222 protein-coding genes and 1 pseudogene (2 of these 223 running past the window's edge) are annotated in these 226,081 nt (G+C 71.5%); 111 read left to right on the top strand and 112 right to left on the bottom strand.

The features are described 5' to 3' along the window. A protein-coding gene (locus KALB_RS34265) for an ABC transporter permease (protein ID WP_025360192.1) crosses the window boundary here: on the bottom strand, positions 1–675 show its 5' portion. The gene continues 180 nt to the left of window position 1, outside the view; 675 of the gene's 855 nt are visible here — the first part of the coding sequence; it begins with the start codon at positions 673–675; its stop codon lies beyond the left edge, outside the window. Next, positions 668–1,471, bottom strand: a complete 804-nt coding sequence (locus KALB_RS34260; RefSeq protein WP_025360191.1) for an ABC transporter ATP-binding protein — start codon at positions 1,469–1,471, stop codon at positions 668–670. Before KALB_RS34260 ends, KALB_RS34265 begins: the two co-directional genes overlap by 8 nt. Before the next feature lie 161 nt (positions 1,472–1,632). Between KALB_RS34260 and KALB_RS34255 the strand changes: the two genes are divergently transcribed. From KALB_RS34255 to KALB_RS34240, 4 genes are all read left to right on the top strand, one after another. Then, positions 1,633–3,216 (top strand): sensor histidine kinase, encoded by a 1,584-nt coding sequence (locus KALB_RS34255; RefSeq protein ID WP_148309765.1) that lies wholly within the window; start codon positions 1,633–1,635, stop codon positions 3,214–3,216. After that, complete coding sequence (locus KALB_RS34250) at positions 3,213–3,875, top strand: response regulator transcription factor (RefSeq protein WP_025360189.1); 663 nt, start codon at positions 3,213–3,215, stop codon at positions 3,873–3,875. Before KALB_RS34255 ends, KALB_RS34250 begins: the two co-directional genes overlap by 4 nt. A 17-nt stretch (positions 3,876–3,892) precedes the next feature. Then, positions 3,893–4,711 carry a serine hydrolase domain-containing protein gene (locus tag KALB_RS34245; protein ID WP_025360188.1) on the top strand — a complete coding sequence of 273 codons (819 nt, stop codon included), beginning with the start codon at positions 3,893–3,895 and terminating at the stop codon, positions 4,709–4,711. 106 nt (positions 4,712–4,817) lie between these two features. Further along, positions 4,818–5,651, top strand: coding sequence for a S1 family peptidase (locus KALB_RS34240; RefSeq protein WP_025360187.1), 834 nt, complete (start codon positions 4,818–4,820; stop codon positions 5,649–5,651). Between the two features lie 75 nt (positions 5,652–5,726). Here KALB_RS34240 and KALB_RS34235 read toward each other — a convergent pair whose 3' ends face one another. The 7 genes from KALB_RS34235 to KALB_RS34205 form a co-directional block, all read right to left on the bottom strand. Further along, positions 5,727–6,362: a response regulator transcription factor gene (locus KALB_RS34235; protein WP_411931146.1), complete on the bottom strand. Its 636-nt coding sequence runs from the start codon at positions 6,360–6,362 to the stop codon at positions 5,727–5,729. A gap of 118 nt (positions 6,363–6,480) precedes the next feature. Beyond that, on the bottom strand, positions 6,481–7,131 hold the full coding sequence (locus tag KALB_RS34230) for a response regulator (RefSeq protein WP_035970362.1): 651 nt from the start codon (positions 7,129–7,131) through the stop codon (positions 6,481–6,483). 6 nt (positions 7,132–7,137) lie between these two features. Further along, positions 7,138–9,399, bottom strand: coding sequence for an ATP-binding protein (locus KALB_RS49600; RefSeq protein ID WP_148309764.1), 2,262 nt, complete (start codon positions 9,397–9,399; stop codon positions 7,138–7,140). A 138-nt stretch (positions 9,400–9,537) separates the two neighbouring features. Beyond that, the gene (locus tag KALB_RS34220; RefSeq protein WP_025360183.1) at positions 9,538–10,824 is read right to left on the bottom strand and encodes a nitric oxide synthase oxygenase; all 1,287 of its coding nucleotides are present in this window, start codon (positions 10,822–10,824) and stop codon (positions 9,538–9,540) included. Positions 10,825–10,992: 168 nt separating this feature from the next. Continuing rightward, complete coding sequence (locus KALB_RS34215) at positions 10,993–14,676, bottom strand: WD40 repeat domain-containing protein (protein WP_042222922.1); 3,684 nt, start codon at positions 14,674–14,676, stop codon at positions 10,993–10,995. Positions 14,677–15,048: 372 nt separating this feature from the next. Next, positions 15,049–15,540, bottom strand: a complete 492-nt coding sequence (locus tag KALB_RS34210) for a hypothetical protein (RefSeq protein ID WP_025360182.1) — start codon at positions 15,538–15,540, stop codon at positions 15,049–15,051. A 73-nt stretch (positions 15,541–15,613) separates the two neighbouring features. Beyond that, on the bottom strand, positions 15,614–16,213 hold the full coding sequence (locus KALB_RS34205; protein WP_025360181.1) for a bifunctional DNA primase/polymerase: 600 nt from the start codon (positions 16,211–16,213) through the stop codon (positions 15,614–15,616). Between the two features lie 130 nt (positions 16,214–16,343). Here KALB_RS34205 and KALB_RS34200 point away from each other — a divergent pair, with 130 nt between their 5' ends. Together KALB_RS34200 and KALB_RS34195 are read left to right on the top strand one after the other, a co-directional pair. Beyond that, complete coding sequence (locus KALB_RS34200; RefSeq protein WP_052360510.1) at positions 16,344–17,768, top strand: aminotransferase-like domain-containing protein; 1,425 nt, start codon at positions 16,344–16,346, stop codon at positions 17,766–17,768. Positions 17,769–17,788: 20 nt separating this feature from the next. Beyond that, positions 17,789–18,262 (top strand): MarR family winged helix-turn-helix transcriptional regulator, encoded by a 474-nt coding sequence (locus KALB_RS34195; RefSeq protein ID WP_025360179.1) that lies wholly within the window; start codon positions 17,789–17,791, stop codon positions 18,260–18,262. Here the strand turns inward: KALB_RS34195 and KALB_RS34190 are convergent. Continuing rightward, complete coding sequence (locus KALB_RS34190; RefSeq protein ID WP_025360178.1) at positions 18,235–19,422, bottom strand: MFS transporter; 1,188 nt, start codon at positions 19,420–19,422, stop codon at positions 18,235–18,237. The genes KALB_RS34195 and KALB_RS34190 overlap by 28 nt on opposite strands. A gap of 150 nt (positions 19,423–19,572) precedes the next feature. Continuing rightward, positions 19,573–20,175 (bottom strand): TetR/AcrR family transcriptional regulator, encoded by a 603-nt coding sequence (locus KALB_RS34185; RefSeq protein ID WP_411931147.1) that lies wholly within the window; start codon positions 20,173–20,175, stop codon positions 19,573–19,575. Between the two features lie 119 nt (positions 20,176–20,294). On the opposite strand from KALB_RS34185, the gene KALB_RS34180 reads away from it, so the two are divergent. The 3 genes from KALB_RS34180 (at position 20,295) to KALB_RS34170 (ending at position 24,009) form a co-directional block, all read left to right on the top strand. After that, a complete protein-coding gene (locus tag KALB_RS34180) occupies positions 20,295–21,419 on the top strand; it encodes an acyl-CoA dehydrogenase family protein (RefSeq protein WP_030108740.1) in 1,125 nt (374 codons plus the stop codon). After that, positions 21,416–22,552 carry a CaiB/BaiF CoA transferase family protein gene (locus KALB_RS34175; protein WP_025360175.1) on the top strand — a complete coding sequence of 379 codons (1,137 nt, stop codon included), beginning with the start codon at positions 21,416–21,418 and terminating at the stop codon, positions 22,550–22,552. The genes KALB_RS34180 and KALB_RS34175 overlap by 4 nt, the downstream gene beginning before the upstream one ends. Before the next feature lie 149 nt (positions 22,553–22,701). Then, the gene (locus KALB_RS34170) at positions 22,702–24,009 is read left to right on the top strand and encodes a GGDEF domain-containing protein (RefSeq protein ID WP_236650410.1); all 1,308 of its coding nucleotides are present in this window, start codon (positions 22,702–22,704) and stop codon (positions 24,007–24,009) included. Between the two features lie 313 nt (positions 24,010–24,322). On the opposite strand, the gene KALB_RS34165 is transcribed toward KALB_RS34170, so the two are convergent. The 6 genes from KALB_RS34165 to KALB_RS34145 form a co-directional block, all read right to left on the bottom strand. Beyond that, positions 24,323–25,345 carry a lanthionine synthetase LanC family protein gene (locus KALB_RS34165; RefSeq protein WP_025360173.1) on the bottom strand — a complete coding sequence of 341 codons (1,023 nt, stop codon included), beginning with the start codon at positions 25,343–25,345 and terminating at the stop codon, positions 24,323–24,325. Between the two features lie 17 nt (positions 25,346–25,362). After that, complete coding sequence (locus KALB_RS47915) at positions 25,363–25,509, bottom strand: hypothetical protein (protein ID WP_158510868.1); 147 nt, start codon at positions 25,507–25,509, stop codon at positions 25,363–25,365. Between the two features lie 30 nt (positions 25,510–25,539). Beyond that, positions 25,540–28,056 (bottom strand): hypothetical protein, encoded by a 2,517-nt coding sequence (locus KALB_RS34160; RefSeq protein ID WP_025360172.1) that lies wholly within the window; start codon positions 28,054–28,056, stop codon positions 25,540–25,542. Continuing rightward, the gene (locus tag KALB_RS34155) at positions 28,049–29,005 is read right to left on the bottom strand and encodes a thiopeptide-type bacteriocin biosynthesis protein (protein WP_025360171.1); all 957 of its coding nucleotides are present in this window, start codon (positions 29,003–29,005) and stop codon (positions 28,049–28,051) included. The genes KALB_RS34160 and KALB_RS34155 overlap by 8 nt, the downstream gene beginning before the upstream one ends. Positions 29,006–29,106: 101 nt before the next feature. Next, the gene (locus KALB_RS34150; RefSeq protein ID WP_025360170.1) at positions 29,107–29,820 is read right to left on the bottom strand and encodes a hypothetical protein; all 714 of its coding nucleotides are present in this window, start codon (positions 29,818–29,820) and stop codon (positions 29,107–29,109) included. 6 nt (positions 29,821–29,826) lie between these two features. Further along, positions 29,827–30,309 (bottom strand): pyridoxamine 5'-phosphate oxidase family protein, encoded by a 483-nt coding sequence (locus tag KALB_RS34145; RefSeq protein WP_025360169.1) that lies wholly within the window; start codon positions 30,307–30,309, stop codon positions 29,827–29,829. A gap of 155 nt (positions 30,310–30,464) precedes the next feature. Here KALB_RS34145 and KALB_RS34140 point away from each other — a divergent pair, with 155 nt between their 5' ends. After that, positions 30,465–31,823 (top strand): FAD-binding oxidoreductase, encoded by a 1,359-nt coding sequence (locus KALB_RS34140; RefSeq protein WP_236650083.1) that lies wholly within the window; start codon positions 30,465–30,467, stop codon positions 31,821–31,823. A 12-nt stretch (positions 31,824–31,835) separates the two neighbouring features. Further along, positions 31,836–33,065, top strand: a complete 1,230-nt coding sequence (locus KALB_RS34135; RefSeq protein WP_025360167.1) for an SAM-dependent methyltransferase — start codon at positions 31,836–31,838, stop codon at positions 33,063–33,065. A 63-nt stretch (positions 33,066–33,128) separates the two neighbouring features. On the opposite strand, the gene arfA is transcribed toward KALB_RS34135, so the two are convergent. Beyond that, positions 33,129–34,631, bottom strand: coding sequence for an arabinosylfuranosidase ArfA (arfA, locus tag KALB_RS34130; RefSeq protein ID WP_025360166.1), 1,503 nt, complete (start codon positions 34,629–34,631; stop codon positions 33,129–33,131). Between the two features lie 194 nt (positions 34,632–34,825). Here arfA and KALB_RS34125 point away from each other — a divergent pair, with 194 nt between their 5' ends. Together KALB_RS34125 and KALB_RS47910 are read left to right on the top strand one after the other, a co-directional pair. Continuing rightward, positions 34,826–35,836, top strand: a complete 1,011-nt coding sequence (locus KALB_RS34125; protein ID WP_025360165.1) for a LacI family DNA-binding transcriptional regulator — start codon at positions 34,826–34,828, stop codon at positions 35,834–35,836. Then, the gene (locus KALB_RS47910) at positions 35,833–36,198 is read left to right on the top strand and encodes a hypothetical protein (RefSeq protein ID WP_158510867.1); all 366 of its coding nucleotides are present in this window, start codon (positions 35,833–35,835) and stop codon (positions 36,196–36,198) included. Before KALB_RS34125 ends, KALB_RS47910 begins: the two co-directional genes overlap by 4 nt. A 488-nt stretch (positions 36,199–36,686) precedes the next feature. On the opposite strand, the gene KALB_RS34115 is transcribed toward KALB_RS47910, so the two are convergent. Next, positions 36,687–37,769: an HNH endonuclease signature motif containing protein gene (locus KALB_RS34115; RefSeq protein ID WP_081789667.1), complete on the bottom strand. Its 1,083-nt coding sequence runs from the start codon at positions 37,767–37,769 to the stop codon at positions 36,687–36,689. A 127-nt stretch (positions 37,770–37,896) separates the two neighbouring features. On the opposite strand from KALB_RS34115, the gene KALB_RS34110 reads away from it, so the two are divergent. The 6 genes from KALB_RS34110 to KALB_RS34085 all read left to right on the top strand — a co-directional run bounded on the left by KALB_RS34110 (position 37,897) and on the right by KALB_RS34085 (position 44,341). Next, positions 37,897–39,390: an ABC transporter substrate-binding protein gene (locus tag KALB_RS34110; protein ID WP_236650409.1), complete on the top strand. Its 1,494-nt coding sequence runs from the start codon at positions 37,897–37,899 to the stop codon at positions 39,388–39,390. A 2-nt stretch (positions 39,391–39,392) separates the two neighbouring features. Next, on the top strand, positions 39,393–40,325 hold the full coding sequence (locus tag KALB_RS34105) for an ABC transporter permease (RefSeq protein ID WP_148309993.1): 933 nt from the start codon (positions 39,393–39,395) through the stop codon (positions 40,323–40,325). Beyond that, entirely contained in the window at positions 40,322–41,140 is an 819-nt protein-coding gene (locus KALB_RS34100; RefSeq protein ID WP_025360160.1) for an ABC transporter permease, read from the top strand. The genes KALB_RS34105 and KALB_RS34100 overlap by 4 nt, the downstream gene beginning before the upstream one ends. Continuing rightward, entirely contained in the window at positions 41,127–42,083 is a 957-nt protein-coding gene (locus KALB_RS34095; RefSeq protein ID WP_030108314.1) for an ABC transporter ATP-binding protein, read from the top strand. The genes KALB_RS34100 and KALB_RS34095 overlap by 14 nt, the downstream gene beginning before the upstream one ends. Continuing rightward, complete coding sequence (locus KALB_RS34090) at positions 42,080–42,889, top strand: ATP-binding cassette domain-containing protein (RefSeq protein ID WP_025360158.1); 810 nt, start codon at positions 42,080–42,082, stop codon at positions 42,887–42,889. Before KALB_RS34095 ends, KALB_RS34090 begins: the two co-directional genes overlap by 4 nt. Before the next feature lie 78 nt (positions 42,890–42,967). Then, entirely contained in the window at positions 42,968–44,341 is a 1,374-nt protein-coding gene (locus tag KALB_RS34085; RefSeq protein WP_025360157.1) for an MFS transporter, read from the top strand. Here KALB_RS34085 and KALB_RS34080 read toward each other — a convergent pair. Continuing rightward, entirely contained in the window at positions 44,318–45,238 is a 921-nt protein-coding gene (locus KALB_RS34080; RefSeq protein WP_030108313.1) for a serine hydrolase, read from the bottom strand. The genes KALB_RS34085 and KALB_RS34080 overlap by 24 nt on opposite strands. A 218-nt stretch (positions 45,239–45,456) precedes the next feature. Next, positions 45,457–45,723 carry a hypothetical protein gene (locus KALB_RS34075; protein WP_148309761.1) on the bottom strand — a complete coding sequence of 89 codons (267 nt, stop codon included), beginning with the start codon at positions 45,721–45,723 and terminating at the stop codon, positions 45,457–45,459. Between the two features lie 174 nt (positions 45,724–45,897). Between KALB_RS34075 and KALB_RS34070 the strand changes: the two genes are divergently transcribed. The 3 genes from KALB_RS34070 (at position 45,898) to KALB_RS34060 (ending at position 48,062) form a co-directional block, all read left to right on the top strand. Continuing rightward, entirely contained in the window at positions 45,898–46,737 is an 840-nt protein-coding gene (locus tag KALB_RS34070; protein ID WP_025360153.1) for a prolyl oligopeptidase family serine peptidase, read from the top strand. Between the two features lie 91 nt (positions 46,738–46,828). After that, the gene (locus tag KALB_RS34065) at positions 46,829–47,392 is read left to right on the top strand and encodes a TrmH family RNA methyltransferase (protein WP_236650082.1); all 564 of its coding nucleotides are present in this window, start codon (positions 46,829–46,831) and stop codon (positions 47,390–47,392) included. 67 nt (positions 47,393–47,459) lie between these two features. Beyond that, complete coding sequence (locus KALB_RS34060) at positions 47,460–48,062, top strand: class I SAM-dependent methyltransferase (protein WP_025360152.1); 603 nt, start codon at positions 47,460–47,462, stop codon at positions 48,060–48,062. Positions 48,063–48,130: 68 nt separating this feature from the next. Here the strand turns inward: KALB_RS34060 and KALB_RS44540 are convergent, their stop codons facing one another. From KALB_RS44540 to KALB_RS47895, 3 genes are read right to left on the bottom strand one after another with little or no spacing between them, the layout of a single operon-like run. Beyond that, the gene (locus KALB_RS44540; RefSeq protein WP_025360151.1) at positions 48,131–48,619 is read right to left on the bottom strand and encodes a hypothetical protein; all 489 of its coding nucleotides are present in this window, start codon (positions 48,617–48,619) and stop codon (positions 48,131–48,133) included. 48 nt (positions 48,620–48,667) lie between these two features. After that, positions 48,668–48,826, bottom strand: a complete 159-nt coding sequence (locus tag KALB_RS47900) for a hypothetical protein (protein WP_158510865.1) — start codon at positions 48,824–48,826, stop codon at positions 48,668–48,670. Beyond that, positions 48,823–48,960 carry a hypothetical protein gene (locus KALB_RS47895; protein ID WP_158510864.1) on the bottom strand — a complete coding sequence of 46 codons (138 nt, stop codon included), beginning with the start codon at positions 48,958–48,960 and terminating at the stop codon, positions 48,823–48,825. The genes KALB_RS47900 and KALB_RS47895 overlap by 4 nt, the downstream gene beginning before the upstream one ends. A gap of 465 nt (positions 48,961–49,425) precedes the next feature. Here KALB_RS47895 and KALB_RS34050 point away from each other — a divergent pair, with 465 nt between their 5' ends. From KALB_RS34050 to KALB_RS34020, 7 genes are all read left to right on the top strand, one after another. Further along, positions 49,426–50,880, top strand: a complete 1,455-nt coding sequence (locus tag KALB_RS34050) for a helix-turn-helix domain-containing protein (protein ID WP_025360150.1) — start codon at positions 49,426–49,428, stop codon at positions 50,878–50,880. Between the two features lie 25 nt (positions 50,881–50,905). Continuing rightward, entirely contained in the window at positions 50,906–51,814 is a 909-nt protein-coding gene (locus KALB_RS34045; RefSeq protein WP_201771851.1) for a phosphotransferase, read from the top strand. A gap of 356 nt (positions 51,815–52,170) precedes the next feature. After that, complete coding sequence (locus KALB_RS34040) at positions 52,171–52,785, top strand: class I SAM-dependent methyltransferase (RefSeq protein WP_025360148.1); 615 nt, start codon at positions 52,171–52,173, stop codon at positions 52,783–52,785. Then, positions 52,775–53,404: a DedA family protein gene (locus tag KALB_RS34035; protein WP_025360147.1), complete on the top strand. Its 630-nt coding sequence runs from the start codon at positions 52,775–52,777 to the stop codon at positions 53,402–53,404. Before KALB_RS34040 ends, KALB_RS34035 begins: the two co-directional genes overlap by 11 nt. A 40-nt stretch (positions 53,405–53,444) precedes the next feature. Beyond that, positions 53,445–54,689, top strand: coding sequence for a sensor histidine kinase (locus KALB_RS34030; RefSeq protein WP_025360146.1), 1,245 nt, complete (start codon positions 53,445–53,447; stop codon positions 54,687–54,689). Continuing rightward, positions 54,686–55,354, top strand: coding sequence for a response regulator transcription factor (locus KALB_RS34025; protein WP_025360145.1), 669 nt, complete (start codon positions 54,686–54,688; stop codon positions 55,352–55,354). Before KALB_RS34030 ends, KALB_RS34025 begins: the two co-directional genes overlap by 4 nt. Before the next feature lie 70 nt (positions 55,355–55,424). Next, on the top strand, positions 55,425–57,188 hold the full coding sequence (locus KALB_RS34020) for a Xaa-Pro dipeptidyl-peptidase (RefSeq protein ID WP_025360144.1): 1,764 nt from the start codon (positions 55,425–55,427) through the stop codon (positions 57,186–57,188). On the opposite strand, the gene KALB_RS34015 is transcribed toward KALB_RS34020, so the two are convergent. The 3 genes from KALB_RS34015 to KALB_RS34005 are packed head-to-tail and all read right to left on the bottom strand — an operon-like array spanning position 57,161 to position 59,479. Then, positions 57,161–57,814, bottom strand: a complete 654-nt coding sequence (locus KALB_RS34015; protein ID WP_030109142.1) for a response regulator — start codon at positions 57,812–57,814, stop codon at positions 57,161–57,163. The genes KALB_RS34020 and KALB_RS34015 overlap by 28 nt on opposite strands. Then, the gene (locus tag KALB_RS44535; RefSeq protein WP_025360142.1) at positions 57,811–58,980 is read right to left on the bottom strand and encodes a sensor histidine kinase; all 1,170 of its coding nucleotides are present in this window, start codon (positions 58,978–58,980) and stop codon (positions 57,811–57,813) included. The genes KALB_RS34015 and KALB_RS44535 overlap by 4 nt, the downstream gene beginning before the upstream one ends. 7 nt (positions 58,981–58,987) lie before the next feature. Continuing rightward, positions 58,988–59,479 (bottom strand): DUF1453 family protein, encoded by a 492-nt coding sequence (locus KALB_RS34005; RefSeq protein WP_025360141.1) that lies wholly within the window; start codon positions 59,477–59,479, stop codon positions 58,988–58,990. 273 nt (positions 59,480–59,752) lie between these two features. On the opposite strand from KALB_RS34005, the gene KALB_RS34000 reads away from it, so the two are divergent. Then, positions 59,753–60,760: a DUF4192 domain-containing protein gene (locus KALB_RS34000; protein ID WP_025360140.1), complete on the top strand. Its 1,008-nt coding sequence runs from the start codon at positions 59,753–59,755 to the stop codon at positions 60,758–60,760. Between the two features lie 138 nt (positions 60,761–60,898). On the opposite strand, the gene KALB_RS33995 is transcribed toward KALB_RS34000, so the two are convergent. Beyond that, positions 60,899–61,390 (bottom strand): alpha/beta hydrolase, encoded by a 492-nt coding sequence (locus KALB_RS33995; RefSeq protein ID WP_025360139.1) that lies wholly within the window; start codon positions 61,388–61,390, stop codon positions 60,899–60,901. A gap of 372 nt (positions 61,391–61,762) precedes the next feature. On the opposite strand from KALB_RS33995, the gene KALB_RS33990 reads away from it, so the two are divergent. After that, positions 61,763–62,182: a limonene-1,2-epoxide hydrolase family protein gene (locus tag KALB_RS33990; protein WP_025360138.1), complete on the top strand. Its 420-nt coding sequence runs from the start codon at positions 61,763–61,765 to the stop codon at positions 62,180–62,182. Here KALB_RS33990 and KALB_RS33985 read toward each other — a convergent pair. Further along, positions 62,154–63,179, bottom strand: coding sequence for an LLM class F420-dependent oxidoreductase (locus KALB_RS33985; protein WP_025360137.1), 1,026 nt, complete (start codon positions 63,177–63,179; stop codon positions 62,154–62,156). The genes KALB_RS33990 and KALB_RS33985 overlap by 29 nt on opposite strands. 11 nt (positions 63,180–63,190) lie before the next feature. After that, the gene (locus tag KALB_RS33980; protein ID WP_201771850.1) at positions 63,191–63,604 is read right to left on the bottom strand and encodes a nuclear transport factor 2 family protein; all 414 of its coding nucleotides are present in this window, start codon (positions 63,602–63,604) and stop codon (positions 63,191–63,193) included. Between the two features lie 76 nt (positions 63,605–63,680). On the opposite strand from KALB_RS33980, the gene KALB_RS33975 reads away from it, so the two are divergent. Together KALB_RS33975 and KALB_RS33970 are read left to right on the top strand one after the other, a co-directional pair. Continuing rightward, positions 63,681–64,250 (top strand): PadR family transcriptional regulator, encoded by a 570-nt coding sequence (locus tag KALB_RS33975; protein ID WP_025360135.1) that lies wholly within the window; start codon positions 63,681–63,683, stop codon positions 64,248–64,250. Next, positions 64,243–65,004, top strand: a complete 762-nt coding sequence (locus KALB_RS33970) for an SGNH/GDSL hydrolase family protein (RefSeq protein ID WP_025360134.1) — start codon at positions 64,243–64,245, stop codon at positions 65,002–65,004. The genes KALB_RS33975 and KALB_RS33970 overlap by 8 nt, the downstream gene beginning before the upstream one ends. Before the next feature lie 648 nt (positions 65,005–65,652). Here the strand turns inward: KALB_RS33970 and KALB_RS33965 are convergent. Genes KALB_RS33965 through KALB_RS33950 form a run of 4 tightly spaced genes read right to left on the bottom strand, consistent with a single transcriptional unit; the run spans position 65,653 to position 70,665 of the window. Next, a complete protein-coding gene (locus tag KALB_RS33965) occupies positions 65,653–67,692 on the bottom strand; it encodes a S9 family peptidase (RefSeq protein ID WP_025360133.1) in 2,040 nt (679 codons plus the stop codon). Then, positions 67,685–68,659: a UDP-glucose 4-epimerase GalE gene (gene galE / locus KALB_RS33960; RefSeq protein WP_025360132.1), complete on the bottom strand. Its 975-nt coding sequence runs from the start codon at positions 68,657–68,659 to the stop codon at positions 67,685–67,687. Before galE ends, KALB_RS33965 begins: the two co-directional genes overlap by 8 nt. Positions 68,660–68,701: 42 nt before the next feature. Beyond that, positions 68,702–69,940: a galactokinase gene (gene galK / locus KALB_RS33955; RefSeq protein WP_081790014.1), complete on the bottom strand. Its 1,239-nt coding sequence runs from the start codon at positions 69,938–69,940 to the stop codon at positions 68,702–68,704. Between the two features lie 26 nt (positions 69,941–69,966). Beyond that, positions 69,967–70,665 carry an iron-dependent transcriptional repressor DtxR gene (locus tag KALB_RS33950; protein ID WP_025360130.1) on the bottom strand — a complete coding sequence of 233 codons (699 nt, stop codon included), beginning with the start codon at positions 70,663–70,665 and terminating at the stop codon, positions 69,967–69,969. An 82-nt stretch (positions 70,666–70,747) separates the two neighbouring features. Between KALB_RS33950 and KALB_RS33945 the strand changes: the two genes are divergently transcribed. Continuing rightward, positions 70,748–71,572, top strand: coding sequence for a sulfurtransferase (locus KALB_RS33945; protein ID WP_025360129.1), 825 nt, complete (start codon positions 70,748–70,750; stop codon positions 71,570–71,572). Here KALB_RS33945 and KALB_RS33940 read toward each other — a convergent pair. From KALB_RS33940 to KALB_RS33925, 4 genes are all read right to left on the bottom strand, one after another. Continuing rightward, on the bottom strand, positions 71,562–72,752 hold the full coding sequence (locus tag KALB_RS33940) for an alpha/beta hydrolase family protein (RefSeq protein WP_025360128.1): 1,191 nt from the start codon (positions 72,750–72,752) through the stop codon (positions 71,562–71,564). The genes KALB_RS33945 and KALB_RS33940 overlap by 11 nt on opposite strands. After that, on the bottom strand, positions 72,749–73,909 hold the full coding sequence (locus KALB_RS33935; RefSeq protein ID WP_030109004.1) for an alpha/beta hydrolase family protein: 1,161 nt from the start codon (positions 73,907–73,909) through the stop codon (positions 72,749–72,751). Before KALB_RS33935 ends, KALB_RS33940 begins: the two co-directional genes overlap by 4 nt. A 10-nt stretch (positions 73,910–73,919) precedes the next feature. Beyond that, the gene (locus tag KALB_RS44530; protein WP_025360126.1) at positions 73,920–74,399 is read right to left on the bottom strand and encodes a hypothetical protein; all 480 of its coding nucleotides are present in this window, start codon (positions 74,397–74,399) and stop codon (positions 73,920–73,922) included. 81 nt (positions 74,400–74,480) lie between these two features. After that, a complete protein-coding gene (locus tag KALB_RS33925) occupies positions 74,481–74,819 on the bottom strand; it encodes a hypothetical protein (RefSeq protein WP_025360125.1) in 339 nt (112 codons plus the stop codon). Between the two features lie 76 nt (positions 74,820–74,895). Between KALB_RS33925 and KALB_RS33920 the strand changes: the two genes are divergently transcribed. The 3 genes from KALB_RS33920 to KALB_RS33910 all read left to right on the top strand — a co-directional run bounded on the left by KALB_RS33920 (position 74,896) and on the right by KALB_RS33910 (position 80,874). After that, positions 74,896–76,047, top strand: a complete 1,152-nt coding sequence (locus KALB_RS33920) for an acetoin utilization protein AcuC (protein ID WP_025360124.1) — start codon at positions 74,896–74,898, stop codon at positions 76,045–76,047. Next, entirely contained in the window at positions 76,047–78,683 is a 2,637-nt protein-coding gene (locus KALB_RS33915; RefSeq protein ID WP_025360123.1) for a bifunctional acetate--CoA ligase family protein/GNAT family N-acetyltransferase, read from the top strand. Before KALB_RS33920 ends, KALB_RS33915 begins: the two co-directional genes overlap by 1 nt. Positions 78,684–78,750: 67 nt before the next feature. Then, positions 78,751–80,874 carry an RNA polymerase sigma factor gene (locus KALB_RS33910; RefSeq protein ID WP_025360122.1) on the top strand — a complete coding sequence of 708 codons (2,124 nt, stop codon included), beginning with the start codon at positions 78,751–78,753 and terminating at the stop codon, positions 80,872–80,874. On the opposite strand, the gene KALB_RS44525 is transcribed toward KALB_RS33910, so the two are convergent. The 5 genes from KALB_RS44525 to KALB_RS33885 form a co-directional block, all read right to left on the bottom strand. Further along, on the bottom strand, positions 80,806–84,249 hold the full coding sequence (locus KALB_RS44525) for a P-loop domain-containing protein (protein ID WP_025360121.1): 3,444 nt from the start codon (positions 84,247–84,249) through the stop codon (positions 80,806–80,808). The two genes, KALB_RS33910 and KALB_RS44525, sit on opposite strands and share 69 nt — an antisense overlap. After that, positions 84,246–84,779: a hypothetical protein gene (locus KALB_RS33900; RefSeq protein ID WP_030107938.1), complete on the bottom strand. Its 534-nt coding sequence runs from the start codon at positions 84,777–84,779 to the stop codon at positions 84,246–84,248. The genes KALB_RS44525 and KALB_RS33900 overlap by 4 nt, the downstream gene beginning before the upstream one ends. 94 nt (positions 84,780–84,873) lie before the next feature. Continuing rightward, positions 84,874–85,548 (bottom strand): MBL fold metallo-hydrolase, encoded by a 675-nt coding sequence (locus KALB_RS33895; protein ID WP_025360119.1) that lies wholly within the window; start codon positions 85,546–85,548, stop codon positions 84,874–84,876. After that, positions 85,545–86,213: a DsbA family oxidoreductase gene (locus KALB_RS33890; RefSeq protein WP_025360118.1), complete on the bottom strand. Its 669-nt coding sequence runs from the start codon at positions 86,211–86,213 to the stop codon at positions 85,545–85,547. Before KALB_RS33890 ends, KALB_RS33895 begins: the two co-directional genes overlap by 4 nt. Then, on the bottom strand, positions 86,210–86,671 hold the full coding sequence (locus tag KALB_RS33885; protein WP_025360117.1) for a pyridoxamine 5'-phosphate oxidase family protein: 462 nt from the start codon (positions 86,669–86,671) through the stop codon (positions 86,210–86,212). Before KALB_RS33885 ends, KALB_RS33890 begins: the two co-directional genes overlap by 4 nt. Positions 86,672–87,498: 827 nt before the next feature. On the opposite strand from KALB_RS33885, the gene KALB_RS33880 reads away from it, so the two are divergent. Continuing rightward, positions 87,499–88,092, top strand: coding sequence for a TetR/AcrR family transcriptional regulator (locus KALB_RS33880; RefSeq protein WP_030107940.1), 594 nt, complete (start codon positions 87,499–87,501; stop codon positions 88,090–88,092). Positions 88,093–88,113: 21 nt separating this feature from the next. Next, the gene (locus KALB_RS33875) at positions 88,114–88,887 is read left to right on the top strand and encodes a GntR family transcriptional regulator (protein ID WP_030107941.1); all 774 of its coding nucleotides are present in this window, start codon (positions 88,114–88,116) and stop codon (positions 88,885–88,887) included. 299 nt (positions 88,888–89,186) lie between these two features. On the opposite strand, the gene KALB_RS33870 is transcribed toward KALB_RS33875, so the two are convergent. After that, on the bottom strand, positions 89,187–91,517 hold the full coding sequence (locus KALB_RS33870) for a Tex family protein (RefSeq protein WP_030107942.1): 2,331 nt from the start codon (positions 91,515–91,517) through the stop codon (positions 89,187–89,189). 62 nt (positions 91,518–91,579) lie between these two features. Here KALB_RS33870 and KALB_RS33865 point away from each other — a divergent pair, with 62 nt between their 5' ends. Together KALB_RS33865 and KALB_RS33860 are read left to right on the top strand one after the other, a co-directional pair. Then, complete coding sequence (locus KALB_RS33865; RefSeq protein ID WP_025360113.1) at positions 91,580–92,698, top strand: TIGR03364 family FAD-dependent oxidoreductase; 1,119 nt, start codon at positions 91,580–91,582, stop codon at positions 92,696–92,698. Next, positions 92,695–93,357: a phosphonatase-like hydrolase gene (locus tag KALB_RS33860; protein ID WP_025360112.1), complete on the top strand. Its 663-nt coding sequence runs from the start codon at positions 92,695–92,697 to the stop codon at positions 93,355–93,357. Before KALB_RS33865 ends, KALB_RS33860 begins: the two co-directional genes overlap by 4 nt. Here the strand turns inward: KALB_RS33860 and KALB_RS33855 are convergent. Next, positions 93,350–93,943 carry a TetR/AcrR family transcriptional regulator gene (locus tag KALB_RS33855; RefSeq protein ID WP_025360111.1) on the bottom strand — a complete coding sequence of 198 codons (594 nt, stop codon included), beginning with the start codon at positions 93,941–93,943 and terminating at the stop codon, positions 93,350–93,352. The two genes, KALB_RS33860 and KALB_RS33855, sit on opposite strands and share 8 nt — an antisense overlap. A 100-nt stretch (positions 93,944–94,043) precedes the next feature. Between KALB_RS33855 and KALB_RS33850 the strand changes: the two genes are divergently transcribed. Beyond that, positions 94,044–95,168 (top strand): nucleotide disphospho-sugar-binding domain-containing protein, encoded by a 1,125-nt coding sequence (locus KALB_RS33850; protein ID WP_025360110.1) that lies wholly within the window; start codon positions 94,044–94,046, stop codon positions 95,166–95,168. Positions 95,169–96,145: 977 nt separating this feature from the next. On the opposite strand, the gene KALB_RS33845 is transcribed toward KALB_RS33850, so the two are convergent. Then, positions 96,146–96,994: an NmrA/HSCARG family protein gene (locus tag KALB_RS33845; protein WP_025360109.1), complete on the bottom strand. Its 849-nt coding sequence runs from the start codon at positions 96,992–96,994 to the stop codon at positions 96,146–96,148. A 57-nt stretch (positions 96,995–97,051) separates the two neighbouring features. Between KALB_RS33845 and KALB_RS33840 the strand changes: the two genes are divergently transcribed. Continuing rightward, positions 97,052–97,528, top strand: coding sequence for a MarR family winged helix-turn-helix transcriptional regulator (locus tag KALB_RS33840; protein ID WP_025360108.1), 477 nt, complete (start codon positions 97,052–97,054; stop codon positions 97,526–97,528). On the opposite strand, the gene KALB_RS33835 is transcribed toward KALB_RS33840, so the two are convergent. Further along, a complete protein-coding gene (locus KALB_RS33835) occupies positions 97,525–97,896 on the bottom strand; it encodes a winged helix-turn-helix transcriptional regulator (protein ID WP_030107945.1) in 372 nt (123 codons plus the stop codon). The genes KALB_RS33840 and KALB_RS33835 overlap by 4 nt on opposite strands. A gap of 77 nt (positions 97,897–97,973) precedes the next feature. Between KALB_RS33835 and KALB_RS33830 the strand changes: the two genes are divergently transcribed. Beyond that, the gene (locus tag KALB_RS33830; RefSeq protein WP_025360106.1) at positions 97,974–98,600 is read left to right on the top strand and encodes an NADPH-dependent F420 reductase; all 627 of its coding nucleotides are present in this window, start codon (positions 97,974–97,976) and stop codon (positions 98,598–98,600) included. A 69-nt stretch (positions 98,601–98,669) separates the two neighbouring features. Further along, positions 98,670–99,425, top strand: a complete 756-nt coding sequence (locus KALB_RS33825) for an SGNH/GDSL hydrolase family protein (RefSeq protein ID WP_025360105.1) — start codon at positions 98,670–98,672, stop codon at positions 99,423–99,425. Between the two features lie 46 nt (positions 99,426–99,471). Here KALB_RS33825 and KALB_RS33820 read toward each other — a convergent pair whose 3' ends face one another. The 3 genes from KALB_RS33820 to KALB_RS33810 form a co-directional block, all read right to left on the bottom strand. Beyond that, the gene (locus tag KALB_RS33820; RefSeq protein ID WP_025360104.1) at positions 99,472–101,373 is read right to left on the bottom strand and encodes a glycosyl hydrolase family 18 protein; all 1,902 of its coding nucleotides are present in this window, start codon (positions 101,371–101,373) and stop codon (positions 99,472–99,474) included. An 84-nt stretch (positions 101,374–101,457) separates the two neighbouring features. After that, positions 101,458–102,876 carry a chitinase gene (locus KALB_RS33815; protein ID WP_025360103.1) on the bottom strand — a complete coding sequence of 473 codons (1,419 nt, stop codon included), beginning with the start codon at positions 102,874–102,876 and terminating at the stop codon, positions 101,458–101,460. A 204-nt stretch (positions 102,877–103,080) separates the two neighbouring features. Then, entirely contained in the window at positions 103,081–104,388 is a 1,308-nt protein-coding gene (locus tag KALB_RS33810; protein ID WP_025360102.1) for a glycoside hydrolase family 27 protein, read from the bottom strand. Positions 104,389–104,509: 121 nt separating this feature from the next. On the opposite strand from KALB_RS33810, the gene KALB_RS33805 reads away from it, so the two are divergent. Continuing rightward, on the top strand, positions 104,510–104,890 hold the full coding sequence (locus KALB_RS33805) for a VOC family protein (protein WP_025360101.1): 381 nt from the start codon (positions 104,510–104,512) through the stop codon (positions 104,888–104,890). Here the strand turns inward: KALB_RS33805 and KALB_RS33800 are convergent. After that, the gene (locus tag KALB_RS33800; protein WP_025360100.1) at positions 104,881–105,792 is read right to left on the bottom strand and encodes a phosphotransferase; all 912 of its coding nucleotides are present in this window, start codon (positions 105,790–105,792) and stop codon (positions 104,881–104,883) included. The two genes, KALB_RS33805 and KALB_RS33800, sit on opposite strands and share 10 nt — an antisense overlap. Positions 105,793–105,890: 98 nt before the next feature. On the opposite strand from KALB_RS33800, the gene KALB_RS44520 reads away from it, so the two are divergent. Further along, positions 105,891–106,757 carry a septal ring lytic transglycosylase RlpA family protein gene (locus KALB_RS44520; protein WP_025360099.1) on the top strand — a complete coding sequence of 289 codons (867 nt, stop codon included), beginning with the start codon at positions 105,891–105,893 and terminating at the stop codon, positions 106,755–106,757. A 48-nt stretch (positions 106,758–106,805) separates the two neighbouring features. Here KALB_RS44520 and KALB_RS33790 read toward each other — a convergent pair whose 3' ends face one another. Further along, positions 106,806–107,984: an RtcB family protein gene (locus tag KALB_RS33790; RefSeq protein WP_025360098.1), complete on the bottom strand. Its 1,179-nt coding sequence runs from the start codon at positions 107,982–107,984 to the stop codon at positions 106,806–106,808. 79 nt (positions 107,985–108,063) lie between these two features. Here KALB_RS33790 and KALB_RS33785 point away from each other — a divergent pair, with 79 nt between their 5' ends. Next, a complete protein-coding gene (locus KALB_RS33785; RefSeq protein ID WP_030107932.1) occupies positions 108,064–109,344 on the top strand; it encodes an MFS transporter in 1,281 nt (426 codons plus the stop codon). Between the two features lie 228 nt (positions 109,345–109,572). On the opposite strand, the gene KALB_RS33780 is transcribed toward KALB_RS33785, so the two are convergent. Genes KALB_RS33780 through KALB_RS33770 form a run of 3 tightly spaced genes read right to left on the bottom strand, consistent with a single transcriptional unit; the run spans position 109,573 to position 112,752 of the window. Next, positions 109,573–111,117, bottom strand: a complete 1,545-nt coding sequence (locus KALB_RS33780) for an aldehyde dehydrogenase (NADP(+)) (RefSeq protein WP_081789665.1) — start codon at positions 111,115–111,117, stop codon at positions 109,573–109,575. Beyond that, positions 111,114–111,938 (bottom strand): NAD-dependent epimerase/dehydratase family protein, encoded by an 825-nt coding sequence (locus KALB_RS33775; protein WP_025360095.1) that lies wholly within the window; start codon positions 111,936–111,938, stop codon positions 111,114–111,116. The genes KALB_RS33780 and KALB_RS33775 overlap by 4 nt, the downstream gene beginning before the upstream one ends. Positions 111,939–111,960: 22 nt before the next feature. Then, the gene (locus tag KALB_RS33770) at positions 111,961–112,752 is read right to left on the bottom strand and encodes an IclR family transcriptional regulator (RefSeq protein WP_025360094.1); all 792 of its coding nucleotides are present in this window, start codon (positions 112,750–112,752) and stop codon (positions 111,961–111,963) included. A 163-nt stretch (positions 112,753–112,915) separates the two neighbouring features. Between KALB_RS33770 and KALB_RS33765 the strand changes: the two genes are divergently transcribed. The 7 genes from KALB_RS33765 (at position 112,916) to KALB_RS44515 (ending at position 120,058) form a co-directional block, all read left to right on the top strand. Continuing rightward, positions 112,916–113,875: a 5-dehydro-4-deoxyglucarate dehydratase gene (locus KALB_RS33765; protein WP_268872280.1), complete on the top strand. Its 960-nt coding sequence runs from the start codon at positions 112,916–112,918 to the stop codon at positions 113,873–113,875. After that, a complete protein-coding gene (locus tag KALB_RS33760; protein WP_025360092.1) occupies positions 113,872–115,131 on the top strand; it encodes a glucarate dehydratase family protein in 1,260 nt (419 codons plus the stop codon). Before KALB_RS33765 ends, KALB_RS33760 begins: the two co-directional genes overlap by 4 nt. After that, positions 115,125–116,270, top strand: coding sequence for a hypothetical protein (locus KALB_RS33755; RefSeq protein WP_042221074.1), 1,146 nt, complete (start codon positions 115,125–115,127; stop codon positions 116,268–116,270). The genes KALB_RS33760 and KALB_RS33755 overlap by 7 nt, the downstream gene beginning before the upstream one ends. A gap of 71 nt (positions 116,271–116,341) precedes the next feature. Next, on the top strand, positions 116,342–116,929 hold the full coding sequence (locus KALB_RS33750) for a Uma2 family endonuclease (protein WP_025360090.1): 588 nt from the start codon (positions 116,342–116,344) through the stop codon (positions 116,927–116,929). Positions 116,930–117,627: 698 nt separating this feature from the next. Continuing rightward, complete coding sequence (locus KALB_RS33745; protein WP_025360089.1) at positions 117,628–119,055, top strand: APC family permease; 1,428 nt, start codon at positions 117,628–117,630, stop codon at positions 119,053–119,055. Then, positions 119,052–119,489 carry a hypothetical protein gene (locus KALB_RS33740; RefSeq protein ID WP_030108576.1) on the top strand — a complete coding sequence of 146 codons (438 nt, stop codon included), beginning with the start codon at positions 119,052–119,054 and terminating at the stop codon, positions 119,487–119,489. The genes KALB_RS33745 and KALB_RS33740 overlap by 4 nt, the downstream gene beginning before the upstream one ends. A gap of 92 nt (positions 119,490–119,581) precedes the next feature. Further along, the gene (locus KALB_RS44515; protein WP_148309757.1) at positions 119,582–120,058 is read left to right on the top strand and encodes a hypothetical protein; all 477 of its coding nucleotides are present in this window, start codon (positions 119,582–119,584) and stop codon (positions 120,056–120,058) included. Here the strand turns inward: KALB_RS44515 and KALB_RS33730 are convergent. The 5 genes from KALB_RS33730 to KALB_RS33710 all read right to left on the bottom strand — a co-directional run bounded on the left by KALB_RS33730 (position 120,018) and on the right by KALB_RS33710 (position 125,897). Further along, positions 120,018–120,743 carry a DUF4184 family protein gene (locus KALB_RS33730; protein ID WP_025360086.1) on the bottom strand — a complete coding sequence of 242 codons (726 nt, stop codon included), beginning with the start codon at positions 120,741–120,743 and terminating at the stop codon, positions 120,018–120,020. The genes KALB_RS44515 and KALB_RS33730 overlap by 41 nt on opposite strands. Before the next feature lie 7 nt (positions 120,744–120,750). Then, on the bottom strand, positions 120,751–122,379 hold the full coding sequence (locus KALB_RS33725) for a fumarate hydratase (RefSeq protein WP_035968240.1): 1,629 nt from the start codon (positions 122,377–122,379) through the stop codon (positions 120,751–120,753). A 334-nt stretch (positions 122,380–122,713) separates the two neighbouring features. Next, positions 122,714–123,685: a sigma-70 family RNA polymerase sigma factor gene (locus KALB_RS33720; RefSeq protein WP_025360084.1), complete on the bottom strand. Its 972-nt coding sequence runs from the start codon at positions 123,683–123,685 to the stop codon at positions 122,714–122,716. 299 nt (positions 123,686–123,984) lie between these two features. Further along, positions 123,985–124,410 carry a D-aminoacyl-tRNA deacylase gene (gene dtd, locus KALB_RS33715; RefSeq protein WP_025360083.1) on the bottom strand — a complete coding sequence of 142 codons (426 nt, stop codon included), beginning with the start codon at positions 124,408–124,410 and terminating at the stop codon, positions 123,985–123,987. Then, positions 124,407–125,897: a DUF7782 domain-containing protein gene (locus KALB_RS33710; RefSeq protein ID WP_025360082.1), complete on the bottom strand. Its 1,491-nt coding sequence runs from the start codon at positions 125,895–125,897 to the stop codon at positions 124,407–124,409. Before KALB_RS33710 ends, dtd begins: the two co-directional genes overlap by 4 nt. Before the next feature lie 69 nt (positions 125,898–125,966). Here KALB_RS33710 and KALB_RS33705 point away from each other — a divergent pair, with 69 nt between their 5' ends. Further along, the gene (locus KALB_RS33705) at positions 125,967–126,293 is read left to right on the top strand and encodes a DUF3099 domain-containing protein (protein ID WP_025360081.1); all 327 of its coding nucleotides are present in this window, start codon (positions 125,967–125,969) and stop codon (positions 126,291–126,293) included. On the opposite strand, the gene KALB_RS33700 is transcribed toward KALB_RS33705, so the two are convergent. Next, positions 126,269–127,144 carry a carbohydrate kinase family protein gene (locus KALB_RS33700; protein ID WP_025360080.1) on the bottom strand — a complete coding sequence of 292 codons (876 nt, stop codon included), beginning with the start codon at positions 127,142–127,144 and terminating at the stop codon, positions 126,269–126,271. The genes KALB_RS33705 and KALB_RS33700 overlap by 25 nt on opposite strands. Beyond that, entirely contained in the window at positions 127,141–128,058 is a 918-nt protein-coding gene (locus KALB_RS33695; protein ID WP_236650081.1) for a pseudouridine-5'-phosphate glycosidase, read from the bottom strand. Before KALB_RS33695 ends, KALB_RS33700 begins: the two co-directional genes overlap by 4 nt. Before the next feature lie 27 nt (positions 128,059–128,085). On the opposite strand from KALB_RS33695, the gene KALB_RS33690 reads away from it, so the two are divergent. Next, the gene (locus KALB_RS33690; protein WP_030111633.1) at positions 128,086–128,334 is read left to right on the top strand and encodes a DUF3039 domain-containing protein; all 249 of its coding nucleotides are present in this window, start codon (positions 128,086–128,088) and stop codon (positions 128,332–128,334) included. Between the two features lie 210 nt (positions 128,335–128,544). Here KALB_RS33690 and KALB_RS33685 read toward each other — a convergent pair whose 3' ends face one another. Then, entirely contained in the window at positions 128,545–129,693 is a 1,149-nt protein-coding gene (locus KALB_RS33685) for a YihY/virulence factor BrkB family protein (protein ID WP_148309756.1), read from the bottom strand. Positions 129,694–129,934: 241 nt separating this feature from the next. On the opposite strand from KALB_RS33685, the gene KALB_RS33680 reads away from it, so the two are divergent. The 5 genes from KALB_RS33680 (at position 129,935) to KALB_RS33660 (ending at position 136,735) form a co-directional block, all read left to right on the top strand. Then, entirely contained in the window at positions 129,935–131,620 is a 1,686-nt protein-coding gene (locus KALB_RS33680) for a DEAD/DEAH box helicase (protein ID WP_025360076.1), read from the top strand. 341 nt (positions 131,621–131,961) lie between these two features. Continuing rightward, positions 131,962–133,086: a sugar ABC transporter substrate-binding protein gene (locus KALB_RS33675; protein ID WP_025360075.1), complete on the top strand. Its 1,125-nt coding sequence runs from the start codon at positions 131,962–131,964 to the stop codon at positions 133,084–133,086. 87 nt (positions 133,087–133,173) lie between these two features. Continuing rightward, positions 133,174–133,947 (top strand): ATP-binding cassette domain-containing protein, encoded by a 774-nt coding sequence (locus tag KALB_RS33670; protein WP_025360074.1) that lies wholly within the window; start codon positions 133,174–133,176, stop codon positions 133,945–133,947. 8 nt (positions 133,948–133,955) lie between these two features. Beyond that, the gene (locus KALB_RS33665; RefSeq protein WP_025360073.1) at positions 133,956–135,374 is read left to right on the top strand and encodes a sugar ABC transporter permease; all 1,419 of its coding nucleotides are present in this window, start codon (positions 133,956–133,958) and stop codon (positions 135,372–135,374) included. A gap of 197 nt (positions 135,375–135,571) precedes the next feature. Further along, positions 135,572–136,735 carry an ROK family transcriptional regulator gene (locus tag KALB_RS33660; RefSeq protein WP_025360072.1) on the top strand — a complete coding sequence of 388 codons (1,164 nt, stop codon included), beginning with the start codon at positions 135,572–135,574 and terminating at the stop codon, positions 136,733–136,735. A gap of 152 nt (positions 136,736–136,887) precedes the next feature. Here KALB_RS33660 and KALB_RS33655 read toward each other — a convergent pair whose 3' ends face one another. The 3 genes from KALB_RS33655 to ppgK all read right to left on the bottom strand — a co-directional run bounded on the left by KALB_RS33655 (position 136,888) and on the right by ppgK (position 139,900). Beyond that, positions 136,888–137,067 carry a DUF7455 domain-containing protein gene (locus KALB_RS33655; protein ID WP_025360071.1) on the bottom strand — a complete coding sequence of 60 codons (180 nt, stop codon included), beginning with the start codon at positions 137,065–137,067 and terminating at the stop codon, positions 136,888–136,890. Positions 137,068–137,559: 492 nt separating this feature from the next. Next, positions 137,560–138,903 (bottom strand): RNA polymerase sigma factor, encoded by a 1,344-nt coding sequence (locus KALB_RS33650; protein WP_025360070.1) that lies wholly within the window; start codon positions 138,901–138,903, stop codon positions 137,560–137,562. A gap of 235 nt (positions 138,904–139,138) precedes the next feature. Continuing rightward, positions 139,139–139,900 (bottom strand): polyphosphate--glucose phosphotransferase, encoded by a 762-nt coding sequence (ppgK, locus tag KALB_RS33645; protein WP_025360069.1) that lies wholly within the window; start codon positions 139,898–139,900, stop codon positions 139,139–139,141. A 70-nt stretch (positions 139,901–139,970) separates the two neighbouring features. Between ppgK and KALB_RS33640 the strand changes: the two genes are divergently transcribed. Further along, a complete protein-coding gene (locus KALB_RS33640; RefSeq protein ID WP_030111521.1) occupies positions 139,971–140,777 on the top strand; it encodes an inositol monophosphatase family protein in 807 nt (268 codons plus the stop codon). Between the two features lie 3 nt (positions 140,778–140,780). On the opposite strand, the gene cei is transcribed toward KALB_RS33640, so the two are convergent. Next, positions 140,781–141,503: an envelope integrity protein Cei gene (gene cei, locus KALB_RS33635; RefSeq protein ID WP_030111520.1), complete on the bottom strand. Its 723-nt coding sequence runs from the start codon at positions 141,501–141,503 to the stop codon at positions 140,781–140,783. A 501-nt stretch (positions 141,504–142,004) separates the two neighbouring features. On the opposite strand from cei, the gene KALB_RS33630 reads away from it, so the two are divergent. After that, complete coding sequence (locus KALB_RS33630) at positions 142,005–142,304, top strand: DUF4193 domain-containing protein (RefSeq protein ID WP_025360066.1); 300 nt, start codon at positions 142,005–142,007, stop codon at positions 142,302–142,304. A gap of 120 nt (positions 142,305–142,424) precedes the next feature. Here KALB_RS33630 and KALB_RS33625 read toward each other — a convergent pair whose 3' ends face one another. Further along, positions 142,425–142,895, bottom strand: a complete 471-nt coding sequence (locus KALB_RS33625) for a DUF3093 domain-containing protein (protein ID WP_042221069.1) — start codon at positions 142,893–142,895, stop codon at positions 142,425–142,427. 24 nt (positions 142,896–142,919) lie between these two features. On the opposite strand from KALB_RS33625, the gene dut reads away from it, so the two are divergent. From dut to KALB_RS33610, 3 genes are read left to right on the top strand one after another with little or no spacing between them, the layout of a single operon-like run. Continuing rightward, entirely contained in the window at positions 142,920–143,414 is a 495-nt protein-coding gene (gene dut, locus KALB_RS33620; RefSeq protein ID WP_025360064.1) for a dUTP diphosphatase, read from the top strand. Positions 143,415–143,420: 6 nt separating this feature from the next. Further along, positions 143,421–144,080: a DUF3710 domain-containing protein gene (locus KALB_RS33615; RefSeq protein WP_025360063.1), complete on the top strand. Its 660-nt coding sequence runs from the start codon at positions 143,421–143,423 to the stop codon at positions 144,078–144,080. A 41-nt stretch (positions 144,081–144,121) separates the two neighbouring features. Beyond that, positions 144,122–144,742: a LysE family translocator gene (locus tag KALB_RS33610; RefSeq protein ID WP_025360062.1), complete on the top strand. Its 621-nt coding sequence runs from the start codon at positions 144,122–144,124 to the stop codon at positions 144,740–144,742. A gap of 151 nt (positions 144,743–144,893) precedes the next feature. On the opposite strand, the gene KALB_RS33605 is transcribed toward KALB_RS33610, so the two are convergent. Next, positions 144,894–145,547, bottom strand: coding sequence for an alpha/beta fold hydrolase (locus KALB_RS33605; RefSeq protein ID WP_236650080.1), 654 nt, complete (start codon positions 145,545–145,547; stop codon positions 144,894–144,896). A 167-nt stretch (positions 145,548–145,714) separates the two neighbouring features. On the opposite strand from KALB_RS33605, the gene KALB_RS33600 reads away from it, so the two are divergent. From KALB_RS33600 to KALB_RS44510, 3 genes are all read left to right on the top strand, one after another. Then, the gene (locus KALB_RS33600; protein ID WP_025360060.1) at positions 145,715–146,092 is read left to right on the top strand and encodes an OB-fold nucleic acid binding domain-containing protein; all 378 of its coding nucleotides are present in this window, start codon (positions 145,715–145,717) and stop codon (positions 146,090–146,092) included. Beyond that, the gene (locus tag KALB_RS33595; protein ID WP_025360059.1) at positions 146,089–146,790 is read left to right on the top strand and encodes a DUF3159 domain-containing protein; all 702 of its coding nucleotides are present in this window, start codon (positions 146,089–146,091) and stop codon (positions 146,788–146,790) included. The genes KALB_RS33600 and KALB_RS33595 overlap by 4 nt, the downstream gene beginning before the upstream one ends. A gap of 68 nt (positions 146,791–146,858) precedes the next feature. Beyond that, a complete protein-coding gene (locus KALB_RS44510) occupies positions 146,859–148,025 on the top strand; it encodes a hypothetical protein (protein WP_025360058.1) in 1,167 nt (388 codons plus the stop codon). A gap of 43 nt (positions 148,026–148,068) precedes the next feature. On the opposite strand, the gene KALB_RS33585 is transcribed toward KALB_RS44510, so the two are convergent. Further along, positions 148,069–148,728, bottom strand: coding sequence for a potassium channel family protein (locus KALB_RS33585; protein ID WP_025360057.1), 660 nt, complete (start codon positions 148,726–148,728; stop codon positions 148,069–148,071). After that, entirely contained in the window at positions 148,728–149,393 is a 666-nt protein-coding gene (locus KALB_RS33580; RefSeq protein WP_025360056.1) for a potassium channel family protein, read from the bottom strand. Before KALB_RS33580 ends, KALB_RS33585 begins: the two co-directional genes overlap by 1 nt. A gap of 167 nt (positions 149,394–149,560) precedes the next feature. Here KALB_RS33580 and KALB_RS48885 point away from each other — a divergent pair, with 167 nt between their 5' ends. The 9 genes from KALB_RS48885 to KALB_RS33535 all read left to right on the top strand — a co-directional run bounded on the left by KALB_RS48885 (position 149,561) and on the right by KALB_RS33535 (position 159,284). Beyond that, positions 149,561–151,573 (top strand): APC family permease, encoded by a 2,013-nt coding sequence (locus KALB_RS48885; RefSeq protein WP_030108758.1) that lies wholly within the window; start codon positions 149,561–149,563, stop codon positions 151,571–151,573. Further along, on the top strand, positions 151,570–152,766 hold the full coding sequence (locus KALB_RS48880) for a class I SAM-dependent RNA methyltransferase (protein ID WP_042221065.1): 1,197 nt from the start codon (positions 151,570–151,572) through the stop codon (positions 152,764–152,766). Before KALB_RS48885 ends, KALB_RS48880 begins: the two co-directional genes overlap by 4 nt. Before the next feature lie 64 nt (positions 152,767–152,830). Next, entirely contained in the window at positions 152,831–153,355 is a 525-nt protein-coding gene (locus tag KALB_RS33565) for a helix-turn-helix domain-containing protein (protein WP_025360054.1), read from the top strand. Between the two features lie 120 nt (positions 153,356–153,475). Further along, on the top strand, positions 153,476–153,769 hold the full coding sequence (locus KALB_RS47165) for a hypothetical protein (RefSeq protein ID WP_025360053.1): 294 nt from the start codon (positions 153,476–153,478) through the stop codon (positions 153,767–153,769). Positions 153,770–153,809: 40 nt separating this feature from the next. Further along, positions 153,810–154,379, top strand: coding sequence for a TIGR03086 family metal-binding protein (locus tag KALB_RS33555; protein ID WP_025360052.1), 570 nt, complete (start codon positions 153,810–153,812; stop codon positions 154,377–154,379). A gap of 273 nt (positions 154,380–154,652) precedes the next feature. After that, the gene (gene dxs, locus KALB_RS33550; protein WP_025360051.1) at positions 154,653–156,581 is read left to right on the top strand and encodes a 1-deoxy-D-xylulose-5-phosphate synthase; all 1,929 of its coding nucleotides are present in this window, start codon (positions 154,653–154,655) and stop codon (positions 156,579–156,581) included. 57 nt (positions 156,582–156,638) lie between these two features. Further along, complete coding sequence (locus KALB_RS33545) at positions 156,639–157,331, top strand: response regulator transcription factor (RefSeq protein ID WP_025360050.1); 693 nt, start codon at positions 156,639–156,641, stop codon at positions 157,329–157,331. 80 nt (positions 157,332–157,411) lie between these two features. Further along, positions 157,412–158,539 carry a sensor histidine kinase gene (locus KALB_RS33540; RefSeq protein WP_025360049.1) on the top strand — a complete coding sequence of 376 codons (1,128 nt, stop codon included), beginning with the start codon at positions 157,412–157,414 and terminating at the stop codon, positions 158,537–158,539. 1 nt (position 158,540) lies between these two features. Beyond that, positions 158,541–159,284: an arylamine N-acetyltransferase family protein gene (locus KALB_RS33535; protein WP_025360048.1), complete on the top strand. Its 744-nt coding sequence runs from the start codon at positions 158,541–158,543 to the stop codon at positions 159,282–159,284. 7 nt (positions 159,285–159,291) lie between these two features. On the opposite strand, the gene KALB_RS33530 is transcribed toward KALB_RS33535, so the two are convergent. From KALB_RS33530 to KALB_RS33515, 4 genes are all read right to left on the bottom strand, one after another. Continuing rightward, entirely contained in the window at positions 159,292–159,660 is a 369-nt protein-coding gene (locus KALB_RS33530) for a hypothetical protein (protein ID WP_148309755.1), read from the bottom strand. Further along, positions 159,644–160,036 carry a hypothetical protein gene (locus KALB_RS33525; RefSeq protein ID WP_025360046.1) on the bottom strand — a complete coding sequence of 131 codons (393 nt, stop codon included), beginning with the start codon at positions 160,034–160,036 and terminating at the stop codon, positions 159,644–159,646. The genes KALB_RS33530 and KALB_RS33525 overlap by 17 nt, the downstream gene beginning before the upstream one ends. 71 nt (positions 160,037–160,107) lie before the next feature. Beyond that, positions 160,108–161,055, bottom strand: coding sequence for an NAD(P)/FAD-dependent oxidoreductase (locus tag KALB_RS33520; RefSeq protein WP_201771849.1), 948 nt, complete (start codon positions 161,053–161,055; stop codon positions 160,108–160,110). Positions 161,056–161,068: 13 nt separating this feature from the next. After that, a complete protein-coding gene (locus tag KALB_RS33515) occupies positions 161,069–161,428 on the bottom strand; it encodes a peptidase inhibitor family I36 protein (protein ID WP_025360044.1) in 360 nt (119 codons plus the stop codon). A 149-nt stretch (positions 161,429–161,577) separates the two neighbouring features. Here KALB_RS33515 and KALB_RS33510 point away from each other — a divergent pair, with 149 nt between their 5' ends. Genes KALB_RS33510 through KALB_RS33500 form a run of 3 tightly spaced genes read left to right on the top strand, consistent with a single transcriptional unit; the run spans position 161,578 to position 162,970 of the window. Then, positions 161,578–162,270: a hypothetical protein gene (locus KALB_RS33510; RefSeq protein ID WP_025360043.1), complete on the top strand. Its 693-nt coding sequence runs from the start codon at positions 161,578–161,580 to the stop codon at positions 162,268–162,270. A gap of 29 nt (positions 162,271–162,299) precedes the next feature. Beyond that, positions 162,300–162,572 carry a type II toxin-antitoxin system Phd/YefM family antitoxin gene (locus tag KALB_RS33505; RefSeq protein ID WP_025360042.1) on the top strand — a complete coding sequence of 91 codons (273 nt, stop codon included), beginning with the start codon at positions 162,300–162,302 and terminating at the stop codon, positions 162,570–162,572. After that, positions 162,572–162,970: a type II toxin-antitoxin system VapC family toxin gene (locus tag KALB_RS33500; protein ID WP_025360041.1), complete on the top strand. Its 399-nt coding sequence runs from the start codon at positions 162,572–162,574 to the stop codon at positions 162,968–162,970. The genes KALB_RS33505 and KALB_RS33500 overlap by 1 nt, the downstream gene beginning before the upstream one ends. A 2-nt stretch (positions 162,971–162,972) precedes the next feature. On the opposite strand, the gene KALB_RS33495 is transcribed toward KALB_RS33500, so the two are convergent. The 5 genes from KALB_RS33495 to KALB_RS33475 all read right to left on the bottom strand — a co-directional run bounded on the left by KALB_RS33495 (position 162,973) and on the right by KALB_RS33475 (position 169,223). Continuing rightward, positions 162,973–163,692: a DUF72 domain-containing protein gene (locus KALB_RS33495; RefSeq protein ID WP_025360040.1), complete on the bottom strand. Its 720-nt coding sequence runs from the start codon at positions 163,690–163,692 to the stop codon at positions 162,973–162,975. A 70-nt stretch (positions 163,693–163,762) separates the two neighbouring features. Further along, positions 163,763–165,868, bottom strand: a complete 2,106-nt coding sequence (locus KALB_RS33490) for a 3-hydroxyacyl-CoA dehydrogenase NAD-binding domain-containing protein (protein WP_025360039.1) — start codon at positions 165,866–165,868, stop codon at positions 163,763–163,765. Beyond that, the gene (locus KALB_RS33485) at positions 165,865–167,088 is read right to left on the bottom strand and encodes a thiolase family protein (protein WP_025360038.1); all 1,224 of its coding nucleotides are present in this window, start codon (positions 167,086–167,088) and stop codon (positions 165,865–165,867) included. Before KALB_RS33485 ends, KALB_RS33490 begins: the two co-directional genes overlap by 4 nt. Positions 167,089–167,164: 76 nt before the next feature. Beyond that, entirely contained in the window at positions 167,165–168,454 is a 1,290-nt protein-coding gene (locus KALB_RS33480; protein ID WP_025360037.1) for a ribonuclease D, read from the bottom strand. Between the two features lie 52 nt (positions 168,455–168,506). After that, positions 168,507–169,223: a response regulator gene (locus KALB_RS33475; protein ID WP_035969312.1), complete on the bottom strand. Its 717-nt coding sequence runs from the start codon at positions 169,221–169,223 to the stop codon at positions 168,507–168,509. A 238-nt stretch (positions 169,224–169,461) separates the two neighbouring features. Between KALB_RS33475 and KALB_RS33470 the strand changes: the two genes are divergently transcribed. Further along, the gene (locus KALB_RS33470; protein ID WP_025360035.1) at positions 169,462–170,631 is read left to right on the top strand and encodes a dipeptidase; all 1,170 of its coding nucleotides are present in this window, start codon (positions 169,462–169,464) and stop codon (positions 170,629–170,631) included. Positions 170,632–170,936: 305 nt separating this feature from the next. Here KALB_RS33470 and KALB_RS33465 read toward each other — a convergent pair whose 3' ends face one another. Continuing rightward, on the bottom strand, positions 170,937–171,503 hold the full coding sequence (locus KALB_RS33465; protein ID WP_025360034.1) for a DUF3000 domain-containing protein: 567 nt from the start codon (positions 171,501–171,503) through the stop codon (positions 170,937–170,939). Between the two features lie 96 nt (positions 171,504–171,599). Here KALB_RS33465 and hemE point away from each other — a divergent pair, with 96 nt between their 5' ends. From hemE to KALB_RS33445, 4 genes are all read left to right on the top strand, one after another. Further along, a complete protein-coding gene (hemE, locus tag KALB_RS33460) occupies positions 171,600–172,673 on the top strand; it encodes a uroporphyrinogen decarboxylase (RefSeq protein ID WP_025360033.1) in 1,074 nt (357 codons plus the stop codon). Next, on the top strand, positions 172,670–174,112 hold the full coding sequence (hemG, locus tag KALB_RS33455; RefSeq protein ID WP_025360032.1) for a protoporphyrinogen oxidase: 1,443 nt from the start codon (positions 172,670–172,672) through the stop codon (positions 174,110–174,112). Before hemE ends, hemG begins: the two co-directional genes overlap by 4 nt. Then, positions 174,100–174,792 carry a hydrogen peroxide-dependent heme synthase gene (hemQ, locus tag KALB_RS33450; RefSeq protein ID WP_025360031.1) on the top strand — a complete coding sequence of 231 codons (693 nt, stop codon included), beginning with the start codon at positions 174,100–174,102 and terminating at the stop codon, positions 174,790–174,792. The genes hemG and hemQ overlap by 13 nt, the downstream gene beginning before the upstream one ends. A 141-nt stretch (positions 174,793–174,933) precedes the next feature. Continuing rightward, on the top strand, positions 174,934–176,643 hold the full coding sequence (locus KALB_RS33445) for a patatin-like phospholipase domain-containing protein (protein WP_025360030.1): 1,710 nt from the start codon (positions 174,934–174,936) through the stop codon (positions 176,641–176,643). Positions 176,644–176,761: 118 nt separating this feature from the next. Here the strand turns inward: KALB_RS33445 and KALB_RS33440 are convergent, their stop codons facing one another. Beyond that, positions 176,762–177,400 carry a GntR family transcriptional regulator gene (locus KALB_RS33440; RefSeq protein WP_025360029.1) on the bottom strand — a complete coding sequence of 213 codons (639 nt, stop codon included), beginning with the start codon at positions 177,398–177,400 and terminating at the stop codon, positions 176,762–176,764. 84 nt (positions 177,401–177,484) lie between these two features. Here KALB_RS33440 and KALB_RS33435 point away from each other — a divergent pair, with 84 nt between their 5' ends. From KALB_RS33435 to KALB_RS33415, 5 genes are all read left to right on the top strand, one after another. Continuing rightward, positions 177,485–178,438, top strand: a complete 954-nt coding sequence (locus KALB_RS33435) for an asparaginase (RefSeq protein WP_025360028.1) — start codon at positions 177,485–177,487, stop codon at positions 178,436–178,438. Positions 178,439–178,492: 54 nt separating this feature from the next. Then, positions 178,493–178,921 (top strand): peptide-methionine (R)-S-oxide reductase MsrB, encoded by a 429-nt coding sequence (msrB, locus tag KALB_RS33430; RefSeq protein ID WP_025360027.1) that lies wholly within the window; start codon positions 178,493–178,495, stop codon positions 178,919–178,921. Positions 178,922–179,265: 344 nt separating this feature from the next. Continuing rightward, the gene (locus tag KALB_RS48875; RefSeq protein WP_025360026.1) at positions 179,266–180,168 is read left to right on the top strand and encodes a TIGR04222 domain-containing membrane protein; all 903 of its coding nucleotides are present in this window, start codon (positions 179,266–179,268) and stop codon (positions 180,166–180,168) included. A gap of 85 nt (positions 180,169–180,253) precedes the next feature. After that, positions 180,254–181,066 (top strand): MbnB/TglH/ChrH family RiPP precursor modification enzyme, encoded by an 813-nt coding sequence (locus tag KALB_RS33420; protein WP_236650078.1) that lies wholly within the window; start codon positions 180,254–180,256, stop codon positions 181,064–181,066. Beyond that, complete coding sequence (locus KALB_RS33415; protein WP_025360024.1) at positions 181,063–181,395, top strand: SCO6045 C-terminal-like domain-containing protein; 333 nt, start codon at positions 181,063–181,065, stop codon at positions 181,393–181,395. The genes KALB_RS33420 and KALB_RS33415 overlap by 4 nt, the downstream gene beginning before the upstream one ends. Here KALB_RS33415 and KALB_RS33410 read toward each other — a convergent pair whose 3' ends face one another. The 10 genes and pseudogenes from KALB_RS33410 to KALB_RS33365 all read right to left on the bottom strand — a co-directional run bounded on the left by KALB_RS33410 (position 181,396) and on the right by KALB_RS33365 (position 186,567). Next, positions 181,396–181,698: a gas vesicle protein K gene (locus tag KALB_RS33410; RefSeq protein ID WP_030111259.1), complete on the bottom strand. Its 303-nt coding sequence runs from the start codon at positions 181,696–181,698 to the stop codon at positions 181,396–181,398. After that, complete coding sequence (locus KALB_RS33405; protein WP_025360022.1) at positions 181,688–181,867, bottom strand: gas vesicle protein; 180 nt, start codon at positions 181,865–181,867, stop codon at positions 181,688–181,690. The genes KALB_RS33410 and KALB_RS33405 overlap by 11 nt, the downstream gene beginning before the upstream one ends. Next, positions 181,864–182,616, bottom strand: a complete 753-nt coding sequence (locus tag KALB_RS33400; RefSeq protein WP_025360021.1) for a GvpL/GvpF family gas vesicle protein — start codon at positions 182,614–182,616, stop codon at positions 181,864–181,866. The genes KALB_RS33405 and KALB_RS33400 overlap by 4 nt, the downstream gene beginning before the upstream one ends. Next, on the bottom strand, positions 182,609–182,923 hold the full coding sequence (locus KALB_RS33395) for a gas vesicle protein (protein WP_035976564.1): 315 nt from the start codon (positions 182,921–182,923) through the stop codon (positions 182,609–182,611). The genes KALB_RS33400 and KALB_RS33395 overlap by 8 nt, the downstream gene beginning before the upstream one ends. Beyond that, positions 182,914–183,201 carry a gas vesicle protein GvpO gene (gene gvpO, locus KALB_RS33390; protein WP_025360019.1) on the bottom strand — a complete coding sequence of 96 codons (288 nt, stop codon included), beginning with the start codon at positions 183,199–183,201 and terminating at the stop codon, positions 182,914–182,916. Before gvpO ends, KALB_RS33395 begins: the two co-directional genes overlap by 10 nt. A gap of 2 nt (positions 183,202–183,203) precedes the next feature. Continuing rightward, on the bottom strand, positions 183,204–183,452 hold the full coding sequence (locus KALB_RS33385) for a gas vesicle protein GvpG (RefSeq protein ID WP_025360018.1): 249 nt from the start codon (positions 183,450–183,452) through the stop codon (positions 183,204–183,206). A gap of 4 nt (positions 183,453–183,456) precedes the next feature. After that, complete coding sequence (locus KALB_RS33380) at positions 183,457–184,209, bottom strand: GvpL/GvpF family gas vesicle protein (protein ID WP_025360017.1); 753 nt, start codon at positions 184,207–184,209, stop codon at positions 183,457–183,459. 65 nt (positions 184,210–184,274) lie between these two features. Then, positions 184,275–184,499 (bottom strand): annotated as a pseudogene (gvpJ, locus tag KALB_RS33375) (gas vesicle protein GvpJ); the annotation flags it as partial. A 71-nt stretch (positions 184,500–184,570) separates the two neighbouring features. After that, on the bottom strand, positions 184,571–185,401 hold the full coding sequence (locus tag KALB_RS33370; protein ID WP_051913353.1) for a MaoC/PaaZ C-terminal domain-containing protein: 831 nt from the start codon (positions 185,399–185,401) through the stop codon (positions 184,571–184,573). Then, entirely contained in the window at positions 185,398–186,567 is a 1,170-nt protein-coding gene (locus tag KALB_RS33365; RefSeq protein ID WP_025360014.1) for an acyl-CoA dehydrogenase family protein, read from the bottom strand. The genes KALB_RS33370 and KALB_RS33365 overlap by 4 nt, the downstream gene beginning before the upstream one ends. Positions 186,568–186,631: 64 nt before the next feature. On the opposite strand from KALB_RS33365, the gene KALB_RS33360 reads away from it, so the two are divergent. The 3 genes from KALB_RS33360 (at position 186,632) to KALB_RS33350 (ending at position 189,258) form a co-directional block, all read left to right on the top strand. Beyond that, positions 186,632–187,264 (top strand): TetR/AcrR family transcriptional regulator, encoded by a 633-nt coding sequence (locus KALB_RS33360; RefSeq protein WP_025360013.1) that lies wholly within the window; start codon positions 186,632–186,634, stop codon positions 187,262–187,264. A gap of 13 nt (positions 187,265–187,277) precedes the next feature. Then, positions 187,278–188,294, top strand: coding sequence for a non-homologous end-joining DNA ligase (ligD, locus tag KALB_RS33355; protein ID WP_025360012.1), 1,017 nt, complete (start codon positions 187,278–187,280; stop codon positions 188,292–188,294). Positions 188,295–188,358: 64 nt separating this feature from the next. Further along, positions 188,359–189,258 carry a tyrosine-type recombinase/integrase gene (locus tag KALB_RS33350; protein WP_025360011.1) on the top strand — a complete coding sequence of 300 codons (900 nt, stop codon included), beginning with the start codon at positions 188,359–188,361 and terminating at the stop codon, positions 189,256–189,258. Between the two features lie 272 nt (positions 189,259–189,530). Here the strand turns inward: KALB_RS33350 and KALB_RS50335 are convergent, their stop codons facing one another. The 3 genes from KALB_RS50335 to KALB_RS45975 all read right to left on the bottom strand — a co-directional run bounded on the left by KALB_RS50335 (position 189,531) and on the right by KALB_RS45975 (position 192,112). Further along, complete coding sequence (locus KALB_RS50335) at positions 189,531–189,932, bottom strand: WhiB family transcriptional regulator (RefSeq protein ID WP_420811840.1); 402 nt, start codon at positions 189,930–189,932, stop codon at positions 189,531–189,533. Between the two features lie 327 nt (positions 189,933–190,259). Beyond that, positions 190,260–191,600, bottom strand: coding sequence for an NsdA family TPR-like regulatory protein (locus tag KALB_RS33345; RefSeq protein WP_025360010.1), 1,341 nt, complete (start codon positions 191,598–191,600; stop codon positions 190,260–190,262). Beyond that, entirely contained in the window at positions 191,597–192,112 is a 516-nt protein-coding gene (locus KALB_RS45975) for a DNA-processing protein DprA (RefSeq protein WP_081789660.1), read from the bottom strand. The genes KALB_RS33345 and KALB_RS45975 overlap by 4 nt, the downstream gene beginning before the upstream one ends. Positions 192,113–192,251: 139 nt before the next feature. On the opposite strand from KALB_RS45975, the gene KALB_RS33340 reads away from it, so the two are divergent. The 4 genes from KALB_RS33340 to KALB_RS33325 are packed head-to-tail and all read left to right on the top strand — an operon-like array spanning position 192,252 to position 195,586. Further along, a complete protein-coding gene (locus tag KALB_RS33340; protein WP_148309754.1) occupies positions 192,252–193,337 on the top strand; it encodes a hypothetical protein in 1,086 nt (361 codons plus the stop codon). Positions 193,338–193,385: 48 nt separating this feature from the next. Then, entirely contained in the window at positions 193,386–193,709 is a 324-nt protein-coding gene (locus tag KALB_RS33335) for a transposase (protein WP_025358659.1), read from the top strand. Next, positions 193,709–194,623: an IS3 family transposase gene (locus tag KALB_RS33330; protein ID WP_025358660.1), complete on the top strand. Its 915-nt coding sequence runs from the start codon at positions 193,709–193,711 to the stop codon at positions 194,621–194,623. The genes KALB_RS33335 and KALB_RS33330 overlap by 1 nt, the downstream gene beginning before the upstream one ends. A gap of 51 nt (positions 194,624–194,674) precedes the next feature. Beyond that, a complete protein-coding gene (locus KALB_RS33325) occupies positions 194,675–195,586 on the top strand; it encodes a hypothetical protein (protein ID WP_148309753.1) in 912 nt (303 codons plus the stop codon). Positions 195,587–196,120: 534 nt separating this feature from the next. Here KALB_RS33325 and KALB_RS33320 read toward each other — a convergent pair. The 8 genes from KALB_RS33320 to KALB_RS33285 all read right to left on the bottom strand — a co-directional run bounded on the left by KALB_RS33320 (position 196,121) and on the right by KALB_RS33285 (position 205,456). Continuing rightward, positions 196,121–197,035 carry an IS3 family transposase gene (locus KALB_RS33320; protein WP_025358660.1) on the bottom strand — a complete coding sequence of 305 codons (915 nt, stop codon included), beginning with the start codon at positions 197,033–197,035 and terminating at the stop codon, positions 196,121–196,123. Next, positions 197,035–197,358 (bottom strand): transposase, encoded by a 324-nt coding sequence (locus tag KALB_RS33315; protein ID WP_025358659.1) that lies wholly within the window; start codon positions 197,356–197,358, stop codon positions 197,035–197,037. The genes KALB_RS33320 and KALB_RS33315 overlap by 1 nt, the downstream gene beginning before the upstream one ends. 64 nt (positions 197,359–197,422) lie before the next feature. Then, the gene (locus KALB_RS33310; RefSeq protein ID WP_148309752.1) at positions 197,423–197,854 is read right to left on the bottom strand and encodes a hypothetical protein; all 432 of its coding nucleotides are present in this window, start codon (positions 197,852–197,854) and stop codon (positions 197,423–197,425) included. A 1,168-nt stretch (positions 197,855–199,022) separates the two neighbouring features. Then, on the bottom strand, positions 199,023–199,394 hold the full coding sequence (locus KALB_RS33305; protein WP_025360006.1) for a hypothetical protein: 372 nt from the start codon (positions 199,392–199,394) through the stop codon (positions 199,023–199,025). Beyond that, complete coding sequence (locus KALB_RS33300; protein WP_025360005.1) at positions 199,391–199,975, bottom strand: helix-turn-helix domain-containing protein; 585 nt, start codon at positions 199,973–199,975, stop codon at positions 199,391–199,393. Before KALB_RS33300 ends, KALB_RS33305 begins: the two co-directional genes overlap by 4 nt. A 496-nt stretch (positions 199,976–200,471) precedes the next feature. Continuing rightward, a complete protein-coding gene (locus KALB_RS33295; protein WP_025360004.1) occupies positions 200,472–201,614 on the bottom strand; it encodes a serine hydrolase domain-containing protein in 1,143 nt (380 codons plus the stop codon). A 57-nt stretch (positions 201,615–201,671) separates the two neighbouring features. Next, a complete protein-coding gene (locus KALB_RS33290; protein ID WP_025360003.1) occupies positions 201,672–203,096 on the bottom strand; it encodes a S53 family peptidase in 1,425 nt (474 codons plus the stop codon). A 98-nt stretch (positions 203,097–203,194) separates the two neighbouring features. Beyond that, positions 203,195–205,456: an ATP-binding protein gene (locus tag KALB_RS33285; protein ID WP_025360002.1), complete on the bottom strand. Its 2,262-nt coding sequence runs from the start codon at positions 205,454–205,456 to the stop codon at positions 203,195–203,197. A 150-nt stretch (positions 205,457–205,606) separates the two neighbouring features. Here KALB_RS33285 and KALB_RS33280 point away from each other — a divergent pair, with 150 nt between their 5' ends. Both KALB_RS33280 and KALB_RS33275 read left to right on the top strand, forming a co-directional pair. Beyond that, the gene (locus KALB_RS33280; protein WP_042221051.1) at positions 205,607–206,608 is read left to right on the top strand and encodes an AfsR/SARP family transcriptional regulator; all 1,002 of its coding nucleotides are present in this window, start codon (positions 205,607–205,609) and stop codon (positions 206,606–206,608) included. A gap of 72 nt (positions 206,609–206,680) precedes the next feature. After that, the gene (locus tag KALB_RS33275) at positions 206,681–207,955 is read left to right on the top strand and encodes a lipase/acyltransferase domain-containing protein (protein WP_030108748.1); all 1,275 of its coding nucleotides are present in this window, start codon (positions 206,681–206,683) and stop codon (positions 207,953–207,955) included. Here KALB_RS33275 and KALB_RS44500 read toward each other — a convergent pair. Further along, positions 207,891–208,379 carry a MarR family winged helix-turn-helix transcriptional regulator gene (locus KALB_RS44500; RefSeq protein WP_025360001.1) on the bottom strand — a complete coding sequence of 163 codons (489 nt, stop codon included), beginning with the start codon at positions 208,377–208,379 and terminating at the stop codon, positions 207,891–207,893. The two genes, KALB_RS33275 and KALB_RS44500, sit on opposite strands and share 65 nt — an antisense overlap. Before the next feature lie 145 nt (positions 208,380–208,524). On the opposite strand from KALB_RS44500, the gene KALB_RS33265 reads away from it, so the two are divergent. The 3 genes from KALB_RS33265 to KALB_RS33255 all read left to right on the top strand — a co-directional run bounded on the left by KALB_RS33265 (position 208,525) and on the right by KALB_RS33255 (position 210,446). Next, on the top strand, positions 208,525–209,262 hold the full coding sequence (locus tag KALB_RS33265) for a hypothetical protein (protein WP_025360000.1): 738 nt from the start codon (positions 208,525–208,527) through the stop codon (positions 209,260–209,262). Between the two features lie 100 nt (positions 209,263–209,362). Next, positions 209,363–209,557, top strand: a complete 195-nt coding sequence (locus KALB_RS33260; RefSeq protein ID WP_025359999.1) for a DUF8847 domain-containing protein — start codon at positions 209,363–209,365, stop codon at positions 209,555–209,557. Between the two features lie 160 nt (positions 209,558–209,717). Further along, entirely contained in the window at positions 209,718–210,446 is a 729-nt protein-coding gene (locus KALB_RS33255) for a DUF6319 family protein (RefSeq protein ID WP_025359998.1), read from the top strand. Positions 210,447–210,757: 311 nt separating this feature from the next. Here KALB_RS33255 and KALB_RS33250 read toward each other — a convergent pair whose 3' ends face one another. Next, positions 210,758–212,311, bottom strand: a complete 1,554-nt coding sequence (locus KALB_RS33250) for an alpha/beta hydrolase (protein ID WP_025359997.1) — start codon at positions 212,309–212,311, stop codon at positions 210,758–210,760. A 301-nt stretch (positions 212,312–212,612) separates the two neighbouring features. On the opposite strand from KALB_RS33250, the gene KALB_RS33245 reads away from it, so the two are divergent. Then, positions 212,613–213,524, top strand: a complete 912-nt coding sequence (locus KALB_RS33245; protein ID WP_025359996.1) for an EamA family transporter — start codon at positions 212,613–212,615, stop codon at positions 213,522–213,524. Positions 213,525–213,527: 3 nt separating this feature from the next. Here the strand turns inward: KALB_RS33245 and KALB_RS33240 are convergent, their stop codons facing one another. The 3 genes from KALB_RS33240 to KALB_RS33230 are packed head-to-tail and all read right to left on the bottom strand — an operon-like array spanning position 213,528 to position 217,401. After that, positions 213,528–214,469, bottom strand: coding sequence for an ABC transporter permease (locus tag KALB_RS33240; protein ID WP_025359995.1), 942 nt, complete (start codon positions 214,467–214,469; stop codon positions 213,528–213,530). Then, a complete protein-coding gene (locus KALB_RS33235; RefSeq protein ID WP_025359994.1) occupies positions 214,466–217,114 on the bottom strand; it encodes an alpha/beta fold hydrolase in 2,649 nt (882 codons plus the stop codon). Before KALB_RS33235 ends, KALB_RS33240 begins: the two co-directional genes overlap by 4 nt. Further along, positions 217,111–217,401 (bottom strand): antibiotic biosynthesis monooxygenase family protein, encoded by a 291-nt coding sequence (locus tag KALB_RS33230; protein ID WP_025359993.1) that lies wholly within the window; start codon positions 217,399–217,401, stop codon positions 217,111–217,113. Before KALB_RS33230 ends, KALB_RS33235 begins: the two co-directional genes overlap by 4 nt. Before the next feature lie 259 nt (positions 217,402–217,660). Here KALB_RS33230 and KALB_RS33225 point away from each other — a divergent pair, with 259 nt between their 5' ends. The 3 genes from KALB_RS33225 to KALB_RS33215 are packed head-to-tail and all read left to right on the top strand — an operon-like array spanning position 217,661 to position 221,196. After that, on the top strand, positions 217,661–218,647 hold the full coding sequence (locus tag KALB_RS33225; RefSeq protein ID WP_025359992.1) for a TerC family protein: 987 nt from the start codon (positions 217,661–217,663) through the stop codon (positions 218,645–218,647). A 19-nt stretch (positions 218,648–218,666) separates the two neighbouring features. Then, complete coding sequence (locus KALB_RS33220; RefSeq protein ID WP_025359991.1) at positions 218,667–220,568, top strand: S9 family peptidase; 1,902 nt, start codon at positions 218,667–218,669, stop codon at positions 220,566–220,568. 43 nt (positions 220,569–220,611) lie between these two features. Beyond that, positions 220,612–221,196, top strand: a complete 585-nt coding sequence (locus tag KALB_RS33215; protein WP_025359990.1) for a GNAT family N-acetyltransferase — start codon at positions 220,612–220,614, stop codon at positions 221,194–221,196. A 47-nt stretch (positions 221,197–221,243) separates the two neighbouring features. On the opposite strand, the gene KALB_RS33210 is transcribed toward KALB_RS33215, so the two are convergent. Then, complete coding sequence (locus KALB_RS33210; protein ID WP_025359989.1) at positions 221,244–221,900, bottom strand: RES family NAD+ phosphorylase; 657 nt, start codon at positions 221,898–221,900, stop codon at positions 221,244–221,246. Between the two features lie 58 nt (positions 221,901–221,958). After that, complete coding sequence (locus KALB_RS33205; RefSeq protein WP_025359988.1) at positions 221,959–222,543, bottom strand: MerR family transcriptional regulator; 585 nt, start codon at positions 222,541–222,543, stop codon at positions 221,959–221,961. 187 nt (positions 222,544–222,730) lie between these two features. Here KALB_RS33205 and KALB_RS33200 point away from each other — a divergent pair, with 187 nt between their 5' ends. Beyond that, on the top strand, positions 222,731–224,011 hold the full coding sequence (locus KALB_RS33200) for a glycosyltransferase 87 family protein (RefSeq protein WP_025359987.1): 1,281 nt from the start codon (positions 222,731–222,733) through the stop codon (positions 224,009–224,011). Here KALB_RS33200 and KALB_RS33195 read toward each other — a convergent pair. Beyond that, complete coding sequence (locus tag KALB_RS33195; protein WP_025359986.1) at positions 223,967–224,518, bottom strand: HdeD family acid-resistance protein; 552 nt, start codon at positions 224,516–224,518, stop codon at positions 223,967–223,969. The two genes, KALB_RS33200 and KALB_RS33195, sit on opposite strands and share 45 nt — an antisense overlap. 98 nt (positions 224,519–224,616) lie before the next feature. Between KALB_RS33195 and KALB_RS33190 the strand changes: the two genes are divergently transcribed. Both KALB_RS33190 and KALB_RS33185 read left to right on the top strand, forming a co-directional pair. After that, positions 224,617–225,519 (top strand): phosphotransferase, encoded by a 903-nt coding sequence (locus KALB_RS33190; protein ID WP_201771848.1) that lies wholly within the window; start codon positions 224,617–224,619, stop codon positions 225,517–225,519. Between the two features lie 116 nt (positions 225,520–225,635). After that, positions 225,636–226,070, top strand: coding sequence for a DoxX family protein (locus KALB_RS33185; RefSeq protein WP_025359985.1), 435 nt, complete (start codon positions 225,636–225,638; stop codon positions 226,068–226,070). Positions 226,071–226,073: 3 nt separating this feature from the next. On the opposite strand, the gene KALB_RS33180 is transcribed toward KALB_RS33185, so the two are convergent. After that, positions 226,074–226,081, bottom strand: partial view of a LacI family DNA-binding transcriptional regulator gene (locus KALB_RS33180; RefSeq protein WP_025359984.1) — the end only. 1,000 nt of this gene lie beyond the right edge of the window; only the last 8 of its 1,008 coding nucleotides appear in the window; its start codon lies beyond the right edge, outside the window — the gene reads right to left on this strand; the stop codon is at positions 226,074–226,076.

Below are 226,081 nucleotides of genomic sequence, written 5' to 3'. Positions count from 1 at the left end.
GGCGCCGACCACCTCACCGACCACCGCACCGATCAGGGCGAAGCCGAAGGCGGAGTGCAGCGAGGCGAGGATCCAGGAGGTCGCGCTGGGGACCACGATCGTGGTGAGCACCTGCACCCGGCTGGCGCCCAGGATCCTGGCGTTGTTGATCAGGTTGCGGTCCACCTCGCGGGCGCCCTGGAAGGCGTTGAAGAACACCGCGAAGAACACCAGGATGAACGCGGTCGCCACCTTGGACTGCAGGCCAAGGCCGAACCAGATCAGGAACAGCGAGGCCAGCACGATGCGCGGCACGGCGTTGACGGCCTTGATGAACGGGGCGCAGATCTCGGCCAGCAGCGGGCTGCGGCCCAGCAGGATGCCCAGCACCACCCCGGCCAGCGCGCCGAGCAGGAAGCCGCCCACGGCCTCCTCCATGGTGACCAGCATGTTGGCCCAGATCGAGCCGAAGCTGGTGCCCTGGGTGAACCACTCCACCAGCTTCAGCCACACCTGGCTGGGCTTGGAGTAGTAGAACGGGTCGATCCAGTAGGTGGCCGCGATCTCCCAGCTGGCCAGCCACAGCACCACCAGCGCGGCGCGGATCGACCACACCTTGATCCGGCGCTTGCGCACCGCGGACACGGCCACGCTCACCTCGCGCTTGGGCGTGCCGACTGCGATTGCCTCAGACACCGGCCGAGCTCCTCTCCCGGGTCTTGTCGACCTCTTCCTTCAGCGACTGCCAGATCTCCCGGTACACGTCCTGGAACTCACGCGTCATCCGGATCTCCTCCACGTTCCGCGGCCGGTCCAGCCCCACCTCGAAGGTGGCCTTGACCGTGGCCGGGCTCGCGGTCATCACGACCACCTTGTCCGCCAGCGCGATCGCCTCGTCCAGGTCGTGGGTCACGAAAATCACCGCCGCGCCGGTGCCCGACCACAGGCGCAGCAGCTCGTCCTGCATCAGCGCGCGGGTCTGCACGTCCAGCGCGCTGAACGGCTCGTCCATGAGCAGGATCTCCGGCTCGTTGACCAGGGTCTGGGCCAGGGCCACGCGCTTGCGCATGCCGCCGGAGAGCTGGTGCGGGTAGTAGCCGCCGAACTTGCCGAGTCCGACCTTGTCCACCCAGATCTCGGCGCGCTTGCGGGCCTCGGCCTTGGACGCGCCGCGGAAGCGCGGGCCCGCGGCCACGTTGTCCAGCACGGTGCGCCAGGGCATGACCGCGTCGTTCTGGAACATGTAGCCCACGCCCTCGGGGATGCCCGACACGTTCTCGCCGCGCACCAGGGCCTGGCCCTCCGAGGGCGGCTCCAGCCCGGAGACCAGCGACAGGGTGGTGGACTTGCCGCAGCCGGTCGGGCCGACCACGGCGACGAACTCGCCTGGACGCACCGTCATGCTCAGGGACTGCACTGCGGTGTGCACCCCGCCGGACCCGCTGCGGAAGCGCTTGGTGGCGCTCCGCAGCTCGATGACAGGCGCTGTCATGGCGTGACTCCCTGGTTAAGTCGAGGTTTCGTTGTTGCGGGACCGTAGGTGAGGACGGTCACCGTCACGAAGCTTGTCGAGGTTGTTCGCCCATTGCACGTTGCTCGTGTTTCGCACGTTTTGCTCGCGGTACAACCGCTGGTCGGAGGTACCGTCTGCGCATGTCCCAACCCCGCATGCCCTTCGCGAGGCAGGTGCTGCTGCTCCAGATCGGACTGGTCGCGCTTGTCGTCGGGGTCGGCTTCGCCTTCACCGGGTGGCTGTTGAACGACAACCTGACCCACCAGTACGAGCAGCGCGCCGTGGCTGTGGCCCGCGCCGTGGCCGCCGACCCGGACATCGGCGCCGCCGTGGCGCAGGCCGACCCGCAGCACGTGGTGCAGGCCAGGGCGGAGCGCGCGCGGCTGGCCACCGGCGCGCTGTTCGTCGTGGTGACCGACAAGTCCGGCAAGCGCTACGCGCACCCCAATCCGGACGAGGTGGGCGAACAGGTCAGCACGGACTTCAGCCAGGCCGTGGCGGGCAACGAGGTCTCCAACGTGGAGCAGGGCACGCTGGGTCTGTCGGCCAGGGGCAAGGTGCCGCTGCGCGACACGGCGGGCACGATCGTCGGCGAGGTCAGCGTGGGCTTCAACGCCGAGGGCATCCACGACCAGTTGCTGGCGCTGCTCGGGCTGGCCGCACCCGTGGCGGCGGGCGCCCTGGCGCTGGGCGTGGCGGGCTCGGCGCTGCTGACCCGCCTGCTCAAGCGCCGGACCCTGGGGCTGGAGCCCAACGAGCTGACCGAGCTGGTGCAGCAGCGGGAGGCCGTGCTGCACGGCATCGGCGAGGGCGTGCTCGCCGTGGACGCGGCGGGGCGGCTCTCGGTGTGCAACGGGGAGGCGGCGCGCCTGCTGGGCCGCTCGCCTGAGCCGGGTACGCCGCTCGCGGAGCTGGAGTTGCCGGGCCGGCTCGCCGAGGCGGTGCTGCGGCGTGAGCCGGTGGACAACCTGATCGCCGTGGCCGGGGACCGGGTGCTGGTCGCCACGCACCGGCAGGTCCGCAGGGACGGGGTGGACCTGGGCGGGGTGCTGACCCTGCGCGACCGCACCGACCTGGAGACCCTGACCAGGGAGCTGGACTCGGTGCGCAGGCTCACCGACGCGCTGCGCGCCCAGCAGCACGAGTTCGCCAACCGGCTGCACACCCTGTCCGGGCTGTTGCAGACCGACCACCACCGGGAGGCGGTGGAGTACCTGCACGCCCTGTTCGAGGCCCCGGCCGTGCCGCTGGGCGCGGCGACGGAGGCCGTGCCGGACCCGTATCTTCAGGCGTTCGTGTCCGCGAAGAGCGTTGCCGCCGCCGAGAAGGGGGTCGCGTTGCAGGTGGGGGAGGCCAGTTGGGTGCCGACCAGGGTGCTCGCGCCGGTGGAGGTCACCACCGTGCTGGGCAACCTGGTGGACAACGCGATCGAGGCGGCCCGGGTGGGTGGCAGGCGCCCGGCCCGGGTGGAGCTGGACCTGGTCGCCGAGGGCAGCTCGCTGCACGTGTCGGTGGCCGACAGCGGGGACGGCGTGCCCGAGCACCTGCGGGAGGTGCTGTTCCTGGAGGGAGTGTCCACACGGGACGGTGAGGGTCGCGGTCTCGGCCTGGCGCTGACCAGGCAGGCCGCGCGCAGCCTCGGCGGGGACGTGCGGCTGGCCGATCCCGGTGGAACCGAGCATGGCGCGGTTTTCTCCGCGACCCTGCCGGAGGTGCTGGCGTGATCAGGGTTCTGGTTGTGGAGGACGACTTCCGGGTGGCGCAGGTGCACGCCGCGTTCACCGACCGGGTGGCCGGGTTCGTGGTCGTGGGCACCGCGCGCACCGCGGCGGAGGCGACCCGGCTGGTGCGTGAGCTGTCCCCGGACCTGGTGCTGCTGGACAACTTCCTGCCCGACCGGGCCGGGGTGGCCCTGCTTGCCGAGCTGGAGGTGGACACGATCATGCTGACCGCCGCCTCGGACAGCGACTCGGTCCGCGCCGCCCTCGCCGCGGGCGCGCTCAACTACCTGATCAAGCCGTTCACCTCCGAGCAGCTGGCGGACCGGCTCACCGCGTACGCCAGGTACCGCGGGCAGCTGTCCGCCTCGGTGCGCACGCTGACCCAGGAGGAGGTCGACCGGGCGGTGCGCGCCCTGCACGAGGGCGACCACCCGCACGCCCCCAAGGGACAGTCCACGGTGACCGCCAAGCTCGTGGCCGACGCCCTGCGCGCGGCCGGGGGCGCCCAGTCGGCCGCCGAGATCGCCGCCGGTCTGGGCATCGCGCGTGCCACCGCCCAGCGCTACCTCGCGGCGCTGGCCCAGGACGGGGCCGCGCTGATGACCCTGCGCTACGGGGCCACCGGCCGCCCCGAGCACCAGTACGAGTGGCGCCGGGGCTGATGGGTACCGTCAGGGCCATGCGCAGCCTGAAGGTGATCGAACAGTGGCCGGTCGACAACGCCGCGGCGGCGGTGGTCCGCGCGGACGGCACGCTGCTGGGCAGCCACGGGCCGGTGGACCGGGTGTTCGAACTGGCCTCGGTGACCAAGCCGCTGGTGGCCTACGCCACGCTGGTCGCGGTGGAGGAGGGCGCCGTGGAGTGGGACCTGCCCGCGGGCCCGCGGGGCGCCACCGTGCGGCACCTGATCGCGCACACCTCGGGCCTGGACTTCGACGGCACCAACGTGGTCGCCGCCCCGGGCAGTCGCCGCATCTACTCCAACGGCGGGTTCGCCGCGCTGGCCGCCGCCGTGCAGCAGGCCACCGACATCCCGTTCCCGCGGTACCTGCACGACGCGGTGTTCGCCCCGCTGGGCATGACAGCCTCGAAGCTGGTCGGCCCCGCCGGGTCCGGTGCGGTGTCCACTGTGAACGATCTGGTCCGCTTCGCCGCCGAGGTGCAGGCCCCCACGCTGATCGACCCGGCGACCCTGGCCGAGGCGACCACCGTGGCCTACCCGGGACTGGACGGGGTGCTGCCCGGGTTCGGCACGCTGCGGCCCAACGACTGGGGCCTGGGCTTCGAGTTGCGCGGCCACAAGAGCCCGCACTGGACCGGGGCCAACTCCTCGCCCCGCACCTTCGGGCACTTCGGCGGGTCGGGCACGTTCCTGTGGGTGGACCCGGTGGCGGGCCTGGCCTGCGTCGCGCTGACCGACCGCCCCTTCGACGACTGGGCCGTGCAGGTGTGGCCCCCGTTCACCGACGGGGTGCTGGCCGAGGCCCTCGGCGGTTGACACCGGCGAAAAGTGCGAATCGCCCCCTACGTTCGTCGGTTGTGCGCTGTTGGTTGCGCGCGGTGCAGTGATAACCCCTGCATCGTTGAGGTGGAAAGGACCCCTCATGGTCAACCGACTGCTCGGCGTGCTGGCCGCCACGGTCATCGGGGCCGCCTTGGCCGCCGTCCCGGCCGTGGCCGCCGCCAAGCCCGCGGCCGTGGACTTCTCCGGCACCGTCAAGCTGAGCAACTGCTCGGGTTCCGTCGTCCGGCCGGCCGCCGCCTCGGACAACGACTACGCCCTGGTGCTGTCCAACGGGCACTGCCTGGAGAGCGGCATGCCCTCGCCCGGCCAGGTCATCGTGAACAAGGCGTCCTCGCGCACGTTCAGCCTGCTCACCCCCAACGGCCAGAGCAGCCTGGGCACCCTGCGCGCGAGCAAGATCGTCTACGGCACCATGACCACCACCGACGTCTCGCTGTACCAGCTCACCAGCACCTACGCCCAGATCCGTTCGCAGTACGGCATCAAGGCGCTGGACCTGCAGGACACCCACCCGGTCGCGGGCACACCGATCAAGGTGGTCTCCGGCTACTGGAAGCGGATCTACAGCTGCAACGTGGACGGCTTCGTGCACGAGCTGCACGAGAGCGACTGGGTGTGGAAGGACTCGGTGCGCTACACCGAGCCCGGCTGCGAGATCATCGGCGGCACCTCCGGCTCCCCCGTGGTGGACGCGAACACCGGCAAGGTGGTCGCCGTCAACAACACCATCAACGAGGACGGGCAGGAATGCACCCTGAACAACCCGTGTGAGGTGGACGCCTCGGGCAACGTCAAGGTGCTGCCCAACGTCGGTTACGCGCAGGAGACCTACTACATCAACACCTGCGTGGACCCCGGCAACAAGATCAACCTGAACAAGGCGGGCTGCCAGCTCCCCAAGCCCTCCCGCTAGTCCCCATGTCAGGAAAGTGCCGTTCGCGACATCAGATGTCGCGAACGGCACTTTCCTGTCACCCCTACCCCCGGGTCAGATCAGGCCCTCGCGCAGTGCGAAGGCCACGGCGTGCGACCGGTTGCGCAGCTGGAACCGCTTGGTCACGTCGTGCAGGACGCTCTTCACGGTCCGCTGCGAGTAGCACAGCTTGTCGGCGATCTCCTTGGTGCTCAGCCCCTGCGCGACCAGGCGCAGCACCTCGGTCTCCCGCGCGGTCATGCCAGCCAGGTGCAGACCCCTCGGTTCCAGCACCTGGCGTTGCAGCCGCGCCACCCGGTCCAACAGGCGGCCCAGCAGGTCCGGCGGCAGGGCGCCCTCCCCGGCCATCGCCGCGTGCACCAGTTGGACCAGTGCCTCCGCCGAGGTGTCGCCGCGCCGCGCCACCGCGCAGACCCCCGACTCCACGGCGGCGAGCACCTCGTTGTCGTCGATGTCCCCGGCGATCAGCACGATCTTCCGGTACCCCCTGGCGTACAGCCCCCGCAGCAACTGCCTGACCCGGTCGTCGAGCCGGTCGCCCACGGCCAGCACCACGGTGTGCTCCGGGTCGCCGAAGCTCTCGTCGACCAGGTGCACCTCGGGCCTTGCGCGCAGGGTCATGGCAACACCGCCGCGCAGGATCGGATCGGTGGCGCACACCATCACAGCGGTCTTCGTAGCGGTAGTCAGCACGTGCCCTCCCCATCGATGCACACCCTGTGGCAGTGTGCGTCGAGGACAACGATGACGTGCCCGGTGTCCCGGTCGCATGGGACCTGTGTCCCGACCTTGCCCGTCCGGGCAGGACTCAGGGTTGATCGCCCAGCCCCGCCTCGCGCGCCCGCACGATCGCCTGGGACCGGTCGGCCACCTGGAGCTTGCTGAAGATGTTCGACACGTGGTTGCGCACGGTCTTGGGGCTGATGACCAGGGCCGCGGCGATGCCGGAGTTGGACTCCCCGCGCGCGATCAGGTTCAGGATCTCCAGCTCACGGGTGGTCAGCTCGGGAAAGGCCGTGGCGGGGCGCTGCGGGCCCGCGGCGAAGAACGTGATCATCTTGGCGGCGATGTCCTGGCCGAAGATGGCCTCGCCCCTGCCGACCGACTGCACGGCGCGGACCAGTTCCTCGGGCCCGGAGCCCTTGAGCAGGTAGCCCCTGGCCCCGGCGCGCATCGCGGCGAAAACCGAGTCGTTGTCGTCGAACATCGTCAGCATCAGCACCCGCACCGACGGGTCCTCGCCGACGATGCGCCGGGTGGCCTCCACCCCGTTGATGTCGGGCAGGTGCAGGTCCATCACGACCACGTCGGGCCGCAGCCGGGCGGCGGCGCTGACCGCCGTACCCCCGGTGGCCTCCTCGCCGACCACCTCGATCTCGGAGTCCTTGGCCAGCACGGAACTCAGCCCGTAGCGGAACAACGGGTGGTCGTCGACGACGAGTACGCGGAGCTTGTCCACAGTGATCTAGTCCTGTTCGCTGGCTAGCGGCAGCGTAGCGCTCACCACGGTGCCGCCGCCCACGGCTTTTTCCATCACGCAGGAGCCGCCCAACTCCACCGCCCGCTCCCGCATCGAGTCCAGGCCGACCCCGCGCGCCGCCGTGCCCGGCAGGCCCCTGCCGTCGTCGGTGACCTCCAGCCGCAGCGCCCCGCCCGCCAGCCACACCCGCACCTGGCACCGCGTGGCGGCGGCGTGCCGCACCACGTTGGTCAGCGCCTCGCAGATGATCCGGTACGCGGCGATCTCCACCGCCGCGGGCAGCTTGCCCAGCCCGTTGCGGCTGGCCTCGATGGTGAAGTCCACCCGCCGCGACGGGTCGGGCTGGCGCTGTGCCAGTGCCGAGGCGTGCTCGCGAACCGCCGTCACCAGGCCGAGCTGGCTCAGCATGGTCGGCCCGAGGTCCTTGGACACCCGGCGGATCTCCCTGATCGCGCCCTGCAACTCGGCGCCGAGCCGGTCGAGCAGGTCCACCGCCGAGTCCGGATCGGCCCGCAGGGTGCTGCCCACCATCGGCAGGCCCAGCGCGATCGCCGCCAGGGTCGGGCCCACCCCGTCGTGCAGGTCGTGCAGCAGCCTGCGCCGCTCCTCCTCCCGCGCCGCGACGAGTTTCTCCTTGCTGCGGGCCAGGTCCGCGGTGACCCGCGCCGCGTACACCGTCGCACCGGCCTGGGTGGCCACCCTCGCCAGCGCCTGGTGGTCCCGGCGGCGCAGCGGCTCGCGCGGGGACCGGCTGGCCGCCACCAGGTAGCCCACGGCGCTGCCCTGGTAGATCAGCGGGAAGCGGACGAGCCCGCGCGCGGGCGTGCCGTAGCTGGCCACCTGCTCGGCCCGGCCGCCGACCAGGGTCTCGATCGCCACGTAGGGCAGCCGCAGCGTGGTGCCCACGGCCTGCACCACGGCGGGCAGCGGGGACTCCGGCGAGTGCACCGTCTCCAGCCGGGAGGCCAGCACCGACAGCAGCCGGTACGGGTCGTCCCTGGCACCGAACAGCCGCAGGTTGATCGTGCTCTGCGCCCAGGTCCGCAGCGGTTGCACGGCGGCGGCCACCACGCTGGCGGCGATGACCTGCTCCCAGGGCGGTCCCAGCGGGTGCAGCACCATGCCGAGCAGCACGGTCACCAGCAGGTAGATGCCCGCGACGGCCACGCTGAGCACCAGGTACACCAGGGTGCGGCTGACCGCCACGTCGATGTCCAGCGCCCGGTGCCGCAGGATCGCCGCCGCCACCGCGAAGGGCGCGGGTACGAACACCAGCGGGAACAGGCCCCACGGCAGCAGCGGGCCGTGCGCGAACTGGGCTGGCAGCACCCACAGCACCAGGTACAGCGCCGACCCGCTGGCCATGGTGATCGCCAGCGCGGACAACCTGTGCCGGGTCAGCTCGTCGGCGCTGGAGTGGTAGCTGTACACCAGCGCGACCAGCACCAGCACCGGGTACAGGTAGATCGTCGGGTACACCGGGGACCCGACCAGGTCGAAGCGCTCCAGCGAAGTGCTCGCGGCGGGCAGCAACAGCGCCAGCTTCGCGAGCAGCAACAGCCACGGCCCCGCGTAGACCAGGGTCACCGCCAGCCGGTGCCCGCGGCCCGCCCGCTGCTCCGGGAACACCAGCGTGAAGTGCAGCATCGCCGCCCACAGCGTGGCGTAGGCGAGCTGGGCCAGCAGCCACCACCAGAACCTCGTGCCGCTGACCAGGTCCACTGCCTGGAGGGTGAGCATCCCGCCCGGGATCCCGCTCAGCAGGGCCAGCGAGGCGATCAGCAGACCCGTTCTGGCCGCCGGGTTCGCCGGTCGCAGCCGGTACAGGAAGATCGCCACGCCGAGCAGTGCGGCGATCAGCAGCAGCATCGCCCACGAGTCGGTCAGCGCCTGCGCCAGGTCGAAGGTGTGCAGCGTGACGTTCGCCGTGGTCTGCGCGCCCCCGCGCAGCACCGTGTAGACCAGCGGCCGGTCCTCGGGCAGCGGCACCGCGGTCACGTCCCGCACCGGGTGGCCGTCGATGGCCAGCACCTGGTCGCCGACCTGCAACTCACCCGAGTCGTGCGTGCCGTGCACCCGCACCGCGCCCGCCGTGAGCACGTGGTCCCCGCTGTCGATGGTCGTGCCGTCCGAGGGCGTCGCCATGCGGACCACCAGCGAGGCCAGGGTGAGCAGGATCAGTGCCGTGGCCAGCAGCCACATCGGCACCGCCGAGCGGGGACCGGCGCCACTGGTAGGGGAGGCCACGCGAAACACAGTAGCCATCCGGGGGTGGATCCGGTTCCGCGATGGCCTTCGCCCGGGTCTCGTACTCGAACCCCAACGGCGTTGTCCATCAGTGAAAAGCGGTGGGCGCTCGGGTGCTATTCCGCGCCCCGACACCACCTACACGTAGGACACCGCCCGCCGCGCCCGCCAGTTCAACCTCCACCGGCCGAGCCGCTGCGGATCGGTCGTGGGCTTGGGCTCGGGAAAGCACCGTGGAGTGGCCCGCACACCCCGGCTCACCGCGTCCTCGTCGAGCACGAACTCGGGGCGCAGTTGCTCGGTGTCGTAATAGCGGTGGAACACCGGGGTGAGCGAGCCGGACATCGGTGGCACGATCCAGCTCCAGTCGGCGGGGCAACTCCGCCCGGCCTCCTCCTCCTTGCGCAGGTGCGTGAGGAACCGGGCGGATTCCGTGTGGTGGTCGGTGATCGCCACTTCCGCGCGGGCGAAGGAGTGCAGCACGGCGCGGTTCAGCTCGACCAGCGCGCGGTCGCGCCACAGGGTCTGCTCGCAGGAGGTGTCCAGGCCCAGCCGGGCCCCGATCTCGCCGAGCAGGTCGTAGCGATCGACGTCGGCGAGGTTGCGGGCGCCGATCTCGGTGCCCATGTACCAGCCGTTGAACGGGGCCGCGGGATAGGAGATCCCGCCGATCACCAGGCGCATGTTGCTGATGGCTGGCACCGAGTGCCAGCGCAGGCCCAGCCCGGCGAACCAGGCGTGCTCGGGGTGGCTCAGCTCCACCTCCTGCACCACCGAGGGTGGCAGCTGGTGCAGGGTCACCCCGTCCTCGGGGGTCTCCACGACCAGCGGCAGCACGTCGAACCGGCCGCGATCGGTCGGGGGGACCCAACCGAGTCTGCACACCTCCTCGGTGAACTCGGCGTAGCGCGGGTCGCCGAGTACGGTGCCGGTCTCCGGTTCCCAGTACCCGGCGTACCGGATGAGCTGCTCGTTCCAGATGCGCGGCCCCGGCTGTCCTGGTGTGTCCGGGGCGAAGACGGTCATGGTGGGCCGGATCCGGCCGCCGTTGGTGGCCAGCCTCAGGTGCTCGGCGCACTGCGCGGCCACGTCGGCGGCCGAGCGCAGCCGCCGCATGTCGCGCACCCGCAGGCTGTGCCAGTACAGCCTGCCGATGCAGCGCGCGCTGTTGCGCCAGGCGACCCGCGCGCCGAAGGCCAGCTCGCCCTCGGTGTGCCGGTACGTCCCGGTGCGGTCGATCTCCTCGGCGACCTGCGCCAGCCGGGGGCCGACCGGCCCGACCTTCGGGTGCTCGCGGTGGAACTGGGCGAGGAACTCCTCGGCCTGGCCCAGGACATCGGCTGCGGGCGCCTCGTGGTGCTCGGGCTCCTGGTGCCGTACGGGACACCCGCTGGGCGGTGTGGTGTTCTCGGTGGGCGCGGCCATGGCGAACGAACCTAGCCCGCGCCTCGACACGCCGGGACCGCCAGTTTGGTGACCGATTCGATGCAAACGATTCAGTCCATCAGGGGTTTAGTCACGAAGGGTTGCGGCTATCGGTCGCGCGATCGGCTGCCTTGATCACTGGAACGTGTAGTTGACGATTCGACTTGTTTACTGACCGGGACTGGCGAGCCGGTTCTCCTCGGGGGTCAGCTCGCGGGTGGAGTGCGCCTGGGCCAGGGCCAGCACCCCCTCGATCGGACCGGCCTCCGGGCAGTTGCCCACCCGCACCGTGCCGTCCTCGTGCGTGGTCACCAGGTGGCCGTCGGCGCTGAACTCGGCCGAGTTCACGGCGGCGCCCTGCCCGGTGACCACCAGCGGCTCGCCGGCGCCGTCGGTGTTCCAGATCCGCATCGTGTGGTCGTTGCCCGCGCTGACCAGCTGCTTGCCGTCCGCGCTGAAGCCCAGGCTCCACACCAGGCCGTCGTGCCCGTGCTGCACCAGCGGATCACCCCAGGTCCCGGTGTGCCACACCCGCACCGTGCCGTCGTTGCCGCCGCTGGCCAGCAGCGAGCTGTCGGGGCTGAAGGCCACCTTCCACACGGGGCCCTGACTTCCTTGCAGCACAACGGGATCGCCGTGCCCGTCGGCGGGCCACACCCGCACCGTGCCATCGTGCAGGGCCGCCGCGAGCCAGCGCCCGTCCGGGCTGAACGCCACGCCGCGCGCGGGCTCGCCCGCCGAGTTGGCGAGCACCCGGGGTTCGCCCGAGCCGTCGGTGTGCCACAGCCGGACCGTGCCGTCGTCGCCCGCACTGGCCAGCAGCGTGCCGCTGGGGTTGAAGGCCAGCCCGGACACCACGTCGCGGTGCCCGGTGAGCACCACCGGCCGACCGTGCCCGTCGGCGGCGCGGACCTCGATCCTGCCCTGGTCGCTGGCGGCGGCCACCGACCTGCCGTCCGCGCTGAAGGCCACCGCCCTGACCTCACCGTCCACTGTGGCCAGCGCGCTCGACTCGCCGGTGCCCCCGGTGTCCCACAACCGCACGGTGCCGTCCGCGCCCCCGCTGACCACCCGCCGCCCGGACCGGTCGAAGACCGCGGCGGCCACGCTGCCGACGTGCCCGCTCAGCACCTTCGGATCGCCGACCACGGTGGAGTCCCAGATCCGCAGGCTGCCGTCGTTGCCGCCGCTGAACACCCGGCGGCCGTCCGGGGTCGTCACCACGTTCCACACCTCGCCGTGGTGCCCGCGCAGCACCAGCGGGTTGGCCTCGCTGGTGGTGCTCCAGATCCGCACGGTGCCGTCCGCCCCGCCGCTGACCACGCGGTTGCCGTCCGGGGTGAAGGCCACCGACTCCACCGCCTCGTCGTGTCCGTGCAGCACCAGCGGCTGGTCCCCGCCCTCGGCGGGCCACACCCGGACCGTGCCGTCGATGCCCGCGGTCGCGAGGTGCCGACCGCTGCGGTCGTAGGTCACCCGGTCCACCGTGCCCTGGTGCCCGGTGCGCAGGCTCACCTGCTGGCCGGTGGCCGAGTCCCACACCCGCAGCGTGCCGTCCGCGCCCCCGCTGGCCAGGTGCCTGCCGTCCGGGCTGAACGCGATGCCCGACACGTCACCGGTGTGCCCGGTCAGCGTGCGCGCGGTGCGAGTGGCCAGGTCCCACAGCACGATCGTGCCGTCGGCCGCCGCCCCGGCCAGCCGCGTGCCGTCCGGACTGTAGGACAGGCCCCACAACCCCGTCACCCAGTCCAACCGCACCGGTGGCTCCGCGCTGCCCAGGTGCCAGATCAACACCGCGCGGTCGGCCCCGGTGCTGGCCAGCCGCGTGCCGTCCGGGCTGAACACCGGGCTCCACGCCGGGCCCTCGTGCCCGCGCAGCACGGTCGGCGCGCCCTGGCCGTCGGCCCGCAGCACGTCCACGGTGCCGTCCTCGCCGCTGGTGGCCACCAGGTCGCCCTTGCCGTTGATGGCCACCCCGACCACGCGGCCCTGGTTCATCGGCCGGGCCAGCCGCAGCCGCGAGTTCAGCGTGGCCTGCCGCAGCAGGGACTGCGCCTCCGCGGTCGGCCGCGACTGGAAGGCCCGCACCGCGAGCAGCAGCCCCAGCTCCGGGTCCCGGTCCAGCCGTCCGCGCGCCATGGCCACCAACTGGTGGGAGTAGGCCAGGTCGCGTTCCTCGGTGGCCTGGCGCACCGCGAACAGCGCGCCCGCCGCCAGCACCGCCATCACCACCGCCGTGGCCACCAGCGCGGTCAAGGTCAGCTTCCTGCGCCGCGCCCGCGCCGTCTGCTCCCGGGTGATCCGCGCCCTGCTGGCCCTCAGGAACTCCCGCTCCAGCTCGTTGAGCCGGTCCACCTCGATCGACTCGCACAGCGCCAGCCGGTTGCCCTGGTACAGCTCCGACTCGTCCCGCCCGTGCCGCTGCCACTCGGCCGCCGCCACGGTCAGCCCGCGGTGCGCGCGCAGCTGCTCGCGGTCCTCCGCCAGCCACTCGCGCAGCCTGGGCCACCCGCCGATCAGCGCCTCGTGCGCCATCTCCACGCTCTGCCGCCCGAGCGTCACCAGCCGGGCCGCGGCCAGCTGGTCCAGCACCCGGGCCAGTTCCTCGTCCGCCCCCAGCTCGGCACGGTCCACCCTGCGCCGGGTGTCCTCGGTGCCCTCACCCAGCGCGGTCAGCCGCAGGAAGACGTCCCTGGTCCGCCGCCGCGCCCGGTCGTCCAGGCCCTGGTACACGCGCTCCGCCGACTGGGCCACCGCCCCGTCCACCCCGCCGGTGGCCTGGTACCCGGCCAGGGTGAGGGCGCTGCCCTGCCGCCTGCGCCAGGTCTCCAGCAGCGCGTGCGAGACCAGCGGCAGCGCACCCGGCCGGTCCCTGGCCTGCTCGACGATCGTGGCCACCAGCGCCTTGTCCACCATCAGTCCCGCGCGCTGCGCGGGCCGGGTCACCGCCTCGGTCAGCTCGTGCTCGGTCATCGGCCCGACCAGCAGCTGCGCGTCGCTCAGCGCGGCGACCAGGTCCGGGTGCTCGGCGCAGCGCGCGTAGAAGTCCGCGCGCACGCCCAGCACCACTCGTGCCCGGCTCTGCCCGTCCACGGCCACGCTGACCAGTGCCGAGACGAAGCGGTTGCGGGTCTGCCGGTCGGTGCAGAGCGTGAAGACCTCCTCGAACTGGTCGACCACCAGCACCAGCTGCGCGTCCTCGGGCTGCTCCGCAAGCGCTTGCCGTACCACCAGGGCCAGCCCCGAGGGGTCCGCCGCCAACTCGGCGGCCAGTGTGCCCGCAGTGACCCCCGCGCGGGCGGCCAGCCGCACGGCGCACTCCCGCAGCGGATCGGCGCCCGGGGTGAAGACCACCGGCGACCAGGTCGGCTGGGCCTGGGTCAGCGCGGGCAGCAGACCGGCCCGCAGCAGCGAGGACTTGCCGCTGCCCGAGGCGCCGTAGACCGCGAGGAACGGTGCGCGCGCCAACCGGGCGACCAGGTCGGCCACCAGTCGCTCGCGCCCGAAGAACCGGTCGGCGTCCTCCGACTGGAAGGCGGCCAGCCCCAGGTACGGCGCCACCCCGTCGAACACCGGCTCCGGTGGCGTCAGCTCCTGCGTCGCCTCCTGCCACCTCGCCCGCCACACCGCCTCGTCACCGGCACACGCCCGCACGTAGGCCAGGGCGATGTCCAGGGTCGGCAGCTTGCGCCCGTTGGCCGCGGCGGACAGGGCAGCCGCCGAGTAGTGCACCCTGGCCGCCATCTCGCGGTAGCCGGGGTTGCCCGCCGCCACGCGCAGCGCGCGCAGCCCCAGCGCGAACCGCTGAGCAGGGCCTCCGTCGGGATCGAGCGGGCGCTCGGGTCGTGGCACGTGGACCCCCAGGTGTTGTCCACGGTTGATTGTCCACACCCCCGTGTCGAGCGTGAACAACTGGTTCCCGGTAGACCGGACGTGTCACCAGCGCCAGCTCCTGGCGTCAGGTGACCAGTCTGGCCCCCACCCGTACCGAGGGGGGAGCAGACGCGGTCGGTGTGGGGAGGCACCGGTGCGTCTGCCTGGGTGCGGGTGGTGACCGGACACTCCAGCCGGGCAGGGATCCCCAGCCCCTGCCCGGTTGGGGTGAAACCGGGACTCGGCCGCCGCCGAGCGGGACACGCCGAGCCAGTCGGCCGCCCACCGCGAGTCCCGCCCTCAGGCGCACGAGTCCCGACCAGCCGAGCGTGAGTCCCGTGCTGGGGGCGGTCAGTCCCGTTCCGCGGAGCGCGGGTCCCGCCGGGGGCGGGGACTGGTCCCGGCCGGGCGGGGTGCGGCCGGGACCAGCCGCGTGCTCAGCTCGGTGACCTGGGCGCCCAACCTGGCCAGTGCCTCCGTCGTGTCGGCCTGGGCGGCGACCCGGGCCAGCACCAGGCTCGCCCCGCACAGCCCGGCGGCGACCACGCTGCCCGCGAGGTGCCAGCTGGGGTCCTGGCCGGTGCAGGAGAAGACCGGGGACGGATGCGGGGACGCGCAGGTGCTGAACGGCACGGCGGCCAGCGCGATCGAGGCGGCGGCCACGCCACCGAGCAGGGCCGAGCCGAAGGTGCGCATCAGCGGGAACGCGGCGTTGGCGGTGCCCGCGGCGCCGGCCAGGAACAGCAGTGGCACCGGGGACGGGAAACCGCCGAACGCGGCGCAGCCGATCATGAGCACACCGACAACCGCCTGCCCGGCGGCGATCGGTCGGTTCGGTGTCACGGGTGACGGATCGACAGGGGGCTCATCCCTGACAGCTTGCCCCGTTGGCCTGGGCCGACGCCAGCCGGGGGGTTCAGCGGACCGCGTCCCCGGCCACGCCCGCCAGTGCCAGGGCGGCGATCAGCGCAGCCGGTTCCACCGGTTGCCACTCGGCCTGCTCCGGGCTGACCGCCCACTGCACCGCCCCGCGCCGGGTGGGCGTCGGTGGTGCGGGAACCCAGTTGCCCGCGCCCCGCACCCGCGCGCCGGGAACGGTCACCGCGGCCGGGTCCAGACCGGGGCGCGTCCAGAACAGGCGACACTCCCGCTCCCGCCACACCGCGACCGGGGTGGTGTGCCCGGCCTCGGTCAGTGCGGCCTGCACGCGGATCGCTGCCGACTCGGGCAGCTCCAGCACGTCGAACACCACGCCGGTGGCCAGCGCGACGGCGAAGGAGAACAACCGGTACCAACTGCTCACCGTCGCGGGATCGGTGCTGGCCCTGTCCTGCCACAGCCGCCACACTGGGTGCGGGCCGTCCTCCTCGCAGTCCACCTGGACGCAGACGTAGCGGCGGCCGTCGAAGTGGGCGGCGGGCACCACCGGCCAGCCGTGTGCGGCGTAGTCCAGGGCTGCTCGTCGGAACTGCCGCTGCGGCACGGGATCGGCGCGGTCGTGGCGAGGTGGGGTCACGACCGTCGCGCGGACGTGAGTGTGGGGATCATGATCATCCTTCGCGGGGGTGGCGCTACCTTGCAGTGGACAGACTGGCCGCATCACCGGCCGGTGGATGAGTCCAATTCGCTGGAAGTGGACAACGTTGGTGGACAACTCCCGGATCGGCGAGGCCGCACTGGTCCGCCTGCTCGAAGGCTGGTGCACCGACTCGCGGGAGTCGTTGCACCGGCAGTTGGCGGCAGCGCTCACCGCGCTGATCAGCTCCGGCGAACTGCCGCCCGGCACGGTGCTGCCCTCCGAGCGCAGCCTGGCCACCGCGCTGGCGGTCAGCAGGGGCACGCTGGTGACGGCGTACACCACCCTGCGCTCACTGGGACTGGTGGATTCCCGGCAGGGCAGCGGAACCCGGGTGCGCGGCGTGCCCCAACCGGGTGTGGCGGTGCCCTCGGCGCGGCTGGTCTCGTTCACCGCGAAGGTCGGGCAGCAGCAGGTCGACCTGTCCAGCGGGGCGCTGCCCGGCCAGGACTGGGTGGCCGACGTGGTCGGCTCGGTGGGGCCGGACGAGTTGCGGTCCTGGGTGCGCGGCCACGGCTACCACCCGGCCGGTCTGCCGCCGCTGCGCGAAGCCCTGGCCCGGCAGTGCACCGCTGACGGCCTGCCCACCCAGCCGGAGCAGGTCCTGGTCACCAGCGGCTCGCAGCAGGCGCTGCAACTGGTCGCGGGCGCGTTGATCGCCCCCGGCGACGAGGTGCTGGTCGAGGACCCCACCTACCGCGGGGCGCTGGAGGCCTTCCGGGACCGCGGCGCGCGCCTGCGCACGATCCCGCTGCGGGAGGACGGGCTGGACGCCGAGGTGCTGGTCCGCCTGTTGCGCAGCAGGCGTCCCCGGCTGCTCTACCTGCTGCCCGCCGTGCACAACCCGGTGGGCGTGACCCTGCGGCCCGCCGCGGCCAAGGCCGTCGCGGAGGCGGTGGCCGACACGGGGACCACGCTGCTGGAGGATCTGTCCACAGTGGACACCCTGTTCTCCGGGCCGCCACCGACCCCCATGGCCTCGCTGGTGCCGGAGGCCCCGGTGCTGACCATCGGCTCGCTGTCCAAGCTGTTCTGGGGCGGCATCCGGATCGGCTGGGTCCGCTCCACCGCGCAGGCCGTACGCCAGTTGGTGTCCCACCGGTCCTCGGCGGATCTGGGCAGCTCCGTGCCCAGCCAGCTCGCCGCGCTGCGCCTGCTCGACTACGTGCCAAGGGCCCGCAGGGTGCGCGCCCGCGAGCTGCGCACGGGCTACCTGTGGATCACCGAGCTGCTGGCCGCGCACCTGCCGGACTGGAGCTGGGTGGTGCCCGACGGCGGGGCCTCGCTGTGGGTGCGGCTGCCCGGGGGCAACGCGGTCGCGCTGGCCGAGTCCGCGCGCCGCGGCGGGGTGCTGATCACACCGGGGCCCGCGTTCTCCGCCATCGACGGGCAGACCGACCGGGTGCGGCTGTCCTACGCGGTGGGACCGGACACCGTGCGCGCCGGGGTGGAGCGACTGGCCGTGGTGTGGCGCAGACGCAGGTTGCGGACCTGACCGGCCGGTAGAGTCCGCGTGTGCAGTCACCGACCGGCGTGGGTTTCCTGTTGTCGCAGATGGGCGTGTTCGTCTCGGACGGCTTCGCCGAGCGCGTCGCGGCGCTCGGGCTGACCCCGCCGCAGGTGGGCGTGCTGCGGCTGATCTCGCAGACCCCCGGCCTGAGCCAGCAGGCGCTGGCCGACCGGTTGGGCATCCTGCCCAGCCGGATGGTCGGCCTGGTCGACGACCTGGAGGCGCGCGGGCTGGTCGAGCGCAGCCGCAACCCGCAGGACCGCAGGCTCTACGCGCTGCACCCCACCGAGCGGGGCTGGGAGACCCTGGCCTCGGTGAGCGTGATCGCGGTGGAGTTCGAGCGCGAGGTCTGCGCCCCGCTCAGCGAGCGCGAGGCGGGCGTGCTGACCGACCTGCTGCGCAGGCTGGCCGACGGGCACGAGCTGCCCGTCGGCGTGCACCTGGGCTACCGTCACCTGACCGAGGGCGACGCGGGCTGAGGCTGCCCGGCCCGCGGTGCCGCGGCCAGCGCGATCGGCAGCGCCGCCACCGCGGCCAGCACACCCAGCAGGCTCACCGCACCCCAGCCCCAGTCCGACCACAGCTGGGCGCCCACCGCCGAACCCGCCGCGATGCCCAGGAACCGGGTGAAGAAGTACAGGGTGTTCAGCCTGCTGTGGTCCCCGGAGTGCAGCCCGAACAGCACCGCCTGGTTGACCACCTGGTTGCCCCACACCCCGATGTCCAGCAGCACCGTGCCGAGCAGGAACCAGCCCACCCAGCTCGGGCCGATCGCCAGCACGCCCCAGCCCAGGATGGCCGTGCCGATCAGCAGCAGTTGCCCGCGCCGCCCGCCGAACCGGTCGGTGAACCGCCCCGCCATCGGGGAGGTCGCCGCGCTGGCCGCGGCCACCAGCCCGAACAGGCCCACGATCGCCGGTCCGAAGCCGAACTCGCGCAGCAGCACGAAGGACAGGGTGTTCCAGAACGCGCCGAAGGCCACGCCGACCAGCACCCCGGACACGCAGACGCCCAGCACGACCTTGTTGCCCAGCAACAGCTTCGGCAGGGTGCGCAGCAGCGCGGCGTAGCTCAGGCCCGTGGCCTTCGCCGGGGCCGAGGGCAGTGCGCGCAGCAGCACCAGGCCCACCACGACCATCATCGCCACCGAACACCAGTAGACCTGGCGCCAGCCCAGCAACTCGCCCAGCGCCCCGGAGTACGCGCGGGAGGCGAGCAGTCCCACCAGCAGACCGCCCTGCAACACGCCGACGACCCGGCCCTGCCGCTGCCCGCCCGCCAGTGCGACGCCCAGCGGCAGCACGAGCTGGGGGATCGGCGTGAGCAGTCCGATGGCGAAGCCCGCCGCCGCGAGCCAGCCGATCGAGGGCGCCAGCGCCGCCGCGACCAGCGCCAGTGTGGTCGCCGCCATCATGGCCAGGATCAGCGGTCGGCGGTTGCGGATGTCCCCCAGCGGTACCAACAGCAGGATGCCCGCCGCGTAGCCGAGCTGCGTCGCGGTCGGCACGGTCCCGGCGGCGCCCTCGCTGACGTGCAGGTCGGCGGCGACCTGCTCCAGCACGGGCTGCACCAGGTAGATGTTCGAGGAGGTCACCGCGCAGGTCACGGCGAGCACGGCGGTCAGGCGAGCAGTGAGCACGTCGGATCAACCTACGTCCTGGACCGCGTCCCGCGCTACGGCGTCGGTGCCCAGCGCCGTCGCGATCGGGTCAGGCCTGGAAGCGGCGAACCCATGTCATGAAAGTGCCGTTCGAGACATCTAGTGTCTCGAACGGCACTTTCATGACGCTCAGGAACCGTAGGTCTTGACGGCGATGGTCTTCCACTCGTCCAGCAGCTGCCTGCGGCGGGCCGGGTCGCCGCCGATCATCGAGTCCAGCGCGAGCCCGCGGATGAGGTTGACGGTCAGCCAGAGCGGCAGGTCGGGGCGGTCCCCGGCCACCTGCTCGCCGAGCATCTCGCGGAACAGCTCGGCGGTGCGCCTGGCCAGGGCCTTGTCGATCGGCTGCATGGCGGTGTGCAGCTCGGGGTCGGTGCGCCCGGCCACCCACAGTTCCATCACGGCGGTGGACAGCGAGCCGGAGTAGCCGCGCCACAGCATGTCGATGCCCTGGCTGATCCGGTCCGGACCGGTCAGTGCCTCGCGGGCGCCGCTGGTCATCCGGTCGATGATCTTGCTCACCAGGTGTTCCACGGCGCTGGCCATCAGCTCGGCCTTGGTGGCGAAGTGGTGCTGCTGCGCGCCGCGCGAGACTCCGGCCCTGCGGCAGATCTCATTGGTGGAGGTGCGGGCGTAACCCAGCTCGACCAGGCAGTCGATGGTGGCGTCGAGCAGCAGTTCACGGGTGCGCTCGGTGCGCTCCTGCTGGGTCAGTCTGGGCCTGGTCACCAGGCTGATGCTAGCGAGCACTTCACAAACAATCCAGGCTGCCGGTAAGTTGGGCGAAGTTACCGGCAGCCCTGAATGTTTTTCACTTGGAGGTGGGTGTGGCCCCGCACCGTTCGCCCTGGATGACCGAGGACCTCGACCAGCTGCGCGAGCTGGCCAGGACCTTCTTCGCCAAGGAGCTCACGCCCCACCAGGAGCGCTGGGCCAAGCAGCAGGCCGTGGACCGCGAGCTGTGGAACAAGGCGGGCGAGGTCGGCCTGCTCTGCCTGAGCATCCCGGAGCAGTACGGCGGTGGCGGCGGCACCTACGCGCACGAGGCGGTGATCCTGGAGGAGCAGGCCCGCGCCCAGGACAGCTGCTGGGGCAACAGCGTGCACAGCGGCATCGTGGCGCACTACCTCAACGCCTACGGCACCGAGGAGCAGAAGCAGCGCTGGCTGCCCAAGCTGGCCTCCGGCGAGAAGGTGGGCGCCATCGCGATGAGCGAGCCGGGCACCGGCTCGGACCTGCAGAACGTGCGCACCAAGGCGGTCCGCGACGGGGACCACTACGTGGTCAACGGGGCCAAGACCTTCATCACCAACGGCAGCCAGGCCGAGCTGATCATCGTGGTGGTCAAGACCGACAGCGACCAGGGCGCGCACGGCATCTCCCTGGTGGTGGTGGAGACCGACCAGGTGGAGGGCTTCCGCCGCGGCCGCATCCTGGACAAGATCGGCCTCAAGGGCCAGGACACCTCGGAGCTGTTCTTCGACGACGTCCGCGTGCCGGTGGACAACCTGCTCGGCGGCCAGGAGGGGCTGGGCTTCATCCAGCTCATGCAGCAGCTGCCCCAGGAGCGGCTGCTGATCGCCACGGCCGCGCTGGCGGGCATGGAGATCGCCGTGGAGCTGACCCTGGACTACGTCAAGCAGCGCCAGGCCTTCGGCCGCGAGCTGATCAAGTTCCAGAACACCAAGTTCGAGCTCGCCGAGTGCAGCACGGAGGTGGCCGTCACCAAGGCGTTCGTGGACCAGTGCGTGCTCTCGCACCTCAAGGGTGAGCTGGACGTGCCGACCGCGGCCATGGCCAAGTGGTGGACCAGTGAGCGGCTGTGCCGGGTCGCCGACCGCTGCCTGCAACTGTTCGGCGGCTACGGCTACATGAACGAGTACCCGATCGCGCGGCTGTGGGCCGACGCCAGGGTGCAGAAGATCTACGGCGGTACCAACGAGATCATGAAGGAAATCATCGGGCGGACGCTGTGAACGCCGGGCCGCTTTCCGGAGTCAAGGTCGTCGAGCTGGCCGGACTCGCGCCCGCCCCGTTCGGCTGCATGGTGCTGGCCGACCTCGGGGCCGAGGTGATCCGCATCGACCGGCCCGGCGCGGGCTCGCTGGTCCCCAACGACCCGCTCACCCGCGGCCGTCGCGCCATCGCGGTGGACCTGAAGGTGCCGGAGGGCGCGGAGCTCGTGCTGCGCCTGGCCGAGCGGTCCGACGTCCTGGTCGAGGGCTACCGACCGGGTGTGGCCGAGCGTCTGGGCGTGGGGCCGCGGCAGTGCCACGCGCGCAATCCCAGGCTGGTTTACGGGCGGATGACCGGCTGGGGCCAGGACGGGCCGCTGGCCGACCGGGCCGGGCACGACATCGACTACATCGCGGTGGCCGGTGCGCTGGAGCCGATCGGTCGGGCGGGGCAGCGGCCGGTGCCGCCGCTGAACCTGGTCGGGGACTTCGGTGGCGGCGGGCTGCTGCTGGCCACCGGCATCCTCGCCGCGCTCTACGAGCGGGAGCGTTCGGGCCTGGGCCAGGTGGTGGACGCCGCGATGGTCGACGGCGCCGCCCTGCTGTCCACCTTCGTGCACGGCATGAAGGCGGCGGGTGGCTGGTCCGGGCCACGCGGTACCAACATGCTCGACGGCGGTGCGCCGTTCTACGACACCTACGAGACCGCCGACGGCAAGTACGTGGCGATCGGCGCCATCGAGCCGAAGTTCTTCGCCGACCTGCTGGCCCTGCTGGAGATCGACCCGGCGCAGCTGCCCGGCAACCAGCTCGACCCCGCGCACTGGCCGCGGTTGCGCGAGCTGCTCGCCGCCGCGGTGAAGCGGCGCACCAGGGACGAGTGGTCGGCGCTGTCGGCGGGCAGCGACGCGTGCCTGGCCCCGGTGCTCGCGCCGGAGGAGGCCGCCGACCACCCGCACAACAAGGCCAGGGAGAGCTTCGTGGAGCTGGCCGGGGTGGTGCAGCCCGCACCCGCGCCGCGCTTCGACCGCACGCCGACGGCGACCCCGGTGGCACCGCCGAAACCCGCCCAGCACACCGACGAGGTGCTCGCCGAGCTCGGGCTGTCCGGGGCGGAGGTGAGCGAACTGCGCGAGCGCCGTGTCATTGGTTGACGGAAGGTTGTCCGTTGGTCGCCAGCTCTGCCCGAACGTGACCGAATCGGCGTAATCGGGTGCCGGGTGCCGCCATTCGTCTGACACGGCAGTGATTGGCTGGTTACCGTCAGGCAGTCGGACCTCATCAGGACCGGGGGGCGGTGGCGATGGACGACGGCGGTCGGCCCGCCCGTACCTGGCGAATGGCGCAGTGGTCGCTGTGGCGGTTGCCCTGGGCCTCCATCGCCTACGTGCTCGCCGTGGAACTGGCCGCCCTGCTCGTGTCCGGTGCGGTGTTGGCCAGCGCGAGCGAACCCAGTGCCGTGCAGTGGGTGGCGTTCGCCATGGTGGTGGGCTGCGCCGCCGCCCACCTGCTGGCCACCCGGCGGATCGAGCGGGTGCGCAGCCTGGCCCCGAGCGGTCCTCAGGTCGACCTGACCTCGATCTGGGTCGTCGGGGCCGTGTGCAGCCTGCCGCCCGCGCTGGCCCTGTGCGTGGTCCTCGTGACCAGGGCCCTGCGCTGGTCGATGAGCAGCCGCCCGCCGCACCGCAACCTGTTCGCCGCGGCGACCATCACGCTGTCGGCCTGCTCGGCAAGCGGGGTGCTGCAACTGGCCGGGCACGGGTTCGGGCCGTGGACCGGGCTGTTGCAGTCGGTGGACTCGCTGACCGTGCTGGTCGTCGCCGGAGTCGCCTACTGGGCCTGCCAGTTGGTGCTCGTCGCCGGGGTGTTCGCGCTGACCACGCGGCGGCCCACGGTGGTCGGCCTGCTCGGCGACTGGGACCTCAACGTGCTCGACGCCGCCACGGTCTGCCTCGGGCTGCTCATCGCGCTCGTGCTGTCCGAGCAGCCACTGCTCCTGCTGTTCGCCGTGCCGGTCGCCCTGGTGCTGCACCGCGCGATCCTGGTCGGCCAGTTCGAGCGGGCCGCCAGCCGGGACGCCAAGACCGGGCTCGCCAACGCCACGTACTGGCGGGACGTGGCGCACAAGCAGTTGGACGGCGCCCGCCGCAACGCGGGCGGCATGGGGCTGCTGATCGTGGACCTGGACCACTTCAAGAACCTCAACGACCGGTACGGGCACCTGGCCGGGGACGAGGTGCTGCGCGCCGTGGCCGACGCCCTGCGCGGGGAGGTGCCCGACTCGGACTTCGTCGGGCGCTTCGGCGGCGAGGAGTTCATCGTGCTCGTGCCCGGGGTGCACACCCAGGGCTCGCTGCTCATGGCAGGCGACCGGGTGCGGCGCTGCATCGAGCGGTTGACCGTGGCCGTCACCTGCCAGGAGGGCGGTGTCGCGGTCGCCACCGTGACCGGTTCGGTCGGGGCCGCGCTCTACCCCTTCGACGCGCTCACCCTGGACGGCCTGCTCCAGGTCGCCGACCGCGCCCTGTACGCCGCCAAGAGGGCGGGCCGCAACCGGACCTGCCTCGCCTCCTGGGGACGCGAGACGCCGGTGATCAGACCGGCGGGCTGAGCCGCCCGAGGTAGAGCGAGACCCCCGTCCCAGAGGGGGGAGGTGGACGGGGGTCTCGCAAAACCCGCTACCGGGGGGAGGAGTAGCGGGGTGTCTGTGGTTGTTCAGTGCGGCTTCGCATTAGTCAAGATCGTTGTTACTCGAACCGCACCACTTACGACTCTACGTTACTTCGCCCTTCTCTCCAAGGGGGGTCACGGAAGGGGCCTAGTCCCTGTGGGGGAGGCAAGCCGCTGACCTGCCGTTTCCGCGCGGGCATGTTCAACGCTTCGCCCAGTCGGGTATTCCCGGCTGTTGAAAGTCAAAGAGAAATTCATCCCTCAGGGGGAGTCAGTCCAAGGCAGGATAGCCAGCCGCGGTGCCCGCCGCGCACGGTCAACAGCGCGCAGAGCACCCCGCAGGCCCCGGTGAGCAGCCCGAGATCAGTCGCGGCGAGCTCCCGCACGGTGTCCAACCGGTCCAGCAGGTACCGCTCCACTCGATCACGAAGTGAGGCGGCCTCGCCCAGGTCGGCGTGCCTGGCGAAGGCGTCGGCGACCAGCAGCACGCCCGCCGCGCCGTGGCACAGGCCGAGCCGGTCGCCGGTCGACCCGGTCAGGTGCACCTCGGGATCCCAGGCGGCACAGAGGGAAAGCATCGCCTCGGTCGCCTGCTCGCGGGCGCCGCCCACCCACAGGGCCCAGGCGATGCCGGGGGTTCCGTAGCACCAAGCCTGGCGATTTACCGCATGTGGGGGAGGCGGCGCACCCTCACGTGCCCGTCTGGCCCAGGAAAGCACCCCGAGTCCGTCCCGATAGGACTCGGCGGCCAGCCAGTCCGCCAGCTCGCGGTTCGGCCGGGCGGTCAGCACCCCGGCGGCGCCGTGGGCCATTCCGGTGTCGATCCCGCCCTGGATCCAGCCGCTGAGCGGATCGCCCTCGTGACCGCCCACCCGCAACGAGCCGAGCCGGTCCAGGTGGTCCTCGCCCCGCTTGACCCCGGCGAGCGCGAGCCCGGCGGATCCGCTGATCACGTCGTAGTCGGGGTACCGCAACGGCGAGGTGCGCCAGGGGTGCCGGTCGAGGTGGTCCTCGATCCAGGCGGACACGCGGCCCGCCAACCGGGCGGCGGGCGGGTGCAGGCGGGCGATGAGCTGGACGCCGAGCAGAGTGCCCGCCATGCCGCCGTGCAGGCCGACGCGCGCGCTGGGGCGCACGGCGCCGGACAACCACTTCGGCAACGCCGCCCGCACCACGCTGTGCGCGGCGGCGTCACCGGTCTCGGCCAGCAGGACCGCGAGCGCGGCCGGACCGAGGTCCGGTGCCTCGTCCGCGCTCGCGGTCCACGAGCTGAGCACTCGTGCGGCTGGGACCGTCAGCACTCCCAGCGACTGATCGAACAGCCGACGAGCGTGCAGATCGCGGAGTCGGGAGTTCTCGCGTCCACGGCGATCTCGCTGACCTGCGTGTCCAACTGGTCGATCAAGGAGTCCAACTCGGTCAGTTCCAGTGTCGGTTGCACAGCACTATCCCCTTCCAACTAGCCCCGTACTCAGTTCCCCACCGGGATGCCGGTGGTGCTCTGGGCGCGCTGACTGGGCAGCGCGCGGTCCTGTTCGGCGTTGATCAACCGGGCCCAGGCCAGGGTTGCCCTGGCGGCCAGGCGGTTCGGGGTGCTCTCGTGCGGCAGCCGGGCCAGCAGCTGGCCCGCGATCGGCGCGCGGTCGGCGTCCCGGAAGGGCAGGTGCTCCGGGTCGGGCAGCATCTCCTCGAACAGCAGGGTGCCGTGCGGGGCGTCGGCGAGCAGCTTGTCCAGCACCCGCAGCGCGCCCACCGAGTCCAGGTCCACCGGCCTTGGCTGGTGACCGCCCTCGGTGCGGGCGAACACCCAGCGCGGCACCCCGGTGCCGATGCGCAGCGCGGCCAGCTCGCGGATCCGTTGCGGCACAGGAAGATCCGTGGCGGGCAGCTGCTCGCGGCCGATCCGCCACTGGGCACCGCACAGCACCAGCCCACCCGCCAGCACCAGACGCGGCAGCCGGTCGCGGTGCCGCAGGGCGGTGGCCGGGCTGCCCAGCGCCAGCGGCCTGGCCAGCTGCCGCGCGGGGGAGGCCGCCGACAACAGGGTGATCACCAGCCCCCACGGGGCCAGCGGGGTCCTGGTCGCGTGGTGGATCGGCCACAGGGCCATGCCGTCCGGGCCGTCCACGTCCTCGGCCACGATGCGCGAGCCGACCCGCCGCACGGTGATCCGCTCCAGCGGCAGGTACCGGCCGCCGCCCGGCTGGTAGCTGGCCGCGTCGGCGTCCCCGGTCCAGGTCGGGCAGTAGTGCGGGCGGCGCACGGCGTTGGCGGCCTTGTCGTGCAGCGGGGGCACGAGGATCTCCACGAACTCCGCGCCGCAGCGGCGGGCCAGCTCGTCGAGGAAGCGCCGGTACGCGGTCACCTGCGGGACCTCCCCGTGCAACTGGTGCAGCGCCTCGGCGAAGCGGGCGTCCACCACACCGGCGTAGGTCACCGCCTCCAGCACGGCACCGGAGGACCCGCCGCCGCCGATGGGGCGCACCAGGCAGTCCATCGGCCAGGACGAGGGCTGCGCGGGCGGGGCGCCGAGCTCGTCGAGCTGCCGCGGGGTCAGCACGACCTGCTCGGCGTCGGTGTCCAGCAGCGCCAGCAGCCGCCCGTACGGGCTCGCCGGGTCCGCGGGCGGTTCCGGCCAGCTCGGCCGATCGTGCGCGATCCCGTTGTCCCACAAGCGGAGTTCGGGATCAGCGCAGTCCCGGTGCGCACGCAGGTACTCGGCGAGCACCTCGGTGACGGGCCTGGGCGCGGGCCCGACCAGAGCCAGGATCGGGTGCTCGCGCGGCGGCGGGCTGGCCGAGGCCAGCAACTCGCCGACCCGGGACGCCTGGCCGACCAGCTCCTGGAGGCGTCCCACGGCGTCGGCGGGCATGGTGCCGCCGACCTGCCGGTAGACGTCGACGAACCCGGGTTCGGCGTGGCTGGTGACCTCCCCGTCCCAGCCGATCAGCTCGCTGGCGGGTTCGGCGGACAGTTGCACCACGCCCAGTTCCACCAGGTGGCGCAGGAATCCGCGCAGCACCTCGCGGCGCTCCTCGTCGGCGGTCGGCGACAGCAGGCGCACCAGCTCGTCGGCGTCGCGCACGCCCGACTCCAGTGCCCGCCGCACCGCGTCCAGCGCGGGCGTGCGCCGCACCAGCACCCGGCGCAGCGCGGTGCGGTCGGCCGGATCGACCACCCAGCAGGACATGTGCTCGTGGTCGCGCAGCCAGTGCAGGCCGGTGATGGTCATCGTGGCACCGCGCAGGTCCAGGTTCGCCGCCAGCTGCCTGCGCTCCGCCTGGATGTTGGCCACCCAGTGCGCCGCGCTCGCGCCGACCTGGGTCCAGTTGCCGCGGCGCTCGCCGACGGGCAGCAGCCCCACGTGGCCCAGCCAGTCCCGGGGCGTGGGCTTGGCCGCGCCGCGCGCGAGCACCCGCAGCAGGTAGTCGGCCCGGTGCCGCAAGCGCTTGCTGTCCCAGTTCTCGCCGAAGTCCAGCCTGCGCTGGATGTCGTCCATCATGCCCGGCGCGGCCTCGGTCACCGCCCTGGTCGCGAACGGGGAGGCGGTCACCAGCCGCCACGGCAGCCCGGCCAGTCGCCGCTGCTCGGCCAGCACGGCCTGTTCCGCCGCCTGCTCGCGGACCGCCAGCGCGGCGGACCAGTCCCCCGCGTGCGCCAGGTCCTCGGCCAGTTCGGGGGACAGGCCCGACACGGCACCGGCCAGCGCGTAGCAGTCCGCCTCGGGCACCGGCGAACCCCGGTGCAGCAGCCTGCGCAGCGCGAGCAGCCCGGCCCGCTCCTCGGGCTCCAGGTACGGGTGCGGCACCAGTTCGGCGCCCAGCCGGTCGGCGAGCGTGCCCGCGAACTCCGCGTAGCACTGCTGCTCCACGACCCGTTCCCGCAACCGCGTGAACAACTCCGGGTTGCCCGCCTCGGTCCACAGCCGCGCGGGCAGCCCGGCCACGCGCAGCAGCCCACCGGCCCCGATCAGCGGCCCGTCAGTCATCGCTGCCCGCCAGCGCCTCGGCGATCAGCGCCTGCCTGCCCCCGGTGAGCCGCCCCCGGTTCCAGTGGAACACCACGTGGTAGGAGGCCGCCTCGCGGGGCCCCACCCTGGCCCGCTCGCTGGCGAAGTACTCCGTGCGCCAGTCCGCCAGCACGGGCCGCACCGCGGCGTCGTGCGCCCGCAGCACCTCCTGTGCCCGTTCGGGGAGTGCGGCCCGCAACTCCTCCGGCGCGCGCCAGCGGGCCCGCAGCTCACGGCAGGCGGTGGCGGTGGGTCCGGTGGTGAGCTCTCCCGGCAGCGTGCGGTGCGCGCAGTCGCGGACCCTGGCCCACACGTCCCGGTCCTCCCACCCCGCCACCTCCAGCCCGGAGAACACCGATCGCAGCATCAGCAAGGAGACCACCCAGTTCGGGGCCCGCCCCTCGGCCACGGCGAGGTGGTCGAGCCAGGCGAGCGAGTCCACTGTGAACAGTCGGTGCACGTGCCGCATGGACGCGGGCCCACCGAACAGGTGCGCCTCGGGCTCGTACAGCCCGGGTGACACCTCGGCGACCAGGCCCTCGCGGCGCCACCGGTCGGCTTCGCGGCGCACCTGCTCGCGCACCGCGGCCGCCCTGCCCTGCGCGGCGGCGAACCGCACCCGCAGCCCGGGCGGCTTGTGCATGAAGAAGAAGTCGGTGACCTCGCCCCGCGCGAGCAGGGACCGGGCGCACCGGGCGAGTTCCGGGTACAGGGCGGCACGCACGCCGCCGAGCCCGAGCTGGGTCCAGCGGGGTGCGCCCGCGCTGCGCAGCGCGTCCAGCCCGCCCGCGAGGAAGGTCAGCCGGGCGGCGAGGAGTTCGGCGTCGCCGACCGGGTCGAGACAGTCGGCGAGGAACTCGGCCAGCGGCAGGCGGTTCCCGGCAACCGACACCACGGTATCGGCGGGTTCGGCACCGTCCGCTCGCATTCCACCTCCACGTCGTCCACATGCGACGGTAGGTGACGAAACGGCAAATGCCCTGACACATCAGTCGAAAGAGTTGGCCCGTCGCCGGGCTGAGGGATGCTCTAGACCTCAGGCAACCCTTGGTGACGGCGCAGCTCGCGCAGTGCGGCGGCCTGCCGCGCGGTGATGCCCGCGGCGCGGCGGCGTGCGGCCTCCTCCGGGTCGAAGCCCGCGCCGAGCCAGTCGGCGACCTCCTCGAAGGGCACGCCGGTGCGCCACCAGGCGCGGATCACCGCCATCGGTTCCTGCCCGGCGCGGGACAGCTCCGCGCCCTCCGCCGGGGTCAGCCCCAGGTCCAGCCAGGCCCGCGCGTCCCCGGCGTCCACCCCGTGCCGGGCCCACTCCAGCGCCTGCTCGTCCAGCCACTGCCGCAGCACGTACGAGCTGAGCAGCGCCCCGGTGACCCCCGCCTCGCGGAACCGGCGGGTGGCCTGCTCGGCGTCGGCATCCGGCTCGGCCTGCTGCCCGCGCTGCCACGCCTGGTCCGGGGTGACGCCCTGCGCCCGGTAGCGGCGCGCCTGCTCCAGGCCGATGCCGAACTCGTGCCAGCGCACCGCGTCCTGCGGCTGGATGCCCGCCTCCCGCCACTGGCCCACGGTGTCCGGGGTGACCCCGGCGATCGCCCACTGGGCGGCGCTCAGCCCGGTGCCCACGCCCGCGCTGATCCAGGAGCGGGCGAGGTCGATGGTGAACCGCCAGCGCCGCCACGAGGCCGCCTCGCCGCGGGCGAACCCGGCAGCCACCCAGCGGTTGAGGTCCTCCGGCTCGGGCTCCACCTCGGCTCAGGCCCGCCAGGAGGTCACCGGTACGCCCTTGGCCAGGTTCTCGCCGGGCAGCACGCGCAGCCGCCAGGGCCGCAGCCTGAGCAGTGCGACGGTGGGCGCGTCCGGGCCGGTCCAGCCGGGCACGCCGATGCCGCCGGGGTCGTAGCCCAGCGGCTCGGGGGCCTCGCGGAACAGGTTCCAGATCCGGGTCTTGGTGTCCAGGTCGGCCACCCACTCGGCGTGGCACTCGGCCAGGCAGGTGTCGTGGCTGGGCGTCCAGTAGTTGCAGGCCACGTGCGGGCTGCGGGCCAGGTGCGCCCGCTTGGCCGGGGTCGCCCCGGTGAGGATCCAGCCGGTGAGCTCGCCGTCCTGCCACTCCCACAGCGGGTGCAGCACCCGGCTGCGCGGCCGATCGGAGCTGTCCACCGTGGAGACGGTGCACCACACGATCTGGTGGGCCATCTCGACAAAACTGGGTGCGATCTCGTGCAAATCGGCCATGTGACGACGATAGCCCGACGGGGTGGGGGCGGTCTGCGCCCCCGTGGGCAGACCGTGTGGCGAGGATGACAGTTGATCGGGTGAAACCCGGGTGACGAGCGCGTGACCGCACCCTAGAGTCGGTTGTCGTGGGCAACCAACGAGGTGTGACTTCCGTGCCGGATGACCACGTGGCCGAGGTGGCCGCGCTGCGGGCGCAGTACTCGGCCCTGCCGCCGGGCACGCCGGTCCGGCTGGCCAAGCCCACCTCGAACCTGTTCCGCTTCCGCGAGGCCAACGCGCACCCCGGGCTGGACGTGTCCCGGTTCAACCGGGTGCTGCACGTGGACCCGGTGACCCGCACCGCCGAGGTCGGCGGCATGACCACCTACGAGGACCTGGCCGACGCCACGCTGGCGCACGGCCTGATGCCCTCGGTGGTGCCCCAGCTCAAGACGATCACCCTGGGCGGGGCGGTGTCCGGGCTGGGCATCGAGTCCTCCTCGTTCCGCAACGGCCTGCCGCACGAGGCGGTCCGCGAGCTGGAGGTGCTCACCGGGGACGGCCGGGTCGTGGTGGCCACCGCCGACAACGAGCACCGCGAGCTGTTCCACGGCTTCCCCAACTCCTACGGCACGCTGGGCTACGCGCTGCGGCTGCGCATCGACCTGGAGCCGGTCAAGCCCTTCGTGCGGCTGCGGCACGTCCGGTTCGGCAACGCCGCCGACTGCGCCGCGGCCATCGCGCGGATCTGCGCGGACCGGTCGTACCAGGGCGAACCGGTCGATTTCATCGACGGCACGGTGTTCAGCCGCGGCGCCCTGTTCCTGACCCTGGCCGACTTCGTGGACCACGCGCCCTCGGTCAGCGACTACACCGGCATGCACATCTACTACAAGTCCATCCCGTTCAAGCAGGTCGACCACCTGACCGTGCGGGACTACCTGTGGCGCTGGGACACCGACTGGTTCTGGTGCTCCAAGGCGCTGGGTGTGCAGGACCCGTGGGTGCGCCGGTTCTGGCCGCGCCGCCTGCTGCGCTCGGACGTGTACCGCAGGCTGGTCGCGCTGGACCGCCGCTACGGGCTGAGCCGCAGGCTGGAGTCGCTGCGCAACGCGTACCCGACCGAACCGGTCATCCAGGACATCGAGGTGCCGGTGGACCGGCTCGCCGAGTTCCTGGAGTTCTTCGACGACGAGATCGGCATCAGCCCGGTGTGGCTGTGCCCGCTGAAGGTCCGCGACGCCACCCCGTGGCCGCTGTACCCGCTGGACCCGGACACGCTCTACGTGAACGTGGGCTTCTGGTCGGGGGTTCGGCTGGGCTTCGGCGAGGAGATGGGCACCTACAACAGGCGGATCGAGCAGGTCGTCGCCAAGCTGGGCGGGCACAAGTCGCTCTACTCCGACTCGTACTACCCGGAACAGGAGTTCTGGCGTTTCTACAACGGAGACGTCTACCAGGGGCTCAAGCGGGAATACGATGCGGAGAAGCGACTTCCGGACCTCTACGAGAAGTGCGTGCGAGGGCGTTGAGAGGGGATCGCGATGCAACTGGCGGAGCTGTTCAGCCGGGCGCTCAGTGCCGACGACCTGATCGGGTTCGTCGCCTATGACGGTAGCCGCAGCGGACCGCCGGACGCCGAGGTCACCATCGAGATCAGGTCTCCGTTCGCGCTGTCCCACCTGGCCTCCGCGCCGGGCGAGCTGGGGCTGGCCAGGGCCTTCGTGTCCGGCCACATCGAGGTGCACGGGGACCTGCACCGGATGTTCCACCTGCTCGGCGACCTGGACCTGGGCAAGATGGACCGCGGCACCAAGGCCAGGCTGCTCGGGCTGCTGGTGCAGCGCAGGCTGTGGTGGCCGGTCGGCCCGCCGCCGCAGGAGGCGCGCCCGCGCGGCTGGCGGCACTCCAAGGGCCGTGACGCGCAGGCGATCTCGCACCACTACGACGTGTCGAACACGTTCTACGAGTGGGTGCTCGGCCCGTCCATGGCCTACACCTGCGCGGTGTACCCCACGGCGGAGTCCACCCTGGAGCAGGCCCAGTACGCCAAGCACGACCTGGTGGCCCGCAAGCTGGGGCTGGACGAGGGCATGCGGCTGCTGGACGTGGGCTGCGGCTGGGGCGGCATGGTCATGCACGCCGCCGAGCACTACGGGGTCAAGGCCCTGGGCGTGACCCTGTCGCGGGCGCAGGCCGAGTGGGCGCAGAAGGCGATCGTCGAGCGCGGGCTCCAGGATGTGGCCGAGGTCCGGTTCTGCGACTACCGCGACCTGGCGGAGACCGGGTTCGACGCGATCAGCTCGATCGGGCTCACCGAGCACATCGGCGCGGGCAACCTGCCCTCCTACTTCGACTCGCTGTACTCGAAGCTGCGCACCGGCGGGCGGCTGCTCAACCACTGCATCACCCGGCCCAGCGACGACCATCCGTTCAAGGCGGGCGGTTTCATCAGCCGGTACATCTTCCCGGACGGGGAGTTGGAGGGCCCCGGCTTCCTGATGTCCTCGATGAACCGGGCCGGGTTCGAGATCCGGCACTCGGAGAACCTGCGCGAGCACTACGCCATGACCCTGGACGCGTGGTGCGCCAACCTCGACGAGCACTGGGACGAGGCGGTGCGGGAGGTCGGCCTGCCCAAGGCGCGCATCTGGCGCCTCTACCTGGCCGGCTGCCAGTGGGGGTTCGACATCAACAACGTGCAGCTGCACCAGATCCTGGGCGTCAAGCTGGACGGCACCAGCTCGCACATGCCGCTGCGACCCACCTGGTAACCGAGAACGCCATGAAAGTGCCGTTCCTGGCACCTGACGCCACGAACGGCACTTTCATGGCACCTAGGCCCGGCGGCGCAGGCGGATCACGTTCCAGGACAGGGCGGGCAGCTCGGCGGTGAGCACGTCCCCGGTGACCGAGGCCCCGGCCAGTACGCGCGGTCGCACCCGGTCGGGCTCGGCCACGGTGTTGGTCAGCGTGTGGTCGGCTTCGGCCAGCGCCAGGTGCTCCACCACCTCGTGCCCGGGCACCGCGCGCAGGTTCGCGGTGAGCCCCAACGACTCCGTGGTCGACCGGTTCACGGCGAACACCGTCACCTCCTCACCGTCCTGGGTCGCCACGGCGCTCAGCAACGGCACCTCCCCGAACCGGGCCGTGTCGTACCGGGGTGAGGTGGGCTCCACGCGCAGCACCGTGCCCCGGGCGAAGCGGGCGGCCTGCGCGAACGGGTAGAAGATCGTCTGGCGGCAGACCCCGCCGCCCGGTTCGGTCAGGATCGGCGCGATGACGTTGGCCAACTGCGCCTGGCAGGCCACCGACACGCGGTCGGCGTGCCGCAACAGGGTGATCAGCAGGCTGCCCACGACCACCGCGTCGGCCACGTGGTAGTTGTCCTCGATCAGCCGGGGCGCATGCTGGGACTCCAGGTGTTCGTGGCCGGGGAAACGCCGCGCGTACCAGACGTTCCACTCGTCGAAGGACAGCCGGATCTTCTTGCGCCGCCGCAGTTTCGCCCCGACGTGGTCGCAGGTGGCCACGACCGCGCCGATGAACTGGTCCATGTCCTGCGCGCAGGCCAGGAAGCTGTCCAGGTCCCCGTCGAACTCCTCGTAGTAGGCGTGCAGGGACACGTAGTCCACGTGGTCGTAGGTGTGCTCCAGCACGGTGGCCTCCCACGCGCCGAAGGTGGGCATGGCGCTGTTGGAACTGCCGCAGGCCACCAGTTCGATGCCGGGGTCCACCTGCCGCATGGCCTTGGCCGCCTCGGCGGCGAGCCGCCCGTACTCCTGCGCCGTCTTGTGCCCGGTCTGCCAGGGGCCGTCCAGCTCGTTGCCCAGGCACCACAACGAGATCGCGTGCGGCTCGGCCTGCCCGTGCTTGACCCGCAGGTCCGACCAGTACGTGCCGCCCGGGTGGTTGCAGTACTCCACCAGGTCGGCGGCCTCCCGCACGCCCCTGGTGCCCAGGTTGACCGCCATCATCGGGCTGACCCCCGCCCGGCGGGCCCAGGTCGCGAACTCGTTGACGCCCACCTCGTTGGTCTCGATGGACCGCCAGGCCAGGTCCAGCCGGGTCGGCCGGTCCTCGCGCGGGCCTGTGCCGTCCTCCCAGCGGTAGCCGGACACGAAGTTGCCCCCCGGGTAGCGCACCACGCTCACACCCAGTTCACGGACCAGGTCGAGCACGTCCCCGCGGAAACCCTCGTGGTCGGCGGTGGGGTGCCCCGGCTCGTAGATGCCGGTGTAGACGCAGCGGCCCATGTGCTCCACGAAGGAACCGAACAGCCGCCGGTCCACCTCGCCGATCGCGAAGTCGGGGTCGAGCTTGAGTTGTGCCTGCTTCACGGTGCTGTGCTCTCCCTCTGCCTGGGTTGCCCGGCCACCGAGCAGGGCGGTGCGGCCGGACGGCCGATTGATCGATGTACAACGTTGTAAACCCGATCCGTGACAAGATCGTCACGGGGTCGGTTGAACACTGAGGGTAGTAGCCGCGTCCTGTAGTAGGGAAGATGTCCGTGCCGCGGACAAGGAGGACGCTCGTGAGTGCCAGCCTGAAGGACGTCGCGAAACTGGCTGGTGTGTCAGTGAAAACGGTCTCCAACGTGGTCAACGACTACCGCTACGTCAGCGCGGCGACCCGGGCCAGGGTACGCAGCGCGATCGACGAACTGGGCTACCAACCCAACCTGACCGCGCGTCACCTGCGCTACGGCCGGTCCGGCATCATCGGGCTCGCCCTGCCCGAACTGGACATCCCGTACTTCGCCGAACTGGCCAAGGCCGTGATCGGGGTCGCCGAGCAGCAGTCCTGGTCGGTGCTGATCGACCAGACCGACGGGCGAGGCGACCGCGAGCGGCAGACCGTGTCCGGGCCCAGGGCGCAGACCCTGGACGGGCTGATCCTGAGCCCGCTCACCCTGGACGCCTCCTACCTGGCCGGGCTGCGCGAAGACCTGCCGCTGGTGCTGCTCGGCGAGCGGGTACGGCCCGGCACCGCGGACCACGTCGTGATCGACAACGTGGCCGCGGCCCGGGACGCCACCCGGCACCTGATCGCGCTGGGGCGCCGCCGCATCGCGGCCATCGGCGACCAGCACAACTCCGACGCCGGCACGGCCGAGGTGCGGCTGCGCGGCTACCGCGAGGCGCTGGCCGAGGCAGGCATCGCGCCGGACCCCGCGCTCGTGCTGCCCGCGATGTCCTACCACCGGCCCGACGGGGCCGAGGCGATGCGCAGGCTGCTCACCCTGCCCGAGCCGCCCGACGCGGTGTTCTGCTTCAACGACCTGCTCGCGCTCGGCGCGCTACGCACCCTGCTGTCCAGCGGGGTGCGGGTACCGCAGGACGTGGCCCTGGCCGGGATCGACGACATCCAGGACGGCCGGTTCAGCACACCGACACTCACCACGATCGCCCCGGACAAGGAGCAGATCGCCGAGGCAGCCGTGACGATGCTGCTGGAGCGGGTCAACGGGTACGTCGGCCCGCCCAGGGAACTGGTCGCCGGGCACCGGCTGGTCGCGCGGGAGAGCACCGTGGGCCGCGGGTGAGCAGACGGTTGCGCCTGAGGTGGGTGCTGGTGGCCGTGCTGGCGGTGTTCGCCGCGGCGCTCCTGCACCTGGGCGCGCTGGTCGGGTTCCTGCCGCTGCACCAGGAAGAGGAGTGCCGCGCCGCGATCGGCACGGCATTCCCCTCGCCGCCTGCCGGGATGCGCGTGGACTACGCCGAGCAGGTGTTCCCGCCCAGTGCGCGCTGCGCGTGGCGCGGCTACGGCACAGTCGACCTGGTGCCCGCCTGGGTCACCCCCTCGATGGTGGTCCTGCTCGCTGTCGGTGGTGTCGCGATGAGCTTCGCCCTGCTGCCCGGTCTGCCCTGGGAGAAGCGCGCGCCACGGGAGGGCACAAGTGGTTGACCGCCCTGGCCTCCGTGTCCCGCGCCCCACTGCACAAGATCGAGAAGTGTCGTGCCGAGAAAGGCTGGGACATTCGCTGGGCATCGGTCGGGCGGGTTGCCTGCGGTTGCCGCGTCGATTTGCCTGCTGCTGGATGGCCTGCCGCCGGTTGGGTGACGGGGCGCTTTTACTGATGGCCTCGGTGAGGTGGTTCTCGGGTTTTGGTGTCCGCTGCCGGTGGAGCCGTTGGTTGCTTTTGCTGATGGCTTTGGACGGGGGGTGGGGCTCGGTTTTGTTGCCTGGCTGCCGGTTGGGTGGTTGGTTGCCGTTGCTGATGGCCTCGATGAGGCGGTTCTCGTCGTTCGGTGCCCGCTGCCGGTGGAGCCGTTGGTTGCTTTTGCTGATGGCTTTGGACGGGAGGCGGGGCGCCGCTTCCGTTGTCCCGCGCCGGTTCGGTGGCCGGTTGGTCCGCTGTGGAGTTGTTTCGTCCCGCCCCCTCGCCCGCCCGGTCAGGGCGGGTCGGGTTCGGCGATCGGCTTGGGCCGGGTCGTGTGGACGAACCCGAGAGGGGTGGTCCAGTGTCGGGTGCCGTCCAGTTCTCGGGTGAACCGGTAGAGCCCGATGGTCTTCAGGTAATGGTGTAGTGCGCAGAACGGCCCCAGATTGCAGGCATCCGTCACCTCACCCGAGGCAAACCCCCGCGCGTGGTCGATCTCGCACTGCGCCGCAGGCCGCATGCATCCCGGTGCCTGGCACACTCGATCCCGGACCCGAACGAATTCCTTGAGTGCTTCCGGTGGTCGGTAGCGTTGTCGCCCGACTCCGATCGGCATCCCGACCTCATCGACGAGGACTTTCCGCCAGTCGCCCTGGGCGGCGATCTCCCGGGCGGTGGCGGCATCGACCGGCCCGACCCCGGAAATGTGGCCGGGCTCCTCGGTCAGTCCGATGAGCGTTTTCGCGGAAATCGTGAGATCGGTGTGCACGGTGACCGGTCGGCCGCTGCCGAGCATCCGCTCGAGGAACACATCGGCCTGCTTCTCACCCCAGGTGCGGTCGTCATCGAGGGTCTCCGCGTCGGCGGTGATCTGGTCGAAGATCGCCCGCGCGGGCACGGCGTCCAGGTAGGCGGTCAGCAACGCCATCCCATCGGGCATGGACTGGTAGCTGACCTGCGAGGATTTCCGTACCGCCCGCACGTGTCGCCGCTCCGCACCTGCCGGGTCCACCAGGCAGATCAGGCGATCGGTTTCGGACTTGAGTTCCTGAGTGGTCCACTCGGCGGCTCCGGTCAGTCCGGTATCCACTGCCCGGGCCTGTCCGGCATCGAGGTTTTCGGTGCGCTTGCGCACGACCTCGAACCGGTCCAGGTCTATCCGTCCGTCGCGCAGCAGTCCGGCCACAACGGGAAGTCGATCCAGCGCGGCGGCCTGTTCGAGTTTCCGTCGGGCGGCGCCCAACGGAATGTGTAGCAGCAATGCCAGCTCGTGGGGATCGTCCAACTCCGCGATCAATCGGAGTTGGGCGTGGTCGAGCACGCGCTTGGCGACTTCGGCCGCCAAGACTGCCCGCGCGATCTCCACTTTCCCCATGCCACCGATTCTACTCCGAATAGCGGACACGGAAGAGTGAAAAGGGGTGTTGGCCGAATCTCGGGAGTGGTTTTTCTGGGGGAGGCGATGGGCTACGCCGCCCACCACACCCCGGCCCACTAAGCTGATCACCGTGCTCCGAGCCCTGCTGGCGATCGCGGTGCTGATCACGCTCACGGCGTGCTCGGCGGGCTCCACCGCCTACTCCTCGCCGAGTGCCGCCACGATCACGATCGGCTTCAGTGCGGAACCCGCCAACCTGGACTTCACCAGCACGGACGGCGCGGCCATCCCGCAGGCGCTGCTCTACAACGTGTACCAGGGCCTGGTCCGGCTCGACGCCCAGGGCAAGGTCGTGCCGCTGCTGGCGAAGTCCTGGACGCTGAGCGAGGACCGCCGCACCTACGACTTCCAACTTCGTGACGACGCCACCTTCACCAACGGCGCGCACTTCACCGCCGAGGACGTGAAGTTCAGCATCAACCGGGTCAAGACCGCGTGGACCGTGTCGACCAAGGCGTCGATGGACGTGGTCGACCACGTGGACGCGGTCGCGCCCGACCACGCCCGGGTCGTCCTGTCCAAGCCCAGCAACAACTGGCTGTTCGCCATGGCGGGCCGGGTCGGGGCCATGTTCACCCCGACCGGCACAGCGGACCTCCGCACCACCCCGATCGGCACGGGCCCGTACCAACTCGACCGGTTCAACCGGGGCGATTCCCTGGTGCTCAAGGCGAACCCGCGCTACTGGGGTCCGAAACCGACCTTCGGCACGGTCGTGCTGAAGTACTTCGCCGACCCGACGGCGCTGAACAACGCCCTGCTCAGCAACGGAATCGACGTGATCAGCTCGGTGCAGACCCCGGACTCGCTGTCCCGCTTCGAGACCGACGACCGGTTCACGGTGGTGCAGGGCACGACCACCGGCGAGGTCGTGCTGTCGTTCAACAACGCGCGGGCCCCGCTGTCGGACAAGCGGGTGCGGCAGGCCCTGACCTACGCCATCGACCGCCGCGCCCTGCTGGCCACTGCCTGGGCGGGCAAGGGGCTGCTGATCGGCAGCATGGTGCCGCCCTCGGACCCCTGGTACGAGGACCTGTCCAACCGCTACCCGTACGACCCTGACCGCGCCCGCGAGCTGCTCGCGCAGGCCGGGCAGCCGCACCCCGTCCTGCGCCTGCGAGTGCCGAACCTGCCCTACGCCGTGGACAGCGCGCAGGTGATCCGTTCGGACCTGGCGAAGGTCGGGGTCACCGCGAACATCGAGGAACTGGACTTCCCGGCCGTCTGGCTCAAGGAGGTCTTCGCCGGTCACGACTACGACATGTCGATCGTGGCCCACGTGGAACCGCACGACCTGGCCACGTTTGGCAACCCGAACTACTACTGGGGCTACCGCAACCCGAGGGTGGGCGCCCTGCTGGCCCAGGCCGACGCGGGCACGCCCGAGCAGCAGGTCAGCGGGCTGCGTCAGGTCGCGAGCACGATCAGCGAGGACGCCGCGGCGGACTGGCTGTTCCTGCTGCCGAACCTGGTCGTGGCCAAGGCGGGCATCACCGGATTGGCCCGCGACCAGGTCAGTGACTCCTTTGACCTGTCAAACCTCGGCAGGGCCTCGTGATCGTGCTGCGCAGGGCGGTGATCCTGCTGGTGACGACGGCGGTCGCCTCGCTGGTGGTCTTCGCCCTGCTCGCGGTCCTGCCCGGCGACCCGGCGCAGGTCGCACTGGGCGTGAACGCCACACCGGAGCTGCTGGCCAAGGCACGCCACGAGTTCGGTACCGACCGGCCGCTGCCGGTGCAGTACGCGGACTGGCTGGGCGGGCTGCTCAGCGGGGACCTGGGCCGCTCCTACGTCACCGGCGAGCCGATCGCCCCGCGCCTGCTGGACCGGTTCGAGGTGACGCTCTGGCTGGTCGGTACGGCGATGGTCATCGCGGCGCTGGTGGCCGTGCCGCTGGGCGCGTTCGCGGCGGTGCGGCACCGCAGGACCAGCGGGGTGCTCGTGTCGGCGGCCAGCCAGCTCGGCGCCGCCGTGCCGGGTTTCCTCGCCGGGATCCTGCTCGTCGAGGTGTTCGCGGTGCACCTGCGCCTGCTGCCCTCCGGCGGCTGGACCCCGCCCAACGCCGACTTCGGCGCCTTCCTGCGCGGGCTCGTGCTGCCCGCGCTCTCCCTCGGGCTGGTGCAGGCCGCCGTGCTCACCCGCTACGTGCGGTCCGCCGTGCTGGACGTGCTGCGCGCGGACTACCTGCGCACGGCGCGCGCCAAGGGGCTCGGGCCGGTCCGCGCGCTCGTCCGGCACGGGCTGCGCAACGCGGCCGTGCCGGTGGTCACCGTGCTGGGCCTGCAACTGGCCACCCTGCTGGTCGGTGCCGTGATCATCGAGCGGGTGTTCGTCGTGCCGGGGCTGGGCAGCCTGCTGCTGGACGCGGTGGGGACCAGGGACCTGGTCGTGGTGCAGGACGTGGTGATGCTGCTGGTGGTCGCCGTGCTGCTGGTGAACTTCCTGGTGGACGTGCTGTACGCGGTCCTGGACCCGAAGTTGAGGCGTGCATGAGGAGTCTGGTCCTGGGCGGCGCGCTCGTCGGCCTCATCGTGCTGGCGGCCCTGCTGTCCTTCCTGTGGACCCCGTACGACCCGACCCTGGTCGACGCGGCGCTGCGGCTGCGCGGCGTGGACTGGGCGCACTGGCTGGGCACGGACCGGTTCGGGCGGGACGTGGCGAGCCAGCTGATGGTCGGCGCCCGGACCACCCTGTACGTGGGCCTCGTGGCCGTGGGCGTGGCGGCTCTCGTGGGCACCCCGCTCGGGCTGCTCGCGGCGAGCGGCCCGCGCTGGCTGGGCGAGCTGGTCGCCCGCGTCAACGACCTCGTGCTGGCCTTCCCCGCGCTGCTGCTGGCGATCATGCTCGGGGCCGGGTTCGGTGCGAGCACGGGCACCGCGATGATCGCGATCGGGGTGGCCACCGTGCCCTCCTTCGCCCGCGTGGCAAGGGCGGCGGCGATGCAGGTGCTCACCACCGAGTACGTGCTCGCGGCCCGTTCCGCCGGGCGCCGCCCGCTGGCGATCTCCGTGCGGCACGTGCTGCCCAACGTCGCCGGGCTGCTGATCGTGCAGTCCTCGGTGTCCTTCGGCATCGCGGTGCTGGCCGAGGCCGCGCTGTCCTTCCTGGGGCTGGGCACGCAGCCGCCGACCCCGTCCTGGGGCCGGATGTTGCAGGAGTCCCAGGAGCTGCTGGCCGTGCAGCCCCGGCTGGTGGTCGTGCCGGGTGTGGCGATCGCCTTGGCGGTGCTGGGTTTCTCGCTGCTCGGCGACGGGCTGCGGGACCGGCTGGACCCGAGGCTGAAGGGGGTGGGTGATGCTGGCCGTTGACCGGCTCGGCGTGCGCGCGGGTGAACTGGACCTGGTCACCGAGGTCTCGTTCACCGTCAGCGCGGGCGAACGCGTTGGCCTGATCGGGGAATCCGGCTCGGGCAAGTCGTTGACGGCCACCGCCGTGCTGGGCCTGCTGCCCGAGGAGCTGACCGCCAGCGGCTCGGTCCGCGTGGCCGGGGTGGAGCACGAACTCGTTGGCGCACCGGAACGTCTGCTGACGAAGCTGCGCGGCTCGCGGCTGGCCATGGTGTTCCAGGAGCCGATGACCGCGCTGAACCCGGCGATGCGGGTCATCGACCAGGTCGCCGAGGCCCGCGAGGTGCACCACCCGGGCCGGGACCGCGTGCTGGTCGAGGCCGATGCCCTGCGCCTGCTGGAACAGGTGCGCCTGCCCGAGGTCGCGACCCTGTCCAGGGCCTACCCGCACCAGCTCTCCGGCGGCCAGCGCCAGCGCGTGCTGCTGGCGATGGCGCTGGCCAACGACCCGGACGTGCTGGTCTGCGACGAGCCCACGACCGCGCTGGACGTCACGGTGCAGGCGCAGTTGCTGGAGCTGATCCTGGACGGTGTCGCCGAACGCGGCGCGGCCCTGCTGTTCATCACGCACGACCTGGCTGTCGTGGCAACGGTGTGCGAGCGGGTGCTGGTGATGTACGGCGGGCGCGTCGTGGAGGCGGGTCCGGTCCGCGAGGTACTGACCGAGCCCCGGCACCACTACACGCGCGGCCTGCTCGACGCCTCCGACCTGGAGTCCACCGACGAGCACGGCCGCCTGCACGCGATCCCCGGAACCGTTCCCGCGGCAGGGGAATTCCCCTCCGGATGCGTGTTCCGCACACGCTGCGGTCGCGCCGACGAGCAGTGCGCGGACCTGCCGCCGTGGACCGGTGCCCCCGAGCACGGCCACGCCTGCTGGCACCCGGTCGGCGGTGACTCGTGATCGTCGCCGAGGAACTCAGCCGCAGCTACCGTCGCCCGCGCAGCACCCCGTTCGGACCGCGCACGCAGGTGCGCGCCCTGCACGAGGTGTCCTTCGAAGTCGTTGCGGGACAACGCTTTGGCGTGGTCGGTGAGTCCGGTTCTGGAAAGTCCACATTGGTCCGTCTGCTGGCTGGCCTGGACAGTCCCAGCAGCGGAGCGGTCCGGTTCGACGGGCAGCTGGTCTCCGGCCGCCGCCAGCGGGACCTGGACTTCCTGCGCAGCCGCCTGCAAGTGGTGTTCCAGGACCCGATGGGCTCGCTCGACCCGAGGATGCGGGTCGCCGACATCATCGCGGAACCCCTTGTGGCGCAGCGCATCCCTGGACGTGCCGAGCGGGTGGCCGAGGTGTTGGCCGCCGTCGGCCTGCCCGCGAGCGCCGCGGACCGCTACCCGCACCAGTTCTCCGGCGGCCAGCGCCAGCGCATCTGCCTGGCCAGGGCGCTGGCCCCGCGCCCACAGGTGCTGATCGCCGACGAACCGGTCAGCGCGCTGGACGTCTCGGTGCGCGCGCAGGTGCTGAACCTGTTGTCGGACCTGGTTGATCGCTACTCGCTCACGCTGGTGTTCGTCTCGCACGACCTGTCGGTGGTCCGCCACGTGTGCGACACCGTGGCGGTGCTCAAGTCGGGGCAGCTGGTGGAGCTGGGTGCGGTGGAGCAGGTCTACCGCCGCCCGCGGCACCCGTACACGCGGCAGCTCGTGCGCGCGGTGCCCACGCTGCGCGGGGCGCTGGCCGGGATCACCGCGGCCGACCTCACCCCGTGAGGCGGGCGAAAAATCACGCGACAGCGGCGAACGTCGTTCGCTAGCCTCCGGTCGACGTCGACCTGGGGAGCGAGTGACTTGGCCCACAAGGGAAAGCCAGGACTGGTACTGACCGCGGTCCTGCTGTCCTCGGTGATGTTCCCACTGACCATCGCGGGCGCCTCCGTCGCGCTGACCGGGATCCGAGCCGATCTCGGCGCCGAACTGGCCGCCACGCAGTGGGTCGTCAACGGCTACAACGCCTGTTTCGCGGCCTTCCTGGTGTTCACCGGCTCGCTGGCCGACGTGGTCGGCAAACGCCGGATCTACGCGTGCGGGCTGGCGCTGTTCTGCCTGTGCGGGGCGGTGAGCGCCTTCGCGGGCGACATCCTGCTGCTCGACCTCGTGCGAGCACTGGGCGGGATCGGTGCCGCGGCGGCGGTCACCGGCGGCACCTCGATGCTGGCCGCCACCTTCGACGGTCCGGCGCGGGCCCGCGTGTTCGGGCTGTTCGGCACCGCTCTGGGCATCGGGCTGGCCTTCGGCCCGACGATCGGCGGCCTGCTGGTCGACGGCCTGGGCTGGCGCGCGGTGTTCGGCGTGCCCGCGGCCTTCGCACTGGTGGCGCTGCTACTGGTGCCCGCCCTGCCCGTCGTGCCGGTGGAACCGGGCCGTCGCGTGGACTGGGCCGGTGCCGCGCTGTTCACGACCTCCTTGCTGCTGCTCATCTTCGCCCTGGTGCAGGGCGCCGACCTGGGCTTCACCAGCCCGGTGATCCTCGGCTCCTTCGCCGCTGTGCTGCTGCTCGGCTTCGCCTTCACGCGGGTGGAACGCCGCAAGCCGGACCCGCTGTTCGACCTCGGCCTGCTCGCCAACCGCCGGTTCCTCGCCCTGTCGGCCGCCGCGGGGGCGATCGTGATCGTGCTGGTCCCGCTGATGGTGTACCTGCCCTCCTACCTGATCGAGGTGGTGCACCTGAGCGCGGGCCAGACCGGGATCTGGCTGCTCATGCTGACCGGGCCGTCCGTGGTGCTGCCGACACTGGGCGGGCTGCTCGCCACGCGCGTGCCGCCGATCGCGCTGGTGGTCGGTTCCGTTGCCATCACGGGCATCGGCGCGCTGCTGCTGGTGACGATCGGCCCGGACAGCACCCCGCTCGCGCTGCTCGTGCCGTTCCTGCTCACCGGTGCCGGACTCGGTTTGTCCATCGGGCTCAATGACGGGCTGGCCATCGGCAGCGTGCCGCCGGAGAAGTCCGGTACCGCCTCGGGCATGTTCAACACCGCCCGGCTGGCCAACGAGACCGTGGCCATCGCACTGGTCGGCGCGGTGCTGGCCGGGCTCAGCGGCGGGGCGTTGACCGGCACCGGGTACACCTCGGCGCTGCGCACCGTGTGCGTGGGACTGGGCGTTTTCGCTTTGCTGGCAACGGGAGCCGTGGCGTGGCTGTCACGACGTGACCGTGCTGCGTAGCGCGGCGACACCCGCGGTGAGTGCGGCGTCACCGGTGGCGGTGCTCGTCCCGGCGGGCAGGGATCCCAGCAGCACCAAGGCATAACGCAGGTTCGGCCCGACCAGGCCGGTGGTGTTCAGCACCGACTCCGTGTACAGCTGCATCCAGCCCTGCTTGATCGCCCACGAGGTGCCGGGCAGGGCGTCCGGGATGCCGAAGTACTGGTCGGTGCCGTCCGCCGCGGTCTGCGCGGCCCCGCTCAGCGCGGTCAGCAGCAGGTCACGCGAGGGCTCCGGCACGGTCGTGGTGATGTAGTGGTAAACCGCCACCACGTCCTGCGCCGTCATCAGGGTCTCGCCCCACTGCGTCTCGTCCTCCGGCGGCTGGGTGCCGGTCAGGCCAATGCTGGCCGCCTCCCTGCTGACGATCGAGTTGCCGCCGTCGGCGTCCCACAGCGCGTCGGCGATCGAGTCGTCGCTGTAGGCCAGCATCTGGTGCACCCGGGCCTGGGTGTCCGCGTCCGGCGCCCAGTTCTGGCTGCTCAGCAGGTCCAGCGCGATGAGCAGCTTCACCACCGAGGCGGTGTAGAACTGCTCGGAGGCGTTGGCCGAGGCCAGGGTCGTGCCGGTGCCGGTGTCCACCACGAGCAGGCCCACCTTGCTGCCCGGTGCCGTGGACTGCACCGCCGAGACCACCTGCTGCGCCAGCACACCGGGGTCCACCCGAGGGGGTGTGGTCGTCGTGGTCGTGGTCTGCGGTGGAGTCGTCGTCGCGGACGGCCTGGTGCTGGTCGTCGTTGGCGTCGCGGGCTGCTTGACGGCGGCCAACGTCGTGGCGACGGGGGAGGACACGCTCACTGCGACCGCCACGACCGCGGTGGTGGCCAGCAGTCCCAGTGTCGTCGGCAGGCGCTTCATACCCGGTGAACGGCACCGGTCCCCGATCGGTCCCTGACCTGCCAGAACAGACAGGGTTCCCTCAAGTACCTCTCAGCTTCGCGGACGCCGTGTCACCGGCCGGACACTGGTGGGCACCCCTAATGTCATGAAAGTGCCGTATGAGACACCAGATGTCTCATACGGCACTTTCATGACATGCTGCGCCGCCGCACCCGGTGCGGCGCTGGCCCGAGGGCCTACTCCGCCTCGTCCCCGTCGTGGTCGCTGCCCGCGCTCGGGTTGCCGATGGTGATCAGGCTGAGGTTGATGTTCGCGGTGCGGTCGATCTCGATCAGGCTGTCGCTGCCCTGCGGGTTGATCACGATCAGGCCGCCGAGCCCGCTGGTGTTGCCCCCGGCCTCGCCCCCGTACGGCGCTGCCTGAGCGGTCCCGCTGAGTGCGACCGCGGTGACGCCCGCCACCACCGTCACCGTTCCGAGGGACCTGATTGCGTGACCCAGCATCGACATTCGGTGAGCTCCCGTTCTCGTTGCGTGACGACGTCACCCTATCGATGATCACGGCAGGCTTGGCCGGAGGGGCATCGGCCGTCCGCCCACAGCGAGCGCGCCGGGAATTGTCAGACCCCCGTGCCACTGTGGTCCCAGGGCTCGTCGTACGAGAGAGAGGGGACTGCGGTGAACGTCAAGGAGGGCATGGCCGCGGGGGTGCCGTACGTGGTGCTGCCGCCTGACAACCCAGCCGAGGACACGCCTCTGGTGGCGGCCTGGCACCTGATGGACAGCCCGCGCAGCGAGGCGGCGCTGGCAGCCGCGCTGCCACTGTCCGGAGTGGACGCGTGGCGGGTCTACTTCGGCCTGCCCCTGTTCGGTGCCCGGCTGCCCTCGGGCGGGTTCGACGCGCTGCGCGAGTTGGCCGCCGAGGACTACGTGCTGCGGTTACTGGAACCTGTTGTGGGGCAGGCGGCCGCCGAGTTCCCACTCGCGCTCGCCGCGGTCCGCGCTCAGCTGGGTCTCGGCGAAGGGCCGCTCGGGCTGGTCGGCGGCTCCGCGGGCGGAGCGGTCGTGCTGCGCGTGCTGGCGGAGCAGGACCTGCCCGTCACGGCCGCCGCCGTGATCAACCCGGTGGTGCGGGTCGAGCCGGTGGTGGACAGCGCCGAGAAGGTCTTCGGCTTCACCTACGAGTGGACCGAACCCGCCGAGGCCGCCGCCGCGCGCCTGGACGTGATCGCCCGCGCGGAGGAGATCGCGCGGCGGCACCCGGGCCTGGCCCTGCTGCTGCTCGGCGGCGAGCTCGACGACCCCGAGTTCCGCGAGCCGCTGGCCGAGTTGCACTCGGTCCTGCCCGGTTCGCTCGGGCGGCGTGCGCGGCACACGGTGATCCCCGACATGGGGCACTCCTTCGCCGAGGAACCCGGTGTGGAACCCGCCCCGCAGAACGAGGACGCCCTGCGCGTGGACGAGGCCGTCACCGAATGGTTCCAGCGCCACCTCGCAGGGGAACGGGAGGCCGCGTGACAATTAGTCCACAGTAGACAGTCGCGTATTGGGTGGTGCGGGGTAGCCTGGCGGTGGTCGGGCGGGACGCGTGGCCGTCAGCCAGTCGTCGATGGCTCGGGCGCGCCGCGAAGCGCCCCACACCGTGGATCATGCCGCACAGGCAACCCATCCGTCCGAACCCACCGGTCGTCGCGACCTGCGCCGCAGTCGCCGCCGCGGGCCGCACTCCTGCTGGGACCACCTGCTGCTCGCCCCGCTCTGGCCACTGCACGGCGCCAACCTGGGCACCCTGCTGCGCACCTGCGACGCGGTCGGCGCCTGCCTGGCCGTGCCGAGGCACCCGTGGGTGCCCGAGGCCCTGGCCAGGGGCACACCCTGCGGCACCGCAGCTGCGTGCGCTGGGTCAACGCCCCGGGGCGCTGGCTTGCCGATCAGCGCGCGGCCGGGACCACGCTGGTGGCGGTGGACTGGCGGAGGGGCGCCGCTGGCTGACCTGTCTGCGGCACGGGGACGCACGGTGGTGCTGCTCGGTCACGAGCAACACGGCGTGCCACCCGAGGCGCTGCGCTTGGTGCACCAGGTGGTGGAGATCCCCATGGTGGGCACCAGGCTGAGCCTCACCGTGGCCGTCGCGGGCTCGCTGGTCGCCTACCGGCTGGCCGGATTGCTCTGACCTGCACCGTTGCCGTCACCTGGGCACCGAAGTGTGAATTTCACGGCGGACAGGGCAAGCTGTGCGCGTGTCCAGTTCGCGTGGTGCCCTTCCCGTGTTCCTGTCCGCGGTGGTGCGAAGGCCGAAGGTCATCGGCGCGCTCATCCCGAGTTCGCCCGCCCTCGCGCGCCGCCTGGCCGCGGTCGTGCCCAGCACCGAGTCCCCCGTGGTGGTGGAGCTCGGCGCGGGCACCGGCGCGGTGAGCACCGCGATCGCGCGCAGGATGCCGGAGTCGGGCAGGCACGTGGCCGTGGAGCTGGACGGCGAGTTGGCCGCGCACCTGCAGGAGGCGTTCCCGCGCATCGACGTGGCGCACGCCAATGCCATCCACCTGGACACCGTGCTGGCCGAGCGCGGGCTGGACAGCGTGGACGCGGTGGTCGGCGGACTGCCCTGGTCGCTGATCGGGCCGCCCCAGCAGCAGCGCATCCTCGACCACGTGGCCAAGGTCCTCGCCCCGAACGGGGCGTTCACCACCTTCGCGTACCTGCACGCCCTGCCGCTGGGCGGCGCGCGGTCGTTCCGCGAACTGCTGGAGGCCACCTTCGACGAGGTGCTGCCCACCCGTGTGGTGTGGCGCAACTTCCCGCCCGCGCTGACCTACGTCTGCCGCAGGCCGCACCGGTCCTGAAGACCGCAGGGCCGTGGGAGCGTCCCTGCACGCTCCCACGGCCCCACCCCCGCCCCCGCCGGATCAGCTCACCAGTTGCGCCCCGCGCGCAGCGATCGGGCCACCGCCACCACCGCCGACCAGGGCGGCAGGTCGCCGCCCACGGTCGGGTGGATCACCCAGCGGGTGTCCTCGGTGCTCGCGATCGGTGCGGGCAGCGTCAACGTCCCGGTCAGGAACTGCATGTCCACGCCGGGGTGCCCCAACTCGGCCTGAACCAGCTGCCGGGTGGAGGTCCTGGTCGCGAGCTGGGTGAGCAGCACCCACCTCGGCCGGTGGTGGGCGACCGCCAGCACCGGGCCGGCCAGCATGCCGATGCCCAGCATCGCCTGCACCTCGGCGGCGAAACCGGCCCGCATGGCAATCGCGTCCACGACCTCGCCCAGTCGCAGCACCACCGTGCCGGTGTGCGCCTCGTACCTGGCCGGCCAGCCGTAGAGCCGCTGGTAGGTCTCCGCGATCTCGGTCAGCCGCTGGCGTGACACAGCGCCCTGCTTGGTCTCATCCGTCAACGTCATGATCGCTCACCGACTCCTGAGGTCGAACGCACAAGGGGTTGGACTGGATCACCGCACGTCCTCACCGCGCAGGTGGGCCAGCGCGCGCCGTCGCCCGGCGATCGCGTCGGCCAGCAGGAACGGGTCGGACACGGTCCGGTGCCACGGGTACGGCCACCGGTGGGCCGAGGCGGTGGTGGTGCCCGCCTGGCGCGCTTGCCGTCTCATCGCGGGTCGGCGGGCCGCCTGGGCCGCAGCGGCCCGGGACTGAGCGGTCCAGGTCCCGTCGGCCCCGGCTTGACCGGGCCGCTGGGCGGGGTCTGCAACGCGGGCCGGTAGCCGCAGTGGAAGTCGCGGGTCATCGTGTTCTCCTCGGGTTGCCAGGTGGTGGGGTTGGCGGTAAACAGCCAACCTCCTCACCCCGGCATTGGTCACGAGCGGCGGAGGAGATTTCCGCTGGGCTAATCAATGAGCCGTCGAGCTGCGGCAACGTCAATGGGTTGAGGATTCTTGTGCACGCTGTGCACAAGAACGGTGGCCGCCATGCATGAACCGACTCAGAGACGCTCTCTACCTGCGGATCCTTCATGTTGAACGCGCTGTGTCGTGCATATCACTCTGTGTTGAACACGTCGCCGAGACGTCGGTGAATGCGTACCTGGCGAATTCCTGTGAACGCTGGTTCGGATCTTGTACTGCATAACCCGCTGGGTGATCCTGGTTGTGGTGATGTCGGGGAGGAGAGCCTTGTGGCGCAGTCCAAGCGGCCTGGCGACAAGTCAGATCGGGATGCACTTCGCGAGTTGATGATTTCCCAGCGTCGCACAATGGAAGAGGTCGCGGACGAGTTCCGCGCCCGCTGGCGGTTCTCCCCGCTGGCCGCCTACCGCTACGCGCTCGGACTGACCCAGACCGAGGTGGCCCGCCGCTACAACGAGATCACCGGCGATTCCGCGGCCCGTATGGACGCCAGCGTGCTGTCCAAGCTGGAGCAGTGGCCCGCGATCAGCGGCAAGCGGCCCACCGTGCACAACCTCGCGGTGCTCGCCGAGGCGTACGGCACCCAGCCCTGCCGACTGGTCGCCGCCGCGGACGTGGGCAAGTTGCCCGCGGTGGACCGACTGGTGCTGGGGCTGGACGCCCCGCCGCGTCCCCCGCGGGCCGTACCGGTTCACGGCCTGTCCTCGATCCCGCTGCCGCGCTCGGTCACGCCGCCGCCACCGGTGATCGAGGACTCGGAGCCCGAGCAGGACGCGGGCAGACGTCGCGCCCTGTTGCAGCGCCTGCTCAGCAGCACCGGCACCACCCTGGCCCCGCCGCTGCTCGACGCCGTGGAGCAGGCCCGCCGCGCCATGGACGACACGCTCTGCTTGGGCACGGTCTCGGTCACCAAGATCGACCTGATCGAGGAGGGCGTGGCCAACCACCTGCGCGCCTACACGCACACCCCGCCGCTGCCCATGCTCGGCATGATCATCGCCGACTTCCTTGAGGTGCGGCACCTGTCCTCGGTGCGCCAGCCCGCGAGCATCCAGGTGCGACTGAGCCAGGTCACCTCCATGCTCGCCACGCTGGCCGCCGACGCGCTGATGAAGTGCGGGCAGGTGGCCGACGCGCACGCCTGGTACGGCACCGCCAGGCTGGCCGCCGACGACGCGGGCAACCCCCGGCTGCGGGCCCAGGTCCGCGCGCAGGCGGCGATGCTGCCCTACTACTTCGGCAGCCTCACCGACACCATCCGGCTGGCCCGCGAGGCGCAGACCATCTCGGCGGCCAGCCCCTGCTCGGCGACCACGCTGGCCGCCGCAGCCGAGGCGAGGGCCCTGGCGCGCATGGGGCAGCACGACCGGGCCGAGCAGGCCCTGCGCCGGGCACAGGAGTTGTTCGAGCGCACCGGGTCCGCCGACACCGACGAGGCGTTCGTGTTCTCCGAGAAGCGGCTGCTGTTCTACCTCTCGGGCACGCTGACCTACCTGCGCCAGACCCGCCGCGCCGACCAGGTGCAGCACCAGGCGCTGAAGCTCTACCGGGGGACCGGCGGGGTGCTCGACCCCGCGCTGGTGCAGCTGGACCGCGCCGTGTGCCTGGCCAGTGACGGCGAGGTCGCCGACGCGGCCCAGCTCACCACGCACACGTTGGCCACGCTGCCCGAGCAGCACCGGACCAGCATCGTCTACACGCGGGTGCGCGACGTGATCGAGGCTGTGCCGCACCGCTACGAACGGCACCGCTCGGTGGACGAACTGCGCGGCCTGCTGGCCACGTCGGTGGCCGCACGATGAGCGAGCTCGCGAGCGAGGTGCGGCGATGAGTGCGACGCACATGCCGCCGCTGGCCGAGGTGGACTTCACCGAACCGACCACGCGGCGGACCCTGGCGCTGGCCTGCCTGCACGCGGGCATCGACGACAGCGACGCGATGCTGCTGCGCCACCAGACCAACGCCGTGTACCTGCTGCGCGGCGCGGGGATCGTCGCCAAGATCGCCAGGCCGGGCGGGGAGCTGACCACCGTCAGCAGGACGGTCAGCCTGGTGAAGTGGCTGTCCGGGCAGGGTTTTCCCACTGTCGGACTGTCCAGGGGCGTGCCGCAGCCGCTGTTCGTCGCGGACAGCGCGGTCACCTTCTGGGACTACCTGCCGCAGACCGCGCCGATGGCCGCCGCCGACTTCGCCGTCCCGCTGCGCCAACTGCACCGCTCGCCCGCGCCGCCGAACCCGTTGCCACCGCTGAACATGGTGGGTGCGATCCGCTGCTCCCTGCACGCCAGCCGCATCCTCACCGAGGACCAGCGCGAGCACCTGCTCGACCGCTGCGACCGGCTGGCCGCCCGCCTCCAGGCGGTGCGCTACCTGTTCCCGCCGGGCCTGGTGCACGGGGACCCCCAGCACCGCAACGCCCTGCACACCGCCACCGGCCCGGTGCTGTGCGACTGGGACAGCGCCCGGTACGGCCAGCTGGAGTGGGACCTGGCCACGGTGGAGATCCACTGCCGCCGGTTCGGCTACCCCGAGCAGGAGTACACCGACTTCGCCCGCGCCTACGGCCTGGACATCCGCGAGTGGACCCACTTCGACACGATCCGCGACCTGCGCGAACTGCGGATGATCACGACCAACGCGCGCAAGTGCACCCCGGGCAGCCCTGGCGCCGCCGAGGTGGTCAACCGGGTGCAGCGCTGGGGCCGCGCCGAACCCCACCGCTGGAGCATCCTCTAGCCGGGACTCGCCCACGGGTGAGCGGGACTGGCCCGCGCCAGAGCGGGACTCGCCGACGGCTGGGCGGGACTCGCCGGTGCTCGCCCGCGACAAGCCGCCCCCACCCGCGAGTCCCGCTCTCCAGCGTGCGAGTCCCGCCCTGGGGAGCGCGAGTCCCGCCCACAGTTGCGCGAGTCCCGTTCTCAGGTGCATGAGTCACACCCAACGGGAAGTCGGGCACGATCGCGCAGGCGCGCTGAAGTGGCTGGTCAGGGCGTCGACTCATCCTCCAGGATGATCTGCAATCCCACTTTTGGTCAGTACCTCGGTCCCAGAAGCCGACGCGCCCGCGCGGGATCGCAGGCACGATGGTCGGCATGACCAAGCCCTTGCACGACCTGCGGGTGTTCCTCAGCGCGCTGCGCCGCAGACCGGCTGCCATCGGTGCGATCGCACCAAGCGGTCCGACCCTGGCCGGGTTGCTGGCCTCGGTGGCACCGTCCACAGGGGAGCCGGTGGTCGTGGAGCTGGGGCCGGGCACGGGCTCGGCGACCAGGGCGCTGGGCCGCAGGTTGCCCGCCACGGCACGGCACCTGGCCGTGGAGATCGATGGTGAACTGGTGGAGCACCTGCGCACGGCGCACCCCGGCCTGGAGGTCGTGCACGGTGACGCGGCGCACCTGGCCAAGCTGCTGGCGGAGCGGGACGTGCAGCAGGTGGACGCGGTGATCAGCGGCCTGCCCTGGGCGCTGTTCCCGGAGGAGTTGCAGCGGGCGATCCTGGAACAGGTCGGTGCGGTGCTGGCGCCGGGCGGGGCGTTCGCGACCTTCGCCTACGTGCACGCCCTGCCGATGGGCCGGGCGAGGCGGTTCCGCGCGCTGCTCGCGGAGAGTTTCGACGAGGTCATCGTGACCAGGGTGGTGTGGGCCAACGTGCCGCCCGCGATCAGCTACATCTGTCGGCGGCCAGTCGTGCGGACCGATGCCGGCTGACCTGCTCGGCGGCTTGCCCGCCCCGCTGGTGCTGCTGGTCGCGGGCGGTTTCGTGGTGGTGGAGGCGGCGCTGGTGATCGGCGTGGTGCTACCGGGGGCCAGCGCGCTGCTCACCCTGGGCGTGCTCACCCAGGCCGGGCTCGTGCCGCTGCCGGTCTCCGTGGTGACGGGGGCGCTGGCGGCCTTGGCGGGCAGCCAGGCGGCCTACGCGTTCGGCCGGTGGCGACCGCACGCGTTGAGCAACCGCTGGCTGGCGCACCCGCGCGCGGCCAGGGCCAGGCAGTTGCTGGCGCGGTTCGGCGGGGCGGCCGTCCTGCTGGGGCAGTGGGTGGTCGGCGCGCGCACCCTGACGCCCCGGCTGGCGGCGGCCTCGGGGCTGCCCTACCGGCGGTTCCTGCCCTGGAACCTGCCGTCGGCGGCGGTGTGGGGGACCGTCATGGTGCTACTGGGGTATGCGGCGGGCGAGGCGTACCAGCGGGTGTCCTGGGTGTTGGCGGTGGTGGCGGCGGGCCTGCTGGTGCTGCTCGTGCTGGTGGCCCGGCGCTGGCTGCGGCGCAATCCGCTACCGGGGGAGGTCGTGACCGATACCCCGGTACGGGTCGAGGGATCGCTCCGCTGAGTGACGACCGGGCACCTGCCCGGGCAATACGGTCTTGGCCATGGAGAAGGTGGAGGTCCAGGACTGGCTGGACAAGGGCCTGGACGCGGTACGGGTGGTGGTCTGGACCGGGGTCGAGGGCGACCAGGCCGACCGGGACCGGATGAAGCTGACCGTTCCGCAGCTCAGCCAACGGCAACTGCTGTTCCTCGGGGCGGCCGCGGCCATGGCGGGCATGCTGGGGATCGCGGCCTTCGGGCTCAACGGGTTCTTCCGGGCGGCCACCCAGCTCGGCGCGATGTTCTGCCTGCTGGCGGCGGCGATCTACACGGGCTTCGTGGCCCGGCAGCAGCCGCTGATGGCCTGGCGGATCTGCAGCCTGCTGGTGCTGGTCGGCACGGTGGTCGGCGGGGACGCCGAGCTGCTGCTCTGGCTGGTCTACATGTACGTGCTGGCGTTCGTCGCCTACCTGCACAAACCCTGGATCGTCGGGGCCACCGGCGTGCTGTCCGGGGTGGTGCTGCTGTTCAGCATGACGCTCCTCGGGCGCAACAGTCCCACCGGCGTGCTGTTCGCCATCGTCCTGCCGATCGTCGTGGGCACGCTGGCGGGCTCGCTGAACCGCACTCGCCGGGAACTGGCCCTGCACCAGCGGGCCTCGGCGCAGTCCGACGCCGACCGGGCGCGGCTGGAGGAGCGGGCCCGCATCGCCCGCGAGATGCACGACATCGTGGCGCACCACATGTCGATGATCGTCGTGCGCTGCGAGACTGCCCGCTACCGGCTGGCGGACGTGCCGGAGCCCTGCGTGGAGGAGTTCACGGGCATCGGCGAGGCGGCCCGCTCCGCGATGACCGACATGCAGCGGCTGCTCGGTGTGCTGCGGGGTGCGGACCAGGCCCCGGACATGGCCCCGCAGCCGGGGCTGACCGAGCTGACCGAGCTGGTGGACAGCGCGCGCGGCGCGGGGGTGGACGTCGCGTTGGAGGTGTCCGTGGACGGCGAGGTGCCTGCCGCGGTCGGGCTCACGGCGTACCGGGTGGTGCAGGAGGGGCTCACCAACGCGGGCAAGCACGCGCCGGGCGCGCCGGTCTCGGTGGAGGTGCGGCGCGAGGGCACGGTGCTGACCGTGACGGTGCGCAACGGGATCAGCCCGCGCCCGGTGGCCGAGCAGCAGACCGGGGGCCACGGGCTGGTCGGCATCACCGAACGGGTCAAGCTGCACGGCGGGGTCGTGCACTCCGGGCCCACCGAGGACGGCGGCTTCGTGCTGCGTGCCACGATCTTGCTGGAGGTGCCGAAGTGATCCGGGTGCTCGTGGTCGACGACCAGGCGATGGTCCGCGAGGGCTTCTCCGCGCTGCTGGCGGCGCAGGAGGACATCGAGGTGGTCGGCACGGCCGAGAACGGGGAGCAGGCCGTGCGGCTGGTGGCCGAGCGGCTGCCGGACGTGGTGCTGATGGACGTGCGCATGCCCGTGCTGGACGGGCTGCGCGCCGCCGAGCGCATCCTGCTCGCGCACGGCTGCCAGGCCAAGGTGCTGATGCTGACCACCTTCGACCTGGACGACTACGTGTACGAGGCGCTGCGGGTGGGGGCCAGCGGGTTCCTGCTCAAGCACGCGCCCGCCAGCGAACTGGTCACCGCCGTGCGGGTGGTGGCCGAGGGCGAGGCCCTGCTGGCGCCCTCGGTGACCCGGCGGCTGATCCACGACTTCGTGCGGGCCCAGCCCACCGGGCGGGCGCTGCGGGCCAGGCCGGACTCGCTCAGCGCGCTGACCGCGCGGGAGACCGAGGTGCTGGTGCTGGTCGCGCAGGGCCTGTCCAACGCCGAGATCGCGACCGAGCTGGTGCTGGCCGAGCAGACGGTCAAGTCGCACGTCAGCCGGGTGCTCACCAAGCTGGCGCTGCGGGACCGGGCGCAGGCGGTGATCGTGGCCTACGAGTCGGGGCTGGTCGCGCCGACCCGCTGACCGAGTGGCGAGCGGCCTAGTTCTTTCGTCGGTTGTCCACCTGGGTGAGCGCTGGGCAGGATCGTCAGTCGTGAGAACTTCTCGGATGGTTGCCGTGCTGGCCGCGTTCGTCGCCTTGCCGCTGGCCGCCCCGCTCGCGGCGGCCGCGGCGCCGCCCGGACCGGTTTTCGCCGACGGCCAGGCACAACCGGTGTTCGACCCCAACGACGTGGTGCGCCAGGACGTGTTCGTGCGTGTGCCGGTGGACAGCGACGCCGACGGCAAGCCCGACGAGATCCACGTGCAGCTGACCCGGCCGAGGGCCACCGAGCAGGGCCTGAAGGTGCCCTCGGTGTACCAGATCAGCCCGTACTTCGCGGGCGGCAATGAGGTCGCGAACCACAACGTGGACGTGGAGTTGCACGTTCCGGGACCCAACGCGGGCCCGATCTCCTCCCGCTACGACGCCTACTTCCTGGCCCGTGGCTTCGCGATGGTCTACGCGGAGTCGTTGGGCAGCGGCCAGTCCACCGGCTGCCCGACCACCGGCGGCCGCAACGAGACCGCGGGCGGCAAGGCCGTCGTCGACTGGCTCAACGGCCGCGCCACCGCGCGCGACGCGGCGAACAAGCCGGTGACCGCCTCCTGGTCCACCGGCAAGGTCGGCATGATCGGCACCTCCTACAACGGCACACTGCCCAACGCCGTTGCCTCCACCGGGGTTCAGGGCCTGGAGGCCATCGTGCCCATCGCCGCCATCTCCAGCTGGTACGACTACTACCGCGACTCCGGGGCCGTCGTGGCCGCGGGCGGCTACCAGGGCGAGGACGCCGACGTGCTGGCCCGCTACGTCTACACCAGGGCCGACCGCGAGATCTGCAAGCCGGTGATGGCCAAGCTGGAGCGCGAGCAGGACCGGATCACCGGTGACTACAACGAGTTCTGGGACGAGCGCAACTACCTCAACGAGGTCGGCTCCGTGCACGCCGCCGTGCTGGAGGCACACGGGCTCAACGACTGGAACGTCAAGCTCAAGCAGGCCGCCCAGTGGTACGCGGCGCTGCGCGAACACGGTGTGCCGCACAAGCTCTGGCTGCACCAGAGCGCGCACACCGACCCGATCAGCCTGCGCAAGGACGAGTGGCTCAAGGCCCTCAACCGCTGGTTCACCCGGTACGTCTACGGGCAGCGCAACAACGTCGAGGCGGAGCCGCGCCTCACCATCCAGCGCGAGGACCTGAGCTGGACCGACGAGGCCGAGTGGCCCAACCCGGCCGCCGCCGACGCGGTGCTGCGCCCCTCGGCGGGTGGCCGGACCCAGGGCGGGCTCGCGGCCCAGCGCTCGGGCCACGCCGTGGAACAGCTCACCGATGACGCCACGAAGACCGCCGAGCAGCTCACCGACGCGGCGAGTTCGGTCAACCGGCTGTCCTACGCCACCGCGGCGACCAACAAGCCGCTGCGTGTCAGCGGAACGCCTGGCCTGCGCGTGAAGGTGGCCTTCGACAAGCCCGCGGCCAACCTCACCGCCCTGCTGGTCGACCGCGGCCCCGACGGCAGGAACAAGATCATTACCAGGGGCTGGACCGACCCGCAGAACCGCGACAGCCTCTGGGACAGCCAGCCGGTGCGGCCCGGCGAGTCCTACTCCCTGCAGATCCGCTTGCAGCCCAAGGACTACGTGCTGCCCGCCGGGCACCGGTTCGGGCTGGTGCTGCTGTCCAGCGACCACGACTTCACGCTGCGGCCCAAGCCGGGTACCGGGCTGTCGGTGGACCTGGCGGGCACGGCGCTGACCCTGCCGCTGGTCGGCGGGGCCGCCGCGCTTCAGTCGGCGACCAGCCCCGCCCGGTAGGCGTAGGCGACGGCCTGCGCGCGATCGCGCAGGCCCGCCTTCGCGAACAGGTGGTTGACGTGGGTCTTGACCGTGGCCTCGCTGACCACCAGCCGACGGGCGATCTCGGTGTTGGACAGCCCGGCCGCGATCAGCCGTAGCACGTCCACCTCACGCGGGGTGAGCCCGTCGGCGGGTTCGGCGGCAGGCCTGCGGGACGGCCCGCCCGCGGCCGCCTCGACCAGCCTGCGCTGCACCTCACCGTCCAGTGTGGACTGACCGGCCGCCGCCGCGTGCAGCGCGCGGGCGATCGCCTCCGCGTCGGCGTCCTTGGTCAGGAAACCCCGTGCGCCAGCGCGCAAAGCCGCGAGCACCGACTCGTCGTCGGTGTAGGTGGTCAGCACCACGACCTCCGTGCCCGGGTGCTCGGCGCGCACTCGCGTGGTGGCCGCCACCCCGTCGGTGCGTGGCATGCGCAGGTCCACCAGCAGCACGTCGGGCTGGAGCCGGGCCACCAGCTCCAGGGCCTGCTCGCCGTCGGCCGCCGCGCCCACCACCTCGATGCCCGGCAGCAGCCCCAGCAGGGTGGTCAGCCCCTCCCGCACGACGGTCTGGTCATCGGCCAGCACCACTCGCAGTGCCGTCACGCCGGGACCACCAGCCGAACCTCCCACCCGTCCTCCTTCGGTCCGGTCCACAACTGCCCGCCGATCAGCTCGGCGCGTTCGCGCATGCCCAGCAGACCGTAGCCGCCCTTGGTCCCGGTCGGCGCGGGACGCCCCGGCCGGTCGGCGACCGTCAGCACCGTGCGCCCGTCCTGGTAGTCCAGCTCCGCGCGGACGGGAGCGCCCGGCGCGTGCTTGCGCGCGTTGGTCAGCGCCTCCTGCGCGGTGCGGTACAGGGCGGTCGCGGCCTCAGCGGGCAGCGCACGGGGCGTGCCGTGCACCGCGAACTCCGCCGCAGCCCCGGACTCCAGCCGGAACGCCGTCACCAGGTCGGCGATCGCCCGCTCGTCGGGCACCGTGTCCTCACGCAGCGCCGCCACCGCCCGGCGCGCCTCCGCCAGCCCGTCGGCGGCCAGCTTCTGCGCCCGCGTCACCTGGTCGACCGCCTCCTGGCTCGCCCCGTCGCGCACCAGCATCAGCCGCGCGCCCTGTAGGTTCAGCGACAGGCCCGCCAGCGAGTGCGCCAGCACGTCGTGCACCTCGCGGGCGATGCGCGCCCGCTCGGCCAGCGCCGCCGCCCTGGTGTGCTCCTCGATCGCGGTCTGCTTGCGCGCCAAGGAAACCTCGGCCTGCTCCAGCTGCTCCTCGCGGGCCCGCCGGTTGGTGGCCGCCAGCACTAGGACCAGCACACTGGCGCCCATCCCGGCGGCCAGCACCGGCTGGTTGTCGAACACCAGGAACGGCAGTCCCGCACCGACGATCGCGATGCCGACAGCCACCAGGCCCACCACCCTGGGCTGCTGGTAGCGCACGGCGACCCGGGCCGCCCAGAACAGCACCGCCACGGTGCCGCCCACTGGCGTGATCATCCACAGCAGGGCGCCCGAGCCGACGAACACCAGCAGCCCCACCGAGGACAGCAAGGCCGGGGCACGCACCGGCAGGGGCACCAGCGTCAGGTTGGACAGCACCACCAGGACCATCAGCGCCATCGCCACGCCCTGGTTGGCGAACCTGAACTCGGCGATCCGCAGCAGCGGCCAGGTCGTGCCCAGCACCAGCAGTGAAGGGGCCAGCCGCAACAGCGTCAGCAGGGCCACGTTCGCCCTGCCATGGGGAACGAAGCCCTGCCACGGTCGTCCGGTCACGGCACCATCATGCACGGCGCGCGGCCAGCGGCATCCTCAGCTGCTGCGCGCGGTAGAACACCATCAGGTTCTGCACGCCGATGCTCAGCCCGAAGGTCAGCAGCATCGAGGCCGTGGTCAGCGTGCCGCTCACGCCCAGTGCCGCGGCCAGGAACCCGGCGCCCACCCGCACCGCGATCGTGCTCAGCCACAGCACGAGGGTCAGCGGGGAGCCCTTCTGGTACAGCCCGCCGTCCCTGATCGACAGCCGGGTGCTGGCCCCGCGCGCCGCGCCCAGGCCGATCAGCAGCAGCACGTCCACCGCGAAGAACCCCAACTCGCCGGCGGAGGCCGTGCTCATCGCGGTGCTGGCCGAGAACAGGCCGATGGCGACCAGGATCGCGGGCATCAGCACCAGCGAGCGCTGCGTCACCGGGGCGCCCACCACCTGCTTGCCGATCACCCGGATCACGACGAACGCGCCGATCAGGATCGCCGGGACCAGGTTGAGCGAGGACATCGTGACTCCTTGGAACTCCGCTGCTCCCCAGGTGGGAGCGGCACTGCACCAAGACTGCTCGGCGGGGGCGCGGAAATCCTCGGTCCCCGGGTGGGACCGAGGTGGAACCGCGGCCTCCACCCTGGGGTGGAGAGCGCGGCAGCGTAGCCCAGGCCACCGACAACCAGCCCCGTCCAGCCCCGCGGAACCCCGAGTTGTCCACACCCACCCGATTCGTCCACAGTTCCCGGATCACCCCCTGCGCCCGCCGTGCCCCCGGCGGACCGTGGAGGCATGACCACTCCACTGCGAGCCAGCGTCCACCTGAACGACCTGGGCGGGCTGCTCTCCGGCCTGCCCGCCCTGGTGGGCTTCCACCCCGAGGAGTCCTTGGTACTGCTCGGCATGCGCGGTCGTGACCCGTGCGTGGTCGAACTCGTCCTGCGGGTGGACCTGCCACCGCCGCAGGAGTGCCCGCGCGTGCTGGAGCGCCTGCTGCTCCCGCTGCGCTCGCAGTCGGTGGGCTCCGTCGTGGCCGTGGTGGTCAGCGAGCACGCCCCCGACCGCCACCGCCAGGTCGCCGACGAACTGCGCGCGGCCCTGGCCGAGGCCGGGATCCGCCCGGTGCGAATGCTGTGGGCGAACTCGGTCCGGCACGGGGCGGCGTGGGGCTGCTACGGGGACTGCCTGTGCGGCGGCACGCTGACCGAGCCGGACAGCTCGGTGCTCGCCACCGCGCTGACCGCCGCGGGCAAGGTCACCTTCAGCTCCCGTGAGGCACTGGCCAGGATGCTCGACCCTGAGGACGAGGACGTCCTGCGCCGTCGCGGTCAGCAGCTCGACCTCGCGATCGCCGAGGACAGTTCCACCCCGGCCGAGCACTTCGCCCGGGTGCGCCGCGCGCTCGCCGGTGACAGCCTGCCCACTGCGGACGAGGAGGTGGTCGCCCTTGGCATGGCGCTGTCCGACTACCGGGTTCGCGACGCATGTCTGGGCTTCTGCCTAGGTGAGGACTCCTCACGTGCCGAACGGTTGTGGCTGGCGCTCGCCCGCGCCCTGCCCGCGCCCGAACTCGCCGAGCCCGCCCTGCTCTACGGCGTGTGCGCCTACCTGCGCGGTGACTGCACCACCGCAGCCATCGCCCTGGACCGGGCAGAGGAAGCACTGCCCGACCACAACCTCGCCATCCTGCTGAACCAGGCCATCGTGCTGGGGCTGCCGCCGCACCGGATCCGCACCATCGTGGCCGACACCGCCGCCGACGCCGAACTGGATCTGCGGGAGGCTGATGGCACGATCTGATCAGCGCCCCGGTGCTGGGTGAGGAACCCGATCTGGTCGGCCGCCGCCTGCTCGAACAGCGGTCCCTGGTGCACCAGGGCGGCGCAGTGGAACTGCCGCTCTGCGCCGTGGGCCTGCAACAGGGCACCCGAGTCGGGCTCACCCACCAGTGGGACGAGCCGCGCAGCCGATCCGCAGGGCGAGGGCCGCCAGCGCCCTGAGCTGGGGTAGCAAGCGCTTGCGCACCAGGCCGAGGTAGGGCACCTGCGACACCACTGCCCGCGCCCCGGGATCCCGGGCGGCCAGGGTGAGCACGTGGCAGCCGCTGAACGAGGTGCCCCACAGGGCGATGCGCTCGGCGCCGACCCCAGGCAGGTCGCGCGCGAACCCCAGCGCGGCCCGCCAGTCGGCGAGCTGCTCCGGTACGTCGACCACCTGGCGCGGTAGGCCTTCGCTGGCGCCGAAGCCGCGGTAGTCGAAGGCGAGCACGGCCATGCCCGCCTCGGCGAACCGGCAGGCGCAGGCATCCAGCCCGGCCTCGCGCACGGCGCCGTGGCTGCGGAAGGTCACGTCCTCCCTGGTCACCGGCGGACGGTGGGTGTCCAGGAACCGGGCCGTACCCGCACGCAGGGTCTGCCGGGGGGCAGCCACAGGCCCAGTGGCAGCTCCTCGCCGTCACGGGTGGGGATCCGGTACTCGTGCGGCCCGGGCCGGGGCGCCGCGTGCGCAGGAAGCCGCCCAAGCCGGTGAATGCCTGCCGCACCCAGGCCCTGGCTGCCAACTCTGCTGTGGCGGCGAGCAGTCCGAGCACGGCCAGCGGGGGCGCGAGGCCGCAACATCCACAGCAGGGCCGCGGGCGAGGGCCACCGCCACGACAGCGGTCAGGTCGCGCGCCAGCACGGGCATGGCTCTCCTCGACCTCCACGGGCACCTGTGTGGCTGCGTTCGGGTGAGTGACCGGGTTCGGTTTGGCCGGATACTTGCTACTGTCGAGTAGGTATCGGCAACGTGAGGTGAGGCGCCATGACCGACTCCGCTGAGGACACCGTCACCGCGTTCCTGGCTGCGCTGGAGGACCTGGACGTGGACCGAGCGCTCAGCTACGCGGCGCCCGGCATCGTCTACCAGAACGTGCCGCTGCCCGCCGCGCGCGGGATCCGCGCCGTGGGCGGGCAACTGCGGGCGATGGCCAAGGTGGGCAGCGGCTTCGAGGTGCGCATGCACAGCATCGCCACCAAGGGGACCACCGTGCTCACCGAGCGCACGGACGTGCTCAAGGTGGGCCCGGTGGCCGCCGAGTTCTGGGTGTGCGGCACCTTTGAGGTGCACGAGGGCCGCATCACCCTGTGGCGCGACTACTTCGACTGGCCGACATTCCTGTTCAGCTGGCTGCGCGGGGCGGTGCGAGCGGTGCTCAGGACACCAGCTCGGCGATCTTCCTGATCGCGGTCACGTCACCCTGCACGAGCAGGGTCGTGATCACGGTCTCCTGCCAGGCGGGCAGTTCGGCGCGGATCTTGTCGGCCGGACCGATCAACGCCACGTCCTCCACCAGCGCGGTGGGCACCGCGGCGATGGCGTCCTTCTTGTTGCCCGCCAGGTAGAGCTCCTGGATGAGGTCGCACTCCTTCTCGTAGCCAAGGCGCGCGATGACGTCGCGGTGGAAGTTGGCCCCCTTGGCCCCCATGCCGCCCACGTACAGCGCGATGAACGGCCGGATCAGGTCGGCCGCCTGCTCCACGTCCTCGTGCACCAGCACCGGCACGCTGGCGGCCACCTCGAAGTCGGCCAGGGTGTGCCGTGCCCCGGGCTTGGCGAAGCCCTGGGCCAGTGCCTCACGGTAGAAGGCGTCGGCCTTGGGGGAGAAGAAGAGCGGCAGCCAGCCGTCGGCGATCTCGGCGGCCAGCGCCACGTTCTTCGGGCCCTCGGCGGCCAGGAAGATCGGGATGCTGGGGCGCAGCGGGTGCACCGTGGGCTTCAGCGGCTTGCCCAGCTTGGCCCCGCCGGGGTGCGGCAGGGTGAAGAACTCGCCCTGGAACTCCACCGGCCGCTCGCGGGCCACCACCCTGCGGATGATTTCCACGTACTCCCGGGTGCGGGCCAGCGGGCGCGGGTAGGGCTGCCCGTACCAGCCCTCCACCACCTGCGGGCCGGAGGCGCCCAGCCCCAGCACGAACCGGCCGCCGGACAGGTGGTCCAGGGTGATCGCGGCCATCGCCGCCGCGGTGGGCGTGCGGGCGGCCATCTGCATGATGTTGGTGGCCAGCCGGATGTTCTTCGTGGCGGCGCCCCACCAGGCCAGCGGGGTCAGCGCGTCGGAGCCGTACGCCTCGGCGGTCCACACCGAGTCGAACCCCAGCCGGTCGGCCTCCAGCACCGCCTCGGCCACCCCCGCGGGCGGCCCGGCCGACCAGTACCCGGTGTGGTAACCCAGCTTCATCTCGTCTCCTCCTACGCCTGGGCGGGCACGACGCCGTCGGCCACCAGTCCGGCCAGTACCGCCTCGCTCAGCGCGGTGGCCGCCGACTGCGGGCGGACCATCACGGTGAACGTGGAGATCAGCCCGTCCGAGTTGACCTGCACCATGTCGATGCCGTGGATCTGCGTCTGTCCCACCCTGGTGCGGAACACCAGCACGTGCGACTCGGGATCGCCCTCGTCCAGGCTGCCCGCGAACTCCCCGACGTAGCGGAAGTCCTCGAAGGTGCGCAGCAGCACCCGGAACAGGGCGGTGACGGCGGCGACGCCCTCGAACGGGCGGAACTTCACCGGGCTGAAGAACTGGATGTCGGGCGCGAACAGCGCGGTGACCGCGTCGAGGTCGCGGTCCTGCACGGCGGCGCGGAGTTGGGCGGCTGCGGACACGATGCCCTCCTAGTCAGAAAATTGACTAGTCGCAGTCTTGCCTAGACAATGTTCTCCGGTCAAGGGAGGTGGGCGGATGGCGTTGCGGCACGCGGTACTGGCCACGCTGCTGGACAGCGAGTACAGCGGCTACCAGCTGGCCAAGGTGTTCGACACGGGGGTGGCCAACTTCTGGCACGCCCTGCCCCAGCAGCTCTACGCGGAGCTGACCAAGCTGGAGGCCGAGGGCCTGGTCACCGGCCGCAGGGTCATCCAGCTCGACCGGCCCAACAAGCGGGTCTACACGGTGACCGAGGCCGGTCTGGCCGAGCTTGTGCGGTTCACCGAGGCGCAGTCCAAGCCCTCGTTCATCCGTGACGACCTGCTGGTCAAGGTGCACGCCGTGGACCGCACCACGGTGTCGGCGGTGCTGGCCCAGTTGGCGGAGCGCGCAGAACAGGCCGAGGCCAAGATCGAGATGTTCGACGGCCTGCTCCGGCAGTTGCGCGGGGACCTGGACGAGCAGCGGTTCCTGCACGAGGGCGAGCGCGTCGGACCGTACCTGACCTGCCTGCGGGGCAGGCGGTTCGAGCAGGAGAACCGCGACTGGTGCCGCGACACCGCGGACCTGCTCAACGCGAGACTGGGAGCACACCGGGATGGGTGAGTACACGCGCTACGTGGCACTGGGCGACAGCCAGACCGAGGGGATCGGCGACGGCGACGAGCTCAGCGGTTACCGGGGCTTCGCGGACCGGCTTGCCGAGCAGATCGCGGCGAGCTCACCGGGCCTGCTCTACGCGAACCTGGCCGTGCGCGGCCGGCTCGCGGGCGAGGTGCGCGCCGAGCAGTTGGCGCCCGCGCTGGCGCTGCGCCCCGACGTGGCCACGGTCATCGCCGGGCTCAACGACGTGATGCGCCCCAAGTTCGACGCGGCCCAGGTGGCCTCGGACCTGGAGGCGATGTTCGCTGGCCTGACCGGGATCGGGGCCCGCGTGGCCTCGGTGACCTTCCCCGATATCGCCCGCATCGCGCCGGTCGCGCGTTCACTGCGGCCCAGGGTGCTCGAGCTCAACGCCAGGATCCGCGAGGCCGCCGCGCGGCACGGGGTCGCGCTGTTCGAGGCGTTCCCGTACTCGGTCACCACCGACCTGCGCATCTGGAGCGCCGACCGCATCCACGCCAGCCCGCTGGGCCACGCCCGCATCGCCGCGGGCCTGGCGCACGCACTGGACCTGCCCGGCAGCGACGACAGTTGGCGCCTGCCCCTGCCCGGCCCGGCGCCCGCCACCACGGTGGTCACCGAACTGCGCTGGCTCGGCGGTTTCCTCGGCCCGTGGCTGTGGCGGCGGGTGCGCGGGGTCTCCAGCGGGGACGGCCGGGTCGCCAAGCGGCCCGACCTGACCCCACTGACGGCCTAGCCCGCCGGGACTCGCCTGCCCCTGGCCGGGACTAGCGTGCGGCTGAGCGGGACTCGCCTGCCTCAAAGCGGGACTAGTGCGCCGGTAGCCGCCCGGACTCGCCTGCCCCAGGCCGGGACTCGTGCGCGGTCGACCGACCCCGTCCCGGCTCGGCGGGACTCGCCTGCTCCAGAGCGGGACTCGTGTGCGGCCGCCCGGGGCTCATGCGCCTCAGAGCGGGACTCGCCTGTCCCGTACCCGGACTCGCGTGCGCCTGGCCGGGACTCGCCTGCCTCAAAGCGGGACTAGTGCGCCGGTAGCCGCCGGGACTCGCCTGCCCCAGGCCGGGACTCGTGCGCGGTCGACCGACCCCGTCCCGGCTCGGCGGGACTCGCGAGCCCCAGCGCGGAACTCGTGCGCCCCAGCGCAGGACTCGTGGGCCCCTGGCCGGGAGCCTGCGCCTGGCCGGGACTCGCTTGCCCTTGGCCGGGACTCGCGTGTCCCGGACCGGGACTCGTGCGCCCCAGCGCGGGACTCGTGGGCCCCTGGCCGGGAGCCTGCGGCTGACCGGGACTCGCGGGCCCCAGGCCGGGAGCCTGCGGCTGACCGGGACTCGCGAGCCGATGGCCGGGACTCGCGTGCCCCGGGCCGGGACTCGCGGGTTGGGGGTCAGAGCAGGTCGGGGCGCTGCCAGTCCTTGCCGTGTACGTGCTGGGACAGCCAGGCGAACACGGTCTCGTACCAGACCTTGGAGTTGCCCGGGGTCAGCACCCAGTGGTTCTCGGTGGGGAAGTACAGGTACTTGCACCGCACCCCGTGCCGCAGCAGGTCGAAGTACAGCCGCATTCCCTCACCGACCGGCACCCGGTAGTCCTTGTCCCCGTGGATGACCAGCATCGGCGTCACGATGTCGGCCACCCGCAGGTGCGGGGAGTTGGCGGCGATCCGCTCCTGGTCGCGCAGCGGGTCGCCCATCTCGCGGATCCAGTAGTACGAGTAGTCCGTGGTGCCGGTGAACGCGTCCAGGTTCCACAGCGAGGCGTGCGTGACGATCGCGTTGAACCGGTCGGTCTGGGTGGCGATCCAGTTGGCCATGTAGCCGCCGAAGGAGCCGCCCATCACCGCCGTGCGCGTGGCGTCGATCTCCGGCCGGGCCACGGTGGCGTCGGTGACGGCCATCAGGTCGGTGAACGGGGCGCCGCCCCAGGCACCCCAGCCCGGCTCGATGAACTCCTGGCCGTACCCGGTGGACAGCGCGGGGTCGGGCAGCAGCACGGCGTAGCCGCGGGCCACCGCCAGCCACGGATTCCACCGCCAGGACCAGGAGTTCCAGCTCATCAGCGGACCGCCGTGCACCCACAGCAGCAGCGGGGCGGGGTTGTCCGCCGAGGCGTCCTCGGGCACGGCCAGCCAGGCGCGCACGGTGCGCCCGTCGGCGACCGTGGTCTCGACCTCGGTGAGGGTGCCCGGCACGCGGTCCACCGCGCCCGGCGCGGGCAGCACCTGACCGGTCTGGTCCGCCTGGCGCGGGTCCAGCCGGACCGGCTGGGCGGGGTGCGCGATGGTGGCCCGCAGCGCGTACAGGGCGGAGCCGTCCGCCGCGACGCACAGGTCGGTGAACGCCCCGCCCTCGGTGAGCCGGGTGATCTCGCCGGAGCCCAGGTCCAGCCGCCACAGCGGGCGGCGACCGCGCTCGTTGCTGGCGAAGTACACCGCGCTGCCGTCCGGCGCGGGCACCGGCTCCTCCGGCCAGTGCGGGAAGTCCGGGGCCAGCTCGGTGATCTGCCCGCCGTCCAGTTCCACCCGGACCAGGGCGTAGCGCGGCGGACCGTCCGCGGTGGACTCGGTGCAGCGCATGCACAGCACGGAGTTCGAGTCCGGCATGAACACCGGGGACACGTAGGAGTAGACGGTCCCAGGCCGGTCCGCCACGTCACCGGCCAGCAGCCGGTCGCCCGCACCGTCGGTGCCGACCAGCCGCACGGTGGAGCGCTCCCCGTACGCCGCGCTGACGTCCACGTCGGCCACGTAGGCGACCCAGCGGCCGTCGGGGCTGATCGCCGCACCGCCGGAGACCCGCCGCTGCCCGCTGGCGGCCAGCTCGGTGGCCTCCCCGGCCCGGCCGCTGGTCTGCTCCAGCGCGGGCAGGGACACCAGCCGCGTGCGGTCCGGCCCGAGGTCGCTGTCCCAGTGCCGCACCGGGTAGTCCTCGTGCAGGATCGCGGTCACCCCGGCGTCCTCACGGGCCTTGCGCCGATCCTTGTCCTGCTGCCCCAGTTCGGCGCCGACCAGGCCGTCGGTGGCCACGACCAGCGCGCCGGTCCGCTCGGCCACGGCGAAGCCGGACACCCCGCCCGCCGGGCCGTAGACCTGCCTGGCCTCCCCGGTGGGCGGCAGCAGCCACAGCGCGCTCTTGTCGCTCTCCTCGCCGGGCTTGGCCTCGGTGTCGGCGCGGGCCGTGACGAACAGCAGCGAGCCGTCCGGGGTGAACTCGGCGCCGCCCTCGCCCTTGGCGGCGCGGGTCAGCCGCTGCGCGGGCCGCTCACCAGCCGGGTCGACCTGCCACAGCGCGCTGCGCCAGGACTTGCCGTCCGGGGCCAGTTCGCTGACGGCCGTGACCAGGCGGGTGCCGTCCGGGGACAGCGCCAGCGAAGCCAGCCGGGGCAGGGCGTTGTAGCTGTCCAGGTCGTTGAAGGGGTGCTCAGTCATTGTCGGCGACCCCCGCCCGCGCACGGGTGAACTCCCAGGCGTCGCCCACGATCGAGGCCAGGTCGGTGTGGGTGGGCTTCCAGCCCAGTTCCTCGCGGGCCCGCTCGCTGGAGGCCACCAGCACGGCCGGGTCCCCGGCGCGGCGCGGGGCCACCTCGGCCGGGATCGGGTGCCCGGTCACCGCACGGCAGGTGTCGATGACCTGCTTGACGGAGAAGCCGAAACCGTTGCCCAGGTTGTAGATCCGGTGCTCGCCCTGGGTGGCGTGCTCCATCGCCAGCAGGTGCGCCTCGGCCAGGTCCACCACGTGGATGTAGTCCCGCACGCAGGTGCCGTCCTCGGTGGGCCAGTCCGTCCCGTACATCTGCACCTGCGCGCGCTGGCCCAGCGCCACCTGTAGCACGATCGGGATCAGGTGGGTCTCCACCGCGTGCCGCTCACCGTAGTTGCCGTACGCCCCGGCCACGTTGAAGTAGCGCAGGCTCACCGCGCCCAGCCCGTGCGCCGCGGCAAAGGAGGTGATGGCGTGGTCGATGGCCAGCTTGCAGGCCCCGTAGGTGTTGGTGGGCCGGGTCGGCGCGGTCTCCAGGATCGGCACCTGCTCCGGCTCGCCGTAGGTGGCCGCCGTCGAGGAGAACACCAGGCGGCCGATCCCGTTGTCCCGCATGGCCTCCAGCAGCCGCAGCGAGGTCACCACGTTGCCGTTCCAGTACAGGCCGGGCTGCTGCATGGACTCGCCGACCAGGGACTTGGCCGCGCAGTGCAGCACCCCGTCGAAGCCCTCGGCAAGCAGGGGACCGGCCACCTCGGCCAGGTCGCCCTCGACGAACCGGGCACCGGCCGGGACCGCGTCCGCGTGGCCGGTGGACAGGTCGTCGACCACGACCACCTCGTGGCCCGCCTCCAGCATCCGGGCGGCGCTCACGCTGCCCACGTAGCCCGCTCCGCCAGTGACCAGCAGCTTCACCGCGAGGTTCCTCGATTCTCGTTGTACGGCAAGGGGTGTGTGTCAGTCCCGGCCCGCGCCGGGGGAGGGCACCGCGACGAACAGCCGCGGCGCGGTGAGCTCGTGCCGCGCGTAGGCGGCGGTGACCGCGCGCTCCACCTCGGCCCGCTGCCCGGCCCGCACCAGCGCGATGGCCGAGCCGCCGAAGCCGCCGCCGACCATCCGGGCGCCCAGCGCGCCCGCCGCCAGCGCGGCCTCCACGGCCACGTCCAGTTCCAGGCAGGACACCTGGTAGTCGTCCCGCAGGCTGGCGTGCGAGGCGGTCAGCTCCCCGCCGATCTCGTCCAGCCGCCCCGATCTCAGCTTGTCCACAGTGGACAGCACGCGTTGGTTCTCGGTCACCACGTGCCGCACCAGGGGGCGCAGCGGCTCGGGCAGCCGGTCCAGCGCACCGGCCAGCCCGGCGGGCTCCAGTTCGCGCAGGGAGGGCAGGCCCAGCAGTCGCGCGGCCTGCTCGCAGCCGCGCCTGCGGTCCCCGTAGGCCGACTCCACCAGCGCGTGCTTGGCCCTGGTGTCGATCACCAGCACCTCCAGCCCCGCGGCCTCGGCGTCGAAGGGCACCTGCTCGGACTCGCCGGAACGCACGTCCAGGAACAGCACGTGCCCGCGCACGCAGCACAGCGAGGCGGTCTGGTCCAGCAACCCGGTCGGGGCGCCGACGAACTCGTTCTCGCAGCGCTGCACCCAGCGCGCGATGCGCGGGCGTCCGGGGCCACCCGGCTGGTCGGGGTCGATACCGGCCAGCCCGAGCAGGGCGAGCGCGGTGGCGCACTCCAGCGCGTGCGAGGAGGACAGGCCCGCGCCGGTCGGCACCGTGCCGGAGATGACCAGGTCGGCCCCGGTGACCGGCACGCCCTCGGCGGCCAGCACCCAGGCGACCCCGGCGGGGTAGGCGGCCCAGCCGCGCGGCGAGCCGGGGCGCAGGTCGGCCACCCGCACCGGCTCGGCCTGCTGGAACTGGCCGTCGTCGCCGAGGCTGGCCACGGTCAGCAGGCCGTCCTCGCGGCGCTGGGCGGCCACGGCCGTCCGGTGCGGCAGCGCGAAGGGCAGCACGTAGCCGTTGTTGTAGTCGGTGTGCTCACCGATCAGGTTGACCCTGCCCGGCGCGGACCACACCCCCTCGGGAGCGTGGCCGTGCAGCTCGGTGAAGGCCTTCTCGGCGCGCTCCGCGGGTGGACTCTGGGGGCTCTGCCCCCAGGGGGCGCTCCCTCGGGCGCTGTGGTCCGTGTTGTCGGCGGACATGCCGGTCGGACGATCCGAGGAACTGATCACCGCGCGTGGACCAGCACTGCGTGCGCGATGGCGGCGTCCAACTTGGCCACGTTGCCCGCGCCGTGCACCTCGACCATGGCCGCGGCGGCGGGGCCGCCCTCGATGCGGACCACGTTGCCCGGGAGCAGGCCCACCGACTTCAGCTCGGCCATCAGGTACTCGTCGCTCTGCACGTGCTCGGCGATCCGGCGCACCTCGACCTGGCCGCCGCCGCGGCGGGCGACCTCGTCCACCCGGACCAGCCCCGGTTCGGCGGGCGGGGCGGGGCGGCCGCCCTCACCGAGCCGGTCCAGGCCGGGGATCGGGTTGCCGTAGGGCGAGGTGGTGGGGTGGCCGAGCAGCGCCACGAGCTTGCGCTCCACGGCCTCGCTCATCACGTGCTCCCACCGGCAGGCCTCGGCGTGCACCTGTTCCCACTCCAGGCCGATCACGTCCACGAGCAGGCGCTCGGCCAGCCGGTGCTTGCGCATGACGGCCACGGCCAGGTCCCGGCCCGCGTCGGTCAGCTCCAGGTGCCGGTCATCGGCGACCACCAGCAGCCCGTCGCGTTCCATCCTGGCCACCGTCTGGCTCACCGTGGGACCACTCTGCGCCAACCGCTCGGCGATGCGGGCGCGCAGCGGTACCACGCCCTCCTCTTCGAGCTCGTAGATCGTGCGGAGGTACATCTCGGTGGTGTCGATGAGGTCGTTCACAACCGTTCCCCTAACGTCGAGAACAATAGTAGTCGCAGGCACCGACAAGTCCCTGGCCACCGGTACCGGGCAGGATGGGGCCGTGCAGCAGCTGATCTCCCCCGAGTCCCTGGCCGACCTGCTCCGCACCGATCCGCCGGTGCTGCTCGACGTGCGCTGGAGCCTGACCGGGCCGCCGGGCGTGCAGGCCTACCAGGAGGGCCACCTGCCCGGCGCCGTGTTCGTTGACCTGGACACCCAGCTGGCGGCCGAGCCCGGCGCGGGCGGCAGGCACCCGCTGCCGGAGCCCGCGCGGCTGCGGGAGGTGCTGCGCGCGGCGGGCGTGCGGGCGAATCACCCGGTCGTGGCATACGACGGGGCCGACGGCTCGGTGGCGGCGCGGGCCTGGTGGCTGCTGCGCTGGGCGGGCCACGAGCAGGTGGCGGTGCTCGACGGCGGCTACGCGGCGTGGACGGCGCTGGGCCTGCCGGTGACCACGGACCTGCCCGACCCGGAGCCGGGGGACGTGGCGGTGGTGCCGGGCGGCATGCCGGTGCTCGACGCCGAGCAGGCCGCGGCGCTGGCGGAACGGGGGGTGCTGCTGGACGCGCGGGCCCCGCAGCGCTACCGGGGTGAGGTCGAGCCGGTGGACCCGCGCGCCGGGCACGTGCCCGGCGCGCTCAACGCCCCGTTCTCCGGCCACCTCGGACCGGACGGCCGCTGGCTGGCCTCCGCCGAGCTGGCCGCGCGCTTCCGGGAGATCGGGGTGCGCGACGGCCAGCCAGTGGGGGCCTACTGCGGCTCCGGGGTGACGGCCTCCTCGGTGGTGCTGGCGCTGGAGCTGGCGGGCCTGGGCCCGGCGAGCCTGTACGCGGGCAGCTGGTCGCACTGGTGCACCGACCCGAGCCGCCCGGTCGCTACGGGATGAACTCGATCTCCGGGTACCTGCTGGACGGCCCGTCCAGCAGCCCGGAGTCGCAGTGCCGCACCTGGAGGTCGAAGAAGGCGTCCAGGTAGGCGCGCTGCGCCGAGGTGGACCGGTCGGCGTCCACGGTGCCGATCGGCGGGACCGCCTTCTCGGCCGGGATCACCTTGGCGCGCACCAGTTGTGCCACGACCTGTTGCAGGTCCGTGTAGCCCATGTGCGCACCGGCGGGCAGGCTCAGCTCCCGGTGCCAGCCGGTGGTGTGCGACCAGAAGCTCGCCCAGGTCGGGTCGTCGCCCCGGCCGTGCGTGCCCGCGCCCATCAACAGGAACGGCCGGTCCAGCCCGCTGTCGGCCACCGAGCCGAACAGCGTGCCGTCCAGGTCCACCCCGGCGGCCACGCGCCGGTCCTCGGTCATCACCTGGGCGGCGGTCGCCCCGCCCAGCGAGTGCCCGAACATGGCCGGGTGGCTCAGGTCCAGCGCCCGGCCGAGTCCGCGCGGCAGCGGGCGCCGCTCCGCGTCGGGGTTGTCGCCGCGGGCCAGCACGGCGAGTTGGTCGAGCACGAACCGCGTGTCGGCCACCCGCACGTCCAGCGCCTTGCCGATGACCTGCTTCTGCTGGGCGGGATCGGTGGGCATCGGCGGCTGCTGGCTCGGCTCCAGGTGCCCGTCGGGGAACTGCACGGCCCCCGCGTCCCCGGGGTGGTCGATGCTGACGACCACGTAGCCGCGGCTGGCCAACTCCTCGACCTGGCTCGCGCCCAGCCCGCGCTCCATCCCGTAGCCGGGGGAGTACAGCAGCACGGGGTGCTCGCCGGGACGGGCCGGTGCGCCGGAGTGTGAGCGGCCCACGGGAAACCGCACCGCGCTCAGGTCGACGTCCAGCGCCTTGGCGACCGCGGCGCGGAAGGCCTCGGTGGTGTTCGTGGGCAGCCACGGCGCCAGCGGATAGCGCTCGGTGTCACGGGCCGGGTAGGTCACGGTGACCATCAGCTCGCGACGGCCCGTGCCGCCCCACGGGTCCTGTCGGTTCTGGTCGACCAGGTGCAGTTCCACGCTGCCCAGCCGCTCGTGGCCGGTCGGCGCGGGCAGTGTGGTCTGGATCGGTGCCGCGGCCGAGGCGGGCACGGCGGTGGCCAGCACGGCGGTGATGGCCGTGACGAGTCCGAGTGCGGTTCTCATCGGAGGAACTCCACTTCCGGGAAGCACGGTGACGGGCCGTCGAGCAGCCCGCTGTCGCGGTGCTTGAGCTGGAGGTCGAAATACGCCGCCAGGTACGCGCGCTGGGCGGCGACCGAGTGGTCCGGGTCGATGGTGCCGATCAGGGGCTTGGCGCGGTCGGCGGGCACAGTGCCCGCGGCGACCAGTTGGCCCAGCACGGGTTGCAGGTCGGTGTAGCTGATGTGCGCCGAGCCGGTGAGCTTGAGGTTCACGTGCCAGCCGCGCAGGTGCGACCAGAACGTGGCCCAGCTCGGATCGGTCGTGCGGTCATGGTCCTGGCTGGCCACCAACAGGAAGGGCCGGTCCAGACCGGAGTCCGCGACGGGGCCGTGGATCGCCCCGTCCAGGTTCGCCCCGACCGCCACGCGTGCGTCCACGGCCATGACCGAGGCGGCGGTGTTGCCGCCCAGCGAGTGCCCGAACATGCCGGTGCGGCTCAGGTCCAGTGCACGGTCCAGACCCGGTGGCAGCGCGCGGTGTTCGGCGTCGGGGTTGCCGCCGCGGGCCAGCACGGCGAGTTGGTCGAGCACGAACCGCGTGTCGGCCACCCGCACGTCGAGCGCCTTGCCGATGTCGGGGTTCGTCGGCTGCTTGCCCGGTTCCACCCGTCCACCGGGGAACTGCACGGCGGGCGCCTCGTGGGTGTGGTCGATGGTGACGACCACGTAGCCGCGGCTGGCGAGGTCCTCGACCTGAGCCGTGCCCAGTTCGCGGACACTGCCGTAACCGGGTGAGTACAGCAGCACCGGGTGACGGCCCGCTGCCGGTGCGCCGGTGTGCGCGTGCGAGTCGGGCAGCGGCACCGCGCTGAGGTCGATACCCGATTGGCTGACCAGCTGGACGAACGCGGGCGCGACCCCGGAGGGCAGCCAGGGCGCGGCCGGGTGCTGCTCGGTGTCCCGCGCCGGGTAGGTGATACTGACCATCAGCTCGCGGTGTGCGGGGCTGTCGGTCCACGGATCGGTCCTGGCCGGGTCGACCAGGTGCAGCTCCACGGTGCCCAGCCGGTCGTGTCCGGTGGGCGCGGGCAGTGTCGGCCGCACCGGTGCCGCGGCGGCGGGTGCCGCCGTCACCAGGGCAGCCGCCACCGCAGCGACCACGGCAGTCGCTGTGCGCATGAATCCCCCTCTAATTCTGTTGTGGTTGCCTCGCCAGGTAGTCGCCGACCGCGACGCCGAAGAGCACGGCCCCGCACAGGAAGAAGCCCTCCACCAGCGCGGTCTGGCCGGTCGACCAGGTGCGCAGCGCGGCGGGCAGCAGTCCCAGGTCCAGCAGCATCTCCTGGCCGAGCCCGTTGATCGCGTGGGCGCCAGGCCCCACGCAGGCGATCCAGCCCAGGGTGGTGAGCAGCCAGCGGGGCACCCCACGCCCCCACGGCCGCACCAGCGCCAGGGCCAGCACGACTCCCAGTGCGCCCATCGCGGCGGCCAGCGGGGCGGGGCCGAACAGCGGCAGTCCGCGGTGGGCCGTGTCGCCGAGCACGGCGGTGCCGCCCAGCGCCCAGTGCACGTTGGCCGCGGTGTAGACGGCCGCCCACGCGCCCGCGGCGTATCCGGACGCGGTGAGCAGGCCCCGCCTCGTGCGGGGCCTGCCGATCGTGCGGATCATGACGTCAACGATGGCGTGCGGACCCCGCCCGGCGCTTCCCTCTGCGGAGGGAACTCGCCGGGTGGGCCCACCACGCTGGTACTAGGCCGGGGAGGACCGCCCCGTCATCTCCCGCAGCGCCACCGGGGCACCCGCGAGGTCCTCCTCGTTGCACAGCAGCTTCACGTCGTAGTACGGCGCGTTGTCGCTGTCGTCGTAGTCCAGGTGGATGGCGATCACGTCGATCGGCTCACCCAGCCACTGCTGCGCCTGCCTCAGCCAGGCGGCCGATCGCTCCAATGCCGTAGCCAGGTCGTCGTCGCGGAACTCGACCGGGCGGTAGGGGACCCCTTGCACCTGGTCCCTGCGATCCTGGGGCCGGGGCAGGTCCACTCCGACACCGGTCTCATCGAGGTCCAGGCGGATCACTTCCTCACTCACCCTAGAAGCGTCCACCAGTGAGCACCGCCCCGGCAACCCCAGCGCACTGTTGGTGGGTGCGCATAGGGTGTCCGACATGGGCAAGCCTGCCGCCGTTGTGTGGGACGACTCGCTGCTCGGCTACGACATGGGGGCCGAGCACCCGCTCAATCCCGTGCGGCTGGACCTCACTGTGCGGCTGGCCGGTGAGCTGGGGGTGCTCACCGGTGTTGACCTGCTCAAACCCCGCTTCGCCAGCGCCGAGGAGGTCGAGCGGGTGCACGAGCCCGGCTACCTGGCGGCGGTGCGGGCGGCACCGAGCTCGGCGCTGGGCGTCGGCCACGGGCTGGGCACCGCGGACAACCCCGTTTTCGAGCGCATGCACGAGGCGTCCAGCCTGGTCGTGGGCGCCTCGCTGGTGGCGGCCGAGCAGATCGTGTCCGGGGCGGCCGACCGCGCGGTGAACATCGCCGGTGGTCTGCACCACGCCATGCGCGACCACGCGGCGGGCTTCTGCGTGTACAACGACTGCGCAGCCGCGATCGGGTACCTGCTGGACAGCGGGGTGGAGCGGGTGGCCTACGTGGACGTGGACGTGCACCACGGGGACGGGGTGCAGGCCGCGTTCTACGCCGACCCGAGGGTGCTCACGATCTCCCTGCACCAGCACCCGACCACGCTCTGGCCGGGCACCGGCTACGCGCGCGAACTGGGCTCGGGCCAGGCCATGGGCACCTCGGTGAACCTGCCGCTGCCGCCGGGCACCGAGGACGCCGAGTGGCTGCGCGCCTTCCACGCCGTGGTGCCCTCACTGCTGGCAGCCTTCCGCCCGCAGGTGCTGGTCACCCAGTGCGGGGTGGACTCGCACCGCGAGGATCCGCTGGCCGACCTCGCGCTGACCGTGGACGGCCACCGGGCGATCTACCGCGTGCTGCGTGAGCTCGCGTTACGTCATGCCGAGGGCAAGTGGCTGGCGCTGGGCGGCGGCGGGTACGAACTGGCCCGCGTGGTGCCGCGCTCGTGGACGCACCTGCTCGCCACGGTGCTGGACCGCGACCTGGAACCGGAGACCGCGCTGCCGCAGGGCTGGGCCGAGCGCACCGGCAAGGCGGTCATGGGCGACGGCGGGCAGACCCTGTTCGAGCACTGGGGCGGGGACGCCTCGCTACCGGTGGACGTGGCGATCAGGGACACCCGGCGAGCGGTGTTCCCCTTGCACGGCCTCGATCCTGACGATCCGAGGGACTAGTGGACCCATACAACTACCCCCGGCACTGGGAGGCCGACGTCGTGCTGTCCGACGGCGGCACGGTGCACCTGCGGCCGATCACCCCGGACGACGCCGAGCGGCTGCTCGCCTTCCACGGCAGGCTCAGCGAGCGCACCCGCTACTTCCGCTACTTCGGGCCGTACCCGCGCATCCCACCGCGCGATCTGGAGCGTTTCAGCACCGTGGACCACGTGGACCGGGTGGCGCTGGTGGCACTGCTGGGCGAGGACATCGTGGCGGTGGGCCGCTTCGACCGGCTCGACGGCGGGGACTCCGCCGAGGTCGCGTTCGTGGTGGCCGACCCACACCAGGGCAGGGGACTGGGCTCGATCCTGCTGGAGCACCTGGCCGCCGCGGCCAGGGAGCGCGGGCTGGACCGGTTCGTGGCCGAGGTGCTCGCCGAGAACGGCCAGATGGTGCGGGTGTTCCGCGACGCGGGCTACCAGGTGACCCGGTCCTTCGAGGGCGGTTCCCTGCACCTGGAGTTCGCCATCGACCCGACCGAGCAGTCGGTGGCCGTGGCCAGGGCCCGCGAGCAGGCCGCCGAGGCGCGCAGCGTGCACAACCTGCTGCACCCGCGCTCGGTGGCGGTGATCGGCGCCTCCACCGACCACGCCAAGATCGGTCACGTGGTGCTGACCAACCTGCTGGTCGCCGACTTCGCCGGTCCGGTGTACCCGGTCAACCCGGAGCACCGCTCGGTGCGCGGGGTGCGCGCCTACCGGTCAGTGCTGGACATCCCCGACGACGTGGACCTGGCGGTGGTGGCCGTGCCCGCGGCCGGGGTCCACGAGGTGATGGACGCCTGCCTGGCCAAGGGGGTCAAGGCGCTGGTGGTGGTCTCGGCGGGGTTCGGCGAGGCCGGGCAGGACGGCCTGGCCGCCGAGCGCAGGCTGGTGGCCGAGGCGCGGGCCCGCGGCATGCGCGTGGTGGGCCCCAACGCCCTGGGCGTGGTCAACACCGATCCCGCCGTGCGGCTCAACGCCACCCTGGCGCCCAAGCTGCCCGGCCGGGGCAGCACCGGGTTCTTCTGCCAGTCCGGCGCGCTGGGCACCGCCATCCTCGCCAGCGCCGCCGAGCGCGGGCTGGGCCTGTCCACCTTCGTGTCCGCGGGCAACCGCGCCGACGTCTCCGGCAACGACCTGCTCCAGTACTGGGCCGGTGATCCGGCCACCGACGTGGTGCTGCTCTACCTGGAGTCCTTCGGCAACCCGCGCAAGTTCGCCCGCCTGGCACGGCGCCTGGGCCGGACCAAGCCGATCGTGGCGGTCAAGTCGGGGCGGCACGCGGTCAGCCCCGCGCTGCGCGCCACCTCCGTGCCGGTGGACGAGGACAGCGTGCAGGCCCTGTTCGAGCAGGCGGGCGTGATCCGGGTCGCCTCACTGGGGCAGCTGTTCGACACCGCCCTGCTGCTGGCCCACCAGCCGCTGCCCGCCGGGCCCAGGGTCGCGGTGGTGGGCAACTCCACCGCCATCGGGCTGCTCGCCGCCGACGCCGTGCTGGCCGAGGACCTGGAACTGGTGCGCGAGCCGGTGGACGTGGGTTCCCAGGCCGGTCCCGAGGTGTTCGCCGAGGCCGTGCGGGACACCGCCGCCCGCGAGGACGTGGACTCGCTGGTGGTCGTCTTCGTGCCGCCCATCGCCGTGCCCGCGGGCCAGTACGCGCTGGCCCTGCGCGAGGCCGCCGGGGACAAGCCGATCGTGTCCACCTTCCTCGCCGTGGAGGGCGTTCCCGACGAGCTGGCCGTGCCGGGGCCCGACGGTGCGCCAGCCCGCGGCTCGGTGCCCTCCTACCCGAGCCCCGAGCGGGCCGTCTCGGCGCTGGCCCGCGCCACCCGGTACGCCCAGTGGCGCGGTGCCCCGCGCGGGGAGTTCGTGCGCCCCGAGGGCATCGACAGCGAGCGGGCCCGCGAGCTGGTGTCCAGCCTGAGTGGTCCGCTCTGCGACCGGGACGCCGAGAACCTGTTGTCCTGCTACGGGATCGGCGTCGTACCCTTCCGTGTTGTATCCACTGTGGACGGCGCGGTGGCCGCCTGCGCCGAGCTGGGCTACCCGGTGGCGCTCAAGTCCACCAGCGAGAAGCTCCGCCACCGCAACGACCTGATCGGCGTCCGGCTCGACCTGAGCACCGCGGCGGCCGTGCGCACCGCGTACTTCGACCTCGTCGCGGTGTCCGGCTCCAGTGAGGTCTACGTGCAGCGCATGGCCCCCAAGGGCCTGGCCTGCCGACTCGGTCTGCAGGACGACCCGTCCTTCGGCACGCTGGTGTCCTTCGGGCTGGCCGGTGTGGTCGGCGATCTGCTCGGCGACCGCGCCTACCGCGCCGTGCCGGTCACCGACGCCGACGCCGAGGCGCTCGTGCGCGCTCCCAGGGCCGCGCCGCTGCTGTTCGGCTACCGCGGCGGGGAGCCCGCCGACCTGTCCGCCCTCACCGACCTCGTGCTGCGGCTGTCGGCCCTCGCCGAGGACCTGCCCGAGGTGCGTGAGCTGATCCTGCAACCGGTACTGGCCTCCCCGGCCGGTGCCTTCGTCAGCTCCGCGCGGATCACCGTGGGCGAACCGCCCTCCCAGCCCGACACCGGCCCGCGCCGCCTGCGCCCGCTGGCGAACGGGTGATAGTGCGGCCCACCCCGTACCGCGATCCGCGGGCGTCCCGATGCTGGGGCGAAGGGGGCTGGGGTCAATGCCTGGTGCGTGGGAACACGACGAGTTCAGCGAACGCTACGGACAAAGCACTTACACCGCCTGCTACGCCCTGCTGAGCAACGAGGACGCGGCACTGGACGCCGCGGCGCGCACACTGACCGAGGCGCGGTCGGCGCTGGACGCGGGCGAGGCGCCCGAGCTGATCAGGCCGTGGCTGCGGGGCCTGGCCTACCGGCACTGCGCGGACCAGGTGCTGGTCGCCCCGGACCGTACCGTGCCGCCGCTGGACCCGGCGCACGTGGTGGCCAGCCTGGACCGGGCCCGGCTGGTCTGGCACGGCATCGGCAGCCTGGGGTTCAGCCACCGCAAGGTGCTGAGCCTGAAGGTGCCGCGGGAGCTGAGCGACCGCGAGGTCGCCGAGGTCATGGGACTGGACCTCGCCCGCGCGGAACGGCTCGTGGCCGAGGCGCAGGCCGAGCTGGAACTCGCGCTCAAGGCCGTGGTCGTGGCCAGGGCCCAGCGCAGCCAGTGCGCCACCTTGGCGGCGGAGCTGACCCACTGGACCGGCGGGCCACTGCTCCCGTGCGGCAAGCTCTACCTGACGGTGATCGCGCACCTCGGTGCCTGTACCGCGTGCGCCGCCCAGCGCAACGAGCACTGGCGGCCCATGGAGTGGTTGCCCGTGGTCATCCCGTTGTTGTTGCTGCCAGCGGGTTTCCGCGAGCGGCTGGCGCAGGCCGTCGAGGAGGCGGCCGCCACCACCGACACGCTGCGCACGGTCGGGGCAGCCCGAACCTGGTTCTCGTTCAGCGCGGTGCCCAAGGCCGCGCAGGTCGTCACGTTCCTCACCCAGACCCCGGCGGGACGGGTGGTGGGGCTGGCGGCCTCACTGCTGTCGGTGTTCGCCCTGGCGGCCAGTTCCCAGCCGGTGATCCCACCGCTGCCGGTGCCGCCCAATCCGCCTGCCATCGCCCTGTCCCCTCCCACGACGACTGCGAGCACCACTGAGGCGCTCGTGCCGATTCCCACCACCACGACGACCACATCGCGCCTCCTGCCAACCCCGCCACCGCCCGGCACGACGGCCACACCTGTCGTGAGCACGCGGCAGACCGTCAAGCCCTGTTCCTTCACCTGGCAGACCTCCAGCGACCACAACGGATTCCTCAACGGCATCGCCGCCAGCGCACCCGAGGACGTGTGGGCCGTCGGCTCGGTCGGTGACGGAGTCTCCGGCCCCGGTGCACGCCAGGGCCTGATTGAGCACTGGGACGGTCACACCTGGTCCACGGTGCCCACACCGCTGCTGACCAACTGGGGCCAGCTCAGCTCCGTCACCGCGCCGAGCCGGGACCTGGCCTGGTCGGTGGGATTTGTCGTGCCGCCCGGCAACAAACGCCAGGCCGTGGTCCAGCGGTGGGATGGCAGCACGTGGAGCACCGCCGTGGCGGACAACCCCGGCAGCGTGCTCAACGAACTGGTCGACGTGTGGGCCACCGGCACCGAGGGCTTCGCGGTGGGCCTGTCCAGCAGCGGTGTCGTACAACCGTTGGTGCTGCGGTGGAACGGCACGAAGTGGCAGCGGGTCGTGCCGGACATCGGTCACACCGCCGCCAGGACGGTGCTCACCGGGGTTGGCGGTACCAGCCCGTCCGATGTCTGGGCGGTCGGCAACACCGTTGAGGGCGGAGTGGACCGCCCGTTGATCGTGCACTGGGACGGCAGCACGTGGCGCGAACTGCCCAGCCCCACCGTCGCCGGGGCCAACACCGACCTGCTCCGGGTCACCGCCCTCGCGCCCGGGGACGTCTGGGCGGTCGGCGGCTCCCAGAACCCCACCACCAAGCAGCGCAACCAGTTCGTGCTGCACTGGAACGGCACGCGGTGGGACGAGATCACTGCTCCCAACGCGGAGCAGAGCTCTCTCAACGCCGTCGCGGCCCTGTCCGCCAACGACGTGTGGCTCCTCGGCTCCCAGGGCTCGGGCCAGCCGTTGCTCGAACACTGGGACGGCACGGGCATCACCGCCATGCCGCTCGTCCAACCGGGCGGCGAACTGCGCGCCGCCGTGCCGGTCGGCGGCGCGGTGTGGTCAGCGGGCTGGGTCACCGCCGCGGACGGCACCCGCCGCACCCTCACCGGGCTGGGGCGGTGGTGCTGACGGGGTGGTGTTGACGTAGCCCAGCACACCGCCCGCCGAGGTGCCGACCACAAAACCGGTCTCGGTCAGTGCCAGGCAGGTCGCCGGCTCGGGCTGACCGATCAGCAGTGAACGGTCCGGTCCGGACACCCGGATCGTCTGGTCCTCCGACGCTGTAACGACTTCCGCGCCGTCTGGCGTTACAGCGACCGCCGTGATCCTGCGGTCGTGCTTCTCCGTGGTGAACAGGCACCGACCGCTGGCCAGGTCCCACAGCGCCGCCGTGCCGTCCGCCGAGCCGGTCGCCGCCCGCGCCCCGCTCGGGTCCACGGCAACGCAGGTCACCGCGCCCTGGTGCCCGGCGAGCACGTGCACCAGGTGCCCGCCTTCCACGCTCCACACCCGGGCCGTGGCGTCCCATGACCCGGTGACAGCCAGCGCGTCGGTCACCGCGACGGCCGCCACCTTGTCCCAGTGGCCGCTGAGCGTCACGTACAGGCTGCCGGTGCGCAGGTCCCACACGCAGGCCGCCCCGTCGTCGGACACCGTCACCGTCCGGTCCCCGCCGGGCGTCACCGCCACCGCCGTGATCCAGTCCAGGTGCCCGCGCAGTGTCCACAGTGGATTGCCCGTGTGCAGGTCCCACACCCGCGCCGTGCGGTCCCAGGAGGCGGTCACGGCCTTGGTCCCGTCCCGGGTCAGCGCCACCGCGGTGAGCTGGTCCTCGTGCCCGACCAGCTCGTGCAACTGCTCGCCGGTCCGCACGTCCCACACCCGTGCCGTGCGGTCGTAGGAAGCGGTTGCCGCCCGGTCGCCGTCCGTGCTGACCGCCACGGAGGTCACCCAGTCCTGGTGCTCCTCCAGCGTGTTCAACAGCTCCCCGGTGCGCGTGTCCCAGATCCGCACCGACTTGTCGTCCGAGGCCGTGATCGCCCTGCCCTGTCCGGTCACCGCCACCGCGTTGATCTGTCCACTGTGTCTGTCCGCTGTGGACTCGCCCATGGCGCTGAGGTTCCACACCCGCGCCGTGCCGTCCTCGGCGGCGGTGACCGCGCTGTGCCCGTCCGCGCTCAGCGCCACCGCGGTGACCCGGCCGCCGGTGTGCAGCCGCGCCGTGCTCTGACCGGTGTCCAGGTCCCACACCCGGACCGTGCCGTCGGAGGTGCCGGTGATCAGCTTGCCCGCCAAGGACATCGCCGTCACCCGGCCCGCCTTGCCGTCCAGGGTGCCGGTCACCAGCCCGGAGCGCGGGTCGATCACGCACACCGTGCCGTCGCCCGCCCCGAGCACCACGCGCGTCGCCGAGGCCGCGAGCAACCTGATCTGCGCGCTCTGCCCGGTGTGCGAGTGCAGCTGCCTGCCGGAGTTGAGGTGCCACAGCCTGATCGTGCCGTCACCACCCGCCGTCACCGCGGTCTGGTCGGCCACGGCGAGGGCGTCCACCTGCCCCTGGTGCCCGCGCAGCACGCGCAGCGGGGCACCGGTCCGCCCGTCCCACACCCGGACGGTCCGGTCCCAGGAGGCGCTGACGATGCGCGTCCCGGCCACCGCGACCCCGGTCACCGGCCCCTCGTGGCCCTCCACCACCAGTTCCAGCTCCCCGGTGCGCAGGTCCCACGCGCGCACCGTGCCGTCCGCCGAGCCGGAGAGCACCCGGTCGGCCAGCACCACGGAGCTGATCGGTCCCTCGTGCCCGGACAGGACGTGCCGCAGCGCACCGGTCTCGCCGTCCCAGACCCGGACCGTGCCGTCCACCGAGCCGGTCACGACGTGACTGCCCGCCGCCACGGCGGTGATCGCACCGCTGTGCCCGGACAGGGTGTGCAGCGCCGGGACGGCCGCGGGGGAACTGGCCCACGCCAGCCGCAGTCCAGGCGGGTCGAGCCGCCCGGCCAGTGCGGCGTCACCGGTGAGCACCGCGTCGTGGTGCAGTTGGCGCGCAACGAGTTCGGGGTGCTTCCTGAGGTGGTGTGCCTGTCGCAGCAGGGATCTGGCCAGCGCGCCGACCTCGGGCCCCGGCAGGACCGACTGCGCGTAGCCCAGGTCCGCGTAGAGGCCGTCAACGCCCGAGCTCGTGGTTCTTGCCTGCAGGAAGCCGGAGTCGAGCAGGATCTCGGTGAGCTGGCGTTGCGCGTCCTGCCGCCTGCCGCCGCGCAGTCCGGTGATCGCGCTGGTGAAGTGGGCCACCACGTGGTTCAGGGCGTACGGGTGATCGCAGGCCGCCCAGTCCCGCGCCCACTGCGCGCTGATCCTGTTTGCCAGTGCCAGGTTGTCCTCGGACGCGCTGCGCCACCACAGCTGGTTCTCCTCGCTGTCGTGCAGGAAGTCCGCGAGGCAGCGGTGGAACAGCCGGTAGCGGCCACTGTCCAGGCCGAGCACCGGCCGCAACCTGGTGAGGCACCGGCGGACCCAGCCGTCGGTGGCCCCCAGCAGATCGGCGATCTCCTCCGCACGCAGCGGGGCCCTGGCCACCGCCAACAGCCCCAACAGGTCCCGCTGCCGCTCGTCCAGGTAGTCGAACAGGTGTCGCAGCCGTTCCCGGAACAACTGGGGCATCGTGCTCGGCGTCGCCCGCAGCGAGGACTCGGTGTACGGCTCGCGCGTGCCCGCGAGGTCGTCCAGAACCCTTGCCGCCACGAGGAAGTTGCCCTTCACGTGCTCGGTGAGCAGGCGCGCGAACCTGGGCAGCCCACCGGGGACCCGGGACCTGCCCACCAGCGCGGGGTCGTTCGCCGCGCGGGCCACCACGTAGTTGACCACGTCCTGCTCGCTGACCCCGTCCAGGTCCAGGTGGTGTGCCCCGGACAGCGCCTGGGCCAGGGCCGGATCCGGCCGCGAGGTCACCAGGAACCGGACCTCGGGCGGCAGCGACACCCCGGAAAGGCTTGCCAGCAGGTCGAAGACCCGGTTGCGGCCGTCCGCGTCGGTGGCCTCCTCCACCCCGTCGACGACGAGCAGCACGGCGGGCAGCCGGTTGCGCCGGGCCAGCTCCCGCAGCGGCGCGGCGATCACCCGCGTCAGCACGTCCGCGGGCGGCTCGTCCACGTGCAGGTTCAGGTTCGTGATGCGCACACCTACTGAACCAGGGCCCTGCGCCGTGCCCTGGATGGTCGTGCGCCACTGCTGGGCCAGGTGCCGGTCGTACCGCTTGAGGTGGTGCAGCAGTTGGGTGCTCCACGAGCTGAGCAGCCCGTTGACCGAGATCGTCGTGGCGTCGTCGGACCGGCAGTGGTGCACCGCCCAGGACTGTGGTGCGAGGTATCCCGGGAGCTGCTTGGTGAGCGTTGTCTTGCCGGTGCCCATGCCCCCGGTCACCAGCATGAAGCGCGCGGTGCCCGTGAACCAGTCACTGATCTCGGGCAACGCCGTCCACCGCAGGATGGCGTGGCGGGTCATCCGACCTCGTTGGCCTCCACTCCGGCAACGCTGCCCGTGGCGCCCACTCGGCCCGCCCGCGCCTCGCCCAGTACCGTGCCGCCGCGCACCTTCGCCACCCGCACCCCGCGCAGCGCCCCGTCCACGTGGTCGGCCGCGGCGATCCCGTGCAGCCGCACCTCGCCCTCGCGTCGTTCTCCCCGGAAGGTGATGCGGCGCCCGGTCAGCTCCTCCACCAGCACCCGCAGCGCGTCGGCGAGTTCCAGCGCGCCGGGGTCGGCAGCGGTGATCTCCCTGCCCGCCAAGGCATAGGGAGCCAACTGGGCGATGAGCTCGTCCACCCGCTGCTCGTGCCGGGGCAGCGCGGCCGGGTCGATCCGCGCACCGGCAAGGCCCGGTTCGAAGACCTCCTCGGGCGGCTCGATCTGCGGCGGGGCCTCCTGCGCGCGCTCACGCCAGCGCCGCACCGCCTCGGTGACCTGGTTGTAGAGGAACTTGATCCCCTCGTTCACCACCGTGACGGCCACCGCCGCCACCGTCAGCTCGACCACCAAGTGCCTCCCAGCGATCCGTCCGGGCATGCGTGGGCCAGTCAAGCACGATCCACGGCTGCGTGGGCCCGGACCCCTTCCGCCGTACGGGTGGTCACCAGCCGCGTTGCCGCCATTGCTCCAGGTGTGGGAGTTCTTGCCCGATCGTGGTGTTCGCGCCATGACCCGGATGGACCAGTGTGTCGCCGGGGAATTCCCTGAGCAGTCGGCGCACCGAGCCGATGATCGTGTCGAAGTCCGACAGCGGCCAGCCGGTCAGCCCCGGGCCACCGGGAAAGAGCGTGTCCCCGGTGAACAAGTGGCCCGGTACCGCGTAACTCAGTCCGCCCGGTGTGTGCCCCGGTGTGTGCAGCACCCGGACTTCCTGGCTCCCCAAGGTGATCCGGTCGCCCTCGCCGAGTACCCGGTCGAACTCGCCCTGCCACAAAGGGACTTCCGGCACTGGCGCCAGTGGCGTTCCCGCTGTTAGCAGCTCCTCGGTCGCGGTGCCCGCGTCGAAGTACCCGTGCTGAGCCAGGTGCGCCAGTTCGTGACGCCAGACGGCCTGTTCCGCCGGGTGGCCCAGCACCGGTGCGTCCAGGACTTCCAGCGCCAGCACGTGATCGGCGTGCGCGTGGGTGAGCGCCACGCCGATCACCTCCAGGCCCTCGACCGCCGCCCGCACCGCCTCCGGCTCGTCGCCCGGATCCAGCACCAGCGCCTGCCCGCTGTCGGCCAGCACCCAGCAGTTGGTGTGCAGCGGCCCCACCGCCACCCGGTCGATCCTCACCCCAGCACCTCGGTCAGCCAGCTCCGATCATCCTTGTCCACCACCGGGAAACCGGCCGCCCACGGGCCTTCCCAGTGCACGGTGATGCCGGGGTTGTGCAGATCCGTGCCGTCCGCGAGGAACAGGTGCGGACTGCCCTGCACCACCTCGGACCCGGCCACCTCGTGGTCCGCCATCACCGCGGCGCGGCTGGTCCCCGAGTCCAGCGCCGCGGCCAGCTCCGCCACGTCCACCGTGCCGGTTTCCCGCGCCACGTCAAGGATCACCTCGCGGTGGCCGATCGACCGGGACCGCGTCCAGAACGCCCGGCGCAGCGCCAGGTCCAGGTCCTCCGACGCGCCGAGCCCCTGCGCCTTCGCCGCGTGCACCGCCTCCGCCGCCAACAACACCGTCGAGGGATACGTCCACTCCGGCGCTGTCCACACCCGGAAGCCCGCACCCGGCTCGATCTGGCCCAGGCCCACCGCCTCCGTGTCCGTGCCCGGCCGGGAGTGCGGGCCGTTGAACAACTCCAGCGCGAACGTGTGGTGGTCCAGCCGCACCCGTTCGGTGAGCCCGAGGCGGTCCCGCGCCGCGGCGAGCCGGTGCAGTGCCACGTAGGCGAAGGGGCACAACAGGTCCGACCAGACCTGGATGGTGCCCGGTGTGACGACTGGCCTGCTCATGCGTGCTCCTCGTGATCCGTGCCGGGTGGGTTGCTGGAGAACTTGACCGGACGCAGCAGGACGGCGGTCCGTCGGTCGGCGACCATCTCGCGGTCGTAGGCGGCCAGGTCCGAGTGCCTGCCGCCCGCCGCGTGGTAGACGTCCCGGAGCAGCCCCGGCAGGTCCGTGCCCGGCAACTGGTCGTCCGGCCCCGCCAGTTCCACCGGGCCCGTGACGCCCACCCACTCCCAGCCCGCTCGGAACACCAACGTCGCCCGCGGATTCGCCCGCAGGTTCGTCAGCTTCGCTGTGCAGCCCCTCGCCACGAAGGCCACCACCGGCTCACCCGTCACCGGGTGTGGCAGCACTCCCGCGTTGACCAGCGACACGCCCGGCTCGCCGTTCCGCTTGGTGGTCACCAGCACTGCGAGCCAATGCTCCTGGCTGGCCAGTTCCCGCACTGTGTCCAGATCCGCCATGCCCGTCCTCCTCCCTCGTCGGACCGAAGTCCGCTTTCGTCTGTACGGTGCACGTTCCGGACCGAAGTCCGGTTGGCTCGGGGTGCGCCTGTGTTCGGACTGCGGTCCGGTTGCCCGGGTCCCGGCTGTCTTCGGACCGCAGTCCAGTTGGCCCAGGGGCCAGCCGTCTTCGGACCGTGGTCCAGTTGCCCGGGCTCCGGCCGTCTTTGGACCGAAGTCCGGTTGGCCCACACCCGGGTCGTTTTCGGACCGCGGTCCAGTTGGTCGTGCCCCAGCGGCGTTCGGACCGCGGTCCGGTTGGCTGCATCCCGGCCGTCTTTGGGTCGCGGTCCGGTTGGTCCGCACCCCCAACGGTGTTCGGACTGCGGTCCAGGTGGCCGCACCCCAGCCGTCTTCGGACTGCGGTCCGGTTGGCCCGCGCGCCCAGCGGTCTAAGGACCGTGGTCGGGTTGGCCCGCTCCTGGGTCGTTTTCGGAACGTGGTCCAGTTGGCCCGCGCCCGCCCAGCGGCGTTCGGACCGCAGTCCGGTTGGTCTGCGCCCCGTCTGTGTGCGGACCGAAGTCCGCATCGCTCGATCGTGGGCGACATCCGGACTGCGGTCCGATCCGGGGCGGGCGCTGGCTGGGTTTCAAGGTCGGCTCCGTGTGGCCTGACTGTCGCGAAGGTGCCCTTTGGGACGTTCAATGTCCTGAACGGCACCTTCATGACAGGTCGGGTGGTCGACCCGGTCGCACCATAAGCGGACCGTGGTCCGAATTGCTCATGTCGCCGAGCTTAGCGGACTGCGGTCCGCTTTGTCTCGGGGGTAGGTGGACTACAGTCCGGATATGCCGCGACCCGGGATGGAGCTGCCACTGGTGGGGCAGCCTGAGGTGACCGAGCGGGCCGACGCGGCCCGGAACCGCCGCAAAGTGCTGGCAGCTGCCCGGCGGCTGTTCACCGAGCGGGGCGAGGCGAACGTCTCGATGGACGACATCGCCGCAGCGGCCGGGGTCGGCAAGGGCACCCTGTACCGCCGCTTCGGGGACAAGGGCGGCCTGGCGATCGCACTGCTGGACGAGCAGGAGCGCCGCCTGCAGTCCGAGATCCTGTCGGGACGCCCGCCGCTGGGGCCGGGCGTGGGGCCGACCATGCGGCTCCAGGCGTTCATTCGCGCCTACTGCGCGTTCCTGGACGTCAACGCGGACCTGGTGCTGATCTCCGAGCGCAACTCGGTCGGCGCGCGCTTCGGCACCGGCTCGTACCAGTTCTGGCGCCAGCACCTGGTGCACCTGTTCGAGGAGTTGAAGCTGGAACAGCCGGGGCTGCGAGCCGAGGTGCTGCTCGCCTCGCTGTCGGCGGAGAGCTACCAGCGGCTGGCCGCCACCTACTCCTCGGCCGAACTCGCCGCCGTGCTGCTCGTCCAGGCTCGGTGCCGGTGACCGGTCGGTAGGGTGTCGGAGGTGTCAGTTCCGCCCCACCTCGCCGGTGAGCCGGTCCGCGCCGGTATTCCCGAGCACGGCAGGATCCCCCGCTACTACGCGGTCAAGACCCAGTTGCTGGCACTGGTCCAGGAGCTGGGCGAAGGGGCCGTGCTGCCCTCGGAGCGCGAGCTGGCCGAGCGGTTCGAGGTGTCCCGGGTGACGTTCCGGCAGGCCGTGAGCGAGCTCGTGCTGGAGGGCAAGCTTGTGCGCCGGCAGGGCGCGGGCACGTTCGTCGCGCCACCCAAGCTCGTGCAGCCGCTGGCGCTGGTCAGCTACACCGAGGGCATGCGGGCCCAGGGCGTGCGGCCGGGCCGGTACCTGATCACCCGTGAGCACCTGCCCGCGGACCGGCGGCTGGCCGCCGACCTGCGCATCGAGCCCGGCGACCCGGTGATCCACATCGAGCGCGTGCTGCTGGCCGACGAGGAGCGGGTCGGCCTGGAGTCGACCTACCTGTCCGCCCGGCGCTTCCCCGAACTGCTCGACGTGTTCGACCCGGAGACCTCGCTCTACGCGTGTCTGCGCGACGAACTCGGTGTCGTGCTCGTGCACGCCGACGAGCGGCTGGAGACCGTGCTCGCCACACCCCGCGAGGCGCTGCTCATCGGCACCAACCCGGCCACGCCGATGCTGCTGGTCCACCGCGTGTCCCGCGATGGCGCGGGCGAGCCGGTGGAGCGCGTGCGGGCGCTCTACCGCGGCGACCGGTTCAGCTTCGTGACGCAGCTCAGCGGGCCGGGCGCGACTGGGTGAGCGGTTCGACGCTGTCGAACATGCGGTTGAAGCCGAACTCGAAGCCGGTGTCCTCGTTCGGGCGCTGGTCGAACGTGCCGGAGGTCGGTCAGCGCGGGGAAGCGCTCGGCCTCGATGAGGCGGCCCATGCGCGTTCGCCACAGCGCTAGCGGTGCCCGGCCGGGGGACGATCAGCGGCATCACGACCTGGCTGGACGGCGCCGCTGCTCATCGCACAGTGATGGCTGGACCACAAGCCGCACCGCCCGAGTCGGCGAGCACAGCGGGCTCGCCAACTCGGGTGGTGCGGTAGTTCCGCGCTACTTGCCGAAACCGGCGCGGCGCAGGGCGTCGGCCATGGAGCCGCTGGCGGGGGCGCTGCCGCCGCGGTCCTGCCGCTGCTGGCCACCGCCCCGTCGACCGCCGCCGCCGCCGCGCTCCGGACGGCCGCCACCGCCGGACTGGGGCTTGCGCTGCTCGGCCTCGTCCTCCAGCCGCAGCGTCAGCGAGATCCGCTTGCGCGGGATGTCCACGTCGAGCACCTTCACCCGCACGACCTCACCGGACTTGACCACGTCGTGCGGGTCCTTGACGAAGGTGCGCGACATCGCCGACACGTGCACCAGCCCGTCCTGGTGCACGCCGATGTCCACGAACGCGCCGAACGCGGCCACGTTGGTGACCACGCCCTCCAGCGTCATGCCCGGCTTGAGGTCGCCGATCTTCTCCACCCCGTCCTTGAAGGTGGCCGTCTTGAACGCGGGCCTCGGGTCGCGGCCGGGCTTCTCCAGCTCCTTGAGGATGTCGGTGATCGTCGGCAGACCGAAGGTGTCGTCCACGAAGTCGGCGGGCCGGATGACGCGCAGCGCCGAGGAGTTGCCGATGACCTTGGCGATCTCGGTCTTGGCGGCGGCCAGCATGCGGCGCACCACCGGGTACGCCTCGGGGTGCACGCTGGAGGAGTCCAGCGGGTCGTCCCCGTTGGGGATGCGCAGGAAGCCCGCGCACTGCTCGAACGCCTTGGGCCCCAGCCGGGCCACGTCCTTGAGCGCGTTCCTGCTGCGGAACGGGCCGTTGGCGTCGCGGTGCAGCACGATGTTCTCGGCCAGCCCGGCGCCGATGCCCGACACGCGGGTCAGCAGCGGCACCGAGGCCGTGTTCACGTCCACGCCGACGGCGTTCACGCAGTCCTCGACCACGGCGTCCAGCGAGCGGGAGAGCTTCGTCTCGGCCAGGTCGTGCTGGTACTGGCCGACGCCGATCGACTTGGGGTCGATCTTGACCAGTTCGGCGAGCGGGTCCTGCAGGCGGCGTGCGATGGACACCGCGCCGCGCAGGGACACGTCCAGGCCGGGCAGTTCGGCCGAGGCGTAGGAGGAGGCGGAGTACACCGAGGCCCCCGCCTCCGAGACGACGATCTTGGTCAGCTTCAGGTCCGGGTTGAGCTTGATCAGCTCCGTGGCCAGCTTGTCGGTCTCCCGCGAGGCGGTGCCGTTGCCGATGGAGATCAGCTCCACGTCGTGCGCCTTGGCCAGCCTGGCCAGGGTCGCCAGCGCCTCGTCCCAGCGCTGCTGCGGCACGTGCGGGTAGATCGTGTCGGTGGCCACGACCTTGCCGGTGGCGTCCACCACGGCCACCTTGACCCCGGTCCGGTAGCCCGGGTCCAGGCCCATCGTGGCCCGGGTGCCCGCGGGGGCCGCCAGCAGCAGGTCCCGCAGGTTGGCGGCGAACACGCGCACCGCCTCGTCCTCGGCTTCCGCGCGCAGTCGCGAGCGCGCGTCGATGCCCAGGTGCACGAGGATGCGCGTGCGCCAGGCCCAGCGCACGGTGTCGGCCAGCCACTTGTCCGCGGCCCGGCCCTGGTTGTCGATGCCGAACCGGCTCGCGATGCGGATCTCGTACTCGCTGGGGCCGGTCTCCGGCGCGGGCTCCGGCTCCAGCGCCAGGTCCAGGACCTCCTCCTTCTCACCGCGCAGCATGGCCAGCACGCGGTGCGAGGGCAGCTTGGTGAACGGCTCGGCGAAGTCGAAGTAGTCGGCGAACTTCGCGCCCTCCTCCTGCTTGCCCTCACGGACCTTGGACACCATCGAGCCGTTGGTCCACATGCGCTCGCGCAGCGCGCCGATCAGGTCGGCGTCCTCGCCGAAGCGCTCGACCAGGATCGAGCGCGCGCCGTCCAGCGCGGCGGCCACGTCGGCAACGCCCTTGTCCGCGTCCACGAACCCCGCGGCGGTGCCCTGCGGGTCCAGGGTCGGGTCGGCCAGCAGCTGGTCGGCCAGCGGCTCCAGCCCGGCCTCCCTGGCGATCTGCGCCTTGGTGCGCCGCTTGGGCTTGTACGGCAGGTAGATGTCCTCCAGGCGGGCCTTGGAGTCGGCCTCCACGATCTGGGCGCGCAGCTCCTCGGTGAGCTTGCCCTGCTCGTTGATCGACTCCAGGATCGCTGTCCTGCGTTCCTCCATCTCGCGCAGATAGCGCAGTCGTTCCTCGAGGGTGCGCAGCTGGGCGTCGTCCAGCGTGCCAGTGACCTCCTTGCGGTACCGGGCGATGAAGGGCACGGTGGCTCCGCCGTCGAGCAGCTCGACGGCCGCCTTCACCTGCCCGTCCCGTACGCCGAGCTCGTCGGCGATCCTCTGCTCAATCGACTTCAGCACGCGGTGATTCTCCTTGGTAACGGATTGATAACTGCTCTAGTCCACGTGTTACGGTGGTGACCGTGCGAGTTCTGATCGTGGGTGGCGGCGTGCTGGGCACCATGCACGCGTGGCAGGCCGTGCGGCGCGGCCATGAGGTTGTGCAGGTTGAACGCGAACTGGAGGCCCGTGGCGCCTCGGTGCGCAACTTCGGTCTGGTCTGGGTCGGCGGGCGAGCCGCGGGCGAGGAGTTGGACACCGCGTTACGCGCGCGTGAGCTGTGGCAGGAGATCGGCGAGCAGGTCGGCGGCATCGGCTTCCGGCCGAACGGCTCGCTCACGGTCGTGCGCAGCGAGGCCGAGTTGGCGGTGGCCAAACAGGTGGCCGCCGCGGCCGACGCGCGGCGTCGCGGGCTGGTCCTGTTGGGGGCCAACGAGGTCCGCGAGGTCAACCCGGCGTTGGCCGGTGACTCGCTTGGCGCGTTGTGGTGCCAGCGGGACGCGGCCGTCGAGCCGCGGCTGGCCCAACCCGCGCTGCGGCAGCACCTCGCCGCCAGCGGGCGGTACCGCTTCGTACCCGGTCGCGAGGTGCGGGCCTTGCTGTCCAACGGGGTTCGTGACGACCACGGCGAGGTGCACGAGGCCGACCTCGTGCTGCTGTGCACCGGGGCAGCGCTGGGCGGGTTGGTGCGCGAGATCGCCGGTGCCGTGCCGGTGCGGCGTGTGCGGTTGCAGATGATGCAGACGGTACCCGCCGAGTTCCGGCTCAGCACCTCGGTGGCCGACGGGGACAGCTTCCGCTACTACCCGGCCTACCGCGGCGCGGCGCTGGACGAGCTCAACCGGGTGCAGCCGCAGCCGCCCGTCGCCGCCGAGCACAAGATGCAACTGCTTGTGGTACAACGGCTTGACGGTTCGCTGACAATCGGCGACACGCACGAGTACGAGGAGCCGTACGGATTCGACGTGGTCGAGGAGCCGTACCGGCACCTGGTCGAGGTCGCCGAGTCGATCCTCGGCCGCCCGCTGCCCGCCGTGCGACGGCGCTGGGCCGGGGTCTACGCCCAGTGCGTGGACACCTCGGAAGTCGTGCACCGGCAACGAGTTGCCGACAACGCCGTGCTGATCACCGGACCCGGTGGGCGCGGCATGACCTGTTCGCCCGCGATCGCGGAACGCACGGCAGAGGAGCTTGGGCTGTGATTAGCTTGGCAGTGCTGGACATGGCGGGCACCACTGTCGCCGACGACGGCCTGGTCGAGCGGGCGTTCACCGAGGCGATCGGCGCGGTCGGAGTGTCCGAACGGGACGATCGATTCCCGGACATGCTCGCGCACGTGCGGGCCACCATGGGCCAGTCCAAGATCGTGGTGTTCCGCGCCCTGCTGGCGGAAGACCTTGCCCAGCAAGCGAACTCCGCCTTCGAACAGGCGTACTCGCGGCTGGTGGGGCAGGGGCTGTGTGAGCCGGTGCCCGGCGCCGAGCAGGCGATTCGCGGGCTGCGTGCGAGGGGCGTGAAGGTCGCGTTCACCACCGGCTTCGCCCGGCCGACCCAGGACGCGATCCTGGACGCGCTGGGCTGGCGCGATCTCGCCGACCTCGCGCTCACCCCCGGCGACGCGGGCCGGGGCAGGCCGTACCCCGACATGGTGCTGACCTGCCTGCTGCGCCTGGGGATCGAGGACGTCCGGGAGGTCGCGGTCGCCGGGGACACCCCGTCCGACGTGCTCAGCGGGCGGCGGGCCGGGGCCTCGGTGGTCGCCGGGGTGCTGACCGGGGCGGGCACGGCGGCGGAGTTGTCCGGGGCGGGCGCCACGCACGTGCTGGACTCGGTCGCCGACCTGCCCGCGCTGCTCACCTGACCGAGATCAGCGGGAGCAGCACCTCGTCCACGATCTCGACCACCACCTCGTCCGGCATCGGTCCCCGGTTGAGCAGGTAGTGGTCGCGCAGCAGGCTGGGGCCGACCCCGGCGATCCGCCGGGTCACCGCCCGTTCGCGGACCTCGCCGCGGTCGGCCCACCTGCGCATCACCGCCATCAGCAGTTCGTAGCGCCGGTCGATGAACTTCTTCCTGGCCGCCAGCATCAGCTCGGGCTTGTCCAGTGACTCGACCACCATCCGGCGCGCCGCCTCGCCGATCGGGCCGTCCATGACGGTGACCATGTGCCGCAGCACGGCGAGCAGGTCGCCACGCAGTGAGCCGGTGCTGGGCAGCTCCTCCGGTCCAGGCATGCTGTTGACCAGCGTCTCCAGCACCAGCTCCACCTTGTTCGACCAGCGCCGGTACAGCGAGGCCTTGCTGGTGCGGGCCCGCTCGGCCACCCGGTCCATGGTCAGCCGCTCGTAGCCGACCTCCAGCAGTTCGGCCATCGTGGCGTCGAAGATCGCGTTGTTGAGGTCGTCGCCCCGCCGCCGAGGGCCCTTGCGGTGATCGGTGACGGCCATCTCATCCCCCTTAGAGTCCGTTGCGTTCTCTATCTGCGGTACCCTACCCTGCACCGTAGGGAACGGTTCGTTCTCTACCTGGACTTGGGGGAGTTGGATCATGCGCGCACTCTTCGTCGTCACACCCGGGATCGGCCACCTGTTCCCGACCGTGCCGTTGGCCTGGGCGCTGCGCGCGGCCGGGCACGAGGTGCTCTACGTCACCACCGGTCCGGCCCTGGCCGCCGAGCAGGCGGGTCTGCCGGTGGTCGACGCGGCGCCCGGGTTCGACTTCCGCGCGGCCATGCTGCAGCGGATGAAGGAGAACCCGGAAGTCGTCGAACTGATGAAGCAGGAGATCACCGACCTGCGCACTATCGCTCCGAGGTTCGCGAGCATGGCCGCTGGGCTGACCGACGGGGTGGTCGCCGCCGCCGAGCAGTGGCGGCCGGATGTCATCGTGCAGACCGTGGTTCAGGGCGCAGGTCTGGTGGCCGCGAGCAAGCTCGGGATCCCGTTGGTGCAGCACGGTTTTGGCTTCGCGCGTACCGCGGGCGTCAACCAGGTGCTGTTCGAGCACATGACCGAGGCGCTGGAGCGGCACGGGGTCACCGCGCTGCCCGAGCGGGAGGCCGCCATCGACGTGGCCCCGCCCAGCCTGGTCGCCGCGGCCGAGGGCTGGAGCATGCGGTACGTGCCGTACAACGGCGGGGGAGTGCTGCCCGAGTCGCTGCTGCGGCGGCCCGCCGACCGGCCCCGCGTGGCCGTCACCCTGGGCACCGTGGCCCCGACCATGACCGGGCTCGGGCCGATCGAGCGGCTCATCGCCGCCGCGCCGCAGGTGGACGCCGAGTTTGTTGTCGCACTCGGGGACGCCGACGTCAGCACGCTGGGCTCGGTCCCGGACAACGTGCACCTGGCCGAGTGGATCCCGCTCAACTCCTTGCTGCACACCAGTTCCGCGCTCGTGCACCACGGCGGCTCTGGCTCGACCCTGGGTGCGCTGGCCGCCGGGGTGCCCCAGCTCGTGCTGCCCAGCGGGGCCGACCGGTACATCAACGGTGCCGCCGTGCGCGAGGCCGGGGCCGGGCTGTCCCACGCCGAGGACGAGCTCGACGCCGAGTTGCTCACCCGGCTGATCCAGGAGGACAAGCTGCGCCGCCGGGCGCTGGAGGTGCAGGCCGAGATGGCCGCGCTGCCCTCACCCACGGAGATCGCCCAGCGCGTGGTCGACTTCGTGGCGTGACCGCGCGTCTCGCTGAGCGGGAGTCAGGGGCCCGCTCAGCGAGACTCGCGTGGTGGTGGAGCTGATTTCGGTTCGGTGGGGTTCGCCTGCGGGTGGGCGGGATTCGCGCGCCCCTCAGCGGGACTCGCCGACCTGTGGGCGGGCCTCGCTGACTGCTTGGCGGGCTTCGCGCGCCCCAGGGCGGGACTTGCCAGCGGCTGGGCAGGACTCGCGTCCGGCTGGCCGGGATTCGCCGACCTGTGGCCGGGACTGGCGTGCACCAGAGCGGGATTCGCGTTCCCTTCAGCGGGACTCGCCGACCGCTGGGCGGGATTCGCGGCTCCTCTCAGCGGGATTCGTGAGCCCCAGTGCGGGGCCCGTGTGCGGCTGACCGGGACTCGCGTGCGCCTGGCCAGGGTTCGCCGACCTGTGGGCGGGCTTCGCCTGCGGATGGGCGGGATTCGCGCGCCTTCCAGCGGGACTCGCCGATCTCTCGGCGGCATTCGCCCACCCTTGGCTGGGACTCGCTGACCGCTGGGCGGGATTCGTGAGCCCCAGTGCGGGACTCGCGTGCCCCAGTGCGGGATTCGCTTGCAGCTGACCGGGGTTCGCCGACCTGCGGCCGGGATTCGCCGACCGCTGGGCGGGGCCCGTGTGCGGCTGGGCGGGATTCCCTGACTTGTGGTCGAGACTCGCTGGCAGCTGGCCGGGACTCGCACGCCTTTCAGCGGGACTCGCGTGTGCCAGGGCGGGATTCGCCGATCTCTCGGCGGCATTCGCGTGCCCCTGGCCGTGGCTCGCGTGCCCCAGCGCGGGATTCGCCGACCGCTGGGCGGGACTCGTGCCCGCCTGGCGGGAGTTCGCCGACCTGTGGCCGGGATTCGCGCGCCCCTGACCGGGACTCGGCCGACCTGTGACCGGGCTTCGCGCGCCTCTCAGCGGGACTCGCCGACCTGTGACCGGGACTCGCCGACCACTGGGCGGGGTTCGCGCGCGGCTCAGGGGAGTGCTGAGGCGGCCCAGTTGGTGAAGGTGTGCCAGCCGACTTCGGGGTAGGCGGCGCGCAGGGCGGGGATGTCCACGTCCATGCCCACGCTGTCGAAGTACTCGAACATGGCGGCGAGGTCGGTGGAGAAGCCGCGCACGACCTCGATCGGCACCCGCTCGAACTGGATCGGACGGCCGGTCACCCCGCTGAGCGCGCCCGCGATCTGGTCCCCGGTGCACTCGTCGGAGGCGATGTCCACGCGCTTGCCGAGGAACTGCTCACGGCGCTCCATGGTCAGTGCGGCGAACTCGGCGATGTCGCTGGCGGGGATGAGCTGGAGTGGGGTCCACGCCCGCATCGGGAAGGCGAACACGTTGCGCTGCAAGGACTTGAGGCTGTGTCCGGTGAGGAAGTTGTCCATGAACGCGGCGGGGGCGAGCACGGTCCAGTCCTCGGTGACCTCGGCGAGGTGCCGCTCGATGCGGTACTTGCTGTCGAAGTGCGGGATCCCGGTGTCCCGGTCGGCGTTGGTGGCCGAGCTGAACACGGTGTGCGGCACGCGGGCGCGGGCGGCGGCGTCGACCAGGGCCCGGCCCTGACGCACCTCGGCGTCCAGGTCGGCCTCGAAGGGGGTGGACATGACGAACACCGCGTCGGCCCCGGACACGGCGGCGTCCAGGGAGGCAGGCTCGTCGAAGTCGGCGGTGACCACCTCGGCGCCGAGCTGGCGCAGTGGTTCGGCCCTGGCTGGGGTGCGGGTCATCGCGCGGACGCGGTGGCCCCGGCGCAGCAGGGTACGGGCCAGTGCCCCGCCCTGGGTGCCGGTGGCGCCGGAGACGGTGACCAGTAGTTTTTTCATGCTCAAAGATTGACAGTGAAAATATTCTGAAGTCAAGTCTTTTGCTAGACTGGCCGAATGGTGAACCGGGAGGCCCTGCTGGCGTGGCTCTACCTGCAACAGGGCGTGGACGCGGTGCAGGACGCGGTGGGCCGCGACCTGGAGCGTGTGGCGGGCTGCACCCTGCACGAGCACGTGACCCTGTACCGGCTCAAGGTGGCGCCCGAGCAGCGGCTGACCATGGCCGAGCTGGCGGAGCTGCTGGCCGTGAGCCCCAGCGGGGTCACCCGGCTGGTGGACCGCCTGGTGCGACGTGGCTGGATCACCCGCTACCAGCCCCCGGACAACCGCAGGACCGTCTACGCCGTGCTGGCCGAGCCGGGGCTGAAGGTGCTGCGTGAGCACAGCCAGCGCGAGTACCGGCGCTCCGTCGCCGAACACTTCACGTCCACATTGGACGAAGGCGATGTGGAGCACCTGGCCAGGATCGGCCGCAAGCTGCTGGAAAGCCACGGCCGCTGGGACGCCAAGAGGTTCGCCACCCCGCCCGGCTAACCCTCGGCGGCGCGTTCCTGGGCCTCGAGCAGTTCCTCGCCGTGCGCGAGCGTCCACCGCGCCAGTTCGCGCATCGGTCCGTCGACCAGGCTTTGGCCCAGCGCGCTGAGCGCGTACTCGACGCGCGGCGGGGCCGCCCGGTGGCGCTCGCGCCGCACCAGGCCGTTGGCCAGCAACCGGTGCAGGGTCTCGGTCAGCACCTTGTCGCTCAGGCCGCCCACCGCGGCGAGCAGCTCACTGCGGCGACGCGGGCCCGTGCGCAACCCGGCCAGCACGACCGGGTCCCAGGTGTGCGTGAACAACTCGGTGGCCGCGCGCAGGCGGCAGTCCGCGAGCAGTTCCACGCAGGAGTGCTGATCCTCGTCCATCACCGTTCCCTACCGATCGGTGTGCATCGGTTTTCCTACGGTAGCCCTCGTCGAACATCGTTGAGGGGAGTTCCTCCATGCGCATCGGAATTCTGGGTACGGGCACGCTGGCTGTGGGCTTGGGCGCGGCGTGGGTCCGCGCCGGGCACGAGGTGCTGGTGGGCGGCCGGTCGCCGGAGCGGGCGAAGGCGGCGGCCGACCGCATGGGCGGCACGGCCGTGTCCCCCGCTGAGGCCGTGACGGGGCGCGACGCGGTGCTGGTGGCGGTGACCTGGACCGGGCTGGCCGAGGTGCTGCGCTCCGCCGGGGCCGCGGCGGGTTCGCTGGCGGGCACGCCCCTGATCGACCCCACCAACGCCGTGCGGCACGGCGTTGGCGAACTGCTCCCCGAGGACGGCCGGGCGGTGGCCGAGCACGTCGCCGACTGGGCGCCGGGAGCCCACGTGGTCAAGGCGTTCCACCTGTTCGCGGCCGACCAGTGGGCTGAGGGCAAGCCGGAGGTGACGGTCGCCATGGCCGGGGACGATCAGTCGGCGCTGGACACGGTCGCGCGGCTGGTGCGCGACGCCGGTGGCCGCCCCGCCGTGCTCGGACCGCTGCGCAGGGCCCGGCAACTGGAGGAGGTCGCGGGCTTCGTCATCGGCCTGGTCTTCGCCGGGGTCGACCCCAGCTCCGCCGTGCCACGGGTCGAGGTGGCCGCCTAACGAGGCGCCGCCTGGGCGCGGAAGGATCGGCGAGGGTTGCTGCACACCGCACTAGGTAGTCTCGGCGGCGTGAGCAGATTCGTGGCGCTGGGCGACAGCCTGACCGAGGGGATCGGCGACCTCGACGTGGCGGGCCGACCGCGCGGCTGGGCCGACCGGTTCGCCACGATGCTGGCGGCCGAGCGCGGTGAGCTGAGCTACGCCAACCTCGCCGTGCGCGGGCTTACGGCCGGGCAGGTGCTGGATACCCAGTTGGGGCCCGCGCTGGCGCTGCGCCCGGATCTGGCCAGCGTGGTCGTCGGCATGAACGACCTGATGCGGCCCCGGCTGGACGTGGGCAGGCTGCGCACGGAACTGGGCGCCCTCTACGGCGGGCTGACCGCGGCCGGGGCCGTCGTGCTCACCGCGACCCTGCCCGAGCCCGGCATCGGCGTGCCGGTGTCGCCGGGTTTGCGCGCGGGGTTCGTGCGCAGGGGGCGCAGGCTCAACGAGGTGATCCGGCACGCCGCCGCCGAGCAGGGGGTGCTCTGCCTGGACCTGGCCCGTTCGCGGCCGTCCAGCCCGGAGATCTGGAGCGCAGACCGGCTGCACCCCAGCGCGCACGGGCACCAGCTGATCGCCCAGGAGTTCCACGCCCTGCTGCACGACCGGCCCTCGACCATGGCCGATCCCTTGCACAGCAAGCAGATCGTGCCCGCGCTCGGCGAGCAGCTGCGGTGGATCGCCGACCAGGTCGGGCCCTGGCTGTGGCGGCGGATCACCGGCCGGTCCAGCTCGACGGGGGTCACCGCGAAGCTGCCCGCCTACCAGCTGCTGCGCCCATGACAACGGGGCCGGGCGATTCGCCCGGCCCCGAGGTCAGTTCAGCCGATCAGCAGGCGCCGTTGTCGGTCCAGACCGAGGCGCTGCCTGGCGTGTCGCCCTGGGTCCACCACTTGGCGGTCCACTTGTGGCCGTTGTAGGAGATCACCGCTCCGCCGCTGTAGGCGGTCCCGGAGTTCCACGGGGTGGGGCAGTTGCCGGTCGGTGGCGTGGTGGTCGTGCCGCCGCCGTTGCAGGGGCCGTTGTCGGTCCACACCGAGGCGCTGCCCGGGGTTTCGCCCTGGGTCCACCACTTTGCGGTGTAGCTGTGCCCGTTGTAGGACACGACCGCGCCGCCGCTGTAGGCCGTCGCCGCGTTCCACGCCGCCGCCGAGCAGTTGCCAGGCGGGGTCGTCGTGGTCGTGGTCGTCGTAGTGGTGGTGGTCGTGGTGGTGGAGGTCGGCGGCGTCGTGGTCGTGCTGGTCGGCGGGCCGCTGCAGCCGGAGGTCGGCGCTGCCAGGCCGTTGACCACCGCGTTGAACAGGGTCGAGGCCGGATCCAGGTCGTAGAGCGAGAACATCATCGCGCCGGCGTAGCCGTTGCAGTGGATGTAGTCGGTCCGCGCCTTGATCGACTGCGTCGAGGAGCCGCCGTAGAAGTTCGTGCCGTCGTAGAACCAGGCCGACTGGCTCACCGGGTCCCAGAAGGTGGTGGACGGGTTGTCCACCAGGCCGGACAGCTCCTTGTACATCGCGATGCCCGGCACGTTGCCGCTGTTCGCCTTGCCCGCGGTCGGGCCGGTCGCGGTCTGGTACAGCCCGTGGTTGCTGCCCGCGGGAACACCGGTCCAGCCCCGGTAGTAGAACGGGATGCCCAGCGTGAGCTTGTTCGCCGGGAAGCCGCCGGGGATGCCGTAGGCGGGGGAGCCCTGGGTGTAGGCCTTCATCACCGAGTCGGTGTTGTACTTCTCGGTGCCCGGCGGGATCGCCGTGGACGGGTCGTTGGGCGAGGGGTAGAGCGGGTCCTGGAAGTTCGTCGGACCGGTGGCGTCCCAGGCCCCGTGCATGTCGTAGGTCATCACGTCGGCGAAGTCCATGTACTGATGGATCTTGTCGGTCTGGATCTTCGCGATCTTGTCCTGACCACCAGGAAGGGCCGCGGACACCGCGTAGTGCTTGCCGCCCAGCGCGTCCAGCTCACTGCGGAACTCCCCGAGCAGGGCGGTGAGGTTCGCCGTGTCGTTGGGGCTGTAGTGGTTGCCCAGGTGACCGGCGTTGGAGGCGGGGTACTCCCAGTCGATGTCGAACCCGTCGAAGATGCCCGCGGCCGTGCCCGGACCGCCGTAGCCGCCCGCCGCCGGGATGTTGCCCTTGATGAACATGTCGATGCAGGAGCTGACCAGCTTCTTGCGCGAGGCGTCGGTGGCCGCCGCGTCGGAGAAGTACTTCGAGTACGTCCAGCCGCCGATGGACATCAGCACCTTCAGGTTGGGGTGCTTGGCCTTGAGCAGTTGGAGCTGGTGGAAGTTGCCCGCGATCGGCTGGTTCCAGGTGTCCGCGGTGCCGTTCACGCTGATGTCGGCGCCGAAGGACTTCTGGTAGTCGGCGAACTGGTCGCCCGCACCGTCACCGGCGTTCGGGTTCTTCTCCCCGTCCGGACCGCTGTCGCTGGCCTTGGTGGCCTCGAAGCAGGTCAGGTTGGTCGGGTCGATGTTGGTGAAGTCGTAGAGCAGGTAGTCGATGTTGTTCGCGATGGCGTCGACGTTCTTCAGGTAGTACGCGTTGGCGTAGATCGACCACTGGTCGAAGTACGCCACGCGCAGACCTCCGCTGCCCGCGGCGGGAGCGGCCGCGGGGGTGGCCTCGGCCGCCTGCGCCGTGCTCGCGGTGCTGGGCACCACGGCCACGCCGCCGATCACCGCGGCGGCGGCTGCCGCGGCGGCGAGTACGGCCTTGGTTCTGGTCAATCTCATTGCAGGGCCTCCAGAGTTGGGGCTCGCCGGTGGGCCGGGACCTTGGCAGGGGCCGTCTCCGACCCACCGGCGGCTGCTCGGGAATCAGCAGGAACCGTTGTCAGTCCACACGTTCTGGCTGTTGCTGCCGGGAGTTTCGCCCTGGGTCCACCACTTGGCGGTCCACTTGTGCCCGTTGTAGGACACGAGGGCTCCGCCGCTGTAGGCGGTCCCGGAGTTCCATGGGGTGGGGCAGTTGCCGCCCTGGGGCGGGGTGGTGGTCGTCGTGCCGCCGCCGTTGCAGGCGCCGTTGTCGGTCCACACCGAGGCGCTGCCCGGCGTCTCGCCCTGGGTCCACCACTTGGCGGTGTAGCTGTGCCCGTTGTAGGACACGACCGCGCTGCCGCTGTAGGCCGTTGCCGAATTCCACGCCGCCGCCGAGCAGTTGCCGCCGGGTGGGGGCGTGGTCGTCGTGGTGGGCGGCGTGGTGGTCGTGCTGCTCGAGGGCGGGGTGGCGCCCGCGAACTTCGCCGTGAACTTGGTGAAGTCCCAGTCGTTCTGGCTCACGTTGCTGCAGATGCCGTTGTCGGTGGAGGAGCCGCAGGCGCGGTCCCGGTTGACCGACCAGTACGTGAAGCGGCCCAGGCCGTGGCTGGTGGCGTAGTCCAGCACGGTCTGGAAGTCGGCCTGGTAGAACATCTCCGCCGCGTCGGACTTGCCGTTCATGCCGGAGAAGCCCTCGTGGGCGTAGGCGGTGGCGCTGTCCATGCCCAGGTGGCTCATCAGCAGCCCGTGTAGCCCCTCCAGCGCGGAGACCTGCGAGGCCCCGCCGTTGAAGCCGCCGTCGAAGGGCATGATGGAGAAGTTGTTCGGGGTGAAGCCCAGCGACTTGGCCTTGTCCAGCAGCTGCGTGCCGAACCAGCCGGTGCCCGCCGAGGTACCGGGCATGGTCACCGAGAGGAACAGGCCGGGGTTGTTGCGTTGCAGGATCTGCGCCGCGCCCAGCTCGTTGTTCATCGCGGCGTCGTTCTCGTACTCGGGCTCCTCCAGATCGAAGTCGATCGCCTTGAGCGAGTACTTGTCGATCACCTGCTGGTAGGCGGCCGCGGTGGCCGCCGGGGTGCCGCAGGTCTGGCCGAGCTTGGTGCCGCCGTAGCCGCCAACCGAGACGGAGACGTCCCCGCCCGCGCTGCGGATCTTGCCGATCACCCCGGCCACCGTGGTGTCGGAGGAGACAGCCGAGGTGCCGTCCCAGGTGGGGGAGCAGCCGCCCCCGTTGGGGGCCAGGATGAACGCCAGCTGGAACGCCTTCTGGCCGGTGGCGGCCATGACCACGGTCGGGTCTGGCGGGTTGTTGCTCTGCGGCATCAGGTACGGGGCCGACGCGTACCAGTTGCTGCTCAGTGCGGCCGGTGCCGCAGCGGAGCCGGGTTCTGCGTTCGCAGCTGTCGTGGCAACTGCCGCAACACCGCCGGTGACGGCGATCGCGGCCAAGGCCGCTGCGGCGAGTCTGGCTCGCTGCATCTGTCCTCCTCGGGCAGGGATGGTTGCCGGTGGCGCCGTCGACTGCGCCCCCGGCAGGACAGTGATCACTGCGTTGTGCTTGTGCCAGGTGTTCAGAAATGTGGACTAGACCACTGGCGGTGTCAAGGATTTGGCCTAGACCAATAGTGGATCAGAGCTTTTCTGCTCCGTTCGGCCGTGTCCAGATGTCGGAAAAGTCCGTTGTCAGGCTGGGAAAACCTTGAGCAGGCGTGCGGCGTGCGGTGCGAGTACGGCGGTGAACCCGTCCCGCTGCACCCCCGATGACCGATGTGCCCACAGGTCCCGCACGGCCGCGGACCGCAGGCCGGGGCGCAGGTCCGACCACTTGGCGCTGACCGTGGCAGCGGCGTCGGCCAGGTTGAACAGGGCCACGGTGTAGCTGCCGTCCCGGTTGTCGCTGACCCACACCTGCTGCTGCGTCGCCTGGGAGACCGGGTGTGCCGGGTGCCCGGCCTGGTCCACCGCGATCACCTCGTCGTTGGTCAGCAGCTTCAGGTCGGCCGGGTCCAGCTTGGTCAGGTCGGTGCCCAGCAGCAGCGGGGCGGCCGAGATCGACCACAGCGTGATCATGCTCTGCCGCTCGTCCGGGGTGATGCCGTCGGCGTCCCCGTTGCCCACCTCGATCGAGTCCAGGTCGTTCCAGTGCCCCGGCCCCGCGAAGGGCACCCACTTCGGCAGGTCCTTGAAGCGCAAGGACACCCGCACCGCCCAGTTGGTCAGGCCCGGGCAGTGGCTGTAGCACTCGATGTCCCCGTTGATGCGCCACCCGTTGCTGAACCCCTGCCACACCTTGGCGTTGTCGAAGCTCAACGAGTTCGACAGTTCCAAGTGGACGGATCGGTGCGTGGCGTCCAGTGCGGCCCGCCAGTGCTGGACGTCGGCCCGGTTGTCGGTGGCCACCCGCCCACCGCCGGGGCCGACGAAGTCCATCTTGATGTAGTCCACGCCCCAGGAGCTGAGCAGTTCGGCCTGGGAGCGCACGTAGGCGTCTGCCCCGGGCCTGCTGTAGTCCAGGTGTGCCGAACCGTCGTCCGCGGTGTTGCCTGGCAGGCTCGGGTCGATGACATCCGAGACGTGGTAAGGGGTTCCCTTGATCGGCGAGTTCGCCGCGACGGCCGACTTGGGGATGCCGGGCACCAGGTAGATGCCGAACTTGAGGCCCAGCCGGTGGATCTGCGCGGCCAGTGCCGGGATGCCGGAGGGGAACTTCTTGGTGTCCCAGGTGTTGCGGCCGTACTCGTCTACGTGGTCGCTCCAGCCCGCGTCGATGTTGACGTACCGGTAGCCGTGCGCGGCGAGCTGGTCGTGCATGACCTGTGCCTGCGCCTTGATCGAGTCCTCGCTGATCCTGCCCCGCAGCGAACTCCAACTGCTCCACCCCATGGGCGGGGTGGGGGCGATCGTGTCCCGGCAGGCCGCGGCCGCCGTGCCGGGGACCGCCAGTGCCGCCGTGAGCAGTGCCGCGCCGAAGCGCCGCCGCCACCTGGTCATCGCTCCTCCTTCGTCAGCGGAGCGCGGCGGCGGTTACATCGGGTGAATCTAGGCCCAACGGGGCGGTGGTGCAAGGAATATCACGCATTCATCCGATGACTGGCCGGAGAATAATGGCGGCATGATCATCGACCGGCTGGACCACCTGGTGCTCACCGTCGCCGACCTGGACGCGACCGTGGAGTTCTACACCCACGTGCTGGGCATGGAGGCCGTGCTGTTCGGCGACGGCCGCCGGGCCCTGCGCTTCGGCCACAGCAAGATCAACCTGCACCAGGCGGGTCACGAGTTCGAACCCAAGGCGGCCAGGCCCGTGCCGGGCAGCGCCGACCTGTGCCTGGTCGCGGCCAACCCGCTGGTGGACGTGGTGGAGACCCTGGAGCGCGAAGGCGTGCCCATCGAGGAGGGGCCGGTCAAGCGCACCGGGGCCACCGGGGACATCCTCAGCGTCTACGTGCGCGACCCGGACGGCAACCTGATCGAGATCAGCAACTACCTCTGATCCAGGGTGGCGCGCAGCAGCCTGATGCTCGCGTCCATCCACTGTGGACTGGGCAGTTCGCCGTACCGGTGCGCGAACCAGCCCAGGGTGCGCACCACGTTGTGCGCCGCGTACAGCCACAGCAGTTCCTGGCACATGATCTGGCGCAGGTGGGCCTTCAACCGCGCCGCGGTGCAGGTCTGGTCGGTGCCGATGCGCAGGGCGAACCACAGGGTCACCAGGTCGGCGCGGTGGTCCCCGGGGCGCCAGCCGTCCCAGTCCACCACCCCGCTGAGCGCGCCCGGCAGGAACAGCAGGTTGCCCAGGCCGAAGTCCCCGTGCACGATGTCCTGCTCGGGCAGCCCGGACACGTCCAGTGCCGCGGCCCGGCGCGCGATGTCGGCCACCAGCCTGGCCCCCAGCGGGGAGTGCCCGGCCAGCGCGCGCTTGCGCAGCGACCAGTGCTCCGGGTCGGCCAGGTCGCGCTGGACCTGTTCGCCCCAGCCCAGTCCGCGCCGCTCCAGCCCGCGTGCGCCGTCCCGGTGCATCTCCACCACGCTGATCAGCGACTCCAACTGGTCGGCGTCCAGTTCCTGCGGTGGTGTGCCGGGCAGCTTCTCCTGGACCAGGTAGCTCAACCCGTCGACCTCGTCGGCCGCGATGATCCTCGGCGCCGGGTAGCGCCTGCGCCGCAGCGCCGTGGTCACCCCGGCCACGTGGTCCTGCCAGGGTGCGGGGTGCCGGGTCCACTTCACGATGAACCGCCCGCTGCCGGGTACCGTCGCCTCCACCGCCCCGTGTTCCCCTGGCAAACGTTTGCACCTGCGGAAATCCAGGCCGCAGGCGGCCCCGATCGCCGCCAGTGAGCGGTCCGCGTCCGCGCCGCCGGGTACCTCTGTGTTGGAACGCCCCAGTTCGTTCACGGCGAGCAGTGTGGCGGCAGGTGGGCCATTCGGTCCAGCCTGCCGGGGGTGACCACCTTGTCTGAACCACCCGCGCCCCGATCGGCGTAGAGCCCGGCATGGGTGAACGCAAGGACAAAGCGCTGCGCGCCGGTGCGGTCGTGCTCGGCGTCGGCCTGCTGTTCGGCGGTGTCGTCGTCGGGCTGGAGGGCATGAGTTCGGCGACCACCACGGCCAATTCGGCGACCGCGCTGCGCACCGGCAAGGACTGCCAGCAGGGTGACCAGGACAGGAAGAAGCACAGGAGGAAGGGGGACAGGACCACGACCCAGGCCCCGACGAGCACCACCATCCTCACGGGCAGCACCACCCACCCGATGGGGACGACCACGAATCCCATGGGTACCACGACAAATCCCATGAGTACCACGACCAACCCGATGGGCACTACGACCACGAATCCCATGGGTACGACGACGAACCCGATGGGTACCACGACAAATCCCATGGGGACCACGACCAACCCCATGGGGACGACCACCATCCCTGGGGGCACCACGACCACCAACCCCACGGACTCCACGACCACCGACCCGACGGGGACGACGGTCCAACCCACCAACACCTGTGACACCAGCACCAGCGCCACCGTGACCACGACGACCACGACGACCACCGCGAGCACCGTGACCGCCATGCCCGGTGCCCCGCAGAACTGCGTGGCCACCTTCGTCGCGGGCGGCGGCCGCACCGCGAGCGGGGAGCGCAACGACTCCAACGCGATGACCGCGGGCTCCGGCCTTTTCCCGCTGGGCAGCCAGATCCGGGTGACCAACCCGGACACCGGCAAGTCCGTGGTGGTACGGGTCAACGACCGGAGTTCGTTCTGTGCGGCCATGTCCGTGGCCGCCTTCGAGCAGATCCGCACCCCGGGCAAGAACCTCATCCGCAACGCCCAGGTCCAGCTGGTCAGCGCGGGCAAGTGAGGAGCGGGGCCTGCCGGGGACGAGCTGCCCCGGCAGGCCCTGTCTTGCTCAGCCCTTCACGCAGATGACCTGCTTGAGCTTGGCCACGATCTCCACCAGGTCCGCCTGGTTTGCGATCACGTCGTCGATGTCCTTGTAGGCCGCCGGGATCTCGTCGATCACGCCAGTGTCCTTGCGGCACTCCACGCCCTTGGTCTGCGCGATCAGGTCGTCCCGGCTGAACCGCTGCCGCGCCTTGTTGCGCGACATCCGGCGGCCCGCCCCGTGTGAGGCGGACTCGAATGACTCCGGGTTGCCCAGCCCGCGCACGATGTACGAGCCGGTGCCCATGGAACCCGGGATGATGCCCAGGTCACCCAGCCCCGCGCGGATCGCGCCCTTGCGCGTCACCAGCACCTCCTCGCCGAAATGCGTCTCCTCGGCGACATAGTTGTGGTGACAGCTGATCGGCTCGTCGAAGCCGATCTTCACGAACCGCTTGCGGAACACGTCGCACACCAGGCGCAGCATGACCGCGCGGTTGCGCCGTGCGTAGTCCTGCGCCCAGTACAGGTCGTGCCGGTACGCGGCCATCTGCGGGGTGCCCGCGAGGAACACGGCCAGATCGGGGTCGGGCAGGGCGGAGTTGTGCGCCAGCCCGCGGGCCACCGAGATGTGGTGCTGCGCCAGCTCGTTGCCGATGTTGCGCGAGCCGGAGTGCAGCATGATCCACACCCGCTTCTGGGTGTCCAGGCAGACCTCCAGGAAGTGGTTGCCGCCACCGAGGGTGCCCATCTGGTTGACCGCGCGGTCCGCGCGCGCCCGCACCGCTGGCGTCAGGTCCTCGAACCCGCGCCAGAACTGCTGCCAGTCCTGGGCGTCGCGGGTGCCGAACGCCGCCTCCTTGTGCGCGCCGAACCCCACGGGCACGGCCTTCTCCATGTCCGCGCGCAGCTTGCCCAGGTCGGCGGGCAGGTCGTTGGCCGTCAGCGAGGTCCGCACCGCCGCCATGCCGCAGCCGATGTCCACCCCCACGGCGGCCGGGGACACGGCGTCGCGCATCGCGATCACCGAGCCCACCGTGGCGCCCTTGCCGAAGTGGACGTCCGGCATCACGGCGACGTGCTTGACCGCCCACGGCAGCGAGGAGATGTTGCGCAGCTGCTGCATGGCCTGGGGCTCGACGTCCTCGGCCCTGGTCCACATCTTGATGTCCACGTGCTTCCCGGGCACGGTCGTGATTGCCATGGGGCAGAGCCTAGAAGCCGGTTTGTCCTGTCGCGACCGAGTTCTTGACAGGCCCGGCGACCGCCACCACTGTTTGTCCATGAACCAGGACACCGCGGTTCGGGCTCAGCGGCGCAGGGCCGTTGTCGCCAGCATGATCGGTACCTCCATCGAGTGGTACGACTTCTTCCTGTACGGAACCGCCGCCGCACTGGTTTTCCCCCAGCTGTTCTTCCCCAGCAGCGCACCCTTCGCCGGGGTGCTGGCAGCGTTCGGCACCCAGTTCGTGGGCTTCGTGGCCCGGCCGATCGGGGCCGCGGTCTTCGGCCACTTCGGCGACCGCATCGGGCGCAAGGCCACCCTGGTGGCGACCCTGCTGCTGATGGGGGTCGGCACGTTCCTGATCGGCTGCCTGCCCGGCACCGCCACGATCGGCGTCACGGCGGCGGTGCTGTTGACGCTGCTGCGCATCGCCCAGGGCATCGGGGTCGGCGGCGAGTGGGGCGGTTCGGTGCTGATGTCCATGGAGTGGGGGCAGGACAGGCGTCGCGGGCTGATGGCCAGCCTGCCGCAACTCGGTGTGCCGATCGGCCTGCTGCTGTCCACCGGCGTGATCCGGCTGACCCGTGACCTGTCCGGGGACGCCTTCCTGGCCTGGGCCTGGCGGGTGCCGTTCCTGATCAGCATCGTGCTCGTCGGTGTCGGGCTCTACGTGCGGCTGCGCGTGGTGGAGTCGCCGGAGTTCACCGAGGTCCGCGAGCGCAGGGCGGTCGTGCGCCAGCCGGTGTGGCAGGTCCTCCGCGAGCACCCCGGGACCGTGCTCAGCTCGGCCTTCCTGCGCATGTCCGAGCAGGCCCCGTTCTACCTGTTCATCACCTTCGTGCTCACCTACGGCACCAGCCAGCTCAAGATGTCCCAGGACCTGCTGCTCGGCGACACCATGATCGCCGCTGTGGTGGGCCTGCTCTGCGTGCCGCTGTTCGGCTGGCTGTCCGACCGGTACGGCAGGCGGCTCGTCTACGGGATCGGTGTCGTCGCCGTCGGGCTCTACGCGTTCCCGTACTTCGGGTTGCTGGACACGAGGGTCCCCGGCCTCGTGTTGCTGGGCATCGTCATCTCGCTGGTGCTGCACGCCGTGCAGTACGGGCCGCAGGCCGCGCTGATCGCCGAGAGCTTCGGCACCTCGGTGCGCTACTCGGGCGCGGGCCTGGGCTACCACCTCGCCTCGGTCATCGCGGGCGGCCCGGCCCCGCTGATCGCCGCCGCCATCCTGCAGGGCACCGGCTCCAGCACCTGGATCAGCTGGTACATCGTGGCCTGCGCCCTGGCCTCACTGATCGCCCTGCTCACCCTCCCCAGCCCCAACCCGATCCCCGCCTAGCCGCCCGCGAGTCCCGCCCACCTGCCCGCGAGTCCCGCTCAGCCGCGCGCGAGTCCCGTCCAGCCGTAACCGAGTCCCGCCCACAGTGCGGCGAGTCCCGCCCAGCGGCGGGTGAATCCGCAACCCCAGGGCGGATTCACCCAACCTGTGGGCGGGACTCGCCAGCCAGAGAGCGGGACTCGCGTGCGTCAGGGCGGGACTCGTGCTCCTGTCAGCGGGACTCGCGGGTCAGGAGAGGGTTCCGTTGGTGCGGCGGGGGATCGCCAGCGGGTTGTCGGCGCGCAGGGCGGGCGGCAACAGCTCCTCGGGCCAGCCCTGGTAGCTGATCGGCACCAGCCAGCGCCGGATGGCCGTGGCGCCAACGGAGGTGTGCAGCGGGTTGGTGGTGGCTGGCCACGGACCGCCGTGCTGCATGCCCCAGGCCACGGCCACACCGGTCGGCCAGGCGTTGAAGATCAGCCGCCCGGCGATGCCCGCGAGGACCTCGGCGAGCTGACCGGCCACGGCGTGGTCGGCGGCCTCGGCGTGCACGGTCGCGGTGAGCGAACCGGGCAACTGGGCCAGCACCTCGGGCAGTTCCGCGGGGTCGGTGTAGGTGACCACGAGCCCGGCGGGGCCGAAGTGCTCCTCGGTGAGCACCTCCAGGTTGGCGGCGAAGGTCTTCAGCTCCACGGCGAACAGCTTCGGGGCGACGGCCCAGCCGCCCTCCGGCGCGGTGCCGGTGGCGACCAGTTCGACCAGCTCGCCCGCGGCCAGACCGTCCACACCTGACTGGTACGTGTGCTGCATGCGCTCGTTGAGCATCACGCCGCCGGAGGACCCGGTGACGGCGGCGGCCAGCGACTCGACGAAACCCGCGGGGGCGAACAGCAGGCCGGGGTTGGTGCAGAACTGTCCGACGCCCATGGTCAGCGAGGCCGCGAACCCGGTGGCGGTCTGCTCGGTGGCGGCCGAGGGCAGGACCACGGTGGGGTTGACGCTGCCCAGTTCGCCGTAGAACGGGATCGGGTCGGGCCGGGAGCTGGCCAGGTCGAACAGGGCGCGGCCACCCGTGGTCGACCCGGTGAAGCCGACCGCCTTGATCGCGGGGTGGCGTACCAGGCGCACACCGGCCTCGACCCCGTGCACGATGCCGAACACGCCCTCGGGCAGGACGTTCGTGAGGATCCGCGCGGTCTCGCGGGAGGTCGCGGGGTGACCGGGGTGCGCCTTGACCACAACCGGGGACCCGGCTGCCAGCGCGGAGGCCGTGTCGCCACCGGCCACGGAGAAGGCGAACGGGAAGTTGCTCGCGGCGAACACCGCGACCGGCCCGATCGAGCGCAGCACGCGGCGCAGCACCGGGCGGGGCGGGACCGTGTCCGGGTCGGCGGAGTCCAGGGTGGCCTCCAGGTAGCTGCCCTCGCGCAGCACCTCGGCGAACAGGCGCAACTGGTTGGTGGTGCGCTTGAGCTCGCCGGTCAGCCTGGGCACGCCCAGTGCCGTCTCGGCGTCCGCGGTGGACACGAGCAGTTCGCTCTCCGCGTCCAGCGCGTCGGCGACCCGCTCCAGGTATGGCGCGCGGTCCGCCGCGGCCCAGGACGCGGCCGACTTCGTTGCCAGTGCGCAGATCTGGTCCAGCAAAGAGTCCGAAGTGGACTCAACGGGGGTGCCGACCGGCTGACCCGTACGCGGGTCGAAGCCCTGCTCGCTCGCGGGCCCGCCTCGCTGGCGCTCGCCGCCCTCGCGACCAAAGCTCCCTGCGCCCGATGGTGAACTCGCAAGCTCGCTCACTGCCCAGCCTCCTTCACGGCGGTATCCCAGGCCGAGGTGACCCAGGCGCCGCCGATGTAGTTCAGTTCCGGGCCGTCCGGGGCGGGCTCGCCGTGCTCGGCGATGACCTCCGCCGCGAACACCTCGGAGTTGTCCAGGGACTCGTACCCCAACGCACGCGCCCCGTCCAGGCTGAACCAGCGGCGGGTGTTGTCCGACACACCCCACACCAGCGTGAAACCCTTGTGCGGGGCGGACACGCACGCCTCGAACAGGCGGGCGCCGTCGTCGGGGGAGAGCCAGGTGGCCAGCATGCGCACGTCCTTGGGCCGCTCGAAGCAGGAGCCGATCCGCACGCCGATCACCTCCAGCCCGTACCGGTCGGCGTACAGGCTGCCCAGCGCCTCCATGGCCACCTTGCTCACGCCGTAGTACGTGTCCGGGCGCGGGAACAGGTCGTCGGCCGCCTCCGCATCGCCGCGCGGCTCGAAGCCCACGGCGTGGTTGGAGCTGGCCAGCACCACCCGGGGTACTCCGGCCCGACGCGCGGCCTCCAGCACGGTGTGCGTGCCGTTGATGTTGACGTCCAGGATCTGTTCCCAGGGCTGCTCCAGGCTGTGCCCGCCCAGGTGGATCACGGCGTCCACCCCGGTGCAGGCGGCCTGCATCGCGGCCTGGTCGGTGACCGAGGCGCGCACCAGCTCGACCTGCTCGCCATCTCCGGCCGGGGGCAGCTCAGCGATGTCGAGCAGCCGCAGGGTGCGGCCGGGCGCGGCGAGTCTGGGACGCATCAGCGTGCCGACGACACCGGCGGCGCCGGTGATCAGGATGCGGTGGGACACGGGGTGGGGCCTCTCTGTCAGGTCAGCGGCCGAACTGGCGCAGCACTTCGGTGACGGTGCGTGCGGCGGTGAGCAGGGCGGCGACGATCTGCCGCTCGTGCTCGGGGTCGAGCCGGGCCACCGGGACCGAGCAGCTCATCGCGTCGATCACCGGGTTGCGGTAGGGCAGTGCCACGGCGTAGCAGCCCAGCCCGGGGGTGTTCTCCTCGCGCTCGTGCGCGTAGCCCTCCGAGCGGAAGCGCGCGAGCTGCTCGTGCAGGGCCTCGTGCTCGGTGACGGTGTTGGGGGTCAACGGGTCCAGGTGCTCGGGCAGCAGGGCCTCGACCTCGGCGCGGTCGCGCTGGGCCAGCACGGCCTTGCCCAGCGAGGTGGCGTGCGCGGGCAGCCGCCTGCCCACGCGGGACACCACGCGCAGGTGGTGCTCGGACTCGCGGCTGGCCAGGTACACCACGTCCGAGCCGTCCAGCCGCGCCAGGTGCACCGTCTCGTTGATCTCCTGGCGCACCTGCTCCATGACGCGGATCGCCGTGCGCACAACGGGATCGTGGTCCAGGTACGAGGTTCCCACGAGCAGCGCGCGCACGCCGATGCCGTAGGTGCCGCGCTGCGGGTCCACCTCCACCCAGCCCCGGCTGACCAGGGTCTGCAACAGCATGTACAGGCTGGACTTGGGGTAGCTCAGCTGCTTGTGCAGCTCGGTGAGGGTGAGCTGGCGCTCCGAACGGGACATCACCTCGAGCAGTTCCACCGTGCGGTCGGCCGACTTGACCGCGGCCGGCCGGGTCGGCGCGGGCCCGTCCACTGCTTCCGACATCGGTGTTCCTCCCGGGCTCTTGACACGTTGTGCCGTTGATTCTTACAGTCAGCAGGCAGTGTTCACAAGTACGACTGAGGTTCAGAAATGTGAACACCCTAGACGTGGGCCGGGCGACTAACGGCGGCGGTGTCGTCAGGTCTCACAACCCCGCGGGGTGGCGCTGGTCGCCGCCCCGCGGGGCCCCACTCGACGCGAATCCGAGGCCAGGCAGATGCAACTGGATGGAGTGCTGTTCTTCCCGGTGACCCCGTTCACCCCGGACGGGGAGGTGGCCCTTGACGTGCTCGCCGAGCACGTCAAACACGGTGTGGCCGCAGGTCCCGGCGGGGTGTTCGTGGCCTGTGGGACCGGCGAGTTCCACGCGCTGGAGCCCGGGGAGTTCGAGCGCGCGGTCCGGGTCGCCGTCGAGGCCACGGCAGGCCGCGTGCCGGTGTTCGCCGGGGTCGGCGGCTCCGCGCCGCTGGCCGCCGCCTTCGCCAGGGCCGCGCAGCGCGCCGGGGCCGACGGTCTGCTGCTGCTCCCGCCCTACCTGGTGGGCTGCCCGGCCGCCGGACTGGTCGAGTACGTGCGTGCCGCGGTGGCCGCCACCGACCTCCCGGTGATCGTCTACCAGCGCAACAACGCCGTGTTCACCCCGGAAACCGCCGCCGAGGTGGCGCAGTTGCCCACCGTGATCGGCTTCAAGGACGGGCTCGGCGACCTGGACCTGATGCAGCGCATCGTGCTGTCGGTGCGCGCCGCGGTCGGCGAGAAGCCCTTCCAGTTCTTCAACGGGCTGCCCACCGCCGAGATGACCGTGCCCGCCTACAAGGGCATCGGCGTGCACCTGTACTCCTCGGCGGTGTTCTGCTTCGCCCCGGAGATCTCGCTGGCCTTCTACCAGTCGGTGGTGCGGGGCGACACGGCCCGCACCGATCTGCTGCTGCGCGAGTTCTACCGCCCGCTGGTGGAGTTGCGGGACAAGGTGCCCGGTTACGCCGTGTCCCTGGTGAAGGCGGCCGTGGCCCGCACCGGGCTCGCCGTCGGCGGGGTCCGCCCGCCGCTGACCGACCCCTCCGAGCAGCACCTGGCCGAGCTGGACCAGATCCTGGCCCGCGGGCGGGAGCTGGCCGCCGGATGAAGATCACCGACATCGAGCTGACCCCGATCGCGTTCCGCGACCCGCCGCTGCTCAACTCCGTTGGCGTGCACGAACCCTGGGCGCTGCGCACGATCATCCAGGTGCACACCGACGAGGGGCTGACCGGTCTCGGCGAGACCTACGGGGACTCCGGCCACCTGGAGCGGATGCGCAAGGTGGTGCCCGCCCTGCTGGGGCTGGACGTGTACGCGCTCAACGCCATGCACGCCGCGGTGGCCGACGCGCTCGGCGGCGTCACCGGTTCGGACCGGCACGGGCTGACCGGCACGATCTCCTCCGGTGGCACGGTGGACCGGGTCTTCTCCGGGTTCGAGGTGGCCTGCCTGGACATCCAGGGCAAGCACCTGGGGCGGCCGGTGTCCGACCTGCTCGGCGGCGCGATCCGGGACCGGGTCCCGTACAGCGCGTACCTGTTCTACAAGTGGGCGGGCCACCCCGGCCACGAGCCCGACGAGTGGGGCGAGGCCATCGACCCGATCGGCATCGTGGACCAGGCGCGGGCGCTGATCGACCGGTACGGCTTCGGTTCGATCAAGCTCAAGGGCGGGGTTTTCCCGCCGGAGCAGGAGATCGCGGCGATCCGCGCCCTGCGCGAGGCGTTCCCGGCGCACCCGCTGCGGCTGGACCCGAACGCGGCGTGGAGCGTGGACACCTCGGTGAAGGTGGCCGAGGAACTGGGCGGGCTGCTGGAGTACCTGGAGGACCCCACGGCGGAGATCGCGGGCATGGCCCAGGTCTCCGAGCGGGTGCGAATCCCGTTGGCCACCAACATGTGCGTGGTGTCCTACGAGCACCTGGCGCCCGCCGTGGCCCGCGACGCGATCCAGGTCCTGCTGTCGGACCACCACTACTGGGGCGGGCTGACCCGGTCCCGGCAGCTGGCCGCGATCTGCCAGACCTTCGGCATCGGCCTGTCCATGCACTCCAACTCGCACCTGGGCATCAGCCTGGCCGCGATGACCCACCTCGCCGCGGCCACCCCGAACCTGGACTACGCCTGCGACACGCACTACCCGTGGAACGCGGCCGACGACGTGGTGCTGCCCGGCGCACTGTCCTTCGTGGACGGTGCCGTGCCGGTGCCGACCACACCGGGGCTCGGGGTGGAACTGGACCCCGACGCCCTCGCCCTCGCGCACCAGCGCTATCTGGACTGCGGGCTGCGCGACCGGGACGACACCGGCTACATGCAGCGCTTCGACCCCAGCTACGAGAGGAAGCTACCCCGGTGGTGACCACCATCGCGCACGCCTATCCGTGGGACCTGGTCGGCGACCCGGAGGCCGCCGCGCGGATCGCCGGGCTCGGTGTGGACGCCGTGGCGCTGGCGGCCTCGTACCACACCGTGCGGGCGGCGACCCCGTTGCACCCGGAGCACCGGCTCGTCGACGCGCGCCACGCCGCGCTGTACGTCCCGGTCCGGGAACAAGCCTGGCGTGGCAGGCGACTCGTGCCCGCGCAACCGTCCTGGGTGGACGGTGACAACTCGTTCGGCGCCGCTGCGGACGAGCTGCGCGCGGCCGGGTTGCCGGTCTACGCCTGGATCGTGCTGACCCACTCCAGCCGTCTCGGCGACCAGTGCCCGGACCTGGTGGTGCGCAACGCGTTCGGGGACTCCTACCCGTACGCGCTGTGCCCCGCGCAGCCCGAGGTGGCCGAGTACTGCGACACGCTGGTCAGCGAGATCGTCCGAAGTGGACAGATCGACGGTGTGGTGCTGGAAGCCTGTGGCCCACTGGGTTTCGTGCACGGCGGGCACCACGAGAAGACCGACGGCACTGACTGGACCCCGGTGCGGCAGCAGTTGCTCTCGCTCTGCTTCTGCACGGCCTGCCAGGCGCGCTACGCCGAGGCCGGGGTCGACGTGGCAGAACTGCGTGCGGCCGTGCGCGCCGGGGTGGACGGCAAGGCGGACAGCGTGCGGGCCGCGCTGGGGGAGCGGCTCGCCGAGCCCGTGGCCGCCGTGCGCACCGGGCTGAGCCGTGAACTGCGGGCCCGGCTGGTGGCCCGGGTCCGGGAACTGGCTCCGCAGGCGCGGGTCGTGGTGCACGCCAACGCCGAGGAGTGGGCGACCGGCCCGTTCGCGACCGTGGCGGGCGGTGTCGGCGCGGACGTGGACGTGCTGACGGTGACCTGCTGGCCGGGGCCCCAGGCCGGGACGGCGGCGATCCGCGCGCTGGCCGGGGAGCACCGCGTGGCGGCCTACGTGTTGGCGCTGCCGCCGCGGGCGGTGGACTCGGTGGCGCTGGCCCAGGAGTGGCGCGGGTACGTGGAAGCGGGCGCCAGCGAGCTGCACGTCTACCACGCGGGGCTGGCCTCGCGGGCCCGGCTGGAGGCGATCCGGCTCGCACTCGGGGCCGTGACAGGCTCCTGATCACCCGTTTTCCCGTAGACTGGGGCATCGCTGCGGGCAGTACCATGGGCGGGACGAGGAGGTGATGGCTCGTGTCGCTGGCTGTCACGTTCGATCCGATCACCGATCTGGCCGGGCTCTGGACCACCGACCTGGCCGAGCGGTACCTCCCCGACCCCGGCCTTCCGCCGGCCAAGTACGAGTGCGTCGACGGAAAGCTGGTCGTGAGTCCCTACGAGGCGGGGCCGAACGTCTACGCGGCCGACGAGATGCGCGGGCTGCTCAAGCCCGCCGCCCGTGCCGCCGGGCTCCGGATCTACACCACGGTCAACCTGCGGATGACCCCGCAACGCTGGATCCAGCCCGACCTGACCGTGATGCGCTCGCCGATCCCCGACGTCTGGGCGGACGCCGGGGACGCCGTGCTCGTCGGTGAGTTCGTGTCCCCGTCCAGCGTCACCCGCGACCGGGTCGACAAGCCGCTGCTCTGCGCCCAGGCGGGCATCCCGTTCTACCTGCACGGCGAGGTCAGCCTGCGCACCCGGACCGCCACCCTGCGCTTCTTCCGGCTGGTGGACGGCGAGTACGAGCAGGTCGCGCTGGCGCACACCGGCGACCTCTTCGAGATCACCGAGCCCTTCCCGGTCAGCTTCGACCCGGTCGCACTGCTCGACCTCTGAGCCCACAGCGGCGGATCCGCGCTCTACAGGGTGACAATCCCCCGCCACTCCCTGGGGGGCGTCCCCGTCACCAGTCTACCGCCCACCCCCGACAGTTGATCTTGCTCAAGATCCACATGTGGACAACTCGGCGCCTGTGGACACCTCACTCCCAACGTCATGAAGGTGCCGTTCGGGACGTTCACCGTCGCGAAGGGCACCTTTGTGACAGGGACCCCGTGGCCCGCGTGACAGGGGCCCGTGGCCCGGTGAGCCTGCTCTGGGCCCGCGCCGCCGTGCCATGAAGGTGCCGTTCAGGACGTTCACCGTCGCGAAGGGCACCTTCCTGACACCGCCGAGACCCTGACACCGCCAAGACCCCGACACCGCCGAGGCGCGCTGCGAAAGGACCATTCGCTGCGTTCAGCGCAGTGAAAGCCACCTTCGCGGCGGCCGCGCCAAGCCCGCCCCGCGCCAAGCCCGCCCCGTCGCGCCAGGCCCGCCCCGCGCCAAGCCCGCACCGCCAGGCCCACCCCGTCACGCCAGGCCCACCCCGTCACGCAAGCCGCCCACTCACCCTCACCCCCCAAACCGGCACTGTTTCCGCCGCTCAAACCCGTAGTCAATACGAAATCCGTTGTCCAGATGCCTTGACGCGACTAAAACGCTCGTGTTCTATGCGTCACACGGATGGCTGACTGGGGTGCGGAGGCTGCGGCATGTCGGAGACGGCGTTAACCACGGGCACCACCACTGGGCAGACCGGACCCGGTCAGCGGGGACCGCGACCGCTCACCCGGTCGATCGGGGTCATCGGCGGCACGCTGCTCACGCTGACCTGCATGACCCCGGCCTCCTCCCTGTTCGTGATCGTGCCCCCGCTGTTCGGCTCGCTGGGCACCGGCACGGCGCTGACCATCGCCCTGGCCGGGCTGCTCTGCGTGGGCATCGCGCTCTGCTACGGGGAACTGGGCACGCTGGTGCCGAGCGCGGGCGGGGAGTACGCCATGCTCGGCACGCTCACCGGGCGGTTCGCTGGCTGGCTGGCCTTCGCGGTGTCGCTGGTCGTGGTCATGATCATCCCGCCGATCATGGCGATCGGGGTCGGCGCCTACCTGAGCCCGGTCGTGCAGGTGAGCGGGCCGGTCGCGGGCGGGCTGGTGCTGCTGCTGGCCACCGTCACGGGTCTGCTCAACCTGCGTGCCAACGCCTGGATCACCGGCGTGTTCCTGGTCGTGGAGGTGGTGGCCGCCGCCGTGGTCGCGGTGCTCGGCTTCGGCCACGCCAACAAGCCGGTCAGCGTGCTGTTGCAGCCCACGGCCGGTGCCGATCTCGTCACCCCGCTGGCGATCATCGCCGGACTGGCCGTCGCCCTGTTCGTGTTGCAGGGCTTCACCACCGCCGTGTACCTGTCCGAGGAACTGGACAACCCGCGCCGGACGGTGTCCCGCACCGTGCTGGCGACCCTGGCCATCGGCGGGCTCGTCGTGCTGGTGCCGGTCGTGGCGATCATCCTGGGCGCACCCGACGCCGACACCCTGGCCGCGGGCGACCTGTCCGCGCTGGTGTCCGGCTGGAGCACGCCCGAGGTCGGCGCCTTCATCAGCCTCTGCATCGCGGCGGCCATCGTCAACGCCTGCGTGGTCATGGTCATCCAGAACTCGCGGGTGCTCTACGCCTCGGCCCGCGACCGCGCCTGGCCCGAACCGGTCAACCGCGCGCTGGGCGTGGTCAGCAGGAGGTTCGACGCCCCGTGGGTGGCCACGCTGGTGGTCGGCCTACCGGGGGCCGCGCTGTGCTTCGTCCCGGTGGCCACGCTCAACGGGGTCACCGGCGTGGCGGTGGTCGCGCTCTACCTGTCCGTGTCGCTGGCGGCGCTGGCCGTGCGCGGCCGCAAGCACCGGCACCGCCCCGCGTGGCGCATGCCGCTGTGGCCCGCCGTGCCCATCGCCGTGTCCGCGGTGCTGATCTACGTGCTCGGCGTGCAGTCGGTCGCTGACCTGCTGGTCGTCGGCGTGGTGCTGGTGGCCGCCGCCCTGTACTGGCTGCTCTACCTGCGCCCGCGCGCCGACACCCGGTGGATCGTCTCGCTTCCCTCGGACATGGGTGCAACCGAACCTGGGGCCGGTTCCGTCTTCCCTGCATGAGACGCCTAGCGGCGGTAGGCGCCCTGCTGTTCCTGGTGGGCGCCTGCGGCCAACCCAGTCAGCCAACCGTCCCCGACAACAAGCCCGCGAGCAACGGGCAGCCCGCCAACGGCATCCTGCCGGGCGCCGACCGGGCTGTGCCGGAGAACCGGGTCGACGGCACGCGGCTGCCCAAGGGCTACCCCAGGCAGGCGTGGACCGACGAGAACGGCGGGACGCTCACCGTGCAGGCCCAGGAGGGCGGCTGTGAGCACGCGAAGATCGATCTCGCCGAGCAGAGCGCCACGGCGGTGCGGGTCGTGCTCATCCGCGACCTGACCGACACCAACCGGGTCTGCACCAAGGACCTGCGGCTGCCGAAGCTGTCGGTGCAGCTGGACAAGCCGCTGGCCGACCGGACCGTCGTGCTGGAGCAGCAGACGATCCGGTCCTGACCAGACCACCTCACCGGGTGCCCGGCCGACTCGCCCCAGCCGGCCGGGCACCGCTTTGCAACCAGGACGGTCCCGGATCCCGTCCTACTGGCATGAGAAGAACGGTGATCGGAATCGGCCTGCTCGCCCTGCTGACGGCGGGCTGCGGTGCGCAGGCGCCGTCCCCGGAGGCGACCGCGCCGGTCGGCAAGGCCCCGGCCCCGGTGGTGAGCACCACCGCGGTACCGCCCACGAGTCCCGGCACGAGCACCAGCGCGCCGAGGACCGGACCGGCCGTGCCGCCCAACCAGATCGACTACTCGCAGGTGCCCGAGACCTACCCGCGCTCGGTGTGGACCACGGACAACGGCAGGACCGTCGTGGTGATGGGCGAGGAGGGCGGCTGCGCCAAGCTGAGCGGCAAGGTGCTCGCGCAGAACGCCGAGGAGGTGCGGGTGGAACTGCTCACCACCACCGAGACGCACCGGATGTGCCCGCTCTACGTGCGCAACGTGCCGGTCTCGGTCACGCTGGACGCCCCGCTGGGCGCTAGGAAACTGGTGCTGACTGCGAAGAACGGGCCGTACTGACCGCGAGCGCCCCGGCAACCGGCAGCGCGAAAGCCGTCAGCAGCAGGCACTCCACCGCCATCACCCGGTGGCCGGCGAGCAGTTCCGAGCCGGTCCACACCGCACCGGCCAGCCCCGCGAGCAGCACGCCCACCGTGAACCGCAGCGGGCGGCGCGGTGCCTGCGGTGCGGGGCCGAGCACTCGCGGATCCCGGTAGGCCTGCACGGCGAAGACCACCGCCACGACCGCACCGAGCCCCGAGAAACCCCACTGCAACGCGGCATACCAGGGCATGCCCCAGAACGGGGAGCGGTGCAGCAGTGCGGGCACCAGCACCGTGCCGTAACCGTCGTAGTGGGACCAGCCGTCCCACAGCAGGTGCGAGACGGCGCCGACCACCACACCGAGCAGGCACGCCCACCACCTCGGCCCGCCGTCGCCGAGAGAACCCAGTCGCCGCAACGGTTTGGGCAGGTGAACGGCGGCTCTCGGCGCGGACCAGCGTAGGGCCACGGTGAGCACCATGCCCACCGGCACCGACCACCACAGCAGCGCGTCCCAGCGGTGCGTGTCCTCGATGCCGAAGGCGAAGGCCAGGTCGGGCGCGGTGGAGCCGATCACCAGGGAGACCGGTTCCCAGCGCCGCGGCCAGTACCGCCACAGGGGCAGCACGACCGCGGCGTGCGAGGGAAAGGTCAGCGGCACGTGCCCGCTACCGCCGGAACGAGATCTGCAGCGTGGGCGCGGAGGTCTCGGCGAAGAAGTCGTTGCCCTTGTCGTCGACCACGATGAAGGCCGGGAAGTCCTCGACCTCGATCCGCCACACCGCCTCCATGCCCAGCTCGGCGTACTCCAGCACCTCGACCTTGCGGATGCAGTCCTTGGCCAGCCGGGCCGCCGGCCCGCCGATCGAGCCAAGGTAGAAGCCGCCGTGCGACTGGCAGGCCTCGGTGACCTGCTTGGAGCGGTTGCCCTTGGCCAGCATCACCAGCGAGCCGCCCGCCGCCTGGAACTGCGCCACGTAGGAGTCCATGCGGCCCGCGGTGGTCGGCCCGAAGGAGCCCGAGGCGTAGCCCTCGGGGGTCTTGGCCGGGCCCGCGTAGTACACGGGGTGGTCGCGCAGGTACTGCGGCATGGGCTCGCCCGCGTCCAGCCGCTCCTTGATCTTGGCGTGGGCGATGTCCCTGGCCACCACCAGCGGGCCGGTCAGCGAGAGCCGGGTCTTCACCGGCAGCGCGGCCAGGGTGGCGCGGATCTGCTCCATCGGCTGGTTCAGGTCGATCTGCACGACCTGCTCGGACAGCTGTTCACCCGAGACCTCGGGCAGGTAGCGGGCCGGGTCGCGCTCCAGCTGCTCCAGGAACACCCCGTCGGCGGTGATCTTCGCCTTGGCCTGGCGGTCCGCCGAGCAGGACACCGCGATGCCCACCGGGCAGGAGGCGCCGTGCCGGGGCAGCCGGATCACCCGCACGTCGTGGCAGAAGTACTTGCCGCCGAACTGCGCGCCGATGCCGAACTGCCTGGTCATCTCCAGGACCTGCTGCTCCAGGTCCACGTCCCGGAAGGCGTGCCCGTCCGCCGAGCCCTCGGTGGGCAGGTCGTCCAGGTAGTGGGCCGAGGCCAGCTTGGCCGTCTTGAGGTTGAACTCCGCCGAGGTGCCGCCGACCACGATGGCCAGGTGGTACGGCGGGCAGGCCGCGGTGCCCAGCGAGCGCAGCTTCTCGTCCAGGAAGCGGGCCAGCCGCGTGGGGTTCAGCAGCGCCTTGGTCTCCTGGTACAGGAAGGTCTTGTTGGCGCTGCCGCCGCCCTTGGCCATGAACAGGAACTCGTAGACCGGGTCCGCGCCGGGCTTGTGGTAGAGCTCGATCTGCGCGGGCAGGTTCGTGCCGGTGTTGCGCTCCTCCCAGAAGTTCACCGGGGACATCTGCGAGTAGCGCAGGTTGAGCTGCTGGTAGGCGTCGAACACGCCGCGGGAGAGCGCTTCCTCGTCCGCGCCGCCGGTGAGCACGGTCTCGGTGCGCTTGCCCATCACGATCGCCGTGCCGGTGTCCTGGCACATCGGCAGCACGCCGCCCGCCGCGATGCAGGCGTTGCGCAGCAGGTCCATGGCCACGAACCGGTCGTTGCCGCTGGCCTCCGGGTCGTCCACGATCGCGCGCAGCTGGGCCAGGTGCGAGGAGCGCAGCAGGTGCTGGATGTCCTTGATCGCCTCACGGGCCAGCAGGGTCAGCGCCGAGGGGTCCACCTCCAGGAACCGCCGCCCGGCCGCCTCGATCACGCGGACGCCCTCGGCGGAGACCAGCCGGTACTCCGTGTGGTTGTCCTTGGCCAGCGGCAGCATGTCGGTGTACTGGAAAGACGTGGTGGTGGTCACGTCGGCGTGCTCCTTTGCGCGCGGAGGTCTCGTCCGAAAACGGTACCCGCGCGGCGGTGCCCGTCCCGCCGCGCCCCGGTGTGATCCGCGTCAGCGGGACTCGCGTTCGGTAGAGCGGGACTCGCGCGAAGAAGACCCGCGAGTCCCGGTCAGACCAAGAGGCCGGGACGGCCCCCGGCCGCCCCGACCTCCTGTGGGATGCGGTCACGGTCTCCCGTGCCGCCAAGTTCGGTTGTCGAATGGTCACCCTGCCGTGACGTACGTCACAAGTCAACGCCGCCAACGGGTGGAGTACCCAGCGTCAGCTGGCGTACGCCCGCAGTCGCTCCGCCCGGTCGCCCTGGCGCAGCTTGCCCATGACCTCTCGCTCGATCTGGCGTACCCGTTCCCGGGAGAGCCCAAACCTCTTCCCGATCTGATCGAGGGTGCGGGGCTGGCCGTCCTCCAGTCCGTAGCGCAGCCGGATCACCGACTGTTCCCGCTCGTCCAGCGTGCCCAGCACCCGGCGCAGGTCGTCCTGCAACAGCCCGGAGATGACCGCGCTCTCCGCGTCGGTGGCCTCGGCGTCCTCGATGAAGTCGCCCAGCGGGGCGTCCTCGTCGGTGCCCACCGGCATGTCCAGGCTCACCGGGTCGCGCGAGTGGTCGAGCAGGTCGGCCACCTTCTCGGGCGAGATGCCCGACTCCCTGGCCAGTTCCTCGTGCGTGGCCTCCCGGCCAAGCTGCTGGTGCAGGTCGCGCTTGATTCTGGACAGCTTGTTCACCTGTTCCACCAGGTGGACGGGCAGCCGGATGGTGCGGCCCTGGTCGGCCATGCCCCGGGTGATCGCCTGGCGGATCCACCAGGTGGCGTAGGTGGAGAACTTGAAACCCTTGGTGTAGTCGAACTTCTCCACCGCGCGGATCAGGCCGAGGTTGCCCTCCTGGATCAGGTCCAGCAGCGGCATGCCGCGCCCGGTGTAGCGCTTGGCCAGCGACACCACCAGCCGCAGGTTCGCCTCCAGCAGGTGGTTCTTGGCCACCGCCCCGTCTCGGACCAGCGCCTGCAACTCGGACTTGCGCTGCGGGCTGAGCGAGCGGGCTGTGTCCATCATGTGGTGCGCGAAGACACCGGCCTCGATCCGCTTGGCGAGCGCGACCTCCTGCTCGGCTGTCAGCAGCTTCGTGCGGCCGATGCCGTTGAGGTACACGCGCACCAGGTCGGCCGCGGGCCCCTGGGCATCCAGATCGGCTTCGATGCCGACCTCTGGGTCATAGCTCTGTGGGACGGTCACGGTGCTCCCTCCCCGGTCGCGGGCTGCTGTGCGGGCGCGTCACACACCGGCGCTGCGCTGCGCGGCGAGCCTGTCGGCCGGGCGATCCTTCGGCGGAAGGCCGGTCGCTTGCTGGCTGGACACTGGGAAAACGACAACGATCTGGATTTCGTTCCCGTCTTCACACCCATCAGGACGTACCAGCCGTCACAGCGGTTGCCCCGGGAACCTGAGCTTTCCCTGAGAGACCACCGCGATCGACCCGTTCGGCCACCCGAGTGCGTTTCCTGTTAAGGAAACGAGGAGAAACACCGTTCGGTTCAGACCTCCACGAGCACGGTGAACGGACCGTCGTTCACGCTCTCCACCGCCATCATCGCGCCGAACCGACCGGTGGCCACCCGCGCGCCGCGTGCCCGCAGCTGCGCCACCACGGCGTCCACGAGCGGTTCGGCCACCTCGGGCCGGGCGGCCGCGGTCCACGATGGACGGCGGCCCTTCCTGGTGTCCCCGTACAAGGTGAACTGGCTGACCACCAGCAGCGGGGCGCCGGTGCTGGCACAGGACTGCTCCTCGCGCAGGACGCGCAGCTCGTGCAGTTTGCGGGCCATCACCGTCACCTGCTCGGACGAATCCGTGGCGGTGATACCCAGCAGCACCAACAAACCCGGCTCCGCGATGGCACCGACCACTTCGTCACCGACGGTCACCGACGCCCGAGTAACCCTCGCGACAACCGCTTTCACGCGGGCACGACCATGCCGTGCCGGACCAGATCGCGCACGATCGGCAACGCTGCGTTCACCAGTTCCTCCGCTGGTTGGCCGTGCCCGAAGGCCAACAGCACCAACAGGTCCGCCAGCGGTACGTGGCCCCGGCAGCCCGCGAGCAGGGCCGCGGCCAGCTCGTCCACCTCGTGCTGCCAGCCGGGACCGTCCGTCCGGTGTAGCCGCCGCACCACCGACTGCCAGCCCTCGGCCCCCGGCTCGGACACCTCCTCCAGCACCACCGTGTCCGGCACCACGAACCGCGTCGCCAGCAGGCCCTCGGCCGATCCGTTGGCCCGCAACCAGTCCACCCGGTCCAGCCAGGCGGCCGTCTCCGGGCCCAGCGGGTCGTCGAAGGCGTGCCGCAGGTCCTCGCAGACCACCTCGGCGTGCGCCGCGTCGGTGCGCCGCAGGGTGACGAAGCCGAACCCGATGCCCACCACCTGGTTGGCCTCGAACCAGTCCAGCCAGGCCGCCGCCTTGGCACGGCCCTCGGCCGAGCGCGGGTCCACCCCGGCGTCGCGCAGCCAGGTCCCCACGTACAGGCTGGGCTCGGCCACGTCGCGCTGCACGAACCAGGCGTCCACCCCGCCGCGCGGCAGCCAGGACGCCACCCGGTCACCCCAGTCCTGACCCCGCACGTGCAGCCAGGACGCCAGCAGCTGGCCCACGCCGCCCTCGTTGAGGAACGCGGGCAGCTGGCGGACCACCAGGGCGCTCGCGTCGTCCCCGGCCAGCCCCGAGTCGCGATAGGTGTAGTCCACCCGCGCCGGGCCCACCACGAACGGCGGGTTGCACACCACCTGGTCGAAGCGTCGCCCGGCGACCGGGGCGAACCACTCGCCCTGCCGCAGTTCCACGTCCAGCTCGTTGAGCTGGAACGTCGCCGAGGCCAGGTCCAGGGCGCGCTGGGACAGGTCGGTGGCGGTGATGCGCTCGGCGTGCCTGCTCGCGTGCAGCGCCTGCACCCCGCAGCCGGTGCCCAGGTCCAGCAGCGAGCCCACCGGCCGCCGCGCGGTGGCCCGCGCCAGGCTCAGTGAGGCGTGGCCCACCCCCAGCACGTGGTCCGGGCTCACCGGTCCGCCGCGCAGGTCGGAGTCCTGGTCGGAGACCACCCACCACGAGCCGTGCACGTCCCCGTACGGCCGCACGTCCAGCCCGGCGCGCAGCTGCTCCCCGTCGGCGCGCAGCAGCCCCGTGGCCAGCGCCTCCTCCACCGGCGCCGAGCCAAGGGCCTTGGCCACGGCGGGAGCCGGTTCGGGGTCGCCGAGCAGGAACAGACGGATCAGCGTGCCGAGCTCGCCGCCGTCCTGGCTGACCCGGCGCACCGGCTCGGGCTCGCCCCGGCCCAGCGCAGCGTGCGCCGCCGCGCCGAGCAGGTCGACAACGCCATCGGAGTGGTAGCCCGCGGTGTGGAACGCGTCACGCAGACGGCCGCAGAAATCAGCTGTGAACACGTCTGGAATGCTCGCACGGGCACATGCTGCTGTGCGTTGTCGCCCAACAGTGGGACACTCTGAGGTGGAGGTGGTGTCGTGAAGGGCTCCGATCGGGACGACACCCCGGTTCTCATCACCGAGGCGGCTCCTTCGTACGAGGAGCAGCACCAGGCACGCAAGCGCAAGTACGCCATCATCATGGGCGCGCGCATCCCGTGCCTGGTGCTCGCAGGCATCTTCATCAACACCTGGTGGCTGGCACTGTTCTTCGTGGTGCTGTCAGTGCCGCTGCCCTGGGTCGCCGTGCTCATCGCCAACGACCGGCCCCCGCGCAAGAGCGAGGAGATCAACCGGTTCAAGGCCGACCGGGCGGCCCGCCGTGCGCTGGAGGCCAAGTCTCACCAGGTGATCGACGGGGGCTGAGCCCCGACCCTGGACACGGCCTGGGCGCCGGCGCGCACCCCGGAGCGCAGCACCTCCACCGGCGGCAGCCCGCGCAGCCAGGCCGCGAGCAGCCCGGCGTCGAAGGCGTCACCGGCACCGGTGGTGTCCACGCACTCCGCGGGCTCGCCGGGCACCGTCCAGCACCCGGTGCGGTCCACCCAGGTGGCCCCGTGCGGCCCGCTGGTGACCGCCACCGCGCCGACCTTGCCGAGCAACTCCGATGCCGAGGACGGATCGGACGAACCGGTCAGTGCGCGCAGCTCGTCCGCGTTGGGCAGCAACAGGTCCACCCCGGCGATGTCCGCCAGGAACTCCCCGGTGATGTGCGCGGCCGCCTGCGGGTCCACCGAGGTGGTCAGGCCGCAGCGGCGGGCCGCGTCCAGCACGTCCAGGCCCGCCTGCCGCGAGGCCGGGTCCAGCAGCACGTAGCCGGACAGGTGCAGGTGCTGTGCGTGCTCCAGCACCCTGGTCGACAGGTCCGTGCCCTGCAACCGCTGGTTGGCGCCCCGGTCGGACAGCATGGAGCGCTGCGCGTCGGTGTCCACCAGCACCACCACGCAGCAGGTCGGTGCCTCCGGGTCCAGCGCCAGCTCGCAGCGCACCCCGGCCGCCGCCAGTTCCGCGCGCACCTGGCGGCCCGCCATGTCGTCCCCGACCCGGCTGACCAGCACGGTGTCCACCTGGCAGGCGGCCAGCCAGGCGGCGGTGTTGGCCCCCGCCCCGCCGACGGTCAGCGCCACGTCGGCGCGCACGTCCCCGCCGTGCGGGATCGGTCCGTGGTGGCGGGCCACCACGTCCAGCGCCGCGTCGCCCACGACGATCACCGTCATGCGGCCAGCTCCACGGCCACCTCGGCGGCCAGCCGGGTGTTCGACACGACCAGTTCCTCGTTCGCGTCCAGGCTCACGCCCCGGCTCGCGGTGTGGAAGTGCTCCAGCAGCACCGGGGTCACGTCCTTGCCCTGCACCCCGCGCGTCCTGAGCAGCTCCAGCCCGTCGGCCAGCAGCTTGTCGTGCAGCTCGCGGTCCATCTCGTACTCGGCGGGCACCGGGTTGGCCAGCAGCACGCCCGAGCTGCCCGGCACCTGCTCGCGGTGCGCCGCCACCACGGCGGCGGCCTGCTTGGCATCGTCCACCCGCCACGGCACGCCGTACTCCGACTCGCGCAGGTAGAACGCCGGGAACCGGTCGGTCCGGTAGCCCAGCACCGGCACCGAGTTGGTCTCCAGCAGCTCCAGGGTCGCCCCGATGTCCAGCACCGACTTCACCCCGGAGCACACCACGAGCACCGGCGTGCTCGCCAGCACCGCCAGGTCCGCGGACACGTCCCAGCTCTCCCGCGCCCCGCGGTGCACCCCGCCCAGCCCGCCGGTGCCGAACGCGCCGATCCCGGCCGCGTGCGCCAGCGCCACCGTGCTGGCCACCGTGGTCGCCCCGTTGCGGCCCAGCGCGATCGCCGCGCCCAGGTCACGCCGGGACAGCTTGACCATGTCGCTGGCCGGGTCGCACACCCGGTCCAGCTCCGACTCGCTCAGCCCGACCGTCGGCCGCCCGTCCAGCACCGCGATGGTCGCGGGCACCGCCCCGGCCTCCCGCACCACCCGCTCCAGCCTCGCCGCCACCTCGCGGTTGCGGCCCGCGGGCAGCCCGTGCGACAGCAGCGTGCTCTCCAGCGCCACCACCGCCCGGCCCGCCGCCACCGCGTCCGCTACCTCGTCACCGACCACCAGTGTTCGTGCACCCATGCTCGATATCATGAGGCAGTGAGCCCGATGACCCAGACGCTGCCCGAGACCGACACTCGGCCCGAGGGCACTGACACGACCGGCGACGACGCGCCGAAGATGTTCCACTACGTGCGGAAGAACAAGATCGCGGAGAGCGCGGTCATGGGCACGCACGTGGTGGCGCTGTGCGGCGAGGTGTTCCCCGTCACGCGTTCCCCGAAGCCCGGATCCCCGGTCTGCCCCGACTGCAAGCGGATCTACGAGGGCCTGCGCCCCGGCGGTGACGACGACTGACCCACCCCCAGGCGCGGCCGAGTCCCGCCCGGAAAACGCGCGTGTCGGCGCTTCGCGCACCGCGTGTTCGCGCTTGCGGTGCGAGTTCCCACGAGTTGGGAAAGCGCTCGCCCAGCGCCGACACACCGCCCGCGAAGCGCCGACACGCGGAGACCTCCTGACCCGGCGAGTCCCGGGCTGGGGAGCGTGAGTCCCGGCCAGCGATGCCCGCTAGGGCGCGCCGTCCCGGCGGTGCTCGTCGTCGGGCATCGGGACGCGGGACCGCTCCGGCCGCGGCAGCGCGTCGGTGTCGTTGAGGTCGGCCGGTGAGGGCGCCACGTAGGCCTCCGTCGGCGCGTCGCACACCACCTCGTGCGCGTCGGCCTGCTCGCGCAGCCAGGACCTGGCCTGCTCACCCGCCCTGATCTTCTCCGCCGCCCGCTCCAGCTCCAGCCGCCGCCACCGCCTGCGCTGGCGCCTGGTCATCCGCGCGGGCCAGAACTCCTGGATGGCGCTGTTGAAGTGCGCGCCGATCACGATCGCCAGCCCGATGAAGAAGGTGAACAGCAGGAAGGCGATCGGCGTTGCCAGCGCGCCGTAGCTGTAGCCGGTGGTGGTGATCCAGGTGATGTACCAGCGCAGGCCGACGCTGGACAGGATGAACAGGATCATGGCGAGCATCGCGCCGGGCAGACCGCGGTGCCAGGGCAGCTTGCGGGGCAGCGCCAGCTTGTAGAGCGTGGCCAGCACGAGCACCAGCAGCACGCCCATGATCGGGTAGTAGAAGGTGCTGATGAGACCCTGCACCAGCTTCTGCCACTCGCCGGGGATCAGGTTGATCAGCACGTCCGGGCCCAGTGCCAGCACCGGCAGGCCGATCACGGCGGCGACCAGGCTCACCAGGTACATCAGCAGGGCGAAGATGCGCTGCCACACGGGGTGCCGCACGTCGTGCTGGCCGTAGGCGGCGGTGATCGCGTCCACGAAGGAGGCCATCGCCGAGGAGCCCGCCCACAGCGAGATCAGGAAGCCCAGCGAGGCGATCTCGGAGTGGGCCCCGGTGAGGATGCTGACCACCGTCGGTGCGATGATTTGATCAACAACGTTGGTGGTGAACACCGCGTGGCACCAGGACAGGATCTTGTCCTGGACCTGGGTGACGATCTGCGGGCCGAACCAGTCGCCGACGAAGCTCAGGCTGCCCAGCAGACCCAGCAGCAGCGGCGGCAGGGACAGCACCTGCCAGAACGCCGCCTCGGCCGCCTCGGAGAAGATGTCGCCGAACCAGGCCTTGCTCGCCGTGCGCGCCAGCAGCCGCAGCGGCCCCCGTCGAGCGGGTACCGACGCGTCACGTGCTCGCTGCTCAGGCTGCTGACCCATCGCACCGACAAGCATGCGGCATGGGGGCACGAACGGCTGGACTGACCCCACCGCGACGCACCGCGTGTCGTGCCGCACAACGGCGTTGGTCGGTGCGCGCGGACGCGTTTGGGTAAGCTCGGGGCCGCCCTCAGGGCCGACCGGCATGGGGGCATTCGCACGTCTGTAACAGGTTCGCGCAGCTCTAAGGAGGGGTCAGGCGTTGACGGCCCAGCCCGACACGACAGCCCCGACAACACCCATGCGCCCGCTTCGTGCGTGGCAGCGCAGGGCGCTGACCAAGTACCTGACGACCAAGCCGCAGGACTTCCTCGCGGTGGCGACGCCCGGCGCGGGCAAGACGACCTTCGGGCTGCGGGTGGCCGCCGAGCTGCTCGCCGACCGCACGGTGCAGGCCGTCACGATCGTGACGCCCACCGAGCACCTCAAGCACCAGTGGGCGAAGGCCGCCGCCGAGGCCGGTATCGCCATCGACTCGAACTTCCGCAACACCGCGGGCGCCACCTCCACCGACTACCACGGGGTCGCGGTGACCTACGCCCAGGTCGCGGCGCACCCGACGCTGCACCGGGTGCGCACCGAGAACCGCAAGACCCTGGTGATCCTCGACGAGATCCACCACGGTGGTGACGCCAAGTCCTGGGGCGACGCGATCCGCGAGTCCTTCACCCCGGCCGTGCGCAGGCTCGCGCTGACCGGCACACCGTTCCGCAGCGACGACAGCCCGATCCCGTTCGTGGGCTACGAGCCCGACGGCGCCGGGTTCATGCGCAGCAGGTCCGACCACGCCTACGGCTACTCCGACGCCCTGCGCGACGGGGTCGTCCGGCCCGTGCTGTTCCTGGCCTACTCCGGTGAGGCCAGCTGGCGGACCGGTGCCGGTGAGGAGTTCACCGCGCGGCTGGGTGAGCCGCTGACCCAGGAGCAGACCGCGCGGGCCTGGCGCACCGCCCTGGACCCCACGGGGGAGTGGATCCCCTCGGTGATCCGCGCCGCCGACATGCGGCTCAACCAGGTCCGCCAGGTCATGCCCGACGCCGGTGCCATGGTGCTCGCCTCCGACCAGGAGTCCGCCAAGGCCTACGCGCGGATCCTGCACGAGCTGACCGGTGAGATGCCCGCGCTCGTGCTGTCCGACGACCCCAAGGCCACTGGCAAGATCGCCGAGTACTCGGCGGGCACGCAGCGGTGGCTCGTCGCCGTGCGCATGGTGTCCGAGGGCGTGGACGTGCCGCGGCTGGCCGTGGGCGTGTACGCCACCAGTTCCTCCACCCCGCTGTTCTTCGCCCAGGCCATCGGCCGGTTCGTGCGCGCCCGCAAGCCCGGCGAGACCGCCAGCGTGTTCCTGCCCAGCGTGCCGGTGCTGCTGGAGCTGGCCAGCCAGCTGGAGGCCGAGCGGGACCACGTGCTCGGCAAGCCGCACCGGGAGAAGGACGGCTGGGACGACGAGCTGCTCGCCGAGGCCAACCGCACCAAGGACGAGGGCGAGGAGGAGAAGGGCTTCACCTCCCTGGGCGCCTCCGCCGAGCTCGACCAGCTGATCTACGACGGCTCCTCGTTCGGCACCGCCGCGCTGGCCGGTACCGAGGAGGAGCAGGAGTACCTCGGGCTGCCCGGTCTGCTCGAACCGGACCAGGTGCGCGAGCTGCTGCGGCAGCGCCAGGAGAAGCAGCTCGCGGCGGTGTCCGCCCGCAAGGCCGCCGAGCCGCCCGCCCCCGTGCCGCAGGCCCGGCCGAGGTCCGTGCAGGAGCGGCTCGCCGAGCTGCGCAAGGAGCTCAACACGCTCGTCGCGATGTACCACCACCGGACGAAGAAGCCGCACGGCAAGATCCACAACGATCTGCGGACGTACTGCGGGGGACCGCCCACCGCCATGGCGACCGTGGACCAGTTGGAGGAGCGGATCTCCACGCTGCGGTCCTGGTGATGGGTGACGCCGGGTGATCGGGCGTGGAATACCGCACCCAGTGATCAACATCGGCAACCGCCGTGCAACCCCGGACCGGAGTGCCGCCCGCGAGAGCGATCTCACCGCCCGCCACCAGCTTTTTTCGCACTTCGAACTAATTTCTGACGCTCTGTAGTCGCCTGCGTCTATTTCGGTGTATTGGTGGCCTTCTGGTTACCTTGCTGTTGCCGCATCGTGTCGACAAACCCGGCCTTAACCGCTTCAGCGTTGTTCACCTCACCCCATTCAGTGACATACGTTGTGCGCCACAACATTTCCGGGTTCTTCCTGTGACCCCGGACACGATGAAGGGGACGCTGATGCGTAGCAGAACCCTCGCCCTGCTCGCCGCCGGAGCCGGGCTCGCCCTGGCCGCGACGGCCTGTGGCGCCAACAGTGCCGGCGGGGGCTCCGGCAGCACCGCCACCTCCGGCTCCGGCGACGCGAACGCGCCGAAGGTCGGTGTGGTCCTGCCCGAGACGGCCACCTCCGCGCGCTGGGAGGGCTTCGACCGCCCGCTGCTGGAGAAGGAGCTCAAGGCGGCCGGGCTCAACCCGATCATCGAGAACGCCCAGGGCGACGCCCAGAAGTTCTCGCAGCTGGCCGACACGATGCTCAGCCAGGGCGTGAAGGTGCTGATCCTGGCCGCGCCCAACGGTGACGTCGGCGCCTCGGTGGAGCAGAAGGCCAAGGCCCAGGGCGTGCCGGTCATCGACTACGACCGCCTCAACGCGGGCGGCAGCGCCGACTACTACGTCTCCTTCGACAACGTGAAGGTCGGCCACCTGCAGGGGCAGGCGCTGGCCGACAAGCTCCAGGGCACGCAGGGCGCCCAGGTCATCGAGATCGAGGGCAGCGCCACCGACAACAACGCGCTGCTGTTCCAGCAGGGCCAGCACGAGGTGCTCAAGCCGCTCTACGACTCGGGCAAGCTCAGGCTGGTCAACTCCCAGCTGATCGACCAGTGGGACAACCAGAAGGGTGGCCAGGTCTTCGAGCAGTTCCTGACCGCCAACGGCGGCAAGGTCGACGGCGTGGTCGCGGCCAACGACGGCCTGGCCGGTGCGGTGATCACCGTGCTGACCAAGAACAGCCTCAACGGCAAGGTCCCGGTCACCGGTCAGGACGCCACCGTGGACGGCCTCAAGGCCATCCTGCGCGGGGACCAGTACATGACCGTGTTCAAGCCGATCGACCAGGAGGCCTCGGCCGCCGCGAAGCTGGCCGCCGCACTGGTCAAGAACAGCAAGGCCGACGCGGACAAGGTGGCCACCGGCTCGGTCACCGACCCGAAGACCCAGCGCAAGGTCCCCTCGCTGCTGCTGGAGCCGCAGGCCATCACCAAGGACAAGGTCAAGGACGTCATCTCGGCGGGCGCGGTCAAGAAGGAGGACGTCTGCGCCGGCGACGTCGCCGCGCTGTGCGGCCAGAACGGCATCTCCTAGTCCTCGCCCGAACCACCGCCGCCGGGGCGCCGGCACCCCCGACGCCAGCGCCCCGGCGGCGGTTCCCACCCCTACAGGGAGAGACTCATGACCGAGCCGATCCTCGAACTCCGCGGTGTCAACAAGAGCTTCGGCCCCGTGCACGTGCTGCACGACGTGGACCTCGTCGTGCGCCCCGGTGAGGTCACCGCGCTGGTCGGTGACAACGGCGCGGGCAAGTCCACCGTGGTCAAGAGCATCGCGGGCATCCACCAGATCGACTCCGGTGAGGTGGTCTTCGACGGCGAGCCGGTGCACATCCCCGGGCCGCGCGAGGCCGCCGCGCTGGGCATCGAGGTCGTCTACCAGGACCTGGCGCTGTGCGACAACCTGGACATCGTCCAGAACATGTTCCTGGGCAGGGAGCGCGGCAAGGGCGGCTTCCTGGACGAGGCCGACATGGAGCGCGCCGCGCGGGAGACCCTCGCCTCGCTGTCGGTGCGCACCGTGAAGTCCGTGCGCACCCAGGTGTCCTCGCTGTCCGGCGGGCAGCGGCAGACCGTGGCCATCGCCAAGGCGGTGCTGTGGAACAGCAAGGTCGTGCTGCTCGACGAGCCGACCGCCGCGCTGGGCGTCGCGCAGACCCGGCAGGTGCTCGACCTGGTGCGCAGGCTCGCCGACCAGGGCCTGGGCGTGGTGCTGATCAGCCACAACATGAACGACGTCTTCGAGGTCGCGGACACCATCGCGACCCTCTACCTGGGCCGGATGGTGGCCCAGCTGCCGACCAGGGACCTGACCAACACGCAGGTGGTCGAGCTGATCACCGCCGGGCGCTCCGGCGACATCGGCCTGGCCAAGCCCGAAGTCGCGACGGTGTGAGGACACAGATGACCGCGCAGACCCCCACCAAGAACGCCGCGATCGCCGACTTCGGCATCGACACCACCAGCCGCACCCCCGCCCAGGCCCTGCGCGACTACCTCGACCGGGTCCGCGGCGGTGAACTGGGCTCGCTGCCCGCCCTGCTCGGCCTGCTCCTGCTGGTGATCGTCTTCACCGTCGCGTCGAGCACCTTCCTGACCCTGAACAACCTCGCCAACCTGCTGGCGCAGGGCGCGGGCACCACCATCATCGCGATGGGCCTGGTCTTCGTGCTGCTGCTCGGCGAGATCGACCTGTCCGCCGGTACCGCCTCGGGTGTGACGGCCGCCGTGATGGCCCTGCACTTCGTGAAGAACGGCAACCTGCTCGGCGGCATGGGCAACACCGTCTTCCTCGTCTTCGTGGGCCTGCTGGTGCTGGCCGTCGCCGCCGCCCTGTGGGTGCGCATCTGGGCGGGCGCCGCGATGGCCGCGGTGGCCATCGTGCTGCTGGCCCTGGGTGTACCGCCGGACCCGTGGCTGGAGATGCTGCTCGCGATCTGCGTGGGCACCGCCATCGGCTGCCTCACCGGCGTGCTGATCTCCAAGGTGGGCATCCCGTCCTTCGTGGTGACCCTGGCGCTGTTCCTGGCCTGGAACGGCGTGGTGCTGCAACTGATCGGCAACGGCGGCACGCTGTCGATCAGCCAGAGCCCGGTGCTGTTCGCGGTGGCCAACGGCAACCTGTCCGTGGCGGGCAGCTGGGTGCTGTTCGTCGTGGCCGCGGGCGGTTATGCCGCGGTCGTGCTGAGCAGGCACTTCGGCCGGGTCCGCAAGGGGCTGGTCGCGCTTCCGACGGTGCTGGTCGGCAGCAAGGTGGCGGCCGTGGTCGTGGCCAGCGCCGTCGCGACCTACCTGTTCACCGTGAACCGCTCGCCCAACCCGGACCGGATCACCATCACCGGCGTGCCCTACGTGGTGCCGATCATCCTGGTGCTGCTCGTGGTCGGCACCTTCGTGCTGGACCGCACCCGGTACGGCAGGCACGTCTACGCCGTGGGCGGCAACACCGAGGCGGCCCGCCGCGCGGGCGTCAACGTGCCCAAGATCCGGATGAGCGTGTTCGTGATCGCCTCCTCGGTGGCCGCGATCGGCTCGATCGTCTACTCCTCGAAGGTCGGCTCGGTGGACCCGAACGCGGGCGCGGGCAACGTGCTGCTGTTCGCGGTCGGCGCCGCGGTCATCGGCGGCACCTCGCTGTTCGGCGGCAAGGGCAGGGTCATCAACGCGGTCATCGGTGGCGCCGTGCTGGCCACCGTGCAGAACGGCCTCGGCCTGCTCAGCGTCGGCCCCGCCGTGATCAACATCGTGACCGGCCTGGTGCTGCTGCTCGCGGCGAGCGTGGACGCGCTCTCAAGGCGGCGCGCGAAGGCCACCGGCCACTAGCGCGGTGTCCGGCGTCCCGCGCCGGTGCTGCCGCGCCCAGGCGGCGCCTCGCCGCACCGCCCCCGCACCCCCGTACACCCAGTACGAAGGCACGGGGGCGGCACGCCGATCCATCCACCTGGATCACGACATCACCCGACGCGAGCCTTGGACACCGCACTAGGGGAGAATCAGGGGCGACAAGGGGGTGCTCGCTGGTGACTGGACCACCGACCGCGGGCACGCGCCCCGACGAGGTGCGCAGGCACAACCGCACCGCCTTGCTGCGCAGGCTGCACGTCGGCGGCCCGTGCACCAGAGCCGAACTGGCCGCTGAGCTGGGGCTCAACCGGAGCACCATCAAGGCACTGGTGGACGGGCTCGCCGAGGGCGGGCTGGTGGTGGAGCAGGTCTCCGCCAAGCGGCTGGGCGCGGGCCGGCCCTCCCTGCTGGTGCTGCCCCAGCCGCGGGCGCTGTGGGTGCTGGCGGTGGACGTGGGCGTCGAGCAGACCACGGTGGCCGCCGTGGGCTTCGGCGGCGAGGTGCTGGGCTCGCGCACCTGGACGCTCAGCCGGGGCGCCAGCTCCGTGCAGGACGTGGTCGGCAAGGTGGCGCTGGCCGCGCGGAGGCTGGCCGACCGGCTCGGCGGCTCCCCGGTCGGCGCGGGGGTCTCGGTGCCCGGGGTGGTGCGCCGGGACGGCTACGTGCACGAGGCGCCCAACCTGCACTGGACCGGCGTGCACCTCGGTGAGCTGCTCTCCACCGCCCTGCGCAGGCCCGTGCTGGTGGGCAACGACGCCGAGCTGGGCGCGCTGGCCGAGCACACCAGGGGAGTGGCCAGGCAGGCCGCCGACATGGTGTTCGTCTCGGTGGACGTGGGCGTGGGCGGCGGGGTCATCTCCGAGCGGGCCGCGGTGCGCGGCACCGGTGGCTCCGTGGGCGAGCTGGGGCACATGGTGGTGCGTCCCGGCGGGCGGTCCTGCTACTGCGGCTGCCGTGGCTGCTGGGAGACCGAGGTGGGCGAGGACGCCCTGTGCCGGGCGCTGAGCCTGCCCGAGGGCTCCGCGCGCGAGCTGGTGGTGTCGGAGCTGCGGTCACTGGGTGAGCAGCCCGAGCTGGCGCTGTACCGGCTGCGCGAGTTCACCGACTGGCTGGCGCTGGGCTTGATCAACGTGGTGAACCTGCTGGGGCCCGAACTGGTCGTGCTCGGGGACCTGCTCGCCGAGCTGCCGCCCGTCATCGTGGACGAGGTGGCCGAGGAGGTCCGCCAGCGCAGCCTGGTCAGCCGGGCCGTGGGCGGCATCCGGATCACCACCTCCTCACTCGGCCCCGAGGCGAAGATCATCGGGGCTGCCGAGCTGGCCTTCGAACAGGCCCTCTGACCCACCCCAGTTGTCAGGAAAGTGCCGTATGCGACATCAGATGTCGCATACGGCACTTTCCTGACATGTCGGGGGGCGACAGCGCGAAGGGCGCGGACCCGTCGGTCCGCGCCCTTCGCCTCGTTGTGGAGTTGTCCTAGCGGTTGGGCTCCTCAGCCCTGCTGGATCTCGGCGGCCAGCTCACGCAGCTTGGTGCTGTGCTCCCGGGCGTGGTGCCCGCAGAACAGGAGCTCGCCCCCGGAGGGGAGGATGGCGCGTACCTGGGCGGCCGCGCCGCACCGGTCGCAGCGGTCGACAGCGGTCAGCTCGGGGCGGGTGAGCAGCGTGGTCATGGAAATCTCCCTCCGTCCCGGCACCGGTGCTCCGGTGCCTACTACAGCTGCGACCACAGCGCCCTCAGGTGCCGAGCGCGGTGTTCGCTGCCCTCACTTTAAGCAGACGTTCGCCGCGATGTCAGTGTTCCCTTTCGCCGCGGCGACGCCGGTCACGTGTGAAGTACCCGGATGCAGCAAGTGAGAACCGGTTCCGCACACACTTGCGATGATCTGTCCTCAAGGCCACCGCGAGGTGCCGAGTTCGTTACGTTTCGTCGTCGATGCAGCTCGGAGGTCACGCAACGCGACGAACTCGGACATCCGGGATACGTCGCGAAGGGCCTTCCCGGTTCGCTCCGAGCGGGCCCGTGTGTCTTGCGTCACAGGGTGATCGGCTCTGTTCGCTTGTAGCGGACAGAGCGCTCCAGCGCCGGTTTTGCCCGGTTTTTCGTGCATGAACAAGCAAGAGCCCGCCCGGCGCGTGCCGGACGGGCTCTCGTATGGGACTGCTCAGTCCAGGTAGTCGCGCAGCACCTGGGAACGCGACGGGTGGCGCAGCTTCGACATCGTCTTGGACTCGATCTGCCGGATCCGCTCGCGGGTCACCCCGTAGACCTGGCCGATCTCGTCCAGGGTGCGCGGCTGGCCGTCGGTGAGGCCGAAGCGCAGCCGCACCACGCCCGCCTCACGCTCGGACAGCGTGGCCAGCACCGACTGCAACTGGTCCTGCAGCAGGGTGAAGGACACGGCGTCCACCGCGACCACGGCCTCGGAGTCCTCGATGAAGTCACCGAGCTGGCTGTCGCCCTCGTCGCCGATGGTCTGGTCCAGCGAGATCGGCTCCCTGGCGTACTGCTGGATCTCCAGGACCTTCTCGGGGGTGATGTCCATTTCCTTGGCCAGCTCCTCCGGCGTGGGCTCGCGGCCCAGGTCCTGGAGCAGCTCGCGCTGGATACGGCCGAGCTTGTTGATCACTTCCACCATGTGCACCGGGATGCGGATGGTGCGCGCCTGGTCGGCCATGGCGCGGGTGATCGCCTGGCGGATCCACCAGGTGGCATAGGTGGAGAACTTGTAGCCCTTGGTGTAGTCGAACTTCTCGACCGCGCGGATCAGGCCCAGGTTGCCCTCCTGGATCAGGTCCAGGAACGCCATGCCGCGGCCGGTGTAGCGCTTGGCCAGCGAGACGACCAGCCGGAGGTTCGCCTCCAGCAGGTGGTTCTTGGCGCGCTCGCCGTCGCGGACGATCCAGCGCAGGTCCCTGCGCATCTGCGGGGCCAGCTTCTCGGCCTCGTCCTCGGCCTTGCGCACGCGCTCGGCGGCGTAGAGCCCGGCCTCGATGCGCTTGGCCAGCTCCACCTCCTCCTCGGCGTTGAGCAGGGCGACCTTGCCGATCTGCTTGAGGTACGCGCGGACCGAGTCGGCGGAGGCGGTGAGCTCGGCGTCCTTGCGGGCCTGCCGCAGCGCCTCGGACTCCTCCTCGTCCCAGACGAAGTCGCTCTCGTTGCCCTTCGTCTCCTCCTCGTCGGGCTCCTCGACGACGTCCTCGACGAGCTCGGCTTCCAGCTCGGCCTGGTCGACCTCGATCTCGCCCTCAAGGTCCTCCGGCTCGTCGCCGTCGCCCTTCTTGGCCTTCGCCGGGCTCGCCTTGCCGGTCGCGTCGCCCGCGGCCTTCCTCGGCGCACGGGTCGTCTTGGCCGCCGTCTTCTTGGCCCCGGCAGCGGGCTTGGCCGCCGTCTTGCGGGCGGTGGTGGCCTTCACGGCCTCCTCGCCCTCAGCGGCCTTGGTACCGGTGGCCTTGGCGGCGCTCGCGGCGGTGCTGGAGCGTCGGGTTGCGGTTTCTGCGGCTGCCACGTACGCCCTTTCGCGACGGTCGTTCACGGCAGGCCGAAGGGCGCGAACCTCGGCCGCCAGGGGTTTCGGGGGAGCGCCCGGCGGCTGCTCGCCGTGGGCACTGTTCCATTGTAACGACGAAGGCCGCGCCGCGTGGCCACCGACCAGCGCGAGCGCGGCCTCCGATCGGCATCGCGAGCGCGTTGCCGCAGGTAGATCGCCCGAAGAGGAGCCAAGTAATTTTTCGGGTGTACTTCTAGTGGCCGATTCCGTGCGCCGCGGCCGCCGCCGCGCCGACGATTCCGGCGTCGTTCTTGAGCGAGGCGGGCACAACCTCGGTGCGGACCTTGAGCAGCGGCAGCCACTTCTCGGCCTTCTTGCTCACCCCGCCGCCCGCGATCAGCAGGTCCGGCCAGATCAGGTTCTCCAGGGTGGACAGGTACTTGGTGACCCGGTGTGCCCACTCCTCCCAGGACAGGTCCTTGTCCTCCTTCACCGAGGCCGCCGCGCGCTTCTCCGCGTCGTGCCCGTCCACCTCCAGGTGGCCGAACTCGGTGTTGGGCACGAGCTTGCCGTTGAGGAACACGGCGCTGCCGATGCCGGTGCCGAAGGTCAGCAGCACCACCACGCCGTCCCGGTCCCGGCCCGCGCCGAAGCGCACCTCGGCCAGGCCCGCCGCGTCGGCGTCGTTGAGCACGACCACGTCCTCCGGCCTGCGGCCCAGCTTGTCCGCGAACAGCTTGGCCGCGTCGGTGTCCACCCAGCCCTTGTCCACGTTGGCCGCCGTCAGCGCGACCCCGTGCTTGACCACGCAGGGCAGGGTGACCCCCACCGGCCCGGTCCAGCCGAACTTCTCCACGATCTCGGCGACCACGTCGGCCACCGCGTCCGGGGTCGACGGCTGGGGTGTGGCGATGCGCAGCCGCTCGCCCTCCAGGGCCCCGGTCTCCAGGTCGACCAGGCCGCCCTTGATGCCCGAGCCGCCGATGTCGACCCCGAACCCGCGAGTTGTGCCCATCCGCTGGACCCTTCCTACTCGATTCAGTGCGTGGTGCGCAGACACTAACGTGTGTGGTTCGGTGAACGGCGTGGTAGTCGCGCAAACCGAAGCACTCGTCGAAGTCGCCGTCCAGGTCGCGGCCGAGGCCGCCGAGCTCGTGCTGGCCACTCGCGGCAACGCTGTCACCCAGGTGGACACCAAGTCCAGCGAGACCGATGTGGTGACCGCCGCCGACCGGGCCGCCGAGCAACTCGTGCGGGACCGCCTGGCCCAGCTGAGGCCGGGGGAGCCCGTGCTGGGGGAGGAGGCGGGCGGCACCCAGCGGCTGGACGGCCTGGTCTGGGTGGTCGACCCGATCGACGGCACCGTCAACTACCTGTACGGCCTGCCCTGGTACGCGGTGTCGCTGGCGGCCCAGCTGGACGGCGTCTCCGTGGCCGGCGCCGTGGTGGAGCCGGTGTCCGGCCGGGTGTGGACCGGCCTGCGCGGGGGCGGGGCCTGGCTGGACGGCAGGCCCCTGCGCGCCTCGGCGGCCCGGCGGCTGGACCTGTCCCTGCTGGCGACCGGCTTCGCCTACGCCACCGAGCGCAGGCAGCGCCAGGCCGAGGTGATGGGCCGGGTGGTCGGCCAGGTCCGCGACCTGCGCCGCAACGGGGCCGCCTCGCTGGAGCTGTGCGCGGTCGCCGCTGGCTGGCTGGACGGCTACGTGGAGCACGGGCTCAACCGCTGGGACTGGGCGGCGGGCGCGCTGATCGCCGAGGAGGCGGGCGCCGTGGTGCGGCTGCCGGGCTCGGACCCCGAGGGGCTGGGGGCGGAGGCCACCTTCGCGGCGGCGCCCGGCATCGCCGAGCAGTTGCGGGCGGTACTGGTCGAGGCCGGGATCAACCAGGTGTGAGCCTCAGCAGTGGGTGGACCTGGCCGCGGTCACCAGATCGGCGCTGATCGGCGGCTGGGCGCCCTGCTGGGCCAGCTGCCCGCCCTGCTGGGACGGCTGGTGCTGGGCCCAGGAGGCGAGCTGGTCGAGCACCTGCTTGGCGTCGGAGCTCGGCTTGATCTGGTCGAACCTCTTGCCCAGCGCCAGGTCCACGGTGGCGTCCTGGCGGTCGTCGCGGACCAGTTCGGCGCAGGGCTCCACGAGGCTGAGCGTGCGGGCCGCCGAGGCGCCGTTGGGGCCGAACCGGATCTGGCCGCGGCAGGACAGGTCGCCCGCCGGGTACACCGGGTCGTTGTTCGGCTCGGCCGCCTTGCCGAACCCCAGCTGGCTCAGGTGGGCCGCCGCGATCCCGGCCTGGCCCTTCTGGCTGCTGGCGTTGAGCACGCGCAGCTGGATCTGCGTCGCGGCGGCCGGGGTGGTCTTGTCCAGCGCGTCGCGGTCCAGTGCGGTGCCGGGCGCGGGCGCCGGTGCCGCGGGGGTACCGCTGGTGCTGGTCGGGGCCGGGCCGGGGGCGTTGCAGTGCACGGCCGCGTTCACGTCGTCGGCGGTGTGGATCACCTTGGCCCACACGTACACCGCGACCACGCCGAGGATGACGAAGACCACGAGGGCGGGCCACGGGCGGCGTTTGCGGTACAGCGCTGATCTCGGCGCCCCGCTGCCCCCGAACCCGCGTGCCGAAACCACTGTCCCCGTCCTCCTCGATCAGCGGGCCCGTCAGGCGTGCCGCCCTGGCGGAGCCCTGTCACCCGCGACGACCAAGCCACTGATCAGCCTAGGCGCATCACGCGGTCCGCGTCGGCCGAAACGCCAGCGACCCGGCGGTGGCGCCCCGCTACCGAGTGGCTGCACACCGTGCGCACCGTGCTGGAATCCGACCACGTGCCCGAAGCGCCCGGCAAGGGGGCGGCACGAGTTTTTCCCCCTTGCTTGCTGGGAGTTCTCGAAAGGTGGGATGACTCGTTCGCGCGGATGGGTGATCAGTGGCGCAAGGGGTTGCGCGATGGGCTACCATCTCGGCGCTCCGACGCACTGACGGTCCGGTTGGGAAATCGATTCCGATCACTGGTGGCAGCCGGCTGGGGAGCGAGACCTCCGTCACTCCGACGGTGGGCACAAATCACGGCGCTGGAACGTTGACCAGCGGCACGAACACAGTCTGAATTGTGACTGCAGGGGTGAAAGAAGATGGCGACCGACTACGACGCTCCGCGCCGCAGCCAGGAGGACGAGCTCGCTGAGGACTCTCTTGAGGAGCTCAAGGCTCGACGCAACGAGACGCAGTCCGGCGTGGTCGACGTCGATGTGGACGCACCGGACGAGAACTTCGAGCTGCCAGGCGCGGACCTGTCCAACGAGGAGCTCACCGTCAAGGTGCTGCCCAAGCAGGCTGACGAGTTCACCTGCTCGAGCTGCTTCCTGGTGCACCACAGGAGCAGGCTCGCAGAGCAGAGCGGTACTCGGCTGATCTGCCGCGACTGCGCCTGACCGAACACAGATCGGAGAAGTACTGGGGGACCGGCGCCGGAGTGACCGGCCGGCGCCGCACCCCGTGCCCCGTCCCCGGTCCGGGACGGCTCGACCAGGGGCACGGGAGGGACTGGTGAGTCAGTGCCGCAGCAGCGCAGCGAGGCGCTCACCCGAGCGCACGCTGAACAGCCAGTACGGCGTGGGGTCCGCCGGGTCGTTCAGGTAGATCCGCACCATCGGGCCGACCCAGGCGCGGTGCACCACGAACGCGGTCGGGTCCAGGTCCGGGCCCATCGCCCTGCGCTTGTCCTTGGCGCTGACCACCTCGACCTGCTCGACGAACTCCAGCGGCACGTGCGCGTCACCGACCCACAGCTCGCCGCCACGCACCCGCACCGTGGACCGGCCCAGCCACAGCAGCGCCGCGACGACCAGCGGCACCGTGATCAGGTACGGCAGCCAGGCCCGCACCCCGGGGTAGCCCATGTGCACCTCGGCGGCCAGCAGCACCGCCGCGACCAGCGGCAGCGGCCATCCCCACCACGGTACGTACAGCCGTTCGGAGAACTCGGTCTGGTGCTTTGGCTCGGTCACGCCGTTCTCGGTCACCGCACCAGGGTAGTGTCGGCCGCCGTGCCCAGCTTGCAGGTCCTGCTGACCCGAACAGACCCCGGCGTCCCCGTGCCGTCCTACGCCACCGAAGGCGATGCCGGTGTGGACCTGGTCACCACCGAGGACCTCGTGCTGGCCCCCGGCGAACGCGCCGTGGTGGGCACCGGCATCGCGGTGGCCCTCCCCGTCGGCTTCGCGGGTTTTGTGCACCCCCGTTCCGGGCTGGCGGCCAGGGCCGGGCTGAGCGTGGTCAACACACCGGGCACGATCGACGCCGGCTACCGGGGCGAGATCCGGATCTGCCTGATCAACCACGACCTGCGGGAACCGATCGTGCTGCGCCGGGGCGACCGGATCGCGCAGTTGGTCGTGCAGCGCGTGGAGCACGTCACCTTCCAGGAGGTCGCCGAGCTGCCCGAGTCGCAGCGCGGTACCGGGGGGTACGGATCGACCGGCGGGCACGCGGTGCTCGCGGCCCCGGCTGCGGCCGGGACCCAGCTGGGGACGAAGGAGTAGACGGGGATGTTCGGCAGGCGCGGGAAGCGCGGGCGGCACCACGCGGGGCGCGACAACGCGCCCGCGAAGGCCGTGGACGCGGGCGAGCAGGGCTACCAGGACCAGGCGGAGCTCGAACCGGCCAGTGGGCCCTACGACGCCGCCGACGCCCCGTCCGACGGGCTGTCCCGGCTGGACCTGGGCTCGGTCCAGGTCCCGGTGCCCGACGGCGCCCAGTTGCAGGTCGAGATGGAGCCCTCCGGCTCCGTGCGCGCCGTGCACCTGGTGACCCCGGTCGGCCAGCTCACCATCAGCGCCTACGCCGCACCCCGCTCCGGCGGGCTGTGGAAGGAGATCTCCGAGGAGCTGGGCGAGAAGCTGCGCTCCGACGGGGCCAGGGTCGTGCGCGAGGCCGGTGAGTGGTCCGAGGAGCTGGTGGCCAGCGCCAACGACGTGGCACTGCGCTTCGTCGGCGTGGACGGCGAGCGGTGGATGCTGCGCGGGGTCGTGGCCGGTCCGCGCGAGCACGCCCACATCGCGGGCGAGCTGCTGCGCAACGTGGTCCGCGAGACCATCGTGGTGCGCGGCCCCAACCCGATGCCGGTGAGCACCGCGCTGCCCGTGGAGCTGCCGCCCGCCATCGCCCAGCACATCCAGCAGCAGCAGGCCCAGGGCGGCCAGGGGTAATTGCCGTGCTCCGGGCGCGGTCGGCTGGTTAGCCTCCGACCGTGCCCGACGCAGCGGAGTGGTTGGTGTTCCTGGGGGCGACGGCCGTGTTCGCGGTCCTGCCCGGTCCCGGCGTGCTCTACGTGCTCGCCCGCAGCCTGCGCGGCGGCCGGGGCGAGGGCATCCGCTCCGCCGTGGGCACCTGCCTGGGCGCACTGGTCCACGTGGTCGCCGCCGCGTTCGGGCTGTCCGCCGTGCTGGCCACCTCCGCCACCGCGTTCACCGCGGTGAAGCTGGCCGGTGCCGCCTACCTGGTCTACCTCGGCCTGCGCGGACTGTTCGGTCGGCACGAGCAGACCGGCCCCGACCGGGCGCCCCGCGGGTCCGCCCTGGTGCAGGGCGTGCTCACCGAGGTGCTCAACCCCAAGACGGCACTGTTCTTCCTGGCGTTCCTGCCCCACTTCGTGCACCCCGAGCGGGCACCCGCCCCGCTGGTGTTCCTGCTGCTCGGGCTCGTCGTGGTGGGCTCCGCCCTGGTCGCCGACCTGACCGTCGCCCTGTGCGCGGGCCCGCTGGGCGAGCGGCTCATGGGCAACCTGCGCTGGCAGAACCGCCAGCGGGTGGCCACCAGCCTCACCATGATCGGCCTAGGCGGGGCGCTCGCGCTGGCCGACAACGGGTAGCGGCTCACGCCTCGGCTATGTCATGAAGGTGCCCTTCACGACGCTGGGTGTCCCAAGGGGCACCTTCATGGCGGTGCCGCGCCTCGTGCCGCCGAGGCCGCTGTCCTCGCCGCGTCGTGTCATGAAGGTGCCCTTCACGACGTTGAACGTCTCAAGGGGCACCTTCATGACACAGGGGAGCGGCGGCCTCCTGCCAGGCCTGCACGGCGGCCCGGCCCAGGGCGGTCCGGTCGGCACCGAACTCGGCGAAGCTGAGGGTGCGCAGGGCGCTGTGGGGCAGGGCTGCGGCCCACTGGCGGGCCACGGGCAGCGGGTGCACCGGGTCGTCGACGACGGCGGCGAGGCCCGCGGGAACGGACAGGGCGGCCAGCTGCGCGGCGGTCGGCGCGGGGCGGTCGGCGGCCAGCAGCGAGTCGGCGAGCCCGTGGCCGTGCCTGCGCCAGGCGCGGTCCAGTTCGGCGGCCAGCCACGGGTCCACGCCCGCGGTGGCGGCACGCAGCGTGGCGTCGACCCCGTCGCGGCGCACGGCCTCGGCGGAGAGCCGGGCGGCCACGGCACCGGGCGAGCCCTCGGCGCCGCCGCACCACGCGGGCAGCGCCAGGAGCAGACCGGCGCAGCGGGTGGGGTGCGCGCAGGCCCACTCGGCGGCCACGTGGGCGCCCAGCGAGACCCCGCCGACCAGCACGGGCCCGTGCTGGGCCGCGGCGTCCAGGGCTGCGAGGTGGTGCCGCACCAGGTCGGGACCCGGTACCGGCCCGGGGGCCACCAGCTCCAGGTCGGCGGCCCTCAGTGGCGCCTGGAACACCGATCGGATGAAAACCTCATCCGACCCGGTACCGGGCAGGAGAACCGCAGTGCACCCCACGTCGCCAGATCTCACCGAAGGCACAGCCTTCGCGCAAGGCCGGGCACGGTTACCCTGGCTGGTGAGAGGTCCCGGAGCCGGGGCCGGCAAGCACCCTGGAGAGTGCGATGGCGAGCACGGGGGGCGGCTACTGGCGCCGTCTCGTACGGCGGCTGACCAGCGATGTCGCCGAACTCGACGCCGATGACCTGTCCCGAAAAGCCGAGGCCGACGGGGCGCAGAAGGCGTGCGACTGCCGATCGGGTGAAGAGGTCACCGTATTGGGGCGCCTGCGCAGCGTGGAGCTCTGCCCGCGCGACGCCGCGGCGACCCTGGAGGCGGAGCTCTACGACGGCACGGAGGGCGTGACGCTAGTCTGGCTCGGCCGCCGGAGGATCCCAGGCATCGAGCCAGGCCGGACCATCAAGGCCAGGGGCAGGATCGCGGTTCGGGACGGGCGCAAGGTGCTCTACAACCCCTACTACGAGTTGCAGACGACTTCATGAGTGAACAACAGCCAGCCGTTCCCGCCGACGAGGCGCAGCAGGACAAGCCGGAGAAGCAGCCCACACTGCTGGAGCAGATGGGTGGCATCGCGGGCCTGATCTACTCCTCGGTGCCCGTCGTGGTCTTCGTGGTGGTCAACGCGATCTTCGACTGGCAGCCCGCGATCTGGTCCGCGGTGGGGGTCGCGGTGGCCATCGCGGTCCTGCGACTGGTCCGCAAGCAGCCACTGCAACCGGCGATCTCCGGTCTGTTCGGCATCGCCATCGCCGCGTTCATCGTGGTGCGCACCGGCTCCGCCAAGGGTTTCTTCCTGTTCGGGATCTGGACCAGCCTCATCTACTGCGGGGTCTTCCTGGTGTCCGCGTTGGTGCGCTGGCCGCTGGCGGGGGTCATCTGGTCCACGCTCAACGGGACCGGTTTCCGCTGGCGCTCCGACCGCAAGGCCACCCTGTACTACGACGTGGCGACCCTGGTCTGGATCCTGGTGTTCGGTTCCAAGTTCGTGGTGCAGAACTGGCTCTACGACCAGGACTACGTGGGCCTGCTCGGGGTGGCCAGGATCGCCATGGGCTACCCGCTGACCGCGGTGGCCATCGCCGTCACGGTCTGGGCCGTGCGCAAGGCCGACAAGCGGCTGGCCGCGCTGGAGGAGGAACGCGCCGCCCCGGTCGGCGGCGTCGCCGACCCCACCTCCTAACGGCGGTTCCCCCGTTCCCGGCGCGCCCGCGAGGCTGGGCGCTCCGAGAGAGCTTGGGGGTTCCACCGATGAAGGTCCTCACCCGCGCCAGACCCGCGGTGCTCGCCGCGGTGACACTGGCCGTGCTGGCCCCTGCCGTGGCACAGGCCGCGCCGGCGCCCTGGCAGATCGTGCCCACCCCGGACGCCACCGCGCCCAGCAGCGTGGCCGGACTTGCCGTGCTCGGTCCGAAGGACGCCTGGGCGGTCGGCGAGCAGTCCACCGGCGAGCTGGCCATGCACTGGGACGGCACCACGTGGAAGGCCGCGCCCACGCACGCCGTGACGGCGGGCGGCTTCAGCGCCGTCGCCGCCCGCACGGGGGACGACGTCTGGGCGGTCGGCCAGCAGGGCTACTACAACAACCTGGTGGCCCGTGCGGAGTCGCGCGTCAACCTGGCCCCGGGCCCCGGCGTCACCACGTTGATCGAGCACTGGGACGGTCGCGTTTGGACGGTCGTGCCCGGGCCGAACCCCGGTACGCGCGGCAACGTGCTCTACGGAGTCGCCACCGCGGGCCGCGAGGACGTGTGGGCCGTCGGCTCCAGCCAGGACGTGGACAGCGACCCGGTGCCGCTGGTGCAGCACTGGGACGGCCACGCCTGGACCCGGGTGAGCACGCCGGCGAGCACACCCGGCGAGTTGCAGTCGGTGACGGTGATCGCCCCGGACGACGTGTGGGCGGTCGGCAGTGACGGCCCGCGGTCCGGGACGCTGAGCCCGCTGGCGCTGCACTGGAACGGGCGGGCCTGGAGCAAACTGGCCGTGCCGTCACGGGTGTCCGGCAACACCGACGCCAAGGCCGTGGTCGGCGGACCGAGCGGCCCGCTGCTGGTGGGTACCGCCCGCACCGGCAACACCCGGTACGGCATCGAGCCCGCGTTCGCGCGCTGGCAGCACGGGGCCTGGGCCCAGGCGCCCGCCCCGCCGGTGGACCAGCAGCAGGGTCTGTACGTGATCGCGATGGCCGCCGACCGGACGGGCGCCGTCTGGGCGGGCGGCCACCTCACCACCGACCGCGCGCCCTACGTGGCCCGCTACGACGGCAAGTCCTGGCAGCCGATCGCGCTGCCCGCCACCGGCCTGTCCTTCGTCAACGCGCTGGCGACCACGCCGGATGGCAGGAACACCTGGGCCGCCGTGTACTCCGGCACCGGGGCGCACCGCCACCCCGTGCTGCTGCGCCACCTGGCCTGAGCACAGCTGTGCCCCCAACGCAACCGTTGGGGGCACAGCGGTATCAGGACAAACCGAGGGCTGCTTGGATTTCGTGCTCCACGTCCGCGGAGGTCACGAACAGCAGCTCGTCCCCGGGCTCGAACGGGTCGTCCGGCTGCGGCACGATCACCCGGCCGCCGCGCAGGATGGTCACCAGCGCGCAGTCCTTGGGCAGCGACAGCTGCTCCACGGCCTGACCCGCCAGCGGGCTGTCCTCCGGCAGGGTGATCTCCACCAGGTTCGCCTGGCCCTGCCGCAGGGTCATCAGCCGCACCAGGTCGCCGACGCTGACGGCCTCCTCGACCATCGCGGCCAGCATCCTCGGCGTGGACACGGCCACGTCCACGCCCCAGGCCTCGGTGAACAGCCACTCGTTGTTGGGGTCGTTGACCCTGGCCACCACGCGGCGCACCGCGAACTCGGTCTTGGCCAGCAGCGAGACCACCAGGTTGACCTTGTCGTCCCCGGTGGCGGCGATCACCACGTCGCACAGCTGCATGCCCGCGTCCTCCAGCGAGGACAGCTCGCACGCGTCGGCGTGCACCCACTCCGCCTGCTCGACGGTGCCCGGCTCGAAGTGCGCCCGGTCCCGCTCGATCAGCATGACCTGGTGCCCGCCACCGAGCAGCTCATGGGCGATGGACCGGCCCACCGCCCCGGCGCCCGCGATCGCGACCCGCATCAGTGGCTCTCCTCAGGTGCCTGTGCCGCCGCGGCGGTCACCTCGGTGATCGTCCCCGACAGCGCGGCGACGTAGATCTCGTCGTCGGCCTGCACGACGCTGCTGGGCTGGGGCAGTACCCCGGTGCCGAAGCGCATGATGAACGCGACCCGGCACCCGGTGGCCTCCTGCAACTCGGCGATGGGCCTGCCGACCCAGCCCTCGTGCACGGGCAGCGGCAGCACCGCCACCGTGCCGGAGGGGTCCCGCCACGCCGTGGCCGAGCCCTCGGGCACCAGCATGCGCAGGAACCGGTCGGTCGCCCAGGGCACGGTGGCCACGGTGGGGATGCCCAGCCGCTCGTAGACCGCCGCCCGCTTGGGGTCGTAGATCCGCGCCACGACGTGCTGCACGCCGAAGGTCTCCCGGGCCACCCTGGCCGTGATGATGTTGGAGTTGTCCCCACTGGACACCGCGGCCAGCGCACCGGCCCGCTCCACCCCGGCGGCCACCAGCACCTGCCGGTCGAAGCCGTTGCCCACGACCTGCTGACCGTGGAAGTCGTTGCCGAGGCGCCGGAACGCCTGGCCGTCCTTGTCGATGACAGCTACCTGGTTGCCGAGCCGTTCCAGTGACTTGGCCAGTGAGGCCCCCACCCGACCGCAGCCCATGACCACGACGTGCACGAAATATCCTCCTCCGGGGTGCCCTCCCCCTGATGCGCGCTGCACGCTACCCGGACGCCGTGACGATGGGGTCAGCACCGCCCCCGACGTCCCAATGGGCCGGTTTGGGCACCAACCTACCCATGGTTGCTCCGATGTGGTGACGGCCTCGCCTACGCTGTGCCGTTGTGTCCAAGCTCGCGACCGCGGCCAAACGCCTCCTGCTCGGCCGACCCTTCCGCAGCGACCGCCTCGCGCACACGCTGCTGCCGAAGCGGATCGCCCTCCCGGTGTTCGCCTCCGACGCGTTGTCCTCCGTGGCCTACGCCCCGGAGGAGATCTTCCTGACCCTCAGCGTTGGCGGCCTGTCCGCCTACAGCTTCGCGCCCTGGATCGGCGTGGTGGTCGCCCTGGTCATGCTGGTGGTGGTGGCCTCCTACCGGCAGAACGTGCACGCCTACCCCAGCGGCGGCGGCGACTACGAGGTCGCCACCACCAACCTCGGCGGCACCTTCGGCCTGACGGTGGCCAGCGCCCTGCTGGTGGACTACATCCTCACCGTGGCGGTGTCCACGGCCTCGGGCATCGCCAACATCGGCTCGGCCATCCCGTTCATCGGGGACCACAAGGTGCTGTTCTGCCTGCTGGTGGTCGGCCTGCTCACCGCGATGAACCTGCGCGGGCTGCGCGAGTCGGGCACGGCCTTCGCCATTCCCACCTACGGGTTCATGATCGGCATCTTCGGCATGGTGGTCTGGGGCCTGGTCCGCGCGGCCTTCGGCGCCGACCTGCGCGCCGAGTCGGCCGGGTTCACCCTGCACGGCGAGGGCTCCTGGACGGGCATCGCCTTCGCCTTCCTGATCCTGCGCGCCTTCTCCTCCGGCTGCGCCGCGCTGACCGGTGTCGAGGCGATCAGCAACGGGGTGCCCGCCTTCCGCAAGCCCAAGTCGCGCAACGCCGCCACCACCCTGCTGCTGATGGGTGTGATCGCGGTCACCATGCTGATCGGCATCATCACCCTGGCCGGGCTCACCCACGTGAACTTCGCCGACAACCCGGCCGCCCAGCTCTCCGGCGCGCCCGAGGGCTACCAGCAGAAGACGATCGTGGCCCAGATCGCCGCGGCGGTGTTCAGCAACTTCCCGCCCGCCTTCTACTACATCTCCTTCGTCACCGGCATCATCCTGGTGCTGGCCGCCAACACGGCGTTCAACGGCTTCCCGGTGCTCGGCTCGATCCTGGCCCAGGACCGCTACCTGCCCCGCCAGCTGCACACCCGCGGCGACCGGTTGGCCTTCAGCAACGGCATCGTGTTCCTGGCCGCCTTCGCGGTGCTGCTGATCGTGGCCTTCGACGCCGAGGTCACCCGGCTCATCCAGCTCTACATCGTGGGCGTGTTCGTGTCCTTCACGTGCAGCCAGGCGGGCATGATCCTGCACTGGAACCGGTTGCTGCGCACCGAGCAGGACCGCGCGGCGCGGTCCAGGATGCGGCGCTCGCAGGTGATCAACACCATCGGCCTGGTGATGACCGGCGCCGTGCTGGTCGTCGTGCTGATCACCAAGTTCCTGGCGGGCGCGTGGATCGCCATCGCCGCGATGGCCGCGATCTTCGCCCTGATGACCGCCATCCGCAAGCACTACGACACCGTCGCCAGCGAGCTGCGCATGGCCCAGCAGGAGCGCAAGAACGCGGTGATGCCCTCGCGCAACCACGCCATCGTGCTGGTGTCCAAGCTGCACCTGCCCACGCTGCGCGCGCTGTCCTACGCCAAGGCCACCCGCCCCGACGTGCTGGAGGCGGTCACCGTCAACGTGGACGACACCGACACCCGCGACCTGGTCGCCGAGTGGACCAAGCAGGAGTTCCAGACCCCGCTGAAGGTGATCGAGTCCCCGTACCGGGAGATCACCAAGCCGGTGCTGGACTACGTCAAGCGGGTGCGCACCGACAACCCGCGCGACGTGGTCACCGTGTTCCTGCCCGAGTACGTGGTCGGGCGGTGGTGGGAGCAACTGCTGCACAACCAGAGCGCACTACGGCTCAAGGGCCGCCTGCTGTTCCAGCCCGGGGTGATGGTCACCAGCGTGCCCTGGCAGCTCGCCTCGGCCAAGAAGCGCGACGAGCGGGCCACGGTCGCACCCGGTGCCATCCGGCGCGGCCTGGACACCCCGCACCAGCAGCGCAAGGCCCGCTCGTGACCGCGGCGCAGAGCTGGACCGGCCGCCAGGTCGAGGTCGAGGTCGGCGCGGTCGCGCACGGCGGGCACTGCGTGGCGCGGGCCGAGGGGCGGGTCGTGTTCGTGCGGCACGCCCTGCCCGGTGAGCGGGTGCTGGTGGAGATCACCGAGGACAAGGGCGGCTCGTTCTGCCGGGGTGACGCCGTGCAGGTGCTCGAGGCTTCCGCCGACCGCGTGGACCCGGTGTGCCCGCTGGCGCACCCCGGCGGCTGCGGGGGCTGCGACTGGCAGCACGCCTCGGGCCAGGCCCAGCGCGCGCTCAAGGCCGCGGTGGTCGCCGAGCAGCTGAGCAGGCTGGCCAAGCTGGACGTGGACGTGCTGGTCGAGGAGCTGCCCGGCGGGCTGGTGGACTGGCGGACCAGGGTGCGCATGGTCGTCGACGGCCACGGCCGCCCGGGTTTCCGCGGGCACCGCAGCCACAAGGTGATCCCCGCCAAGCGCTGCCCGATCGCCGCGCCCGGCCTGGTCGAGGACGCCAACGACCAGCGCTGGACCCGCGGCGCCGAGCTGGAGCTGACCACCGACGCCCGGGGCCGCGTGGACATCGTGGAGCACCCGCAGCGCGGGCGCAGCCGCCAGGTCGAGGGCGACGGCGTGGCCGTGGAGCGGGCCGCGGGCCGCGAGTGGCACGTGGACGCGCACGGGTTCTGGCAGGTGCACCCCGAGGCCGCCGACTACCTGGCCGAGGTCGTGGGGGAGTGGGCGGCCGCCCGCCCCGGCGACACCGCGTGGGACCTCTACGGCGGCGCGGGCCTGTTCGGCTCGGTGCTGGCCGAGCAGGTCGGCGCCGAGGGCTCGGTGGTCGTGGTGGAGTCCGCGCGCGGTGCCGTCGCCGACGGACGCGCCAACCTGGTGGACCTGCCCCAGGTCCGGTTCCGGGTGGGACTGGTCGAGGACGTGCTCGCCCGGCTGCACGGCAGCCCCCAGGTGGTCGTGCTCGACCCGCCGCGCAAGGGCGCGGGCCGTGCCGTGGTCGACGCCCTCGCCGCGCGCGGGCCGGACCGGGTCGTCTACGTCGCCTGCGACCCGGCTGCGCTGGCCCGCGACGTGGCGGGGTTCGCCGCGCACGGCTACCGCCTGGACCGCCTGCGGGCGTTCGACGCCTTCCCGATGACCCACCACGTGGAGTGCGTGGCGCTGCTGGTCAGGGACTAGCCGCGACACAGGGCGGTGGACGCACAAAACGACACCTGTTGCGTTTTGTGCGATTGGAGGAGTCGTGGCGCGAGCGGTGAACCAGGAGACCTACCTGCCTGACGAGGGCGAGCAGGTCGCGCGGGTCTACGACTTCCTGAAGGCGAGGGAGGACGCTGGGCTGGGGCGGCCGGACGTGCCGTGCTTCCTCAGCGGTACCGCGCCGGAGGACCGGGTTGAGCTGCCTGAGGACCTCTACCGCGTGCTGAGGCAGGTGGCGGAGGCGCTGAACAGCGGCCTGGCGGTGTCAGTCGCCCCCGTGACGAAGACGCTCACCACGCAGCAGGCCGCCGACCTGCTGGGCGTCAGCAGGCCCACGCTGATCCGGCTGCTCGACGAGGGCCAGATCCCCTTCGACCGGGTCAAGAGCCATCGGCGGATCACGCTCCGGGACCTGCTCGCCTACCGCGAGCAGCGCCGCGCCGACCAGTACGCGGCGCTGGAGGCCACCACCGTCGAGGAGGACGAGGACCTGGACGCGGTGCTGAACCGGCTGCGCGGTGCCCGTCGTGCGATCGGTGAGCGGCGTCGGGCGGCGCCCGCCGACTGACAGACCTCCCTGTCACGATGCTGGGATGTTCACGGTTCTGCTCGACACCTGCGCCCTGTGGCCCGGCCTGCAGAGGGACTTCCTGCTGTCCCTCGTGGTCGAGGGCATGTACCGGCCGGTGTGGAGCCCGTGATCCTGGCCGAACTGGAACACGCGGAAGCGCGCAAGCTGATCGGGCGTGGCGTCGAGCCGCGTGAGGCGGCCCGCAGGGCACAGCACCTCCAGGTGCTGCCGCCGTGCCAGTTCGCAGCCAACACAGTCGCGGTCAACCGGACCCGTGCGCTGGCCGCGGTCGCCGTGATCGCGGGTAGACGTCCAGATGGCAACGCGGCCGAGGTCCTGCACCGGCTTGGTGCGCGCTACCGGATGGAGCGGGTCGTCGACCTGCTCCGGCCGTTCGTCGGCAGCGGCTGACGCCGCGCGAGTTGTCAGACCCCGGTGCCAGGCTGAGGGCATGGACGTGATGGACGAGTTCGACCTCGTCGCCGAGCAGGCCCAGCGGGTGATCTCGGCGGTCGGCCCCGAGCAGTTCGCGCTGCCCTCGCCCTGTGCGGGCTGGGACGTGCGTCGGGTGGTCGACCACCTGGTCAGCGGGCACCTGGTGTTCGCGGCGATCGTGTCCGAGGGCCCCGGACCCGACCGCGTCGCCGACCACCTCGGCGAGCGGCCCGCCGAGGCGTTCGGCCGCGCGGTGGGGGCCTTCCGCGCCGCGGCCACGGCCCCGGGCGCGCTGGCCGGGCGCTACCCCACCCCGATCGGCCCGCGCCCCGGCGAGTTCCTCGTGCACATGCGGGTCAACGAGATGCTGGCGCACGGCTGGGACGTGGCGGCGGCCACCGGGCAGCCCACCGACCTGGTCCCGGAGCTGGCCGAGCGCGCGCTGGCCATGTGGCAGGCCCGGCTCGCCGAGGTCGGTCGGCCCGAGGGCGGGCCGTTCGCCGCGGAGCGGCCCGCGCCGCCCGGGGCCACCGCGGCCGACCGGCTCGCCGCCTTCCTGGGCAGGGAGGTGCCGCCAACCGGTTGAGCGTGAGAAATGACTCAAGCGGGTGACCTCCTGCGGTGGCAGGACAACTCCAGCCCGCAGTCGTACGTCTGTCTGTGCAGGGTCTTGGGCCGGACGTGCGGTGACCGTGTCGTTCGAACGGCGGTTGAGCACATCGGGCAACCGCACTCTCGGCCACTGCCCGCCAGCCGGGCGCGACCTTGCTCCGTAGACTGAACGGCGCCGCTCACAGGCGGTGAGGTCGCAGGACGAGGCCCCGAATTGACCCCAGGTGCCAACAGGCGAGGTGAAGCGGTGACGCTGCTGGAATCCGTGCACGGTCCCACCGATGTGAAGCGGATGGAGCAGAACGAGCTGGAGCAGCTCGCGGCCGAGATCAGGTCGTTCCTGGTGGACAAGGTGTCCAAGACCGGCGGCCACCTCGGGCCCAACCTGGGCGTCGTGGAGCTGACCATGGCGCTGCACAGGGTGTTCGACTCACCCAGCGACGCCCTGCTGTTCGACGTGGGCCACCAGTGCTACGTGCACAAGATCCTCACCGGCCGCCGGGACGGGTTCGACCTGCTCAAGCAGACCGGCGGCGTCTCGGGCTACCCGAGCCGCGCGGAGAGCGAGCACGACTTCGTCGAGAACAGCCACGCCTCCACCGCACTGTCCTACGCCGACGGCATGGCCAAGGCGTTCAAGCTGGCCGGGTCCCGGCGGCACGTGGTGGCCGTGGTCGGGGACGGGGCGCTCACCGGGGGCATGTGCTGGGAGGCGCTGAACAACATCGCCGCCGACCGCACCAGGCCGGTGGTGATCGTGGTCAACGACAACGGCCGGTCCTACTCGCCGACCATCGGCGGGTTCGCCGACCACCTCGCCTCGCTGCGCCTGCAACCCGGCTACGAGCGCGTGCTGGAGAGCGGCAAGCGCACCCTGCAACGCACGCCGATGGTGGGCAACGCGGTCTACGCCGCACTGCACGCGGCCAAGCGCGGCATCAAGGACGCGCTGGCCCCGCAGGCGATGTTCGAGGACCTGGGCCTGAAGTACCTGGGGCCGGTGGACGGCCACGACCTCGGCGCGCTCGAGGCGGCGCTGCGCAAGGCCAAGGCGTTCAACGGGCCGGTGATCGTGCACGCGGTCACCCGCAAGGGCAACGGCTACCCGCCCGCCGAGAACGACGAGGCCGACCAGATGCACCAGTGCGGTGCCATGGACCCGGTCACCGGCAAGCCGCTCGGCCCCAAGTCGACGTCCTGGACCTCGGTGTTCGCCGAGGAACTGGTTCGCGCGGGCACCGAGCGCGAGGACGTGGTGGCGATCACCGCCGCCATGCTCGCGCCCACCGGCCTGGACAAGTTCGCGCGGTCCTTCCCGGACCGCTGCTTCGACGTGGGCATCGCCGAGCAGCACGCGCTGACCTCCGCGGCGGGCATGGCCATGGCCGGTCTGCACCCGGTGGTGGCGCTCTACTCCACCTTCCTCAACCGGGCCTTCGACCAGCTGCTGATGGACGTGGCCCTGCACAAGCAGCCGGTCACCCTCGTGCTGGACCGCGCGGGCATCACCGGCTCCGACGGCCCCAGCCACAACGGCATGTGGGACCTGTCCATCCTCGGGCTGGTCCCCGGCATCCGGGTGGCCGCACCGCGGGACGCCCGCACCCTGCGGGAGGAGTTCCGCGAGGCGCTCGCCGTGGACGACGGGCCCTCGGTGCTGCGCTTCTCCAAGGGCGCGGTGGTCGAGGAGGTGTCCGCGCTGCGCCGCGTCGGCTCGGTGGACGTGCTGGCCGAGCCCGGTGCGGGCGCCGAGGGCGATGTGCTGCTGATCGCGGTCGGCGCGTTCGGCGAGCTGGGTGTCGCCGCCGCGAGCAGGCTCGCCGACCAGGGCATCGGGGTCACCGTGGTGGACCCGAGGTGGGTCATGCCGGTGCCCGCCGAGCTGGTCGAGATGGCCGCCGAGCACCGGCTGGTGGTCACCGTGGAGGACTCGGGCAGGCACGGCGGCTTCGGCTGGTCGCTGGCGGCCGCGCTGCGCGACGCCGGGGTGGACGTGCCGCTGCGCGACCTCGGTGTGCCCCAGCGCTTCCTGGAGCACGGCTCGCGCTCCGAGGTGCTGGCCGCGCTCGGACTGACCGCCCAGGACGTGGCCAGGCGGGTCACCGAGTGGGTCGCGGGCCGCGTGGGCCAGCCCACTGCCGTGACCGAGCAGGTCGACGAGCACAAGGGGGCCTGAGCCCGCCGCGCACCCCTCCTGCGGCGCCCGGTCCCCGGGCTGTGGCACCGTGGAGGGGTGCGGATCCTGGTAGTCGAGGACGAACAGCCGTTGGCCGAGGCGATCGCCCGTGGCCTGCGGCGTGAGGGTATGGCAGTGGACGTCGCCTTCGACGGCGAGTCGGGCCACGAGAAGGTCGCCGTCACGCGGTACGACGTGGTGGTGCTGGACCGTGACCTGCCCAGGATGTCCGGGGACGAGTTGTGCCGGGAGATAGTGCGCTCCGGCGCGCTCACCCGTGTGATCATGCTCACCGCCAGCACCACCGTCGAGGACCGGGTGGCGGGACTGTCCCTGGGCGCCGACGACTACCTTGCCAAGCCCTTCGCCTTCGCCGAGCTGGTGGCCAGGGTGCGGGCACTGGCCCGGCGTGCGACCCCGGCCACCCCGCCGGTGCTGATCGCCGCCGACGTGCAGCTGGACCCGGCCAAGCGCACCGTCACCAGAGCCGGTCAGCTCGTCGACCTGACCCGCAAGGAGTTCGGCGTGCTGGAGGTCCTGATGGCCGCCGGCGGCACCGTGGTCAGCAGCGAGGAACTGCTGGAGCGGGTCTGGGACGAGAACGCCGACCCGTTCACCACCACCGTGCGGGTGACCGTGATGACCCTGCGCAAGAAGCTCGGCGAGCCCGGCATCATCGAGACCGTGGTCGGCTCCGGCTACCGGGTGCCCGCCGCTGGCAAGGCCGTCACCGCGCAGGACCGCGCCTAGATGAGCGAGCTTGCGAGCGAATCATCAAGCACAGTGCCTGCGCGAAGCGCTGCGGCGAGCGCCAGCGAGTCGCGGCAGTGATGCGTGGTCCCGGCCTGCGGCTGCGCATCACCCTGATCGCGGTCGGCATCGTCGCCGCGGTCAGCGCGGTGCTGCTCTGGCTGGGCTGGCTGCTGGTGGGCGCGGCCGTGCGGGGTGCCGTGCCCCAGCTGCCACCGGGCAGTCAGGTCATCGTGGACGGGGCCGCCGTGGAGGCGGCCCAGCTCGGTGAGGTGCTCCAGGACCACGCCAGGGCGCAGGTGCTCGGCACCGGACTGGTGGCGTTCGTGTTCCTGCTGCTGGCGGCGGCCGTGCTCGCGTGGACCTTCACCGGGCGGGTGCTGCGCCCGCTGCACGAGGTCACCGGCACCGCCCGCAGGCTGTCCGCCGAGTCCCTGGGCGAGCGCATCAACCTGGACGGCCCGCGCGACGAGGTGTCCGAGCTGGCCGACACCTTCGACGCCATGCTCGACCGCCTGCAAGCCGCCTTCGACTCGCAGCGCCGGTTCGTGGCCAACGCCAGTCATGAGCTGCGCACCCCGCTGGCCGTGATCCGCACCGAGCTGGACGTCACGCTCTCCGACCAGGATGCCGACGCCGAGGAGCTCCGGCGCATGGCCCAGGTCGTGCGCACCGCCGCGCTGCGCGCCGAGCAGCTGGTGGAGTCCTTGCTGCTGCTGGCCCGCACCGACGGCATCGGCCTGGTCGTGCACGAACCGGTCGACCTGTCCGCCGTGGTCGCCAGCGCCTGGCGCTCCGCCCGGCTGGAGGCCGAGGCCCGGGGTGTGCAGGCCACCTTCCGCACCGTGCCCGCCTCGGCCGTGGGCGATCCCGCGCTGCTGGAGCGGGTCGCGGGCAACCTGCTGGAGAACGCCGCCCGGCACAACGTGGAGGGCGGCTGGATCGAGGTGCAGACCGAGAGCGGTCCACAGTGGACGGTGCTGCGGGTGAGCTCCAGCGGGCAGCAGGTGGACAGCGAGCGGGTCAACGAGCTGTTCGAGCCCTTCCGGCGCGGCGGGGTGGACCGCACCGCGCGGACCGGGACCGGGCTCGGGTTGTCCATCGTGCGGGCCGCCGTGGGCGCGCACGGTGGGGTGGTGCACGCCGAGCCGGTGCCCGGTGGCGGGCTGGCCGTCACCGTGCGCCTGCCGAGCAAACCGGGGGGATGACATGGACCAGTCCACTGTGGACAAGTATCTGGCCAGGATCGGCGCCGAGGCGGGAGATCCGCTGCCGGTGCTCCAGGAGCGGCACCTGCTCGCCATTCCGTTCGAGAACCTGGCCATCCACCTCGGTGAGCCGATCAGCCTGGACCTGGACGCACTGATGGACAAGGTGATCACCCGGCGCCGTGGCGGCTTCTGTTACGAGCTCAACGGGTTGTTCGCCGCCCTGCTGACCGCGCTCGGGCACCCCGTGCGGCTGCTCGCCGCGCGGGTGTACGGCCAGGACCGGCTCGGCCCGCCCCTGGACCACCTCGCGCTCGCTGTCGGCGACCTGCTGCTCGACGTGGGTTTCGGGCGGTTCAGCCGCTACCCGTTGCGCCTGGATTCCTTTGCTGAGCAACAGGATCCCAGCGGGGTGTTCCAGCTCGCCGAGGCCGAGCACGGTGACATCGACGTGCTCCAGAACGGTGTGCCGCAGTACCGGTTGGAGACACGGCCCCGCGAACTGACCGAGTTCGCCGCGATGTGCTGGTGGCAGCAGAACTCGCCCGACTCCGGGTTCACCAAGTCGCTGACCTGTTCCCGGCTCACCGCTGACGGCCGCGTCACGCTCAGCGGCACCCGTCTGATCCACACCGTCGAGGGGCAGCGCACCGAACAGGAACTGCACGGGGACACCGCGGTGCTCGCCGCCTACCGCGAGCACTTCGGTTTCGACCTCGACCGCGTGCCGGTGGTGCGGAGCTAGCGGGCGTTCACGGCCAACCCGGTGCGTGCGAGGTGCTCGGCGCTGCGGCGAGCCGGGTGCACGCCGCCTTGGCCTGCTCGGCGATCCAGTTCGGGGTGGCCTGCGCGCCCAGTTCGCGGGCCTTGCCCAGCAACGCCAGCAGCGCGTCGTACTGGTCCCCGGACAGGCCCATCTCCTGGTAGTCCAGGCCGGTGTCCCGGGCGTTGCGCAGCGCCTCCCGCGCCCAGTACGCCAACTGGTTGGTGCACGCCGTCACCGCGTCGACCGCGGTGGTCGTCGTGGTGGTGGGAGCGGCCGGTTCCGTGCCGCCCGCGCACCCGGCGGCCGCGAGCACCAGCGCCACGGCCGCCCCGGCCCGTCTAGAAGGCGTCGCCACCGGAGAAGGTCTCCTCCAACGAGTCCACCGTGCCCGCCAGCAGCGCCAGCGGGTCCACGAACTCGTTGATGTCCAGGTTCGACAGCGGCAGCGAGTGCCGCAGCACCACGTGCTCACCCATGATCGCCGCCCCGCCCACCACCGTGGTCTCGCCGATCTCCTTGAGCACCGCGTTCAGGTTGACCTGCCCGGCCATCGCGAACGGGGAGGCGATCTGCACCCACTCCTCGCGGCCGTCGAGCACCTCACGGCTGAGCCAGATCAGCTGACTGCGCTCATCCTCGAACTCCACGTAGATGTTGATCTCGTCGCGCGTCTCCTCCACGACCCGGTACTCGGTCCTGATGAAGGCCACCAGGTCTTTCCACGTCGCCATGACGCACCCTTCCCGCTACACCGAACAAGATCACCTCGACCCTAGGCCGATCGGCGGGAGCGCAACAGCCCCTAACCGGGGAGCAGCCGCCGGGCGATCTCCTGGCCCAGCGCGGTGCCCGACAGCCAGGCGGTCTGCACGCGGGGCGTGGCGCCCCAGGCGTCCCCGCACAGGCCGATGCCCTGCTCGTCCAGGTGGAACGGGGCCTCGGTGACCGGCTCGGGCTGGGCGTACCGCCACAGCCGCACGTGCCGGGACAGTGGCTGCTGCCTGAGGCCGATGACGTAGCTGAGCGCCTGCACCACGTCCTCAGCGGCGCGCTCGGGGTTGTCCAGGTGTTCGGCGGTGTACTCGGCTGTGGTGTGAGCCACCAGCACGGGGGCGTCATCGCCGCGACGCGAGCCATCGTCGCAGATCATCCGCAACTGCCCGTGCCCGTTGACGAACGCGCCCCGCAACCGCCAGGTCCGCTCCGCGTACCGCAGCGTCACGGCGATCGAGGACTGCCAGCGCTGTGCGGCCGCGGCGGCGCGGGCGGCCGACAGGTCCTCGGCCAGCAGCGGCAACGCCTCGGGGCCGGGCATGGCCAGCACGACGTGGTCCGCGCGCGATCCGTCCACTACGGGGCCGGGGCCGACTGAGCGGACCGCCCGGCCGAGTGTGACCGGCAACCCGGCGGCCAGGTCCGCTGCCAGCGACCTGAGCCCGCGCGGCGCCGCCCAGCGCATCGGTCCCGGCGCGGCCACGTGGTCGTGCCGGTCGATCGCCGTCAGCGTGTCGGTCCACGGCCTGGCCAGCCCCTTGTCCCGCCACCGCGTCACGACGGCCTCGAAACCCGGGTCGCTGACGGTGAAGTAGGCCGCGCCGACATCGGTGGGACGGCCCTCGTGGGACTCGGTGGACAGCCGGCCGCCCACCACGGTGTCCCGCTCCAGCACGGTGACCGCGACGCCGGCGTCGACCAGGGCCCTGGCGCAGGCCAGTCCGGCGACGCCGGCGCCGATCACGGTCACGGTCACCGGGTCAGGCTAGTCAGTCCCAGATCTGGATGGCCCGCACCACGAACGGCGCGTCGGGCACGTAGGTGCCGCCCTTGGGATAGGTGGTGAACTCCGCTTCGGTCGAACACTTCGCTCCTTGGTAGACGGACACATCACGGGTCAGCCTGTTCACCAGCGATCTGGCGACCAGTTTCTCGGGCAGCGGCACGCACTCGTTGGGGTTGGCGGTCTCCAGGTTCAGCCGCACCGACTTGCCGGTGTAGTTCGGTCCGCTCCACGCGCAGAACTCGCCCGCGTCACACTTGGCGTCCTCGGCGGTGGCCGCGGCCGCGGGTGCCGCGGCGGCCAGCAGGACGGCCGCGGTGAGTCCGAGCAGGATCCTGGTCGACATCGGGTACTCCCTCCGTTGGACAACTCCGCCAGTTCAGAGCCCGTCGCGGGGCCGGAACGGACCACTGTCACCCGTTGGTGTCGGCCGAGGTGAGCAAGCGCACGCCAAGATCGGGTTTTTCGGGGTGTGGGGCAGGGTAAGAACGGTGAGTGGCAAGCACCCTGATGTCCCGTCCCGCTCCCGCACTGCGCCGTGACCAGCGCGCACTGGTGGAAGCCATCCGCCGGCTCCCCGACTTCCGGACCGTCGCCGTGCTGCGCGGCTTCGACAAGTCCAGCCGTGCCACCAAGGACGCCCTGCTCGAGGTCGTGCGCGAGCGCGGGGGCCACCTCGTCGACCTGACCCCCATCCCCGGTCTCGGTGAACTCTCCGCCACCCCGCAAGCCGACCTGGTCGTGGCCACCAACCGCGCGCTGACCGCCGCCGCCGAGCGCTGCGGCGCGATGTGGAACGTGCCGGTGGTCGTGCCCGGCGAGATCGGTGAGGACAGCGGCCGGCTGATCCGCACCCACCAGCCCGCCGTGCTGATCACCCGCGACAACGGCCGCCAGGACGTGGTCGTGCGCGAACTGCGCCTGCTGGGCCGCGTCGCCTGGACCGACGGTGGCGGGCGGGCCCGCGACGCCGAGGAGCTCGTGCTGCGGCCCACCGCCGAGGGCATGGTCGTCACCGCCGTGTTCGCCGGTGTCACCACCACCCGCCCCGCCGCGCGCGCCGTGGCCGTGGAGGTCGGCGAGGACGTGGTCGCCGAGATCGACGGCCAGCCCAACCTGGTCGTGCCCGGCAGCTACCACGGCAGGCTGACCACCCGCCCGGTGTGCCGCCTGTCAGTGGTGGGCTGATGTAGTACAACTTGTAGTACCGTGTTCCCATGAGCGAAGTCCCCGTCCGCCAGCTCAACCAGGACACCGCGGGTGTGCTGGCGAGGGTGAAGCGCGGCGAGGAAGTCGAGATCACGGAGCGGGGCGTCGTGGTCGCCCGCATCGTGCCGCCCACGCCGCAGCCACTGGCGGACCGCATCGCTTCGGGCAAGCTCCGGTTGCCGACCGTCGGTGGGCCGATGCCGAGGCCGCGGGGGCCGGTACGCGCCGATCACGAGGCGGGCGAGTTGGTCAGCGGGCTGCGGGACGAGGAACGCTACTGATGATCTACCTCGACACCGCGGCGCTGATCAAGCTCATCCGCCGCGAGGTCGCCAGTGACGAGCTCGTCGACTGGCTGGACGCGCGCCAGGGCACGATGCTCGTCTCCTCCGCGCTGTCCGAGGTCGAGGTGCCCCGGGCGTTGCGGCGCAGCGAACCCGAACTGCTCGGCAGCGTGCCCGCTGTGTTGCGTCGCATCGCCATCTACGAGATCGATGACCTCGTGCGCGCCACGGCTGCGGCCTACCAGGACCCGCTCCTGCGGTCACTGGACGCGATCCACCTCGCCACCGCGCACGCGGCACTCGGTGAAGCCCTGACGGCATTCGTCACTTATGACAAGCGCTTGCTCGCGTCAGCCGGAGCAATAGGGTTGCCCACGGCGAGCCCAGGCGCTTGAGCTCACCCCACCCGCCCCGCCAGCGACAGGGCGTCGTGCGGGGCGTGGGCGTGCATGCTGTTGTCGAAGTACACATGGACGTCACCGGTGGCGGCCCACGCACGCACACGGGCGGCCCACGAGTCGAGTTCGGGCGAGCTGTAGGCGCTGGCGTACAGCTCGGCGCCGCCGTGCAGGCGCACGTAGGTGAAGTCGGCGGTCAGGACGTCGAAGCGCGGGTGGGCGCCAGCGGTGTCGGCGATGACGGAAGCGACGTTGTGGGCGCGCAGCAGGGCGAAGTACTCGGGCGTGTCGAAGCTGGAGTGCCGGGCTTCGACGGCGTGCCGCACCGAATCGGGCAGCACGGCGAGGAAATCGCGCAGGCGGTCGGGCTGGAAGTGCAGGCTTGGCGGTAGTTGCCACAGCACGGGGCCGAGCTTGGGGCCGAGGGTGAGCACGCCGGAGTCGAAGAACTCGTGCACGGCCTCAGCGACGGCGTGCAGGCGCTTGACGTGGGTGACGAACCGGTGGCCCTTCACGGCGAACACGAAGTCCTCGGGTACCTGGGCGGCCCAGGACTGGTAGTTGGCGGGTGTGCGCAGCGAGTAGAACGAGCCGTTGATCTCGATGGAGTTCACCTTGCGGGACAGGAACTCCAGCTCACGGCGTTGCACGAGCCCCTTGGGGTAGAAGGGCCCGCGCCACTCGGGGTACACCCAGCCGGAGGTCCCGATACGGATCACCACTCCATGATCCGACAAGAAGGGGCCGGTCGCGCGCGAACGCACGACCGGCCCCGACGGTGCGCGGGGATCAGGCGGGCACGGAGGCCACGCCCGGAGCCAGGAACCGCTTGCCGGTGACCCGCTCGGACACGCCGGTGCGGTCCAGGTGCGGGGTGATGCCGCCCAGCCAGAACGGCCAGCCAGCACCGAGGATCAGGCACAGGTCGATGTCCTGCGCCTCGGCCACGACACCCTCGTCCAGCATGAGCCGGATCTCCTGCGCGAGGGCCTCCTCGGCGCGGGTGCGCAGCTGCTCGGCGGTCAGCGGCTTGTCGCCGGGCTGCCACAGCGCGGCGACCTCGGGGTCGACCGACTGGTTGCCCTGGGCGTCCCATGTGTAGACGCCCGTCTTACCGGCAGCGACGAACTTGCGCATGTTCTCGCTGACGCCGAACCGGTCGGGGAACGCCCCGTGCATCGTCTCGGCCACGTGCAGCGCGACGGCGGGGCCGACGAGCTGGAGCAGCACGAGCGGGCTCATGGGCAGGCCGAGCGGCTCCAGGGCCTTGTCGGCGACCTCGAACGGGGTGCCCTCGTCCACCGCGGCGATGACCTCGCCGAGGAACCGGGTGAGCAGCCGGTTGACCACGAACGCGGGCGCGTCCTTGACCAGCACGCAGGACTTCTTCAGCTGCTTGCCCACGGAGAACGCGGTGGCCAGCGAGGCGTCGTCGGTCTGCTCGCCGCGCACGATCTCCAGCAGCGGCAGCACGGCGACGGGGTTGAAGAAGTGGAAGCCGACGACCCGCTCGGGGTGGGCCAGCTTCGCGGCCATCTCGGTGATCGACAGCGAGGAGGTGTTGGTGGCCAGGATGCACTCGGCGGAGACGTGCTCCTCGACCTCGGCGAACACCTGCTGCTTGACCGACAGCTCCTCGAACACGGCCTCGATGACGAAGTCCGCGTCGGCGAAGGCGGCCTTGTCCAGCGAGCCGCTCACCAGCGCCTTGAGCCGGTTGGCGGCGTCGGGGGACAGCCTGCCCTTGCCCTGCAACTTGTCGATCTCGCCGTGCACGTAGCCGACGCCCTTGTCCACCCGCGCCTGGTCGATGTCGGTGAGCACCACCGGCACCTTGAGCTGGCGCACGAACAGCAGGGCGAGCTGGCTGGCCATCAGGCCCGCGCCCACGACGCCGACCTTGGTGATCGGCCGCGCCAGGGACTTGTCCGGGGCACCCGCGGGGCGCTTGGCCCGCTTCTGCACCAGGTTGAACGAGTACAGCCCGGCCCGCAGCTCGTCGGTCAGCAGCAGCTCGGCCAGCCCGTCGGTCTCGGCGGCGTACCCGGCGTCGAGGTCGTTGCCGCGGGCCAGCTCCAGCAGCTCCAGGGCCTTGAGCGCGCCGGGGGAGGCCCCGTGCGTCTTGGCCTCGACGAAGGCGCGACCGCGGGCCAGCGCGGCGTCCCAGCCCGCGCCCCGGTCGATCTCCTTGCGCTCCGGCCTGATCTCGCCCGCGAGCACCTTGGACAGCCACAGCAGCGACTGCTCCAGGTAGTCGGCGGAGTCCAGCAGCACGTCCACGATGCCCAGCTGCGCGGCCTGCGCGGGCTTGAGCATCTTGTTCTGGTTCAGCGCGTTCTCGATGATCACCGTCACGGCGGCGTCCGCGCCGATCAGGTTCGGCAGCAGCTGGGTGCCGCCCCAGCCCGGGAACAGGCCGAGGAAGACCTCCGGGAAGGAGATCGCGGCGGCGTTGGCGGCCAGCGTGCGGTAGTGGCAGGACAGCGCCAGTTCCAGGCCGCCGCCCATGACCGCGCCGTTGACGAAGGCGAAGGTCGGGATCTGCGACTCGGTGAACCGGCGGAACACGTCGTGCCCGGTCTGCGCGATCTGGCGGGCCAGTGCCGGGTCGGCGACCTGCTCCACCCCGGACAGGTCCGCGCCCACCGCGAAGATGAACGGCTTGCCGGTCACGGCGATGGCCGCGGGCTTGGCCGCGATCGCCTCGTCCAGCGCGGAGTTCAGGCTCACCAGGCTCTGCGGCCCGAAGGTGGACGGCCTGGTGTGGTCGTGCCCGTTGTCGATGGTGATCAGCGCGACCTGCCCGGACACGCCGGGCACGGAGATCAGCCGGGTGGTGGCCTTCGTGACCACCTCGTCCGGGAAGGCGGCCTTGGCCTGCTCAGCGGTGATCACTTGTCGCCTCCCTCGAAGTGCGGGTTCTCCCAGATCACGGTGCCGCCCATGCCGATGCCGATGCACATGGTGGTGATGCCGTAGCGCACGTCGGGGCGCTCGGCGAACTGGCGGGACAGCTGGGTCATCAGCCGCACGCCGGAGGAGGCCAGCGGGTGGCCGGTGGCGATGGCCCCGCCCCACTGGTTGACCCTGGGGTCGTCCTCGGCGATGCCGAAGTGGTCCAGGAAGGCCAGTACCTGAACGGCGAAGGCCTCGTTGATCTCGAACAGGCCGATGTCGTCGATGGTCAGCCCGGCACGCTTGAGCGCCTTCTCGGTGGCCGGCACCGGACCGACGCCCATCACCTCGGGCTCCACGCCCGCGAAGGAGTAGCCGACCAGCCGCATGCCCACCGGCAGGCCCAGCTCGTTGGCGGTCTCCTCATCGGCGAGCAGGCAGCCGGTGGCGCCGTCGTTGAGCCCGGCGGCGTTGCCCGCGGTGACCCGGCCGTGCGGGCGGAACGGGGTCTTCAGCCCGGCCAGGTTCGCCACGGTGGTGCCCGGGCGCGGCGGCTCGTCGGCGGTGGCCAGGCCCCAGCCCTTCTCGGCGGAGCGGGTGGCCACGGTGACGAACTCCGGACCGATCTTGCCCGCCTTCACCGCGGCCTCGTACTTGTCCTGCGAGGCCACCGCGTAGGCGTCTGCGCGCTCCTTGGTGATGCCGGGGAACCGGTCGTGCAGGTTCTCCGCGGTCTGGCCCATGACCAGGGCCGAGGTGTCCACCAGGCGGTCGGCGAGGAAGCGCGGGTTGGGGTCCACGCCCTCACCCATCGGGTGACGGCCCATGTGCTCGACCCCGCCCGCGATGACCACGTCGTAGGCGCCGAAGGCGATGCCGCTGGCCGCGGTGGTCACCGCGGTCATGGCGCCGGCGCACATGCGGTCCACGGCGTAGCCGGGCACCGACTTGGGTAGCCCGGCCAGCAGCGCGGCGGTGCGGCCGATGGTCAGGCCCTGGTCACCGATCTGGGTAGTGGCCGCGATGGCCACCTCGTCCACCCGCTCCGGGGGCAGCTCGGGGTGCCGCCGCAGCAGTTCGCGGATGACCTTGACGACCAGGTCGTCAGCGCGGGTCTCGGCGTAGATGCCCTTCGGACCGGCCTTGCCGAACGGCGTGCGCACGCCGTCGACGAAGACCACGTTCCGAACGGCACGCTGCGTCGCTACGGGTGCGGCCACGGCGTGCTCCTCCTCGGTGAGTCAAGCGGGTTCGGCCGGGATCACTACCGGCCGGTAACCCAGACTCTAGCCTCAGTTACTCGCCGGTAACCAGTGGGGGCTTGTCGTGTACGTCACTGGCAGATGCTGCCGTAGTCCGCAGCGCCTCGCTGAGTGGCCCGGCGGCCAGCTCCACCTGCCACGGCCGGGCGTTGCCCGCGCGCAGCACCTCGGTCACCGAGGCCACGCCCAGGTCGGCGGGCGGCTCCCAGCAGGTGCGCCGGACCAGGTCGGGCAGCAGCAGGTTCTCCACCGGCATGCGCAGCCGGTCGGCGATGCCCGTCAGCGCCGCTCTGACGGCCGCCAGGCGGGCCGCGGCGTCGGGGTCGCGGTCGGACCACCGGTTGGGCGGCGGCGGGCCGTCGTGCGGCGGTGAGACCTCGGGGAGCTCCTTGCGGGTGAGCTCGCGGGCGGCGGCCAGGGCCTCGGACCAGACCCGCGCGCTGCGGCGCTGCGAGCGGCCGCGGAACACCGGCAGGGCGAGCAGCTCGGGCTCGGTGGCCGGGTCGTTCACGGCGGCGTCGATGATCGCGCTGTCGGGCAGCACCCGTCCCGGTGCGATGTCGCGCTGCCTGGCCAGGCCGTCCCGGGCCTCCCACAGGGCGCGCACCGCGGCCAGTTGGCGGGGGTTGCGCAGCCGGTGGATGCCGGAGGTGCGGCGCCACGGCTCGGCCCTCGGCTTGGACAGCGGCGCGGTGCGCACCGCCTCGAACTCCTGCAACGCCCAGTCCAGCTTGCCCTGGGCGGTCAGCTCGCGCTCCAGCACGTCGCGCAGCGGGACGAGCAGTTCCACGTCCAGCGCGGCGTAGGTGAGCCAGTCCTCGGGGAGAGGACGGCGCGACCAGTCGGCCGCGCCGTGCCCCTTCTCCAAGCGATACCCGAGCAGGCGCTCGACCATCGCCCCGAGGGCGACCCGGTCGAAGCCGGCAAGCCGGCCTGCCAGCTCGGTGTCGAACAGGACCGTGGGTCGCAGTCCCAGTTCCGCCAGACATGGCAGGTCCTGGGAGGCTGCGTGCAGCACCCACTCGGTGCCTTCCAACGCCTCTGCCAGCGGGTCGATCCGGCCGCTGAGCGCGACCGGGTCGACCAGCACTGTTCCTGCGCCTTCCCGTCGCAACTGCACCAGGTAGGCGCGTTGCGAGTAGCGGTAGCCCGATGCCCTTTCGGTGTCCACCGCCACCGGGCCCGTCCCGCCCGACAGCGCCGCGGCCGCGCGCCGCAGCGTTGTCGGATCGGACACCACGGGCGGAACTCCCTCAGCGGGTTCCGTCAGCGGTACCGGGTTGTCTCCGGTAGGACCTGTCGGTTCAGAGCAGGGTGCATCCACGGCGGAAGACCCTACGTCCTCCACGCCCCGCGCGGGCGTGGATCACGTCCGCTCAGCGGATCACACCGGCCCTCATGGCCAACGCGACCATCTGAGCGCGATCCCCGGTGCCCAGCTTCCGACCGATCCGCGACAGGTGTGACTTCACCGTGAGCGCGGACAGGTTCAGAGCCTCGCCGATCTCCTTGTTGCTCTGGCCATCGGCGACCAGCTGGAGCACCTCGACCTCACGCGCGGACAGTTCCCGCGGCGTGTTGTCGGTGCCGGGCACCCGCGTTCCTGCAGCCAGGACCGGTGCCACACTCGGGTCTGCGTACACCCCGCCGTCGAGCACTCGGCGCACCCCGTCGGTGACCACCATGGGCGAGGCGGACTTCAGCAGGTACGCCTGAGCGCCTGCCTGGAAGGCCGACCGAACCGCATAGGGGTCGTCGGATGACGCGAGTACCACGATGCGCGGCCAACCCTGGGCACGGAGTTCCGTGACCAGGTCGATGCCGCTTCCGTCGGGCAACCCGAGATCGAGGATCGCCAGGTCGCACGGTCCCGTGGCCAGGGCACGCGCCCTCGCCTCGGCCACCGATGCGGCCTCATGCACAGTTCCGGCGCCCATCTGGGTCAACCGGGCCGCTATCGCCTCCCTCAGCAGTGGGTGGTCGTCAACCACCAGCACTGAGAACAATTCCTCCCGCGGGTGCGGGACCATGTTCGCCGGCAACGAGCCGGCTGGCGTGGTACGAACGGCCTGACCTAAGCCGACGGCAGCCACGTCACTACCTCCCTGGAGTCGGTCGTGCCCCCCGACCGGCACCGGGACTCTCGTCCAATCAGCCGCGCCACTGATCGACCGAAAGTGGTGTCGACGGCAGCAGCGTAGCCGCCCAAGCGGGTCAGCGGGACGATCAAACGGGTATCTATCCCGATCGAGTTGTCACAGGCGGGCAGGTTTGTCGCACGATCGAGGGATGCCGCGCGAGTTTGCTAACGCGAGAACGGTTCATGACGACATGAAGGAGTTGACGGTGTCCCCGAACGGGTCCGCAGCGCGCGCCGAGGCGCTCCTGGAGCTGCACCAGCTGGCCGACGGGCACAACGACCTGCCGTGGGCACTGCGCGAACGCGCCGGGGGAGTGGGCTGGTTGGCCGACTGGGCCGGGGTCGACCTGACGCAGCGCGTGTCCGACCTGCACACCGACCTGGTCAAGTTGCGTGCGGGCCGTTTGGGCCTGCAGTTCTGGTCCGTCTACGTGCCCTGCCAGTACACCGGGCACAGCGCGGTCACCGCCGTGCTGGAGCAGATCGAACTGGTGTACGAACTTGCAACGCGGTACCCGGAACACCTGGCCATGGCGACCACCGCCGACGAGGCCGAGGCCGCGTTCGCCAACGGGCGGATCGCCTCCCTGCTCGGTGCCGAGGGCGGGCACGCCATCGCCGAGTCCCTTGGCGTGCTGCGGGCGCTGCACCGGCTCGGCGTCCGGTACATGACGCTGACCCACAACCTGAACACCCCGTGGGCCGACTCGGCAACCGACGAGCCCGTTTCCGCTGGTCTGAGCGAGTTCGGCCACGAGGTCGTGCGCGAGATGAACCGGCTCGGCATGCTGGTCGACCTGTCGCACGTGGCCCCCACCACGATGCGCGACGCGCTGGCCACCAGCCAGGCGCCGGTGATCTTCAGCCACTCCTCCTGCCGGGCCGTCGCCGACCACCCGCGCAACGTGCCCGACGACGTGCTCGCGAAGTTGGCCACGAACGGCGGTGTGTGCATGGTCACATTCGTGCCTGCCTTCGTGTCGCCCGCCTACGCGGAGTGGGACGGGCGGCTGCGCGAGGCCATGCACGCCGCCGGGGCCGACCACCGCGACATCGCCCAGCGCGAGCGGTTCACCGCCACGTGGACCGAGCCCAAGCCGGAGGTCACCATCGCGGACGTCGTGGCCCACCTGGAGCACGCCCGCGAGGTCCTCGGCATCGACCACCTGGGCCTGGGCGGGGACTACGACGGGGTCGGCGTGCTGCCCGTCGGCCTGGAGGACGTGTCCTGCTACCCGCGCCTGATCGGCGAACTGCTCGACCGCGGCTGGAGCGAGCAGGACTGCGCCAAGCTCGCCGGGGCCAACACCCTGCGCGTGCTGCGCGACGCCGAGGCCGTGGCGCGCAAGCTGCGGGGTTGACGCGTCATGAAGGTGCCCTTTGAGACGTTCGACGTCGTGAAGGGCACCTTCATGACGTGGCCGGGTGGGGCGGGCGGCATGGGTCGCTGATGCCGCGAAGGTGGCTTTCGCAGCGCTGGACGCGGCGAAAGGACCTTTCGCCGCGGAGCTGCGGAGCAGGCCGCCGCGGCCCATCCCCCCAGCTCAGCCCCCGCCACTCCTCGGGGGGCGTGCCCAGCTCCAGTCTACCCGCCACCCCACCTAGTTGATCTTGCTGAAGATCCACGTGTGGACAACTCACGGCCTGTGGACAACCCGTAGCGGCGTTACGGCGTGCCCTGGCGCTGGGTGAACAGGGTGACGCCCACCGGGGGCAGGCCCACGGTGCTGGAGATCAGCTCGCAGAACGCGTCGGCGTGCGCGGCCAGTTCGGCGTCGTCGGCGGTCCAGGAGGCGCGCAGCTCCAGGTCGTCGGTGCGGGCGGGACCCGAGATGTCGCCGAACCGGGCCGAGGAGGTCTGCGTGACGGTGCCGCCCAGCTGGCTCCAGTGCGCGGTGGACCCCTCCAGCGCGTCGGTGAGCCAGGACCAGGCCACGGCGGACAGCAGCGGGTCGCTGGCCAGCTCGGCGTCCAGCTCGGCCCGCACGAAGGCGACCACCCGCAGCACCCCACCCCAGGCGTCCTCCGCCTCGGGGTCGTGCAGCAGTACCAGCCGGCCGGTGGCCAGCTCGTCGGCAGGCCCGTGCGCCTCCGCGCTGAACGCGAAGGACCACGGCGCCAGCCGCTGCGGCGCGCGCACCTCGACCAGCTCGACCTCCGGCCTCGGCCGCACCGAGTGAAGCGCTTGCACGGCCTGCCGGAACAGCTCAGGCGGTTCCGACTTCCCGGTCACGTGACGTGACTCTAGGGCCAACCGGTGCCCCGCCCCGTGCGCCGCGCCGAACCGGCGGCTCGCGCGTTCCCGAGGCGTGGGAGCATGGAGGGCGAGATGACCAACACTGCACCGGTCTCGGCACGCCGGGACCTCTCCGAATCCCCACTGCTGGTTGCCGCGCGCGGCGGTGCCCCGTCCAGGACCCCGGTGTGGTTCATGCGCCAGGCCGGTCGGTCCCTGCCGGAGTACCGCCAGGTCCGCGAGGGCACGCCGATGCTGCAGGCCTGCCTCACCCCGGAGCTGGCCTGCGAGGTCACGCTCCAGCCGGTGCGCAGGCACGGCGTGGACGCGGCGATCCTGTTCAGCGACATCGTGGTGCCGCTCTACGCGGCCGGTGTCGACCTGGACATCGTGCCGGGCACCGGCCCTGTCGTGGCCAACCCGGTGCGCACCGCCGCCGACGTGGCCGCGCTGCCGCTGCTGCGCCCCGAACAGGTCGAGCCGGTGGCCGACACCATCCGGCTGCTCACCGCCGAGCTGGGCGACACCCCGCTGATCGGCTTCGCGGGCGCCCCGTTCACCCTGGCCTCCTACCTGGTCGAGGGCGGGCCCAGCCGCAACCACGAGCGCACCAAGGCGCTGATGCACTCCGAGCCGGAGGTCTGGCACGCGCTGCTGGACCGGCTGGCCACGATCACCGGCGAGTTCCTGCGCCTGCAGGTCGAGGCCGGGGTGGACGCCGTGCAGCTGTTCGACTCCTGGGCGGGCGCGCTGTCCGAGCGCGACTACCGCGAGTTCGTGCTGCCGCACTCGACGCGCGTGCTGGCGGCCGTGGCCGACGCGGGCGTGCCGAGGATCCACTTCGGGGTGGGCACGGGCGAGTTGCTGCCCGCCATGCGCGAGGCCGGTGCCGACGTGGTCGGCGTGGACTGGCGCATCCCGCTGGACGAGGCGGCCCGCAGGCTGCGCGCCGCCCGGCCGGAGGGCCCCGAGCCGGTCGTGCAGGGCAACCTGGACCCGGCACTGCTGTTCGCGGGCTGGCCGGTGCTGGAGCGCGAGGTGCGCCGCATCGTCGAGGAGGGGCGCGCCGCGGGCGGGCACATCTTCAACCTGGGCCACGGGGTGCTGCCGCAGACCGATCCCGAGGTGGTCACCAGAGTCGCCGACCTGGTGCACTCCCTCTCATGACGCCCACCAGCGTCGCCGTCATCGGCGGCGGCGTCTCCGGCACGGCAGCCGCCTACCGGCTGCGCCGCCTGCTGGGACCCGCGGCCGAGATCACGGTGTTCGAGCAGGCCGACCGGCTGGGCGGCAAGCTGCGCACGATCGAGTTCGCCGGGCGCGGGTTCGACGTGGGCGCCGAGGCGTTCCTGGCCCGCCGCGGCGAGGCCACCGAGCTGATCACCGAGCTGGGCATGGCCGAGCAGTTGGTGCACCCCACCCAGGCGGGCGCCACGGTGCGCGCCGGTGGGCGCACCAACAGGCTGCCCGCGCACACGCTGATGGGCGTGCCCGCTTCGGCGGAGGCCGTGCGCGAGGTGCTGTCCGAGCAGGCGCTGCGCCGGGTGTCCGAGGAGCCCACGCTGCCGCCGATCGAGCTGGACGGGGACGTGGCGGTCGGCGCGCTGCTGCGTGAGCGGTTCGGCCCCGAGGTGGCCGACCGGCTGGTCGACCCGCTGCTCGGCGGGGTCTACGCGGGCCGTGCCGACGCGCTGGGGTTGCGGGCCACCATGCCCGCCCTGGCGCGGGCCCTGGACCGGGGCGTGGGCTCGCTGGTCGCCGCGGCGGCCACGCTGGTGCCCGCCCCGCCGCAGAAGGGCACCAGTCGCCCACCGGTGTTCGGCACGCTCGCCGGTGGCCTGGGCTCGCTGGTGGACCGGCTCGCCGAGGCCTCCGCCGCCACGGTGCGGCTGGGGCAGACCGTGCGCGGTCTGTGCCGCACCGAGACGGGCTGGCGCCTGGACCTGGGCGCCGAGGCCGTGCTCGTGGACGGGGTGGTACTCGCGGTGCCCGCGCCCGCGGCCCGCAAGCTGCTGGCCGACACCGTTCCCGCTGCCGCAAACGCTTTCGCCGAGGTCGAGCTGGCCTCGATGGCCGTGGTGGCACTGGCACTGCCGCCGGACGTGGCGCTGCCGACCAACTCCGGGGTGCTGATCGCCGCCGACGACCGGCACGCCGACGGCACCCCGTTCACCGCGAAGGCGTTCACCTACTCCGGCCGCAAGTGGGCACACCTGGCCCCGGCGGGGGAACCGCTGGTGCTGCGCGGCTCGGTGGGCCGCGCGGGTGAGGCCGCCTCGTTGCAGGTCGAGGACGAGGAACTGGTCAGCGCGGTGCTCGCGGACCTGGCCGAGCTGACCGGGATCACCGCCAAGCCGCTGGAGACCAGCGTGACCCGGTGGGGCGGCGGGCTGCCGCAGTACGGGGTCGGCCACCTGGACCGGGTGAGCGCGATCGAGGCGGCCGTGCGCGAGGTGCCCGGACTGGCGGTGGCGGGCGCGAGCCTGCACGGGGTCGGCGTGCCCGCGTGCATCGCCACCTCACAGGCCGCCGCGGCCCGTGTCGCTGCCCACCTGCTGGGCCGCTACCGGCCCACCGGTGGGACGATGGGTGCATGGCCCGCCTGAACTACACCGAGTTGAACGACACCATCCGCTACACGATGTGGTCGGTGTTCCGCGCCGAGTCCGGTCGGCTGCCCGAGAACCGGGGCCCGGCGGCGACCGAGGCACAGGAGTACCTGGACTCGCTGGAGGCCAAGGGCGTCGTCGTGCGCGGCGTCTACGACCTCGCGGGTCTGCGCGCCGACGCCGACTACATGATCTGGTGGCACGCCGAGCAGATCGAGCAGTTGCAGGCCGCGTACTCCGGCTTCCGGCACACCGCGGTCGGCCGCGCCAGCACCCCGGTGTGGAGCCAGGTCGCACTGCACCGGCCCGCCGAGTTCAACAAGAGCCACATCCCGGCCTTCCTGGCCGGTGAGGAAGCCCGCAACTACATCTGCGTGTACCCCTTCGTGCGCTCCTACGAGTGGTACCTGCTGCCCGACGAGGACCGCCGCAGGATGCTGGCCGACCACGGCAAGGAGGCGCGCGACTACCCGGACGTGCGCGCCAACACCGTGGCCTCCTTCGCACTGGGCGACTACGAGTGGATCCTCGCCTTCGAGGCCGACGAGCTGCACCGCATCGTGGACCTCATGCGCCACCTGCGCGCCACCGAGGCCCGCAGGCACGTGCGCGAGGAGGTGCCGTTCTACACCGGCACCCGCGTGCCCGCCGCGGAGCTGGTCGCCGCCCTCCCGTAGCCGTTCGCCGCACTGCCCGATCGGTCCGCCGTTCGGGCAGTGCTGGGCCCGCTCGGTATTCAAGGTCCCCCCGACGGCTCTTTCAGTCCGTACAGGACGATCATTAATCTGGTTGTCAGCGGCTGAACTGAGGTGGTGGCAGTGGCGTCCACGCAGTCCGACCAGGCCCCGATCCCGGCGGCGCCCACCGAGTGCGACCTGGTGATGCAGGGCGGGATCACCAGCGGGGTCGCCTATCCGGCGGCCGTGATCGAGCTGCACAAGCACTTCCGGTTCCGCAGCATCGGCGGGGCCTCGGCCGGGGCGATGGCCGCCGCGGTGACCGCCGCCGCCGAGTACGCCCGCGACAGCGGCGGCTTCCAGCGGCTGGAGGCGCTGCGCGCGGAGCTGCGCACCCCCGGGCTGATCGCCGGGCTGTTCAGGCCGACCCGTGACGCGGCCCCGCTGTTCCGCATCCTGTTGGGAGCACAGGCCAAGCACACCGATGGCGCCAAGGCCATGACCTACCTGTGGGGCCTGGTCCGCTGGCTGTTCCTGCCCGCGCTGCTGTCCGGGGCCGCGGCGTTCGGCCTGGGCGTGGTGCTGGTGCACAGCGCGGGCGGCACACTGGGCGGGCTCGGCGTGCTGGGCTGGGTCGTGTTCTCCTTCGGCGTGCTGGTGACCGCCGCGCTCGGACTGGTGGTCGCGCTGGGCTGGTCGGTGCGCGGGCTGGTCAAGCGCATGCCCGCCAACAACTTCGGCATGGTGCCGGGCGCCAAGCAGCGGCCCGCCGACGCCGACGCGCTCACCGACTGGCTGCACAAGAAGATCCAGCACATCGCCGGGCGGGCCGAGGACGATCCGCTGACCTTCGAGGACCTGCTCTCCCGGGGTGTTGACCTGCAACTGATGACCACCGACGTGACCGGTGGCCGCCCGGTGCGCATGCCCAACGGGTCGCACTCCGGGGTCGAGTACCTGTTCTCCGTCGACGAACTCCGCCCGCTGGTTCCCAAGCCAGTGCTGGACTTTCTCGCCAGGACCTGCCCGGTGCGCTACCCGGAGGCCGGTCAGCTGCGCGCGTTGCCCGGCGGCGGCATGCCGGTGCTGCTGGCCGCCCGGATCAGCCTCGCCTTCCCGGTCATGCTCTCCGCGGTTCCACTGTGGACGGTCAAGGAGCAGGGCGTCGCACGGCACTGGTTCGCCGACGGGGGCATCTCCAGCAACTTCCCGATCCAGTTCTTCGACGCCTGGCTGCCCACCCGGCCCACCTTCGGCCTGTACTTCGGCGCCCCGATCCCGCCGACCGGCCGGCCCGAACCGCAGCGCCCGCAGCGGCTGCCCGATCCCACCAAGGTCGTCGGCTACCTGCACTCGATCCTGTTGGCGGGCATGAACTGGCACGACACGCTCCAGGCGCAGCTGCCCGGGTTCCGCGATCGGGTCGTGCCGATCCCGCTGTCCGACGGCGAGGGCGGGTTCAACCTCACCATGCCGCCGGACATGATCGCCGACGTGGACGCCAAGGGCGCCGCCGCGGGCCGCCAGCTCGCCGCGTTCGACTTCCACCGGCACTGGCTCGACCGCTACGCCCTGACCATGCGCATGGTGCAGCGCAACCTGTCCCGGCCGCACGACGGGCGGGTCAGCTTCCGCGAGGCCTACACCGAGCAGTACGGGCGGTGGTTCGCCGAGGGGGCACCGGGGACCGAACTGCCCGAGGGCGTGACCGCGGTCTGGTGCGGCGAGGCCGCCGAGGCCACCAGCGGCCTGCTGGCCAGCTCGTGCGCCTGGCTGCCCAGCGGGGAGTCCTTCGTGGACGGTCAGGACCCGCTGCCCCCGATGACGATGCGGATCACCCCGGACGTCTGAGACGCGGGAGCCCGTCCAGGCGGGGATTCGGGCTCCCGTGGCCGAGACTCGCGTGCGGCTGGCCGGGACTCGTGCTCCGGTGGGCGGGATTCGCGTGCGGGTGGCCGGGACTCGTGGGTCAGGTGAGGAGTTGGTCGCGGACCCGGTCGAGGTGGCGGGACATGATCTCGGCGGCGCGGTCGCCCGCGCGGGCGTCGATCGCGGTGATCAGTTCCTCGTGGTCGTCGATGGAGGCCTGCTCGTGGGAGAAGGCCACCTCGATGCTGGCCCGCAACAGGATCACCCGCTGCTGCACCAGGCGGACCTGCTCGGCGATCAGTGGGCTGCGCGCGGCGTCCATCAGCGCCTGGTGAAAGGCCAGGTCGAGCCGGTACGGGAACTCGCCGGTGGTCAGCCCGGTCCGCGCGCGGATCACCGCCCCGCGCATCTTGACCAGGTCCTCCTCGGTGCGCCGCTGGGCGGCCAGTGCGGCGGCGGCGCACTCCAGGGCGGTGCGCAGCTCGAACAGCGCGCGCACCTCCTCGGGCGTGAGCTGCGGCACGCGCGCGCCCCGGTTCGGGGTCAGCACGAGCAGGCCCTCGCTGGCCAGGTGGCGGATCGCCTCGCGTAACGGGCCGCGGCTGATGCCCAGGCGCTGGGACACGCCGACCTCGTTGACCCGCTCCCCGGCCGCGATCTCGCCGGTCAGCACCAGCTCGCGCAGGACCGACACCGTCTGACCGGCCAGGCTCACGTGCACGGGGAGGTCGACCGACATGTGATGAACCTCCACCTTTACAACGATCCAGGGCAAGTTGTTAACTGTCGACAGTTTACAGTTCATCTGCGTGAGGGGACCGAGGTGCACGAGCTCGTGGCGGAAGTGTGGCGGGGCGAGTTCCTGGAGTCGGTCCACCACGGCTCGGTCGTGGCCGTGGACGCGCAGGGCCGCCAGGTGCTGGCTGTCGGCCAGCCCGACGAGCTGACCTACCCGCGCTCCTCGAACAAGCCGTTCCAGGGCCTGGCGATGGTGCGCAGCGGGCTCGCGCTGGACGGCGAGCTGCTCGCACTGGCCTGCGCCAGCCACTCCGGTGAGCCGTTCCACGTCGAGGGCGCGCGCCGGATCCTGGCCGGTGCCGGACTCACCGAGGACGCGCTCCAGTGCACCCCCGACCTGCCCCTGGGCGAGCAGGCCAAGCAGGCGCTGCTGGCCGGTGGCGGGCAGAGCGCCCCGATCTACATGAACTGCTCCGGCAAGCACGCCGCGATGCTGGCCACCTGCGTGCACAACGGCTGGTCCACGCACGACTACCTGGAGCCGGGCCACCCGCTGCAACTGGCCGCCCGCACCGCGCTGGAGGACCTGTCCGGTGAGTCGGTCGGCGCCGTGGGCGTGGACGGCTGCGGCGCCCCGCTGTTCGCGATCACGCTCACCGGGCTGGCCAGGGCCTTCGGCAGGCTGGCCGCAGCGCCCGCGGGTACGCCCGAGCGCCGCGTCGCCGAGGCGATGAGCCGGTACCCGGAGTGGGTCGGCGGCACCGGGCGTGACGTCACCGAGCTGATGGCCGCGCTGCCCGGGTCGGTGGCCAAGGACGGGGCCGAGGGCGTCTACGCGATCGGCCTGCCCGACGGGTCCGCCGTGGCGGTGAAGATCGCCGACGGCTCCACCCGCGCCCGCCCGGTCGTGGTCGTGGCCGCGCTGCGCGAGCTCGGCCTGGACGTCAGCGGGCTGTCCGCGCTGGCCGAGGCGCCGGTGCTGGGCCACGGCCGCAAGGTCGGCGGGGTGCGGCCCGCGTTCGCCGCCGTGGCCGCCTGAGGGCGTAAGACTTCGTCAACCGCGGGTTCGCTGTCGATCTATTAGCTTGGTGGCATGGAACCCGTTGTCGGAGCCACCCCGAAGGTCGTCAAGTCCGAGCAGGAGTGGCGCGAGCAGTTGAGCCCGCAGGAGTACGCCGTGCTGCGCCAGGCGGGCACCGAGCGGCCCTGGACCGGGGAGTACACCGACACCAAGACCACCGGGGTCTACGAGTGCCGGGCCTGTGGGGCGGAGTTGTTCCGCAGCGACACCAAGTTCGACTCGCACTGCGGCTGGCCCTCGTTCTTCAGCCCGCTGGCGGGCGACCGCGTGGTGCTGCGCGAGGACCGCGCCATGGGCATGGTGCGGGTGGAGGTGCTGTGCGCGACCTGCCACAGCCACCTCGGCCACGTCTTCGAGGGCGAGGGCTATCCGACCCCCACCGATCAGCGGTACTGCATCAACAGCATCTCGCTCCGGCTGGTCGAGGAACAGGCACCCTAAGCCTTGCTCAAGAGGTCTTGTTCCGGTATTCCGGCGGGCTGAAGATTGGTCCCACAAAAGGTTCGCCAAGGGACCGGAGGGGCCATGAGGGACAGGACCTGGCGTCAGCGGAAGTAGCCGGTCTTCCGCCCCGAAGAAGGGGTGCTGACCTGCGAGGATGAACGTGTGGTCGGTCGGTGGCCAGGGGGCTCCGACGGACGTGTAGGGGGCGGTGCCGGGTACTGCGGCCGACTGGGGGTCAGCCGCAGCACCCGGCCTTTCTTTCACTGTCGTCATTCACTCGGAACACATTGGCGCAATAGCCTGATCGAGTGAATTTATGTCGTTTCCTTCGGGGGTGGAGGATGGGACAGGAACCGTGGGGCATCAGTGGCCCCGAATTCCTTTCGTACTACCTGGTGGGCATCGGGGTCGCGCTGCTGGCGGCCCTGCTGGTCCGAGTGGCCGCCAAGGCCGCTCAGGCCGGACCCGCCCGCCAGCTCAGCGCGTCCGAGCTGGGCTACCTGTCGGGTGGTCCGGCGCGGGCGGTGGAGACGGCCGTGGCCAGGCTGCTGGAGTCCGGTGCGCTGCGCGCCTCGCGCGGCACCGGCTACCTGGTGGCCACCGGCCCGGCCTCGGCCGACCCGCTGGAGGCGGCGGTGCTGCGCAAGTGCCGGCCGCCCACCGGCTACGGGCTGGTCGCGTTGCAGAACCGCCTCGCCGAGTCCCGTGAGCTGGCGGCGATCGGCGAGCAGCTGGTCCGGGACGGCCTGGTGGTCGCCCCGGCGCGGGCGCGGGGTTTCCGCACCCTGTCCGCGGCGCCGATGGGCCTGGTGTTCCTGGTCGGGCTGGCCCGGTTCGTCAACGGGGTCAACCTGCACCGGCCCGCCGGGTGGCTGGGCGCGCTGCTGGTGCTCAGCGCGGCCCTGACCGTGCTGCTGGCGCTGCTGCTGCGCAAGCAGCACCTGAGGACCTTCCGCGGTGATCGGGTGCTCAGCCGCACCATGAAGGCGCGCAACGTCATCGGGTCGAACGAGGCGCTGCTGCTCGGCGGTGCCGCCGGGGCCGTGGTGCTCGGCGGGCTGCTCGCCTTCCCGGACCGGGACGTCACCTCGGCGATCTACCCGGCCACGATGACCACCGGCTCGTCCGGGTCGAGCTGGTGGGGCGGCGGCGGGGGCGGGGGTTCCAGTTGCAGCAGTGGCGGCGGGTCGAGCTGCGGCGGAGGCGGTGGCGGCGGTTGTGGCGGCGGGGGGTGCGGGGGATGAACACGCCCCTGCTGGAGGTCGGCGTGGCGCGGCGGCACCTGGTGGTGCGGCCGTGCCGTGCGCCGATGACCGGGGGAGGTAGCTCGTGCGCACTGTGACCGCACCACACCTGGGCGTCGGCATCGGCTGGCGGCCCGAGATCGACCTGACCGTGGAACGGCTGCCCGGTGTGGACTTCGTGGAGGTCGTCGCGGAGAACCTGCACCCCGGCGAGCTGCCCGAGTCCCTGCGGCTGCTGGCCGAGCGCGGGCTGCCGATCCTGCCGCACGCCGTGTCCCTGTCGCTGGGCGGCGCCGACCCGGTGGACGCGGCGAGGGTGGAGCACCTGGCCGCCGTGGCCGAGACCGTGCGCGCACCGCTGGTCAGCGACCACGTGTGCTTCGTGCGCGCGGGCGGGCTCGACGCGGGCCACCTGATGCCCGTGCCGCGCACCCGCGAGGCGCTGGAGGTGTTGGTGGCCAACGTGAAGCAGGCCCAGCGCCTGCTGCCGGTGCCGTTGGCGCTGGAGAACGTGGCCGCGCTGCTGGACTGGCCGGGCGCCGAGCTGACCGAGGGCCAGTTCCTCGCCGAGCTGGTGGAGCGCACCGACTGCTGGCTGCTGGTGGACGTGGCCAACCTGCACGCCAACGCGCGCAACCTGGGTACCGACCCGGTGGAGTTCCTGACCGCGATCCCGTTGGAGCGACTGGCTTATGTGCACGTCGCGGGCGGGGTGGAGCGGGAGGGGCTCTACCACGACACGCACGCGCACGCCGTGCAGCGCGAGGTGCTCGACCTGCTCGGCGAACTGTGCTCGCGCACGAAGCCGCCGGGCGTGCTGCTCGAACGTGACGACGAGTACCCGACCGACGAGGAACTGGCCGCCGAGCTCACCGCGATCCGGGAAGTGCTGTCATGACTCGCGAATCCCTTGCCCTGCAACAGGGTGAGCTGCTCCGGGCGCTGCTCGCGGGTGGCCAGCCGCCCGCCGGTTTCGACCCGGAGCGGATCGCCGCGCAGACCAGGGCGCTGCTGGCCAAGCGGCGCCGGGTCGTCGCGATGATCCGGCCCGACCTGGCCGAGGCGCTGGGCGACCGGTTCGCGCTGACCTTCACCGCCTACGCCGTGGACCACCCCCGGCTCGCGGGCAGCCGCGCCCGCGAGGACGCCGAGGCCTTCGGCACCTGGTTGGTGGACCAGGGCGAGCTGGCCGCGCCACGACGTTCGTGGTGGCGGCGGGCGCGTTAGCTAGCGCGGGTCGGCCCCGTCGCGGGGCAACAGGGTGCCCAGCGGGCCCAGGTCGAGGTTGAGGTCCGCCGCGGTGAGGCCGAAGGCCGCGCGCAGCTCGGTCATCCGCTGTTCGAGCAGCATCAACGTGGTGCCCAGCCGCTCGATCTCCGCCTCGGACAGGTCCCCGAGGTCGACCCGGCGGACCGCCTGGCGTTCCAGGAGCTGCCGGAGCAGTTCCACCACGGTCAGCACGAGGCGGGCCAGTCCCCGGTCCACCCCGTCGGGGCTGATGTCCACCCGGGGCCCCGAGTCACGGTCCACCTGGCGCCCCCTCCGGCAGCAGGCTGGTCACCAGCGCCCGCAGGGACACCTGGACCAGGTCGATGTCCGCGACGCTGATCGTGAGGTCCCCGACGAGGACCACCCCCTCGGCGAGCAGGCGGTCGAGCAGGTCCACCAGCGCGACGGGCTGGGCGCTCTGCGGGGTCACGGCCGCGCCCCCTCGTCCACGAAGGAGTAGGGCGCCCACGGCCCGGTGACCTCCAGGCGCAGCCCGCGATGGCTCCGCGGCAGACCCGCCACCACCCTCCGCAGGCCCGGCACATCCGCCCGCCGCACCAGGTACGCGCCGTTGAGCACCATCAACGATCCGCGCGGGCGCAGCAGTCGCTCCCCGGCCGCGAGTGCGGACAGCTCGGCGTGCACCTGTCCGCTGACCCAGATCACCCGGTCGGTGCGCTGGGCGTCCCGGTGCTGGGCCGCCCGTCGGCGCAGCAGGTACTCCGTGCCTGACCGACCGGGGTAGGTCGCCGCGGCATCCTCCGTCTCCGCGCAGTCGGCGTCCAGGTAGCCCTTCACACCCCACTCCTGGTGGTCCTCGAACCGGTCGAGCAGGCTGCGGAACCGGTCGGGGTGGCCGGTGAGCAGGGCCAGCACACCGGCCAGGCCCTCGCACACGGTGCCCATGCGCAGCGGGACGGTCGTCGTGCGCAGGGCGAGGCTGTCGACCACGTGGTGGTGCGCGCGGGCGAACTGCTCCAGCCGGACGGGGTCCGCCAGCGCGCCCTGCAACGCGTCCACGCCGAACTCGGCCTGGTCCACCGCGCCGACCACAGCCGTGACACCGCCCGCGGCAACCACGTGCGGCTGTTCACCCCCGACCCCGCGCAGCCCGTACACCCAGTCCAACTCCACCCGGCGCGACACCGCGTACAGGTACCTGAGCGCCCGCTCAACCACTCTCGCCCCCCTGCCTGTCCGGCAAGGCCTCCGCGGCCGCGAGGCGCTGCTTGAGCAGTTGGTTCTCGGCGAGCAGTTCCCGCGTCGACCGGCCGCCCGAACTGAGCGAGGGGTCGTGCTCCCACCAGTCGATGCCCATCTCCCTGGCGCGGTCCACCGAGGCGATCAGCAGCCGCAGCCTGATGGTCAGCAGCTCGATGTCGAGCAGGCTCACCCGGATGTCCCCCGCGATGACCAGGCCCTTGTCCAGCACGCGTTCCAGGATGTCGGCCAGGTTCGCGGGGGCTGCGTCGACACTCAAGTCCAGTCCTCCATGCTGCTCCGGTAGTACCTGCGGGTCCTGCGCACTGACAGCAGCCCGCCGTCCGCCGCCAGCCGGATCTCGTAGATCGCGATGATGTCGTTGGCGGAGGGCACCCGGCGTTCCTCGACCACCTCGATCCCGACCTGCCAACCGTCCTCGGCCGCCTCCAGCCACACCACGCCCCCCGGCTCCCGACCGGTGAGCTCGGCGAGGTACCTGCCGGCCTGCCGTGCGTGCTGGAGCCCGTCCGCCGCCGCACGGCCCAGCTCGTCCTCGGACACGATCAAAGCCCCTCCGGTCCCGGTGGTCGGGCCGACCACAGGCGGTCGAGCAGTTCCTGTTCCAGGCGGTCACCGTCCTGTTCGGACACTTCGCCGCGCTGCCTGGCCCGCGCCAGCTCCGCGAGCTGACCGCGGATCACCTGCGGGTCGTGCAGTTGGGCTTGCGCGTGTTCGGCCAACCGCTCCGCCAGCCAGATGACCCCTCGGACGGGTGCCAGCGGCAGCGTGACCAGAGCGCTGAGCAGACCCATCGCCTCACTCCGCTCCGGTGAGGGAGCCGACGAAGTCGTAGACGGCCATCGGCCCGAGCAGCCGCAGCCGCATCCGGTGCCCGACCCGCTGGGCGAGTTCGTCCACGGCTTGCTCAAAGGCGGTGGCGCGGGACAGTTCGACCAGGAACGCCGCGTCCAGGACCTCGTACTGGTCGGCAGGTTCCCGGACCTCGACGGCCACGGCTTGTGATCGCAGCGCGGCCTCCAGCACTGCGGCGTCCCCGGCCCGCTTGCGGTCGAGTGCGCGGGCGACGGCCTCGCCCAACCGCACGCGCTCGTGGTGGCCCGCTCGCTCGGGCAACCGCGCCACGGCCGCGCGGAGTCGGCTGATCCCGCGGTCCTCGTCCAGCAGTTCGGTGAGCACGACCTGCTCCAGGTAGCGCACGCCCAGGACGAACTGCGCCTTGCCGTTGAGCCGGTCGAGGGCCTGGCTGACCAGGTCGTGCTGTGCGGCCAGCACTTCCCGTTCGACTGCCCGCTCGTCGGGCACCACCGTGCCGAACCGCATTGGCAGCACCGGCGCGGTTCGGGCTAGTTGGTCGAGCACCGCGCTGTGGCCCAACAGGTCGCTGCGCGTCCCAAGTGGACGGTCCGTCGGCGCCTCGCCCACAACCGCGGCCAACTCGCGGTGGTGGACCAGCCTGAGTTCCGCCCCGGGCAGGTTCTCGGGCAGCGTCGTCAGTCCCGGTACGAGTCCGTAGACGTAGCAGGCACGGTCCGGGAAGTCGTTCGTCATGCCTGCAACTCCCGCTCGGGCACCGCCGAGGCGCTTGTGGGCCGCGTGCCCGGCAGCTCCCCGGGGTCCGGCATGGGCACGCGGTTGACCGCCTCGGCGAACCGCAGGTAGGTGTCCACGCTGGCCACCACGATCCTGGCGTCGATCGTGAGCAGTTCGATGCCCACCAAGGAGATCCGCACGTACACGTCGATGACCAGACCCTTGTCCAGGATCAGGGCCAGGACGTCGGCCAGTCCGCTCGCCGTGGGCCTCTCCACTCCGGCCGCACCACGTGTCTGCAGAGTCATCGCACCACCTCTCGGCTCGCTGGTAGTGAACAGCAGCCGGGCACAGCGGCGGCACAAGCGCGGTCGGGCCCTCAGCGGGAGGTGAGGCGGCCCGCGTCCAGCACCACGGCCCCCGCCGCCGTGCAGGTGCGGAAGACCGCGCCGTCAGCGAGTTGCCAGGCGCTGACGAGGAGTTCCTCACCGGGTAGCACTGGAGCGCTCATCCGTGCGTCCACAGTGGACACTCGGTGCGCGCCCCCGCCGAGCAGCTCGGTGATCAGCAACCGGCAGGTGATGCCGTACGTGCACAGCCCGTGCAGGATGGGCCGCGCGAAACCGCCTTTCGCCGCGTAGACGGGATCGCTGTGCAAGGGGTTGCGGTCACCGGAGAGCCGGTACAGCAGCGCCTGCGTGGGCGAGGTGGTGAAGCGCAGCACGACGTCCGGTGGGGAATCGGGCGGTTGCCACCGGGGCGCCGACGGGCCGCGTTCGCCGCCGAACCCGCCTTCCCCGCGCAGGAACACCGAGGAGCGCGCGGTGAACGCGGGCTGCCCGGTGTCGGCGTGCACGGCGTCGACCCGGCTGAGCACCAGCGCGCCCGAACCCTTGTCGAAGATGTCGGTGACCTGGCGGGTCACCTCGACCGTGCCCGCGACCGGCAGCGGCCGGTGCAGCTCCAGCGACTGCCCGGCGTGCAGCACCAGCGACTCGTCCACGTCCCCGAACACCTGCGCGGGCTCGGTCCAGTGCGTGAGCGCCAGGGCCAGCGTGGGCAACGCCTGCTGGTCCACGCCGGTGGAGTTCTCGGTGGCGAAGGCCAGTTCGTGCGCACCGACGCCCACCGCGTAGCGCAGGGCGTCGTCGGGGGTCCAGGACTTGCGCCACGGACCCTCGACGACGCCCAGGATCGACTGGTCGATCACCCGAGGTAGCCGCCGATCTTCGCGTGGCCCTTGAGCAGGTTGCGCGCGATGGTGCGGCGCTGGATCTCGTCGGTGCCCTCGTAGATGCGCAGCAGGCGCAGCTCGCGGTACCAGCGCTCCACGGGCAGTTCACGGGTGTAGCCCATGCCGCCGTGGATCTGCAGCACGCGATCCACGATCTCGTTGGCCTTCACACCGCCGTACAGCTTGGCCATGGACTGCGCCTGACGGGAGTCCACGCCCTGGTCCACCTGCCACGCGGCGTGCAGCACCAGCCAGCGCAGCGCTTCGATCTCCACCGCGGAGTCGGCCAGCATCCACTGGATGGCCTGCCGCTCGGCGATGGGCTGGCCGAAGGTCACCCGGGTCTTGGCCTGCTCCACGGCCATGTCCACCAGCCGCTCGCAGGCGCCGATGGCCCTGGCGGGCAGCAGGTAGCGGCCCTGGCCGATCCACTGCATCGCCAGCCGGAAGCCCTGGCCGACCTCGCCGAGCACGTTCTCCTCGGGCACCCGCACCTCGTCGAAGACCAGCGCGGCCGGGCCCCACTCGCCCATGGTGTCGATGGGCTCGGACTTCCAGCCCATGTCCCGGTCGGCCAGGAAGCAGGTGACCCCGCCGTCGGCGCCCTTCTCCTTGTCGGTGACGGCGAAGACCATCACGAAGTCGGCCTCGTTGCCGCCGGTGATGAAGGTCTTCTCACCGCTGATCACCCACTCCGAGCCCTCCTTGCGGGCCGAGGTGCGGATGTTGCGCGCGTCCGAGCCCGCGCCCGGCTCGGTGATCGCGAAGCAGGACTTGCGGTCACCGGCGATGGTGGGCAGCAGGTAGCGCTGCTGCTGCTCCTCGTTGGCGTGGAACAGGATGTTGTCGGCCTTGCCGCCCAGGTAGAACGGCACGAAGGAGCGGCCAAGCTCGGCCTCGATGAGCGCGGCGGTCACCGCGTCCAGGCCCATGCCGCCGTACTCCTGCGGGGTCAGCACACCCCAGAACCCGGCCTCCTTGGCCTTGAGCTGGAGCTCGCGGGACTGCTCGAAGGTGAAGCCCTGCTGCCCGGCGCGCTCGCGGCGCAGCACCTCGGCCTCCAGCGGCATGACCTCCTTGCGCACGAAGGTGCGCACCCAGTCCCTGATCTCGCGCTGCTCGTCGCTGAGTGAGAAGTCCACGCCTTACCCTCCTGCGCAAAACCGAACGGTGTTAGGTTTTAAATGTACGGGAGGGAGGTGGCCGATGCCAAGGCCGAGCACGCCGCTGCTGAGCAGGCGGCGCATCCGGGACACCGCGCTGGAGCTGGTCGACCGCGAGGGGCTGGAGGGGCTGTCCATGCGCAAGCTCGCCGCCGAGCTGGGGGTGCGCGCGGCCTCCCTGTACAGCCACGTGGCCACCAAGGAGGACCTGCTCAACGAGATCGCCAACGAGATCATGGAGCGGGTGGACGTGTCCGGCTTCACCCAGGGCTGGCGGCCCGGCCTGGCCTCCTGGGCCCGCTCCTACCGGGCGGCGCTGGCCGAGCACCCCAACATGGTGCCGTTGCTGTCCCAGGGGCCCGGTCGCCGCGACGCCGCCCTGCGCAGGGCCGACGCCGTGCACGGGGCGCTGGTCGGCGCGGGCTGGCCGCCGCGCTACGCCACCATGATCGGCGCCTCCACCAAGTACCTCGTGGTCGGCGCCGCGATGAGCTCCTTCGCCGCGGGTTTCTCCGACGACGCCCAGCTGTACGTGGACCGTTACCCGCACCTCGGGCAGGCCCACCTGCTGCGCGAGCACGCCCAGGAGGTGGACCAGGACAGCTTCGAGCTGGCCCTGTCCGCGCTGCTGACCGGTCTCGACACCGTTTACGAGGCGCTGACCGGCCAGTCGTGAGAGGGTCTGCGGTGTGGCGGAGCACCTCGAACTGACCGTGCCCGGTGGCCCCGACGGCGAACGCGTCGTGCGGGTGTCCAGCCCGGCCAAGGTCTGTTTCCCCGAGCGGGGCATCACCAAGCGCCAGGTGGTCGAGTACTACCTGGCCGTCGCCGAGCCGCTGCTGAACGCGCTGCGGGACCGGCCGACCACCCTCAAGCGGTACCCCGACGGGGTCACCGGTGAGCCGTTCTACGCCAAGCGGCTGCCCAAGGGCGCGCCGGAGTGGGTGCAGACCACGCGGGTCACCTTCCCGTCCGGGCGTACCGCCGAGCAGCTGTGCCCCACCGAGCCCGCCGTCATCGTGTGGGCCGCCCAGATGGGCACCTTCGACTTCCACCCCTGGCCCGTGCGCAGGCCCCGAGTGGACCAGCCCGACGAGCTGCGCGTGGACCTCGACCCCCAGCCCGGCACCGACTTCCGCGACGCCGTGCGGGTCGCCGAGGTGTTGCGCGAGGTGCTCGGCGAACTCGGCATCACCGGCTACCCCAAGACCTCCGGCGGGCGCGGCATCCACGTCGCCGTGCGGATCCGCCCGGAGTGGGACTTCATCGCCGTGCGGCACGCCGTGATCGCCCTGGGCCGCGAGGTCGAGCGCCGTGTGCCCGAACTGGCCACCACCGCCTGGTGGAAGGAGGAGCGCGGGCAACGCGTGTTCCTGGACTACAACCAGGCCGCCCGGGACCGGACCATCGCCTCCGCCTGGTCCGTGCGCGGCACCCCGCGCGCCACCGTGTCCGTGCCGGTGACCTGGGACCAGTTGTCCACTGTGGACCCTGACGACTTCGACGTGCTGACCGTGCCCGACTGGCTCGCCCAGCACGGAGACGCCAACGCCCCCATGGACGCCGAGTCGTTCGGCATCGAAACCCTGTTGCAGTGGTACGAGGCCGACGACCGCGGTGAGATGCCCTACCCGCCCGACTACCCCAAGATGGCAGGCGAACCCAAGCGGGTACAACCGAGCCGTGCCAAGGGTTCTACCAGCTGAAACAGCCTCTGATGGAGTTGGTCGAGGGCTAGCATACAGTCCACTCGCCGGATAACCTCGGCTCATGATCGAGGAGCCGCTGGTGGACTTGTTGGCCTCCTTCCGTCGTGATCTCCGCGCCGAGGGGCGCTCTGACAACACCTACCGCGCCTACAGCCAGCCAGTCCGCTTCTTCGCCGACTGGCTCGGCGAGCAGGGGCGCGAACCCGTGCTGGGAGAGCTGAGACGCGAGTCCATCCAGGAGTGGCTCGCACAGGTCGCCAACCGGCTCACCAAGGGCACCCTGCGCACGTACTGGGTCGGACTCCACCGATTCTGCACTTGGCTTGTCACCGAAGGGGAGCTGTCTGCGCACCCGATGGCCGGGATGCGCAAGCCCGCGCCCTCCGATCCGATCGTGCCCGTGATCACCGACGACGAGCTCAAGGCGTGGATCGGGGCGTGCAAGGGCAAGGAGTTCGCCGACCTCCGCGACGAAGCAATCATCCGCTGCCTGCTCGACCTCGGTGTGCGTGCTTCCGAGATCTGTGCCACGACAACGGAAACCGTCGACTTCGAGCGTGACGCGATTCTCGTCAACGGCAAGGGAGGCAAGATCCGCCTTGTCTACTTCAGCTCCAAGACCGGACGAGCCCTTGACCGCTATCGCCGAGCCCGTGCCAGGCACCGGCACGCACACCTCGCCGCCTTCTGGCTCGGTGAGCGCGGTGCCATGACGCCTGACGGCCTGCGCTGGCTCGTAGACAAGCGCGCTCAGATCGCTGGGATCACCGGACCGACCAACCCGCACCGGTTCCGGCACACTTACGCGCACGACTTCCTGCTCAACGGTGGGGAAGGCCAGACCCTCAAACGACTCGCGGGCTGGTCCTCGGACGCCATGCTGGAACGCTATGGCGCGTCCGGCGCCGATGTGCGCGCTGAGGTCGCAGCCAGGCGACTGTCCAGAGGGGACCGTGTGTAGCCAGGGCGTCACTGGTGACACGCCCGTGTTGTTCTTGTTCCATGACTCCCGAGCAACGAACCCTGCGGGCCCGCATCGCCGCTCACGCGTCCTGGGCCAAGACCACTGACCGCTCCGCTCGCACCGCTCCCGCCCGCCGCGCGTCCTTGGAACGCTTCGAGCATCAAGTCGACCCTGACGGCATCCTGTCTCCGTGTGAACGTGCCCGACGTGCTGAATCCGCTCGGAGCGCTTACTTCTGCCGACTCGCCATGCTCAGCGTGAAGGCCCGCTCACGCAGAGAGTGATTGACGAGCCCTCCTCGCTTGTTCGTGCTCCACGTGCGCTGAACCGCAAGGGCGGCAACGACAATGGTGCTTCGCGTACCGCGAGTTCGTCCCGTGCGGTGGCAGCACTGCGGGCATCGGCTCGTTCCTTTCCTCCGCTACCTGCCTTCGTCCCTCCGGATCCAGTCCACCCCAGATTCCCCACGGATCTCGTTCCTCGAACGCCTCTAGCTCGCAGAATGTCCTTACAGGACAGGCGGAACACAGCGCCAGGCAGCGCAACTTCTCCGCTGGTTCCGGATCGAACCACTCCAAGTCCAGCCGCCCACCGCATGCCGCTGAACTTCGCCAGCTCCTTCTCCGCTGGTGTTCGTGATCTGGGCGTGCGTCATCGCCAGGACTATCCATGTGCAGGTTCCTGTTCGTGTGCTCAAGCCGCGTCGGCTCGCTGAGGTTGGATGCGAGCTTCACGACCATGCACGGCTCGGCCCGCGCGAATTCCCCAGTGCTGCAACGAAGTAGAGCGTTACGTGCGTCCACAACCCACTGCTGACCCGGCTTGCGCTCCCGGTCAGCCTGCGGCCTGGTCGACGGTCACACCCTCACCTGTTCGGTCGTGAAAGCTTGCTGCCACAGGTGTAATCGCCAACGCTGTGCCACACCAGTACGCGGATGGGCCATCATCCATTCGGAGTAACGCTGCTGGATGATGTGGACTGCTCACACGACGGTGCGTCAGCGACCGATCAGTGCGTCGTGAATATGATCGTCGAGGTCGAGCACGAACGACTCACTGCGCCACGGCCGAAGTGCTTGGCGTACTTGCCGGATGCGCTGACCGGAGACGCGGCCACCGGTGTGCGCCGTGATGTCGACGGCTTGGTGCATCAGCTCGGCGCAGGCATCCGGGCTGTTCAGCCGTAGTCGTGCCAGAGCGAGGTCGGTGCTGACAATGCCGCGTTGGACCAGATCACGTGGTCCGTCAAGAGCCGATACGGCAAGGGCGAGCTGATCGTGTGCTCGGACGGCATCGCCAACGTGCAGTGCGCACAGTCCGTCGAACCCTGCGAGGCGCGTGGCGTTGAAACCACCGCAGGGATCGTCCTCGGTGAGCTGGTCCACCGTTGTCCACGCCTTGTTCAGCGCGCGCTGAGTCTCCGTGTGATCACCAGTTCGGGCACGGAGTTCCGCGTGGATGGCATGCGCACGAGCCCGCATGGTGTAGCTGGCTCCGCGGTGAGCCTCAGCAACTGCTTCGCGCGCCAGGTCAGCAGCTGCGTGCGGACTTCCGGTGGCGTGCAAGGTGACCATGGTGCGGCTGGTGAGGACGGCAGCACGGTAGAAGCGTTCCGGCAGCCCTCCGGCGGTGTTGGTGGCTTCCTGGTAAAACGCCATGGCGATCTCATCATCGGCGAGCTCGAACGCCAGCCGCGCAGCCAACGTGGTGGCGTCCGAGGCGAGGACGAGCAGCTCGTTGGACGGGCTGTCGGCTTTGAGTAGCAGCCGACAGAGCTCGACGATTGGCGCGAGTTGTAGCTGCAACCGACCGAACGGTGTGTTCCCGACTTGCCGGGCGACACCGGCAACGCTGCCAGCAAGCTGTTGGAGAAGCTCCTCGTCGAGTCGTCGTTCGCCTTTCAGGACAGCAGCTGCCTGAGCTTGCATTGCGGGGGAGAGCCACACGAGCCACTGCGCGTTGTCCGTGTTCGCGGCTTGGGTGACCAATGCGGTGATCTGCACGAGCCGCTTCGGCGAAGTGCCGAGGTGTCGGAGCGCCGTCGCCAGGACGGCAAAGTCGGAACCTGGCCCCATGTGGAGGCTGCCCGCCGGTGTGTACGCGTAGATGTGCGCGAGCAGAACCTGGTAGCGCTCGCGTGGCGCCGACGTGCCAGTCACGCTTTCCCAGCGCGCCAAGGTCCTGACGATGCTCGGAAGCTCAACCTGCATCACCGAGGCGATCCCGAGTCGCCGCGCGGCCGTCTGGAGTGCACGTGCGAGATCAGCCCACGACCAGCCGCGGGATTCCCGCAGCCGTCGCAGCAGCTCCACACCGGCCAGGCGATCTCCGCTGGTCACGGTTCCAGTACACCACCTTCTGAGCTGTCCACGGGTACGACCACATGCGGCATCCCCCGTTCAGCGGCGTAGTCCAGGGTGTACCACGTTCCACTGGTGCGGGCGGTGCCCGCAGGGAACCCAATGACCAGCCCACTACGGTCGACCATCCAGCGGTTTCGCGCGTGGTAAGCGGCAGTTCCAAGCCGTGGTGCCCCCAACTCGACCACGTTGGTCAGACGGCCTGCTTCTGCGGCGCGGTCAACCGCATCGCGGGCTTCTGCCGGTTGGTCGGCCATTGTTGACGGAGCAACCACGATCAACGAGGAATCGGTGTGCTCTGCGAGCCAGAGCAAGGCGTGCGAGTCGATGCCAACGGCACCGCCGAGGTAGAACCGTGTGTCCGGCAGCGCGAACGGCCGCAGGTAAGTCGCAAATGCCTGGGCGAGGACCGGTGTCATTCGCGCAGAGCGAGTGCCGGTGATCGTCACAGCGGGAGGCTGCGCCGAATCTGAAACGTCATCGAATGTCATCAGCCGCTGTCCTCCGTGGTCGGGTTCTTATGGGTGTACCAACACTCGACGTCAAACGCACCACGGAGATTCGCATGCGCCGTCGTCCGCTCCGGCCGCACCCCCGCACATCGACCGCCTCGCTGAACTGGGGCGCCTGATGCCGAATCGGACGTCGTTGATCCGTCGTCTCGCCGAGTTGCGCTCCAGCTACACCGGGGAGACCGATTCCTCCGTGCTGCCCGCGATCAGCCAGGGCGGCCAGCTGCTGGACCCCGACGAGCGCGCCCAGCTGCTCTCGACGCTGGCCCACAACTGGGTCACCCGCGCACTCGGCGAGAACAGCCTGCCCCCGCTGCCCGCCCGCATCCGCCAAGCAGTCCTGCCCGACGCCACCACCCGAGACCAACGCGAACTCGAATCCGGCATCCTCGCCGCCGCCGGACGCGCCGTGAACTACCTCCACCTGCGACGCCCCGCCGACCTGCTGCGACCCGCCCGCGTGTTCCGCATGGTCCGCTCACTCCCAGGCGACCTCGTCCTGCACATCGAGCCACCCGCACTGGCACCACTCATGCTCGAACTGATGCCCCGCATCACCGCCGACGACGTCCTGGGCCTACCCGGCCTCCGCGCCCGCCTGCACCGACGCCACGTCGAGCTCTACCTCGTCGACACCGACCCACCCGCCACCGTCCTGATCTCCAACGTCTCCTACCGCCAATGGCTCGCCGCCATGGCCTTCCTCGACGCCGCACCCCTCGACGGCCACTCGCTCGACATCTTCACCGAACCCTGTGCCCTCACCCCACAGGAAGCCACCGCCATCACCACGGGATGGCGTGATTCAGCCACGATCGAGATCCTGAGCGCCCTGCTACGCCGGATCCGGCTACTGGGCGACGCACTGTGGACCAGCGTCCGCGTCGAGAACGACCAAGTGCACGTCGACTGGGCGGGCGGAGCCACCACCCCCACGGTGGCCACCGGCCTGATCCACCCCGTGGTCGGCCTGCCCGGCGACGAGTTCGACCTCAGCCGCGACGCCAACGCCATCACCATCCACGACCACAGCACCGAAACCGTGCTGCGCCTCACCCGAACCCACACCCCACAAGCCAGCGTCCTGCTCGACGTAGCCACCCTCGACAGCCGCTGGGACGCCTACGACCGAGTCCTCACCCGTGAACTACCCCATGGCCTTCACATCATCCACGGCACCCCCGCTGAGGTTCACCCCGGGTAGTGGACACCGAGTTAGCAGGACCAGCCGTCCTGCTGGAAGGATGTCCCCATGCCTCCTCGCAAGCGCCGGTCGTACACGGCCGAGTACAAGGTCGAGGCTGCCCACCGCGTGATCGATTCCGGCCGGACGATCTCCGAGGTCGCCCGCGAGCTGGGAATCGACGCGGGCATGCTCAGCGTCTGGGTCAAAGACGAACGGCGCCGGATCACCGCGGCCGAAGTCCATGGCGACAAGCCTTTGGAGGCGGCCGAGCGGGCCGAGCTGCTGCGCCTGCGCCGGCAGGTGTCCGAGCTGGAGAAGGACAACGCGTTCCTGTCAAAAGCCTCGGCGTACTTTGCCGCGATGCAGAAGAACCAGCACGGTTCGCTCTGATGGCGAAGTACGCCGGCCCCGACGAGTTCGCCGAGACCGCCGGCACCATCTCACCGAAGCGCACGCGGTTCTCGGTGCTGCGCATGGCACGGCTGCTGGGCGTGTCGACGTCCGGCTACTACGCGCACGTGAAACGCGCCGCGGTATCGGTGTTGACGCCACGCCAGCAGCGTCGCGCGGACCTCGAGGTGAAGATCACCCAGGCGCACCAGGACTCCGACGGCACCTACGGGTCACCGCGGATCACCGCCGAACTGCGTGACCAGGGCGAGGTGGTCACGGCGAAGACCGTCGCCAAGATCATGGCCTCGATCGGGCTGGAGGGCATCAGCCCCCGCACGTTCAAGGTCAAGACAACCGTGGTCGATCCGACGGCGTCGTTCCCACCGGATCTGGTCGGCCGCGCCTTCGACCAGGGCCGTGTGAATGCGGTGTGGTTCACCGATATCACGTACCTGACCTGTGGTGCGGGCGAGATGTTCCTGTGCGCGATCCGGGACGGGCACTCTCGGAAAGTGTTGGGCCACAGCATCTCTGACCACATCGGTGCCGAGATGGTCACCGACGCCATCGACGCCGCGGTCGCCGCACGTGGCGGCCGGTGTCGTGGCACGATTCTGCATTCGGACCGCGGCGGCGAGTTCACCGCGCACCTGACGACGCAGGCGTGCTTCCGGCACGGGCTGCGCAGGTCGATGGGCGCGACCGGAATCTGCTGGGACAACAGCCCGGCGGAGTCCTTCTGGTCGACGTTCAAACACGAGCACTACTACCGGCATGTGTACGCCACGAAGACAGAACTCGTTGCTGCGGTTGACAAGTGGATCCGTTTCTACAACAGTGTGCGACGGCACTCCGCGATCGGGATGCTCAGCCCCGACGTCTACGAGAAGTCACTGCCAGCGGCTGCGTGAACTGTGTAAGCCCCTGTCCACCGTTCGGGGTGAACCTCACTCTCCTCGGGTGTGGTTGGCATCCTGACCACACTCACCGCACCAACCGCGCCAGTGGTCCAACAGCGAATGAGTGATGCTCAGCAGGCACTAGATGACAGTGGCGTACTGCTGGGTAAGGCACTCAGGTTCTCCAGAGAAGATCATGATGAAGCGGTGTCTGCGAGCGACGGCCGCACGGCAGCCGAGGTGTTCACCGAATTGACGTCGGTGGCAGTCAGCGACCCAGTCATGCTGCGGCCGTTGCTGCCCATGACAGGCTTAGCTCGGCAAGCACATGATCCAGCACGGCGTTCCATGAGGGTCGATACTGTCATGACAGTGTTCGACCATGCGACTGCGGCAGTGGGAGACTGGGCGGACCCGTTTGATGCGTTCCTGGGCACTTGTTCGGTGGCGTGGCGCAAGTTGGTGTCGCAGCACGACCGACTCCTCCGCCTGCTTCACGACGAGCGTGGGCGTGCTGGCTGGGTCGATGACGTTCTGGATGTTGCGAGCAAACTAGCTGAGGGCCCCTTTCGGAGCTACGGAGCTCTAATCCTGCTGGCAAGCAAGGTGACTGCTGGAGAGGAGACGACGGCAACCGAAGAGTCGATAGCCCGCTACAAGCCGTTCTCCAAGGTGCTCAGAGATTTGGGCAGTGCGCATCCCATCATGGCAGAGGGAGTGGAGTCGCTGATGCGCAACGCAGAGGCTCACTACGACTACATCCCTCACCCCGATGGGATCGAGATCCGCCACCTTCCACCCCGGAACAGCAGCGTTCCACAGGTCGACTTCTTGCTGTTCGACGATCTTCTCGCCGCCGTGCTGAACCTCCATGAGTTGGCCTTGGCGATGGCTGCCGGTGTGATGCGCTGGGTGTGGGAGAGCTGCAACGTCCCATCCCGAGAGAGATTTCGGCGTGACTGGCTCACAGCCTGAGTTCCCGGGAAGCAGATATCAACTAGCAAGCAAAGTGCTGATGTGCTTGCGAGGGGTTGTTCGAGTTCAAGGAAGTCGCCAATGGCGATGCGCGACCGGGCGCGGCCGCTGCGCAGAGCTGGGCGAGGTGTCCATCGGGGTGTCGAGCAGGTCAGCGAACAGCTCGTGCCCGCAGTGGCAGGAGTGGGCAGGCTGTAGATCAGCAGGGGGGGCGGCGGCGCCAGCCAGGGGCGCGGCCCCCAAGTTCCCAGTCAACCAGGCCGAACGGGACGAGCAGGTTGGCCCAGTGGAGGCCGCCGTGCACCGTGTGCCATCGCCGAACGGTGGGTCGACGGGAAAGTGTGAACACAGCGAACTCCATCCAGAACTGGGATCGGCGGAGCAGTGCGTGTACTCCAAGGTGCATCGCCTGGTGGCCTCCAGCCACGCGAACGAGAGGCTGGCTACAGACGTTCACCATGTGCGGCGGAGAGCGGTATGACAGGTGTTGCGGCGTGAGGTTCACCCCGAACGGTGGACAGGGGCTTACACAGTTCACGCAGCCGCTGGCAGTGACTTCTCGTAGACGTCGGGGCTGAGCATCCCGATCGCGGAGTGCCGTCGCACACTGTTGTAGAAACGGATCCACTTGTCAACCGCAGCAACGAGTTCTGTCTTCGTGGCGTACACATGCCGGTAGTAGTGCTCGTGTTTGAACGTCGACCAGAAGGACTCCGCCGGGCTGTTGTCCCAGCAGATTCCGGTCGCGCCCATCGACCTGCGCAGCCCGTGCCGGAAGCACGCCTGCGTCGTCAGGTGCGCGGTGAACTCGCCGCCGCGGTCCGAATGCAGAATCGTGCCACGACACCGGCCGCCACGTGCGGCGACCGCGGCGTCGATGGCGTCGGTGACCATCTCGGCACCGATGTGGTCAGAGATGCTGTGGCCCAACACTTTCCGAGAGTGCCCGTCCCGGATCGCGCACAGGAACATCTCGCCCGCACCACAGGTCAGGTACGTGATATCGGTGAACCACACCGCATTCACACGGCCCTGGTCGAAGGCGCGGCCGACCAGATCCGGTGGGAACGACGCCGTCGGATCGACCACGGTTGTCTTGACCTTGAACGTGCGGGGGCTGATGCCCTCCAGCCCGATCGAGGCCATGATCTTGGCGACGGTCTTCGCCGTGACCACCTCGCCCTGGTCACGCAGTTCGGCGGTGATCCGCGGTGACCCGTAGGTGCCGTCGGAGTCCTGGTGCGCCTGGGTGATCTTCACCTCGAGGTCCGCGCGACGCTGCTGGCGTGGCGTCAACACCGATACCGCGGCGCGTTTCACGTGCGCGTAGTAGCCGGACGTCGACACGCCCAGCAGCCGTGCCATGCGCAGCACCGAGAACCGCGTGCGCTTCGGTGAGATGGTGCCGGCGGTCTCGGCGAACTCGTCGGGGCCGGCGTACTTCGCCATCAGAGCGAACCGTGCTGGTTCTTCTGCATCGCGGCAAAGTACGCCGAGGCTTTTGACAGGAACGCGTTGTCCTTCTCCAGCTCGGACACCTGCCGGCGCAGGCGCAGCAGCTCGGCCCGCTCGGCCGCCTCCAAAGGCTTGTCGCCATGGACTTCGGCCGCGGTGATCCGGCGCCGTTCGTCTTTGACCCAGACGCTGAGCATGCCCGCGTCGATTCCCAGCTCGCGGGCGACCTCGGAGATCGTCCGGCCGGAATCGATCACGCGGTGGGCAGCCTCGACCTTGTACTCGGCCGTGTACGACCGGCGCTTGCGAGGAGGCATGGGGACATCCTTCCAGCAGGACGGCTGGTCCTGCTAACTCGGTGTCCACTACCCGGGGTGAACCTCAGAGTTGCAGAAGACCCCTGATCAGCAGGCGGTGCGTGGCAACGAGTTGAGGTGGGCCAGGTCGCTGCTTTACCTGCAGTGTGCAGTCGATCGTATCGTTCGCGAGTTCGAGGAGTTGCGTCCATGCCTCACGTGTCCCTACATCGGAGGGATCGTTGAAATCGGCCAGCGACATGGTTGGGATCAATCGGTCAGTCCACGCGAGGATCTGCTCCATGAGTTCGTCGCAGAGCCACTGCCGGTACTCGGGCTCCGGCAACCGGTTGCCGCGCACGGCAATCTGTTCCCCGTGGGCGAACTCCAAGCGCTCTTGTAGTCGCACCAGGTCGGCGCCATAGCCGTTGATCCGTCGCTCGACATCTTGGTCGGTGCTGTTCTGCTCCGAGCCGCACTCTGGGCAGATCTCGCGCCCTTGCTCAAGGGAGTACACCGCCGAACAGTCATCGCATGCAAAGACCCCGAACCTGAGCGTGAAGCCGGACCTGTTCGCTTCCTCTTCATAGTTCGCCAAGTCGGTTGAGCCGCAGATCGGACACGCCGACAACGTGCTGAGGTCGAAGTAAGCGCTACAGCTCTGACACCTCAGCCTTGGCTCTGCTCTGCCAACAGTCACTTCGCCCACCTCTGTCGCCCAACCACAGTTGCTTGAAGATTATTGCTGACACGGCACGGGGCGTGGGTGCTTTCGTGTCAGACACTTCTCGCGCAAGGCGTATCCCCAGTCCTCATCCTGACCGCATTTGTTGGATGTCGTCAGCAGCGGCAACGGCCATCGTAGGTGACGGCCATGCCGCAGCCGTCGCAGTAGCTGGTTCTGGTGACTTGTACTGGTGGCTGAGCTGGCTGAGGCGCCGCAGCTCGCTTCGACTTGCTTCGGATCGGCGGCATCTGGGAGCGCAAGGCAGAGACGGCCTTGCGAGTGACGCCGACGAAGCCGGCCTCCTCGATGGCGTCCATCCACTGGCGGTTGCTCGCTCCAGGGTTGGCACGAAGCCAACGAGTCGCGAAGGCATGCCAGGGAGCCGTGTCATGGTGACGTCGGCGACCGGAGCGGGGTGCGCTGCGCCTGTCGTTGTCTGGAGTGGGCTTCGCATTTCCCTGTTGGCGTCCCTGTGCGGGGGCAGCCGCTGGCATGCCAGCACGCAGGCGTGCGATGAGTTGCCTGCTGACGTTTTCATGACCGGCGAGACGCAAGGCTCGCTGGCATTCGGCGTTCGTGCCTTGTGGAGAGGCCCGCAGCCACTTCGTGGCCGCTGCCTGCCACGGTCCGCTCCGATCGGCTGGGGGATGGGGTCGGACGTCGCCGCGTTGCCTGTCTTGCTTCTTCGGTTGCGTCCTGCTTCTGCGCTGGGGGACGATCCATTCCCGGCCAGGCACCTCGCCGGGGACGTAGGGGTCGGGGATGTCGTCATCAGGGCTGAAACCCGGGGTCAGCTCGTGCCGATGGGCGTAGTCCATGTACCAGTCGTCGATGCTGGTCACATCGCCACCTCCGTCCAGTTCTAGTGCTGACGTACATCGGTTGACATGTGCGAAGCGCTACGTGTGCTGTGACGCAGAGTGGGCGATCAGATCGGGAGCAGCCCCGTGCGCTGTGTTCAGCGCTTGCGGTGGCGGTGTCTGTGGACCTTTGGGTGGCGGCGTTGTGAGGCGGTGAACAGGGCCTCGGCGGCGATCGGGGTATTGGGCGTGCGAGGGGTGGCGGAGCGGCGGAGCTGGGGCCGTGGGCTGGTTGCGGATGGACGGTCGGAGGTGTGCAGGCGGGAGTGGCTGAGATCGGAGGCGCGGATCTCCGCCAGTAGCGAGCCACGAAGCTCGTGCAGTTCGTGAAGGAGGGCGTCGATCGAGTCCACGGCGATGTTCGCGGCCTGGCGGACGCCGGGTTGAGCCTTGGTGTCGTCGCGGCCCTCCCAGACGAGCAGCGCGTCGGTCAGCCGGTACAGGTGGGCGGTCAGGGAGTCGGTACTCACTGGGCCACCGCCAGGGCGTGGGGGTGGCAGCGTGGGCACTTCACGGAGCGGCCCTGGGCGTTGGTGGTCTGCCGGGCGGAGATGGGTTCGCCGGGGCGTGCGTCGCATTGGCCGCATGGGTCGTCCTCGCGCGCGTGCTCGCGCGCGGGGTGGTTCTCAGGACGGTTAAAGGACGTTTCGGGTGCAAGCTCTGCACCCCGTGGGCGCGCTGTTTGCACCCCGTGGGGCTGAGTTTGCACCCCGTGGACGTCAGCGGGGTGCAGAGTCTGCACCCCGTGACGGATCGCGAGGTCCCAGCCCTTGGGGCGCCGGTCGCCGCGCTTGATGTGGGCGGCGACGATGGCAGGGTCGGAGGGCCGGATGAGGTTCAGTTCCTCCAGTGTGCGCAAGGCGTACTGGACGGAGCGTTCGGACAGGCGGGTGTAGCGGGCCAGCCGGGATACGGCGGGGAAGGCGTTGCGGCCGTCGGGGTCGGCGTGGTTGGCGAGGCCGACGAGCACGATGGCGAGTGAGGAGGCGTCGCGCCGGTCGCGGGGGATGGGCGCGTGGTTGAGCGCCCAGGAGATGGCTTCGATGCTCACGCGGCACCGCCTGTGGGGGTGAAGCCGTGCGGGGCGCGTCCCAGTGCGCGGTTGACGATGGCAGCATGGGGAGCCAAGGCGGACCTCCGATCCGTCCAGGCCCCGTCACGGTGTTCGCAGCACCGAGCGGGGCCGTCCTTCGTGGACGACCGAACTCCGCTCAGAGGCTGCGGAACTCGCCTGATAACCAGGCGCACACCGTTGATCGACTACCTGCGTCTTCGCAGGTCAGCACAGTGCTGAAGGGGTGGTTATCCCCAAGATGGCAGGCGAACCCAAGCGGGTACAACCGAGCCGTGCCAAGGGTTCTGGCGGCTGAGGCATGGTGTTCGCCGGACAACCTCGGTCCATGGCGGGACCGTGAGTCCATTTAGGAGGGTCGTGCAGGGCACCTCGGGGACCGCGAATTCTCGGGTCCCCTCCTCTGGCCTGATCCACGAGTGGACCGACCAGAGGAGGGGACACCCGCCGCACGCGTTGGGGCGGAGCCGAACTGTCAGTTCTTGTCGCAGAGCGCGGTGGCCAGGGCAACGCCCGGCTCGGCCGGACCTGGGCCCCCGGAACCGCCTGAGCCGACGATCGAGTCCAAGGTGTTGACCACGACGAAGGCGGAGCGGCCGTCGGTGGTGGCCGCGGAGTACGCCACGTAGCCGGGCCACCTGCCGTAGTGGCCCCAGGCCGAACCGCCACAGGGGAGTGGGAACCGGTCCACACCGAGCCCGTAGTCGGGGAAGCTGGCGCCGGGCACGCCGTTGGGCTTGAGCATCTCGGCCAGCTGCGCCGCGGGGACCACTCGGCCGGTGAGGAGAGCCTGGTAGAACCGGCTGGTGTCCGCACCGCTGGAGACCATGCCGCCACCGGACAGGCCCATGCTCGGCTCGATGAAGTCCGTGAGGTCGACGAAGAAGTGCATGCCGAGCACGGTCTTGCGGATGTACCCGCGCACGTGACCCGGGGGCATCACCTTGTCGCCGGGCGTGGGCAGGAAGGTGTTGGTCAGGCCGAGCGGGGTGATGATCCGGGAGCGCAGTTCCTGGTCGTAGGGGTTGCCGGTGACCTTCTCGATGATCATGCCGGCGAGGATGTAGTTGGTGTCGGAGTAGCGCTGTCCCTTGCCCGGCGCGAACATCGGCGGTTGGGCCAGGCCCCAGGACGCCACCTCGGCCAGCGTGTGGGTCCGCAACTGGTTGGCCGGGTTCAGCAGGACGTCCAGCGACAGGTAGTCGGCGATGCCGCTGGTGTGGTTGAGCAACTGGCGGACCGAGATCTTGGTGCCGTCGTAGCCGTTGCCCTTGACCACCCCGGGCAGGTAGGTCTCGACCGGGGCGTCGAGGTCGACCTGGTTCGCGGCGACCAGTTGCAGCACGATGGCCGAGGTGAACGTCTTGGTCAGACTGCCGATGCGGGCCTTGTGGTCGGGGCCGAACGGCAGGTTCTGGTTCACCGCCCTGGTGCCACTGGACAGGCTCCACATGCTGTCGCCCTCGCGGACGACGACGCCTGCCCCGGGGCTGTCGTCCTGGGTCCTGAGCGTGTCGATGGCGGCCTGCGTAGCGGCGTGTGGCGCGGTGGCCGCGGAAGCCGAAGGTGCCAGCAGCACGCTCGCCGAGATGACGGCGGCACTCGCGGTCGCAAGCACCTGTCTGGTCAGTCTGGACTTCGTGCGCAACTTGTCCTCCCCTGGTGTTGTCACTGCTCAGCGCTGGAACGCACCGAGGCCGTGCGGCACGCCGAGGCCGGTCGGACCGTCCCACCCCGGGCCGGACACGCACAGCGCGACCGGGGCGTCCTTGCAGCCCGCGGCGCCCGTCTGCGTGTTGGAACCGCTGGTGACGTCCTCGATCGCGCCGGCGGGCGCCTGGTAGAGGGTGTTCGGGCCGTCGACGCCCGCGGTACCGGCTCGGGCGTACAGCCCGGCGATGTAGGGCGAGGAGGCACTGGTGCCCAGGGCGATGCCCCAGCCGCCCGGCCCACCCGTGGCAGGCAGGTACGTGAGGTAGAAGGCGAGGTTGGTCGCCGCGGCGGAGATGTCCGAGGCCGCGCGGTGGCCGCCGCAGAGCGCCGAGACGGCGGAGGGCTGCCCGTTGGCGGGCGGCAGCATGGTGGCGCAGCCGCTGGACGAGGCCATGTACTTGCCGGTGACCTCCACCTTGCCCCACGCCTTCTTGTCGAAGGTCCGGCCACCGTCGGCCGAGGTCAGCTCCACGCCGCCCGCGGAGATCACCCAGGGCAGTTCCTGCGGCCAGTTCTGATCGGCCGCAGCGGTGCCGAGGAAGCCGTAGTCGCCCGAGGCCTCCACGATCGCGACACCGGGGTGGTACAGCGATTCGGCCAGCGCACCGCTGGTCAGGATGTTGGGCTGCCTGCCGTTGCCGATGAAGTAGCTGATGGAGACGGCGTTCGCGCCGAGGCGGATGGCCGTGTTCACCGCGGTGGCCTCGTTCTGTGCCGCCGCCTGCGGCAGCCCGAGTTGGCCCGCACCGAGCGCGATCAGGTCGATCGGCTGCTCCACCACCACGATCTTGCAGCGCGGGCAGGCCGCCGAGGTCATCTCGACGTCCAGCATGGTCTCCATGGTGTAGCTCTGCGCGAGTTGGTTGAGCCCCGGGAGGTTGGCGGTCGGCGCGGGCCGGGGGCCGCCGTCCTTGCCGACCACCGTCAGGCAGCCGTTCGCGGTCGTGCAGGGCGGCAGGTTGTACTGGCTGCGGTACGTGGCGAGGTCGGATTCCAGGTTCGGGTCGTCGGCCACGGTCACGATGCCCACGGTCCCCGCCTTGCCCGGGTCCTCGGGCAGGGCGAAGGCACGGGCGAGGTCATCAGGTCCGAGGCCGGCGGGCGTGGCCGTGGTCAGCGGCTTCGACGCGTCAGCGGAGGAGGCGACGACCGAGTGGTCGCAGCCGAGGTGGTACTTCGTGCCGCCGTCGGTGACCACGCACCCGTTGATCGTCTGATGGGTGCGCCGCAGCGAGCCGTCGAGAACTGATTGGCGGAGCGCGCTGACGCTGTCCTGGTCGGCTGATCGCGTTGTGCGCGCGGTGGCGACCGGCGGGATCAGCGCGGCCACCACCGACAGCCCAGCACACACCACAGCGACGCCGGCGGTGAGCCCGCGAAACGCCACAATGCACCTCCATAGCGGTTTTCTGACGATTCCGGCGCGACGGTAGCCGCGGTCCGTGAAATCCTGATGAAACAGCGGTGGCCGGTCCCGCGACGCGGTCAGCGGTCAGCGGGGCTGGAGGGCAGGGCGCTCATCGCGGCGCGGACCTGGTCGGCCTCGGCCGTGCGGTGCTGGGCCTGGTACAGCTCCAAGGCCTGCTGCCAGGCGGCGCTGGCCTGCTCGGACTGACCGAGTGCGTGGTGGGTCTGCCCCAGTTCGTCGAGGGCGTCGGCCTCGTCGTAGGCGCTGCTGAACAGGGGGAGGGCCTGCTGGTAGTGGCGCAGGGCCTCGGTGTGCTGTCCGGTGTGCAGGGCGATGTAGCCCAGGCTGGTCAGCGTGAGGGCCTCGCCGTAGCTGCTCTGGTGCTGGCGGTGCAGGTCCAGTGCGGCCTCGCAGTGGGCGCGGGCCTGCTCGTACTGGCCGAGGCGCGCCTCGTGCCAGCCCAGGTTGTTGAGCGCCTCGGCCTCCCCAACCGGGTCGCCGAGGACCTGGAACAGGCGCAGGGCGCTGGTGGCGTGCTCCAGCGCCCGCTCGCCGTTGCCCTGTTGTTCCCACGCCTTCATGAGGACTTGGTGGGTGTGCGCCTGGCCGGAGACGTCCCCGGCGCCCTCGGTCATGGTGAGGGCCTGCCGCAGGTGGTGCACGGCTTCGGCGTTGTGCCCGAGGAAGGTGTGGGCGCGGCCGAGGAGGCGGTGCGCGATGGCGTGGGCGGCCAGGTCGCCCGACTGCTGGGCGGCGGGCAGTCCGGCCTGCCACGCGGCGAGGTTGTCCTGGAGGTGGCCCCGTCGCCACAGGAAGCTCTGCAGGGCCCAGGCCAGCTGCCAGACGGCGGTGTGCCAGCCGAGGTGCACGGCCAGTTGGTGGGCGGCCAGCAGGTTGGTGTGCTCGGCGTCGAACCATGCCCACGCCGCGGCCTGGTCGGCCAGGGGGTGGTGCTCGCCGATCGGGTCCGCGGGGTGGATCGGCTGGCGGGTCGGGTTGACCAGCCGGTCAGCGGTGAACGCGGTGTGCAGGCAGAAGTCGACCAGTTGGCGCAACGCCACTTCCCGCGTCGTGCGGGAGAGGTCCCGGTTGGCGCGTTCGGTGGCGTGCAGGCGGACCAGGTCGTGCATGCGGTAGCGGCCGGGCACGTGCTGCTCGATCAGCGAGGTCAGTTCCAGCTTGCGCAACGCGCTGCCGACCCGCTCGACGGGCAGCCCGGTGAGGGCGGCGGCGGCGGTCAGGCTGATGTCCGGCCCAGGTGCGATGCCGAGCTTGGCGAACACGTCGGCCTGCTCCGGGTCCAGCGCGGCGTGGGTCCACGACAGCGCCGCCTGGACGCTGGCGGCGGAATCCCCAGCGTCCAGCGCCCCCAGCCGGGTGGCGGCATCCCGCAGTTCGGCGGCCAACACGGCCAGCGGGATGTCCGGGCGCAGGGCGGCGCGCGCGGCCACCACGGCCAGCGCCAACGGCAGCCCGGCGCAGCTGGCCAGCAGGTCTGCCGTCGCGTCCGGCTCCTCGGTCAGCCGCTGCTCGCCGAGGCGGCGGGCCAGCAGGTCGCGGGCATCGGTCTCGTCCAGCACGCCCAGCGCGATCGGCCTGGTGTTGTGCGCGGCGACCAGTCCGGCCAGCCGGTCCCTGCTGGTCACCACGACGGTGCAGGTGGGGCCGCCGGGCAGCAGCGGAGCGGCCTGGGTGGCGTCGCGGGCGTTGTCCAGCACGATCAGCATCCGCCTGTCGGCCACCAGGCTCCGGTACAGGCCGATCTGGGCGTCCACATCGGCCGGGATCGCCGCGGGCGGGACACCGAGTGCGTCCAGGAACCCCCGCACGGCCTCGGCCGGGGCCATCGGCCGACCGCTGGGGGCGAAGCCGCGCAGGTCGACGAACAACTGCCCGTCGGGGAACTCCGCCAGGTGCTGGTGCGCCCAGTTCAGGGCCAGCCAGGTCTTGCCGACCCCGCCGCCGCCGCTGATCGCCGAGATCACCACGGTCGCGCCCTCGACGGCACCGCCGTCCATGGCCACGGTGAGCGCGTCCAGTTCGCGGCGCCTGCCCACGAACACGCCTGGCGGTGCGGGCAGCTGGCGCGGCACCGGCCCGGCCGGTTCCCCGGGGTCGGCGCCGACGGCGGCGGCCAGCAGCTTGTCCCGCTCGTTCGGCGCGAGCCCGAGCGCGTCGGCCAGCAACCGCACCGTGACCACACGGGGATCGGTGCGCTCACCGGTCTCGAACCCGCGAATGGTGCGGGCGCCGACACCGGCACGTTCGGCCAACTGCTCCTGCGTCATCCCGGCCTGCCGCCGGAACTGTCGCAGCAGCACGTTGAACTGGCCGGTCACAGGGCGCCTCTCAGCCGGTATCTCTTCCAGGACCGGACTCTAGCGCGGGGACCGGCCATATATGGCCGGTCCCCGGCCTGGCACCTGGTCGGCCGCAACACCACCATCGATCCCACACTGGCCAGACCGCCAACACCGGGGGAGTTCGCTGTGGCGCTGACCACGATCAAAGACAAACCGCGCGCGCTCGCACCCCGCGACCACGAGGTGCTGCGTGCCCTCGGTCGAGGCCTGACCAACACCGAGATCGCCGCCGCCCTGGCCATGCCCACCACCACGGTGGCCCGCCACGTCGGGCGGATCCTGAGCACCCTCGGACTGCGCGACCGCGCCGCCGCCATCGTCTACGCCTTCGACCACGGCATCGTCACCCCCGGCCGTCCGCTGAAAGCGGCCGTCCGCGAACCCGCTCCCCGGCTCCGGATCTCCGTGCTCGGCCCGCTGCGGGCCTGGCGCGGGCGGCAGCCGCTCGACCTCGGGCCGGTCCGCCAGCAGGCCCTGTTCGCGGCGCTGGTGCTGCGCCCGGACGTGACCGTCAGCCAGCGCGAACTGCTCGACGGGGTCTGGGGACCGGAGCCCCCGGCCGGGAACGTGGTGCCGGTCTACGTGTACCGGCTGCGCAAGTGCCTGCATCCCGGCGGCCACCGACCGGACCCGGTCATCAGCCGGGACAAGTGGGGCTACCGACTGCCCAGCGGCGGCATGTCGGTGGATTCGGCGCGGATGGAGGAGATCGCCGCCGAGGCGGGGGCGGCCGAGCGGGCCGGTGACCTGGTCGAGGCGGTGCGCGGTTGCACCCGCGCGCTGGGGTTGTTCCAGGGCGAGCCGCTGGCGGGGCTGTCGGGACCGTTCGCGGAAGTGGAACGGCTCCGGCTCACCGAACGCCGGATGGCCTTGGCGCAGCAGAAGGCGCAGGGGCAGTTGCGGCTGGGCAGGCACAGCCAGGCGATCGACGAACTGCTGTCCCTGACCTCGGAACACCCGCACTGCGAACCGGTGGCCGCACTGCTGATGCGGGCACTGCACGGCAGCGGCCGCCGGGCCGACGCGCTGGCCGTGTTCACCCGCACACGCCGTCGGCTGATCGACGACCTCGACGTCGAACCCGGTGAGACCTTGCTGCGAGCGCAACGGGCGGTGCTGCGCCGATGAGCCTCGGGCACCGGTGGAACCGATCATCGCGCTAGGTTGAGCCTGCCTCGTCACCGAGCAGGAAGGCCGCCGATGGTCGGCAAGCTCTGGCTCCGGGTCGTGCTCGCGGCCGCGGTGGCGGCGGCGGTGCTGCCCGGCACCGGCACCGCCACCGCGTCACCGCGGGGGCGCACCCCGGTCGTGCTGTTCCCCGCGTTCCACCTCACCAAGCTCAAGGTGACCGTGCACGACCAGTCCGCGGCGCCGGACTGCCCGCGGTCGGGCGCTTTCGAGGACTGGTACCGCAACGACCACCCGAGTGCGGAGTTCAGCCAGGTCTGCCAGGATCGGCTGCTGACGCTGCGCTACGAGCGCGACCGCGCCAAGCCCATGGCCGCGCGGTTCTCCGAGCAGCCCGGCGTGGACGTGCGCGTCCTCGACTACGGCAGGACCTCCAGCGCGCCGTTCTACGAGCAGCTCTACCGGACCCTGGAGGGCCGGGGCTACCGGCGGGACGCCGACATCCGGGTGGCCGGTTACGACTCGCGGCTGACCCCGGACATGGGCGGCTTCCTGCGGCGCACGGTGCGCCTGGTCGAGGACACCTACCGGGACAACGGCAACCGCCCGGTGCGCCTGGTGGGCCACTCCAACGGCCCGATCTACGCCCAGTACCTGCTCACGCACACCTCGCGCGCCTGGCGGGACAAGTACGTGCAGGGCTTCACCCCGCTCGCGGGCAACCTCCCCGGGCAGGGCCTGCTCTACTCGGTGCTGTTCACCGGCCTGAACGTGCGGGACTTCGGCTACCCCGCGGACCGGGCGAACGCCGCGAGCAGCGCCGCCATGTACCTGACCGCGCCCTCGACCTACCTCAGCGCGGCCGATCCCGCGGTCTTCGGCGACCGGGAGGTCGTCGTGCACGACGACTCCACCGGCCGCGACTACACCCCTCGGGACTACCCGAGGTTGTTCGCCGACGCGGAACTGCCGGTGGCACAGGAGATCGCCGAGCACTACATCGGCTTCGTCAGGTTCGCCCAGCCGCGGTGGTTCCCGGATGTCGACGTGCACGCCGAGAAGGGCTCCGGCCTGCCGACCGTGGTGGGCGCGCGGCTGCCCGACCTGACCCCGGGCCAGGTGGCCGACCCCGGCCAGTTCCTGAACCGGGACGGGGACGGCAACCAGGAGGACATCACCAACGAGGCGGTCACCGCGTGGCAGGCCATGCGCGGCCACAGCTTCACGATCAGCGACAACCCCGGCGTGGACCACTTCTCCTTGCCGGGCAACCAGAACGTGCTCAACCGCCTGCTGGACGACCTCGCCCGGCCTGGCCGCGTGACTGCTCCGCCAGCCGCTGCCTGATCGCGGTCAGGGCCGTCAACCCGGCGCGCAGCCCGGCGAGCTCGCCCGGTGAGATCATCCGGGCGAGTTCGGCGTCCACGCCCAGCACCCCGGCGCGGACCTCCGCCGCCGCGGCACGTCCGCGTTCGGTCACGGCGATGTGCACCCGCCTGCGGTCCTCGGGGTGGTCCTCGCGGGTGAGGTAACCGCGCTGCACCAAGGCGTCCACGAGTTGGCTGGCGGCCTGCTTGCTGATGCCGAGCTCCCGCACCAGCTGACCGGCCGAGCCGCCGTGGTCGACCATGCCGCCGAGCACGTACGCCCCGTTGTGCGGCACGTCCTCGAACCCGGCGTCGGCCAGCCGCGCGCGGATGGCATGGCCGTAGCTGCCCCTGGCGGCGCGCAGCAGTGCCGGGATGACGACCTCGTCCTCAGCTGGTGGCATGGGTCCATGCTGCGCGCCCACCCCTGGGTGGTCAAGCGACTTGACTGTCAATTGGCCGAGGGAGCGCCTCGACTGTCCTATGTGGACCATCCGGTGCCGATCGGCTACCGTCGGGCGGTCGCCACACCTCGAGGAGCGAGCCGCGTTGTCCACTGATCCCGCACCCGGTTGGGCCGCCAGGGCCTGGGGTCTGCAAGCCCTGTGCTACCTGCTGGCGTTCGGCCTGCCCTCGGTGGCCGCGATCTGCCTGCTGGTGGGCGTTCAGCCCGCGCCTTCGGGTCTGTACGGGGTGGTGCTGCTCGCCGGGTTCGCGCTCGCCCCGCTCGGGCTGTACGCGGCGCACCGCTGGCTCGGGCTGTCGGCGGACTCGCTCGGGCTGCGCGGCGGCCACCTGTTCCCGCTCGGCGCGTTGGGCGCCACGGGGTTGAGCTACCTGATGATGTGGCTCGGTTTCCAGGTGCTGCACCTGTTCCCGCAGTGGGCGGAACAATCCGAGTCGCAGCCGTTGTGGGACCTGGCGGCGAGTCTGCACGGCGGCATCGTCGAGGAGTTGCTGTTGCTGGCGCTGCCGGTGGCGATCAGCGCGCGGCTGGGCTGGCCGCTGTGGGCCCAACTGCTGCTCGTGTTCGCCCTGCGGGTGCCGTTCCACCTCTACTACGGGCCCGCCGCGCTGCTGCTGTGTCTGGTGTGGATGACCGGAGTGCTGTTCGTGTACCGCAAGATCTGGCTGGTGTGGCCGGCGGTGGTGGCGCACCTGGTGTTCAACCTGGCGCACTACCCGGCGATCCCGCCGATGCTGCGGCTGACCGCGAGCGTCGCCTTGTTGCTGCTGGGTCTGGGCGCTGCCGGGTTGTTGCTGGCGCGTCGCACGCCCGTGACCTGACTGCAGCGTCTGTGTGACCGCTCTCGGCGCACGGCCCGAGTCCGTTTACCATGGGGGACAGGGCGATGTGCCGCGCGACCGGAAGCACGAGGAGGGCGCCATGACGATCCCGTACGTTGCCCGCTTCGTGGGCGGTCCGCTGGACGGCCGTGAGGAGATCTGGAGCACCCCGATCACCGAGCCCAAGCAGACGATCACCCACGTGCACCTGCACGACGGGCCGAAGATCGAGCACCACTACGACCTGCACCACGCCGACAAGTTCGGCTGGGAGTACCGGCTGCGCGAATCCTGAGCCAGGCTGTTCGTGTTTCGAACACCTGTGCTAACGTGTCGCCCGCCCGTCAGGGCTTGTTGGTGGGAGCGTGCTGCTAGTTTGCCGGGCGACACGGTCTGGGGACGCGTGCGTGTGCTCCACCCCGGCGAGGCGCGCGGCACGCATCGAGGAGAATGAGATGGCGCTACCAGGCTCGCTGTCCGAGGAGGACGTCGAGCACCTTCGCGACGAGTTGGTCAGGGGCCGTGAGGCCACCGTCTGGTTCACCGCCGACGCCGTCGGTGTTCAGGTCGGCCGCTCGGCAAAGGTCGTGGGGCTGTCGGACCCGGCTGAGGTGGACTTCATCCAGGTCCGCCCCAGCGGCTCGCAGGACGAACTGGCCTTCTCCCCGGGCGAACTGACGCTGCTCAGACCTGGTCGCAACACCCGTTCGCCAGCAGACGTACCACAAGCGGTATCCCGTCCCTCCATGGAGCAGAACATGTCGGAGATCGAGAACACCACCACCGAGGCCACCGAGGTCACCGAGTCGACCTCGGCCCCGGCTGAGGAGGCCCCGGCTGGCGAGGCCACGCCGGAGGGCACGCCCGCTCCCGCGGCGAAGAAGCCCCGTCCGGCCGCCAGCACTGCCAAGAAGACGCGCGTGGCCGATGTGGTGATCACCATCAGCGGCAGCATCGACGGCGACTGGACCGTGGACGTGGTGGCGGCCAAGAAGAAGGCCCTGCGCGCCGTCCAGGTGACCCCGGCCGTGGTCGGCGCGGCGGCCAAGGCGCTGCACCCCGAGGTGCACGAGTCCATCGAGGCCGTGCTCGAGCAGGCCCGCGAGCAGCAGACCGCCAAGGTGGAGCAGCTGCGCGCCGAGCTGGAGGCCGCGCAGAAGGCCCTGGAGGACCTGGCCGGCTGAGTCCAGACCTCAGCGGAAGGGGCACCCGTTCGGGTGCCCCTTTTTGCTCCATGTGGTGACTTATGGCGATGTGTTTCCGTGTTAGCTCGGGCGATCGGGTGATGATCTAGTTCGAAGTCATCGCTCGCGTAGCGGTGTCCGCGCCAAGTCCGTGGAAATACGGTTCTTCCTGGTAGTTTCCGCTGCTATTTCCGGGGAGGTCCACATGGACAAGACGCCTGAGCTCGGTGGCTGCAGCTGCTGCGGCAGCTGCACTGGACCCGGCTGTGGCTGCTGCTCCAGTTGCAGCTGACGCGGTGAACAACTGACGCTCACGGCGGGCAGGCAGTACCGTCCGCCGGGACCAGGGCGTTGGTGAGGAACTGTTGTGCAGCGGCGGTGGCACACGGGGACTGCGCGAGTGCCCCGTGGCCACCGCCCTGCCAGCTCACGAGCACCCCGCTGGCCAGTTGCCGGGCGGTGCGCGCGGTGCCCTCCTCGGGGGTCACCGGGTCGCTCGCGGTGCTCAGCACCAGGATCGGCGGAGCCCCGTGCCCGCTCGGCGCGGCCAACGGCTTCGCGGGCACCGGCCAGGAACTGCACAGCAGCAGCCGCTGCGCGAACAGCCCGCCGAACAGCGGCATCTTGCCGCTCCAGTCCTTGACCATGCCGCTGATCTGCTCCGGCGGCAGCCTGGTCTGCGTGTCGTTGCACTGGGTCAGCTGCGCGTCCAGCCGCGCCGGGTTGCCGTTGACCACACCCAGCAGCGGGGCCGTGTACCTGCCCAGCGCGGTGCCGTCACCACCCGCCGCCTTGCTGATCGCCTCCGCGAGCGCCGGCCAGCCCGACCGGTCCGCCAGACCCGTCAGCACGCCCTGCAGCACGCCGCCCGCGGTCAGCTGTGCGCCGTTCGGGTTCACCAGCGGCTTGGCCCGCACCTGCTCCAGCAGTCCCGTCAGCGCCTGGCGCGGGTCCCCGCCCAGCGGGCAGGCCCGCGCCTTGCAGTCGGCCGCGAACGCCGTGTAAGCCGCCTCCGCGCCCACCGCCCCGGCCTGCGCCGCCCCCGCCGGGTCCAGGGTCGGGTCCGGCGAGCCGTCCAGCACCAGCCTGCCCACCCGGTCGGCGTAGCGGTCCGCGTAGACCGTCAGCACCCGCGAGCCGTCCCCGTGCCCGATCGCGTTCAGCTTCGGCACGCCCAGTTGCTTGCGCAGCTCGTCCACGTCCGCCGCGGTGCGCCAGCTGTCCAGCGCCGCGAGCCGGTCGTCCATGTCCAGCACGCACTCCTGGCTGGCCTTGTGTGCCGCGTCCAGCAGCCCGTCCAGCTGGCTGCTCGCCGGGTCGAACCCGACGATGCGGGCCCGCACCTGGTCCGGCACGCACTGCGCCGGGTCCGAGGTACCCGTGCCCCTGCGGTCCATGCCCACCAGGAAGAAGGTCTTCAACAGCTCCGGCGGCAGCTTGCTCGCCAGCTTCGCCGCGTAGACCGTGCCCGGCTCACCGGCCACGTCGTTCAGCACGACCAGCGGGATGTCCCCGGTGCCCGCGCGCAGCACCGACAGGGCCACGTCGCCCACACCCGGGCTGTTCGGCGCGTCCAGCTCGTTGATGATCCGCCCGCAGCGCACGGCCAGCGCCGTGTTGGCGGCCAGCTCGCCCAGCCTGGCCCGCGCCCCGCCGCCGCACTCCGACCAGGAGACCGTCGACCCCGAGGGCTTGTCCAGCGGAGGCAGCGACCCGGTCGCCTGCTCGCCGGGCTTGGCCTGCGGGGAGCCGTCGTTCACCGCGATGACCGGTCGCACCGACGGGCCCACCGCACAGGCGGCGGCCGTCAGCAGGACGGGCAGGAGCAAGCCGATCGCCCGGCCCCGGAACGCTTGGCGCGGCACGACTGCCCCTCGCTTTCACACGGGTGGAACGCCCACCTTGTCACGCCACCGGTGAGGTTGGTGTCATCTGCCCCGGCGAGGTGCGCCGCGAAGGTGGCTTTCGCCGCGCTCAGTGCGGCGAAAGCCACCTTCACGGCGTGGTTGGCCGGGGGCGGTGAGCCCGCGCGGGCGCGGTGGCCGGGTCATGAAGGTGCCGTTTGGGGCGTTGGGCGTCGTGAACGGCACCTTCGTGACATGGCGGCCGCGCCCAGAGTGTGGGCGTGGTTCGGGATTGTCAGGGGTGCTCCCTAATGTCTGGGTCATGGTGATGGCACAGGCTGAGGGGACACCGGGGCGATGGCTGCCCCGGTGGGCGGCGTTGCCGCAGTTGGCGGGGCAGGCGATGGGCTCGATCCCGCCGACGGGGCTGCTGCTGGGCGGCATGGTCAGCGTCCAGTTCGGCGCCGCGGTGGCGAAGGACCTGTTCCCCCTGGTCGGCGCCGCGGGCACGGCGGGGGTGCGCCTGGTGTTCGCGGCGGTCTTCCTGCTGGTGCTGTGGCGGCCCACGCTGAAGCTGGGGCGCAAGGCGCTGCCGGTGGTGCTGGGCTACGGCGCGGTACTGGGCCTGATGAACCTGATGTTCTACGAGGCCCTGGCGCGCTTACCCCTGGGCATCGCGGTGACGATCGAGTTCCTGGGCCCGCTCGCGGTGGCACTGGCGGGGTCCAGGCGCTGGCTGGACGTGCTGTGGGCGCTGCTGGCCGGGGCCGGGGTCGCGCTGCTGACCAGGGCGGACGGCGGGATCTCGTTCGTGGGCCTGCTGTTCGTGCTGGGGGCGGCCACCTGCTGGGCGCTCTACATCCTGATCGGCGCCAAGCTGGGCGAGGTCACCAGCGGGGGTTCGGGGCTGGCGCTGAGCATGACCGTCGGCGCGCTGATCGTGGCCCCGTTCAGCGTGGCCGAGGCGGGTGGCGCGCTGCTCAGCCCGCTGGCGCTGCTGGCCGGGGCCGGGGTCGCGGTGCTGTCCTCGGTGATCCCGTACAGCCTGGAGCTGGAGGCGCTGCGCAAGATCCCGCCCCGGCTGTTCGGGGTGCTGATGAGCGTGGAGCCCGCGCTGGGGGCCCTCGCCGGGGTGCTGCTGCTCGGCGAGCACCTCGGCGGCTGGCAGTGGGCGGCGATCGTCTGCGTGGTCGCGGCCTCGGCGGGCGCGACCTGGACGGCGCGGAGGAGGTGATCGCTACGAGGTGATGTCCTTGGTGGTGAAGCGGCGGACGGCCAGCGCGAGGAACACGGCGCCGAAGGCCAGGGAGGAGAACACGCCCCGGGTCATGTCGCCCCAGTCCACCTCGCTGCCGAGCAGGTCCGACCAGGCGAAGGCGTAGTGCGTGGGCAGGTACTCGCGCAGGTCGCCCAGGGCGGTGATCGAGTCGAGGATCTGCGACAGGATCGACACCAGCACGGCGCCGCCCACCGCGCCCAGCGGGGCGTCGGTGGACACCGACAGCAGCAGGGCGAGCCCGGCCACCCACACCAGGGACACGGCCAGGTAGGCGACGGCCAGTGCGACCCTGCCGAGGCCGGTGCCGAAGGGCAGGGCCTCGCCGGTGGTGCTGACCAGTTCGCCGGAGCCGTACCAGACCAGGCCGACCACCAGCGCGACCGCGGGCAGCAGCACCAGCCCGCCCAGCGCGAGCAGCCCGGACACCAGGGCCTTCTGCCGCAGCAGCCGGCCGCGCGGAACGGGCATGGCCAGCAGGTACTTCAGGCTGGACCAGGACGCCTCACTGGCCACGGTGTCGCCGAAGAACAGGGCCACCACCACGACCAGCAGGAAGCTGGCCGAGGCGAACAGGGCGAACACCACGAAGTTCAGGCCGCTGGCGGTGGCCAGGTCCACGAAGGCCGAGGAGGCGGTCCGCTGGCCGGTGGAACCGCTGGTTGGCGCGATCTTGAACGCGATCAGCAGCAGGAACGGCAGCACCGCGAGGAAGCCCAGGGTCAGCTGGGTCCGCTTGCGGCGCAACTGCCTGCGCAGCTCCACGCCCAGCCGCAGGGTGCGCCGCGCCCGGTAGCTGGACACCGCGCCGTCCCTGCCGACCACCGTGTGGTCCTGCTCGGCCGCGTCCACCAGGTCGGCGATCGCGCCCGGGTCGGTGTGCACCCCGTGCTGCTCACTCATGATCGGGCCTCCTCGCCCACCAGCTGGAGGAACGCGTCCTCCAGCCTTCGCCGCGGCCCGGCCTGCTCCACTGCGACGCCCGCACGAACCAGCGCGTCCACCGCGGCCGAGCGCGCGGTGGAACCCAGGTCGGCGTGCACGACCTGGCCCTCGACGGTGACCGGGCCGGTCCCGTTGAGCTCGCGCAGCACGCGCGCCGCCTCGGTGACCCGGTCCACGCGGAAGCTGGCCTCACCACTGCCCGCGCCGATCTCCTCCACGGTGCCCGAGGCCACCAGCTTGCCCTTGTGCATGACCACCACGTGCGTGCAGGACTGCTCCACCTCCGACAGCAGGTGGCTGGACACCAGCACGGTCCGGCCGGTGGCGGCGTAGCGCCGCAGCACGTCACGCATCTGGTGGATCTGCGGCGGGTCCAGCCCGTTGGTCGGCTCGTCGAGCACCAGCAGGTCCGGCAGCCCGAGCATGGCCTGCGCGATCGCCAGCCGCTGGCGCATGCCCTGGCTGTAGGTGCCGACCCTGCGCCGGATCGCGTCGCCCAGCCCGGCGATCTCCAGCGCCTGCTCCACGTGCGCGTGCTCGGCGGGACGGCCGGTGGCCGCCCAGTACAGCCGCAGGTTGGCCGCCCCGGACAGGTGTGGCAGGAAGCCCGCGCCCTCCACGAAGGAGCCGACCCGGGACAGCACCGGCGCCCCGGCGTGCACCCGGTGGCCGAACACCCTGATCTCGCCCTCGGTCGGCCGCACCAGGCCCATCAGCATGCGCAGGGTGGTGGTCTTGCCCGCCCCGTTGGGGCCGAGCAGCCCGAGCACCTGCCCGCGTTCCACCCGGAAGGACAGGTCCTGCACCGCGGTCAGCCTGCCGGGATAGGACTTGGTGAGTCCAGTGATCACCATGGGCACCTCGGCCAGCTCGGGGTCGAGGTCCTCGGCGTAGCGCCTGCGCACCAGGCCCACGATCGCCGCCAGCAGGCCCAGCCCCAGCACGACCGCGATGCCCACCAACGGGCCGGTGGGCACGCCTGAGCCCGTGGCGCTGCTGCCCGGCACGACGGGCACCGACAGCGCGCTGTTGCCCGCCAGCCCGATCGTGCGCACGGCCGGTTCGGTCTGGTTGGCGTACGCCTGGTCGGTGGTGGTGACGACCAGTTGGAGCCGGTGGCCCGCCGCCACGGGGCGCACGATGCCCGGCAGGGTGACGGTCAGCTCGGCGGGCACCGCGTCCAGGCGGATCGGGGTCACGGCCGAACCCGGCAGGGTGCGACGACCGTCCGGGCCCACGTCGTAGAGCTTGGCGAACAGTACGGTGGAGCCCGACTCCGCGCCGGGTGGGGCGCTGACCGACAGCCGGACGGTGGGCGACCCGGCGATCAGCAGCTGGCTGTCCACCGGAGCGCTGGTGAACACCGCCGACTCACCGGGCAGGTCCGCCGCGAGCGATCCGGCGAGGCCGGTGGCGGCCGTGCCGGACCCGCCGAGCAGCGCGGCGCCGAGCCCCGGCAGGCCGCTGACCGAGGCGGGGCTGCCACCGGGTGGGTTGACCACCGGCTGGATCGGCCCGGTCAGTGCCACGGTGTGCTGCTCGGCGCCCGGGTAGGCGGGGGCGGTGACGGTGCGGGTGAGCGGGGCGCCACGGGCCCGGAAGGCGCCCTGCACCTGGTAGGAGAAGCCGGTGCCGGGATCGGTCCCGGTGTGCGCCAGGTGGAAGCCGAACCAGTCGCCGATGTCGGCGCGGACCTGGTCACCGGGCGGACCGCCGTCGTGCCCGCCGGGGTACCACTCGACCTTGACCCTGCCCTTGACCTGCCGTGCGTTGGCATCGGCTTGGTCCAGCCCGAACAGGGTGTCCTGCTCGCCCTGCACGAGCAGGGTGGGCACGGTGATCGAACTGGTCACGCTGGCCGGGGAGTTGCGCTTGAGCAGGTCGATGGTCTGCTCACCGGCACGCCCAGTGGTGGCCAGCTCGGTGTAGGCCTGGCACACCTCGGGCAGGAACCGCCCGCAGGCCCCCGGCGCCTGGCCGCCGCCGGTCAGCGCGGAGCCGAACAGGGCGCCCGCCCACGCCTTCTTGAACACCCCGCCGGGCACCAGCGCCTGGGACAGGTCGTTGTAGGTGATCACCGGCGCGATCGCGTCCACCCGGGGGTCGGTGCCCGCCAGCAGCAGGGACAGCGCCCCGCCGTAGGAGGCCCCGGTGACCCCGACCCGGGGGTCGCCGATCTTGTCCAGCTGCACCTCGGGCTGCCTGGCCAGCCAGTCCACCAGCTGGTGCGCGTCGGCGACCTCGTAGTCCGGGGAGTTCAGCGCGATCTGCCCGGTGCTGCGCCCGAAGCCGCGCGCGCTGTAGGCCAGCACGGCGAACCCGCGCCTGGCCAGCGCGGTGGCGTCCTCGGCGAGGCTGGTCTTGGTGGCGCCGAAGCCCGGCGAGACGATCACGGCGGGGGCCGGGGTGGTCGGCGGCAGGTAGAAGGTGGCGTCGATCTGCACGGCCTGGTCGTGCTGCGGCCCGTCGACCACGTCGATGAGCAGGTCCCTCGAGTGCACCTCGGGCACCGGGGCCGTGCGGTTGACCCACAGCGTCCCGGCGACGCCGAGCAGCAGCACGACAACAGCGGCCAGGACCGGCCACCTGCGCTTGACGCTCAAATCTCTCCTCGATGGTGCAGCACCTGGGTGTGGTGTTCCACGACCGCGGGTGCCTGGAGGTACTCACCGACCACGGCGGACCACCCGCTGAGGTGCTCCTCGTGCGGCAGCGGGCAGTCCCACTCCGAGATGACCAGGAACCGGTCCGGGTCCTCCACGCTGCGGGTGAGCCTGGCCGACCGGCAGCCCGGCGTGGCCAGGATGCGCCCGGCCCCGTCCCGGTGGGCGGCGACGAACGCCTCGTCGCAGCCCGGCCGGACGCGGATCTCGGCGATCGTGAGGATCACGGGTGAATCGTGTCATGCCGCGCTTTTGCGCGTACGTGCACCGCCTCACACGCGCAGCGGAGTGATGTCGGTCCATCCCGCTGGCGTCACGCACCGTGCATGGTGGACAATCGGTGACAGTTGGAGGGGAGTATTCCCCAGCGACGGTGTCGTCAGCACGGTGTTCAACGATGAGCACCCGGTGCCGTCGGTCGACGTTTGTCGGCGGAAGAGACCTCCGGTCGGTGGCGCATGCCCGTAGACCGGAGGTTGAACTGTGATGAACGTCCCGATGTGGCTCTGGCTGGCCACTCTCGGTGGCCTGATCGTCCTGCTGGCGATCGACCTGGTGATCGTCGACCGCAAGCCGCACGAGGTCACCACGGGTGAGGCCACCCGCTGGGTCGTGTTCTACGTGGCCTGTGCCCTGGCCTTCGCGGGCGGACTGTGGTGGTTCGCCGGGGCCCAGCCCGCCGGCGAGTTTCTCGCCGGGTACATCACCGAGTACTCGCTCTCGGTGGACAACCTGTTCGTGTTCGTGATCATCATGACCACCTTCGCCGTGCCCAGGGTGCACCAGCACCGGGTGCTGCTGATCGGCGTGGTGCTCGCGCTGGTCATGCGCGGTGTGTTCATCGCGCTGGGCTCGGTGGTGATCCACCAGTTCAGCGCCGTGTTCTACCTGTTCGGCGCGTTCCTGATCTACACGGGCATCCAGCTGGCCAGGCACCGCAACGAGGGCGAGGAGTACGAGGAGAACGCGCTGATCCGGTTCGCCCGCAAGGTGCTGCCGGTCACCGATGACTACCACGGCGCCAAGTCCTTCATCCGGGTCGCGGGCAGGCGCATGGTGACCCCGATGCTCATCGTGATGATCGCCATCGGCACCACCGACCTGCTGTTCGCACTGGACTCCATCCCGGCGATCTTCGCGCTGACCAAGGAGCCCTTCCTGGTCTTCACCGCCAACGCCTTCGCGCTGATGGGCCTGCGCCAGCTGTACTTCCTCATCGACGGGCTGCTGGACCGGCTGGTGTACCTGTCCATCGGGCTGTCGGTGGTGCTCGGTTTCATCGGCGTCAAGCTCATCCTTGAGGCGTTGCACGAGAACTCGCTGCCCTTCCTCAACGGTGGCCAGCCGGTGCCGGTTCCCGTGATCAGCACGGGCCTGTCCCTGGCGGTCATCGGCGGCATCCTGGCCGTGACGACCGTCGCGAGCCTGGTGAAGACGCACATGTCCGGCAAGGCCAGTCCCGAGGCGGGCTGAGCCGGGTACGGTCCGCTGCGTGCGCCCTGACGACATCGCGCTGCTGCGCGTCCCCGCCGCCCCCTGCCTGCACGGTGACCTGCTGCTGGTCGACCTCGCCGCCCCCGACCTGACGGCCGACGCCTACGTGGGCGGGCTGTGGCGGGTCCCGCTGGACGGGGCACCGGCCCAGCCGTGGACCAGGGGCGAGCGGGACAGCTCGCCCGCGATCTCCCCGGACGGCCGCACGGTGGCGTTCCTGCGCAGGGAGCGGGGCGTCGCGCAGCTCTACGTGATGCCCGCGGACGGCGGGGAGCCGGTGCGGCTCACCGAGCTGCCCGGCGGGGCCGGTGCCCCGGTGTGGGCCCCGGACTCGCGGCGGATCGCCTTCGTGGCCAGGGTGCCCGAACCGGGGCGCTACGGCACTGAGGGCGCACCCGTGGCCGAGGGCGAGGCCCCGCGCCGGATCACCCGCCTGGACTACCGGCTGGACAACACCGGCTTCCTGCTGGACCGGCCCCAGCAGCTGTTCGTGGCCGAACTGGACGGCCCGGTGCGCCAGCTCACCGAGGTCGACTGCGACCTGGCCGACCCGGCGTGGACCGAGGACGGCGAGCGGCTGGTCGTCGTGGCGCCGCGCGCACTGGGCGAGCGGCCCACCCTGCACTTCGACCTCTACCTGGTGCCCTCGGCCGGTGGCACGCCGGAGTTGGCCGTGCGCACCGAGGGCGAGTCGTACCGGCCCGTGGTGCACGGGCGGCAGGTGTACTACCTGGGCGTGCGCTTCGCCGAGCTGGAGTGGCTGCCCAGCAACCACGGGCTGTGGGTGGCCGACCTGGCGGGCGGCACACCGCGGCGGCTCACCGACGAGGAGACCGTGGACTGCGAGCCCGACGCCGGGGCCCCGGTGGTGACGGCCGAGGGCGTGCTGCTCGGGGTGCGCAACCGAGGGGCGGTGGAGCTGCGCCGGGTGCCGCTGGACGCGGACGGCCTTGTGCTGGAACAGATCCCGGTGCTGGCAGGGGAACGGGCCCAGCTGCGGTCCTTCGCGCACGAGGCGGGCAGGACCGTGGCCGTACTGTCCACATCGGACAGCCCTGGTGAGGTTGTCCTCGTGGGTAAGGGAAAGCTCACCGACTTCGCGGAGCCGCTGCGGAGCTCGGGGCTGCACCCGGTGCGGGAGCTGGCCGGGGACTCGGCCGACGGCTACCCGGTGCACGGCTGGCTGGTGCTGCCCGAGGGGCCGGGGCCGCACCCGGTGCTGCTCGCCGTGCACGGCGGACCTTTCATGTACCACGGCTGGGGATTCTTCGACGAGGCGCAGGTCTACGCCTCGGCCGGGTATGCCGTGGTGCTGCCCAACCCGCGCGGTTCGGCCGGGTACGGGCAGCGGCACGGGCGGTCGATCGTGCGCGCGCTGGGCACGGTGGACGCCCAGGACGTGCTGGCGCTGCTGGACGTGGCACTCGCCCTGCCGGAGTGCGATCCCGGGCAGGTGGGCGTGATGGGCGGCTCCTACGGGGGCTTCATGACCGGTTGGCTGGCCGCGCACCACGGGCACCGGTTCCGCGCCGCGTGGAGCGAGCGGGCCGTCAACGCCTGGGACTCCTTCACCGGCTCCTCGGACATCGGCTGGTGGTTCGCCGAGGTCTACTGCGGATCCGACCCCGCCGAGCAGCGCGCGGTCAGCCCGCTCAGCTACGCCGACCGGATCGGCATCCCGTTCGCGGTGGTGCACTCCGAACAGGACTGGCGCTGCCCGGTGGAGCAGGCGCAGCGGCTGTTCGTGGCCCTGATGCGCAACGGGGTCGAGACCGAATTGCTGCTGTTCCCGGGCGAGGGGCACGAACTGACCCGTTCCGGCAGGCCACAGCATCGGCGGCAACGCTTCGAGGCGGTGCTGCGGTGGTGGTCACGGCAGCTGAACTCGACTGGGAGTTGAATCCGTTGGCATTCAAGGGGACTCATCAGGCAGTCTCGATGCCATGACATGGACCGTGCGACGGGCTCTGCAGGGGGATGCGGGGGAACTGGCCAGGATCAACGTGGCCGCCTGGCAGCACGCCTACCGGGGACTGGTGTCCGACGCGCTGTTGGACCGGATGCTCCCGGAGAGCAGGCTCAAGGGCTGGCAGCGGTGGCTGGCGATGCCCGACCCGGACGGGGTGTTCCTCGCCGAGGACGAGCAGGGCGGGGTCGGCGCCTACTGCGGGGTGTGCGAGGCGCGCGATCCCGAGGACGTGCACGAGGACCTGAGCACCGGTGAGCTGCTCGCGCTCTACGGGGACCCCGAGCGCAAGGGCACCGGTGCGGGCCGTGCCGCGCACCAGGCCGGGCTGGACCACCTCGCGGCCCAGGGCTTCCGTTACGCCGTGCTCTGGGTGTTCCAGGACGACGCGGCGAGCCGGTCCTTCTACGAGCACCACGGCTGGCGCCACGACGGGGCCGTGCGCGAGTACGACGTGGACGGTCAGCGGCTGATGACCGTCCGATATGGACGGTTCCTGCGCGCGCCCGGCCGCCGCAGCCGCCCTCCGTCGGTTCCCCGCAGCCGTCCCGCCTTCGGTTGAGCCAGTCCCCGCGGCGCACGCGCTGTCGGCGTGCGCCGCGGGTGGCCTCAGCCCAGCATGATGTAGTTCAGTTCCTCGCAGATGCGGCTCAGCGGCAGGTCCAGGCCCGGGTGCTCCAGTGGGAGCAGCACGTCGGGGGCGTCGGGCATGGCGTTGCCGCCGGGCGGGTCCCACAGGCAGATGGCCGGGTCGCCCGCGTCCATGGAGGAGCGGTACCAGAGCCCGTCCAGTTCGGGGTAGGCGGCGCGGATGGTCCTGGCCCAGGCCTGGGTCAGCTCCTTGGGGCCGCTGCTGATCTCCTGCGAGGCGCCTGCCCTGGTGGGCCACAGCCCGGCCAGGTCGAGCAGGCGCAGGGTTCGCTTGGGGCGGAACACCACCAGGTGCGGGCGCCGGGTCTTGCGGTCCACTGTGGACGTCGCCTGGTAGACCTCGGCCACGCTGGTGCGCACGGACAGCCCGAAGTAGAGCACCCCGTTGCCGTGGTCGTCCACGGGCACCCCGTCCGGGGGCATCGGGTGCGGGTCGAAGCGGGCGTGCGGCAGCGGCCCGGTGTAGCGGAAGGAGTTCCACCGCTGCGGGTGGCTGCCGCCCGCGGTGAAGATGCGGACGAGCCTGGTCGCGCGGTGCACCGCAACCACATCCTCGGCCCGGCGCAACAGCGCCTGGAGCACAGCGGGTGCGGGCGGCGGGGGGAGCCGTGCCAAGTCGGGGGATCCAGTCGTCTCGGGGTGGTACCTGCTGGGCGGGGTCCGGCCGGTGGGCTCAGACGGGAGTGCCCAGCATGGCGGCCTGGGTGGCCACGCGGCGCGGGTCGCCGCCGGCGAGCAGCCAGTTCCTCGGCGTGCCCGGCTGGTCGCCGACCTGGAGGTCGGGCTGCGGGGTGGTCATGAACCCGGCGAGCACCAGCGGGGGCTGGTCCTCGGGCATCGCGGCCAGCACGGTCTCCAGCCCGGGCAGCACCCCGTTCTCGGTGAACTGCCACGCGGGCAGTCGCCAGCTGCCCCGGTCCTTCCACCCGGCCAGTCTGCCCGCGGCCAGCCGGTGCCGGATCCGGCTGGTGTCCACGTCGAGCACGGCCGCGGCGTCGGCCACGGTCAGCGCGGTGTCCAGCAGTACGGTGCGCGCCGCCAGCTCCCTGGCGCGCGGCTCGAAGTCGTCCTCGCGCAGGCCGCCGAGATCCAGCCCGACATCGGTGAGCGCCACCTGCTGTTCGGGGCTGAAGTAGGCGGCCGGGTCCGGGTGCGGCGGCGAGAGCCTGCGGGCCACGTCCTCCACGAGGCAGAGGAACTCGTCGGCGGTCACCCGCAGGCCCGCCTTGGCCAACACGGTCTCCAACGCCACTGTCATGAGCACAGGGTAGCCCGTGCGTGCGCATTCGTGCGATGTTCGTCGCCCAGATCACGCTGAATTTCGACCGAGTGCACCTGTCAGACCACTCTACGTAAGCGAATCGGCGCGCGCACCCCCACATCGCCACCCGGACGGCAGCGGGAGAGACCCGTTACGCTGAGCGGCGTCAGAGCAGGTTGATCTCGTGAGGGAACCGGTGGACGCCGCGTCGAACCCCGCGCCCAGGTCCCTCGTGCGGCGGATCTGGTGGCTGGCTGCCGCACTGGTGCTGGTCGGTGCGATCGCGGCGAGTGCGGTCTACATCTGTGCCTTCGACGACCACCACTTCACCGACCTGGACGTCTACCTCGGCGGCGGCCAGGTGTGGCGGGACGGCGCCGACCTCTACCAGGCGCAGCTGCCCACCCCGTTCCCGAAGTTCACCCTGCGCTTCACCTACCCGCCGCTGGCCGCCGTGCTGTTCTCGGCGCTGACCGTGCTGCCCGCTGGGCTGGCCGCCGCCCTGTTCACCGCGGGCACGATGGGCGCGCTGGCCGCGAGCCTGCGGCTGGTGCTGGCCAGACTGCTGCCGGTGGGCTTCGCCCGCCGCTACCCGCTACCGGTACTGGCGCTGGCCTCGACCCTGGCCGCCACCTGGCTGGAGCCGGTGCGCGAGACGATCTCCTTCGGCCAGGTCAACGTGCTGCTGCTGGTCCTGGTGCTGGCCGACTGCCTGGTCGCCCGGCCCTGGTGGCCACGCGGGCTGCTGATCGGGCTGGCCGCCGCGGTCAAGCTGACCCCGGCCGTGTTCGTGCTGTTCTTCCTGGTGCGCAGGCAGTGGCGGCCGGTGCTGACCGCGGTCGGCGGCTTCCTGGGGCTGTGTCTGGCCGGGGCGCTGCTGGCCCCGCGCGACTCCCTGGACTACTGGTTCGGCGCCCTGTTCGACACCAAGCGGATCGGCGTGCTCGGCTTCTCCTACAACCAGTCGCTGCGCGGTGTGCTGGCCCGCGTCGCGGTGGACACCGGCTGGCAGAACCCGCTCTGGCTGGGCCTGAGCGTGCTGGTGCTGGCGGTCACGGTGCTGGTCGCGGCACGGGCCCGCGCCGCGGGTGAGGACGTGGCCGCGCTGCTGGCCGTGGCCGCCTGCGGGCTGCTGGTCTCGCCGGTGTCCTGGGCCCACCACTGGGTCTGGGTGGCCCCCGGACTGGTGTGGGCCGCGGTGCGGGTGGCCCGCGCGCACTCGTGGACGGCCTGCGTGCTGGGGCTGTACGCCTGGTACCTGTGCCTGTTCACCCCGTACCGGCTGCCGCCGCAACTGCGCGAACCCGGTCAGTACTGGGACTTCGGCGAGAGCCTGCTCGGCAACCTGTACGTGTGGCTGGCGATCGCGATGCTCGGCTCGATGGCGGTCTGGACGGCCCGGCTGCGGCTGGGCGCCGCCTCACGCCTGCGGGGCAGCGGCCAGTCGCTTGCCCAGCCCGCGTAGCCGCAGCGCCAGCAGGATCAGGCTCACGCCCCAGATCAGTGCGAACACCGCGATCGTGGTGACCAGCGCGACCGCGCCGACCTCCGGGTGCGCCAGCAGCACGATGCCCAGCACCAGGGTGAGCGCGCCGGTCACGATCAGGAACCAGGCGTGGGCCGTGACCCCGCGCAGCAGCACCGCCGCCACCAGCTGGAGCAGACCGGCCACGATCGCCCACACCGCGATGATCACCAGCAGCAGCACGGCGGTGACCCCGGGCAGCAGGATCGCCAGCAGGCCGGCGAGCACCCCGAGCACGCCCAGCCCCACGTTGGCCCAGCGTTGCCCGCGCACGGCCATGCCCAGTGCGAGCGAGCTCAACCCGTCCACGAGCGCGTAGACGCCCCACAGCAGGACCAGCGCCACCACGGTGACGTCCGGCCAGGCCAGGGTGAGCACGGCGAAGACCACGGCGAAGACGCCACGCAGGGCGACCAGCCACCAGTTGCGCGTCAGCAGCTCCAGCACACGGCCATGGTGGGCCCATATTCGGTGGGCCGCAACGCGGGGCGCCGCTACCGTCTGGCCATGAACCTGGTGTTGGGGCACGGCGGCAACCGCGTGCGGTGGTCGGCCGTGCCCGAGCAGATCCGAGCATCGGTCGATTCCTTCCTGGGATCACCGGTCGTCTCCGCGCGCAGCCAGCCGGGTGGCTTCTCACCCGCGCTGGCGGCCAGGCTGTCCCTGGCCGACGGGCGGGGCGCCTTCGTCAAGGCGGTCGGCCCGGAACCGAATCCCGACTCGGCGGGTTCTACCGGCGGGAGGCGGCGATCAGCGCCGCGCTGCCCGCCGCGGCGCCCGTGCCGAGATTGCTGGGCAGCTGGGAACTGGACGGCTGGGTGGTGCTGGTCTTCGAGGAGGTGGACGGCCGCACGCCCGAGCTGCCGTGGCGGCCCGACCAGTTGCGGCGGGTGCTCGACGCCCTGCCCCGGCTGTGGTCCGCGCTGACCCCGGCGCCGGTCCAGGCTCCGTCCACTGTGGACATAATGACCGAGGGGTTCACCGGCTGGGCGAAGGTGCGGCCCGACGAGCGGCTGGACCCCTGGGCCGCCAGGAACCTGGACCGGCTGGCGGACCTCGCCGCGCGCGGCGGTGCGGCCTGCGCCGGGCACACCCTGGTACACGGGGACCTGCGCGCGGACAACCTGTTGCTCACCGCCGAGGATGTGATCTTCGTTGACTGGCCGGCCGCGGTGCTCGCCGCGCCGTGGTTCGACCTGCTCGCGTTCCTGCCCAGCGTGGTGCTGCAAGGTGGCCCCGATCCCGAGTCGGTGCTGGCCGAGCACGAGGTGAGCAGGCGGGTCGACCCGGATCGGATCACCGCCGTGCTGGCCGGGTTCACCGGCTATTTCGTCACCGGAGCGCTCCGGCCGCCCGTGCCGGGGCTGCCCCAACTGCGCGAGTTCCAGCGGTTGCAGGGTGAGGTCGCGCTGCGCTGGCTGCGGCGGAGGCTGCCAGGCTGGCGGTGAGATGTCGCATTTGTTAACTCTCGGGGCAACGGTCAACGCTTCCGGTAACTCGTTCGCATGTGAACAATCGCCCCAACAGTGAAAGGCCGCCGTCCGCCGCGGAGGAGATGCCCGTCATGCGACTGCTCGACCAAGCACGAGAGCCCGTCCTGTCCCTGTTCCGATTAATCGTCGGCGCGCTGTTCGTGTGCCACGGCGCGGCCAGCCTGTTCGGTGTGCTGGGCAGCAAGGGCGCGGTCGCGTTCCCGGTGTGGCCCAGCTGGTGGGCGGCCGCGATCCAGCTGGTCGGTGGTGCGCTGGTGGCGTTGGGCCTGTTCACCCGGATCGCCGCGCTGATCTGCTCGGGGTCCATGGCCTACGCCTACTTCACCGCGCACGCCCCGAAGGGGTTTTTCCCCTTGCTCAACCAGGGTGAGCTCTCGGTGCTGTTCTGCTGGGCCTTCCTGCTGATCGTGGTCATCGGCCCGGGCGCGTGGTCGGTGGACCGCCTGCTCAGGCGCGCCACCGCGAACTCCTCGCGGCCCGCGGTCGGAGCTGCCGTCACCGAGTGAGGCTTACTGTG

It is taken from the genome of Kutzneria viridogrisea DSM 43870 (assembly GCF_000525635.1).
Taxonomy (GTDB): Bacteria; Actinomycetota; Actinomycetes; order Mycobacteriales; family Pseudonocardiaceae; genus Kutzneria; species Kutzneria viridogrisea.
The sequence above is the reverse complement of the archived record's forward strand: the minus strand, read 5'-3'. Positions and strand labels throughout refer to the sequence as shown.

What these genes read in the sequence shown, in the direction of transcription:
- KALB_RS33820 (WP_025360104.1), bottom strand. Translation starts at nt 101,373, where the DNA reads ATGAGATTGACCAGAACCAAGGCCGTACTCGCCGCCGCGGCAGCCGCC.
- KALB_RS33320 (WP_025358660.1), bottom strand. Translation starts at nt 197,035, where the DNA reads ATGGCGAAGTACGCCGGCCCCGACGAGTTCGCCGAGACCGCCGGCACC.
- ppgK (WP_025360069.1), bottom strand. Translation starts at nt 139,900, where the DNA reads ATGGGCACAACTCGCGGGTTCGGGGTCGACATCGGCGGCTCGGGCATC.
- KALB_RS33330 (WP_025358660.1), top strand. Translation starts at nt 193,709, where the DNA reads ATGGCGAAGTACGCCGGCCCCGACGAGTTCGCCGAGACCGCCGGCACC.
- KALB_RS33385 (WP_025360018.1), bottom strand. Translation starts at nt 183,452, where the DNA reads ATGGGTCTGCTCAGCGCTCTGGTCACGCTGCCGCTGGCACCCGTCCGA.
- KALB_RS33255 (WP_025359998.1), top strand. Translation starts at nt 209,718, where the DNA reads ATGGCGCTACCAGGCTCGCTGTCCGAGGAGGACGTCGAGCACCTTCGC.
- KALB_RS33675 (WP_025360075.1), top strand. Translation starts at nt 131,962, where the DNA reads ATGCGTAGCAGAACCCTCGCCCTGCTCGCCGCCGGAGCCGGGCTCGCC.
- KALB_RS33615 (WP_025360063.1), top strand. Translation starts at nt 143,421, where the DNA reads ATGTTCGGCAGGCGCGGGAAGCGCGGGCGGCACCACGCGGGGCGCGAC.
- KALB_RS34065 (WP_236650082.1), top strand. Translation starts at nt 46,829, where the DNA reads ATGGCTCGGGCGCGCCGCGAAGCGCCCCACACCGTGGATCATGCCGCA.
- KALB_RS33240 (WP_025359995.1), bottom strand. Translation starts at nt 214,469, where the DNA reads ATGAGTGAGCAGCACGGGGTGCACACCGACCCGGGCGCGATCGCCGAC.
- msrB (WP_025360027.1), top strand. Translation starts at nt 178,493, where the DNA reads ATGGAACCCGTTGTCGGAGCCACCCCGAAGGTCGTCAAGTCCGAGCAG.
- KALB_RS34260 (WP_025360191.1), bottom strand. Translation starts at nt 1,471, where the DNA reads ATGACAGCGCCTGTCATCGAGCTGCGGAGCGCCACCAAGCGCTTCCGC.
- KALB_RS33830 (WP_025360106.1), top strand. Translation starts at nt 97,974, where the DNA reads ATGCGCATCGGAATTCTGGGTACGGGCACGCTGGCTGTGGGCTTGGGC.
- KALB_RS33275 (WP_030108748.1), top strand. Translation starts at nt 206,681, where the DNA reads ATGGTCGGCAAGCTCTGGCTCCGGGTCGTGCTCGCGGCCGCGGTGGCG.
- KALB_RS45975 (WP_081789660.1), bottom strand. Translation starts at nt 192,112, where the DNA reads ATGACATTCGATGACGTTTCAGATTCGGCGCAGCCTCCCGCTGTGACG.
- KALB_RS33725 (WP_035968240.1), bottom strand. Translation starts at nt 122,379, where the DNA reads ATGCTGCCGCTGGCCAAGGACAACCACACGGAGTACCGGCTGGTCTCC.
- KALB_RS34030 (WP_025360146.1), top strand. Translation starts at nt 53,445, where the DNA reads ATGGAGAAGGTGGAGGTCCAGGACTGGCTGGACAAGGGCCTGGACGCG.
- KALB_RS33940 (WP_025360128.1), bottom strand. Translation starts at nt 72,752, where the DNA reads ATGAGAACCGCACTCGGACTCGTCACGGCCATCACCGCCGTGCTGGCC.
- KALB_RS33790 (WP_025360098.1), bottom strand. Translation starts at nt 107,984, where the DNA reads ATGGCAATCACGACCGTGCCCGGGAAGCACGTGGACATCAAGATGTGG.
- KALB_RS50335 (WP_420811840.1), bottom strand. Translation starts at nt 189,932, where the DNA reads ATGGATAGTCCTGGCGATGACGCACGCCCAGATCACGAACACCAGCGG.
- KALB_RS33700 (WP_025360080.1), bottom strand. Translation starts at nt 127,144, where the DNA reads ATGACGGTGATCGTCGTGGGCGACGCGGCGCTGGACGTGGTGGCCCGC.
- KALB_RS33335 (WP_025358659.1), top strand. Translation starts at nt 193,386, where the DNA reads ATGCCTCCTCGCAAGCGCCGGTCGTACACGGCCGAGTACAAGGTCGAG.
- KALB_RS34050 (WP_025360150.1), top strand. Translation starts at nt 49,426, where the DNA reads ATGGAAGAGGTCGCGGACGAGTTCCGCGCCCGCTGGCGGTTCTCCCCG.
- KALB_RS33815 (WP_025360103.1), bottom strand. Translation starts at nt 102,876, where the DNA reads ATGCAGCGAGCCAGACTCGCCGCAGCGGCCTTGGCCGCGATCGCCGTC.
- KALB_RS33595 (WP_025360059.1), top strand. Translation starts at nt 146,089, where the DNA reads ATGAGTGAACAACAGCCAGCCGTTCCCGCCGACGAGGCGCAGCAGGAC.
- KALB_RS33185 (WP_025359985.1), top strand. Translation starts at nt 225,636, where the DNA reads ATGCGACTGCTCGACCAAGCACGAGAGCCCGTCCTGTCCCTGTTCCGA.
- KALB_RS44500 (WP_025360001.1), bottom strand. Translation starts at nt 208,379, where the DNA reads ATGCCACCAGCTGAGGACGAGGTCGTCATCCCGGCACTGCTGCGCGCC.
- KALB_RS34095 (WP_030108314.1), top strand. Translation starts at nt 41,127, where the DNA reads ATGCTGGCCGTTGACCGGCTCGGCGTGCGCGCGGGTGAACTGGACCTG.
- KALB_RS33260 (WP_025359999.1), top strand. Translation starts at nt 209,363, where the DNA reads ATGACGATCCCGTACGTTGCCCGCTTCGTGGGCGGTCCGCTGGACGGC.
- KALB_RS34240 (WP_025360187.1), top strand. Translation starts at nt 4,818, where the DNA reads ATGGTCAACCGACTGCTCGGCGTGCTGGCCGCCACGGTCATCGGGGCC.
- KALB_RS33840 (WP_025360108.1), top strand. Translation starts at nt 97,052, where the DNA reads ATGGTGAACCGGGAGGCCCTGCTGGCGTGGCTCTACCTGCAACAGGGC.
- KALB_RS33555 (WP_025360052.1), top strand. Translation starts at nt 153,810, where the DNA reads ATGGACGTGATGGACGAGTTCGACCTCGTCGCCGAGCAGGCCCAGCGG.
- KALB_RS33770 (WP_025360094.1), bottom strand. Translation starts at nt 112,752, where the DNA reads ATGTCGGAAGCAGTGGACGGGCCCGCGCCGACCCGGCCGGCCGCGGTC.
- KALB_RS33225 (WP_025359992.1), top strand. Translation starts at nt 217,661, where the DNA reads ATGAACGTCCCGATGTGGCTCTGGCTGGCCACTCTCGGTGGCCTGATC.
- KALB_RS34145 (WP_025360169.1), bottom strand. Translation starts at nt 30,309, where the DNA reads ATGGCCGATTTGCACGAGATCGCACCCAGTTTTGTCGAGATGGCCCAC.
- KALB_RS33380 (WP_025360017.1), bottom strand. Translation starts at nt 184,209, where the DNA reads ATGACGAACGACTTCCCGGACCGTGCCTGCTACGTCTACGGACTCGTA.
- KALB_RS33670 (WP_025360074.1), top strand. Translation starts at nt 133,174, where the DNA reads ATGACCGAGCCGATCCTCGAACTCCGCGGTGTCAACAAGAGCTTCGGC.
- KALB_RS33680 (WP_025360076.1), top strand. Translation starts at nt 129,935, where the DNA reads ATGCGCCCGCTTCGTGCGTGGCAGCGCAGGGCGCTGACCAAGTACCTG.
- KALB_RS33985 (WP_025360137.1), bottom strand. Translation starts at nt 63,179, where the DNA reads ATGAAGCTGGGTTACCACACCGGGTACTGGTCGGCCGGGCCGCCCGCG.
- KALB_RS33885 (WP_025360117.1), bottom strand. Translation starts at nt 86,671, where the DNA reads ATGGCGGATCTGGACACAGTGCGGGAACTGGCCAGCCAGGAGCATTGG.
- KALB_RS33340 (WP_148309754.1), top strand. Translation starts at nt 192,252, where the DNA reads ATGCCGAATCGGACGTCGTTGATCCGTCGTCTCGCCGAGTTGCGCTCC.
- KALB_RS44540 (WP_025360151.1), bottom strand. Translation starts at nt 48,619, where the DNA reads ATGACGTTGACGGATGAGACCAAGCAGGGCGCTGTGTCACGCCAGCGG.
- KALB_RS33515 (WP_025360044.1), bottom strand. Translation starts at nt 161,428, where the DNA reads ATGTCGACCAGGATCCTGCTCGGACTCACCGCGGCCGTCCTGCTGGCC.
- KALB_RS34080 (WP_030108313.1), bottom strand. Translation starts at nt 45,238, where the DNA reads ATGAAGCGCCTGCCGACGACACTGGGACTGCTGGCCACCACCGCGGTC.
- KALB_RS33630 (WP_025360066.1), top strand. Translation starts at nt 142,005, where the DNA reads ATGGCGACCGACTACGACGCTCCGCGCCGCAGCCAGGAGGACGAGCTC.
- KALB_RS33745 (WP_025360089.1), top strand. Translation starts at nt 117,628, where the DNA reads ATGTCGGAGACGGCGTTAACCACGGGCACCACCACTGGGCAGACCGGA.
- KALB_RS34170 (WP_236650410.1), top strand. Translation starts at nt 22,702, where the DNA reads ATGGACGACGGCGGTCGGCCCGCCCGTACCTGGCGAATGGCGCAGTGG.
- KALB_RS44530 (WP_025360126.1), bottom strand. Translation starts at nt 74,399, where the DNA reads ATGATCCGCACGATCGGCAGGCCCCGCACGAGGCGGGGCCTGCTCACC.
- KALB_RS33360 (WP_025360013.1), top strand. Translation starts at nt 186,632, where the DNA reads ATGCCAAGGCCGAGCACGCCGCTGCTGAGCAGGCGGCGCATCCGGGAC.
- KALB_RS33845 (WP_025360109.1), bottom strand. Translation starts at nt 96,994, where the DNA reads ATGAAAAAACTACTGGTCACCGTCTCCGGCGCCACCGGCACCCAGGGC.
- KALB_RS44510 (WP_025360058.1), top strand. Translation starts at nt 146,859, where the DNA reads ATGAAGGTCCTCACCCGCGCCAGACCCGCGGTGCTCGCCGCGGTGACA.
- KALB_RS44520 (WP_025360099.1), top strand. Translation starts at nt 105,891, where the DNA reads ATGGGTGAACGCAAGGACAAAGCGCTGCGCGCCGGTGCGGTCGTGCTC.
- KALB_RS34100 (WP_025360160.1), top strand. Translation starts at nt 40,322, where the DNA reads ATGAGGAGTCTGGTCCTGGGCGGCGCGCTCGTCGGCCTCATCGTGCTG.
- KALB_RS33505 (WP_025360042.1), top strand. Translation starts at nt 162,300, where the DNA reads ATGAGCGAAGTCCCCGTCCGCCAGCTCAACCAGGACACCGCGGGTGTG.
- KALB_RS33440 (WP_025360029.1), bottom strand. Translation starts at nt 177,400, where the DNA reads ATGTCGGTCGACCTCCCCGTGCACGTGAGCCTGGCCGGTCAGACGGTG.
- KALB_RS34245 (WP_025360188.1), top strand. Translation starts at nt 3,893, where the DNA reads ATGCGCAGCCTGAAGGTGATCGAACAGTGGCCGGTCGACAACGCCGCG.
- KALB_RS34220 (WP_025360183.1), bottom strand. Translation starts at nt 10,824, where the DNA reads ATGGCCGCGCCCACCGAGAACACCACACCGCCCAGCGGGTGTCCCGTA.
- KALB_RS34135 (WP_025360167.1), top strand. Translation starts at nt 31,836, where the DNA reads ATGCAACTGGCGGAGCTGTTCAGCCGGGCGCTCAGTGCCGACGACCTG.
- KALB_RS33350 (WP_025360011.1), top strand. Translation starts at nt 188,359, where the DNA reads ATGATCGAGGAGCCGCTGGTGGACTTGTTGGCCTCCTTCCGTCGTGAT.
- KALB_RS33965 (WP_025360133.1), bottom strand. Translation starts at nt 67,692, where the DNA reads ATGACTGAGCACCCCTTCAACGACCTGGACAGCTACAACGCCCTGCCC.
- KALB_RS33785 (WP_030107932.1), top strand. Translation starts at nt 108,064, where the DNA reads ATGAACCAGGACACCGCGGTTCGGGCTCAGCGGCGCAGGGCCGTTGTC.
- KALB_RS33500 (WP_025360041.1), top strand. Translation starts at nt 162,572, where the DNA reads ATGATCTACCTCGACACCGCGGCGCTGATCAAGCTCATCCGCCGCGAG.
- hemQ (WP_025360031.1), top strand. Translation starts at nt 174,100, where the DNA reads ATGGCCCGCCTGAACTACACCGAGTTGAACGACACCATCCGCTACACG.
- KALB_RS33880 (WP_030107940.1), top strand. Translation starts at nt 87,499, where the DNA reads ATGCCGCGACCCGGGATGGAGCTGCCACTGGTGGGGCAGCCTGAGGTG.
- KALB_RS33585 (WP_025360057.1), bottom strand. Translation starts at nt 148,728, where the DNA reads ATGCGGGTCGCGATCGCGGGCGCCGGGGCGGTGGGCCGGTCCATCGCC.
- KALB_RS34035 (WP_025360147.1), top strand. Translation starts at nt 52,775, where the DNA reads ATGCCGGCTGACCTGCTCGGCGGCTTGCCCGCCCCGCTGGTGCTGCTG.
- KALB_RS33685 (WP_148309756.1), bottom strand. Translation starts at nt 129,693, where the DNA reads ATGGGTCAGCAGCCTGAGCAGCGAGCACGTGACGCGTCGGTACCCGCT.
- KALB_RS34160 (WP_025360172.1), bottom strand. Translation starts at nt 28,056, where the DNA reads ATGACTGACGGGCCGCTGATCGGGGCCGGTGGGCTGCTGCGCGTGGCC.
- KALB_RS34040 (WP_025360148.1), top strand. Translation starts at nt 52,171, where the DNA reads ATGACCAAGCCCTTGCACGACCTGCGGGTGTTCCTCAGCGCGCTGCGC.
- hemE (WP_025360033.1), top strand. Translation starts at nt 171,600, where the DNA reads ATGACCAACACTGCACCGGTCTCGGCACGCCGGGACCTCTCCGAATCC.
- KALB_RS33740 (WP_030108576.1), top strand. Translation starts at nt 119,052, where the DNA reads ATGAGACGCCTAGCGGCGGTAGGCGCCCTGCTGTTCCTGGTGGGCGCC.
- KALB_RS33760 (WP_025360092.1), top strand. Translation starts at nt 113,872, where the DNA reads ATGAAGATCACCGACATCGAGCTGACCCCGATCGCGTTCCGCGACCCG.
- KALB_RS48875 (WP_025360026.1), top strand. Translation starts at nt 179,266, where the DNA reads ATGGGACAGGAACCGTGGGGCATCAGTGGCCCCGAATTCCTTTCGTAC.
- KALB_RS34255 (WP_148309765.1), top strand. Translation starts at nt 1,633, where the DNA reads ATGTCCCAACCCCGCATGCCCTTCGCGAGGCAGGTGCTGCTGCTCCAG.
- KALB_RS33690 (WP_030111633.1), top strand. Translation starts at nt 128,086, where the DNA reads ATGACCCAGACGCTGCCCGAGACCGACACTCGGCCCGAGGGCACTGAC.
- KALB_RS44515 (WP_148309757.1), top strand. Translation starts at nt 119,582, where the DNA reads ATGAGAAGAACGGTGATCGGAATCGGCCTGCTCGCCCTGCTGACGGCG.
- KALB_RS33315 (WP_025358659.1), bottom strand. Translation starts at nt 197,358, where the DNA reads ATGCCTCCTCGCAAGCGCCGGTCGTACACGGCCGAGTACAAGGTCGAG.
- KALB_RS33920 (WP_025360124.1), top strand. Translation starts at nt 74,896, where the DNA reads ATGGGCAAGCCTGCCGCCGTTGTGTGGGACGACTCGCTGCTCGGCTAC.
- KALB_RS33540 (WP_025360049.1), top strand. Translation starts at nt 157,412, where the DNA reads ATGCGTGGTCCCGGCCTGCGGCTGCGCATCACCCTGATCGCGGTCGGC.
- KALB_RS33970 (WP_025360134.1), top strand. Translation starts at nt 64,243, where the DNA reads ATGGGTGAGTACACGCGCTACGTGGCACTGGGCGACAGCCAGACCGAG.
- KALB_RS33990 (WP_025360138.1), top strand. Translation starts at nt 61,763, where the DNA reads ATGACCGACTCCGCTGAGGACACCGTCACCGCGTTCCTGGCTGCGCTG.
- KALB_RS33245 (WP_025359996.1), top strand. Translation starts at nt 212,613, where the DNA reads ATGGTGATGGCACAGGCTGAGGGGACACCGGGGCGATGGCTGCCCCGG.
- KALB_RS33910 (WP_025360122.1), top strand. Translation starts at nt 78,751, where the DNA reads ATGCCTGGTGCGTGGGAACACGACGAGTTCAGCGAACGCTACGGACAA.
- KALB_RS33470 (WP_025360035.1), top strand. Translation starts at nt 169,462, where the DNA reads ATGAAGGAGTTGACGGTGTCCCCGAACGGGTCCGCAGCGCGCGCCGAG.
- KALB_RS33600 (WP_025360060.1), top strand. Translation starts at nt 145,715, where the DNA reads ATGGCGAGCACGGGGGGCGGCTACTGGCGCCGTCTCGTACGGCGGCTG.
- KALB_RS33415 (WP_025360024.1), top strand. Translation starts at nt 181,063, where the DNA reads ATGACTCGCGAATCCCTTGCCCTGCAACAGGGTGAGCTGCTCCGGGCG.
- galK (WP_081790014.1), bottom strand. Translation starts at nt 69,940, where the DNA reads ATGTCCGCCGACAACACGGACCACAGCGCCCGAGGGAGCGCCCCCTGG.
- KALB_RS33850 (WP_025360110.1), top strand. Translation starts at nt 94,044, where the DNA reads ATGCGCGCACTCTTCGTCGTCACACCCGGGATCGGCCACCTGTTCCCG.
- hemG (WP_025360032.1), top strand. Translation starts at nt 172,670, where the DNA reads ATGACGCCCACCAGCGTCGCCGTCATCGGCGGCGGCGTCTCCGGCACG.
- KALB_RS44525 (WP_025360121.1), bottom strand. Translation starts at nt 84,249, where the DNA reads ATGACCCGCCACGCCATCCTGCGGTGGACGGCGTTGCCCGAGATCAGT.
- KALB_RS47895 (WP_158510864.1), bottom strand. Translation starts at nt 48,960, where the DNA reads ATGACCCGCGACTTCCACTGCGGCTACCGGCCCGCGTTGCAGACCCCG.
- KALB_RS47900 (WP_158510865.1), bottom strand. Translation starts at nt 48,826, where the DNA reads ATGAGACGGCAAGCGCGCCAGGCGGGCACCACCACCGCCTCGGCCCAC.
- KALB_RS34075 (WP_148309761.1), bottom strand. Translation starts at nt 45,723, where the DNA reads ATGCTGGGTCACGCAATCAGGTCCCTCGGAACGGTGACGGTGGTGGCG.
- KALB_RS33215 (WP_025359990.1), top strand. Translation starts at nt 220,612, where the DNA reads ATGACATGGACCGTGCGACGGGCTCTGCAGGGGGATGCGGGGGAACTG.
- KALB_RS33890 (WP_025360118.1), bottom strand. Translation starts at nt 86,213, where the DNA reads ATGAGCAGGCCAGTCGTCACACCGGGCACCATCCAGGTCTGGTCGGAC.
- KALB_RS33695 (WP_236650081.1), bottom strand. Translation starts at nt 128,058, where the DNA reads ATGGGTGCACGAACACTGGTGGTCGGTGACGAGGTAGCGGACGCGGTG.
- KALB_RS33655 (WP_025360071.1), bottom strand. Translation starts at nt 137,067, where the DNA reads ATGACCACGCTGCTCACCCGCCCCGAGCTGACCGCTGTCGACCGCTGC.
- KALB_RS33810 (WP_025360102.1), bottom strand. Translation starts at nt 104,388, where the DNA reads ATGACCAGGTGGCGGCGGCGCTTCGGCGCGGCACTGCTCACGGCGGCA.
- KALB_RS33835 (WP_030107945.1), bottom strand. Translation starts at nt 97,896, where the DNA reads ATGGACGAGGATCAGCACTCCTGCGTGGAACTGCTCGCGGACTGCCGC.
- KALB_RS33935 (WP_030109004.1), bottom strand. Translation starts at nt 73,909, where the DNA reads ATGCGCACAGCGACTGCCGTGGTCGCTGCGGTGGCGGCTGCCCTGGTG.
- KALB_RS33855 (WP_025360111.1), bottom strand. Translation starts at nt 93,943, where the DNA reads ATGGCCGTCACCGATCACCGCAAGGGCCCTCGGCGGCGGGGCGACGAC.
- KALB_RS34180 (WP_030108740.1), top strand. Translation starts at nt 20,295, where the DNA reads ATGACCGAGGACCTCGACCAGCTGCGCGAGCTGGCCAGGACCTTCTTC.
- KALB_RS34000 (WP_025360140.1), top strand. Translation starts at nt 59,753, where the DNA reads ATGACCACTCCACTGCGAGCCAGCGTCCACCTGAACGACCTGGGCGGG.
- KALB_RS33205 (WP_025359988.1), bottom strand. Translation starts at nt 222,543, where the DNA reads ATGACAGTGGCGTTGGAGACCGTGTTGGCCAAGGCGGGCCTGCGGGTG.
- KALB_RS34045 (WP_201771851.1), top strand. Translation starts at nt 50,906, where the DNA reads ATGAGTGCGACGCACATGCCGCCGCTGGCCGAGGTGGACTTCACCGAA.
- KALB_RS34005 (WP_025360141.1), bottom strand. Translation starts at nt 59,479, where the DNA reads ATGTCCTCGCTCAACCTGGTCCCGGCGATCCTGATCGGCGCGTTCGTC.
- KALB_RS33535 (WP_025360048.1), top strand. Translation starts at nt 158,541, where the DNA reads ATGGACCAGTCCACTGTGGACAAGTATCTGGCCAGGATCGGCGCCGAG.
- KALB_RS33665 (WP_025360073.1), top strand. Translation starts at nt 133,956, where the DNA reads ATGACCGCGCAGACCCCCACCAAGAACGCCGCGATCGCCGACTTCGGC.
- KALB_RS33525 (WP_025360046.1), bottom strand. Translation starts at nt 160,036, where the DNA reads ATGGCGACGTGGAAAGACCTGGTGGCCTTCATCAGGACCGAGTACCGG.
- KALB_RS34115 (WP_081789667.1), bottom strand. Translation starts at nt 37,769, where the DNA reads ATGGGGAAAGTGGAGATCGCGCGGGCAGTCTTGGCGGCCGAAGTCGCC.
- KALB_RS33805 (WP_025360101.1), top strand. Translation starts at nt 104,510, where the DNA reads ATGATCATCGACCGGCTGGACCACCTGGTGCTCACCGTCGCCGACCTG.
- KALB_RS33975 (WP_025360135.1), top strand. Translation starts at nt 63,681, where the DNA reads ATGGCGTTGCGGCACGCGGTACTGGCCACGCTGCTGGACAGCGAGTAC.
- KALB_RS34155 (WP_025360171.1), bottom strand. Translation starts at nt 29,005, where the DNA reads ATGCGAGCGGACGGTGCCGAACCCGCCGATACCGTGGTGTCGGTTGCC.